A 230,686-nucleotide genomic window follows, 5' to 3' on the forward strand; every position below is an offset into this window, starting at 1 on the left:
GCGGAAACAGAGCGCGGGAAGCGGGCGGTTTCGGTGGAGGCACTGAGGGCGGGGAGGGAGACGGGCCGGGGCCCCTTTCTGCAGCGAGTTGGGTTTATGTCTGAGCGGCGGAAAGGGGCTCCGGCCCGTCAGGCGGGGGGTGTTCACCCGCCTAAAGCAAGCACTAACAAACGTAAAGAAAAATCAGCCGGCAGGAACAACCGCAGTCACTTCGATCTCGACCTTGGCTTCGTCCTCGACGAGGTCGGCCACTTCGACGGCGGTCATCGCAGGAAAGTGCCGACCGATGACGGCGCGGTAGTGTTCCCCGATGGCGGGATAATTCGCCACGTACTCGCGTTTATCCTTCACGTACCAGGTCATACGGACGATATGTTCCGGCTTGGCCTTCCCTTCGGCAAGAATCGCAACAATATTCTCGAGCGTCTGACGCACTTGAAGTGCGAAATCATCCGTCTCAAAGCGTTGCTGCGCGTTCCAGCCGATCTGACCGCCGACAAACACGATGCGGCTGCCTGCCGTCATCTCGAAGGCCATGCCGTTGGCATAGCCGCGCGGTTTCGCCCATTCGGGCGGTTGGAGAACTTGCAGCATCAGGACACTCCTTCAATCACAGAATCGGGTGCGGCAAAGCGCACAATCGCATTGCGCTGGGCGGGGGGCACGGCGATCGGGGCGGGACGACCGCCCTCGCCTTTCGCCACCCAGACCAGCACCAGCGTGGCTTGCAGGCGCGTCTCGTCGTCAGCGCCGGCGAACCGGATACGCAGAGTCATCGACGAGCGGCCGAGGCGGGTTACTTCGAGCGAGCGCACCAGCGTCTCGCCCAGAAAACTTGGGGCGCTGAAACGGCATTCGATGTTGGCCGTGGGCACGCCCATACCGTCGCGCAGATGCATCTCGCCGAATGACAGGTTGAGTCCTTCGGCGCACCAGTCCTCGACCAGATCGTTGATCATCTCGAAGTAGCGCGGATAAAACACGATGCCTGCCGGGTCACAGTGTTTGAACCGGACCAGCAACGGCTTCACGAAAGCATGTTCCGCCACGTTCGCCTGCGCCATCATTCCTCCCCTTTCACAAAAGTCAGTGGGTGCCCACTGGAGCCCCCACTACATCAATCGGCTTCGGCTTATTGCGCCATTTGCCGGAGCTTGAAGCGTTGCAGTTTGCCTGTCTCCGTGCGCGGCAGCGTGTCGACGAACTCGATTGCGCGCGGGTACTTGTACGGTGCGATGTTAGCCTTCACATACTCCTGAAGCGTCTTCACCATCGCATCGTCGTGCGGCTGCCCGGCCTTGAGCACCACATAGGCCTTCACGATCTGGCCGCGAGCTTCATCGTTCGCACCGACCACACCGCACTCCGCCACGGCCGGGTGTTGCAGCAGTGCCGACTCCACTTCCGGGCCTGCGATGTTATAGCCTGCGGAGACGATCATGTCGTCCGAGCGGGCCTGATAGTAGTAATTGCCCGCTTCGTCGCACATGAACGTGTCGCCCGGCAGGTTCCAGCCTTGCTTCACGTAATTCGTCTGACGCGAGTCCGCGAGATAGCGGCACCCCGTCGGCCCTTTCACCGCCAGCTTGCCCACCTTCCCCGGCGGGAGCGGCTGCATGTTCTCGTCCACGATCATTGCGATATAGCCGGGGACCGGTTTGCCGATCGCGCCCGGTACGACATCGCCGTTCGCTGCCGAGATAAAGATGTGGATCATCTCCGTGCCGCCGATGCCATCGATCATCTCGATGCCCGATGCCTGCTTCCATAGCTGTCGGGTGGCGTCGGGCAGCGCCTCGCCCGCCGACACCGTCTTCCTCAGACTCGACAGATCGTACTTGCCGACGAGTGCGGCCATCTGACGATAGAACGTTGGTGCCGTAAAACAGATCGTCGCACGATAGTCAGCGATCGCTTGCAGCAGACTGTCCGGCGTCAGCTTTTCCAGCAGCACCGTCGCTGCGCCGACGCGCAACGGGAACGTCAGCAAGCCGCCTGTGCCGAAAGTGAACGCTAACGGGGGAGTGCCGCAGAAGACATCGTCCGGCCCCGGCTTGAGCACGTGGCGCGGGAACAGATCGCACATTGCCAGCACGTCGCGATGGAAATGCATCGTGCCCTTCGGCTGCCCCGTCGTGCCGCTCGTGAAGGCGATCAGACAGACGTCGTCCACCGCCGTGTCGCAGGCGTCGAAGCTCGCCGGCTGACGGGCCATGCGGGCCTCCAGTGAGTCCTCACCAACGTCGTGAAAATAGACCACCTTCGACAAGACCGGACAGTAGTATTCATGCCCCGGCTGACGATTGAATTCCAGCTCTTCCTTGAGACGACCGTCACACAGCGCGGCACTCACCTCCGCCTTGTCGACAATCTGCTTGAGTTCCTTCGCGCGCAGCAGCGGCATCGTGGGCACGCCGACGAGTCCGGCCTTGATCACAGCGAGCCAGGCCGCAGCCATGAACAGATTGTTCGGGCCGCGCAGCAGCACACGGTTGCCCGGCACCAGCGCCATATCGTTACGCAGCACATGGGCGATGCGATCGACCATCTCGCGCAGACCGAGATAAGTCGTGGTCGTCGGCTTTCCATTTTCGACCGAATAAATCGCCGGCGCGTCACCGCGTCCCTGTGCGATCGTGCGGTCCAGCAGTTCCGCGGCGCAATTGATGCGCGCCGGATATGCCACGTCCGGATTGTCGAGCAGAAACTCGGGCCACTGATCCGCGGGCGGCAAATTGTCGCGCGCGAAAGTGTCGAGATGTCCAGATCGTTCCATGTGCTTCTCCTTGCCCCCGGTAATCCAGCATGACGCCGACGCTACGCGTCAGACCCAGTCCTAGTGCTTCCAAGTGTTATTGCAAGACGCCATGCCATCCCTGTCTGCGTGGGTTGCCACTGCGCACATCACAAGTCCTGCCAAACCACGTTCCAGCCTGTGCCGCCATACGGCACGACTTCCAAGTCCCGCACGTCAAACGCCAAAGATCAGTCGTCCTTGAGCAACTCGCGCGCGATGATCAGTTTTTGCACTTCCGTTGCCCCTTCGTAAATCCGCAGCGAGCGGATCTCGCGATACAGACGCTCCACCACCGCGCCCGACACCACGCCAGCGCCGCCGAACATCTGCAAAGCCCGGTCAATGACCTGCTGCGCAGACTCCGTCGAAAACATCTTCGCCATCGCCGCTTCGCGCGTCGTGCGCTGCCCCAGCACGTCGCGCTGCCATGCGGCGCGGTACGTCAGCAAAGCCGCCGCGTCCACCGAAGTGGCCATATCGCCCAACGCCGCCTGCGTCAGTTGGAAGTCCGCCAGCGTCTGACCGAACATCTTGCGCGACTTTGCGCGCGCCAGCCCTTCGTCCAGCGCACGACGCGCAAAACCCAACGCGGCTGCGGCCACCGATGCGCGGAAAATATCCAGCGTCATCATCGCGACCTTGAAGCCCTGCCCTGCCTCGCCCAGACGTTGCGACGCGGGCACGCGGCAGTTCTCGAACTTCAGGCGCGCCAGCGGGTGCGGCGCGCTCACGTCGATGCGCTCGGCAATCGTCAGCCCCGGCGTGTCGGCGTCGACCACGAACGCGCTGATGCCGCGTGCGCCCGGCGCTTCGCCCGTACGCACGAACACACAGTAAAAGTCCGCAATGCCGCCGTTCGAAATCCACGTCTTCTCGCCGTTCAGCACGTAGGCATCGCCATCCGGTGTCGCCGAACAGGCCATAGCGGCGACATCTGAACCGGCGTCCGGCTCCGACAACGCGAAAGCGGCAATCGCCTCGCCCGACGCCACGCGCGGCAGATAGCGCTGCTTGAGCGCGTCGCTGCCCGCGAGCGTGATCGCACCGCTGCCGAGCCCCTGCATCGCGAACGCGAAGTCCGCGAGGCCGTCGTGACGCGCCAGCGTTTCGCGCAGCACGCAAAGCGCACGCGAATCGAGCTTCTCCAGCGCACCGCCGTGGCTGGCGGGCACGCAATACTTCAGCCATCCCGCGCGGCCCAACTGGCGCACCAGCGATACGCACGTCGCATCCGTATCGGCGTGATGATCGACCTTCAGCTCGCGCGTGCACCACGCATCGAGCGTCGAGCCCAGATGACGGTGCGCATCTTCAAAAAACGGCCACGCGAGAAAATCGGCATTGCGGGCGTTGTAAGGAGTGATTGCGCTCATGACGTCAGTCGCCCTCGAAGACCGGCTTTTGCTTGGCGACGAAAGCGTCGTAAGCCCGGCGGAAATCCTTCGTCTGCATGCAGATGGCCTGCGCTTCGGCTTCCCCCTCGATGGCCTCGTCCACGCCCATGTTCCATTCCTGATGCAGCAACTTCTTCGTCACGCCGTGCGCGAAAGTCGGGCCGCAGGCGATCTGATCGGCCAGCGTCTGCGCAGCCGAGAGCACCGCGCCGCCGTCATGCAGCGCGTTGAAGAAGCCCCATTGCGCGCCCTCCTCGGCTGTCATCACGCGACCGGTGTAGAGCAATTCCGAGGCGCGTCCCTGCCCGATCATGCGCGGCAGCAACGTACATGCGCCCATATCGGCGCCGGCCAGTCCCACGCGCACGAAGAGGAACGCCGTCTTCGTTTGCGGCGTGCCCAGCCGCATATCCGACGCCAGCGCCACCATCGCACCCGCGCCGGCGCAGATGCCGTCGATCGCGCTGATGATCGGCTGCGGGCAGGCGCGCATCGCCTTGACGAGATCGCCCGTCATGCGCGTGAAATCCAGCAGTTCCGGCATGCTCATCTGCGTGAGCGGGCCGATGATTTCGTGGACATCGCCGCCCGAACAGAAATTGCCGCCCGCGCCGGTCACGACGACCGTCTTGATGTCCGTCGCATAGACCAGCCCGCGGAACAGATCGCGCAGTTCCGCATACGAGTCGAACGTCAGCGGATTCTTCTTGTCGGGACGGTTCAGCGTGATCGTGCCGATGCTCGGACGCCCTTGCGCGTCGTTCGACACCGACCACAGAAAATGCCTGGCTTCGTAGTTCGCGAAGGGGCGCTTGTGATGCGCCATCGTCAGTTTCACGTCACTCATGGGCCAATCTCCTTTGGCAGCTTGCCTTTGACTTGCGCCCGGATCGCCTGGCTTCGGTGCGCGTATGAACAACGCTTGCCCGCCCGGCGGTCCTGCTCAATAAAATGACGACGGACGGCCTCGTGCCGGCACGGCGTCATGAATCCTTTATCGACGTTTTCGACGGCCTCAGCCGACCGTCACTTCCCCGCCGGCAACCGCAATCGACTGCCCCGTCATCGACGCGGCACCCGGCTGGCAGAGCCACAACACGGCGTCGGCAACCTCCTGGGGCTGCACGAGACGTGCCTGCGGATTGCGCTTGGCCAGTTCCGCGCGCGCTTCGTCTTCACTGCGGCCCGTCTTCGCGACGATGTTCGCCACGGCGTCGCGCACGATGTCCGTCTCCGTGTACCCCGGACAGACGGCATTCACCGTCACGCCCTTCTTCGCCACTTCGAGCGCCAGCGCACGTGTCAGACCGACCACACCGTGCTTGGCCGCGCAATAAGCCGTGACATACGGGTAGCCGATCAGACCGGCCGTGCTCGCCACGTTCACGATGCGCCCCCATCCTGCCGTGAGCATGGCGGGCAGCGCCGCCGAAATGCAGTGATACGTTCCCGTCAGATTGACGTCGATCATCTGCTGCCAGAGCTGGGCGTCCGTCTTGCCGAACGGGGCGCTCACGGCCTGTCCGGCGTTATTGACGAGCACCTGCACCGGGCCGAAGCGCTCGGCGGCGCGTGCGAATGCCGCTGCCACGGCGGCGGCATCGGAGATGTCGGCGCTCACCCATGCGACCTCACCGTGCGACGCCAATGCGCTCACGCCTTCGGCGAGCTTGGCTTCGCTGCGTCCGAGCAACGTCACGCGCGCGCCCTGCGCAAGCAGCGAGCGGGCCACGGCTTCGCCGATGCCGCGCGCGCCGCCCGTCACGAGCGCGTGCATGCCTTTGAGTGATGCCGGTGCCGTAGCGGTGGCGCTTGTCGTAGACGTCATGAACTGTCCTTATTTACCGATCTGTTGGGCGTAAGCGGCAGCACGCTCCAGATTGGTCTCGTACTGCCGTTTGCCGGCATAGTACTGCGACGGCCACGGCAAGTCCTTGTAGCCGATCTTCGCGGCTTCGTGCAGCGTCCAGAACGGATCGGCCAGATGCGGACGCGCCAGCGCACACAGGTCGGCACGACCGGACGCGATGATGCTGTTCACGTGATCCGCCTCGAAGATCGCACCGACGGCAATCGTCGGCACACCGGCCTCGTTGCGCACGCGATCGGCGAAGGGCGTCTGGAACATACGGCCGTAGACCGGCTTTTCTTCCTTGCTGACCTGCCCCGACGAGCAATCGATAAGATCGGCACCCGCGTCCTTGAAAGCGCGCGCAATCGCGACTGCGTCGTCCGGCGTGATGCCGCCCTCGACCCAGTCGTGGGCCGAGATACGCACCGACATCGGCCTGGCAGCGGGCCAGACGTCGCGCACGGCGTGGAAGACTTCCAGCGGATAGTGCAGACGATTTTCCAGCGAGCCGCCGTATTCGTCCTGCCGATGGTTCGTGAGCGGCGAGATGAAACTCGACAGCAGATAGCCGTGCGCGCAGTGCAGCTCCAGCCAGTCGAAACCCGCTTCGGCGGCGCGGCGGGCCGCTTGCACGAAGTCGTCCTTGACGCGGTCCATGTCGGCGCGCGTCATCTCACGCGGCGTTTGCGATACGCCGTCCATATAAGGCAGCGCGGAGGCAGAGATCAGCGGCCAGTTGCCGTCCTTGAGGGGCTGATCGATGCCGTCCCAGGCGAGGCGCGTCGAGCCCTTGCGTCCGGCGTGGCCGATCTGCATGGCGATCTTGGCGTCGCTGCCCGAGTGCACGAAGTCGACGATGCGCTTCCAGGCGTCGCGTTGTGCGTCGTTCCACAGGCCAGGGCATCCGGGCGTGATGCGCGCGTCGGGCGACACACAGGTCATCTCCGCGACGATCATGCCGGCGCCACCGAGAGCGCGACTGCCGAGGTGAACGAGGTGGAAGTCGCCGGGCACGCCGTCGACCGCCGAATACATCGCCATCGGCGACATCACGATACGGTTCTTGAGCGTGAGTTCGCGGGCACGGAACGGCGTGAACATCGGCGGAATCGCGTGCTGGCCGTCGGCGCGTTTCACACCGGCGTGCGCGGCGAGCCAGTCTTCGAAGCCTTCGACGTAGGCGGCGTCGCGCACCCGCAGGTTTTCGTGCGAAATGCGTTGTGAGCGCGTGAGCAGCGAATAGGCGAATTGCTCGGGTTCGAAGCGGGCGTAACGATCGACAGTCTCGAACCATTCCGTCGAATTGCGCGCGGCGTTCTGGATCTTGAGCACTTCGATGCTGCGCACGGCTTCGTAGTCGGCCAGCACGCGTGGCAGCGCATCGATGCCCTGCGTACCGAGGCCGTCGGCCAGTGCGATGGCGTCTTCAAGGGCGAGCTTGGTGCCCGAACCGATGGAGAAGTGCGCGGTGTGCGCCGCGTCGCCCATCAGCACGACGGGAACGAGCTTGCCGTCGACGTCGGCCCAATGGACCCAGTGTTCGCAGATCACGCGAGGGAATTGAATCCAGATGGCGGAGCCGCGCAGGTGCTTGGCGTTGCTCATCAACCCGTGACCGCCGAGGTACTTGGCGAAGAGGTTCTCGCAGAACTTCACGCCTTCTTCCTGGCTCATCTGGTCGATGCCATGAGCGCGCCAGACCGACTCGGGCGTCTCGACGATGAACGTCGACGTATCGGCGTCGAACTGATAGGCGTGCGCCTGGAACCAGCCGTGTTCCGTCTTTTCGAAGGCGAACGTGAAGGCATCGAAGCGCTGATGGGTGCCGAGCCAAACGAAGCGGTTCTGACGGGTGTCGATATCGGGACGATACGTATCGGCGTAGCGGGTACGGATGCGGCTGTTGAGGCCATCGGAGGCGATCACCAGATCGGCCTGATAGCGGCGGGCGATTTCCTGATCGTCGGAGACATCGGTCTCGAACACGAGTTCGACGCCGAGCGCTTCACAGCGGGCTTGGAGGATGTTGAGCAGCTTCTTGCGGCCGATGCCGATGAAACCGTGCCCGCCCGAGGTGATCGTGCGGCCTTCGAAATGGATATCGATATCGTCCCAATGGTTGAAGGCGGCGTTGATTTGCGCGGCACTTTCCGGATCGGCGACCTGGAGGTTGTCCATCGTGGCGTCGGAGAACACGACACCCCAGCCGAACGTATCGTAGGGGCGGTTGCGCTCCACCACCACTACACGATGGGAAGGTTCGCGAAGCTTCATCAACAACCCGAAATACAGACCTGCGGGCCCGCCACCGATACAGACGATATTCATCTCCAGCCTCCGGATTCACCGATCGCGTCGCGCCTACCCAAGCGTCCGATCTTTGTTAAATCGTAAATAGTTTATGTCTAAAATACTAGCGAAAAAAATTAGCGACGGCAAGGTCGGCAGCGGAGGGTGCCGCTTGGGGAGGGAAAGTCCTTAGATGGGGGAATACACAGCGACTGCGCTCGTCGCGCCGTGGATTATCAGACGAAGACCAAAGCAATCTACGGCCGTTACCGGATGGGTTCGCGCAATACGCCGCGTCATCATTGCCCCCTGTGCTGCGCAACGAGGCGTCAGCGTACAGAGCACGCGCCGCCCCGCGTGGCACGCTCACGGAAACGACCGAAGGCTTGGATGAGCCGATCAACCATCAGAGAGGAATTCGATGCACGCATGCCCCATCCCCGACGCCGTGTTGGCCGACAATGACGCCGTAGAAATGCTGCGTGTCTGGACGGCCGAGAAGGCGATGTATTGCTCGATGAAGGTCGGGATGTATCAGGAAACCCGCCAGATTTCGGAGGAGGCTGTCTGGGGCGTAATCCTTGCGGACGTTGCCAGACAAGTGTCGGACGCATTGCAGCGCGCCTATCCCGATACGCAAGCCGATTCGCTTGCCATGGTGCGGGATCATTTCCTCAACGAATTGCGCGCACCGTCCGTCCAGAGCAAGGAAGATGCGCCTCAGCAACGTCACTGAAGCGCATCTTGCCTCGACGTTACGTCAAGTTCAGCGCGCCCCCATCCGCGTGCGCGCAATCAGCAACGTTGTCAGGCTGATCGCTGCCCCCACCATCAGATAGAGCCCGGGGGCCAGCTTGTTGCCCGTCGCCGCGATCAGCCAGGCGACGGCCAACGGGGTGAAGCCGCCGAAGATCGTCGTCCCTAGGTTGTAGCCCACAGCCATACCGGTCGCGCGCGTTCGCGTCGGAAACAGCGACGACATCAGGGCCGGAATCGGCGCGAAGTACACCGCCTTCAATGTGCCGACCCACAACATCACCACCATCATCGTTGCCAACGAGGCATGCGCATTCATGAAGGCAAACGCCGGATACACCGTACACAGGAACAGCACGCCCGCCACCAGCATGATGCGAATGCGTCCGACCTTGTCAGACCAGTGCCCGACGAACGGCGTGAGCGTCATGATCACGAACCCCGTGACCAGCGTCGCAATGAAGCCCTGTGACGGCGGCAAACCGAGTTGCTTCGTAGCATATGTCGGCATGTACAGAATCATGTAGTTCGCCGTCGTCGTCAGAATCAACGCGCCAATGGACACCAGCAGACGCGACTTCTGCGTCGCCAGCACCTCCCACACCGGCGACTTGTCCGGCGCCGCCCCATCCCCCGCTACCGTCTGCGCTGCCTGCTTCCGTGCGACATCCTTTGCGAACGCCGGCGTCTCGTCGACATACTTGCGGATGTACAACCCGATCGGCCCGACCAGCATCCCGAAGAGGAACGGAAGACGCCATCCCCAGGATTCGAGTTGCGGCTGCGTCAGCGCGCCGGTCAGCACGGCACCGAACGCCGACGCCAGCAACGTGCTAGCGCCCTGACTCGCGAACTGCCAGCTCGACATGAAGCCCGGCCGGTTCGGCACATGCTCGACGAGAAACGCCGTCGAACTCCCGAACTCGCCGCCCGCCGAAAAGCCCTGCATCAGACGCGACAGAAAGATGCCGATCGGCGCCCACACGCCAATCGCGGCATACGTCGGCATGAAGGCAATCAACCCGGTGCCCACCGTCATCATCGCAATCGACAACATCAGCGACGCCCGTCGACCATGACGATCGGCATACGCGCCAAGCACGAACGCGCCCAAGGGGCGCGCCAGATACGACAGCGCAAAAGTGCCCAGCGCCATCAGCAACGACACGGTCTCGTCATGCGCCGGGAAAAACAGCTTCGAGATCGTCACGGCAAAGTACCCGTAGACAATCAGGTCGTACCATTCCAGCGCATTGCCAATCGACGTCGCGACGATCAGCTTGTAGACGGGCACCTCGCTGCGAACCCCGGCCTTCGCGTCGCCGGACGCGTCATGTACCTGATCCGCCCCCGCAGCAGCAGTACTGTTCATCGCGGTTTCCCCTCTTTCAGGTTCACATCCCCCAGATCCCAGAACAACCCCGCCATGATCTGCAACGCTTCACGCGCGACCGATCCCAGCAAATGCTCGTCCGGCGCGTGCTGCGAACACGCCGGATAGGAGTGCGGCACCCACAGCGTGGGCAGGCCAAGCACGTCCGCGAAAACGTCGTTCGGCAACGTACCGCCAAGGTTCGGCAACAGCACCGGCGGTTTGCCGGTCGTCTCGCGCATCGACCCCAGCGCCCACAGCACCCACGGATCTTCCGGGTCGAGTCGCGTCGCCATGACCCCACGCTCGACCTCGACGTCCACCATCGGAAAGCCATGCGCATCGAGGTGAGCGCGAACGATGTCGCCCAGACGCTCCCAGTCCGTGCCAACCACGAACCGGATCTGCATGTGCGCATAGGCATAAGGCGGAATCGCGTTGACAGGCTTCTCCGGATTGCCCGTCTTGAACGCCAGCACCTCGATGTTGTTCCAGCCGATCACGCGCTCGGTCGGCGTGAGCCCCGGCTCGCCATAGTCGACGTCGACCGCCGGATCGTTCGGACCGCCGCCGACTTCCAGCCCGGCCAGCGCGCGTCGGACGGATTCAGGCAGCGCCGGCGGACGCAGTCCCTCGACGAGAATCTTGCCGTTGCCATCGACCATCGACGCAATCGCATTGGCCAGCACGACGCCCGGATTGCGCAGCAAGCCGCCCCAGTTGCCCGAGTGATGACCGCCCTCGCGCAGGTTGAGACTGAGCTTGAAGTTGACGAGACCGCGCGAGCCGAGGAACACCGTCGGACGCGCCGCCGACAGACGCGGGCCGTCCGACGCAATCAACACGTCGGCGCGGAGTTCGTTGCGCAATTGCTCGCAAATCGCATGCAAGCCCGGCGATCCCATTTCCTCGCCCATCTCCACGATCATCTTCACGTTGTAGCCAAGCTTGCCGCCACGCGCCGCGAGCACCTCGGCCAGCGCCGCCAGATTGATCGTGTGCTGGCCCTTGTTGTCGGCAGTACCGCGGCCGTACCAGCGATCGCCTTCGACGACGATGTCCCACGGCTTGAGGCCGTCACGCCACTGTGCGTCGTAACCGCGCACGACATCGCCGTGGCCGTAGGTCAGCACCGTCGGCAATCCGTCCCCTTCACGACGCTCCGCAATGAGAAACGGCCCGCCGCCCGGCACGGGATTGGCCACGATTCGCGACGTGAAACCGAGCGCGGCAAGCGCAGGCGTCATCTCGTCCGAGAGGTACGCATGAAGGATGTCGCCGCTGTCCGCTTCCTGACTCTCGGTCTTGTAAGCGACGCGACGATTGAGGGTATCGAGGAACGCGCCCGAATCGAAATGGGCGGTGGCTTGAGTAATGGCTGCGCTACGGGTCACTGCTTGTCTCCAGATGGCTATGTGGGCACGGCGGCCGATCTCGCACATCGCTGCGACGCGTGTCGGTAGCACGCTGCGGCACAACCGTTCAGGCCATTCTAGGAGTCGATATTTTTGACAACAATGATAATATTTCGAAGGTTTCTTTGCCGTTTCGGCAAAGCAAAACCGTTGACTGAAATGCCCTTCCGCGACGCTTAGGTCTCGTCTCCGACCCTCATCTCTCGCTGGCCATGCAAACTCACGCCCTGCGTTACTTTCTCGAAGTCGCCCGGACCGGATCACTCAGTCGCGCGTCGGAACGGCTGCATGTAGCGGTGTCGGCGCTGAGCCGACAGATTGCCAAGCTGGAGGAGGATCTGGGCACGCCGCTATTCGAACGGCGCCCGCGCGGCATGGTGCTGAGTGAGGCAGGTGAGTTGCTCGCCGATCACGCGCGTCGCGTGTTGCTCGATGCGGAACGTGTCACCTCGGAAATTCGTGGGCTGACGGAAGTGGGACGCGCCACGATTCGCGTCGCCAGTGCGGAGGGCGTGGCGCGCGACTTTCTGCCACAGGTCTTCGCCCGCTTTCGCGAAACCTATCCCGGTGCGCATTTTCTGCTGGACGTCGTCTCGCCGTTCGTTGCCACTGAGCGCGTACGCGACGGCGAGGCCGATATCGCCGTGTGTTTCAGTGTGGCGCCGGAAAAAGGCGTTCAGGTCGTGCACACGCAACCGGCGCCGATTTACGCACTGATGGCCAAAGCGCACCCGCTTGCCAGGCGACGTGACATCGCACTCGCCGATCTTCTGCCGTATCCGCTGGCGCTGTCGAACGCCGGCGTGACGATTCGCCAGATGTTCGACCTATGCTGCACGCTGGAGGGCCTGCTGTTCGAGCCCGTCTTCATCAGCAACTACCACGCGGCACTGCATAGCTTCGTTCGCTCAGGCAATGCCGTCACACTCACCGGCCTGCTGACGGTGCGCAGCCGTCTCGCGCCGGAAGGGCTCGTCGCTATCCCCATCCGCAACCCCGCCCTGCACCAGCGATCGTTGCAAGTGCAGACGATGGCCGGACGCACCTTGCCAGCGCCCGTCGAAGCGTTTCTGGGTCTGCTCATCGACGCGATTCGCGCGCCGGAGATTCTCGACAAACCATTCGCATAGTTTCGCGCAGGCTCGCACAACCGTCCGGCAAACCGCTCATTGATGTTCGGGAGCCGCAGGCGACGCGGCCGCCGCCTGCGCGTGCGCATCGCCATCCTCGCTCCCCATCTGCTCCCGATCCGTTAGCTGCGCAAAGATCCAGGACGAGCAGCACGTGATCAGTCCCACGCACCCGAACGTCGCACGGAAAGCGGGGAGAGCGCCCACCCCGGCCGCCTCTCCAAATGCGCCGGTGAACGTGACCAGCAGCGCACCGCCGACCGTCAGGCCAAAACTCATGGCCAGCATCTGCACGAGCGAGAACAGACTGTTGCCGCCGCTCGCGTCGTCGGGATTCAGATCCTTCAGCGTGAGCGTGTTCATCGCAGTGAACTGAATCGAGTTGATGCCCCCGAGAATGCCCAACTGAACGATGAGCAGCGGTACCGGATAGGTCGGTGTGACGAGCGAGAAGCTGGCGATCACGCAACCGGCAAGGATCGTGTTCCAGACCAGTACCGGCCGATACCCGTAACGCACGACCAGATACGTTGCGAGGCGCTTGGCAAAGATGCCCGTGATCGTGATCGGCAGCATCAGCAGCCCCGCCTCGAACGCCGAGTAGCCGAGACTCACCTGCAACAGTAACGGCACGAGATACGGCACGGCCGCGATCCCGATACGCGCAAAGAGATTGCCGAGCAACCCGACGCTGAACGTGTGCACCTTGAACATCGCCAGCGAGAACAACGGCTGCGGCGCGCGATTCGCGTACAGTCCGTAAGCGACGAACCCCGCGAAACCCAGCACCAGCAACACCAGCATCAACGCATGCGCCCCCGCAATGTCCGCATGGCGATCGAGCGCCAGCGACGTCGCCACCATCCCCACCGACAGCAGCAAATACCCTTTGATGTCGAACGACGTTCGATGCGGCGCACGCGCATTGGCCAGGAAGAAGTGCGCAGCGATGCATCCCGCCACGCCCACCGGCACGTTGATCAGAAACACCCAGTGCCACGACGCCACCTTGACGAGCCACCCGCCCAGCGTCGGCCCGATGAGCGGTCCGATCATGCCCGGCACGGCCACGAACGCCAGCGCCTGCAAGTACTGTTCGCGCGGGAACGTGCGCAACACGGCGAGACGCCCGACCGGCAACAGCATCGCCCCGCCGAATCCCTGCACGATGCGCCACACGACCAGCGCCTCGAGCGTGCCGGAATAGGCGCACATCGCCGAGCCGATGGAGAAAATCGTCAACGCACTGGAGAACACGACACGCGTGCCCAGTCGATCCGCGAGCCAGCCGGACAAGGGAATCGTCACCGCCATCGTAAGCGCATAGGCGATCACAACGGCCTGCATGTGCAGCGGGGATTGACCGAGGTCGCGCGCCATCGCGGGCAGCGCCGTGTTGACGATGGTCGAGTCGAGCGTCTGCATGAAGAAGCCGACGGAGACCACGAAAAGCATGGCTTTCTGCCGCCAGGCGGCCGGATGGGAAGATGTCATGTCGATGAGAGAGGAACGGGCATGAGCACCTGGGCATCATACCGGTGTTGCCCGGCGTGCTGTCGCAATGCGACGCCGGTTATCGATATCGAAACACATTCGCCATCCCAATGCACTGCGGCGCAGTCCGAAAAATCGGCTGCGCCGCAGTTTGACGTCCTCAGTCGTCTGTCCCGCCGTCGTCCTGAATTACATCGTCACGCGCTACGCGTACCGTGCGCGTCCTACCGTCATACGTCAGGCGCCCTTCACCGCGTCGCGCACCTGCTCCAGCGCAGCCGGATCCTCGATCGTGATCAGATCGCCGGTCTCGCGTCCCTCGCAGATCGCCTGAATGGCGCGGCGAAGCAACTTGCCGGAGCGCGTCTTGGGCAGCATCGAGACGAAGAATACGCGGGCCGGACGCGCCACCGCACCCAATTGCTTGTCCACCGTCTTCATCACGTCGCCTTCGAGCGCCAGACGTGCCTGCGTCGTGTCCACCTCCTCCGGTCGACGCAGCACCGCGAAGGCCATCGCCACCTGCCCCTTGAGCGCGTCCTGCACGCCGATCACCGCGACCTCGGCCACCGCCGGATGACTGGCGATGCTCTCCTCGATCTCACGCGAACCGAGCCGGTGCCCGGCCACGTTGATGACGTCGTCGGTGCGCCCGAGAATGAAGTAGTAGCCATCCTCGTCGCGCACGCCCCAGTCGAAGCTCGAATACAGCATGCGTCCCGGCACCGTCTGCCAGTACGTCTTGACGAAGCGCTCGTCGTCGCCCCACAGCGTGCTCAGACATCCCGGCGGCATCGGCCCTTCGATGGCCAGCACGCCCTTCTCGTTGGGCCCGCAGTCCTCGCCTGTAGCTTCGTTGACAAGCTTCACGTCGTAGCCGTACACCGGCTTGCCCGGCGATCCGAGCTTGCCCGGGAGGACTTCCACCCCTCGCGCCATGCCCAGAATCGGCCAGCCCGTCTCCGTCTGCCAGTAGTTGTCGACGACCGGCTTGCCGACGCCTTCCGTCAGCCATCGGGCCGTCGGTTCGTCCAGCGGTTCGCCAGCGAGGAAGATGAGACGCAGCGACGACAGGTCGTATTGCGTCAGATAGGCAGGATCCTGCTTCTTGAGCACACGAATCGCTGTCGGCGCGGTGAACAGTTGCGTCACCTTGTACTTCTCGACGATACGCCACCAGATACCGCCGTCGGGACGAATCGGCGTGCCTTCGTACATGACCGTCGCAATGCCCGCGAGCAGCGGCGCGTAGACGATATAGCTGTGCCCGACCACCCAGCCGATGTCGGACGCGCAGAACATCGTGTCGCCCGGCTTCGCGCAGAAGATGTGCTGCATCGACGAGGCTAGCGCAACCGCATAGCCCCCGGTGTCGCGCTGCACGCCCTTCGGCTTGCCCGTGGTGCCCGAGGTGTACAGCACGTAGGACGGATCGCTGGATTCCATCCATTCGCAGGGCACGAACGCGTCGAGATGCTGCTCGCGCAGCGGGGCATAGTCGACGTCGCGGCCCGCCACGCGCGTCATGGGCGCGAGTCCGCGATCGATCAGCAGCAAGCTCGACGGCTTGTGCTGCGCGAGCGTAATGCCCTCGTCGAGCAGCGGCTTGTACGGCACGACCTTGCCGTTGCGCGAACCGGCATCGGCGGACACGATGACCTTCGGGCGCGCGTCGTCGATGCGCGCGGCGAGGTTCACCGACGCGAAACCGCCGAACACCACCGAGTGAATCGCCCCGAGCCGGGTGCAGGCGAGCATCGCGAACAGCGCTTCGGGCACCATCGGCATGTAGATCAGCACCCGCTCGCCGCGCGCCACGCCCAACGATTGCAGCGACGCCGCCATGCGATTGACCTCGGCGGAGAGTTCGTCGTACGTGTAGACACGCTCCTGCTCCGTCTCGGTCGACACCCACACCAGCGCGTTTTGCGTGCCGCGTGACGGCAGGTGACGATCGACGGCGTTATGGCAGATGTTGGTCCGTCCGCCGACGAACCAGCGCGCGAACGGCGGCTTGTCGTATTCGAGCACCTGATCGAACGGCGTCTCCCAATCGATCAGTCTGGCCTGCTCCTCCCAAAAGGCCGCACGCGAGTCCGGCGCAATCGAACGGGCGTGAAACGACGCATACGAAGTCATGGTGTCTCCTTCCACTTATTGTGCGTTCAGTGTGCGCGTTGACGCTTACGGAAGGCTTACCGGATGCCCCGTGCCATCCCCGAAACGATAGGGGATTACGCGGAGATTACAGGGGAAATTCGCGCAAATTTGGCGATATTTGCGCGAAATCAAAGGAATCACGCAAGGATTCAGACGAGATCGGGCGCAGGCGTTCGGATGTCCTCCGGCACGTCGATGTGCTCGGCCTGCTGCGCATGCCACATGCGCGCGTAGAGGCCGCCGTGGCGTAGCAGCGTCACGTGGTCCCCGGTCTCGATGATGCGCCCGGCGTCCATCACGACGATACGATCCGCGTGACGGATCGCGGCCAGCCGGTGGGCCACCACGAGACATGTCGCGCCCGCCCGCTCGCGTGCGAGGCGCTCGAGAATGCGCGCTTCGGTGAGAGCGTCGAGCGCGGCGGTCGGCTCGTCGAGCAGCAGCAAAGGGGGACGTCCCCAAAGCGCCCGCGCAATGTTCACGCGCTGGCGCTCGCTGCCCGACAGGCCCGCCACCGACGCCGTGTCGGGCACTTCCGCCAGCGCCGTCACGCGCTGAAATTCCGACTGGACCGGACCATCGTCCGGCGACATTTCGCGGCTCAGGCCCGCGCGGTAAGCCACGTTGTCAAATAGCGGCCGGTCGAACAGACGGGAGTCCTGCGTGACGAATCCGGTGACGCGTCGCATCGCGTCGGCGTGCTCGCGACACAGTCGAAGCTCGTCGACGTACACGGCGCCGCGCGATGGCAGGACCATGCCCGCCACGAGCCGTAACAACGTCGACTTTCCCGCACCTGAAGGACCGACCAGCGCCACGTACTCGCCCGAGCCGATTCGCAGGCTGACGTCGGATACGATCGGTTGTGCGTCGTGGGCCGCTTCGTGGGGCGCGTCATGAGACATTACGCTCACGCCGTCGAGTTCGATGGCCGGCGCGGCGGAAACGAAAGGCCGTTGCGTGTCGGCAGGTGTCGCGGCAGCATTGCGCGCGTCGATTGGAGCGCTCTTACCGCCGTTACCACCGTCCACGCATTCCCTCTGCGCCAGTGCCGCGACAGTCGCCGGGCCAGCGGCACCGTCTCGCAGATGCTCGTCGACACTGACCAGCGCTCGCGCGACCTGCGAGACCAGCGCGCCCAGCATCGCCGCCGGCAACGCGAACTGGAGCAGGTAGGCATTGACCTGCACCAGCGTGCCGACCGGCTCGGCACCGCGCGCGACGTCGCTTACGGCGAGCAAGGTCATCGCCGAGACGCCCGCCGCCATGATCGCCATCTGCAACGCACTCGTCACCTGTGCCGTGGTTGCCGTCGCCAGCGCCGCCACGTAACGCGCGCGGAGTCGCTGTGAGAGACGCCCGACCTCCGCCGGCTCCTGCGCAAACGTCTTCACACACTCCAGTTGGCTCAGGGTGTCGGCAAGCGCCCCGGTCGTGGCGCGCGACACCTCGTTGGCCTGCGACTCGCGACGGGTGACGCGCGCCAGCGAAGGCCGCAGCGTCAGAACGTAAGCGAGCACCGTCCCGCCGAGAATCACGCCGTACAGCACACCGAAGTTGAGCATCAGGATGACCCCCGTGGCGACCACCTGCACCGCCAGCGGCAACAATCCGAACACCAGCCCGGTGACGATCACCGGCAGCGCAACTTCGACACGAAACAGGCAATCGAGCACCTGCCCGGCGTTGACGTCCCGCGCGCGATGGGCAGGCAGCTCGATCAGTCGTGTGAGATAACCGAGCCCGGTGCGACGCCGCAGGTCTTCCATCACGCGCTGAATGAGCAGATCCTTGCCTCGCTCACCGATGGCTGCGCCCGACCACAGCACCACGTAGGCGATCGCGAGCGGCATGGCCAGCGTGCCAGGACGCTCGCCTGCCAGCGCATCCACCGCCAACCCCAGCACCCACGGCGCGACGAGGCGTAGCGCGAGCATGAGGCCCGCAGCGCTCGCCGCACCGGCAAGCCACACGCGATGTCGCGACGACGCCGTCTCCCGCGCCCACAGCGTGCGCAGCACGAAACACAGCGCGTTCCAGCCCGCTTGTCGTGTCATGCCGCCGCCCCGCCGCTGGCGCCGGCACCTTGCCGCCATCCGCGCACGAACATCTCGACGGCATACAAGCGCCGAATCGTCGTCATCGATTCGAGATGATGATGGGCGAGCCGCCCGATGGCTCGACGGCAGGCATCATGGTCGATCCATCCCGATGCGGCGCAATACCCCTCCAGGCAGACCTCTTCGACATGCGGCAGATTCGCGGCCACGCCTGCCCCCACGATGCCGGTCATCGTGCCCTTGTCGCGCCGCCAGAGGTTCGGCAAGCCGCTGGCAAGATACGCCGCACGCCGTAACGGCAAGCGGTTATGCATCGCGCTGAAGAGTCGATACGTGGGCATGGCGAAGCCCGCTTCCACGACAGGCTGCGTGAGGAACGGAAACACGGTGCCCCCGTCGGCAAGAGCCGGATGCACTTCGATGTCGCGCAGATTCCCCAGCGTGCCGAGCACCTGCGCCCGTTTGCCGGGACGCATCCGAAGCGGCCAATGCGCCAGCCACGCCTGCGCAAGCGGTTCCGTGCCGCGCGATGCCTTGCCGTCACCCAGGCTTCCCATGCCGCCGGCAAAGGCAGCCGCCGTGAGCAATCCGTCCTGCGGTGCAGCCAGAGGATTGGCCTGCCGCTGCCGCAACTGAGCGAACGCGCCCTGCGCCACCCACAGCAACGGCAGACGCTGCATCATCGCGAGATCGCGCCACGCGCCGAAGGCTCGCCGCCATTGACCGTCGGCGAAAGCGTCGAGAAAGGCGCCGTCGGGCGGCGGCGCAAGGAAGATCGCATCGCCGCCGTGGCCGTTGACCACGCGATGATCGCGGTAAGGTGCGAGTCGTTCGCGCACCGCGTCGAGCTGGGCCAGCATGCACAAGTGCATGGCCGGTCTCGCCAGACGGGGGATCACCGACGGTGGCGAGAACGCCGCGCATTCGATGTCGAACCGCTCGAATGCCATGCGCACATGTCGCGCAACCTGGCTCGCATGGTGCGATTCGTCGCTCGACGGCGAACCCGGATCGCGATGATTCACCGCGGTGCAATGCCCGGCAACGCCGGATTGCGCAAGCGCCAGCGCCAGTGACGTCGACTCGACACCACCCGACAACTCCAGCACCGCACGGCGACTCTCAAGGCAACGCTACGTGGAACGTCGCAGCACGCCAAGCAGGCCCGTGCCGGACGCCATCTCCTGAGCTTCCCGCGCGCCCCCTTCCGGGCGCCACGACGGCCACCAGACGACGCGTGTCCTGGGCGCGCCGCGCTCCGGAATCCACAGCGCATGACCGAGCGGCAGACGCTCCACGTCATACAGTGCGCACTGGACGTTGCCAACGTCGCCATGCACGAGAAAGGCCTTGAGCGCAGCGCTGTCGAAGGTCGGTTCGTCGCCGGCGAGCGCCGCCGGGTCAGCCGCCACATGGACGCCACCATCGCGACAGAAGCGGTAGTACGTGGGGCAGTGACCGCACGGATCGCACAGCACAAGCGTAGCGCCGCACCAGCGGTCGTGCACGATGATCCGGTAATGCCCCCAATACCGTTCGACGAAGCGCTCAGGCGACTCCAGCGCAAGACGCGCCAACTCCAGCCCCGGTGACACCTCGCGGCCGTCGTCCTTACGAAACACGCGACCGCTGACGTACCACGCCAGCAATTCGCTCTGGTCGCTGACGTGACACCGCTCACCACTGCCCTCGGGGCGGATTCTGGCGGCAGGCTGGCCGTCCAGCCCGCGCAATACGACAGCGCCGGGCAGCGGCACATGACGCTCCGCCGGTCCTGGTCTCAGGCGGGCAAGTTTCATGACGGGCTCCGTTTGGGGGGGGCGTTGGGTCACGCGGGGGTTTCGTAGATGACGGCCAGTTGTTCGCGGCGGCGTGGGTCGTCACCGATTACCCGCCCCTGTGCTTCGGCCCATGCGTGGGCGTAGAACGGCTGGCGCTGCACGCCGACGACCAGTTGCAGACGCAGGCCATCGTGAGCACACCACATCGCCAATGCGGCGTACCAGGGCAGGCACGGCGTGCACTGCGGGTAGCACAACGCGGCACGGTGCATGGCCGCGACATAGGGTGCGTAGTCACCCGGTAGACCGTAGTGCGTGGGACGCGCCTGCTGCGCATGACTTACCCGGTCGATCACGCCCGCCATGCGCGCCTTGCGGGTGACGCGCTGCGCCTGCCAGAGCCAGTAGCCCGCGCGAATCACGTCGCGCTTGCGTGCAGCACCCGCCAGATCGCCGGGCATGACCAGCCAGGCGTCGAAGCCGAGCCGCGGCGACATGTCTCGCGTCGCGTGGCGCGCATCCGGCGTATCGCATGGCTCCGGAGCAAAGAGTCCTTCCGCGTCGAACATGGCCTGCATCGCCGGCAGCGTGCCGGAGACGACCTGCGGGTCATGACGCCATCCGATCAGCCGACGCAGTGCCTGCGAGTGCGCGTAAGACAGATTGAAGTAGCGGTCGTGAGCGAGCTTGAGCACGACCACGTGGTCGTCGATGCCGACGACGTGAACATCGGGCGCCAGATGACGGAAAACCGGCGCGTCCGCACACGCGCCGGTTCCGATTCGCATCGAATCTGCCACCTCAGGCATGACCTCCGGTCACCGGCGGCAGCGTCGGGATGCACACCGGGCGGAAGCACAGCGGCAGCACGGTGATGCCTTCGGCATCGTTGCCGATGACACCGCGCGTGGCGTGCGTGGCATCCACCGAGGCGAGTACGTCGAGTTCGGTCACTTCTTTCACGGTTCCCATTTCCTTCTTCATTTAGGACTCCTTCTTGAGTGAATACGAACGAAATCGTCCGCGTCTTCATCATAGGAAATACACGCCGGTGCATTTATGGGAATTTTCCGAAGCAGCACGTGAACCGCGTGCAGGCACTTGTGGGTCGTCCGGGGAACGTTCGAGGGAAATCGCGCCGACGCATCCCGAAAAGCAAAACGCCCGTGAGGACTGACCTCACGGGCGTTTTGGGGAACTGCGGCGACCGGGCGTCGCGAGAGCGTCTTACCGCTGAGCCGTCTTGGTGACCTTCGTGGACGGCTTCGCAGCCGCCTTGGCAACCGTCTTCGCAGGCGCCTTGGCCTGAGCCTTGGCGGGTGCCTTTGCGACGACCTTCGCGGCGGGTGCCGACTTGCTCGCGACCGCCTTGGTCGACTTGGCCGGGCTGGCGGCCGGGCGATGGTCGACCACACGAATCATCTTGCCGTTCTTGCCGCGCACCATACGCGTGCGCGGTGCGTCATCGTCATCCTTGGCCGCCACCGGTTCCGGCGCCGAGGCGGCCAGCACGCGCGATGCGTCCTTGACCGGCACATGCAGCACGAGCAGCTGGCCCGACGTCAGCGTGTCGCGACGCAGACGGTTCCAGCTCTTGATCTGGGCGACGCTCACACCGCTGCGCGACGCCACACCGGCGAGCGTGTCGTGCTTGCGCGCACGCACCATCACCTTGCGGGTATCAGGCAGATCCGGTTCCAGCGCCAGCACGGCGTTCGTCGCGACCGATGCGCTGATGTCCTGATCGATGTCGTCCGAGCGCGGCACGAGCAACGTCGAGCCCGCCTTCAGGCGCATGCGCGGCGCGATGTTGTTGACCGAGCGAATGACGGCAGCATCCACACCGAGCTTGCGCGCCACGTCTTCCGGACGCTCACGCGATGCCGACGTGTACGTCGTCCAGCTCGACAGCGGCTTGTCGTAGCTCTTCAGACGGCGCTGGAACACTTCGGCGCTGTCGAACGGCAGCAGAATCTGCGTTTGCGCAGCGCCCAGAATCACGGGCTTGCGGAACGATGGGTTCAGTGCGCGGAATTCGTCGAGCGGCAGATCCGCCAGCTTGGCAGCCAGCGCCACGTCGATATCGCGCTTCGTGGTCACGCTGACGAAGTACGGGTGATTCGGAATCTCCGGCAGCTTGACGCTATAGATGTCCGGATGCGCAATGATGTTCTTGATGGCCTGGAGCTTCGGCACGTAATACCGGGTTTCGGTCGGCATACGCAGGCTCAGGTAATCGGTCGGCAGCCCCTGCGCCTGATTACGGTCGATGGCGCGCTGCACGTTGCCTTCGCCCCAGTTATAGGCCGCCAGCGCGAGATGCCAGTCGCCGAACATCGCATACAGCTTCGAGAGGTAATCGAGGGCGGCGGTCGTCGAGGCGAGCACGTCGCGGCGCTCGTCCTGGAACATGTTCTGCTTGAGGTTGTACGTCTTGCCCGTACTCGGGATGAACTGCCACATGCCGGCCGCCTTGGCCGTCGAGAGCGCTTGCGGGTTGTATGCGCTTTCCACGAACGGCAGCAGTGCGAGTTCCGTCGGCATATGACGGCGCTCAAGCTCTTCGACGATATGGAACAGATACTTCTCGGAACGCTGGATCATGCGCTCGACATACTCGGGACGCTGCGCGTACCACTGCGTGCGATCCTGTGCGAGGTCGGTGTCGAGGTCAGGGATGGAGAAACCGTGGCGGATGCGCGACCAGAGATCGGCGTCGTCGCTGCCGTAAGCCAGATCGTTGATCGAGTCGTTGTCGAGGTCGATGGGCTGGTCGCTGGAGACGCGCTGCTTGCCTTTTGCGGTCGAAGCGACAGGCGACTTGCTCTGCGCATCGGGAGAAGCATTCGATGCACCTGTGGTCGGCGCTGTGCTGGCACACGCTGCCAATAGCAGCGTCAGGAGCAAGCTAACGATAAGTCGCATTGATCGGGCTCGATTTGGGTTACATCTTCATGAAATTGGCAAGGATGGTAAGGAAACCCTTCAGATGCGTCAACCATTCTGCCTAATTTTTTTGCAAAATTTACGCCAAAACGCCCTAAAAATAGGGGTTATCCCCGAGGGAGAATTCACAAAATGTGGTGGGAGCGACACGCGTTTTTGACGCACTTTACGCCACGCTCTCCGTATACGATGCCATCGATATGACACCGAAACTTCACGTCGGAGGCGAGGCGTCAGGGCGGAGCAGGTGGTGATAAAACTGTCAACGTCCGCCGGGCGACAAGGTCCATCGCACGCCACGCTGTTGACAGCGTGACGTGCCCACGGCTAGCGCCGAATTTATCGGAAGGTATCTTTCCAGCCCCGCACGGCAGCGAAAACGCCCTCGCGCGAAAGCGACGTCTTTCCGGCATGCGCCTCGGCGGCGGCAATCACGGCCGGTGCGTCGCTGCGCAGGAAGGGGTTCGTCACGCGCTCCTGCGCGAGCGTGGTGGGCAACGTGGGGCGTCCGGCAGCGCGCAACGCGCTCGCCTCTTGATGCCAGGCATTGAGCGCCGGGTTATCCGGATCGACGGCGAGCGCGAAGCGGATGTTCGACAGCGTGTATTCGTGAGCGCAATGCACCAGCGTGGCCGGCGGCAGCGCAGCGAGGGCATCGAGCGAGGCGAGCATCTGCGCAGGGGTGCCTTCGAACAGACGGCCGCATCCGCACGAGAACAGGGTGTCGCCGCAGAACAGGCGTGGCGCACCCGCTGCGCCCGCGCCGAGGAAGTAAGCGATGTGACCAGCCGTATGACCGGGAACGTCAATCACCTGAAGCGCCATGGCCGGCGCGTCGATGTGTACCGTCTCGCCGCCATTGTACGGATGGTCGACGCATGCGATGGCTTCGTGCGCAGGACCGTGGACCGGCACGTCGAAGCGTTCGAGCAACGTGTCGACGCCGCCGATGTGATCGGGATGCTTGTGCGTGACGAGGATGGCGCGCAGCGTGAGGCCGCGCGACTCGAGATAGGCGAGCACCGGTGCCGCGTCGCCCGGGTCGACCACGACGGCATCTTTGCCGTTATCGATCACCCAGAGATAATTGTCCTGGAACGCGGGGACGGGAAAGACGGTCAGTGTTTCGGCCGACTGCTTACTCACCGCATCTGCGTGCGCATCCATATATACTCGCCACCATGTCAGAACGTCCGATTATAGACTGGCCCGTCTGGCTCGTCTCACCGCCAGGCCGCTACGCGCTCGCATGGGAACAGGCCCTCTTCGACCAATGGGTCGGGGATCTGTTCGGCTATCACGCGTTGCAGCTGGGCCGTCCCGAGCTAGATACGCTGCGCGAAAACCGCATGCCTTACCGGGGCCTCATCCTTCCCGCCGCGCGTGGGCCGGAAGCCCCTTTGCTCATGACCAAAGCGGCCAGTGATACGACCAGCGGCGTGCCGTCGGCCGACGCAGGTGCCGTCGACATGGTCGCGCGCGACATCCTCGTGAGCCGTTTCGACGAACTGCCGATCGCCACGGCCAGCACCGATCTGGTGGTGCTGCCGCACGTGCTCGAATTTGCCGAGAACCCGCACGACATTCTGCGTGAGGTCGAACGCATTCTCGTGCCCGAAGGGCAAGTCATCATCACCGGATTCAACAATCTGAGTCTGTGGGGTGCGCGCGAGGAACTGGGCCGCCTCGCGGGGGCGCCGTTCCTGCCGCCGGGTGCCGACCTGATCGCTTTCACGCGTCTGAAAGACTGGCTCAAGCTGCTGTCGTTCGACATCGATCGCGGCCGCTTCGGCTGCTATCGCCCACCGTTGCGCGGCGAGCACTGGCTGCAACGCTTCGAGTTCATGGAGCCGGCGGGCGATCGCTGGTGGCCGATCTTCGGGGCGCTTTACGCGGTGCGCGCGGTCAAGCGCGTCAAGGGCACGCGCTTGGTCGGCAAAGTCCGCAAGCGTATACTCGGCCTCCAGCCGGCGGCGGCACCGGTGGCCACACCGAATACTACGCACCGCCAGATGGCGGAAGCCGACGCGTCCGATTGATTGTTTGAGAGATGACCTTGCCGCAAGTTGAGATTTATACCGACGGAGCCTGCAAAGGCAATCCCGGCCCCGGCGGCTGGGGCGCCCTGCTCGTCGCGGGCAAACACCGCAAGGAAATGTTCGGGGGTGAGCCCAACACCACCAACAACCGCATGGAGCTGCTGGCCGTCATTCGCGCGCTCGAAGCCCTGAACAAGCCCTGCCACGTGGTGCTGCACACCGACTCGCAGTATGTGCAGAAGGGCATCAGCGAATGGATTCACGGCTGGAAAGCGCGCGGCTGGAAGACCGCCGCCAAGGAACCGGTGAAGAATGCCGACCTCTGGCAGACGCTGGACGCCGTCTCGCAACAGCACGACATCGACTGGCGCTGGGTGAAAGGCCACGCAGGTCACGAGGGCAACGAAGCCGCCGACCAGTTGGCCAATCGCGGCGTAGAGAGCCTGCGCCGTGGCTAGCCGAGCGAGGGCTTCCAGGGTAGCCAGCGCCTGACGACGCAATATCAATAGCGACGGTTGGCGCGCCCTCGCCCGCCCTATGCGCTTGCATCAACATCAGCACGATCCGCGCACTGCGTGAGGCACATAGCCCGCAGCGCGCAAATTCCGAAAGCTTCAACCTCTGACCGAACATCATGCGACAACTGATCCTAGATACCGAAACCACCGGCCTGAATGCGAAGACGGGCGACCGTCTGCTGGAAATCGGTTGCGTCGAACTGGTCAATCGACGCCTGACCGGCAACAACCTGCACTTCTACATCAACCCCGAGCGCGACAGCGATCCGGGCGCACTGGCGGTGCACGGGCTGACGACCGAGTTCCTTTCCGACAAACCCAAGTTCGCCGAGGTTGCCGAACAGTTGCGCGAATACTGCCGCGACGCGGAAATCATCATTCACAACGCGGCGTTCGACCTGGGCTTTCTGGATATGGAGTTCGGCCGCCTCGGCTGGCCGCCGTTCATGCAGCACTGCTCCGGCCTGATCGATACGCTGATGCGCGCGCGCGAGATGTTCCCGGGGCGACGCAACTCGCTCGACGCGTTGTGTGAGCGCCTTGGCGTGAACAATGCCCACCGGACGTTGCACGGCGCTTTGCTCGACGCGGAACTGCTCGCAGACGTCTATCTTGCGATGACGCGCGGCCAGGAAAGCCTCGTCATCGATGAAGGCGAAAGCGACGAGGGCAACGACGGCGTGCCGCGCGAGAAGATTTCACTGCGCCAGTTCGATCTGCCGGTGATCCTCGCCGCGACGGAAGAAATCGAGCAGCACGACGGCGTGCTCAATGGCATCGACAAGGGCATGAAGGGGACGTGCGTGTGGCGCAAGGAACCTGCACCGCCGGAAGGGGAAGCAGCACCGGCTGCGTGATTCTTGGACGGAGACGAGCGGCACTGCGAAAAAATCGCACGGCGCTCTTCCCAAACGAAGAAAACGTCCCTATAATCGCTGTCTTTGCTGCTTGCGAGACATCGCAAGAAACGGCGTGAAGTGATCGAGAGATATCGTCACGGCGGCAGCAAAATAGAACAAAAGAAAAGTTGCAGACTTCTACGAAAACAGTTAAAGTTCTGCTCCTGATTGCGAAAGAAGAACTTCAGCAATCAACACTAAATCATTGATTTAGTTAATGATTTGGGTGGTTAGCTCAGCGGTAGAGCACTGCCTTCACACGGCAGGGGTCACAGGTTCAATCCCTGTACCACCCACCAGATTCGAAGGGCCGACGATGCGTCGGCCCTTTTTGCATTCGGCGTTCGCTTTTGCAATAAGCGTATCGAACGCCACCATCAGCCGCCATCGCATCATCCTGCCGCGTCCAGAATTCGAAGCCGAGACTTCACCTCGCTCCCTCTCCCGGATTCGCATTCTTTCAGCATCGTCAAGCTTCCGCATTAGCATCACCTCGTCTCATAACAGCCGCGCCTCCTCCAGGAAAAAATTCGTCGGCGCTCACGAGAACGCAGCCTCGCACCGGCAATTCGCTCGCACTCTTCTATAGATTTTATTTATAGAAATTCTCCAACGATCGCAAAAACCCCCACCCACACCCACGACTGCGCCCCTATCCCCCGCACCCCCGCCCCACCCTGCGGGGTTTTCATCGAAGTTATGGGCACTTCCACGGCAGTCTTATATAAGACCCAAGCATTCACATTACGAAAAGGCATTTCAGTTTTGCCCCCGACCCGTGTCACAATCGGGGAAATTAGTCATGGCTAGCGGACTGTCACCCCAGTCGGCGGCGTTCCCCCACCTTTTCCTGATTCTTGAATCCGAGACCAGCGATGAGTACGCAGCAACCCAGCATCATCTACACCCTGACCGACGAAGCCCCGCTTCTGGCCACCGCATCCTTCCTGCCGATCATCCGCACGTTCGCCGCTCCGGCCGGCGTTGCGGTCGAGACGAGCGACATCTCGGTCTCGGGCCGTATCCTCGGTGAATTCCCCGAATTCCTCACCGAAGAACAGCGCGTGCCGGACAACCTCGCCGAACTCGGCCGTCTGACGCAAGACCCGGACACGAACATCATCAAGCTGCCGAACATCAGCGCTTCGGTGTTCCAGCTCCAGAGCGCCATCAAGGAACTCCAGTCGAAGGGCTACAAGGTGCCGGACTATCCGGAAGACCCGAAGACCGACGAAGAGAAAGCCATCCAGAAGCGCTACTCGAAGTGCCTCGGCTCGGCCGTGAACCCGGTCCTGCGCGAAGGCAACTCGGATCGCCGCGCACCGCTGGCCGTCAAGAACTACGCCAAGAAGCACCCGCACAGCATGGGCGACTGGAGCATGGCTTCGCGCACGCACGTCGCGCACATGAAGCATGGCGACTTCTACCACGGCGAAAAATCGATGACGATCGACAAGGCCCGCGACGTCAAGATGGAACTCGTCACGAACAGCGGCAAGACGATCGTGCTCAAGCCGAAGGTCTCGCTGCTCGACGGCGAAATCATCGATAGCATGTTCATGAGCAAGAAGGCGCTGTGCGAGTTCTATGAAGAACAGATGGAAGACGCACGCAAGACCGGCGTCATGTTCTCGCTGCACGTGAAGGCCACGATGATGAAGGTCTCGCACCCGATCGTGTTCGGCCACGCCGTGAAGATCTTCTACAAGGAAGCCTTCGAGAAGCACGGCAAGCTGTTCGACGAACTGGGCGTGAACGTCAACAACGGTCTCGTGAACCTGTACGAGAAGATCGAATCGCTGCCGAGCACCCAGCGCGAAGAGATCATCCGCGATCTGCACGCCTGCCACGAACACCGCCCGGAACTGGCGATGGTCGACTCGGCCAAGGGCATCTCGAACCTGCACGCACCGAACGACGTCATCGTCGACGCCTCGATGCCGGCCATGATCCGCATCGGCGGCAAGATGTGGGGTGCCGACGGTCGTCCGAAGGACACGAAGGCCGTGATCCCGGAAAGCACGTTCGCCCGCATCTATCAGGAAATCATCAACTTCTGCAAGACGAACGGCGCATTCGACCCGACCACCATGGGTACGGTGCCGAACGTCGGCCTGATGGCGCAGAAGGCTGAAGAGTACGGCTCGCACGACAAGACGTTCGAAATCGCCGAAGACGGCGTGGCGAACATCGTCGACATCGCCACGGGCGAAGTGCTGCTCTCGCAGAATGTGGAAGCCGGCGACATCTGGCGTATGTGCCAGGTCAAGGACGCCCCGATCCGCGACTGGGTGAAGCTCGCCGTCAATCGCGTGCGCAACTCGGGCATGCCGGCCGTGTTCTGGCTCGACCCGTACCGTCCGCACGAAGCCGAACTGATCAAGAAGGTCGAAACGTACCTGAAGGATTACGACACTAACGGTCTCGATATCCAGATCATGTCGCAAGTGCGCGCCATGCGTTACACCCTGGAGCGCGTGATCCGCGGTCTGGACACCATCTCGGTGACCGGCAACATTCTGCGCGACTACCTGACCGACCTGTTCCCGATCATGGAACTGGGCACCAGCGCCAAGATGCTCTCGATCGTGCCGCTGATGGCCGGTGGCGGCATGTACGAAACGGGCGCCGGCGGCTCGGCACCGAAGCACGTCAAGCAACTGGTGGAAGAAAACCACCTGCGCTGGGACTCGCTCGGTGAATTCCTGGCACTGGCCGTCTCGCTGGAAGACCTCGGCATCAAGACGGGCAACGCCCGCGCCAAGATCCTCGCCAAGACGCTCGACGCCGCCACGGGCAAGCTGCTCGACAACAACAAGGGTCCGTCGCCGAAGACCGGTGAGCTGGACAACCGCGGCAGCCAGTTCTACCTGTCGATGTACTGGGCACAAGAACTGGCCGATCAGAAGGACGACGCCGAACTGGCCAAGCTCTTCGCACCGCTCGCCAAGCAACTGGCCGAGAACGAGAAGGCCATCGTCGGCGAACTCACCGACGTGCAAGGCAAGCCGACCGACATCGGCGGCTACTACAAGCCGGACTTCGCCAAGCTCGAACAAGTCATGCGTCCGAGCAAGACGTTCAACGCTGCACTGGCCAGCGTCGCGAAGGCCTGAGTCATCAGGTCATCGCACCGCATCACCGGGCAGTCTTCGTGACCGCCCGGTCGCAATGAGGCAGACGGAAGTCGGTCACATTGCGAAAGGCAAATAAAAACGCCGCTTCGACACCAATCGAAGCGGCGTTTTTTTGCGTCAGCCCTTAGCGTTAGCGGTTGACCTGTTCCTTCGATTGCGTGAGCGCCAGCACAGCGCCCAGGGCGAGCGCCGCCGACACGCAGTACATGCCCGCGTTGGTGCTCTGCGTCACGTCCTTGAGCCAACCGATGACGAACGGGCTCACGAAGCCCGCGAGGTTGCCGATCGAGTTGATCATGCCGATGGCCGCAGCCGCCGAGCCACCGACGAGCAGCGCGCTCGGGTACGTCCAGAACACCGGCATCGTCGCGAGCATGCCCGCCGTACCGACCGACAGCGCCACCATGGCGAGCGGCACATTGTTGCCCCACACCGTGCTCAGGTACAGACCCACGGCACCGGCGAACGACACCACCGCGAAGTGCCAGCGACGCTCACGCGTGCGGTCCGAGCTACGCGCCACGGTGATCATGCTGACGACGGCGCACGCATAGGGAATGGCGGTCAGCAGACCGACGTCCAATGCGCTCTTCACGCCGCTGGCCTTGATGAGCGTCGGCAGGTAGAAGCCGATGCCGTAAAGACCCATCATGCAGCAGAAATAGATCAGGGCCATGCGCCAGACGCGGCCGTTCGAGAACACCGACGCCACCGTTTGCTGCGCCTTGCCCGCGCTGTCCTGCGCGATGTTGTGTTCGAGAATCGCCTTCTCGTCCTCGGTCAGCCACTTCGCAGCGCGAATGCCGTTCGGCAGATACATCAGGGTCACGACGCCCAGAATCACCGACGGAATGGCTTCGATGAAGAACAGCCATTGCCAGGCCGCCCAGCCGCCCACGCCGTTGAATGCCGCCAGAATCCAGCCCGAGAGCGGGCCGCCGAACACACCGGCGATAGGAATGCCGATCATGAACAGCGCGTTCATGCGGCCGCGACGCTGCGCCGGGAACCAGTAGGTCAGATACAGCACGATGCCCGGGAAGAAGCCGGCCTCGGCCACGCCGAGGAAGAAACGCACGAGGTAGAACTGCGTGGGTGTCTTGACGAGCAGCGTCGCTGCCGAGAGCACCGCCCACGAGATCATGATGCGCGCGATCCAGCGACGCGCACCGACCTTGTGCATGATGATGTTGCTCGGCACTTCGAAGAAGAAGTAACCGATGAAGAAGATGCCGGCGCCCAGACCGTACACGGTCTCGCTGAACTGGAGGTCGTTCAGCATTTGCAGCTTGGCGAAGCCGACATTCACGCGATCCAGATAGGCCGCGACGTAACACAGGAAAAGGAACGGCAACAAACGCCAGGTCGCTTTTGCGTAGGCTTGCGCCTCGATCTCGCGCGTATGCGCGTTGGCTTTGATACCGCTAGCGATAGTACTCATGGTCTCCACTTCGAACCTCGGCTGCCAGGCAGCCTGAATTGACTGCAACGCTGCACCCGGACCACTCGCACCGATCACGCTGCCTTACCGACTCGACCGCTCTGAAGACCTCACGATTCCCGTTTTACGAGAATCGATCCCGCGGGGTCCGGAGGCATTGTCTCCGGACGTCGCGCGCGGCCCGCAAGCCGTGACGCAACGTTTCTCACCCTGCCATCCCCTCTTGTTGTTGGGAGGCCGACGCGGATTGTAAACCATAGGACACCGCTCGATCTGGAACGCTTCCTCAGTCTTTGGGCGAATGACGAAAGCCAGGGCGTGGCGAAGGGCAAACCCTTCGCCATCACCGTGACGCTGCCGCCGACGATGGGATCAGCGCCGACGCGCACGCAAGGCGACGACGACGAATACCCCTACGACCGCCGCCACCGCGCCACACAGGAACACGGCGCGATAACCGAAAGGGTTGGCGACCGCACCGGCGAGCGGCCCGGTCGTCAGAATCGCGATGTCCTGAAACGCGGCATACGTGCCCAGACTGGTGCCGCGACTCGCGGCCGGTGCACGCTTGACCACTTCGATCCCCAGCGACGGGAAAATCAGCGACGCGCCCGCACCGGCCAACGCCGTGCCGAGCAACGCCAGCCACGCCACCGGCGCCTGCCAGACGACCAGCAAGCCGATCGCCTCCACCGCCAGCGACACTTGCGCGACGCGCAGATTGCCGAAGCGTTCCGGCCAGCGTCCGCCGATGAGCCGCATCAGCACGAACGCCAGACCGAATGCCGACAGCGCGACAGCGGCCCCCGTCCAGCGCGACGCCTCGAAGTACAACACCACGAACGCCCCGACCACCGCGAACCCGACACCCTGCAACGCGAGCGCGAGCCCCGGCAGGAAGACGATACGCAGCACTTCCGCGTACGGCAGCCCGCCACCCGCCTGATGCGCCGGCGCGACCGCCGGAATCCGCGAGATGACAGCCCAGCCGGCCAACGGCAGCAGACAGATCGCGATCGCTACGCCGGTCAGCGCCGTCGGACCATAGAGCGCGAGTCCCAGCGGCGCGCCCACGGCGAATCCGCCGAAAACGGCAGCGCCTGTCCACGACATCACCCGGCCAGACTGTTGCGCGCCGAGGCTGGCAATGGCCCACGTCAAGGTGCCGGTAATGCAAAGGCTCTCGCCCACGCCAAGCAGCAGACGCGCCACCGTCAGTACCGCCAGACGCGGCTCGGGAGCAATTGTCAGCCAGCTTGTGGCGAGCAGGGCAATGCCGGACAGCCCGACGAACGACAAGCCGCGCACCAATGCAACGCGCGCACCGCGCTGGTCGGCGGTGCGTCCCGCAAACTTGCGTGTAAGCACCGTGGCGAGCGACTGCACGCCGACCGCAAAACCAACGACGACGTTGTGATACCCCAAGGTGTTGTGCACGAACAGCGGCACGACGGAGAGCGACATGCCGATGGTCAGGCACGCGAGAAAAACGTTTAACGAAAAGCGCACGAGCAACGCCGTAGCGTTGGGCGGCGCGGTGGCCACATGATTGGCCGATGCAGCAGAGGACGACATGCGAGAAGACTCCATGGGTTGCCGGGAGACGCTGGACAACGAACGACAAATGGCGGATACCAGACGCCGACCGGCGGACGAACAACCGCAACCGGGCATCGGTATCGAAACGTACAAATCGGGGAGACGGCGCTTGTGGCGCTCAGAGAATCCGGCGCAGCGCTGAATGGGCTGCCCGGTCGTTCACCGGCGAACGCACGCCCCTCGACCGACGTGCCGGATCGTCCGGCCGCTGTCGCGGAGAATGCGTTGTTTCACGTGAACGCTTACGTGACACCAGCGAACGTTCTGCTGATGCCAAAAATCTGCAACCATTCTAGCCACGCATGTTGCGTTGCGCAAGAGACGTACACATGGCGTGAAACCGGCGTCATCCAAGGCCCTCGTTTCGACGAATGGCGGGCGTCACGGCATCACGGTATCGACGCCGGCCGCATGAAGCAAGGCAACAGCGAGCCCGCCACGCGGTTCATGCGCTCGGCAAACGACTGACAGACGCTGCCCAGGCGCATCACGGAGGCATGTTCCTGCGCCAGCACGCCGGGACACGTGCCCGCGAGCGCGCCGCGCACCATGTGACGGCTCATCACGCCAAGTCGCTCGACTTCGCGCTTGAGCGCGTCCACGGCCAGTTGCGGGACTTGCCTCACGTTGTCGTCGAGAAACTGCGGCGCACCCTCACCCTCTTCACGCGTGCGAAAGCGTCGCTGCAACCAGTGCAGCAGCGGCGTGGCGAGCGGAATCATCAGCAGCACACCGAGCACATTGAACGTCGTATGGAAGATGGATTGCAGCAGCGAAATGCCAAAGAAAAGCAGGCCGAAGCCCGCGAGTGCATTGCCGATGGCGCCGCGCCGGGTGCCCGCGCCTGTCAGACGCGTCGCCACACCGACCGCTATCATCGGCAGCGCGAAAGCGTCGATATTGAACTTCAGGCCGATGACCGCGACGATCCACCCCATCATGGTGGAACCGAGGTTGGCGCCGAACATCAACCAGAGCGCCCCGCCGAGTTTGAGCAGGCCGGCGTTGACGAAGCCGATGGTCGCGATCGTCACGACGGACGAGCTTTGCGTGATGGCCGTGACCAGCACGCCCGAGGCAAACGCCTGCCAGCGCGTGCGTGTCGCCCCGGCCAGAATGCGCTCCAGCGCCGGGCCTGCGGCGAGCTTGAGACCATCGGTCATCATCGCCATACCGATGAGGAAGATGCCGACGCCCCCGGCCAGAATACTGACCGCCTTGACGATTTCACCCATGCGACGCGTTCCCCGGTAAGAACGTGAATCGGACGTGGATCGAACTTCGTAAGCCCTTCCGCAGCACCCTCGTCAGTCCGGTCATTTCTGACCGTGCGCAATGCCTGCGTTGCGCACTCGAAAGACCCGCACTTAACCGTCAGCGCGCAGCAACCCCCAGCACAACCGGTAAAGCTCATCTTCGAACTCCGGCGTGCCAAGCAACGGCGAGTCTTCGAGCACCGCCGAGCGTAGCGTGCCCATGAAGGCGCGCGTGAGCACGAACACCGTCGCCGACGTGGGTTTGCGCATCTCCGGCGCATCGCGGCGCGCCATCGCCACCGCAATGTGCTCGGCTGCCTCGCGCATCGCCTGCATGATGTTCTCGTGGTGATCCATCTGCCAGGCCATCTTGATGAGCGAACGCTTCACGCGCCCGCCCGATGCGAACGCTTCGACCAGCAGGCGAATGCGCTCACGGATGACGCGTTCGGGATCTGCGCCTTCTTCGGCGGCCAGCGCGAGCCGTTCGTTCTGCTCGTCCATCACGCGACGGCGCTCGCGCGCAATCATCGCCAGCAGAATCGCCTCTTTGGTCGGGAAATACTGATACAGCGTGCCGATGGAAAAGCCGGCTTTCTTCGCGATGCGATTGGTCGTGAGCGCCGCCTCGCCTTCTTCGTCGAGAACCTGAGCGGTGGCCTCGAAAATCGTCTCGACGGTGTGCTGCGCGCGCGCCTGCATCGGCCGCTTTCTCATAGTGGACGCGGCATTCGGCGTGGCGGGCGGCTTGGGTGTGGACATAGCGAAAAATCTGAGCGGGAAGCGAGTTGCGGCATAACGCCTGAAAAATGAATAATGCTCACATTCACGACGAAATTCAAGAGACGGCGCTATTGGCGTCACAAGCGTCACTTTGAAGCGAGGTCCGCCATCATGAGCAACGACATTTCCGCCCTGACCGTACGTAAGCTGACCGTCGATCTGGCCAGCGGCTTCGACCGCCATTGGCACAGCGGCGACGCGTACCGCACCATGTACTACAACGCGCTGTCGATGAGTTTTCCCGTCGGCGAGCAGTCGTTCATCGACTCGGTACGCGACACGATGGATCGTTTGCCCAACGACGAGCGCTACGACACGTTGCGCGCCGACATCGCGCAGTTCATCGGTCAGGAAGCGACGCATCGCCATCTCCATGGCCAATACAACGCGCAACTCGCCCGGCAGGGGCTGGTGAATCACTGGGAAAACTGGGCGACCACACGTATCCGTTGGGCGCGACGCCGCAAGCTCTCCCCGATGTACATGCTCGCGATCACCGCCGCGTATGAACACTGCACGGCGGTGTTCGGCGACGGCGCATTGCGTTACGACCGCTGGCTCGCGAAGGCGGAGCCGAAAATGCGTCTGATGTGGCGCTGGCACGCCGCGGAGGAAACCGAGCACAAGGCCGTGGCGTTCGATCTGTATCGGGCGTTGGGCGGCAGCGAGACGCAACGCGTGCTGACGTATCTTTACGTGCTGCTCATGTTCGGCCTCGAGAGTCATGCACAGACGATCAACAACCTCTGGCACGACGGCACGCTCTTCAAACCGAAAACGTGGTGGGGATTCGCCACGATGTTTTTCGGGCGCGACGGCGTCATCTGGCGCACCACCGGGCCGATGCTCAAATACCTGTTGCCGTCGTTCCATCCGAATCGTCACGGCGATCCGTCGCTGGCGCAGAACTGGCTCGAAGCCCACAACGCGAGTTGGCGCGCCGTACGCTGATTCGCAGTCATCTCCGGTCGCTATCGCGCTGGCCCTCACGGCCAGCGCCGTCCCGCTATCTCCTCCATCTCCTCTCATTCACGCGCCCCGGCATCGCTCCCACCGCTGTTGCGCAACGCCGTTCCCTCCCCCTACGCAAGTCGTTCAAGCGATGCAACGCAAGAGGCAAACTGCCCGTGTTAACCCGCGAAGTGTGACGGTAACAACGGAATACCGAGTATCAACGCGGCGTGATATGTCGTTTGCCGCGTGTTGATAATAATGATCACGCCTCAACCTCAACGCAGCACCGATAACCGCGCGATGCGAAGTCAGTGTGTCAATGACTCAGGCGGGCCCCTTGCACTCTTCGGTGAAAAGAGAAATCCAGAGGCACGCACAAACTAAAACGAGACGGAGACACATTCATGAGCAAGGCAGCAGGTTGGCTGCGGGGCGCGCTCGCCCTCGCGGTCTGCGGCGCGGCGGGCGTCGCCAACGCACAATCGAACGTATCGCTCTACGGTCAGGTCGACGCCTGGGTCGGCGCGGCCAAAGCCCCCGGCGGCGATCGTGCATGGACGCAGGGCGGCGGCGGCATGTCGACCTCGTACTGGGGAATCAAAGGCTCGGAGGATCTCGGCGACGGCCTCAAGGCCATCTTCACGCTGGAAGACTTCTTCCTGCCGCAAAACGGCAACTACGGCCGCTTCACGGGCGACAGTTTCTTCTCGCGCAACGCCTACGTCGGTCTGCAATCGAACACGCTCGGCACCGTCACGATGGGCCGGCTCACCACGTCGTATTTCGTCTCGACGATTCTGTTCAACCCGTTCGTCGACTCCTATACGTTCAGCCCGATGGTCTATCACACGTTCCTCGGCCTCGCGGGTCAGGGGATCGTCGGTGACTCCGGCTGGAACAACGCGGTGATGTATGCCACACCCGACTACAAGGGGCTCGGCGCGAGCGTCTCGTACGCTTTCGGCAACAAGGCCGGCGAAGGCGGACAGAACAAGTGGAGTGCGGCGGCAATGTACTTCCACGGCCCGCTCGCGGCCACCCTCGCGTATCAGCAGGTCAAATTCGATTCGACGCCCAATGATCAGGCCGGTATCGCCGGTTTTCGTAATCAGCAGGCCCTGCAAGCGGGTCTGACGTACGACTTCAAGGTGGTCAAGCTCTTCGGTCAGTATCAGTACATCAAGAACACGATCACGGGCGGCAATCTGACGTCCAACGGCGGCCAGCTCGGTTTTACCGTGCCTTTGGGCGGCGGCAACGTGATGGCGTCCTATGCTTATACGAAGAATTCCGGCGCAGACAATCGTAGCCGCAATACCTGGGCCGTCGGCTACGACTACAGCCTCTCCAAGCGCACCGACGTGTACACCGCCTACCTGAACGACAAGGTTTCCGGGCTCGACGCCGGGAATACTTTCGGGGTGGGCATGCGCATGAAGTTCTGACAAACTCGCCTCACAAACTCGGTGGCAAGGGCTCGCGCGCAGTACAATGCGCGCGCCCCCGCTGCACACGGACAACGGCATAACAAAGCCACAAGGAGAGCACGTTGCTGACCAAATTCTTCAAACTCGAGGAGCATGGCTCCAATGTACGGACGGAAATGGTGGCGGGTCTCACGACCTTCCTGACCATGTCGTACATCATCTTCGTCAACCCCAACATTCTCGGCACGACGGGCATGGACAAGAGCGCCGTGTTCGTGGCGACCTGTCTTGCGGCCGCCATCGGCTCGGTGGTGATGGCCTTCGTCGCCAACTACCCGATCGGTATGGCGCCGGGCATGGGGCTGAACGCCTTCTTCGCCTTTACGGTCGTAGGCGCGATGGGCTACACGTGGCAACAGGCGCTGGGGGCGGTGTTCATTTCCGGCTGTCTGTTCATCATCCTGACGGTCACGGGGGTGCGATCCTGGCTGATTGCCGGGGTACCCAAATCGTTACGATGCGCCATCGCCGCAGGTATCGGCCTGTTCCTCGCGATCATCGCGCTGGGTAACGCCGGCGTGGTCGTGGCCAATCCGGCCACCAAGATCGGTCTGGGCGACCTCCACTCGCCGCAGGCGCTGCTGGCGATCTTCGGCTTCTTCCTGATTGCCGTGCTCGACGCCCTGCGGGTTCGCGGCGCTATCCTGATCGGGATTCTGGTGGTGACGGTGCTCTCGATGGTGCTGGGCCTGAACCAGTTTCAGGGCGTGTTCGCCATGCCGCCGAGCCTCGCGCCGACGTTCCTGCAACTCGATATTCCGGGTGCCCTGCACGCGGGCTTCGTGCATGTGATCCTGGCGTTCGTGCTGGTCGAAGTGTTCGACGCGACGGGTACCCTCATGGGGGTGGCCAAGCGCGCCGGTCTGCTCGAAGGCACGCACTACAAGGGGCTGGGCCGCGCGCTCTTCGCCGATTCGATCGCCATCTTCATCGGTTCGCTGTTGGGCACGAGCAGCACCACGGCCTACGTCGAAAGCGCTTCGGGCGTGCAGGCCGGCGGCCGCACCGGCCTCACCGCACTGACGATTGCCGTGCTGTTCATCCTCGCGCTGTTCATCGCCCCGCTGGCAGGCTCGGTCCCGGCGTACGCCGCTGCACCGGCGCTGTTGTATGTCGCCGGCCTGATGCTGCGCGAACTGCTCGACGTCGAGTGGGACGACATCACGGAAGCCACCCCAGCCGCGCTGACCGCACTGGCCATGCCGTTCACGTACTCGATCGCCACGGGTCTGGCGTTCGGCTTCATCTCGTACGCCGTGCTGAAGTTGTTCACGGGCCGCGCGAAGGACGTGCATCCGGCAGCATGGGTGATCGCAGTGCTCTTCGTGTTGAAGTACATCTTCTTCCCGGGCTGATCGCTCGTTACCGGTTGCGGCCGGTAGATGCATGACCTGCGTGATATGCGTGACGAAAAGGCCCGCCGGGGAATTTCCCGGCGGGCCTTTTCGTTGGCACCGACCAATGCGATTCGGTCCGATGATCTCGCCGCTATCTCGCGATCATGACTTCGCGGCCGAGATCAGCGCCGCCAGACTCGCGCGATGCTTGCCCTCAACGTCGAAGTTCTCCGGCGAGAGCCATTGCTCGAAGCCACGGCTGATGGCAGGCCATTCGCTGTCGATGATCGAGAACCACGCGGTATCGCGGCTGCGGCCCTTGTAGACGATGGCCTGACGGAAGATGCCCTCGAACGTGAAGCCGTAGCGGGCTGCCGCGCGGCGCGACGGTGCATTCAGCGCATCGCACTTCCACTCGTAGCGGCGATAGCCCAACTCGTCGAACGCGCGACGCATCAGCAGATACTGCGCCTCGGTGCCCGCGCGCGTGCGCTTGAGCAACGGCGAGTAGGCCACGTGACCCACCTCGACGACGCCGTTCGCGGGATCGATGCGCATGAGCGAGAGCGTGCCCACCGCCTTGCCCGTCTCCAGATCGATCACCGCGTGATGCAACGGGTCGGTCGATGCCGCGAGCTTCGTCGCATACGCGTAATAGCTGTCGAAGTCCGGGAACGGGCCACCGCCCATGTAGGTCCAGTCGCGACCGTCGGCAGCCGAGGCATACGCCTCGAAGAGATCCTTCGCGTGACGCTCGACGTCGACCGGTTCCAGGCGGCAGTAACGCCCGGCGATCGGCGTGCGCGGCGGCTGCGAACGCGGCGTCCAGTCAGGCAGCGGCGGGCCGACCGGCTGGTCGAATTCGTTGAAATGCGGGGCGTCCGTCATGTCTGTCTCATCTCCGGCAAGTGACTGGGTATTGTGCTGATGCTCAAGTTATCGCGTCAGTGGTACGATTAAAAGCACCATCACCGGCAAATCTCTTGGTGCCATGACATCCCAGCCCCCTGCCCGTTCCGAGGCCGTCGCGCCCGCCTCCGAAAACGTTGCCGCCCTGTTCGACACGCCGCTCGCCACCGGTCCGGGGCGCAACACCTCGCTTCAGAAGCAACTGCTCTCGCGCCTGAAGCACGCTATTCTCGAAGGACGTCTGCCCGCCGGCGCACGATTGCCGGCGTCTCGCACGCTCGCGGAAGATCTCGCCGTCTCCCGCAACACGGTATCCATCGTCTACGACCAGCTCGCCGCCGAGGGCTTCATCGTCCCGCATCGGTTGGGCACGCGTGTCGCGCAGTTGTCGCTCGATCCGCACATTGCCGCGCAGGCCGCGAAGGCCCTCGGGCAGAAGGCGCTGGCCGATGCGGCAGCAACGGCCGCAGCGGACGATGTCAGCCCGCCGCTCGCCTCTCGTCGTATCCAGCGTCTGCCCGCCACGCGCCATGCGGCACGCGCCGACGAGACGCCGCTGCCCTTCACGCCCGGCGTGCCCGCGCTCACGCGCTTTCCCGCGAGCACATGGCGGCGCACGCTCGAACGCGTGATGCGTGAAGCGCAGCCGCGTCACTACCACTACGGCGATCCACTCGGCGAGCCGGCGTTGCGCGAAGCGGTTGCCGGCCATCTGCGTATCTCGCGCGGCGTGCGGTGCGATGCGTCGCAGGTCGTCATTACGGAAGGCGCGCACGAAGCGTTGATCTTGTGCGTGCGGTTGCTCACGGACCCGGGCGACACCGTATGGATGGAAGACCCCGGTTACCGTGGCGCGAAGGCCGCCTTTCATTCGAGCGATGTGCGTCTGCACGCGCTGCGCGTCGATGACGAAGGCATCGTGATTCCCGAGGGGCTCTGGGAACGCTCGCCCCCGAAACTGGTGTACGTGACGCCATCGCATCAATATCCGCTCGGCAGCGTGCTGTCCGCGTCGCGCCGACTCGATCTGATCGCGCAGGCGGGACGTCACGGCGCCTGGATTCTGGAAGACGATTACGACAGCGAATTCCGGCATCAGGGCGAGCCGATTGCGGCCATGCAAGGGATGGTGCCGGATGCGCCCGTGGTCTACGTCGGCACGTTCAGCAAGACGATGTTCCCCGCGCTGCGTCTGGGTTTTCTGATTCTGCCGACCGCGCTCGCCACGCAGGCGCGCGACGCACTCGACGAACTGCTGCGCGGCGGTCATCGCTTCGAGCAACTCGCACTGGCGGACTTCATTCGCAGCGGGCAGTTCGCACGCCATCTCGGGCGGATGCGACGGTTGTACCGGGAGCGTCAGGCGGCGTTGCGCGATGCGCTGGCCGCGCATTTCGACCCCGCGTACGCAGTGATCGGAGAGCGTTGCGGCCTGCATCTGACCGTGCGGCTCGATCCCGCGTTTCCGGACAAGGCTATCGTGGCGGCGGCGCAGCGCGAAGGCATCGGCCCTCGCGCGCTGTCGAGCTTTGCACTCGATCCGCAACCGGCCGATAACGGGCTGGTGATCGGCTACGGGGATACGGATGCGTCCCGCATCCCCGGTCTGATCAAGCGACTCGCGGCGATTGTCGCGGCGGCCCGATCGACGTCATCGGATTGAGTCAGGGGTTCCGGGGCAGCAGACAAATCGTCGCGCCCGTATCCGAGCAGAAACATCCCGGCGGCGGATTTTCACACTTGGCCGGCACGACGCGCGGCACCGGCGTAGATTCGGCTGCCTTGACCATTGCCACCGGGGACAAGAGCACTAACGACGTCGCCGAGATCCACCCGGCTCGCATCATCCAACTCATCTTCATTGCAGACTCCAGAAAGGTTTCCGATCCCTGCGCGAGTCATGTCTCGCACAGCGTTCATTCACTTCATACTGCAAGTCGATTTAAGACCTGCCGGAGAGAAACCACTTTCAGGAATGGTTCACGCGCCGCCGATGAGGGAACTTTCCCCAAAGACATCGCGCGACGGCGCCGTTCAGCCAATCACGCGAAGGAAGCCATGCGTCAGGAAGACGTTGCGGGGCGTGCCGGTTTGCCCGACGACTCGCTGTCGTGAGCGTGTGCAACGGGCGCGTTGCGTGACATCCAGAACGTCAGCAGGACAGCCGTAATCGCGGCCATGGCGGCGCACAGATACACCTCGGCATAACCATACGCACCGACGATCAGTCCGGCGACAGGGCCGGTCACGCCCAGCGCGACGTCGAGAAACACCGAGTAGGCACCCAGCGCTGCGCCGCGATTTTGCGCCGGCACGAGATTGACGGCCGCCACGCCCAGCGACGGGAACACCAGCGAAAAGCCCGCGCCCGAGAGCGCCGCGCCGAGGAGTGCAGTGAAGCCGGTCGGCGCAATGCCGAGCACGATCAGGCCGAACGCTTCGAGGGCGAACGACGTCATGGCGACACGGTAGCCGCCGAAACGGCCGATGCTGCTGCCCAGCAGCAGACGCACGCCCATGAAGCACAGACCGAACGCGGTCAGCGCCAGTGCGGCGTTGTCCCAATGATGGCTGGCGTAGTAGAGCGTGATGAAGGTCGAGATGGCGCCGAAACCGATGGAGCCGAGGGCCAGCCCCATGCCGAACGGCAACACCCGGCCGAGCACCGCGCGAAACGCCAGACGCTCACCGTGAATCACGGGCGTCGCACGCTTCAAGCGGGCGAGCAGCAATCCGACGATGCCTGCCAACGCCACTGCGCCGCCGACGGCCTCGATACCGTACGCGTTGCTGAGCGCCACACCCAGCGGTGCGCCGAGCGCGAGCGCGCCATACGTCGCCACACCGTTCCACGAGATGACCCGTGCCGTGTGCGACGGTCCGACTTGACCGATGCCCCACATGATCGCGCCCGTCGACACCCAGCTCTCACCGAAGCCCAGCACCAGACGCCCCGCGATCAACGCGAGCAGCGCCAGCCAGGGCACACCGGAGAACACGCCACCGAGTGCCACGAGCAACCCGGAAGCGCCGCATGCCACCAATCCGCAAAGGACGGTGCGCTTCGGCCCCCAGGCATCGGCGGTGCGTCCGGCATAGGGACGCGAGAGCAACGTCGCGAGATATTGCACGCTGATCGCCAGACCGGCGATCACGGAGCTGTACGCCAGATCCACGTGGACGAACGACGGCAGCACGGCGAGCGGCAGACCGATCGTCAGATAGCAGAGAAACGTGAAGAACACGGTGGAGACGATCTGCAACGTCGTGGCGAACTGGCCGTTCGCGGGGCGGGTGTCGGTAGGCATTGCGCAGGAGATCAGGAATCGACGAAACCCCAGGACGCGACAACCCGCACGACGGGCAAGCATGCGTGCGGGCGGACTCAATCCTAGGGTTTTCCCGGATCATACGCCGTTTTGCGCGTTTTGTGTAAACGCTTAAAAGATGTCGGACAAGTCACATCGAGCGACATCGGGAGATGACCGTCACCATGCCGGGAAAACCGCCGCCGAGCCCCGCCCGGCGGACGATTTACCGCAGAGAGACGAGTTCAGCGGCCGACCTCGGCGAGCGATTTCAGGCTGACTGACAACATGGCAAGGTCGGCGTTACCCGCCGCCACCTGATCGGCCAGCACGCGGTGATAACGGGCGAGGGCTTCCATATGCGTCTTCTGCCAGTTCGCGACCAGCCGGTCCGCCGGGCGCATGCCGTCGCTGTCAGCCACATCGCCGGCGGGCCCCTTCTCCCCCTTGCTCCCTGCCCGGCCGTCTTCGAGCACGCTCGCCGTCAGCCGTCGCCGCAACACCGACAACTCTTCGAGCAGCGTGGCGCGTGCCAGCCGCTGCCAGTGCGTCTGCATCGGCAAACCGAGCACGCCGGTCTGCAACCAGCCATAGCCGAGCGGCGCGTCCAGCGCAAAGTACACCTGTGCGGCCAGCGCCGGTTCGCACCCGGTCGTGCTCGCGACCTCGGCAATGTCGAGCAACGCGACCCGCGCCCCGATCCCCGCCGCCGTTTGCGCCAACTGCGGTGGCACCCCTGCGTCGATCATGGTCTGGCTCTGGGTGCTGGCCGCTTCCAAGGCCTCACCGCTGACCAACGTATCGAGCGTGGGCAGGAGCGGATCGAGCACATGGCGCAGACGCTCGACCGTCTGCGGCACGTCGGTCAGACGGCGCCGCAGGAACCACAGCGTCGCCTGCTCGTGCCACTGCGCCACGGCCGCGAAAAGCGACGCCTGTGTCTCATGCGAGACCCGCGCGTCGAGCGCGTCGATCTCGAGCCACAGCGCGTCGAGCCCATAAGCCCCGCGCGCTGCGAGACTCGCGCGCACCACGTCCGCCGCCTCGGCCCCGGTCTCCTCGCTCAACCGGTGGACGAACGTCACCCCCGCCCGGTTGACGAGCGCGTTGGCATGCATCGTCGCAAGAATTTCCCGCTTGAGCGGGTGACGCAGCATCGCCGCGCCGCACCGGCTCGCCAACGGCGTAGGGAAGTACGACGGCAATCCGTCGGCAACGAACCCGGCGTCGGGCAAATCGCTGGCGAGCAGCACGTCGTAGAGCCACATCTTGCTATACGCCATGAGCACCGCGCGCTCGGGCGACGTCAGCCCCGTCCCCGCCGCGCGACGGGCATCGAGCGCTTCGTCGTCGGGCAGGAATTCGATGGCCCGCGACAGCCGCTGCGCGCGTTCCAGATACCGCATGAAACGTGCGTCGCCGTCGAGCGCCGCGGCCGAACGCAATCGTCCCAGCGACAGAGCTTGCGTTTGCAGATAGTTGTCGCGCAGGACCAGCGTGCCGACTTCCTCCGTCATTTCGGCTAGCAACGTATTGCGCTGCTTGAGCGTCATCTCACCATCGGTGACGACCAGTCCCAGCAGAATCTTGATGTTCACTTCGTGGTCGGAACAATCGACGCCGGCCGAGTTATCGATGGCGTCCGTATTGATGCGACCACCGTGCTGCGCGTACTCGATGCGCCCGAGCTGCGTCAGCCCGAGGTTGCCGCCCTCCGCCACGACCTTGCATCGCAACTCCGCGCCGTTCACGCGCAGGCCGTCGTTCGCGCGGTCCCCCACTTGCGCATGCGTCTCGGTGCTCGCCTTCACATAGGTACCGATGCCGCCGTTGTACAGCAGGTCGACGGGGGCCGTGAGCAACGCACGTAGCAGGTCGGTCGGCGCCATCTCGCTGGCGTCCACGCCGAGCCATTCGCGGATCTGCGGCGACAGCGCAATGGCCTTTGCCGTGCGCGGGAAAATGCCGCCGCCGGGCGAAATCAGCTTGGCGTCGTAGTCGGCCCAGCTCGAACGGGGCAACTGGAACAGACGCTCGCGCTCCGCGAACGACGTTGCCGCGTCCGGCGTCGGATCCAGGAAGATGTGACGATGATCGAAGGCCGCCACGAGCCGGATGTGCTTCGACAACAGCATGCCGTTGCCGAACACGTCTCCCGACATGTCGCCGACACCCACGACCGTGAAGTCCTGCGTCTGCGTATCGACGCCCATCTCGCTGAAATGCCGCTTGACCGATTCCCACGCACCTCGCGCCGTGATCGCCATCTTCTTGTGGTCGTAGCCGACGGAGCCGCCTGACGCGAAGGCATCGCCCAACCAGAACCCGTACTCTGCGGAGATCGCGTTGGCGTAGTCCGAGAAGGTCGCCGTGCCCTTGTCGGCGGCGACGACCAGATACGGATCGTCGCCATCGATGCGCACGGTCTGCGGCGGGGGCACCAACCGGCCGTCGACGTAGTTGTCCGTCAGATCCAGCAACCCGCGCAGGAACGTCTGGTAGCACGCCACGCCCTCGGCCAGATAGGCATCTCGATCTGCCGGCGACGGCGGCTGCTTGACCACGAAACCGCCCTTCGAGCCGACCGGCACGATGACCGTGTTCTTGACCATCTGCGCCTTCACCAGTCCCAGCACTTCGGTACGGAAGTCCTCGCGACGGTCCGACCAGCGCAGGCCGCCACGCGCGACCCGTCCCCCGCGCAGGTGCACGCCCTCGACGCGCGGCGAGTACACCCAGATCTCGAACATCGGTTTCGGCTCGGGCAGCCCCGGCACTTTCGACGGATCGAACTTGAACGACAGATACGTCTTCTGCAAGGGCTGCGTGGCGCCATCCCTGGAAGCGACATCCTTTGCCGTCTGGAAATAGTTCGTGCGCAGCGTCGCCTCGAACACGCCGAGGAACTGACGCAGGATGCGGTCTTCGTCGAGATTGGGAACGTCTTCGAGCGCGGCGTGGATTTGCGTACGTAACTGATCGGCACGCGACTCACGGACGTCCGCAGCCAGCGAGGGATCGAAGCGCGCGAGGAAAAGCCGCACGAGCATGCCCGCAATCGCGGGGTTCCCCGTCAGCGCGTTCTCGATGTACGCGTTGCTGAAGGTGGAACCGACTTGCCGTATGTACTTTGCGTACGCCCGCAGAATGCGCACCTCACGCCAGGTGAGGCCCGCTTGCAGCACGAGACGGTTGAGATCGTCGTTCTCGACGTCGCCGGCCCAGATTCGCGCGAAGGCGTCTTCGAAGCGCGAGCGCGCATGCTCCAGATCGACGTCCGCCCCGTCGAGACTCGTCATGCCGAAGTCGTGCATCCACACCACGCCGGCGTCGGCCGGCTCGATGCGGTAGGGACGCTCATCGTTCACACGCACGCCGAGATGTTCGAGCATCGGCAGACTGCGTGAGAGGGCAATCGGCTCGCCCGCCTGATAAATCTTGAAACGCAACGTGCCTGGGGCCGCTTCCAGCGGGCGATACAGTTGCATCGCAAGCGCCGTCGCCTCAGAAGTCCCGGCGGTGCCTGAAGTCGCCGCCTGCGGCGCTTGCCCTGCCTCGCTCAGCAACGGCTCGATGAGTTCGACGTCGCGCACGGCCACGCGTGCTGCGTAGTCCTCGCGATACCCCGCAGGGAACGCCTGTGCGTAGCGGCGCAGTGCCCGCGTACCGCGTTCCTCACCCAGTTGTTCGCGTAGCGCGTCGGACAGATCGTCCTGCCAGCGCCGCGCCGTCTCGACGATCCGCGCTTCGAGTTCGGTGACGTCGACATCGGGCACGTGACCCGGTTCGGTGCGCACGGTGATGTGAATACGCGCGAGCATCGATTCCGACAGCAACGGCGTGAATTCGACGCTGGTGCCGTGATAGGCGGCGAGCAGCAGGTTCTGCACGCGAATGCGCAGATCGGTATTGAATTTCTCGCGCGGCACGAACACGAGGCACGACACATAGCGGTCGAAGCGGTCGCGTCGCACGAACAGCCGCGTGCGCTGGCGTTCCTGCAAGCGCAGAATGCCCAGCGCGATATCGGCGAGCTGATGGGCGTCGATCTGGAAAAGTTCGTCGCGCGGATATTGTTCGAGGATGGTGACGAGCGTCTTGGCCAGATGCCCGTTCGGCAGGAAGCCGGTATGGCCGATCACCTCGGCCACCTTGCGGCGCACCAGCGGGATCTCTTCGGCGGGCACCATGTAGACGGTGGACGTGTAGAGCCCGAGAAAGCGCCGCTCGCCGCAGACGTTGCCTTGCGCGTCGAAGCGTTTGACGCCGACGTAGTCGAGATAGCCGGGACGATGGACGCTCGCGCGCGAGTTCGCCTTCGTCAGGAAGATCGGCGCGCTCGCCTGAACGATGCCGATGGCGCCCGGCGAGAGGCGCGTCACGTCGGGCGTGCTGGCGTCGCGCCGGGATTCCCTCAGCACACCGAGGCCGGTGCCGTTGACCCCTTGCAGGTAATGCTCGCCGTCGCGCTCGACCAGTTCGTAATCGCGATACCCCAGGAACGTGAAGTGGCGGGCGAGCATCCAGTCGAGGAACGCCTGCGCTTCGTCGATCTCCTCGCGCTCCTGCGTGGTCACGCCCTTTTGCGCGGCGCGCTGGGTGAGCGACTCGATGGCGGCGTGCGCGGCGGCCTGCATCGCGCGCCAGTCCTCGACGGCGGCCCGCACGTCGCCCAGCACGCGTTGCAGGCCGTCGACCAGCGCCTGTATGCGCTCGGGCTCCGAGAACCGGTCGACTTCGATGTGGATATACGATTCGAAGCGGCTGCCGTCGTCGGCGGGCGCCGGGCGCTCTTGCGCCGTAGCGTTGCCGTTCACACTACCGTGTTCGCCGCCGCTTTCTGCGCCATTTTCGGTCCCATTTCCGCCGCCAGTTCCATTACCGACGTTGCTGCTGCCGGGCGCAACGCTCAGGCGCTTGCCTGCCGCATCGCGTCGCACGCGATAGACCGGATGGAACGCCGAATGCAGCGCCAGCCCCTGCCGGTTGATTTCCATCGTCACCGAATCGACGAGGAACGGCATGTCGTCGTTGACGATCTCGACCACGGTATGGCTGCAATGCCAGCCGTGCTGATCGAGGGTGGGGTTGTAGATGCGGATACGCGGCTCGCCGGAGACGAACTTCTGGCCGAGTTGCCAGTGCGCCATCGCCGCGCCATAAAGATCGGCGACACTGCGCGATACGACATCCTCGGCGTCGGCCAGACCGTAGTAATGCTGGACGAAGGGCTCGAACAGGGCGGCCACGCCGGGCGCGCGCTCACGGGCCATCGTGACGACTTCCGCCATGTGCTGGCGGACTTTCTCTTCCGGGTTCGCGGGCATGGGCACCTCTGCGGAAATGGACGAGACGGCGACCGGCCGACGACCGGCCCGTCGATGAGAAAGGACAGGCAAAAGACGTGCAAGCGGCAAGCAGAGCCATGCTACGCCCGGCGGCCCCGGACTGGCAACGGCGCAATCCCTGAGATCGGGTATGCTGGGCCGTCCGAGCGTACCGGTGTCCGAGCGTGCCGAGACCGTACCGAGATGCGCCCTCCGCCCGAAACCCGTCCACCGGCGCCGCTGGAGCCACCGGAGCCACCGGAGCCACCGGACATACCCGGTATAATCGCGCATGAACTCAAAAGCCACCGATTCGCGCAACGACAGCGCCCCGTCGCCCTCCGCTGCGCCCACGACGACGCCCTTCTCGAACCTGCCGCTCTCGCCTGCCATGCAGGAGAACCTCGCACGGCTCGGTTACGTCTCGATGACGCCCATCCAGCAGGCGTCGCTCCCGGACATTCTCAACGGTCACGACATCATCGCGCAGGCCAAGACCGGCAGCGGCAAGACCGCCGCGTTCTCGCTGGGCCTGCTCCAGCGTGTGGACGCCCGCGATTTCGCCGTTCAGGCCGCCGTGCTCTGCCCCACCCGCGAACTCGCCGAACAGGTGGCACAGGAAGTGCGCCGCATCGCTCGCGCCGAGGACAACATCAAGGTCCTCACGCTGTGCGGCGGCGCCCCGCTGCGACCGCAGGCCGAGAGCCTTGCACACGGCGCTCACGTGATCGTGGGCACGCCCGGGCGCATCATGGATCACCTCGATCGCGGCACGCTCTCGCTCACCGGCATCAAGACGCTGGTGCTCGACGAGGCCGATCGCATGCTCGACATGGGCTTTTTCGACGACATCGCCACCGTCGCCCGCCAGACACCTGCGTCGCGCCAGACGCTGCTGTTCTCCGCCACGTACCCCGAAGGCATCGGCAAGCTCGCACAGCGCCTGCTGAAAACGCCGCGTGAAATCCGTCTGGAAGAGAAGCACGACGCCAGCAAGATTCGCCAGCGCTTCTATGAAGTTCGTGACGAGGAACGCCTGCACGCCGTGGGGCAGTTGCTCGATCATTTCCGCCCGGTGAGCACCATCGCGTTCTGCAACACCCGCGCGCAGTGCAACGACCTGACCGACGTGCTCCGTGCCGAAGGCTTCCACGCGCTGACGCTGCACGGCGATCTGGAGCAGCGCGAGCGCGACATGGTGCTGATCCAGTTCGCGAACCGCAGTTGCTCGGTGCTGGTGGCCACGGACGTCGCCGCGCGCGGGCTCGACATCGCGCAACTCGAAGCGGTCATCAACGTGGACGTGACGCCCGACCCCGAGGTGTACGTGCACCGCATCGGCCGCACGGGCCGTGCCGACGAAGACGGCTGGGCGTTCAGCCTGGCGACGATGGACGAGATGGGCCGCGTCGGCAACATCGAAGCGGCCATGGGCGGCGAAGTCCAATGGCACAAGCTCGCCGAGCTGACGCCCTCGGGCAGCGGCCACCTGCTCCCGCCGATGGTGACGATTCAGATGCTGGGCGGCAAGAAGGACAAGATCCGTCCGGGCGACGTGCTCGGCGCGCTCACGGGCGAAGCCGGTTTCGCCGCCGCGCAGATCGGCAAGATCAACGTGATGGAAAACTTCACGTATATTGCCGTGGATCGCGACATCGCCCCGGTGGCGTTGCGCAAGTTGTCAGATGGACGCGTCAAGGGCCGCAAGGTCAAGGTAAGATTCCTTCAGGATTGATTGCCGGGGCTCGCGCGAGCAACGCCGAGCCCACCCCATCCCTGCCGGATGTCCCCCTGAGCGCCACGCGCCAATAGGAGGCTGCAATGAGGTCACTGCGTACCCTGTTGTTCTTCCCTGCGGCGTGGCGCCGGGCACCCCAGATACTGATCTGCGCGGCGGCCATCGCACTGGCCGCTTGCAGCACCAAGGGCGTCGCGCCCAACCCTGCCCTCACCGAAGACACGCTCGACGAGTACGCCATCGTCATCGTCGGCCTCGACACGCCATTGCAAAGCACCTGGGGCCCGTGGAATTTCTCGGACTTCAACCAGACGGTCAACGGCATCATCGGCGGCAAGATCACCCGAACCCTCAACAGCAATCCGCCAACACGCGGCTATCTCGCCATGCGTGTCTCGCCGCTCATGCGCAACGAGCGCTTCGGTCCGATGGAGTTCACGCCGCCCGACAACAGCTATCGCTTCCGCTATTGCAAGGGGCGCAAGGTGCCGACAGTTCAGGTCAAACGCGGGGACGTGATCTACGCGGGCACGCTCGTGCTCGACAGTCGCGACGGCAAACTCTGGCTGCGCACCGAGTTCGACATGGCGGGCGCGCGCCGCTTTGTGCAGGCGAACTATCCGTCGCTCGCCGACAAGCTCCAACCCCAGCCGTTCACGTATTACGAAGTGAAGAGCGAACCGGGTTGCCGGTAAGTCCTGGATGCCCTGGCTCACGCCGATGAGCGCCGCCGGCGTGGCATCACGGCATGCGAGGCGAAAGCCGGTCCCTCGGGAGTCCGTCCGGGTTCAACCCGCCTGCGCCTCGTCGCTCGGCGTGAGCACGATCTCGCGCCCCTCGCACAAGGTGTCGGCGCGTTCGCTCAGTTCGTTTGCGACGTCGGACAAATGACGCCGCAGCGTATCGGCCAGCACCGACTCCGGGGCATGCGCCGGGCGCAGCATCTCGACCGGAAACTCGATGGCCGGCGAGACCCGGTACAAACGCTGCGCCTGCACATGCGCACTCGCTGCGGTGAACTGATCGAGTAGTGCGTAGCCCAGCCCATGCTCGACGAGCGCCGCCGCGAGGGAATAGGTCTGTACCATCAGTTCGGCGTCTTGCAGCAGTTCGGTCTGATCCAGACGCTCGTTGATCAACGCCCCCAACGGCGTGTCGTCGTGCAGCTTGATGAGATCGCGACCGGCAAGCGCGTCGGCACTGGCGGGCCCGCGCCGCGAAAGCTTGGGCCATGAGGCCGGCACAGCGAGCACGATGTGCCCCTGTGCCACGGGACGGCTCACGATACCGGCGGCCATCGGCGGCGCCGATACGATGCCCACGTCGACTGAGGACGTCAGGATCGCGGTAATGGTTTCACTCGTGTGATGGGTGATGAGTTCGAAGACCACGTCGGGATGCGCCCGGCGCATGCGTTCGATGGCCGCCGGCAGCAGACTCTGCGCAAGACTCGGCGTGACGGCGATGCGCAGATGACCCACGCCGTGCTGACGCAGATTGCGCGACGTGGTTCGCAACCGTTCCAGATCGGTGAAGATGCGCTCGACGTCGGGATACAGGCGCCGGGCTTCCGCCGTGGGCACGAGACGTCCCTTGATGCGATCGAAGAGCTTGAAGCCGAGCTGCTGCTCGGCATGCTGCAACACGCGGGAGACGACCGGTTGCGAGACGTTGAGCAATTGCGCCGCGCCGCTGGCCGAACCGGTCAGCACCACCGCGCGAAATGTCTCGATATGCCGCAATTTCATGCCTGACGTGATCTCCCTGTCTTCGATGCCCGGATCGGCAGCACCGCCGATCCTATAGCCAAAAGACATATGCTGCCTCAAATCTGCATAGGTTGCCGAATTTTCTCCCCCTACACTGCGTAGCAAAGGGCGGGAGAAAAAGGACCCTGGAAGGGACCACAGAAAGGACGGCACAACCGCCCTCCGCAAATTTTTTCCTGCCTTGCGTTCCCTTGCGTTTTTCGTTGTTATCTATCTCATGCACATTGGAGTTATCGGCGCGGGTATCGTCGGCCTTGCCAGCGCGTATCAACTGATTCGCGCGGGTCATGACGTCACGGTGATCGATGCCGGACGCGGTCCCGGCCTCGGCACCAGCTTCGCCAACGGCGGTCAGTTGAGCTACGGCTATGTGTCGCCGCTCGCCGCCCCCGGCGTGCTCTCGCAACTGCCGTCGCTGCTGTTCTCACGCACGGGACCGCTGCGCATCAAGCCGTCGCTCGATCCGGATTTCTGGCGCTGGTCGGTCGAGTTCGTCAAACACTGCAATGCCGGTGCGAATGCCAGCTCCACGCTGCGTCTGCTCTCGCTCGGGCTGCACAGCCGCGAGGTGATGCTGGAATTTCTGGCGCAGGAATCTCAGGCGTCGGCCGCGTTCGCGTACCGTCTGAGCGGCAAGCTGGTGGTGTATCGCGACGCCGCCAAGCTCGCGGCGGCCGAGCGCTCGCTGGAACTTGCCAACGGACTCGGCTACCCGCAGCGCCGGGTCGACGCGGCGACGTGCGCCACGCTCGAACCCGCGCTGGGCAAGATTGCAGGCGAGTTGGCCGGCGGCATCTACACCCCGGGCGAAGGCACCGGCGACTGCCAGAGGCTTTGCAACGAGCTGGCGCGCATCGTCACCGCCTCCGGGCGCGGCACGTTGCGCCTCGAACAGGAAGTGACCGGGTTCGACGTGCGAGGCAACACCGTGCAGGCGGTTCGTACGCGCACCGGCGACATCCCGGTGGACGCCTGCGTCGTCGCCAACGGTCTGGGCGCCGTGCCGTTGTTGCGTGAGGTTGGCGAGCCGGTGTCGATGTACCCGCTCAAGGGTTACAGCCTGACGTACCGCGACGCGCCGTCGGATGCCCGCCCGCAAGTCTCCGTGACGGATGCCGACAACAAGGTCGTCTACGCGAGTCTCGGCGACCGTCTGCGCGTGGCGGGCATTGCCGATCTGGTCGGGTACGACAATGGGATCGCGGCGCACCGCATCAGCGCGCTGCGTACGTTATCCGCCGGGCTGTTTCCCTCGTTGCGCGGCACGCCGGCGCCGCTCGAATGGACTGGCATGCGCCCGTCCACGCCGCATGGGCGGCCGGTGCTGGGGCGCGCGGACAAGCTGGGGAATCTGTGGCTGAACGTCGGCCACGGCGGTTTGGGTTTCACGTTGTCGATGGGGGCCGCACGCGCCATCGCCGACGCCATCGACGGCAAGCGTCCCGCCGTCGATCTGACAGGGTTTGCCCGGCTGGCCGCGTAAGCGTCGGTATTCGACCATGTCGGGGCACTCGGGCACACGGCCGGCGTTGCAAGACACCGGACCGCACGCGAGGCATCAGCGGCACGACGCCCACGGGGAACGATGGGGCGTGTCGGGTTGTATCAGTGTTTTACATTCACCTCCGATAGGACAAGAGACCATGAAGAAGCTGTTTGCTCCCCTGCTGCTCGTCAGCGCCGCCGCCGCCCTGTTCGCGCAAGCCGCGAGTGCAGAGGAACTGACCGGCACGCTCAAGAAGATCAAGGACACCGGCGTGATCGCCCTCGGCGTGCGCGAGTCCTCGATTCCGTTCTCGTACTCCGATAACGGCGGAAAGACCATCGGCTACTCGCAGGAAATCGCGCTGAAGATCGTCGATGCCGTCAAGAAAGAGCTGAAGACGCCGAACCTCAAAGTGACGGAAACGCCGATCACGTCGCAGAACCGCATCGTGCTCATGCAGAACGGCACGATCGATCTGGAATGCGGCTCGACCACCCATACGTTCGATCGCGCCAAACAGGTCGGCTTCTCGCACAACATCTTCCTCTACTCGATCAAGATGATCGCCAAGACGGGCTCGGGCATCACCGACCTGAACAGCCTGAAGGGCAAGACCATCGCGACGACGGCCGGCACCACCGCCGACCGCATTCTCTCGGGCAAGAAGGGGGAAGTCGGCTTCAACCTGATTCAGACGAAGGAACACTCGGACGGCTTCCTGACTGTCAAGCAGGGCCGTGCCGTCGCGTTCGTGATGGACGAGCCGCTGCTCTACGGTCAGCGCGCCGCCCTGTCGGCGGACGACGCCAAGGGCTATGAAATCGTCGGCCCGAACCTCCAGTTCGAAAACTACGCCTGCATGATGCGCAAAGATGACCCGGCATTCACGAAGGTCGTGGACACGGTCATCGCCGACATGGAGAAGTCGGGCGAGATGGAGAAGCTGTACAACAAGTGGTTTACGCAGCCGGTGCCGCCGAAGAATCAGAACATGAACTATCCGATGACGCCGGAAATGCGCGCCATGTTCAAGGACCCGATCACGAAGGCTTACGACTGATCCTGACGGACTGACCGTTGTGCAGGGACCACGGTCCCTGCACCGGACGATCCCGTTTTTTGCCGTTTCCTCAGATTCCCCCCTCATGAACTCGCACGCCACGCTCGGCATCCTCGGCGGCATGGGCCCCGCCGCTGGCATCGACCTCTGCCGCAAGATCGTCGACCAGCACCCCGCCAACCGCGATCAGGATCACATCCCGTTCATCCTGTATTCGGTCCCGCAGATTCCCGACCGCACCGAAGCGCTGCTGCGCGACGGCGCCTCGCCCCTCGACGGCATGCTCGATGGCGTGCATGCGCTGGAACAGTCCGGCGTAGGCTGCATCGCGATTGCCTGCAATACCGCTCACGCGTGGCTCGACGCACTGCGTCATCGCACCCGTCTGCCCATGCTCGACGTGGTCGAAGCGGTCGCCGGCGAACTGTCGACGTGCGTCGCGCCCGGTGCCCCGATCGGCCTGATGGCCACGGAGGGCACGCATCACGCCAACGTCTACCGGCCCCGGCTCGAAGCGCTGGGCTACCGTTTCGTCAGCCCGAGCGAGCCGCTGGCCCACCAGGCGCTCGTCAATGAAGGCATCCGCCTGACCAAGGCCGGAGACATTCGCCGCGGCGGTGAAGCCCTCGCAATGGCGATGGAACAACTCCTTGCCGCCGGTGCGCAGCGCGTGATCCTCGGCTGTACCGAAATCCCGGTCGCACTGGCGACCCTCGATTCGCCGCTCGCGCGCTTCGGTCTGGATGCGTCCGCCGCGCTGGCTCGTGCCTGCATCGCCTGGTCGCTCGCACATGAAGTGCAGACACATGGTTGAGCGGGAACTCGCCACGCCCGAATCCTCAATTTCCTGATTTCTCATTTTCCCGACGCCTCTCTCATCTGCCGCGAATCGCCGGCCCCCAAGGGCAGCGCGCGGCAGCGTCGGCCGACCATGAATGTTGCGATGTTGCATCGCAATGACAAAATCCACGATTGCTGCCCCCTCAAGTCACTCCGGCTTGGGTAGACTGGCGCACGCAAGTTGATCGCGCCGGTGAAAATACCGGCGGCATGGAGGTGTTCCGGGCGGACGATGTTGACCGAACTTCGGTCAAACGCCACCGGCCATGCAGGAAAAAATCCCGATTGTCTTGTAGGAAAAAATCCAACACGGGAAATCCGTTGGAAAGCGGCGTGAAACGGGGATTGAGGCCATCAAAATCGCTGGCGTCTTTAGCTATAATGGCCCACAATCCATCGGACACCTGCCGGACCACGGTCCGGCCATGAGCGCGTTTGCCTTAACGGGGAAGCACATGAGCGGCAGCGCGCTCGACGTGATGCATGCACAGACAACAACAATGAGTTCAGATCGACTCCCAGCCGGTGTGCCTTTGGTCGAGCCTTCGACCCTGGCACCGGCAATCGCCGAGGCCAACGCCACGGCGCCGGCCCCGGCATTGTCCCGGGCGCTGGTCGAGCTGACCGGCGGACTTTCGGCACATGTTGCAGCCGATGGCCGTTTCCTTTTCATTGCCGAAGCCTCCCTGCGTCTGCTCGAGTACTCGCGTGAGTACATCGACCATGCCACGCTCTTCGAGCTGACTGGCATCGAAGACGTTCCCTTGTTGCAGGATGCGTTTTCCGCCGCCCAGACCCTCGGTCCCCAGCAGTGCACGGTACGCCTGCTGCGCGGTCTGACCGACCGTGTCTGGATGCGCCTTCGCATTGCCCAGTACACGCCGCGCATCGGCAGCGCCTCCAGCGCCACGTTCCTCGTGCACGGCGAAGACATCACCGCGTTCAAGGAAAACGAAGCGCGCCTGTCCGACCTGGCGGTGCGCGATGCGGTCACGGGTCTCGGCAATCGTCAATATATTCAGCAGTGCATCGTCGAGACGATTCAGCACGCGCGTGAGGGCGGCCCGAATTTCGCCGTCGCCCTGCTCGATCTGGACGGCTTCAAGAAGGTCAACGACTCGCTCGGTCACGACGTGGGCGACCAGTTGCTGCGCGACGCCGGCCAACGCCTGATCGCGCAGATTCGCGAGACGGACATGGCCGCGCGCATGGGCGGCGACGAATTTGTCCTGGTGCTGCCCGGCTGCGATAACGAACAGGCGCTCGGCGGCATCATGAAGCGACTGCTCTCGGCGGTTCAACAGCCGTTTCAGGTCGGCGATCAACTGCTGCACCTGACGACGAGCATCGGCGTGTCGTTCTACCCGCAGCACGGCGACTCGGCCGGCCTGCTGATCAAGCACGCCGACGCCGCCATGTACTGCGCCAAGGATCGCGGCCGCAACGGTCTGTTCGTCTACACGGACGATCTGGGCGATTTGCACCGCAAGGCGTTTTCGCTCGAATCGGCGATGTTCGAGGCCATTCACAACGGTGAATTCAGCCTGCATTACCAGCCGATCTGCGATCCGGTTTCTCTGAACGTGAAGGGTGTCGAGGCGCTGATGCGCTGGCATCCGGCACTCGGTCCTGTCTCGCCGGCCGAATTCATTCCGCTGGCCGAGGCCAACGGTCTGATCAACTTGCTGGGCGGCTGGGCGTTACGCGCCGCTTGCATGCAGCTCGCGCGCTGGGATCGCACCCGGCTCGACGGGATCTACATGTCGGTCAACGTCTCGGCACAACAGTTTCACCATCCGTCTTTCCCGAGCCTCGTGTGGCAGGCGATCGCCGACTCCGGCGTGGAAGGTCACCGGCTGGTGCTCGAAATTACCGAAAGCGTGCTCATGCGCGACCCGGAGCAGGCCAATCTGGTACTGCGCGAGTTGCAGACGCTGGGCGTGCGTTTCGCCGTCGACGACTTCGGCGCGGGCTATTCGAGCCTGGGATACCTCAAGCGTTTCCCGCTCTCGGCGCTCAAGATCGACCGCAGCTTCGTCAAAGACATGCCCACGTCACCGAACGACCGTACGATCGTCACGGCAGTTCTGGGACTGGCACGCGAGCTGGGTCTGTCGGCAGTCGCCGAAGGCGTCGAGACGGAAGAACAACGGCAGATGCTGATCGATCGCGGCTGCCATTCCATCCAGGGCTGGCTGGTGTCGAAGGCCTTGCCTGCGGGAGAACTGGAGGCGGCCTTTGCGAGCGGGCGTCTCAACGTGGATGCCGGCCACTGACCGGACAACCCCGCTACCATGAGCCTTACCAAAGAAAAAACGCTCGAATTGTTGTGGCAGCGCATGGCTGAGCGCGGCGACTTTCCGTCGCTGCAACGCTCGGTCACGGGCATCGTGTCTGCCATGCAAAGCGAGAACACGAGCACGGCCGACCTCGCGTCGTCGGTGCTCTCGGATTTTGCCCTCACCCAGAAAGTGATTCGTCTGGCCAACTCCGCCATGTATGCGCCGTTCGGCTGCAACGTGACGACGGTCTCGCGCGCGATCATGATTCTGGGTGTCGACACGATCGGTCACCTGGCCCTCAGCCTGAAACTGCTCGAAGGCTTCGGCGAAGTCGCCGCGCGTCGCGACGACATGGCACGCGAGCTGGCCCGCGCCACGCTCGCAGGCGCTTTCGCCCGCGACATCACTTCCAAGAACGGGATCCGCGACGGTGAAGAAGCCGTCGTCTGCACGTTGCTGCATCACGTGGCACGTCTGCTCGTGACGTATTGCTTCCCGAACGAATGGGTCGAGATTCAGGAAATCGCGGCCGAGCAAGGCATCAGCGACAGCGATGCCTGCGAGCAGGTGCTGGGCATCTCGTTCCCGGAGCTGGCCGAAGCGGCAGCGCGCAAATGGGGCCTGCCGGAATCGATTGCGACGAGCATGCGCCCGATCGATCTCGATGGCGACGCGCCGCTCTCGCACGCCGACTGGCTGTGCGCCGTCGCGAACATGTCCAACGAGATGGTGACGGAGCTCACACGCGGCGCCGATGCGGCACGTCTGGCCGAACTGGCCGAGCGTTATGCCGATCGCCTCGCGCTGGACATCAGCGAAGTGGTCTCCGTCGGTGAGGAGATGGCGCGCGACACGAGCCATCAGGAATTCATTGCGATCAGCACCGGCGCCTCGAACACGCGTCAGCCGCCGGCGGGCAAGCCGCTGGATTCGGCGCGACGTCTGGCCGACGGGCTTTCGGAAGTGCGCGCCGCCACCGGTGAGACCGATGCGGTCGGGCTGCTCAACCTCACGCTCGAAGCCATCCTGCAATCGCTGGGCTTCGTCAATTGCGCGGCGTTCGTGCGCGCGCCGGCGGGCAAGTTCTTCGAGATGCGTTTCGGCATCGGGCGCGACGTGCAGCCCCTGCTCGGCCTGACCTTCCCGGAAGCGTTCGAGCCGGACGTCTTCCATCTCGCCCTGACCAACGGCCGTGCGATCCTGATCGACAACGCCCGCGAGCCGCGCATCGTGCCGCGCATTCCGCTGTGGCACCGTCAGCACTTCTCGCACGTGAAGTCGTTCTTCCTGCTGCCGGTTCGCCAGCGCAATCAGACGGTGGCGTTGCTCTACGGCGATTGGGGCGGCGCCTTGTGCGCAGGCGGCATCGGCGCGAAGGAAATGGAGTTCCTGCATCACATGGGGGACGAGATTTCGAGCAAGCTCGAGAGCGTCGCTCAGCAAAATGCGGCAACGGGCAACACCGCGGATTCGCTCGCACGCAAGCCCTCGGGCACGACGGGCGGCCGTTAAGTCAAGTTAAGTCAAGGCCACGCCGGTTCATCTCGCAATCACGCGAAGCCGCGCCCGTCCGACAACCGTCGACGGGCGTTTTTGTTTGTCCGCGCCGGTCGTAGCGGTGTCTCGGCAATTCATATCGCCAATGCAATCTTTGGTATCGCGGATTCGATATAGTCTGCGGCGCTCGTCCTGCGACGTCGGTCATGCACTGGATATTTCGCACACGTGCCGCCGTGCGCCATAGCGGTGCAATGTCACGCGCTCCGGCGCCGTTCCCCGCGTGGCGTAAGGCATTAGCCCGTTTGGGCAATGTCCCTGCGCGCAGGCGTAGTATGTCGCCAGACCGCAGTTTTTCTCCACGACTGCGCGTCAGTCGACGGCCGCGCATCGTCCGCAATGTCCTTCGATGTTTTTTGACGCGACTCGCTGCACCCCGGTAAAAAATTTACGCTCGGTTTCGCCTTATCAGTCAGGCCATGTAAATCAAATCGTACCGTCGGATCAGGAGAAGACATGACGCAATCTGCTGCTGCACCGGTGCATCCGGTCGACGAGCGCCTGCCGCTCCCCAAGTTGTTCACGCTGGGATTGCAACACGTGCTGGTGATGTACGCGGGCGCCGTTGCGGTGCCGCTGATCATCGGTGGCGCGCTCAAGATGTCGGTCGATCAAATCGCGTTCCTCATCAACGCCGACCTTTTCGCCTGCGGTATCGCCACGCTGATCCAGACGCTCGGCCTGTGGATCTTCGGCCTGCGTCTGCCGATCATGATGGGCGTGACGTTTACCGCCGTGACACCGATGATCGCCATCGGCACGAACCCGGATCTCGGCCTGCTCGACATCTACGGCGCGACGATTGCCGCCGGCATTATCGGCATTCTCATCGCGCCGTTCATCGGCAAACTGCTGCGGCTATTTCCCCCTGTCGTGACGGGCACGGTCATTACGGTGATCGGCATCTCGCTCATGGGCGTGGGCATCAACTGGGCGGCGGGCGGTTTCGGCAATCCCGACTACGGCAACCCGCTGTATCTGGGCGTGTCGTTCGCGGTCTTGCTGTGCATCCTGTTCATCACGAAGTATGTGCGTGGCTTCTTCTCGAACATTGCCGTGTTGCTGGGCATTCTGTTCGGCACGATCGTGGCGATCGCACTCGGCAAAGTGTCGTTCGCAGGCGTGTCGGAAGCCCCGTGGTTCGGCTTCGTCATGCCGTTTCACTTCGGCGTGCCGCGCTTCGATCCGATCGCCATCGCCACGATGACGCTGGTGATGCTTGTCACCTTCATCGAGTCGACCGGCATGTTCCTCGCGGTGGGCGACATCGTGGGACGTCCGGTCGATCAGAAGACGCTGGTGCGCGGCTTGCGTGTCGACGGACTGGGCACGATGATCGGCGGCATTTTCAACACGTTCCCCTACACGTCGTTCTCGCAGAACGTGGGACTGGTCGGTGTGACGGGCGTCAAGAGCCGCTGGGTGTGCGCCATGGGAGGTTTGATTCTGATCGTGCTGGGGTTGTTTCCGAAGGTGGCGCACGTGGTGGCGTCGGTGCCGCAGTTCGTGCTGGGCGGCGCGGGCATCGTGATGTTCGGCATGGTGACGGCCACCGGCATCAAGATTCTCTCCACGGTGGATCTGTCGAAGAACCGCTACAACCTGTACATCATCGCGATCAGTATCGGCGTTGGGATGATCCCGGTGGCGTCGGACAAGTTCTTCATGAAGCTGCCGCACGCCCTCGCCCCGTTCTTCCACAGCGGCATTCTGCTCGCATCGATCAGCGCTGTGCTGCTCAACGCACACTTCAACGGGTTGCGTAGCGAGGAAGAAGCGAGCGCGCTGGCGCAGGAGGCCGGCAAGCAGGCAGATGCGGCGCATTGAGGGTTATGAGGTGTGGGTGTTGAACCGATTTCTGATCATTTCATCGAGTTGCCGATGTTGTCGTTGCGTGCTCTCCTGAACTGCGTCAGTGACGTCAGCGATGTGTTGATCGAGGCGTCCGTCATTGTAGTCAAACGGTTCGCGCAACGTTAGTCCGCTCAGCCAGTGCGGACCAGCAATGTCGGAAACGGCGTCGAGATCAGAGGTTTCAGGAGGCGCGGCAACTTCCGCTGGAATGCCTGCCGCTCGACCGAAGATCCATGCAAACCACATCGCACGCCGTTCCTTTTCCGAATCAAAGTCGGAACACATCGATCCGCTGGCGCGATTCCGGACGACCATCGCCCCATTGGCCACCATTTTCTCGAAGATGTCTCCATCACATCGATCCAACTGAATAGACGATATGCGATCGGTCGACGCGTCAAACTCGGGAAACATCTCCTGGAAGTACGGCGCTAATGCCTCCTCCAACGACAGGAATGGCGCGGTATATCGCCTGGGCTCCGACGGTGGATTGAGCCCAAATCTGTCCAGCCCGGCCTTCATGACGCCAAGTGTCCGAGTCCATAGCGGCTGTTGGTGTCCAGCGAGGTAGAGTGTTGCGCTCTTTTTGTCGTTGGCGTGGTCAGTGGCATCACCGTGAAACATGAGGATCATGCCGGGCACGGCCAGACTGTCGGTTTTTTTTGCCGCCGTATAAAACACGTTGATCCGGAGGGTATAAGCGTGCTCCGATACCGTGCGCTCCATCCCTACGGGGTTCCGACAGATGCTGCGCATGAGTGAGCGCATTCCGGGCGTTAGCTTTCTTTTCATGACGGGATCGTCGATAAGATCTGACAACGCGCGCTTAGACCACGGCACGATCACTTGGCGGCACGAAGAATCCGTTTCCGACAGAAGATAGTCGGCAACGACGTGCGCGAATGCGTGCCCCTGATCTTCTGGCAAACCACCCCGAATCCACGAGGCCGCCATATCGATAGCACGCCGGATAGGGACATAGACATCGGGCTTCTCCGACTCTGTCCCCTCGCGCACCCAGTTGTCCATTTCGTGCTCAGGCCAGCGGCCTATCCGGCTCGCAAGATCGGCGATGATCTGCCATGCCGTCCCAACCGGTCGGATTTCTCGCGAATCCGGGGCTCTGTGCAAGATCGTCACATGCCGCAGATCGATGTCGCCCGGCTCGACCGATGGACAAAACCGCTCAAGGAGCCGGGGCGGCAGGGTGAACATTTCCCGTTCGACTGAATCGATGAAAGCATTCATTTCTCGCCGCAGATCCGTCCATTCGTCGGGTGCCTCCGTCGCCACGTACGACAACCGCTTTCCTGGGATGCTTTTGTCGGCATCTGACGTCGTTTGCGGCGAAGTTTCCCGGGTCGAGGCGCTTTCCCTCGCGTCGCCAGACGTCATGGACGAAACGGGAATCTGCGGGAGCAGAAAATTCGAATTGACCTCCATAGTGCGCTCCTTGGGCAAAGAACATGAACTGTCATCGACATCGCCTCGGAATGCGGGGGGACGGATCGGACACGTGATCCAGCGAGGAACACAGTCACCGGCGACCTGCAACCGGCGATGCCCGGGATGACAGTGCATTTTTTTCTGTGTCGCGAGTGCGCTCTACCAAAAATCGATGCGGTCTGCATGGGCATTGCCCTACATTGCCTGAACGGGTTGCGTCAGGTTGCGGCGGCTTTAAGCCGCGCGATCATTCACCGCCGCGGCGATATCATCGCTCATGCCCCACAAAGAAGCCGCCAATTGCCTGCCCGGATTCAGAGACAGCAACGCGTCTTCAAAACCGACGGTGGCGTCGGGGCGCCCTCCGAGCCAGTCGCGCCACAGACTTCGCGTCGTACTTTCCGATGCAAAGTCTCGCGCCATTGACGCCCTCGCGCCCACATCGACGACACGAGCGGCGTCCGTCGCCATCTTTTCGAAGATGTCGTCGTTGTACGGCACCAGTTCGGCGCGGACAACCTTGTCCGACGCCTCCGAAAAGTCCGGCACCATCAGCTTCAGGTAATAGGGCAGCATCTCGCCCAACGACAACGTTGCTTTTGGAAATGCCGATAACGGCTTCACACTCGCGTTCGCGGCAAATTCGGCGATCGATCTCTCCATGCTGCCGAATGCGCTGGCCCTGAACGATTTCTCCATGCCGGCGCAGTAAAGCACCGCCGATTTCGTTTTTCTGTTTTCGGCGCCGCTGACGGCTGTCGAGACAATCACCATACCCGGGACAGTCAGGCTGTCGATACCGTTCGCACCCTTGCGAGAAACGCCAATCTCTACGGTGTAAGCAAACACACTGGCCCCTTTGCGATCAAGACGCGCTTCGATGGTGGGGTGCTCACAGAGGGTATTCAAAAGGAAGGCAATCAACCGCTGCGCCGATTTCTTTTCGTCGATTTCAACCTTGATACACGCAGCAAGCTCATCCCGATTCCATTGCGCGATCGTTTCCCGCGCCGAGGCATCGTTGAGCACCGCATCGGCAATCGACCGGGCTGTTGCACGCGCACGATCTTCCGGCACATCCTGACGCACCCAGGTCACAGCGGCATCGATGGCCGATCTCGCCGGCTGGAATGTCTCCGGATCCTGGCCATGCTTCACGCAAACCCACTGGTCGTAGTCCGCCTCCGACCAACGGCCGGTACCGCTCACGATATCCGCGATCAGTTTTCCTGCCGATCCGACTACCTTGTACTGCGGCGGTTGCGGCGCCGCCTGAGACGCAGCCTCCCCCGAGGGAAGCACCACGCCGATGAGCATGTCTCTCGGATGCATGCCGTCCGGGAGATCGAACGCGGAGAATATCTCCCGAGGCAATGCGTTCAGCCCGGCGTCTAGCGCCTGCGTGAATTCGTCGAGAGACGCCACGTCGTTCGACAACCTCTCCGCATCCACCGAGGTCGATGGCATCGCGCCCGCTGCGATCGATGACGACACTGCGCCATCGTCCTGGGGGATTCGGGTGCTTTCCGATATCGATGAGGATTGTGAGGATGGCGCGGAATGGTTCGCGATATCGGGACTGACAGTGGGCACTCCCAGTCCTGACGATAACGAGTTGATTTCCATGAGGGGCTCCGGATGTCTGATGTGGCGGATCGTCGGTGGATATCCCAATCCCACAGGACGGGGCGGGACATGCACGTTCGCCCTCACCGACGTTGCGCCATCGTTGCCCTGATATCGCCAAGGCACTTTCAACAATCGACCCAACGCCTGCGAGCTATTTCCCCCGCACCGACGGCCCGGCGCTGTGACATCGCAGCACCGCGGCACCGCGGCACCACAGCGCCGCGAAATAAGCCTCAATGAAAATTCCGGCTCGAAATCGTGAGTTCACCCAGCATCGGCGAAAGATCGATCAGGCGATGCGCGACCAGATGGGTAACGCGTTCCTCGCGCTGCCATATCCCTTCCACGCCCAATAGCGACGACGCCAGCAACTCCTTGCGCTGCGCCTCGACCAGATCCGGCCAGACGATCACGTTGATGACGCCCGTCTCGTCTTCCAGCGACACGAAGACCGTGCCGTTAGCCGTGCCCGGACGCTGACGTCCCGTCACAATGCCGACGGCGCGCACGCGCCGCCCGTGCACGCCATCGGACTGCAACTCCTTTGCCGTACGCACGCGCATTTTCGTCAGCTTCTCGCGCAACAGCAGTAACGGATGACGCCGCAACGTCAGCCCCGTACTCGCATAGTCGGCCACGATGTCCTGCCCCTCGGCCATCGGCGGCAAGGCCACCTGCTCATCCACACTGCCCGGCGCGGCGTCGCGCAGGACAGTGGCTCCCAGCAACGGCGTAGGCGGCTGCCAGGCGGCCACTGTCCAGCGCGCCTGACGCCGTCCGCCCAGGAGGGCCGACAAGGCGTCCGCTGCCGCCAGGGCATCGAGATCGCGACGCGACAACGCAGCGCGCGACGTCAGATCGTCGATATCGGTAAACGGCCGCGACCGACGCGCACGCTCGATGGCCTGCGCGCCCTCGGCAGACAGGCCCTTGACCAGCGACAGGCCGAGGCGCACCGCCGGTCGACGCGCATCCCCATACCGGCCGACCCTCGCCTCGGGACGCGACTCGACATCGCTCACGCACACGTCCACCGCGCGAACCTCCACACGATGCCGTCGCGCATCCTGCACCAGTTGCGAGGCCGAATAGAACCCCATCGGCAAACTGTTGAGCAACCCGCACAGGAACATCTCCGGCGCGTGACACTTGAGCCACGCACTGGCGTATGCCAGCGAGGCGAAGCTCGCCGCATGACTCTCGGGGAAGCCATACTCGCCGAACCCCTCGATCTGACGACAGATCGCCTCGGCAAACTCGAGCGGATAGCCATTCTTCAGCATGCCGTCGACGATGCGGGTCTGGAATTTCTCCAGACCGCCTTTGCGCTTCCATGCCGCCATCGAACGACGCAACTCGTCGGCATCGCCCGCCGAGAAGTCAGCGGCGATCATCGCGATCTGCATGACCTGCTCCTGAAAAATCGGCACGCCCAATGTACGTTCCAGTGCCGGTCTGATGGCATCACACGGATAGACGACGTCTTCCGGTTTCAGCTTGCGCCGCTTCAGATAGGGATGCACCATGCCGCCCTGAATCGGCCCGGGGCGCACGATCGCGACCTGCACGACCAGATCGTAGAACTTGACCGGTTTCAGACGCGGCAACATGCTCATCTGCGCTCTCGACTCGATCTGAAACACGCCCACGGTATCGGCGCGGCGGATCATGCCGTACGTTGCCGGGTCATCGCGCGGGATTTCGGCCAGTTCGATCGGCTTGCCCTGCCATTCGCCCAGCAGATCGAGCGTGCGCCGCAACGCACTCAGCATGCCGAGCGCCAGCACGTCGACCTTGAGCAGTCTGAGGGTCTCGATATCGTCCTTGTCCCATTGAATGACGTAACGGTTCTCCATCGCGGCCGGCGCGATCGGCACGAGACGCGAGAGCTTGTCGCGCGCAATCACGAAGCCCCCGACGTGCTGCGACAGATGCCGCGGGAAGCCGATCAGCCGCGCCACCAGATCGGCCCAAAGCCGCGTCGTCGGCGCATCGGGCGACAACCCCTGCGCGGCCATGCGGGCGAGCAGGTTCTCCTTGCCGTCCCACCACTGCTGACTCTGTGCCACCTGCTCGACGATGGACAGATCGATCCCCAGCGCCCGCCCCGTATCGCGCACGGCGCTGCGCATGCGATAGCTGATGACCGTTGCCGCCAGCGCCGCCCGGTCGTTGCCGTACTTCCGATAGATGTACTGGATGACGATCTCGCGCTTCTGGTGCTCGAAGTCGACGTCGATATCGGGCGGCTCCTTGCGCTCCCTCGACAGAAAACGGCCGAACAGCACTTGCGCTTCGTCGGGGTTCACCGCAGTGATGCCCAGGCAATAGCACACCGCCGAGTTCGCCGCCGAGCCGCGCCCCTGACACAGGATCTTCTGGCTGCGGGCATAGCTCACGATGTCGTAGACCGTCAGGAAGTACGGTTCGTACTCAAGCTCGCGAATGAGCGCCAGTTCCGCCTTGAGGAGCGCCACCACTTTCGGCGGCACACCGTCCGGATAACGCCACGTCGCCCCCTTGTCGACCTCCTGACGCAGATACGATTCCGGCGTATGGCCTGCGGGCACGAGTTCTTCCGGATATTCGTAACGCAGTCTCCTCAGATCGAAATGACATCGCGAAGCGATCGCCTCCGTCTCGGCCAACGCCTCTTTCGGATAAAGCCATGAAAGCCGTAGCCGGGGACGCAAATGTTGCTCCGCATTCGCCGTGAGCGACAACCCGCACGCCTGCACCGGCACGCCCCGCCCGATGGCAGTAAGGGTGTCCTGCAATGGCTTGCGCGAGCGCACATGCATGAGGACATGCCCTGTCGCGACGAGCGGCACGCCGCATTCGACGGAGATCGCACGCAGACGCGCCAACTGCGCCTCGTCGTCCGCACGGTGACGACGTTCCAGCGCGAGCCAGATCCGCCCTTCACCGAACGTCCGGGCGGCCCAACGCGTCTGCGCCAGCGTCAGTTCGGCGCTCGCGTCGGGGTCCGGCACCAGAATGAGCAGACAGCCCTTCAGACCGCGCAGATGCGCGTATTCCCCGGTCGGCGCACTAAAATCGCCCGGGTGCAACCGATAGCTGCGATTCGGACCACGCATGCGTCCGAGCGTGATCATCTCCGACAGATTGCCGTAGCCATCACGGTGCTGCGCCAGCGCAACCAGATGCACGGTACCGAGTGCGTCTGGAAGATCACGGGGATCGAGAGGATCGTGGCCCGCCAGCGCGCCCGGCTCGACGCCCGTCAACCTGCGCTGTTCGGATGATGTGTCGTGTGACGATGGCGATGGCGATGGAACCGGCGGCCGGGTCGTCGACGCTCCCGTCGATTGCGGCACTTGTGATGCGACACACTCGGGCGTCAGACGAAACTCGCTGCCGACGATCAGCTTCACGGCCGGATACTTGGTCGCTTCCGCGAGCGCCCGTACGACACCGGCGACCGAACACTCATCGGTGATGGCCAAGGCGGTGTATCCCAGATGAACTGCCCGTGCGAATAACTCCTCGGGGTGCGACGCCCCACGCTGAAACGAGAAATTCGACAGGCAATGCAATTCGGCGTACGCCGGCAGGCCGCCCTCATCCTCCCTGAGCGGCTGAGCAGGGGCGTCTTCGGGGGTGTCGGCACCGTCGTCGTTGGCGGCCAACCCGTCGGTCGACCCTTGCCAGGGGAGAAAATCGTCGAAATTCATAAGGCGACTTATCGATCGGCGTTCACCGGCATCAGCCGAACAGGCCGTGCAGATACCACGCGGCGTCGGCCCCTTTCACCGGACGCTCCCGAAACACCCACAGCAGCGCCCCCGAGACATCAGCCGCGATGAAGTAATCGCGCGTGACCGTGCCCGGCTCCCACCATCCCGCCTCGATCCGCTCGGGGCCGCTCACCAGTTGCAACGGCCCCTGCCGCCACGGACGCTCCTGCTGCACGCGCAACCGTTGCGGGGCATCGAGCAGCCATGCCGGACGCGGCGGCAATGCCTGCGCAGTCTCCGGCAAATGACGCGACGTCCCGGCGCTCGGCCCTCGCGCGCCATGCGTGGTACGGGTACCCACGCTCGCGCCTGGGTTGGTGTCCGAGCTGTTGCCTGCTCCTGCGCCCCCGCCCGCCCCATAAGCCACGCTGACGAACGCCGCCTCGGGGCGATGGTCGCCGCGCACCTGCAAACGCCGCACATGCTCATCCCCCAGACGCGCCGCCACACGCTCCATCAATTGCACGAAGTCCTGACGCTCGCGCCCGGGCTCCGGCAGTAACGACCCGTTTTGCGGAACGTGCGGTGCGGTCTGGGTCACATCGAGCCGTAGCGTCAGCACCGGTGCAACCAGCGGCGCACGCGCGAGCCGCTCCTTGCACAGCGACAGCAAGTGCGCCGGCGCGGCACTGGCCTCGGCCAGACGAATGTCGAAACGCGTCGGCGCCAGCGTCTGTCTGCCGAGCGGTTCGTGTTCGAGTATCAGTGTCAGCGAGCGCGTCGCCAGTTGGCCGGCGGCCAGCCATCCCGTCAGTTGCGCCAGCAAGCGGCGCAAACCGAAGAGCAGCACTTCGACGTCGTGAGTGAGCGACGGCAACGGCAAGACCGCTTCGAAATGCGGCGGCGCGCGGTACCACGCCGGGGCTTCCGGCGTATCGCCATAAGCGCGGGAAAGCGAAGCCATCAACGCTGCGCCGCAGCGACGCCTGACGCCCGCCGCTGGCAGCGCTCGTAGCGCCCCCAACGTCGCACAACCGATTTGCGCGAGCCAATCGAGCCATGGCTGCGCTTCGGGCAGCAACGCGACTGATAGCGGGTCGAGTTGCGACGGCAGCACGGCCAGCGGAGGTGGCAACAACGGCTCGCCGGGCTCACCGGACTCGCCATGCCATGCCGACGACATTGACGACGACGTCTCTCCGGACTTCGATGCCGCTGACGCCAAGTTCACCGGCACGATCGAGCGACGCGACGCGCGCGACTTCATCGCCGCCTGCATCTGTTCCGGCGTCGGTGCATGCGAATCGACAGGTGGTGAGGCCACTTCTGCGGCACGCGCGAGCAATACCGCAGCGCTGGCCGTCGCGGCCATCCCCAACGATGCGCGATGCCCAAGCGCTTCGGCACTCTCCAGCACCTGCACGGCCAACGACGCCAGACCGCCGAACAGACGCAGGCTCGGCGCAACGTCGATCACCACACACTGCGGCGCGGCAATCGCGACATCGGGCCCGAAGCGCAGCAAGGCCAGCGCCAGGGCTTCGAGCGCCAGCGACTCGGCCCCCTCGTCGCGATCGTGAAACCGGGCTTGCGGCAACAGCGCCAGCACGCCGCCACGACGCATCCCCGGCTGCACCCCGGCCGCCTGTGCGGCCTCGCTCGCCTGCCAGACACGCGACTGCGCCAGCACGACCGTCGTGTCGGCCTGCGCGCCCGCGTCCCCGTGCGCACGCATACGCGGCGAGGCGACCTCAAGCGCCAGAGATGGCAGATGCAGGGCGATCCAGCAGGCCATGCGAGACTCCGGAAGCAGAAACGAAAGAAGCGGTGGAAGGGGTGGACGGAACGGGCGACGGTGTCGGATCGGGCCGCACATGCCATGGCATCGCATCGTCCCAGGTCCCCGTCACCGGTTGCGGTGCACGCGTATAAGGCGCAGGCAACGTCAACCAGAGCGGATCAAGGCGGGGCGGTCCGCGACGTTTGTGAAACTGCACCCCGAGCTGACTGCCCTCCCCGACGGTAAGCCCGAGCCGCAGCGGCGCGGCCGAAGCTGTCGAGACCGCCGCCGGCGCACGCACCACCCAGGTCAGCGTATCGCCGCCGCCCGCCGCGACCTGAAGCCGCCGGAGTTGCTCCGGCGTCGCTGCGGGCAGCCACGTCAGCACCGCCCCGCAGCAAGCGCTTTTGAGCGCCTGCTCGGCGCACCAGAGCATGTCGCGGTCCTCGGCTTTCATCCCCCGCCCCGTACGCTCACCGGCCCCGCGACGCCCCCGGGACACTCCGGACACCGCAGACGCCGGACGCATCACGACGCTCAGCCAGCGCAAATCGATCCCCCATCCCGCCAGTGCCGGTGCGTACGGCAGCATCGGCGGCGCAATGACCATCACCGGCTTGCCAGCCTGTGTCAGGTCGCGCAACGTCGGCGCCAGCAGCCGCCACTCGCCGATCCCCGGGCGCTCGCACAGCAGCTCCGTCACCGCGCCATGCGGCCACCCGGCGCCGGGCAACTCAGCGTCGAGCGCGGCAAAACCGGTGGTGTGGCCCGCGCGGTGGCAATGCGCCAGTTCGCTGGCACGCCATAGCCCGGCAGGCAGGGAGGAAAGCGGCAGGGTCATCTGGAGAGTCAAGCACCCGAATACTGTATGAATGTACAGTATAGCAGTTCATCGAATTTCGGCAGCATTCCAGTGGCTTCCCATCCATCGCGCCTGTCGCAATTTGTCCGTGCTTTCCCGACGATCGTGCTTGCAGGCAAACGCCGGCCCGGCTAACGTGAGCGTCATTGCCAGTCATCCCACCCTCATGCCGCTCCCGACTACCGCCACCGCGCCTTTCTGCCCCTCCGAGGTCAAGGGCAGCATCGTCATCGACGCGCGCCAATCGCGCTGGACCAAACTCAAACGCTTCGCCGGCCCCGGACTGCTCGTCGCCATCGGTTACATGGATCCCGGCAACTGGGCAACGGACATTCAGGCCGGCTCGCAATTCGGCTACTCGCTGCTGTGGGTCGTGGCGTTATCGAGCCTCGCGGCCATCTTTTTGCAGATGCTCGCCGCCCGTCTCGGGCTGGTGGCCGGACGTGACCTCGCACAAGCCAGCTACGAACGCTACGGCCGCATAGGACGTCTGGTGCAGTGGATCACGGCGGAGATTTCCATCATCGCGTGCGATATCGCCGAAGTGCTCGGCTGCGCGCTGGCCTTCAAGCTGCTGCTGGGGGTACCCATCTCGTGGGGGATCGTGCTGACTGCGCTCGACACGATGATCGTGCTCGGCCTGCAAGGCAAAGGTTTCCGTCAGATCGAAGCGATCGTTTTCGGATTGATCGGCACGATGGCGTTCTGCTTCGTCGCACAAGTCGCCATGGCGCCGCCCGACTGGCATGCCGTGGCCGCAGGTCTCGTCCCCGGCGCGCCCAGCCACGACCGGCGCGACGCCATCGTGCTGGCGCTGGGTATCGTCGGCGCGACGATCATGCCGCACAACCTGTACCTGCACTCTTCCGTCGTGCAAACCCGACGCGTTGTCGGCGGCAAGCGTGGCGACGTGCACGACACGCTCGCATTGGTGCGTATCGACACCTGGGGCTCGCTGCTGATCGCCATGTGTGTGAATGCGGCGATTCTGATTCTTGCCGGGTCGGTCTTTCACGCGAGCGGGCAGACCAACGTCACCGATATCGAGCAGGCGTATCAGTTGATCACGCCGATTGCCGGCGGGGCCGCCGCTTTCATGTTCGGCATTGCCCTGCTGGCGTCCGGACAAAGCTCGACACTCACGGGCACCATCGCCGGGCAAGTCATCATGGACGGCTTTCTGCACATGAAGATCCCCTGCTACCAGCGACGCCTGATCACGCGCGGCCTCGCGCTGGTGCCCGCCCTCATCGGCGTGCTGTGGCTCGGCGACGGCGCCGTGGGCAAGCTGCTGGTCTGGAGTCAGGTGTTGCTCAGCCTGCAACTGCCGTTCGCCATGTGGCCGCTCATTCGCTCGGTCAGCGACCCGCGCGTGATGAAAGGCAACACGATCGGACGTCCCACGCAGGTCTTTGCGTGGTGCCTGTTCGTGGTCATCACCGGCACCAATCTGCTGCTGATTTTCGGACTGAGCTGACGATCCGGGCGTGAAAGCCCGCAAGGGCGACGCCCGGCATCCCTGTACGCAACGCCAACGCGACAATCGCACGTGCTACCATCAGTACCCCTTATGAATCCGCAGAACAAAAAAGCGTCAGGAAAATAAGGGACCAGATGACTCGCAACGGATCGATGCGATCGCGCATCGTCCTGCGAGCACCAAAACACACTGAGGGGTATCAACGTGCAGAAAAGCAAGTCCGGCATTGCGCTGTTCAGCGCCACCATGCTCGCGATGGCAACGCTCGGCGGTTGCGCTACCGAAAGCTCGCGTACCGTAGAAGTCGCCAAGGTCGAGAGCGCAAGCCGCGCCTACGTCGGCGTGCGTACACCGATCGCCGTCGGCAAGTTCGACAACCGTTCCGCATACATGCGTGGCGTCTTTTCCGATAATGTCGACCGCCTCGGCAGTCAGGCCAAGACGATCCTGATCACGCATCTTCAGCAAACGAATCGCTTCAACGTGCTCGACCGCGACAACATGGCCGAGATCCGTCAGGAAGCCGACATCAAGAAGACTCAGCAGACGCTCAAGGGCGCTGACTACGTGATCACCGGCGACGTCGTCGAGTTCGGTCGCAAGGAAGTGGGCGACAAACAGCTCTTCGGCATTCTGGGCCGCGGCCGCGAGCAGATCGCGTACGCCAAGGTCAATCTGAACGTGGTCGATATCTCGACGTCGGAAGTCGTGTATTCGAGCGGCGGCGCCGGCGAATTCGCCCTGTCCAACCGCGAGGTCATCGGTTTCGGCGGCACAGCGGGCTACGACTCGACGCTCAACGGCAAGGTCCTCGACCTCGCCATGCGCGAAGCCGTCAACAACCTCGTCGCCGGCATCGAAAGCGGCGCCTGGAAGCCCGGCAAGTAAGCCGACCGCATCCCTTTTTGCAGCATGCCGCAGCGCGTGATTCGTCACGCGCTCGTTCGCGCGCGTCAATCGGGTGCGAGCAGCGCCTACCACGAAGGACGCGCAGGCTGCGGCATGCCTGTCAGGATCTCTATCGTCATGAATCGCACATTTCCTACACTCTCACCTACGCGCTCACCTGCGCGCTCACCTACGCTCTCATTACGCCGTCCCGGCGCTATCGGTCAGGCCGGCCGTCTGGGCGTAGCGGCCATCGCGGGCGCCATCATCGTCACGCTGTCGGGTTGCGCTACGCCGCAAAAACCGCTGTACGACTGGGAAAGCTACCAGCCGCAGGTCTACGAGTATTTCAAGGGCGAATCGAAGGAAGCGCAGATCATTGCGCTCGAGCGTGATCTGGAGAAGATCAAGGCGTCGAACAATGCAGCGCCGCCGGGCTATCACGCGCACCTGGGTCTGCTCTACGCATCGGTCGGCAAGTCCGACAAGATGGTCGAGGAATTCCAGATCGAGAAGCAGTTGTTCCCCGAATCCGCCAATTACATCGACTTCCTGCTCAAGAACAAGACCACGGAGGCCAAGCAATGATCGCCCGACTCTGCAAATGGATGACGGTTGCGGCACTGGCCGCCGTGATGACCGGCTGCGCCATGCATCAGGCCAAACCGTATGACTACACGGCGTTCAAGGAAAGCAAACCGAAGTCGATTCTGGTGCTTCCGCCGCTGAACGAATCGCCCGATATCGACGCCACCTACAGCGTGCTCTCGCAGGTCACGGTGCCACTGGGCGAAGCCGGCTACTACGTGATGCCTGTCGCGCTGGTCGACGAGTCTTTCCGTCAGAACGGTCTTACCGTTGCCGGTGACATTCATCAGGTCAGCCCGGCCAAGCTGCGCGAGATCTTCGGTGCGGACGCCGCGCTCTACATCAAGATCACCCAGTACGGCACGAAGTACATGGTGCTCGACAGCGCCACGGTGGTGACCGTCACGGCCGATCTCATCGATCTGCGCAACGGTGCGAAGCTGTGGAGCGGCGTGGCCAGCGCGTCGAACAACGAGGGGAACAACAACGGTGGCGGCGGACTGATCGGCATGCTCGTCACGGCAGCCATCAAGCAGATCGTCAACAGCGTGTCGAACGCGGGCTACACGGTCGCGGGCACCGCCAACGCACGCCTGCTCTCCGCCGGACGCCCCAACGGCATGCTCTACGGTCCGCGCTCGCCGAAGTACGGCACGGACTGATGTCGCGACGCCGAACCCACCGTGAGCCTCACGCTTACCGGCCGGTTCGGTGCCACGGCGATGTCGGGTGACGGAAAGATTGGGGATCGTCGGCCCCGTCGCCTATAGTGGTAGCGCATGATGCCGCCGGATCGCAACGGTCCGGCGCGTCCTGCGGAAAGTGTGGTATCTCGCTTCACCTGGACCGATAGCCGACCCCGTCGCAGCACGGGGACAGAAATGCCTGACGACGCGCGCCGTCGCTTGCGCGTGTGCCGGTGTCTATGCATGCCGACATGGGTTTCACGCCCCTTCGTCGGCTGACCCGCCCCACGCTTTGCGTCGGCAGGTTTCGTCCGGGAGTCATCATGGTCTATCGCTTCGTTCCATCGCTCGCCCATCCCCATCCTCATCCCCGCCCCCGTCCCGCTACGGCGTCACGCAGACGTCCCGGATCACGCGCGGCTGCGGCAAAACCACTCGCGGTGCACAAGTCGCCCAAGTTTTCTAAGGCGCTGGGCGCAATCAGGTCGCTCATCGGGCTCACCCTGCTTGTCGGCCCCGCGTTCGCCTACGCCGACCCGATGCACCTCTCCGACATCAAGGATGCCAACGGCCAGCAATTGAGCGTCGACGACTTGCGTTCGCTGATGCCCGGCGCGCACATCACCAACACCGTGCCGAATGGCAGCACGCGCAAATGGGTCAACGACACCAACGGCTCGCTCAATGCCACGAGCGACAACAAGGGGAATATGGGGTCCGGCGGCCGCAGCGTGCAGGTCGCACGCGCCACCGGCACCTGGTCGGTCAACGACAACGGATCGTATTGCGTCAATCTGGAGTGGCGCGCGCTGACCGAGAACTGGTGCCGTTTCATGTTCAAGGTCGGCGACAAGTACTACGGCGTGACCTCACTGGCGAACGGCGCCGCCATCGCGACAGAATTCAGCATCGAGAAGTAGAGAGACGCCGAACTCGCCGCGCATTCCTAGCCCATCGACACACACTTGGCGACGGCATGCGATGCCGCTTTGCGTCGCCCCAAAAAAGCGCCCCGGGCTGCGAACAGCACCGGGGCGCGACTGCAAGCTGCGTTTCTGTCGTCAGCGAGGCAGTGGGGTTATGGCGCTCGGTAGCCGCGCCCCGCGAGGGACAGGGGGCTAACGCGCGCCAGCGACTCAGAAGTCGGTCGTCATGGACAAGAGGAACGTGCGCGGTGCGCCGAGCGTCAGGTAGTTGCTCGACGATACGCTCGACCAGTAGGCCTTGTTGGTCACGTTCAGCACGCTCACACGGAAGGTCGTCGGCTTGCCGTAAATCTGCGTGGCGTAACGCGCGCCAAGATCGAAGCGGTCCCATGCCGGGATCGACGCCGTATTGGCAATGTTGGCGTACTCGCGACCCGTGTGAATCCAGCGAGCGTTAAGCGTCAGCCCCGGCACCCACGGAATGTCGTATTCCGCACCGAGGTTGTACGAGAACGTCGGCACGCCGACCGGACGATTGCCGTTCGTCGCCGCGCTCGACTGGTTGAGCAACGTGCCATTGATGTACGACACCCCGGCGATCACGCGAACGTCCTTGACCGGGCTGCCATACACCGACGCTTCGACGCCACGGTGACGCTCAAGCCCGTCTGCCACGTAGACGTTGGACGCGTTCGTGTACGCCGACGGCTTCTCGATCTGATAGAACGCGATCGACGCGCCGAATCGGGCCGTATCGTACTTCGCACCGAATTCGATCTGCTTGGAGCGGAACGGCGGCAGCGACTGACCGTAGTTGAGCGTGCCTTGCGGTGCCGTCGTGCCGGCCGCCAGCCCCTCGCTGCGATTCGCGAAGAGCGAGACGTTCTGCCACGGCTTGAACACGAGCCCGAACAGCGGGGTGGTGATGGCATCGTTGTACGCGAGCGTCTGCGCACCGGTATAGCCGTAGTTGTTCACCCCGACCGACTGATGGCGCACACCGACCGTCGCCAGCACACGATCGTTGAAGAAGCCCAGCGTGTCTGACGCCGACACGCTACGCAACAAGGTGAGTGCCGTCGTTTGCGGATCGTTCAGATTCCCGCCCTGCGACGTAGCTGCCGGATAAGGGACTTGCGGCGGGTTGACGAAGCTCGTCGAGAACGCCGGCGCGAACGTAAATGCCGACTGCGAGTCCAGACGCGTGCCCGACGCGCCTGCCGTCACGAAATGCGTCACCGGACCGGTCGTGAAACGACCGCGCACGCCAACCTCGCCGGAGAGCGCATCTTCCTGATGCGGAGCATTCAGACGCGTTGCGGTAATCGTGCTGGGCGAGCCCTTCCACGTCGGATTCGAGTACTCGCCGTTCTCGTTCGTATGACGGATACCGCCCGTCACGTAGGCCGTCCAGTGAGGCAGGAAGTCATACTCGGCACGCAGAATGCCGACGTTGTCCTCCAGCGTGGTGTAGCTCCACGACTGCGCATAATTCGACGTTGCGGCCGGCGGCTGGGGCAGCACCGTGCCCGAGAAGTTGTACAGCGCCCGCCCCGAGCCGATGTGTTGCTTCTGATAGAGGAAATCAGCCGACAGACGCAGCTTGTCACCGCGCCAGTCGAGCGCCACGGCCGTGGTCTTCGAGTTCTGATGTTCGCGATCGATCGAGGTCTCACCGTCGCGCACCGCCTGATTCACGCGAATGCCGAACTGCCCTTCGCTGCCGAAGCGGCGGCCCACATCCACATGCGCGCCGAATTCGCCCGAGCCACTCGCTTCGAGCGTAACCCGGTTGAGCGGGGTATCGTCCGCACGCTTGAGTTGCAGATTGACGCCACCGCCAATGGCCGAGCCGCCCGGCGATGCGCCATTCAGGAAAGCATTCGCCCCCTTGAACAGTTCGACACGTTCGAGCGCTTCGGTCGACACGAGTTGACGCGGCGTAATGCCATAAAGACCGTTAAGCGAAATGTCGTCGCCCGCCAGCGTAAAACCGCGAATCACAAACGTTTGCGCAAAGTTACCGAATCCGCGCGACATGCGCACCGACGGATCGTTGTCGAGCACGTCCGCCAGCGTACGCGCCTGCTGGTCTTCGATCATCTTCGACGTGTACGCGCTCATGCTGAACGGCACGTCGAGCGTGCTTTGGTTGCCAAGCACGCCAAAGCTCATGCCTCGCGCAATTTGGCCGCCTACGTAGGCCGGCGGCGTGTCGTTCGGCGACGCTTCGCGCGCGCCCTGCACCGTCACGGCCGGTAGAGCGACGTCGTTCTGCGCTCCCGCCTGACCTGCCTGCCCCGCATTACCCGGCGGCGTGGTTTGTGCGATCGCACCGGCGCTAAAAACAGACGAACCGAATGCCAGTACCGAAGCGGCAACGATCGGGCGCAACGACAGCCATCGGACGGCGGCAGGCGCAGGCATACCGGCATTAGCAGAACGAGGAGCTCGGGCAATACGGGAAGAACGGGAAGCGAGCGACATGAGGAACAACTTCGAGGAAACGCCCCGGCAATCACGCATTGCCCGGACGAGGAAGAGATTCGCCGGTCGGAAATCACCCCCTGCCCTCAAGCCACAAGAAAGGAAAGCTGCGTACGACAACGGCACCGTCAAGAGACTCACGCCTACGGCGCGACATCTCAATTGGGCGAAAGTTTATTGATAATAGCAATGATTATCAATTGCATTAACAAAAATACCACGGTCAGCCCGACTCATTACTGAAATGTGAACGCCGGTGTCGTGGGTCGTTCGGGCCAACAGCCGCAATCACTCACCGGACCGTTGAGTAAAACCTACTATTTTTATCAGGAGTCCAGAGAAGCGGTCGATGTTGCACTGAGACTTCGGGAGACACGCCGTAAACGACAAAGCCCGCCGAAGTGGCGGGCTTGTTTTCACCGATCCCGGAACAACGGGAACGGCATCCGGACTCACGGCTGGGCGCCGTCGCACGTCATTACACAATGACGGGAATCGCCCGATGAGACGATCGACTTGCCTGGCTGCGCCAGCGACGACCGTTCGTCCGGAAGGACTTCAGACTTGCTTAGTAACCGGCGGTTTCGAGCGCGCGGATACGTTGTTCCAGCTCAATGATGTCCTTCGACTCAGCCAGGAACGACTCACGACGACGGCGTTCAGCAGTTTCAAACCAAGTGTTCACGACTTCAAACAGGGCGGCAAACATGACGTTTCTCCAATTCAATTAGTGTGCTGCATCGCAGCAGTGCTTCGCATTATATAGGGTTTTCCCGTTAAGGGTTAGCCCCTATATGTGAAAAACCAACAAAATCTGCTAGAGCATCACTTCGAATGGAGTCAATTCCATTAAATTCAATTAAAAATCAACAACATAGAAAAACAAAATCTCACCCCAAAGCACGCTGCGACCCGCTGTCGCACTGGCGTGATCAAAATTCGAATGACAAAAAAAGCGCCGCTGCTGCGGCGCGTCACGGGGTAGCTGACGTGTCGAATGTGACACGCCCATCACGTCATGCCATCGTCGTCAGCCTTGCGGCGCATGGCGCGCGCCTTGGGCATCGCTGTCAACCGCCGGGCCGCCCGCAGGGGCGTTGGCTGCGCTCGCCGACGGCGCCGCCGCGGGTTGTGTCGCACTGCCGCACGCGGCAGCCATCGTGCCGCAATCGGCTTGCGCCTTGTTCGCACCGAGACTACCGGGCAGTTCTGCGGCCGCCAGCCCTTCCAGAATCGGACAGTCCGGCCGGTCGTCGCCATGGCAATGCACGGCGAGATGCGACAGCGTGTCGCGCATGGCGACGAGTTCGCCGATGCGCTGATTGAGCTCGTCGACGTGAGATTGCGCCAGTGCCTTCACCTGTGCGCTAGAGCGGCCACGATCCTGCCAGAGCGCCAGCAACTGACGAATCTGGTCGATACCGAAACCCAACCGACGCGCCTGACGAATGAACCGCAGCAAATGCAGATCCTGTTCGCCGTACCGCCGGTAACCTGCCTCGGAGCGGGGGCTCGGGGGCATCAGGCCGATACTCTCGTAGTACCGGATCATCTTGGCCGTAACGCCGCTGGCCTGCGCCGCTTGTCCGATGTTCATGGCGACCTCACTGGGGGGAACGAGGGTTGAACGACGGGAGAGAGGATCCGTTCACGGCCTTCCCGGTATCCGACGGCACGAGTCGGGCACTGATCGGCGCATGATCGGAGATCCGTGACCAGGGACGCCCATGCAACACTTGCGCCCCTTCGATATGAAAGCCGCGTGCGTAAATACGGTCAAGTCGTAAAAGCGGCAATCCGCTCGGGAAACTGCGCGCCGGGCGACCAGCGCTATTCTGAAACACTTCCGTCAGCGCCAATTTCTCAGCCAGCAGACGGTCCGCCTGATTACTCCAGTCGTTAAAGTCGCCGGCGATGATCAGCGGTGCATCCGAAGGAATGGCGTCCGCCACCCGCTCCGTCAGCATCTCAAACTGGCGACGTCGGCCCTGGCCGGCCAGCGACAGATGCACGCACAGGCAATGCAACGGTTGCTCCAGCCCCGGCACGGCAATTTCGCAATGAAGCATGCCGCGCTTCTCAAAACTATAGGTCGTGATGTCGTGATTGTCCGATTTGACGATCGGATAACGGCTCAAAATCGCGTTGCCGTGGTGCCCATGCTCATAAACGACATTCCGGCCATATGCGTGATCACGCCACATGGCGCCCGCCAGGAACTCGTGCTGCGGCTGCACCGGCCAATTACTGTGGCGCACGGCGTGCCGCTGGTGCATGCCCTGCACTTCCTGCAGGAAGACGAGATCGGGCGCCAGCCCCTCCAGCCCTGCGCGCAATTCGTGAACACGCAGTCGGTTGAACGCGGAAAAGCCCTTGTGGATGTTGTAACTTGCGATATGCAGACTATTCATATTCGGCAGCATTGACTCCGTGCCGGAAGACAGACGATATCACCTAGATGATGCCGCTTTCGGCGAATTTCAAGGCAAGTGAAAATCTAGGCAACGGACTGACGATTCACCGTCGGTACGTTGCCTCTGCTGGTTTCATTATGCGCCGATCACCTTGTGCCCGGGCAAACCGCCCTCAGATGCCCGCCCGACGGGCCTCACCGACGTGTTTCGCCGCCCCGCCGGCACCATCTACTGCGCTTAATGCCGCCGGTTGATCCGCAGGTCGCCACCGACGCAGCAGCAACGCATTACTCACGACACTGACACTGCTCAGCGCCATGGCCGCCCCGGCAATCACGGGACTCAGCAGCCCGAACGCCGCCAGCGGAATCCCGACCACGTTGTACGCAAACGCCCAGAACAGGTTCTGACGGATCTTCGACCAGGTGCGACGCGAGACGTCGATGGCATCGGCCACACGCAGCGGATCGCCGCTCATGAGCGTAATGCCCGCCGTCTGCATCGCGACATCGGTCCCCGAGCCCATGGCGATGCCGACGTCGGCAGCCGCCAGCGCCGGGGCGTCGTTGATGCCGTCGCCGACCATCGCCACGACGGCGCCGTCACGCTTGAGTTGCGCAATGACTTCGGCTTTGTGTTCGGGCAACACGTCCGCGTGCACATCGTCGAGGCCCAGCGCGTTCGCAACGGCGCTTGCACTGCCCGCGTTGTCGCCCGTCACCATCACGCAACGCACGCCGAGTGCGTGCAACCGGTCGATGGCAGGCTTCGCACTGGCCTTGAGCGTGTCGCCGAACGCCAGCAGACCGAGTAGCCGCGGCGTTGCCGTCGTGCCCCCCACGTCACCAACGCCATCGACGCCAGCATCACCAGTCTCGACCAGCCACGAGACAGTGCGTCCCTCGCCCGCCAGACGCGTCGCCTCTTGCGCCAATGCGCCTTGCGACACCCCCAGCTCATCGAGCAATCTGGCATTGCCCAACTGAAGCGCATGGCGGCGGCCCGGGTTGCCGGCGTCCGACGTCTCCAGAATGCTGGCACGCATGCCACGCCCAGGCAGCGCCGCGATATCCGACGCCACGGGCACCTTCGACGTCAGGCCGCCTTCCTCAGCCGCCACCATGACCGCCTTGGCCAACGGATGCGAACTGCCCGACTGCACCGCTGCGGCCCACCGCAACAGCGTATCTGCGCTCGTACCGTCAGCGGGCAGATGCGCCACCAGACGCGGCTTGCCTTCCGTCAGCGTGCCGGTCTTGTCGAACGCCACGACGTTGATGCGATGTGCCAATTCGAGCGCTTCGGCATCCTTGATCAGAATGCCCTGCCGCGCCGCCGCGCCTGTGCCGACCATGATCGCAGCCGGCGTTGCAAGCCCCAATGCGCACGGACACGCAATCACAAGCACCGCCACGGCATTCAACAGCGCCGCCTCCAGCCCGATCCCGAGCGCCCAGCCGGCGATCACCGTGACGATGGCGATCAGGACCACCACCGGCACGAACACCGCCGCGACACGATCCACGGCGCGCTGAATCGGCGCCTTGCCTGCCTGCGCGTCTTCGACCATGCGGATGATGCGAGCGAGCGCCGTGTCGGCGCCGACCGCCGTCGTTTCCACGCGCAGCGTCCCCGCGCCATTGATCGAACCGCCCACGACCTTGTCGCCACTCGTCTTGTCGATGGGCAACGGTTCGCCCGTCAGCAACGACTCGTCGAGTTGGCTTGCGCCATCGCGAATCACGCCGTCGACCGGCACACGCTCACCGGCGCGCACCACGACCCAATCGCCCACTTTCACTTGCGAGAGCGGCACGTCAACCTCACTCGCTGCGCCATGCGGGTCGCGCAACACGCGCGCCGTCTCGGGCCGCAATGCCGCCAGCGCACGAATCGCTTCCACCGTACGCCGCTTCGCACGCGCTTCGAGCCACTTGCCCAGCAGGACCAGCGTAATGACGACCGCAGCCGCCTCGAAATAGAGATGCGGCATGCTGCCGGCCGGTGCACGCCACCATTCGTACAGACTCAGGCCATACGCCGCCGAAGTGCCCAGCGCCACGAGCAAGTCCATGTTGCCGCTGCCCGCGCGCACCGCCTTGTAGCCTGCCCGGTAAAACCGCGCGCCGAGCCAGAACTGCACCGGCGTCGCGAGCAGCCATTGCACCCACGGCGGCGGCATCACATGCACACCGAACGGTTCGAGCAGCATGGGCAGCAATAGCGGCAGCGAGAGCACCGCCGCGATGGCCACCGGCCACCACGCCGGGCCGCTTTCGGTCTGGGCCGCCTGCGCCGGGTCCGTTACGGGCGACGCTTCATATCCCGCCTTCTCGACAGCGGTCGCAAGCGCCGCGATGTCCACGGCACCGCGTACACCACGCACGGCAGCGCGCTCGGTCGCCAGATTGACGTTCGCCTCGACCACGCCCGGCACATTGCGCAGCGCCTTTTCGACGCGCCCCGCACACGAGGCGCATGTCATGCCGCCGATGGCGAGTTCGAACGATTGCTCCGCCACCTGATACCCGGCATCGGCCACCGCCGCTTCGATCGCGCCAAGCAGGGCCGCCGGCTTCACATCGGCCGCGGCCTCGACAGCCGCCGTTTCGGTCGCAAGGTTCACATTGGCGCTCGCCACCCCTGGGGTGCGTCGTAACGCCTTCTCTACCCGCGTCACACACGATGCGCAGGTCATGCCTTCGATACCGACCGACCAGTTCTGAGTCATTTATGGGCCTCCCACGAGGACTGTCATCATGCGTCAAAGCATAGACCTTGCCATGACAGGAAGGTCAAGCACTGTGCGGCAACTTGTCACGCATCGTATCGACCGCCCGTCCGATCGTTCAAGATAACGCGATCGGCACCGCCCGGGTTTGGGGGACGTCCGAGCCGTCACCCGACGCATCCGAAAAAAGCGCTTGAGCTTCCTGCTATGGGAAGGTCTATCATCGGTTCCATTCATTCGTGTCACCCTGCAATCGAACCTCTTCAAGGAGAACATCATGCAAGTGCAAGTCGAAGGTATGAGCTGCGGTCACTGCGTCAAGGCCGTCACGCGCGCGATCACCGAGCTGGACGCCGACGCCAAGGTCAATGTCGATCTGGGCGCCGGTCGCGTCGACGTGCAGAGCGATCTGTCCCCCGCCGAAGTCAGCGCCGCCATTACCGAAGCCGGTTATACGGTCAAGGGCACGCAGGCCTGAGCGTCATCCCGCCATCCGCGCCGTCCGGCCCACTCGCCCGGACCCGGTCACGGCGTGGCCGAACAGACCGGACGCGAAATCCGGGAGATGGACGAGGCGCGGATCCACTCCGCCATTCCCACGCGCTCGACGCGGCCTTCGCTGCAAAGCGGCAAGACCTTGTGCTACGCTCTGTCTCGCCGACTACGTCATGACGCCGCGCGATGCGTTACTGCCAGCGACCGACGGGCGGCAATACACGTCTTCAGGGCGGGGTGAAAGTCCCCACCGGCGGTATGTGACGCCGCGCAGTGCGCTGCGCCGTCATGAGCCCGCGAGCGCTTGCCATCGTTGCTTTCGCGACACCGGCAGGGTCAGCAGATCTGGTGCGAAGCCAGAGCCGACGGTCATAGTCCGGATGAGAGAAGATGCGTCGACACCCACGTGCTATGGGACGAGATCCCATGGTCACGTCCGTTCGCGTGCCCCGAAAACGTTTTTCGCCAATTGACTTACGCGAGGAGCGTTTCATGTCCACCAGCACCCAGCGCAATACCCAAGTTGCATCGCAAGACAGCACCACGGCAGACGATCTGCATGCCTACCCGGCATTCGTCGATCTTGCGCCGGTCGAAGTCCGTCTGGCCGCCGCGCTCGACGCCATGCGCGATGGCCGCCCCGTCATTCTCATGGACGATCTCGACCGCGAGAACGAAGCCGATCTGATCGTCGCCGCCGAGAAAATCACGCCGGCCACCATGGCCATGCTGATTCGCGAATGCAGCGGCATCGTCTGCCTGTGCCTGCCCGACGAGACGCTTCGCCGCCTCGATCTGCCGCCGATGGTCGAGCAGAACCAGAGCCGTTACGGCACGGCGTTTACCGTGACGATCGAAGCTCGTCAGGGCGTGAGTACCGGCGTATCGGCCGCCGACCGCGTCACCACGATCCGCGCGGCGATTGCCGACGATGCGCAACCGTCCGACCTGTCGCGTCCGGGTCACGTCTTCCCGCTGCGTGCGCAACCGGGCGGCGTGCTCACGCGTCGCGGTCACACGGAAGGCTCCGTCGATCTGGCGATCCTCGCCGGGTTGAAGCCGGCAGCCGTGCTGTGCGAACTGATGAATCCGGACGGCACGATGACGCGCGGCGCCGATATCGAGCGCTTTGCCAAGTTGCACGATCTGCCGATCCTGACCATCGACGAACTCGCCACTTACCGCCTCAGTCACGCTCAGGCCGCTTGAGTTGTCGGTTAGATAGAGGACGATGAAGCGTCGAAAAGTCACTCATCGACGCAGTCCTTTACGGCAACGGCTCGCACCGTCGTGGCCGCAGCGTCACCTTCGCCTGCCGCGTCGTCAGCCCCTGTTTCATCGCGGACCGACGACGCTCATCGCCCCCGGCCCGCCTACACACCTGCACGCCGATACACCGATACACGGATACGCCGGTACGCCGGTACACCGATATGCCGCGTACCACGAGCAAGCCTCGCCGCCCCGCCTCCTGCCCGTCGACACTTCCCTCTAACGCGAAATAAGCAATCGAGCGCGGTCACTCCTATAATCGGCCTGACAATGCGATTGCCTAGCATGATAAAAGTTACGAGGAAGACGTCATGAATACCAAACTGGACACCCGCGCGGATGCCACCGCCGTTCTGGCGCAGTGGGAAGCCGACGAAGCCGCCGTGCGTGAGCGCATCTCCCGCAACGGTCCCGCACGTTACGGCGTGGCCACGCCGTCGGACGTCATCGGCCTGTCCGGCCAGGAAATCTTCGACGCCATGTTCGACGGCAAGCTGCCGATGCCGCCGATCAGTGAAACGCTCGGCTTCATTGCCGTCGAGGTTGCCAATGGCCGCGCCGTCTTTCAGGGACGCCCGGCATTGCCCTATTACAACCCGCTCGGCTCCATTCATGGCGGCTGGTTTGCCACGCTGCTCGACTCGGCCGTGGCCTGCGCGATTCACTCGACGCTGCCCGCCGGACGCAGCTACACCACGCTCGAACTCAAGACCAACATGGTCCGCGCCCTCACCCGCGACGTTCCGCTCGTGCGCGCCGAAGGCAAGGTCATTCAGGTGGGACGTCAGGTCGGCATCGCCGAAGGCCGCATCGTCGGACCGGACGGCACGCTCTACGCACACGCCACGACGACCTGCCTGATCTTCGACTTCCCGCCGAAGAAGGCGTAAGCCAGTCGAAAACAGCGCCAGACGCGTCACCCGATAAAAAAGCCCGCCGGAGGATGACCCCGGCGGGCTTTTTTACGACCTGGCGCAGCACGCAATCATGCACTCGCGCCGTCGATACCTACTGAAACGCGGCGACGCTCGAAACACGCCTCAGTGCGACGGCCCCTTGCCGCCATGCTCGCCATCGGGCTGATGTTCGAGCGTCTCCTTGAGGGCGATCTGCAACTTGGCGTGCATGCGCACGAACCAGCTTCGCATGATGACGGCCAGCACCAGCGTGCCGACAACGATCAGCGCAATCATTTCGGTCGACGGCAGAATGCTCGCCGACAACGCTGCCAACAGCAGGATCACACCGACCATGGCGGCAATCGGCAGGATCTCGGCCACCACGCGTCGCACCTGGAACGTGTAGCGACCGGTCAGGCTCGGCGGCACCGACAGCTCCACGAGCAGCAACGACAGCGACTTGAGCTTGCGATACACCGCGATCAGGAACGGCAGCGACAGCACCAGCGCCGCGCCCCAGACCACCGCGCTTTGCAGGCTCGGATCCGACACCCACGGATTCATCAGATCCGCGAGGCGACGATAGAAGAACGCGCCGCCGAGGAAGATCGTGACGACCAGCGCCAGGTTGATCGCCACGCTCACCACGATGCGTCGCACGATGGTCACGATCGCCGCGCTGTCGCCCGTCAGTTGAATGCTTTGCAGCCACTGCGTGTACTGTCCAAGCACGTAGGCCAGACGCCCCGGCATGGCGCGTCCCAGCCAGCCGGTCACCGGATCGGCGCTCTTGATGAGGTACGGCGTGAGCAGCGTGGTGATCACCGAGACGGCCACCGCAATCGGATACAGGAAGTCGCTGGTCACCTTGAGCGAGAGCCCGAGCGAGGCGATGATGAACGAGAATTCGCCGATCTGCGACAACCCCATGCCCACGCGCATCGACGTGCGGCCGTCCTGCCCCGAGAGGTACGAGCCCAGCCCGCACGAGACGATCTTGCCCACGACCACCGCCACCGTGATGACCAGAATCGGCCAGACGTACGTGACGAGCACATTCGGGTCGAGCAACAGCCCGATGGTCACGAAGAACACTGCGCTGAACATGTCGCGCAGCGGCGCGACCAGACGCTCGATCGTGTGCAACTCCCGCGCCTCCGCCATGATCGCGCCGATCAGGAATGCGCCGAGCGCCACGCTGTAACCCATCTGGATAACAAGCAGACAGAAGCCGAAGCACAGGCCGAGCACGACCACCAGCAGCATCTCGTCGCTCTTGAACTTCGCGACGTACGCCAGAATCCGCGGCACCAGCAAAATGCCCACGACCAGCGACACGACCATGAACAGCAGCAGCTTGCCCAGCGTGAAGGTGGCTTCGCCGGCATCGACCTGACCGCTGATGGCGATCCCCGAAAGCAGCGCGATCATGCCGATGGCGAGCACGTCTTCCACGATCAGCACGCCGAAAATCAGTTGCGCGAAGCGTTCGCGCTTCATGCCAAGTTCGTCGAGCGCCTTGACGATGATGGTGGTCGACGAGACGGCCAGCATGGCGCCGAGGAAGATCGAATCCATCGCCTTCCAGCCGAAGAAGCGGCCGATCTCGTAGCCGAGCCAGAGCATCAGCACGATTTCGGTCAGCGCCGCGACGAACGCCGTCACTCCCACGCGCGCGAGCTTGCGCAGACTGAATTCGAGGCCCAGCGAGAACATCAGGAACACGACACCGAGTTCGGCAAGGATCCCGATGGTCTTCTCGTCATGTATGAGAGCGAACGGCGGCGTATACGGCCCGATGATCACGCCCGCCACGATGTAGCCGAGCACGACCGGTTGCCGGAACCGGTTGAAGATGACCGTCACGATGCCTGCCAGCAGCATGATGACGGCCAGATCCTGAATGAAGTCAATGGCGTGATGCATCCGATACGTTCTCCCCGCAGCGCCTTGCGCCGATATTGATGTTCTTGACCCCACGCCGGTGACGCGCCGCGTCTTCAGAGAAGCCGCAGCGATGACACGAGGCGTGATGCTTGATGAAGGTGGGAAGCCGGTCAGGTTTGCCCCTGCCGACCTGGTAGACGTTGCGTTCGTATGCCCGGGTTCCGGACGAGCCTGCTGCCGAACCCCGTGATTTGCTGCATTCCTCCAACCCCGCGGAGGACGCCGGTTCGCACACCGGAACGGAAAATCACGCAAATATTCGGTCAATCCGACGGCTGACTACTAGCGCCGAATCAATATACGCGATGCCCTGACACGCGCGCAACCCAAGATTGACGGGGCTTTTCATAAAAAATTCCCGTTTTTCACCACATCGTCAGAAATTTTTCTTCTTGATTTTTGTCGATGCTCCTTGTGAAATATCACACAAATATCAATTGAATTTCACTGACCGCCGCGATTGGTCATCCATCGGCTGTCCAGCGGTCTTTTCAGGAGTTGTGGACGTATGAGTTCCCGTTTGTCACTGATGGTGTCCGGCGACGGCGCCCCCATGCGCGTCGATGTCCAGGTCGACACGCTGATCATCGCCGGCTGGGCCGGGCGCGATCAGGACGCCGTCGAGCATCACATCGCCGAGCTGGCGGCACTGGGCGTACGCCGCCCGTCGAGCACGCCTTGCTTCTACCGGCTCGCCCCGGCACTGCTCTCGCAGGACGCCGCCATCGACGTCGTGGGCCAGACCAGCAGCGGCGAAGCCGAGTGCGTCCTCGTGCGGCACGGCGACGACCTGTTCGTGAGCATCGGTTCGGATCACACCGACCGCGAAGTCGAGGCCTATGGCGTGACCGTCTCCAAACAGGTCTGTGCCAAGCCGGTGGCTCGCGAGGCATGGCGTTTCGCCGACGTCGCCGCGCACTGGGATCGTCTGACGATGCGCTCGTGGGTGACAACGGACGGCGAGCGGCGTCTGTATCAGGAAGGCAATGTGGACGGCCTGCTGTCGCCGCAGGAATTGATGGCGAAGCTCGGGACGCAAGGCTTGCCGCCGGGCGCGGCCATGTTCTGTGGCACACTCGCTGCCATTGGCGGCGTGGCCGGTGGCGAGCAGTTCGAGATCGAGCTGCACGACCCGGTCCTCGGCCGCACGATCCGGCATTGCTACGCCACCCGGGCGCTGGCGATCGCCGACTGACCGCCCCCATCCGATGCCCAACGACACCGCTTTCGAGTCCCGCGCTTCTCACATCGCCACAGATGCCACCGCAGCCACCCTCGCGCCGCCCGCCGCCACGGACAGCCGCAGCCTGACGGAACGCGCCTACGAAGCGATCAAGCACGACATCATCACGTTGCGTCTGCGTCCGGGCGAAACGCTCAACGAAGCGCAACTGATGCAGTCGACGGGACTCGGACGCACGCCCGTGCACCAGGCAATGCACCGTCTGGCGCTCGAAGGGTTGTTGGTCATCCTGCCGCGCAAGGGCGCGATGGTCGCGCCCGTCTCGCTGAACGATGCGCTCGAGATCATCGACGTGCGCATGATCAACGAGACGTACTGCGTCGAACTGGCCGCGCGTGCCGCCACGCCAGACGACCTCGCGGCCATTCACGCCGTGCTGGCGCGTTCGCGTGAGGCCATCGCAGCGCGCGACGTCGCGGCCATGATGCGCATCGACCGCGACTTCCATCTGGCGATTTCGCGCGCCTCGCGCAACCAGACACTCGCCGAACTGCTGCGCGGCCTGCACGAACGCTCGCTGCGCTTCTGGTTTCTCGCGCTGTCCACGCCGAGCCATCTGGAAGGCGTCTATGAAGAGCATCTGGAACTGTACGAAGCGCTGGCCGCCCATGACGGCGAGCGCGCCCGGCGGGCCATCGCCCGTCACATCGAAGAATTCCGCACCCATATTCTGAAAGCGATCTGACCATGAGCACCGACGCCATCGATCTGCAACGCCCCCTGTCCGAACTCGCCGCCGCGCTCGACGCGGGCCGCACCACCAGCCGCGCCCTCACGGAGCAGGCGCTCTCGCGCATTGCCGATCCCGCCGGTCAGGGCAATGTCGTTTTCACGCAGGTCGATGCCCAAGCCGCCCGCGACGCCGCCGACGGGCTCGACGCGCTGCGCCGCGCCGGCACGCGCCTGTCGCCGCTCATGGGCGTTCCCGTCTCGGTCAAGGATCTGTTCGACGTCGCAGGTCAGGTCACGCGCGCCGGCTCCACGGTGCTCGCCGACGCCGCTCCCGCCACGCATGACGCGCTTGCCGTTGCCCGCTTGCGTCAGGCGGGCGCCGTCATCGTCGGCCGCACCAACATGACCGAGTTCGCGTTTTCAGGCCTCGGGCTGAATCCGCATTACGGCACGCCGCGCTCGCCGTGGCAGCGTGAAGCCGGCCACATCGCCGGCGGGTCCTCGTCGGGAGCCGCCGCTTCGGTCGCCGACGGCATGGCAGCAGTGGGTCTGGGCACCGATACGGGCGGCTCGATCCGTATTCCGGCGGCATTCTGCGGCCTGACGGGCTTCAAGCCGACGGCCTCGCGCACCCCGCGCGATGGCGCCCTGCCGCTGTCGACGTCGCTCGACTCGGTCGGCCCCATCGGTCGCTCGGTGGATTGCTGCGCGTGGATCGACGCGATTCTCGCCGGCAATCCGGTGGACGAAACCCCGGCCGCGCCGCGCAGTGTGCGCGGCATGCGTTTCGGCGTCTTGACCAACTTCGTGCTCGACGGCGCCGAACCGGCCGCCCTCGCCATCTACGAGCGCGCCCTCTCGGCGCTTGCCCAGGCCGGGGCCACGCTCGTCGAATTCCAGTTCACGCCGTTCGACAACCTGCCCGCGATCAACCGCTTCGGCTTTTCCCCGATCGAGGCGTATGCCTGGCATCGCAAGCTGCTCGCCGAGCGTGCAGACGGCTACGACCCCCGCGTGCTCGTGCGCATCCGCAAGGGCGAGCCGGCGGGTGCGGCCGACTACATCGACCTGCTCAACGCCCGGGCAGCGCTGATCGCGGCCGCCGTCCCCGTCTGGCAACGCTTCGACGCCGTGCTGTGCCCGACCGTGCCGCTCACGCCGCCCGCCATCGCCCCGCTCGAAGCCAGCGACGACGCCTTCACCGCGACCAACGCGCTCGTGCTGCGCAACCCCACGGCCATCAACATGATCGACGGCTGCGCCTTTTCGTTGCCTTGTCAGGCGAAGGGAGAAGCCCCAATCGGCCTCATGGTCAGCGGCGCACGCGGCGACGACGCCCGCCTCTTCCCAACCGGACGCGCCATCGAGCGCGCCCTGCGCTCGGCAGGTCTGGGGGGTTGACGCATCAAGCGTTGACGCAAAACACGGGCGGACGGCGCGCAACCGCATCGCACCGCCTGTCAGGGTCAATCCTCAACTCGCGAAGCGGGTGGCATCGGAACGCGCGCAATCGTCTGATTTTCGGGCGAAAAGTTCCCTAATTTTTCGACTCACACACGCCCCGGGCTGGGGTTACAATCCCAGCCCAAGTGCCTGCTGCCCGGCGTCATGCGGGGATTCGCGGGATTTGTGATGGCCTACCGCCCGAAGTGAAATGAACGCTCAAATCGACCCGGCCCTGCGCCGCGAACGTCTGCTGTATCTCCTGCTCACCGTGGTTTGCCTCGCCCTGCTGGGCGGCGCACTGTACTTCCAGTACGTGCTTCACGAAGACCCGTGCCCGCTGTGCATTCTGGCGCGTTATGCACTGCTGCTGATCGCGATCTTCGGTCTCGTCGGTGCGGTCTCGCGGGGATGGGCAGGCATTCAGGTCGCGCGCGTGCTCGCTGCGCTGTCGGCCATCGGCGGCATGGCCGCGTCGGCCTATCTGATCTACGTGCAGGCCAATCCGATGGTGAGCTGCGGTTACGACGTGGTCGAAGCGTTCGTCGACGCGCTGCCGACCTCGCGCATGCTGCCGCAAGTCTTCCAGGTGCAGGGCATGTGCCAGACGATGTACCCGCCGATTCTGGGGCTGACGCTGCCGATGTGGTCGCTCGCCGCATTCGTGGTGATTTTCCTGGCGCTGGCGCTGCATCGCCCGCGTCGCGCGATTTCGTTGCGCTAAGGTTAGTCGCTCAAGGCTTGTCGCACTGCCGCGACACGTTAAGCCACACGCAAAAACGGCCGTCAGCCCCTGGGGCGACGGCCGTTATGCTTTGGGCCACAAGCCTTGTGCTGAGACGCTATCGCGCTCAGGGCCGCGCCAACGCAGGCGCGTCCGTCCCGCCGCTGCCACCGCCGCTCGCCGCATCGAGTTCCGTCGCCACTTCGGCGATGCGTCGGCGCAGCCACGTCACCTCCGGCGCGGCGTGCGTGCGCTCGTGCCACAGTTGATAGAAGCGCATGGGCGGGAACTGGATCGGCGACGGCACCACACGAATCGGCAGATAACGCGCGTAATGCTGCGCAAACTGACGCCCCGTCGTGAACACCAGATCGGTGCGCATCAGCACGTAAGGCACCAGCCCGAAGTAAGGCATCGTCATCTGGATATTGCGGCGCAGCCCCTGCTCGGCCAGATAGCCGTCGATGAAGCTCTGCCGCTCGGCGACGTAAGGCATCGGCGCGAGGTGCGGCAACTCCAGGTAGTGCTTGAGCGAGATGCCCTTGTTCGCGAGCGGGTGCTGCGCGCCGAGCATGCAGACGACCTCGTCGTCGAACAGCCGCGACATGTGCAACTGCGGCGGCGGCTCCAGCCAGTTGCCGATCACCACATCGAGCGAGCCGTTTTCCAGCGCGCCCGCGTAATCGAAGCCGGCATTGATCGGCTGGACATGCAGTCTGGCCGACGGTGCATCGCGGCGCAGCACTTCGGCGATGTTGGGCAAAAAGACGGCATCGAGGTAGTCGGGGGCGCCTAGCCGGAACGCCCGCGTGGTGGTTTGCGGCGCGAATTCGGTGGTCGGATGGGTAATGCGTTCAATGGCGGCGAGCGCGTCGGTGGCGTAGCCCAGCAGTTCCCGGCCGCGCTCGGTGGCCACCATGCCGCTCTTGCCGCGCACCAGAATGGCGTCGCCGGTGATCTCGCGCAGGCGGCGCAGCGAGTTGCTGATGGCCGGCTGCGACTGCCCCAGCTTGAGCGCGGCGCGCGAGACGCTTTGCTCGGTGAGCAGCGTATGGAGTACCCGCAGCAGGTAGGCGTCGATCTGTTCGCGGGGTCTTTGCATGGGCGGGGGCGCTCTGAAGGCGTGTTGAACACCGGAAAACGGCAGGTTGAGCGGTAGTTTATGACAAGCACGGCTCATCGGGGCGCCCGAATAGCCATCATCATGGTGGCGAAATATTTCCCCCGTCAGCCGGTGCTATCTTCGGCTCATCCCTACGCCGGGCCTGTTCCATACCGCTCCCGCCCCGTCCACCGGGGCTTCCGGGCGATGACAAGCGATCCGGCACCCCTGCAACCCCACTGCACTACACTGAGAACCATGGAGACACAAGCCATCCGCTTCTTTTACCGCGGCAAGGTGCACGAGGTCACTGGCGAAGCCACGACCCGCACCGTGCTTCAGTACACGCGCGAAGACCTGCATTGCACCGGCACCAAGGAAGGTTGTGCCGAGGGCGATTGCGGCGCCTGCACGGTCGTGATCGGCGAGTTGGCCGACGATGGCAACGTGGCGCTGCGTGCGGTCAATGCGTGCATCCAGTTCCTGCCCACGCTCGACGGCAAGGCGCTCTTCACGGTCGAAGACCTGCGCGCTGCCGACGGCACGCTGCACCCGGTGCAGCAGGCGCTGGTGGACTGCCATGCCTCGCAGTGCGGTTTCTGCACGCCGGGCTTCGTGATGTCGCTGTGGGCCATGTATCTGAACCGTCCGGCCGACGCCGGCTGCCCGGGCCGCAGGGAAATCGACGATGTGCTGTCCGGCAACCTGTGCCGCTGCACGGGCTACCGTCCCATCGTCGACGCCGCACAGAAGATGTTCGAGCTGCCGCGCCAGGCATTCGACCGGAAGGCGCTCGCGGAGCAGCTTCAGGCGTTGCAGCGCGGCGACACACTTTCGTATGAACACGACGGCCATGTCTTCCACGCACCGCGCACGCTCGCCGAACTCGGCCGTCTGCGCGCCGCCTACCCGGACGCCCGCATCCTTGCCGGCAGCACCGACGTGGGCCTGTGGGTGACGAAGCAATTCCGCGAACTGAAGCACCTCGTCTACATCGGTCAGGTGGCGGAACTGCGTGAGATTTCCGAAGGTCCGAACGGCATCTACATCGGTGCAGGGGCCTTGCTCAACGATGCGTTCGATGCGCTCGTCAATCACTATCCGGATCTGGCCGAACTGCGTCAGCGCTTCGCCTCGTTCCCGATCCGCAATGCCGGCACGCTCGGCGGCAACGTCGCCAACGGCTCGCCCATCGGGGATTCGATGCCCGCGCTGATCGTGCTCGGCACGCGCATCGTGCTGCACCGCGAAGGCGTGGTGCGTGAAATGCCGCTCGAAGACTTCTACATTGCGTATCAGAAGAACGCCCTCGAAGCGGGCGAGTTCGTGCAGGGCATTCGCGTGCCGCTGCCGGGCACGGCGCAACGCTTTCGCACCTACAAGCTCGCGAAACGCTTCGATCAGGACATCTCGGCCGTTTGCGCCGCGTTTGCCGTCGAACTCGACGGCGACACCGTGCGCTCGGCGCGCATCGCCTTCGGCGGCATGGCCGCCACGCCCAAGCGCGGCAGCGCCATCGAAGCGGCACTGAACGGCCAGCCGTGGACGGAAGCCAATGTGCGCGCCGCCATGGCCGCCCTGCCGACGGACTATCAGCCGCTGTCCGACATGCGCGCGACGAGCGCGTATCGTCTGGCCGGTGCGCAGAATCTGCTGTATCGTTTTTTCCTGGAAACGCGCACCGACGCGCCGCTTGCGGCGCACGAAGTCAACGCGTTTGCCAACGTCTAACCGGAGTTGCCCATGAACACGCAAGTCGAAGGCTTCATGACGCAGACCGCACAGACTGCCGCCCAGGTCGGCCGCTCGCGCCCGCACGAGTCGGCCGAGCTTCACGTGGCCGGCGAGGCCACGTATACCGACGACATTCCCGAGCTGCAAGGCACGCTGCACTGCGCGCTCGGCCCGTCGCCCAAGGCGCACGCGCGCATTCTCTCGCTCGATCTCGACGCCGTGCGCCGCGCCCCGGGCGTGATCGCCGTGCTCACCGCCGCCGACATTCCCGGCGTGAACGATTGCGGCCCGGTCATTCACGACGACCCGATTTTCGCGGACGGTGTCGTGCAGTACATCGGCCAGCCGATGTTCGCCGTGGTGGCCGAATCCCACGACGACGCCCGTCGCGCCGCACGTCTGGCCAAGGGCGAATACGAAGACTTGCCCGCCATCCTCACGCCGCAGGCCGCCAAGGCCGCTGGCGCCGGCGTACTTCCGCCGATGCAATTGCGCCGGGGCGATGCCGATGCCGCGCTGCAAGCGTCGCCGAACCGCCTGAGCGGCACGTTCGAATGCAACGGGCAGGAGCAGTTCTACCTCGAAGGCCAGATTTCGTACGCCATCCCCAAGGAAAACGACGGCATCCACGTCTATTGCTCGACGCAGCACCCGAGCGAAATGCAGGCGCTCGTCTCCCATGCGCTGGGCTGGCACAGCCATCAGGTGCAGGTCGAATGCCGTCGTATGGGCGGCGGCTTCGGCGGCAAGGAATCGCAGTCGGGCCTGTTCGCCTGCGTCGCCGCGCTGTGTGCCTCAAAGCTCAAGCGCCCGGTGAAGCTGCGTCTGGATCGTGACGACGACTTCATGATGACGGGCAAGCGTCACGGCTTCTACTTCGAGTATGACGTCGGTTTCGACGGCGACGGCCGCATTACCGGCGCGAAAGTCGACATGACGCTGCGCGCCGGATTCTCGGCTGACCTGTCGGGCCCGGTCGCCACGCGCGCCATCTGCCACTTCGACAACGCCTACTTCGTGCCCGACGCCGATCTGCGCGCCCTGTGCGGCAAGACGAACACGCAATCGAACACGGCGTTCCGTGGCTTCGGCGGCCCGCAAGGCGCGCTCATCATGGAAGTGCTGCAAGACGCCATCGCACGACGTCTGGGCAAGGATGCACTGGACGTGCGCCGCGTGAACTTCTACGGCAAGACCGAGCGCAACGTCACGCCGTACGGACAGCTCGTCAAGGACAACATCATCCACGAGCTGGTCGCGGAACTGGAGCGCACGAGCGACTACCGCGCCCGCCGCGAAGCCGTGCGCGCGTTCAACCGCACGAGCCCGGTGCTGCGCAAGGGGTTGGCGCTCACGCCGCTCAAGTTCGGCATCTCGTTCAACGTGCAGGCGTTCAACCAGGCCGGTGCGCTGGTGCACGTCTACCGTGACGGCTCGATGCTCGTGAACCACGGCGGCACCGAGATGGGTCAGGGACTGAACACCAAGGTCGCGCAGGTGGTGGCGCACGAACTCGGCGTCGACCTCTCCCACGTGCGGGTGACGGCCACCGACACGAGCAAGGTAGCAAACACGTCGGCTACGGCCGCATCGACCGGGGCCGATCTGAACGGCAAGGCCGCACAGAACGCGGCGTGGCAGATTCGCCAGCGTCTGGCCGCGTTTGCCGCGCAGAAGTACGGCGGCTCGACGGACGACGTGCGCTTCGCCGACGACCTCGTCAGCGCGAACGGCAACGACATCCCCTTCCCCGATCTCGTGGAAGCGGCGTACTGGGCACGCGTGCAACTCTGGTCGGACGGTTTCTACGCCACGCCGGGACTCTCGTGGGACGCCAAGGCGATGAACGGCAACCCGTTCTACTACTTCGCCTACGGCGCGGCCGTCTCGGAAGTGATTCTCGACACGCTCACCGGCGAATGGCGTCTGCTGCGCGCCGATGTACTGCACGACGCGGGCAAGTCGATCAACCCGGCGCTCGACATCGGTCAGGTCGAAGGCGCGTTCATTCAGGGCATGGGCTGGCTCACGACGGAAGAGCTGTGGTGGAACAAGGACGGCAAGCTCATGACGCACGCCCCCTCCACTTACAAGATTCCCGGCATCAGCGATTGCCCGACGGACTTCCGCGTGGCACTGTTCGACAACACCAACGTGATGGACTCGATCCATCGCTCGAAAGCCGTGGGCGAGCCGCCGCTGCTGCTGCCGTTCTCGGTGTTCAACGCCCTGCGCGACGCGGTGGCCAGCGTGAACGACTATCGCGACGAGCCGGTACTCAACGCACCGGCCACCTCCGAAGCGCTGCTCATGGCGATCACCGAGTTGCGAACACGGAGCGCCGCCTGATGCATCGCTGGGTCGACGTCGCCCACAAGCTGCTCGCGCGCGGCGAAGCGGCCGTACTGGTCACGATCGCGCGCGTGGAGGGCTCTGCGCCGCGTGAGGCGGGCACACATCTGCTTGTGACGCGTGAACACGTGTGGGAGACGATCGGCGGCGGCCATCTCGAATGGCGGGCGATGGATGTCGCGCGCCAGTTGCTGCGTCAGTACGGGCAGCAAGGCGCGCGCCACGTCGAGCGCTTTGCGCTCGGCCCGAGCCTCGGCCAGTGCTGCGGCGGCGCCGTCACCCTCGCCTTCGAAGTGCTCACGCTGGCCGATCTGGCCTGGGTGAGCGCCTTGCACAAGCGTCTGGCAGCCGGTCAGGCGAGCCTGCGCAGTGTCGCGTTCGGCGCACCGGGGGCAGACGCGGCGGCAAGCCAGCAACAAGGCGGCACGGTACTGCTGACGGCACTCGACGCCAGCGAACCGCTCGCCCAACCGCATACGCTCACTCGCGACGCCGACGATGCCGCCTGCTCGTTCTGGCAAGGCAGCGACGGCTGGCTGTGGCTCACCGAGCGTCTCGCGCCGAGCGACTTCCATATCGTGCTGTTCGGCGCGGGCCACGTCGGGCAAGCCATCGTGCAAGTGCTCGCCACGCTGCCGTGCCGGGTCACATGGGCCGACGAGCGCACCGAGACGTTCCCCGAATCGGTGCCCCCCAATACCGTCGTAGAGTCGACCGACACGCCGGAGGCCGTGGTGACCGAAGCGCCGCCGGGGGCGTATTTCCTCGTCATGACGCACAACCATGCATTGGATCAGCGCCTGTGCGAGGAAATCTTCAAGCGCCGCGATTTCGCCTATTTCGGGTTGATCGGGTCGATGACCAAGCGTCGTCAGTTCGAACACCGCCTGCGCGATCGCGGCGTGCCGCCCGAGCGTTTCGAACAGATGATCTGCCCCATCGGTGTGGCCGGAATCAGCGGCAAAGCCCCCGCGACGATTGCGATTGCCGTCACGGCGCAGTTGCTGCGCGTGCGCGAACAGCAGATGCATCAGATGGCGCAGACCGCTCAGACGGCGACGCAGGACACCGGCATTTCGGCCTGACGATCTCGCGAACGTCACAGACGGCAACGCGCCCACGAGACCGGCGAGGGTCTCCGACGGTAGAATCCCGCCCATCCCCCTCACACAAGACACCCCATGCCACTCACGCCAGAACTCGCCAAGACCCTTTGCGCCATGCCCAAGGCGGAGCTGCATCTGCACATCGAGGGCACGCTGGAGCCCGAACTGATCTTCCGCCTCGCCGGGCGCAATGGCGTCACGCTGCCCTATCTGAGCGTGGAAGCCCTTCGCGACGCCTACGCCTTCACCGATCTTCAGTCGTTCCTGGACATCTACTACGCGGGCGCAAGCGTGCTGCTCACCGAAAACGATTTCTACGACATGACGCGTGCCTACATGACGCGCGCTGCCGCCGACAACATCCGCCACACGGAAATCTTCTTCGATCCGCAGACGCACACCTCGCGCGGCGTTTCGATGGCCACGGTCGTCAACGGCATCGAACGCGCGCTGGCCGAAGCCGAAGCGCAGCATGGCATTACGAGCCGTCTGATCCTGTGCTTCCTGCGCCATCTTCCCGAGGAAGACGCCCTGCAAACGCTGGAAACGGCGCTGCCGTATTTCAACAGCCACGGGCATCGTCTCGTGGGCGTGGGGCTCGACTCGTCGGAACAGGGGCATCCGCCCAACAAGTTCGCGCGGGTGTTCGAGCGCTGCCGCGCGCTCGGCCTGCGCATCGTGGCGCACGCCGGTGAAGAAGGCCCGCCCGAGTACATTCACGAAGCGCTCGACATGCTGCGCGTGGAGCGCGTCGATCACGGCGTGCGCGCCATCGAAGACGAGGCGCTGCTGGATCGCCTCGCGCGCGAGAAAATCGCGCTGACGGTGTGCCCGCTGTCGAACGTGCGTCTCAAAGTGTTCGACGACATGGGACAGCACACGCTGCATCAGTTGCTCAAACGCGGTCTGGCAGTGACGATCAACTCGGACGACCCGGCCTACTTCGGCGGCTATCTGAACGAGAACTTCCTCGCGACGTTCGACGCACTCGACATGACGCTCGACGACGCTTACACGATGGCAAGGAATAGCTTCGAAGCCTCGTTCATCGATGACAGCGAGAAGCGCCGTCTGGTCGGTGAACTTGAGCAATTCCGCGCGGCGCACACGGCATGAACCGCCACCGCTAACCATTCCGCCAGTCAAACGCCCGAATCATTCGGGCGTTTTTTTATGTGCGCGCGATCGGTAATGGCCGTAATGGCCGTAATAGCCGTAATGGCCGCTCCACGCGCATCGCCACATTACCTGCCGATGATGTGGAACATTCCGCATGAGGAATATTTTCACCGGGGCCCGATGCTATTTTTCGAGCGTGCCCTGATACGTGCCAAAGGTGCCCCCACACCCCCGGCGCGAGGCGCACTCCACATAGAACATATCGGAGACAACACCCCATGGACTCATCGCTCAGCCCCCCGGCGAGTCATACGCTTGACGTCGCACTCGATGCCGCCATCGACAAGGCGCCGGCGGCAACGACTGCGACGAACGACGGCACGCGCGTGGCGGGCGCGCAACCGGCATCCCCGCTCGATCGTTATTTCGGTATCACGGCGCTCGGCTCCACGTTCCGCACCGAAGTGATAGCGGGTATCACGACTTTCCTCGCGGCGATGTACATCATCGTCGTGAATCCGGCCATCCTGTCCAAGACCGGCATGGCCTTCCCGGCGGCACTGACCGCCACGGTGCTCATCAGCTTCTTCGGCAGTTGCGCGATGGGGCTGTACGCGCGCAATCCGGTGCTCGTCGCGCCGGGCATGGGCCTAAACGCGCTGTTCGCGTTCACGATGGTGCATGGCGTGGGCATGCCGTGGCAGACCGCACTGGGCTGCGTGTTCTGGTCGGGCATTCTGTTCGCCTTGCTCGCCGCGCTGAACGTGCGACGCTTCGTCGTCGAAGCGATTCCCGCGAACCTGCGTTACGCCATCTCGTGCGGCATCGGCCTGTTCATCACCGTGATCGGACTGGTCAACGCCAAGCTCGTGGTGAGCGATCCGGTCACGGTCGTGCGTCTCGCGCACCTGTCGCCGCCGACCGTCACGTTCCTTATCGGGCTTGCGCTCACGACCGTGCTCGTCGCACGTCGCGTGAACGGCGCGCTGATGATCGGTATCGTCGTCACCACGCTCATGGCTGTGCCCATCGGGCGTCTCTGGGGCGACGGCAGCGGCTACTTCCCCAAGGAAATCGCCACGGCCACGCTGGTGAACTTCCAGGGATTCTTCGCCGCACCGGACTTCTCGGGCATCGGTCAACTCGACCTGATGGGCGCGCTCAAGGTGGCTTACCTGCCGTTCATCTTCGTGATGCTCTTCACGGCGTTCTTTGATACCCTCTCGACCTTCATGAGCATTGCCGAAGCCGGCAACATGAAGGATCGCGACGGCAATCCGCGCAACATGCGTCAGGCGATGATCGTCGACTCGTTCTCGGTGCTCATCTCCGGCCCGCTCGGCACGAGCCCGGCGAACGCCTACATCGAATCGGCCGCCGGTATCGCCCAGGGCGGCCGCACCGGCCTGACCGCCGTGGTGTGCGCGTTGCTGTTCCTGCCGTTCCTGTTCCTCTCGCCGATGCTCTCGCTCGTGCCGGCCATCGCTACGGCCCCGGCGCTGATCCTCGTCGGTGTGTTTATGATGGAGTCGGTCGCGCGCATCGAGTGGCATCGCATGGACGAAGCCATCCCGAGTTTCATCGCGCTCGTGATGATTCCGATTTCGTATTCGATCACCGACGGCATCGCCTACAGCTTCCTCGCCTTCGTCGTTCTCAAGCTGTTCACGGGACGCGTGAAGGAGATCAAGCCCGCGATGTGGGTCGTGGCAGCGCTGGCCGTGCTGCTGCTCACGCAAATGTAAAGACAGAAGGACCCCACTCATGTCCACCGCAAACCCCACCACGATGGCCACCGGCGAGCTTCGCGCCGTGCGTGCCCAACTGGTCTACTTCACCCACGATCCCGCGCGCGCCTATCTCGACGGCACGCCAGGCACCGTGCATCACACGGACGGCATCGTCGCGTTCGCCAACGGCCGCATCACCGCCGTAGGCGACTATGCCAGGGTGGCGCCGGCGCTCCCGGCGGGCACGCCCATCGAAGACCTGCGCGGCAAAGTCATCACCCCGGGCTTCATCGACACGCACATCCACTATCCGCAAACGGATATGATCGCGTCGCCCGCGCCGGGGCTGCTGCCGTGGCTGGAGAAGTACACGTTCCCGACCGAGCGTCGCTTCGAAAATCCGGAATACGCGGCCGACGTCGCCCAGTTTTTCCTCGACGAACTGCTGCGCGGCGGCACCACGAGCGCGCTGGTGTACTGCACCGTGCACCCGGGTTCGGCCGATGCCTTCTTCAAGGAAAGCGACTCGCGCAATCTGCGCATGATCGCGGGCAAGGTGATGATGGATCGCAACTGCCCGGACTTCCTGCGCGACACGGCCGAGAGCGGCGCGCGCGACAGCGAAACGCTGATCCAGCGCTGGCATAACAAGGGGCGTCAGCTCTACGCGCTCACGCCGCGCTTCGCACCGACGTCGACCGAAGCCCAGCTCGGCGTGTGCGGTGAACTCGCCGAACAGTATCAGGACGTCTTCATCCAGAGCCACGTGGCGGAGAACACCGACGAAGTCGAATGGGTGCGCTCGCTGTTTCCGGGGCATCGCAGCTATCTCGACGTCTACGACCATTACAAGCTGCTGCGCAAGCGCGCCGTGTACGGCCACTGCATCTGGCTCGACGAGCACGATCGCCGCCGCATGTTCGAGACGGGTACCGTCGCCGCGCATTGCCCCACATCGAACCAGTTCCTCGGCAGCGGGCTGTTCGACTTCGCCGCCGCCGAAGCGACGCGCATGCCGGTCACGCTCGCCACGGACGTGGGCGGCGGCTCGACCTTCTCGATGTTGCAGACGATGAACGAGGCGCACAAGGTGGCCCGTCTGTCGGGCTATCACCTCTCGGCCGAACGCATGTTCTATCTCGCCACCGAGGGCGCGGCGCACGCGCTGGACCTGCACGGCACGATCGGCACGCTGGCCGTGGGCGCAGAAGCCGACTTCGTGGTACTCGATCCGAAGGCCACGCCGCTGCTCGCGCGTCGTACCGCACTGGCCGAATCGCTGGAGGAACTGCTGTTTGCGTTCGCGATGCTGGGCGACGACCGCGCCATCGCCACGACCTACGCGGCGGGCAAGCCGGTGCATCGCCGCACGGCGCACTGAGTGGTGAGATGACGTCCCGTTGCGGGGCGTCGGGATAACGACACGACAGCTGTCTTTGCGAGGAAACGGCCGCCGCTGCCCTGGCGTGGCGAACGTTTCCCCGCAGTCGCCGGCCGCGCGCAAGGGGCATGCGGCCGGGGATCTCCTTGGGCGGCTTCGGCCGCCCTTTTTTGCATTTTGTACATCAACGCGCGGATGCTATAATCCGCCTCGATTCATTGGGGAGTAGCCGCCCTGTCATAGACATCCGTCTTCGGCAGGGGCGTACGTCAACAAACTTGGCCGGTTCCGGCTATGGCGTGCGCAGCCCTCGGGCCTGGCGAGACCGATGACGATGCTTCCGCCACCCGGGCCGGGATGCATTGTCATTGGCTCGCAATTACACGGCCCGGCGGAGAAAAATAAGGTGTCCCCATTCCTCGTATCGACCGGTGTGGTCGCGCTTGCCGAAATCGGCGATAAAACCCAACTGCTGTCCCTCGTGCTCGCCGCGCGCTTCAAGAAGCCCGTACCGATCATTCTCGGCATTTTCGTCGCCACGCTCGTGAATCACGGCTTCGCAGGCGCCGTCGGGGAATGGCTGTCGAGCGCCATCAGCCCCGCCATCATGAAATGGGCGGTCGTCGCATCGTTCATCGGCATGGCGATCTGGATTCTCGTACCCGACAAGCTCGATGACGAGGAAACCAACACCCGCCGCAAGTTCGGGGTGTTCGTGTCGACCGTCATCACGTTCTTCATTGCCGAGATGGGCGACAAGACGCAGATCGCCACGGTCATGCTCGCGGCGCGCTATCAGGATTTCTTCGGTGTGGTGGCCGGCACGACCCTCGGCATGATGCTCGCCAACGTGCCCGCCGTGCTCGTCGGTCACAAGTTCTCGGGACGTCTGCCCACGCGTGCGGTGCACGCCGTGGCCGCCGTCATCTTCCTGGTGCTCGGCGTGATTACGCTGATGCAGTAATGCAATACGCCGGAGCCAGGCCATGCGTCGTCAGACGCGGGCGTTGACTCCGGCGCTCTTATTGCATTGCCCGGATCCGTTGCCGGGGTTCCGCCGCCGGGTGTCGGCTGACGTCACCGCCGGCGCATGCCGTCTTACTTCCCGACCTGCTGCTGCACGCTGACCGTGCGTCCGCTCGGGAACGGCAACTGCTTGAGTGCCGCGTCGATCAGGAACGGCATCGCGGAAGCCATCGAGGTGCCGGCGTCGCTCGTATCGGCCTGCACGCGGTACACCTCCTTGCCGCTGGCGCGGTCGGTGAAACGCAACTGCAAACCGGCAAGCGCGTAGGGATAATCGCGCTGGACATAGGCAGGCGGCGCGCCGTAGGGATAGCCGTACCAGCCCCACGGACGTCCCCACGGCCCCCAGGGGCCGGGCGCGAACATCGGATCGTAGGCCGGTTCCGTCACGCGCATCACCTGCTGCTGAATACCGTAGGTCATACCGACCAGATAGTGCGCACTCGACGCACTTTGCTCACTGAAACCATCCCCCGACAGACGCGTACGCAACCACTGCTCGTAGGTCGCGTGTTCCTGATTGTTCTGCTGCTCGGGCGTGCGCGTGAGCGCGTAAGTGCGCGGCCCGTCGAAACCCGGCGAATCGCCGAACGCGGTGACCTGACTGGTGACCGTGCTGGCGCATCCGGACAGCAAGACGCTGGCGACGGCCAACGTCGCCATTCCCCATCGTTTCCACATGATTCACAACTCCCGAGTTAATCCAAGACCGGCCGGGCGTGCGGCAAATGCCCTTCCATGGCCGGTAACCTGCGACGATTTAAGCATAGGACGGCGCCTCGCGCACATCCGAGTCATTTGACGGAAGCGTTGAACGAAAATTCAGCAAATTTGCGGCTTGGACGCCAAGGTTGCGCCACTCCGTTACAATTTGTGAATCCTTGGCCGTCCGCACATTACCGTCCATGCTCAGAACCGACCTCGCAGGTGTCATCCAACGTTCCGACTATACGCCGCCAGCGTATCTAATCGACACCGTCCAACTCGACTTCGATCTCGCCCCCGATGTGACCACCGTGACCAGCCGATTGCGCTTGCACCGCAACCCGGTCGGTGCAGGCGGCGACCTTGAACTCGTGGGGCAAGGGCTGCAACTGGTCAGCCTCGAAATCGACGGCAAGCCGTGGTCCGGCTACCGCACCGGCGACGAGACGCTCACTGTGCAGGCGCCGCCGCAAGCGTTCGAGCTCACGCTCGTGACCCGCTGCCGCCCGCAGGAGAACACGTCGCTCATGGGGCTGTACGTCTCCGGCGGCAACTTCTTCACCCAGTGCGAGGCCGAAGGCTTTCGCAAGATCACCTACTTCCTCGATCGCCCCGATGTCATGGCGACGTACACCGTCACGCTGCGCGCCGAGCGCGAAGCGTATCCGGTGCTGCTGGCCAACGGCAATCTGATCGACAAGGGCGACCTGCCCGACGGTCGCCATTTCGCCGTATGGGACGACCCGTTCAAGAAGCCCAGCTATCTGTTCGCGCTCGTTGCGGGCCGTCTGGTGTGCCGTGAAGAACGCATCGTGGCCGGCGACGGCCGCGAGAAGCTGCTTCAGGTGTGGGTGCAGCCGCAGGATCTGGAGAAGACCGAGCATGCCATGCACTCGCTCATCAACTCGATCCGCTGGGACGAGGAGCGCTTCGGCCGCGTGCTCGATCTCGATCGCTTCATGATCGTCGCCGTGAGCGACTTCAACATGGGCGCGATGGAGAACAAGGGTCTGAACATCTTCAACACGAAGTACGTGCTGGCGGATGCCGCCACGGCCACCGACGACGACTTCGGCAACATCGAAGCGGTCGTGGGCCACGAGTACTTCCACAACTGGACCGGCAACCGCGTGACCTGCCGCGACTGGTTCCAGTTGAGCCTGAAGGAAGGCCTGACGGTGTTCCGTGATCAGGAATTCTCCGCCGACATGATGGGCTCCGAGTCGGGTCGCGCCGTCAAGCGCATCGACGACGTGCGCGTGCTGCGTCAGGCGCAGTTCCCTGAAGACGCCGGTCCGATGGCGCATCCGGTGCGCCCCGAGAGCTACGTCGAAATCAACAACTTCTATACCGTCACCGTCTACGAGAAAGGCGCCGAAGTCGTGCGCATGTATCAGACGCTGCTCGGCCGGGATGGCTTCCGTCGCGGCATGGACCTGTATTTCGAGCGCCATGACGGTCAGGCCGTGACCTGCGACGACTTCCGCGCCGCCATGGCAGACGCCAACGGTCGCGACCTCACGCAGTTTGGCCGCTGGTACAGCCAGGCCGGCACCCCGCGTGTGACGGTCGACGCCGCCTACGACGAATCGGCGCGCACCTACACGCTCACGCTCACGCAGCGCTGCCCGAAGGTCGGCGTCGAATTGCAGGACGAAACGCTCGTCAAGCAACCGTTCCATATTCCGTTCGCCGTCGGCCTGCTCGATCGCGACGGCCGCGACATGGTGCTGCGCCTGCAAGGCGAAGCCGCCGATGCACCGGCGTCGACCACGCGCGTGCTCGACTTCACGCAGGAGCGTCAGAGCTTCACCTTCGTCGACGTGGAACACTCGCCCATGCCCTCGCTGCTGCGCGGCTTCTCGGCACCGGTCATCGTCGAACACGAATACACCATCGACGAACTCGCCTTCCTGATGGCGCACGACAGCGACCCGTTCAACCGCTGGGAGGCGGGTCAGCGACTGGCCACGCGTCAGTTGCTCGCGCTCGTCGAATCGATTCAGATGGGCCAGTTGCCGAGCGTGGACAGCTACGTGCTCGAAGCTTTCCGGCAAGTGCTGCGTGACGAAACGCTCGATCCGGCCTTCCGTGCGCAGGCGCTCACGCTGCCCGCCGAGTCATATCTCGGCGAACAGATGACGGAGATCGACCCGGCGGCGATTCATGCCGCACGTCAGTATCTGCGCCAGCGTCTGGCGGCGTCGTTGCACACCGAGTGGCTCGCGGCGTATCACAACCATCGCGTGCCGGGCCCGTACCAGCCGGACGCCGCATCGAGCGGCGAGCGGGCGCTAAAGAACCTCGCCCTGTCGTACCTGATGGAGTTGTCGGACGCCGGTATCGCGCAAACCGCGCATACGCAATACGACACCGCCGACAACATGACCGACCGTTTCGCAGCGCTCACGGCGCTCGTGCAGCGTGGCGGCGCAGCGCGTGAAGGCGATGCGGCGCACGGTCAGAATCATGCTGCCGATGCCCTGGTCGACTTCTATCAGCGCTTCGAGAACGAGCCGCTCGCCATCGACAAGTGGTTTGCCCTGCAAGCGATGCAACGCGGTGACGGCAGCCATTGCGTGATCGATGCGGTACGCGCGCTGATGCGTCATCCGGCATTCACGCTGAAGAATCCGAATCGCGCGCGCTCGCTGATTTTCAGCTTCTGTAGCGGCAATCCGGCGCAGTTCCACGCGGCAGACGGCTCGGGTTACCAGTTCTGGGCCGAGCAGGTCCTCACGCTCGACGCGCTCAACCCGCAAGTCGCGGCGCGTCTGGCACGCGTGCTCGACCGCTGGCGCAAGTACACGCCGGCGCTGCGCGAGCGCATGCGTGAAGCGCTGGAGCAAGTGGCGAAGCACACGGCACTGTCGAAGGACGTGCGCGAGATCGTCGAGAAGGCGCTCGCCTGATCGCAGATCGTCAGACCCGCCGCTTTCCGGAGAGCGGGTCATGCAGCCGTGACGACACCCATCGTCACGGCTGCATGACTTCGAAGTATCCGCATCTGACGTAAAGCTTGTAGGGCCAGCGCGGCCCGACGCCAATCAACGGCCGTAGCGCCGGCACCGGAATGACAACCTCGTCGAACGCCCCTGCCATCAGGTGATTCACAGGATCGTTGCACAGCGTGACCTTCCCGCTCATGGCACTGATGGTCAGGTGCACGTCCTGCCCCGGATAGTTCGGCGGATCGCGAAACGTCAGTTGATAGATCATCATGACGCGCGCATCCGGCGGACTCTCCACCTCGTAAGTCCCGTTGAGCAGACTGGAGCGAAATGTCAGGCGCAGCGCCTCGTCGAAGGCGGCATGAGACGCGACGGGCGAACGGACTTCCCCGCGCACGCTCCACCAGAACGGTGAGCCGTCGATCGCTTCGAGCTTGACGTCGACGGGCAGAAAACGCTTCTTCTCCTCGCCGTCGTAGCACCACGCGCGCATACACCCGTCGTAATGCAACGCCCCGCGTTCCGGTGCGCCCTGCTCATCGATCGTGACGCGTGGATAACGAGTGTCGACGGAAACTGGCGGCACGAGATCACCGCGCGAAAGTAGAACAAACTCTTCCATGCGCTACCTCCCGACTTCTGCTCTACAAACCTGAGTCGTTGCCGCGAGCGCGCTTTCCCGCCTTGCCAATGCTCCCACCACTGCATCGCAACTCGCATAAGGCACGCCGCTTGCTTGTGATTGATCGTGTGCGTGCTATTTGCAGCGGAGTCTAGTCAACCAAATGCATTTGCGCACCTGTCAACCCTGACAGGTGCGCCGTCCCGAATTCTGCGTCCATGATGAAAAGCGCCGCCGATGCGTGTCAGTATCGGGGAATGATTCAGCCGTCCGCGCCCGCCCGGTCTGGCCCGGGATGGTGAATGACGTCGACCGGGCAGCGCTCGTCAGGCAGGCCGTCGCACGATGATCCGGCACACGCGCTTGCCAGAGCTGGCACTTGTGACGTCTTCTTCGTGCAACACGATACCGTCATGCAACGCGGCGCGCACGACGGCTGGCTCGAAGGCGCTGTAGAGACGACCATCTTCGTGCCGATGATCGGCACCCTCGGTCACGCGCCACGACACGTACAGCACGCCGCCCGGGCGCACGAGCGTCCAGAGGCGGTCGGCGGCCTGTGCGACTTCGTCGGCGGGCAGATGCATCAGCACCGTCTCGCACAGCACGTTGTCGAACTGCGCCATCACGGTATCGAGCATCGGCAAGCGGTCGAGGTGAAACGTCACCCACGGGAAGGATTCGCACGCCAGTGCCACCAGTGCGGGCGATGCGTCGTAACCGGTGACGTCGAACCCCTCTTGCGAAAGCCACGCGGCGTCGCGCCCGTTACCGCATCCCACATCGATGGTCCGCCCGCCCGGGACGAAATGCCGCACGAGCAATGCGTACATATCGTCGGGCGGCGGCTGGTTGAGCCACTCCTCACCGTAACGCCGGGCATTGGCCTCATAGGCCGCTTCGGTCTGCAAGTCCGCCATGATGGGAATCTCCGGGAGGGCTCGAAAGCCCTCGAAAGCTTTCGCAAGTCTCCAGCTTAACCAACTATTGCGAAATCTTCTCGAGCGCGATATCCCGGGTGCGCGGCCCCATCAGACCGATGGAGAGCATCACGATCAGCATGGCGCACGAGATGAAGGCGAACACGCCCGTCACGCCGAAATTGCGCAAGACCGATGCAATCAGAAACGCCGTGAAGATGGCCGAGAAGCGGCTCCACGAATAGACGAAGCCCACCGCGCGCGCACGAATGCCCGTGGGGAACAGTTCCGTCTGATAGGCGTGATAGCTGTACGACATGATGTTGTTCGCGAGCGTGAGACCGATGCCCATCGCAATCAACAGGACCGACGAGGTGACTTGCGAGAACACCATCCCGCACACGATGCCGATACCGGCCGTCCACACGATGGCGTGCTTGCGCTCGACCTTGTCGGCCATCCACAGCCCGATCAGCGGCCCGACCGGCGCCGCGAGCGCAATCACGCTCGAATAGGCGAGACTCGTCGTCACCGTGATGCCTTGCTTGATGAGCAGCGTCGGCACCCAGTTGGCGAAGCCGTAAAAGCCCACCGTCTGGAAGATGTTGAAGAGAATCATCATGATCGCGCGCTTGCGATACGGCGGCACCCACATGTCGCGAAACGCGCCCTTCGGTGCGACCGGCTCAGGCACGCCCGGCGGCGGCAGCGGCTTGCCGTATTCGCGCTCGACACGCGCTTCGAGCGCCGAGAGTACGCGCTCGGCTTCGTCGAGACGCCCCTTCTGGGCGAGCCAGCGCGGGCTTTCCGGCAACGCGCGGCGAATCCACCAGACGAACACGGCGCCGTGTGCACCGATGAGCACGACCCAGCGCCAACCTTCCAGACCGAACAACTCACGAGGTACGAGCCAGTACGAGAGCAACGCGACAACCGGCACCGCCGTGAAGCCGACCGCCTGCTCGCACGCGAACGCACGGCCGCGAATCTGCTTCGGGACGAGTTCGGCAATGTACGTGCCGATCGTCACGAGTTCGACACCGATGCCCAGCCCCACGACGAAGCGCCAGAAGTTCACGCCCGTGGCCGTCTCCTGAAACGCCATGATGACGTTGGCGACCGTGTACCAGAGCAGCGAGCCAGTGAACACGGCGCGGCGTCCGAAGCGATCGGCGAGAAAACCGCACGCGATGGTGCCGATGAACAGCCCCGAGAATAGCGCAGCGATGAAACTCGCCACGCCGGTGGTGCCGAACAGGCCCGGCGTCGTGGGCGTCAGAATGCCGCTCTTCACGAGGCCCGGCGCAATGTAGCCGGTATAGAGCAGATCGTAGAGTTCGAAGAAGAAACCGAGACTGAGCAACACCACCAGCTTCCAGACAGTGCGGGTGGGGGGCAATCGGTCGAGTCGGGCGGAAATGTCGCCTGCGGTGAGGCGGGTGGCCGCAGTCGTTGCTTGCGCGGCGTGGGGCATGGAAGGCATCGATACGTCGGGGGATGGCATGAAAATCGTCTCCGGGCCTGTTCGGTCATGGCCGAACTGCTCACTGACCGACGTCTCTCCGGACGTCGGATACACCATGAATCGACAGGCGCGAGGCCGAAATTGTGCCACGAATAGCGCCGCGCCAGTCACCTTTGCCACGTACTACGAAAAATTGCGATGTTCACCAACAACAGCACAGTGCGCCACAACACTCGCGACCGGCAGCACATCCTCACGGATTGCACGGGACCGGCGGCATGCGTCGCGCCTGTCGAAACCCGATGCTGCGCTACGACGCCACCGTCGCCTTCAATTCATCGAAGCTGACGATGCGCCCGGCAAGCGCGCTCGCCGCGACCGTGTAAGGACTCGCGAGCCACACACTGCCCGGGCCCGAGCGTCCGGGGAAATTGCGGTTGATGGCGCTGATCGTGACCTGATCGGCCGACGTCGATTGTCCCGGCCCGCAGTTCGCGCATGCGCCGCATCCCGGCGAGATGAGCGTGACGCCCGCCGCCTCGAACGTCTTCAGATACCCCTGCGCCTCGCAGTAGGCATGCACGTCCATCGTGCCGAATTGCAGGAACAGCGAGCGGCCCTGCGCGACCCGAAGGCCCTTCGCGACGCCCCAGGCGAGCACGTCGTGATAGGCGTCGAAGTCGTCGCGCTTGCCCGCCGTGCAGGAACCGCCGTAGGCAATATCGATGGCCACCGGCGCGTCGAGCTCCGCGAGCGCAACGCCGTTGCCCGGATCGCCGGGACGCGCCAGCATGGGCGTGAGCGACGCAGCGTCGATGCGAATCACGTCGCGATAGCGCGCGCCGGGGTCGCTCGTCATCCACGGTTCCAGCGCGAAATCGATGCCGCGCCGCGCCTTGAGGAACGCCACCGTCTTCTCGTCGGGTTCGACGATGCCGGTGAAGCCGCCCAACTCCGCCACCATATTGGTCAGCGTGGCGCGCTCGTCGACCGACATGGCCCGCACGGCGCTGCCTGCATATTCGAAGACGAGGCCGATGGCGTCGCCGCTGCGAATCGCGTCGAGACGTAGCAGATGCAGCACGACGTCCTTGGCGGTGACGCCCGGCGCGAGCCGCCCGTCGATCTCGATGCGCAGCGTCTGCGGCACCTTGCAGCGCACGTAGCCCGTCACCCAACTGTTCGCGATGTCCGTGGCGCCCGCGCCGAACGCGAGGCAGCCCAGCGCGCCCGCATGCGGCGTGTGCGAATCGGTGCCGATCACGATCTGCCCGGGTAACGCATAGCGCTCGGCCATCAGTGCGTGGCAGATGCCGTCGGCACCGGCCGCGTCCGGCTCACCGTCCTGCGCCAGTTGCCCATGCGCCAGCACGGGATAGCGCGCGACGAATTCGCGATGGCCGCTCGTCAGATTGGCCACGCCCGGCAACAAGCCTTGCGAGACGTGCGGAAAGCTCTGCGCCGCGAGCACCAGATGGTCCTGAAACGCGATGATGCGGGCGGGGTCATGCAGCGCCGCCGGCTCGCCGAACGCGCGATGCATCAGATGGGCGCACATCCCGGTGAAGTAATCGTGCGAGAAGCGCCAGTCGACACGCAGGAATACACCGTCGCCATGCGCTGTGCCCGGCGTGGCCGGATGCAGACGCCGCGCCATGATCTTCTCGACGAGCGTACGGGGCGTGGCATCGGCTGGCTCGACAGGGGCCAACGGTGCAGGCCACTCGGCGAACTTGCTGTAGGCGAGCAGACCACCGCTGCGGATGATTTGCTGCGTGAGGGCGTCGCGCCCCTTGAGGAATTCGGTGATCGGAATGGACTCGCCGGCAAGAATACGGTCGAGAACGCCGAAGTCGGTCGTCGTCAGAATGCCGATGTTGTCGCAGTTCTGCTGATAGATGCGCTCGAAGCTCTCGGCGACGATCAGCCGGATGCCCGCCGACAACTCCGCGAGCGGGCTCGATTCACGCGACGATCCCTTGCCGTATCGCTTGCCCGCTACGGTGACCTGAAAGCCACCGCGACGCACATCGTGCTCGCCGATGGGCATCTCGTTTCCCGCTTTGAAACCAACGTAGGGGTAGCGGCCAAGTCGCTCGTCATACGTGAGCATGACGGTCACCGGCGTGATTTCATCCGTCGAAACGTTGTCGCGCAGCGCACCGGCTTGCGCGCGCGCGATGGACTCGCCCGACAACTGACGGCGCACGATGGCCGGGTCGTCGGACAGAAACAGCACGCGGCCGTCGAAACGAATGGTGTCTTCCATGCGGCATTACCTCCGGAAGACAGCATAGCGGCCGCGTCATCGCCCTGCCGTGCCGTCTCGGCAAGCCGGGCGTGATCGATTGCGAAGGGCGGACGTGAAGGCATGTGCGCGAGGCACGCGCTCAGGACGTTGCCGTGCGCCGCCCGCGCGCGGGGACGGCTCAGCCGTCGGCCGGACGAGGCGAGGCAGGCACGCGGGGATGGCTCAGCCGTCGGCCGGACGAGGCGAGGCAGGCGCGCGGGGAGCGTCGGGCGCGCCGTGTGCCTGACCTTGCTGTCCCTGCTGTCCTTGTTGTCCCTGGGCGAGGAAATTCACGACCGCAGACGCCGTCGCACTCAGTTGCTCGCGCGAAGGGAAGACGAGCCACAGTTGCCGGTGCGCCCACTCGTCGGTGAGCGGACGCACGACGATATCGAGCTTGCCGACATACAACTGCCCGACCTGCTCGGGCGCGATGGCGATGCCCAGCCCGGCATGGGCCATGCGGCACAGGGCGTCGAGACTGGACACGCGAATCTTGATGCGCAACTGTTCTCCCGCTGCGCTCGCCTGCTGCCGCAACATCTGCGTAAGCGCACTATTGCCCTGAAGGCCCACCAGCGTCTCCCCGACACAGGCCGAGAACGGAATCTCGCCGGTGCGCGCGGCCAGCGGATGCCCTGCGGGCAGAATCACCGCAAGCCGGTCACGACGGTACGGCACCATCGTAAAGGCTTCGATCCCTTCGACGGTGTTGCAGATGCCCACATCCACAGCCCGCTCGGCCACGCGCTGGAGCACTTCGTTGCTGTGCTGCTCGTCGAGTTCGACATCCACGGCCGAGAACACCCGCCCGAAGGCGGCCAGATCCTCCGGCAGGAACTGCACGATGGCCGACAGGTTCGCCGCAATCCGCACGCTGCCACGGGCACCCTCGTGGAATTGGGACAACTCGGCGCCCAGCGATTCGATCGTGCCTAAAATAAGTTCGGCATAGCGGCGCACCGTCTCGCCGACCGGCGTGACGGTAATGCCGCGCTGATGACGCTGGATGAGCGGGAGTCCGACGATGGCTTCGATGTCGGCAATGCGACGGCTGATGGCCGACGGCGCGATGAATTCGCGCTCGGCGGCGCGCGCCATGCTCCGCTCCTGGCAGACAGCCACGAAAAGACGCAAAGAAGTGAGGTCAAGCTTGCGGAGAAGGTTTTCCATACCCGTACGGCAATACACCGGAAATGCCGGAAACGCCCGGCTGGCGCGGCCCCGCGAGGGGCACGTCTTTTGCTGGACAAACAACGAATCGACGCCTATTATACGCATCGCGTACACAGACCTGCCGACCCGACCATGAGTGCACAGCAGACTTTCCTGCGCGACGCGATGCGTCGCCTGAACATGACCCGCGACACCTTCGCCGAGCGCATCGGCGTTCGCCGGCGCGCCCTCGACACCTGGCTGCTGCCGGAAGATTCGAGCGAATATCGCACGATGCCGAGCATCGTGGAGAAATTCGTCGGCGAAATCCTCGGTCGCGAAGCGCCGTCCGCAGAATCTACGCAAAGCGCACACAAGCCGTTGCGCGAACGCATGGGCCTCGACGGCAAGCCGCACCTGATCTCCGTCGACCAATTCTCGCGTGACTCGCTCGAAGAATTGTTCCACGTCGCCGACATCATGCAACCGATCGCGCGCCGTCAGAAGATTTCCCGCGTGCTCGAAGGCGCCGTGCTCGGCAATCTGTTCTTCGAAGCCAGCACCCGCACCCGCGTGAGCTTCGGCTCCGCCTTCTGCCGCCTCGGCGGCTCGGTGTGCGACACGACCGGCTTCACGTTCTCGTCGATGGCCAAGGGCGAATCGATCTACGACACGAGCCGCGTGATGAGCGGCTATGTCGACGCGCTCGTCGTGCGCCACCCGGAAAAGGGGTCGGTCGCCGAATTCGCTCGCGCCACGAACATCCCCGTCATCAACGGCGGCGACGGCCCGGGCGAACACCCGAGCCAGGCCATTCTCGATCTGTACACGATCGGCCGCGAGTTCTCGCGTCTGGGCAAGCTGGTCGACGGTGCACATGTGGCGATGGTCGGCGACCTGCGCTACGGCCGCACGGTGCACTCGCTGATCAAGCTGCTCGCGCTGTATCGCGGCCTGAAGTTCACGCTGATCTCGCCGCCGTCGCTGGAAATGCCGACGTACATTCTCGATCAGATTTCGCAGAACGGCCACGTGATCGTGCAGAGCAATTCGCTCGCCGATCTGGCCGGCACCGACGTGGTCTACGCGACGCGCATCCAGAAAGAGCGCTTCGCCGACGAAGCGATCGAGGGCTACACGCCGGACTTCCAGATCAACGAAGCGCTGATCAACCAGTACTGCGACAGCCGCACCATCATCATGCACCCGCTGCCGCGCGACAGCCGTCCGGGTGCGAACGATCTGTCGACCGATCTGAATCACGATCCGCGCCTGGCGATCTTCCGTCAGACGGACAACGGCATTCCGGTGCGTATGGCGATCTTCGCGATCCTGCTCGGCGTGGACAAGCAAGTCCAGCACAGCATGCGTGACGCCGCATGGCGCTCGCCGTCGCACATCGGTCCGGACGACGCGCTGTTCGACGGACTCGACTGATCGTCCCGCGCGGCTACGGTCTCGGATATTTCCGAGATACGCACCGCGCCCGTCCGATACTGCACTGCCCCCAAGGATTTTTCGCGGGGGCAGTGTCGCTTTACGAGTAAAATTGCGTCCATCTCGAATCGGTACGCTTTTCCGGAGGCCCACATGCGGCGCAAGACCCTTACCCAATATCTCATCGAACAGCAGCGGGAATACAACAACATTCCCGCCGAATTGCGTCTGCTGATCGAAGTCGTCGCACGCGCGTGCAAGTCCATCAGCCACGCTGTGTCCAAGGGCGCGCTCGGCGGCGTGCTGGGCAGCGCCGGCAGCGAAAACGTGCAGGGCGAAGTGCAGAAGAAGCTCGACGTGATCTCGAACGAGATCATGCTCGAAGCGAACGAATGGGGCGGCCATCTGGCGGCCATGGCATCGGAAGAGATGGAAGATGTCTTCCACATTCCGAACCGCTACCCGCAGGGCGAATACCTGCTGATGTTCGATCCGCTCGATGGCTCATCGAACATCGACGTGAACGTGTCGATCGGCACGATCTTCTCGGTGCTGCGTTGCCCGGACGGCGTGACGGATCCGACCGAAAAGGACTTCCTGCAACCGGGTACGCAACAGGTCGCGGCCGGTTATGCGGTGTACGGTCCGCAAACGGTGCTCGTGCTCACGACGGGACATGGCGTGAACTGCTTCACGCTGGACCGCGAAATGGGATCGTGGGTGCTCACGCAGGAAGGCATGCGCATTCCGGAAGACACCAAGGAATTCGCGATCAACATGTCGAACGAGCGCCACTGGTATCCGCCGGTGCAGCGTTACATCGGCGAGCTGCTGCAAGGCAAGGAAGGCGTGCGCGGCAAGGACTTCAACATGCGCTGGATTGCGTCGATGGTGGCAGACGTGCATCGCATTCTGACGCGCGGCGGCGTGTTCATGTACCCGGCAGACAAGCGCGATCCGGACAAGCCGGGCAAGCTGCGCATCATGTACGAAGCCAACCCGATGAGCTTCCTCGTGGAGCAGGCCGGCGGCGCCGCCACGAACGGCACGCAGCGCATTCTGGACATCCAGCCGCAGAAGTTGCATGAGCGCGTGGCGGTGTTCCTCGGCTCGAAGAACGAAGTCGAACGCGTGACCGGCTATCACCTCGAAGCCGGCGCGAAGTAAGTCGGGAAGGTCGTCGTCGTAGCATCGCTTTCAGGGCGAAAAATTCGTGCGACGACGAAAGCGCAGGATCTCTGGAATTTCAATGATTTACGCGTGATGCACGCAAGCATCACAAAAAATCTTGAAAAAAGGTAGTGACAAATCCGGAAAACCTGCTAATATCTCACTTCTTCGCAGCGCCGGAGTAGCTCAGTCGGTAGAGCAGCTCATTCGTAATGAGAAGGTCGGGGGTTCGATTCCTCTCTCCGGCACCAGCGACTCGTCAGAGTCCCTGGTGATGCAAGCAAGACGAAGTCCTAAGCAGTCAGCAAAAAAGCCGCCCGAATCTGTCGTGCGGCTTTTTTGTTTTTGTCGTCCGGGAATTCGGTTCCGGGAAGAGGTATCGCATTCTCGCCCGTGCTGCCGGGTCGGCTTGCCTCCCCTTCTCCTGGAATGGGAGCGATGCCCGCTTCGGTGCATCACTCGCCTGAAACTATCCTATCCCCTTGCCCGGTCTCGCCTGATCCTTCGTCACCGCTTGCCGTCGTTCGCGTCATTCGCGTCGTCGCCGATGGCGTTATCGTTCGCGCCGTCCTCGTCCTCCGCGGGCTGCGCCATCCACGCGTGGTACCCCGCAGCGCCCATCTTGCGCATCAGCGCTTCATTGCGTTCGTAGATCGTCTCGGCTTCGGGGAAAGCCTCCACAGCGCGGTCGAGACTCGCCTCACGCAGCAGATGCAGGATCGGATACGGGGAGCGGTTCGTGAAGTTCTCGACGTCGTCCGGCGCCGTGCCTTCGAACTGATAGTCCGGATGGAAGCTCGCAATCTGGAGTTCGCCTTCGAGATGCAACTGCTTGAGCAGGCGTTCGGCGAAAAACAGCGCGTCGTTGTACTCATGAAAGTCGAGCAAGGCGTCAGGCAGAATCAGCAGCGTTGTGTCGACGACCAGCGGATCGGCCTGCGACAGCCACTGCAACTCGCTCTCCAGATCGAGTAGCGCCCCCTCCATGTCCCGCGCAGCACTCACCACGTAACGAATCTGATCCTTGACGTGTACCGCCTTCGCAAACGGACAAAGGTTCAGTCCGATCACGGCGCGCGTGAGCCAGTGGCGCGTCGCGGCGATCACGGCCTCGTTGTCCTGCGTCTGCATCGATGCCGTTGACGATTCGGTCACGGGCGCAGCGGGGGAATGGGTTTTCTCCGGCATACCAAAAACATAGCGATGATTCATGAATATCGCATTGTAGTTCGCGGATCGCTGCCGATGGCAGGTCCGTGCTCGATAGCTTCAGGGGGTGAATGCCAAAACGCGGCGTTGGCGAATGCGCAACCATTCGGCCTTTCCAACGCAACGCGCCACCTGGCGCCTAACCATCATGCCCGGATCCCCGCCCATCACCACCTGCGCCCACAGCACCAGCGAAGGGTCAGCCGCGTCGACCCAGATGGCCGACAGCGCACATCTGACCGCCATGCCTTTAAGTGAATTGCTCGACGTCCAACGCACGCCGTTCTACCGCCCGCAGGACATGTGGAACACGCTTGTCAACGCGCAAACCTGTGCAGGCCGGGAATTGCGAGACGCCTGCGATCGGGCGTCGCGCAACGGCCCATTGTTTCTCGAGATGGTGACGTTGCTGACCATGCCGGAGAGCGATCGCACACTGGATCGACTGTCCGACGCGGGCATCTTTCTCGCCCCCGATCCCGCCAGAAGCTTGCGCCCCGACCACACAGCGCTATTACGGAGCAACGAAGGCCTCGGACTCTGGCTGCGCTACGCCGCCACGCCCACCGGCTATCTGAATGTCTTCGACGGCGCCGACATCTTCGGCACAGCCTGCGCTAACGACCACACGCGCATCGACAAGATTCTTCGGGTTCTGGTGGCAAGTGCACGCGATCGCACCGACGCCGCCCCGTCCATCATGGCGGAAACCGCCCCGCTCAACCCGCTCGTCCATCTATGCAGCCAGGTCGCGCCACACTGGCTCGCTCGCCTGCTCGACATCGGAGCCAATGCCAATCAACGTAACCAGCGCGGCATGCCACTGACTGTCGCAGCCATGCGCGCCGAAGCACTGCGTCTGCATAACGGAGGGCAGGACATCATGCACGCCCATGCGTCGCTGCACGCGCTGGCCAACCTGCTCAAACGGCATGGCGGCGATCTGATGGCGCCGAATCGGCGTGGCGTGCCCGCCGTCGCACTACTCACGTTCCATGGGCTATGCGGTGCCGCCGAAGCACTGCTCGCGTCAGGCGCCGATCCGAACGCAGCCGATGCCCACGGCAATACGCTGATGCACCACCTCACCCATGCGGCGCGTCTGCAAGATGACCCCACGCACAGCGACAACGCCAGGCTTGCGCATTACATGCTGATCGTCGCATCGCGGTACGGCGGCGACCTCACCCGTGTGAACGGCAATGGACATACGGCGCGGGAATGGTTGCCGGCGTCGCTACCGCTTGATGCGCGCGTCGACGATGCGTTTCTCGGCACCGTGCGTGCAACGGCCTTCCGGCGAATCAAGGCGCTCTGCTGAGTCTGCGCGCCTGTCGCAGCGCGCCAGACGCCACGCCACGATGGCCACCACGTCGCTGGGCCGCTGCGCACCGTCATGCTCATGACGGACATGCCCCCTCGCGGCGGCGCGCTCACCGCCCGCCGCACACCTCAAGCCTCAAGCACCTTTTTCCCGGCGACTACCGCCCGCGCCTTCATGCCTTCCATGCCCCTGACCGTGTTAACACCATTGGCTCCTGCCCCGCTCCCAGCCCCGACGCCTGCGTCAGGCTTCGCCCCGCCCATCGCGCCGTGCGCCACGGGGCTGCGCGTCGAGGCGTCCCTCACGCAGATCCGCCTATCCGACATCGCGCTCGACGACCTTCTCGCCGCGCATCGGGACGGGCGCTGCTCATCGCAAACCACCTGGGACACGCTGATGAGTCTCGCAACCGTCGCAGGCCGTGAGCTACGTGACAGCTGTCTAATCGCCAATCCGGCGGATGCCGCGGGCCTGGCCTTTTCAATGGCATCGCTGTTCAGCACGCCCGAGCGGCGTCGTACGCTCTCCGATCTGGACAATGCCGGCATCTTCATCGACCGCTCCCGATACGCGCGACTCGCCCCCGAAGACGCCACGCTACTGATGTGCGATGAGGGACTCCAGCTCTGGTTGCGATATGCCGCATCCCCATCCGCGTACCCGACCCTCTTCGTCGATGCGATCATGAACGGCAGCTTTGCCCCGGAACCACCGCCAGCCATCGCCCGGGCCTTGCGCGTACTGATCGCCTGCGGACGGGACACCACCAACGACGTGCCCAGCTCCGAGATGCCCGGCGACGTTCAGTTACCGCTCTCGCACCTGTGCGGCCACGTCGCCTGGCAATGGTTGCCATCGTTGCTGAAGTTCGGCGCGAACCCCAATCAGGTGACGGCAAGCGGCGTGCCGCTCATCGCATCGGCCATGGCGGCGCAGGCCGACCGCCTTCACGCGCAGGGGCACGATTTGCTCGTTGCCCATGAATCGCTTTACCGCCTTGGCAAGACACTCCATGCCCTCGGCGCCAGCCTCACCGCGCCGTCCCACAGCGGCTCGCCGCCGATCATGCTGCTCGCGCTCAATGGTTACTGTGCTGCCGCCGAGGTCCTGCTCGGACTGGGCGCGACATGCAACACCGCTACGGCCAACCGGGGCGGAAACACGCTGATGCATCAGCTTGCTTCGGCCACACAGCACACGGGCTATTCATTCACGGCCTTCTTCCTCTTCATTCTCGCCCTGCGTTACGGCGGCGATCCCGACCTGCCCAATGATTCGGGCATCAAGGCCATCTCACTGCTTCCGGACAGCCTCTCGCAATACGTTCGACTAAGCCAGAAGATGAACCTCCAGGCACGCGAGAGGGCCTTGCACGTCATCGCCAATCCGAGACCGAAGTCGGCCGAGGAAATGAACGGAACGTTGCCCACCGTCAGCGCTGCACTCATGGCCGAAGCCAAGCGGCTCTGCGATGCCGGGCAAGATCCGCTACTGCCGCATGCTTCGCTGCTTTTGCTGGCCGCAACACTCAAGCAACAAGGCGTCGATATCGCCCAGTCGCATCAGGACGGCTCCCCGCCCATCCTGTGGCTTGCATTGCGCGGGTACTGCGGTGCGGCCGAAGTGTTGCTCGCGCTGACGCCGGACTGCAACGCGCCCCAGTTCGAAGGCAATACGCTGATGCACTTCCTGGCCGTCGCCACACGTCATCCGGGCGACGCCATCTACGCGGATTACATGCTCAATACGGCACTGCGCTATGGCGGCGATCCGACCGTCTGTAACAACGCGGGGCATTCGGCGATCACCTCGCTGACGTCCGAACGTACCCGCTTCCTGCGCGCCGGGCTGTCTTTCGTCGCACAAACGCGCAAACGCTCCGCACAGACGGTCGAGAACCGTCGCAATCCGCTTCTGCGCGCAACGCTGCTCGCCAGCCGCGCAGGCCGCGCCAGCCATCAAGACCGACAGGACCGGCAAGACCGGCAGACGCCCGCGACCTCACTGACCGCCACGAACCCCTTGCGACATTCCGCCGCAGACCTATAACATGCATTTTATTTACATCTTATAATCACTCCGCCGGCCCCCTGAATGTTGTTGTCGTGATTTGAGCCTTGGGGGACCGGCGACCGAATGCCGCGCCGTGAATCTCTCGTAACGAGATGCCACGGGGCTCGAGAAACACCCACAAGTACGACCAAAAAGATGCATTTTGTTTGCATCTTATAAATTCAGGAGTCTTGCCATGCTTTCCGCCGCTTCCCGCCCGTACATCGACGCCAGCGTTCCGGTCCTGCGCGAACACGGTCTCGCGATCACGCGTCACTTCTACGCGAGCATGTTCGAGGCGCATCCCGAGCTGCGCAATCTGTTCAACATGGGCAATCAGGCGAGCGGCGCACAACAGCAATCGCTTGCCTCGGCCGTGTTCGCGTACGCCGCGAACATCGACAACGCCGCGGCCCTCACACCGGTGCTCGAACGCATCGTCCACAAGCACGTGTCGGTTGGCATCACGCCCGCGCACTACCCGATCGTCGGACGTCATCTGCTCGGCGCCATCAAGGATGTGCTGGGTGATGCCGCCACGCCCGAGCTGATCGCCGCCTGGGACGAAGCTTACTGGTTGCTGGCTGGCGAGTTGATCGCGGCGGAAGCGCGTCTGTCCGAGAAATCCCGCGCGCCGTTAGGCACGCTGCGCGAGCTGATCGTGACCGACGTTGACCGCGAAACCGAACATGTCGTGTCGTACTACCTGCGCACGCCCGAGGGTGGCTCGCCGGGCGAGTTCGTGCCGGGTCAGTATGTGAGTGTCTGTGTCACACTGCCGGACGGTCTGCAACAGCGCCGCCAGTACAGCCTCTCCGACGCCCCCGAAGCCCCGCACTGGCGCATCACCGTCAAGCGCGAAGACGCGGGCGATGCGAAGCCCGCTGGTCAGGTATCGAACTGGTTGCATGCCAACGTGAAGGCAGGCGACCGTCTGCGGGTCAGCCCCGCATATGGCGAGTTCACGCTGCCGCTGCACGACACACGCCCGCTCGTCCTGCTCAGCGCGGGCGTGGGGATCACACCGATGGTGTCGATGGTGGCCGCCTTGGCAGCCCAAGGGTCGCGTCGCGAAATTCTGTTCGCACACGCAGGCCGCAACGGCTCGCACGTCGCCCTGCGCCGGCAACTGGCGTTCGCAAAGACGCAGTTGCCGCATCTGCGCGTGGCAACGTTCTTCGAAACGCCGCTGCCGACCGAGCGTGAGGGCGTGGATTACACGTTTGCCGGACGCATGGACCTCTCGCGTCTCACCCTGCCCGCCGATGCCGACTACCTGATGTGCGGCCCGTCGCCGTTCATGCAAACGCAATGGCGCGCGCTGCGCGACGCGGGCGTACCCGCCGAGCGCATGCATCGCGAAGTCTTCGGCCCGGACGCACTGGATCACCTGCTGTAATCTCGCCGGTCCTGGTAAACGCACAAGGCCCCCGAGTCACCCTCGGGGGCCTTGTGCTGTCTGCGCGTTCCGTATGGCTGATGCAACCGTCAGCGCCACGAACAGGATTCGCCGATCAGTCGATCAGCGCACCGGTAGCGTCGTAGAACGGATGCGAGCCGCCCGCATCGTCGACAAACGCCAGATGGGAGACGAGACCCGTCTGCGGCGTGAACCGATGCAACTGGAACGCGGGAGGATCGAGCACCCAGGCGGACGGCCCGCCCTCACGCAGATCGAGGGCGACCTGATGCGCAGGCGACGGACACACGCTCGCCACGGTGCCCGCGAAGCGCGTGTGAATCGGACGATGCACGTGACCGCAGATCACCCGCTCCACGTTGTCGAAACGCTTCACGATGGCGGCCAGCTTGACGGCCGCCGCCGGATCGAGCGCCTGAATGTCCATATGCTCGATGCCGCACGCAAACGGCGGATGGTGCATCGCAATCACCGTCGGCGTTCCGGTATCGCTGGCCAGCGTCGCTTCGAGCCAGTCGAGACGCTCGTCGCACAACTTGCCGCCGCCATTGGGCGGATCCTGCGTATCGAGCGCGACGAGTCGCATCGGCCCGAACATCGCCGTGTACTGAACGAAGTTGCCCGGCTTGCCGAGGTACGTATGCTCCGGGAACACCTCTCGCAAGGCGTCGCGTCCGTCGTGATTGCCGATGACGAGGTAGTACGGGATTTGCAGCGGCGTGAGCAGACGTCGCAGGTGCTCGTACTCCTCGCGCGCGCCGAAATCGACGAGATCGCCCGTGAGCACCACGAAGTCGGGACGCGGTTCCAGCGTATTGAGACGCGCCACGCAGCGTTCGAGATAGGCGGCGGTATCGACACGACGATAGGCCAGCTTGCCGGGGCGTTTGATGTGAAGGTCGCTGATTTGCGCGAACAGCATGAGCGAATTATCCGTGAAGCGAAAAGACATGGGCGGCGGGCAGCGACAGGCCCACCTTGTCGCCGACGCGGCACTCGCGGCGGCTGGAAACTTCGACCAGCACCGCGCCGGCGGCAGACACGCCGCTGAGCGTCAGGCGCGTGCGGTCACCAAGGAACTGCACTTCCTCGATCTGGCCCGTGAGCGCGGCGTCGCCCGCAGGCACCACGATCGCGTCTTCCGGACGGAAGTACAGCTCTTCGACGTCGGCGCGCACATTCGGGCACGCCAGGTGACCGCCTTCCAGATGGAAGTGACCGTCGCGCCACACACCGGCCAGCCGATTGAGCGTGCCGACGAAGTTCGCTACGTGACGCGACGCCGGTTGATAGTAGATGTCGCGCGGCGCGCCGATCTGTTCGATACGGCCGGCGCTCATCACCACGATGCGGTCGCCCAGTGCCATCGCTTCGTCCTGATCGTGCGTGACGTACACCGTCGTCACGCCGAGTCCCCGCAGCAGGCGGTCCATATCGGCGCGCACGGTCTCGCGCAACTTGGCGTCCAGCGCCGTGAGCGGTTCGTCGAGCAGCAGCACACGCGGCTCCGGCGCGAGCGCGCGGGCCAGCGCCACACGCTGCTTCTGACCGCCGGAGAGTTGTGCGATGGCGCGGTCTGCGTACGGCGTGAGGTGCACCAGATCGAGCAACTCGTCCACACGCTTGTCGATCTGCGCCGAGGGCAGGCCGCGCAACTTGAGGCCGTACGCGACGTTGCCGCGCACGGTGAAGTTCGGAAACAGGGCGTAGTTCTGGAAGACCATGCCGACACGACGCTTTTCGATCGGCAGACGCGTGACGTCTTCGTCGCCGAAGCGAACGCGACCGCCGGCGTCCGGGCGCTCAAGGCCCGCGATCATGCGCAGCGTCGTGGTCTTGCCGCAACCCGACGGGCCGAGCAGCACCAGCGTCTCGCCCGCGCCGATCGTCAGATCGAGCGGTTGCAGAACGGTGTTGCCGTGAAACGTCTTGGCACAGCGTTCGAGGTGAATGGGGATGGAAGTCAGTTTCATCGTCAAATCCTTGGCATTCGGTGTGCGCGCGGCGCAATCGCTAAATCAGCGGCACTCAGCGGCTCTCAGGTGCGCCCGCGCGCGTTGCGAACTTTCGCGCGTTGCGCCGTCATCTGCATGACGATGAGCAACGGCACGATCAATACGAAGAACACCGCCGTGTAGGCACTGCCGATCTCCAGACGCAGCGACGCGTAAGCGTCGGCCAGCCCAACCGGCAGCGTCTTGGTGTCGGGCGTGTGCAACATCCACGTGAGGTTGAATTCGCCGAGCGAGAGCGTCACGACGATGAGCGCAGCGGCCACGATCTCGCTTCGGATGTTGGGCAGCACCACGGTCATGAAGCGTCGCAGGAAGCTCGCACCGAGACTCGCGGCGCCCTCCTCCATCAGCTTGATGCGCGAGTCGGCGCAGGCAGCCGCCACGGCGCGCACCATGAACGGCAGCGTGAAGATCACGTGGCCGACGATGATGAACGCCAGGCTTTCGCGAAAGCCGCGCATGCCGCCATACACGCTGATCAGCGCCAGCGCACTCGCCAGCCCCGGCAGCGCGATGGGCAGCGTGAGCAGTTCTTCGATCCAGCGCGCGAAACGGCTCTGCCAGCGGGCGAGCACGTAACCGGCGGGTACACCAAGCAATGCGACGAGCACCAGCGTGGCGGCGCCGACGTAGAGCGAATTCAGAATCGCGTCGTGATAGTCCTGCCAGACCTGAATCACCCACTTGAACGTGAGGCCGGCGGACGGACCACGGAAATAGTTCACCGACAGGCCGGCGAGAATCGACATCCCGACCGGAATCAGCAGGAACGCGCACATCAGCAGCGTGAGCAGCAGTTGCAGCGTGAAAAGGGTTTTCTTGAGCATGCGGATCAACCTCCGGCGGCGACAGCCTGCCCAGTGAAATTGCGGGCCAGCATCAGCACCGCCCAGGTGACGATGCCGAGAATCACCGAGAGTGCCGCCGCCGTCGCCACATTGGCGTTGAGCGTGAACTCGGTGTAGATGGTCATCGGCAGCACGTCGATGTCGGTAGCCAGCGTGAAGGCCGTGCCGAACGCACCGACCGAGGTCGCGAAACACATCGCGCCCGAGGCGATCAGCGCGGGGGCGAGCGCGGGCAGCGTGACGTCGCGCGCGATGGCAAACGGACCGGCGCCCAGCGAGGCCGCCGCTTCCGTGAGCGAATGATCGAGCGATTCCGCCGCGGCCATCACGGCCAGAATCACACGCGGAATCGAGAAATACAGGTAACCGAGAAACAGCCCGGCGAGCGAGTACGCAAACACGAGCTTGTGACCGACGAGCTTCAACGTCAGGTCACCGATCAGACCCTGGCGTCCCGCGAGCATGATGACCATGAAACCGACCACCACGCCGGGGAACGCCAGCGGCAGGGTAAGCATCGACACGAGTGCCGATTTCCCCGGAAAGTCATGACGGGTGAGGAAGAGGCCCGCCACAAGCGATAGCGCCAGAGTGGCCAGAGTGACGAGTGCTGAGAGCACCACGGTCTGCCAGAGGCTGTCGAGATAACGCGCGTTGGTGAGAATCGCGCGATAAGTCTCGAACGCGTGACCGTCGCCGCTGACCTGCACAAGTGCGGCCATCGGCAACAGCCAGAACGCCAGAAAGACCGCCAGTGCCGGTAGCAGAAGTGCCACGCGCCAGCCGCGCGGCAAAGTCAGGTCACGCATCGCTTGCTTTGCTCCTCTTCCTCGTTGGTCGTTACCGTACGCAGATGTCTTAGCGCACGTTCTTCAGGTACTGCTGACCGAACGCGTCCTGCTGCGCGGCGAGCTTTTGCAGGTCGACGGGCTTCACGCGAGCGTAGTCGGTCGACGGCAGGAACTTGGCAGCCACGTCAGCCGGCATGGTGCTGGCACGCACCGGACGCAGGAACGCTTGCGCCCAGTGCGCCTGCCCCTTGTCGGACAGCGTGTAGTCGATCACCTTCTTGCCGTTGTCGCTATGCGGCGCGTTCTTTACGAGCGCGATCACGTACGGCAGCGACACCGAGCCTTCCATCGGAATCACGAACTGCACGTTGGCGCGGTCCTTGTAGATGGCGCGGTAGGCGTTGAAATCGAAGTCGATCAGGATAGGAATCTCACCCGAGAGCACGCGCGCGTAGGCCGTTTGCTTCGGCACGATCGGGGCGTTGGCCTTGAGCTTCTGGAAGAAGCTGATGGCCGGGCCGAAGTTGTCCATCGAACCGCCGAGCGCCTGGTTGGCGGCAATCGCGGCGGCGTAGCCGGCGAACGCGCTGCTCGGGTCCAGATAACCCACCATGCCCTTGTATTCCGGCTTGAGCAGGTCGGCCCACGAACGCGGCACCGGCTTGCCTTCCAGGGCGTCGCGGTTCACGAAGAAGCCGACCGTGCCCGAGTGGATGGTCGTCCACATGCCGTTCGGATCCTTCAGGTTGGCCGGCACCTGATCCCAGTTAGCCGGCTTGTACGGCGCGAGCAGGCCCTTCTTCGCGGCTTCGATGGCCGAGGTGATGCCCAGATAGACGATGTCGGCGACCGGCGCCTTCTGTTCGGCGATCAATTGTGCAACCGCCTGGCCCGAGTTCTTGTTGTCGAGCGGCACGCGGATACCGGTGTCCTGCGCAATCGACTTGACCTGTCCGGCCCAGTCCGCCCATTCCGGCGGGCAGTTGTAGCAGATCGCGGTCTGCTGGGCATGCGCGGCGCCAGCGCCGAGCAAGGTGAACAACGCCAGCGTGCGAGCGGCGCGGGTGATCCAAAGCTTCATTTCTGGGCTCCTGAAAGTCTGAGCGTGGGCAGCACATGGCTGCCTCAGGTTGCGTTCTCTACAGTCCGGGATTGTCCGACTGTCTGATACGGGCCTTGCGGCCGGATGCCTGATTGCCTTGGCCGTCGCTGCGCTCTCTTGACGGAGTCAGTCGTCGGCCGCTTCCTTGCTTTCTTGCTGCTTTCTTGCTGCTATTTCTTGCTGCTTTCTTGCTGCTTTCTTGCTGCTTTCTTGCTGCTTTCTTGCTGCTTTCTTGCTGCTTTCTTGCTATTCACTTCGATGCTTCAAAATCGTTGCGGCGCTTCTCTGCCGCCTGCGCCCTGCGACGGCGTCACTCGCGCTTGCCCGGCGGCGACGCCACCGTGCCGCCCCGGCGCACTTCGTGCGGCAGGATCAGCGCGTGGCTGAGCGCCGCATCATGCGGGGCGCTCACGCCAGCGGCGCCCACCCGTCCGTCGATCTGCGCGAGCAGACGTTGCGCGGCGTGACGTCCGATGTCCACGCTCGGTTGCACGACCGTGGCGAGCGTGGGTGAAAGCAGTTCGCCCACGGCGAGGCCGTCGAAGCCGAGCACAGAGATATCGTCCGGTACGCGCAGGCCGGCTTCGCGCAGCGCACGCATCACGCCGAGGGCGAGCAGATCGTTGGAGCAGAACAGGGCCGTGGGACGCGCGCCGTCGCGCTCGCGCTGCGCCAGCCACTCGCGAACCCGCTCACCGCGTGCCCCGCTGTTGAAATCGATTTCGAAGGCCGGCAGCGGCGTGAGGCCGGCGGCTTGCATGGCGTCCCCATAGCCGAGATAGCGACGCTTGGCACGGTCCGAAGCGTGCAGCGCCCCCGTCACCATGACGATGTCGCGATGCCCTGCCTCGATCAGCATGGCAACACCCTGCGCTGCCGCAGCACGGTTATCGACGGAGACACATGGACGGTCCGGCGCGTCGTTGTAGACGAGTTGGCAGGCCACCCCTTCGGCGGCGAGATCGTCGATGAGCGCGCTGTGTTCGGCATCGGCGAGGGTGAGCAGCAGACCGTCCACCCGCTGTTGCAGCAGGGTTTCGATGGCATTGCGCTCGCGCTCGGGATCGTATTGGGTGGTGACGAGCAGCAGGCGGTGCCCGGTCCCGTCGATGGCCGCCTCAATGCCTTCGAGGCAGTCGGCAAACACCGGGTTGCCGAGCGTGGGCAGCATGACGCCGATCAGGCCGGTGCGTTCGCCGCGCAGTTGACGGCCGAGGGCGTTGGGACGGAATTTCAGCTCGGCGGCCGCCGCATGCACCTTGGCAAGCGTCTCGGGACGCACGAGATGCGGCGAATTGAGCGCGCGCGACACGGTCGCGATCGAACATCCTGCACGCTGTGCCACATCCCGAATATCAGCCACACCCCGCTCCTCTTGTCTGGACCGTCATTTTTGACGTTGACGGATTTTACGCAAATGTAAACGTTTACGAAAACGTTTTCATTTAGGGATTGTATGGAGGCTTTGTGATGAATTCGTGACAGGAAACTCGTCGATGCGCACGCACAACGGTCGGTGGGATAAGGCGGTACACAGGTGCACCGCCCCCCTCGCAGGTGTGAGGTTCGCTGAATCAGCCGATATCCGGCGATGAATTGGATGGAGGGTACGCGAGATGGCGCCGTCGGGGGGGGGCGCTGGCGATGCGTCGCCCATCCCCCCGACGGATACCCGCGATTACACGGCGGGGGGTTGTTGAGAAGACGCTGCGGTCTTATCCGCCGGCTCGCCGGGCAGGCGTCCGGGCTTCAATGCGGTGACCGTGTTGCCGGCCGGCGTACGGACTCGCCGACGGAGGCTCGCGCCGTACGTAACTCAGAATCGGTGACGTCGTACTCCACTAGCAGCATCATGACTTCACCGAGGCGTTCGCCTGGGACGAATTGATTGATTATCGACGCGTGCTCCTGAACGACAGGGACACCGTGAGGCTTGTCATTCAGGATGCATCGCAACGCCGGCACGACCTCCTCTGACCTGAGACATGACAAGCTCCTGACGAACTGCCCCAGCACCACCAGCTTGACATAGTCCAGATCGCCCACATTGTTGTCTTTTGCGACCTCGGCGACATAGTCGTTGACGAAGGTACGCCATGCGTCGTCGCCCGCGGATACGGCCTGCCTCCATGCACTCGCCATCTCAGGAGCGAGCGGTGCCCGCCGGACCTGACCGGCGGCTGGCGCCTGAAACGCGACGTACTGCGAGCGCGTGTTGCGCAGGGCGCCGCTACCCGCGGTATAGGAATGGCCAACGGGCGCTGCCGCAGCCATTGTCACGGGTTGACCGATGTTGCGATTGTGGAGTCGATGGGGCTGTGGTGCGCCCGAAGTGACTTCCAGACGCAGCGTTGCATTGCCTTGCACTGTGAATACGCCTCGGACCGCCTGATCGCCGCGAATTGCATCAGGTCGCGAGGCATAGGGATAGCCGAGCTTGTCGGGATCGACGTAGTCACCACCGCCTCCGAACCACTCCATGAAATCGTCGAAGTCGTCGTACGGACACATCTTGGGCGGTGCTGAACGTTGCTCGGCGCCGGAAAACGTTTGCGCGAAACCTTCCGGATTCGATGCTTGAGCTTGGGGGGGTGTTTCGACGAGCAGCGGGGGCGTTTGAATCGTGGGGATATCAATCTTCATCATGATGGCTCTCCATCGGGTGGGTGGAGATTCCATCTTGGTCGCGATACGTCACACCACTTTAAGAGACGGCTGCACGGCTTCGGCTTTCGGAACGTGGCCCGGGCAGGTGAAGCGTCATCCCAACGAACGGGCAGGATGCCGCCTATACTGAAATTCCCCCCTCGCAACGGCTCCAACGGGGGGGATATCACGGCAGCCCCTTCCATTCACGACCGGGAAAGGCCATGAACGACTATCACTTCCTCACCTTGTGGCGGCTCACGGCGCCGCTAGACGAAGTCTGGGACACCCTGCGCGATGTCGACCACTGGGCGCGCTGGTGGCCGTGCGTGCGAGACGTCCGTACGCTCGATGCCGGCGACGCCGATGGCGTCGGCGCCGTGCGCCAACTGACGTGGCACGGCGCGCTCCCCTACTCGCTCACCATCGAGACCCGCGTCACGCATATCGATCCGATGCGCGAAGTGCGCACCGTCGCCACCGGCGAAGCCGAAGGCACCGGTGTCTGGCGTTTCGATACGGAAGGCTCGATTACCGTCGTTCGGTATGCGTGGGACGTCCACACCAAGCGGGAATGGATGAACAAGCTCGCGCCGCTCGCCCGCCCGCTGTTCCGCTGGAATCACAACTATGTGATGCGTCGGGGCGGCGAAGGTCTCGCCGCGACGCTCAATGCCCATCTGGTCGAGTGCCTCGACACGGACCTGCCGCCCGCAGCCATCGGCAAGGAACGCGACCCGCGCGAACTGCGGGAAGCCAGGGCCAGGGTCAGTCACGATCCGCGGCACTAATGCGGCACTAATGCGGCACTAATGCGGCACTAATGCGGCACTAATGCGACACTAACGCGGCATTAGCGCTGCACTAACGCGACACTACCGGCCAGCGCATGGACGATGTCAACCGTCACTGCGCTGGCGTTGCCGCATCACGCCACGGCGATCTTGATATCACGCGATGATCTTGTAGTCACGAAGCAGCGACTTCAACGCGTCTCGCTGGTCTTCCGGGAAGAACGATTCGATCTCGTCCGCCCAGCCCTGCACCGCGTCGACACCCTTGCGCGCCGAGTCTTTAAGAATGCACTTGAGCGCAGGCAGTTTGTCGGCGTCGGGCAGTAATCGCAGTTTCCCGACAAATTCCGACATGAGACCGGCGGTGACATAAGGTCGCACCGAGTCGAGGGCCGCCGCGACTTTCTCATTCATGAAGGCATTCCAGGCGGCGTCGCCATTCTGAGCGGTCCTTGACCACTCATCGATCAGGTTGCCGCCTGAGGGCACGGACTCAAGCATGCCCGCCGCCGGGATCGTCGCCTGACGCGCGCCTTGCAGCACGCCGTCCTTCACGATCAGCTTGCCCTTGGTTGCCCCGCCGATGATCTGATTGAGAATGCTGTCGAAAATACTGCGCGTTTGCGGCGGCTGCGACTTCAGGTCGACTTTGGACGAGCACGCTCTGAACGGGTCGCCCCCATCCGCCCTGTCGACCGGCCGTTGCCACGATTGCATCGGCCCCGGTCGAACGCCCGTGCTTGCCGCATAGGAAACGCCTGGAGCCGTCGGCGCGGAGGCCACCCCCGCGCCAGGCACACCATTGAGAGACGATGGATACGCCTCCGAACGTGCCGCGCCAGTCCAGAGCTCAACGGCGAGCCTGGCGTTGCCTTGCAATGAAAACGTCGCGTGCGTGCTGTTCTGCCCTTGCGCACGGCCCAACGGCGCGCTGGCGAGACGATCGTCCCATTTGATGTCATCCGACGGCAACCAGTTTTCGTCGAAATCCTGCCATGCGTTGCGCGTCGACACCTGCGGCGCCTGAAGTCGGGCACCGTCGAAGGTGCTCGCGAAGTGTCCTGGACGATTGTCCTGAGCCTGCGCCGTCGGTAGCGTCGGATCGATCGGTGCGGCGATCATGGGGGCATGCGTTGAACTCTCAATCATGATGGCTCTCCATCGGGTAAGGGAGATTCCATCTTGGTCGCAATGCGGCACATCACTTTAAGAGACGTCAGCCGCCTTTCGGATTTCGAATCACGGTCGATGCAAGTCATGGCGTAGTCCCAGTCATCGGGCGAGATATCCCCCGAAACGCGCACCACCCAACGGTTCGCCTGAGCCTGCGTCGCCGCCCCGCCAACGCTGCTATTCCATTCCGGAATACACGATCCCGCACATTTCATTATTTTTTATATCGACGGATGCCTAGACTTGTGGACATCCGGCGGTCATGCCGTGGCGTTCGCCGCCGCCGACCTATGCCGCCCCACAAGACACTCAGCTCCAGGAGACCTCGTGAGCCTTGCGACTGCGCCGCTGCTGCGGCATTACGTGGATGGCGCCTTCGTCGCCACCGACCGTCAGTTCGATAACCTCAGCCCGGTGGACGGGCGGCTCGTCGCGAAGGTCTGCGAAGCCGACGCCGCCACCGTCGACCGCGCCGTGCGCGCCGCCCGCCGAGCGCTGCACGACGGCCCCTGGGGCAAGACCACGCCCGCCGAGCGCGCCGCGGTGCTGCACCGCATCGCCGACGGCATTCAGGCGCGCTTCGACGACTTCGTCGCCGCTGAAGTCGCCGATACCGGCCGTCCCGTGGAGCAGGCCCGCACGCTGGACATCGCCCGGGGCATCGCCAACTTCCGCATGTTCGCGGACCTGATCAAGACCGCCGGCAGCGAAATGTACGAGATGCGCGCCGCCGACGGCGGCGACGTCATGAACTACGTCACCCGCAAACCGCTCGGCGTGATCGGCATCATCTCGCCGTGGAACCTGCCGCTGCTGCTCTTCACGTGGAAAGTCGCCCCGGCTTTGGCGATGGGGAATTGCGTGGTCGCCAAGCCGTCGGAGGAAACCCCGTCGTCCGCCACGCTGCTCGCCGAAGTCATGGACGCCGCCGGCGTGCCGCCCGGCGTCTTCAACCTCGTGCACGGCTTCGGCCCGGACTCCGCCGGCGAATTCCTGACCCGGCACCCGGACGTGGCCGCCATCACCTTTACCGGGGAATCCCGCACGGGCAGCGCCATCATGAAAGCGGTCGCCGACGGCGTGAAGGAAATCTCGTTCGAACTCGGCGGCAAGAACGCCGCCGTCGTGTTCGCCGACGCCGATTTCGAGAAGGCTGTCGACGGCGTGGTGCGCTCGTCGTTCACCAACGCCGGACAGGTCTGCCTGTGCTCGGAGCGTGTCTATGTCGAACGTCCGATCTTCGACCGGTTCGTCGCCGAGTTGGCCAGGCGAGCCGCCGCCCTGCGTATCGACGCCCCCGACGCCGACGGCGTGCAAATGGGTCCGCTCGTTTCCCGCAAGCATCGCGAGAAGGTGCTCTCTTACTATCGTCTGGCCGACGAAGAAGGGGCGACGGTCGTGACCGGCGGCGGCGTGCCGAGCTTCGGCGATGTCCGCGACGAAGGCGCTTTCGTGCAGCCGACGGTGTGGACCGGCCTGCCGGATACCGCTCGCTGCGTGCGTGAAGAGATCTTCGGCCCGGTGTGCCACGTGGCGCCGTTCGACAGCGAAGACGAAGTGATTCGCCGCGTGAACGATAGCGACTATGGTCTGGCCGGCTGCGTGTGGACGACGAACCTGTCGCGTGCGCATCGGGTGGCGCGTCAGTTCCAGACCGGGCTGGTGTGGGTCAACACGTGGTTCCTGCGCGACCTGCGCACGCCGTTCGGCGGCGTGAAGCTCTCCGGGCTGGGCCGGGAAGGCGGGCGTCACTCGCTCGACTTCTATTCCGAAATCACCAACATCTGCATCAAGCTCTGAACCATGCACACTTCGCAAAACCAGAACACGCAGGCCCGGGTCGTCGAAGGCAAAGCCAAGCCGCGCGGCAAGTTTCCGCACATCAAGCGCGCAGGCGACTTCCTGTTCGTCTCGGGCACCAGCTCGCGCCGCCCCGATAACTCCTACGCCGGCGCACAGGTCGATGCGCTGGGCGTCACGCAACTCGACATCCGCGAGCAGACGCGCGCCGTGATCGAGAACATTCGCGACATTCTCGCGAGCGAAGGCGCTACGCTGGCCGACGTCGTCGAAGTCGGTTCGTTCCTCGTGAACATGAACGACTTCGGCGGCTATAACGAGGTGTACGGCGAGTACTTCGACGAGAATGGCCCCACGCGCACGACGGTCGCCGTGCATCAGTTGCCGCACCCGTTGCTGCTCATCGAAATCAAATGCGTGGCCTACGCGCCGCGCGCACGGTAACGTCACTAGACGCTCGACGCGCCATCGATACCGATAACGATACCGACACCCATACCTCTGAAGCGGCATGACCCGGGAGACAGCATGTTGACGTATGGCAAGCCTTTCAATTTCCAGCGCTGGATCGACGATCACGCGCATCTGCTCAAACCGCCCGTGGGCAATCAGCAGGTCTGGCAGGACAGCGACTTCATCGTGACGGTCGTGGGCGGACCGAACCATCGCACCGATTACCACGACGATCCGCTCGAAGAGTTTTTCTATCAGTTCAAGGGCAACGCCTGGGTCAATCTGTGGATCGACGGGCGGGCCGAACGCGTCGACCTCAAGGAGGGCGACATCTTCCTGCTGCCGCCGCACGTGCGCCACTCGCCGCAGCGGCCGGAGGAAGGCAGCCTGTGTCTCGTGATCGAGCGTCAGCGCCCGGCGGGTCTGCTCGACGGCTTCGAGTGGTACTGCCTGAACTGCGGCACGCAGGTGCATCGCGTGGAAGTTCAGCTCAAGAGCATCGTGACCGATCTGCCGCCGCTGTTCGAAGCGTTCTACGGCGACGAATCGCTGCGCCGATGCCCCGGTTGCGGCGAGATCCACCCGGGCCGCGCGGCACAACCCAGAACCCCGGCGTCGGCATGATCCACGCTGCCCCCCGCCCTTGAACGATAACCACAGCAGCACTCAGCACATCACACGTCACGTCATGAAGAAAATCGACATGCACGCCCACTTCTTCCCGCGCATCACGCAGGAAGAAGCGGCCCGCCTCGACGCCGCCACCGCCCCATGGCTGCGTATCGACGAAGGCGGCGAGACCGGCAACATCATGCTCGACAACCGCGCCTTCCGCCCGGTCTACCGCGCGCTGTGGGATCCCGCGCTGCGCGTCGAAGAACTCGACCGCCATGGCGTAGACCTGCAAGTCGTCTGCGCCACGCCGATCATGTTCGGCTACCGCTACGACGGCCACGCCGTCATGGACTGGGTGCAGCGCATGAACGACCTCGCGCTGGAACATTGCGCCTACGCCCCCGAGCGTCTGAAAGCCATGGCGCAAGTGCCGCTGCAAGACCTCGACCTGGCCTGCGCCGAGGCGTCGCGCGCCAAGGCCACCGGTCATGTGGGCGTGCAGATCGGCAACCATCTGGGCGAAAAAGATCTGGATGACGAACAACTCGTCGCGTTTTTGCGGCACTGCGGCAACGAACATATCCCGGTGCTCGTGCACCCGTGGGACATGATGACCGACGGCCGCATGAAGAAGTGGATGATGCCGTGGCTCGTCGCCATGCCCGCCGAGACGCAGCTCTCCATCCTGTCGCTGATCCTCTCCGGCGCGTTCGAACGGCTGCCCCGCTCGCTCAAGCTGTGCTTCGCCCACGGCGGCGGCGCCTTCCCGTACCTGCTGGGCCGTGCCGAGAACGCCTGGCATTGCCGCGACATCGTGCGCGCCGACAGCCCGCACCCGCCCTCGCACTATCTGGACCGGTTCTACGTCGATAGCGCCGTGTTCGACCCGCGCGCGCTGCGTCTGCTCGTCGACACGATGGGCGTGGAACGCATCATGCTCGGCTCCGACCACCCGTTCCCCCTCGGCGAACAGGACATCGGCCGTCTGGTCGCCGATCAGCCGGGGCTGGACGACGCCGGCCGGCACCGCATTCTCGCTGGGAACGCCATTGAATTCTTCGGCCTGTAACTGGGGCTTTCCCGGAGTGTTTTTAAAAACGCTTGCCTACGCAAAAGGCGTCGTTTAGGCTGGGCGATGAAATACTTGATGCTTAAACAATTCTGTAGGTTTTGACATAGTCTGACGCGCCTGGCCAACGATGACCGACGTGAAGAAGCGGTCAGGTATCCCGGCGCGAGTCCGCAGATAGACGGTGCTTGAATTCATAGTTTGGAGACCATGATGACGGGAACGAAGACCACGCAACGCAAAGCCATCGCTGTTCTGGGCGCCATCGCTGCCGCAGCGGCGATGTTCGCATCGGGCGGTGCGCAGGCCCAGGTGAAGATCGGCTTCATCGGCACGCTGTCCGGCCCGGGCGGCGCGCTCGGCCAGGATCAGTACGACGCCTTCATGCTCGCCATCGAGCAAAAGGGCGGCAAGCTCGGTGGCGTGCCGGTGCAGGTGATCAAGGAAGACGACCAGCTCAAGCCGGACGTCGGCGTGCAGGCGGCGCAAAAACTGGTGGAGCGCGACAAGGTCCAGCTCATCACCGGCGTGACGTTCTCGAACGTCATGATGGCGATCCACAAGAACGTGACGAACGCGGGCGTGGTGATGGTCGGCTCGAACGCCGGCCCGGCGCCGATCGCGGGTGAGCAGTGCTCGCCGAACTTCTTCTCGACGTCGTGGGACAACGACGAACTGCACGAAGCCGGCGGTCAGCTCTCGACCGATCTGGGCTACAAGAAGATGTACGTGATGGCCCCGAACTATCAGGCCGGACGCGACGCCGTGAACGGCTTCAAGCGCGACTTCAAGGGCCAGATCGTCGATGAGGTCTACACGCAGGTCAACCAGCCGGACTACTCGGCCGAAATCGCCCAGTTGCAGGCCGCCAAGCCCGACGCCGTCTACGTGTTCTACCCCGGCGGCATGGGCGTGAATTTCGTCAAGCAGTACCGTCAGGCCGGCCTGCTCGGCAAGATTCCGCTGATCTCCGTGTCGACCATCGACGGCTCGACCCTGCCCGCCCTGAAGGAACAGGCGGTCGGCAGCATTACCAGCGCGCCGTATTCGCCCGACCTCGACAACGCGCAGAACAAGCAGTTCGTCGCGGCCTTCCAGAAGAAGTACAACCGCGTGCCGTCGATGTACGCCGCGCAGTCGTACGACGCCGCCAACCTGATCGACTCGGCCCTCGCCAAGACCAAGGGCAGCGTGGCCGATCGCGAAGCGCTGCGTGCTGCACTCAAGGCCGCCGACTTCCAGTCGGTGCGCGGGTCGTTCAAGTTCGCGAGCAACCAGTTCCCCATCGCCCCGTTCTATCGGGTGGACGTCGTGAAGGACAGCAGCGGTGCTGCGTTCGCGAACAAGGGAAAGATCGATATCAAGACGCGCGCCAATCTGGCGTCGATGTGCAAGATCCGTTCGTAACGTTGTCAATCGGCGGACTTGCCGAGCGGGGGCGGCCTGCCCCCGCTGTCTTTGAGCACCATCGAGGTTTTATGAAGCGCTACCGCAATTTCGACGACGCCGAGCTGGACGTTCAGTACAACGCTCGCGCCACCACCCCCAACGTGCTCGACATCCTGACGCAATACGCCGAGCGCAGCGCGCATGCGCGCGCCACCGTGCCCTGTGTCCTCGACGTCGCCTACGGGGATCACCCCGACGAAACGCTCGACATCTTCCCCGCGCCCACGCCCGGCGCCCCGGTGTTCTTCTTCGTTCACGGCGGCTACTGGCGCGCCCTGAACAAGAGCGATTCGAGCAATATGGCGCCCGCTTTCACGCAGGCCGGCGCCACGGTCGTCACCATCAACTATTCGCTCGCCCCCGGTGCATCGCTCGACACCATCGTCGATCAGACGCGGCGTGCGCTGGCCTGGGTGCATCGCCACATCGGCGAACATCACGGCGACCCGAGCCGCATTCACGTGTGCGGCAGTTCCGCCGGCGGTCATCTCGTGGGCATGCTGCTCGCGACGGGCTGGCATGCCGGGTATGGCGTGCCCGAGAACGTGATTGCCGGGGCCGCCCCGCTGTCCGGTCTGTTCGATCTCACGCCGATTCCGTTCACGCACATCAACGAATGGATGAAGCTCTCCGCCGACGATGCGCGCCGTAACAGCCCCCACTTCCAGTTGCCGGCACAGGGCTGCCCGATCGTCGTGTCCTACGGCGAGACCGAAACGGCCGAGTTCAAGCGCCAGTCCGACGACTATCTCGCCGCGTGGCGTGACAAAGGTTTCGACGGCGAGTATGTGCCGATGCCAGGGACCAATCACTTCGACATCGTGCTCACGCTGAACGATGTGTCTCGCCCGCTCACGCAGGCCATCTTCCGTCAGATGGGCCTGGCAGGGGAGTCGACATGAGCCTCACCCTCTTCATCATGCAGTGCCTGAACGGGCTGCAACTGGGGGTTCTGCTGTTCCTGATGGCCGCCGGGCTCACGCTCGTGTTCGGCATCATGAACTTCGTGAACCTCGCGCACGGCTCGCTCTACATGATGGGCGCGTTCATCGCGGCCACCGTCTACAACCACACCGGATCGTTCGCGCTGGCTGCGCTTGCCATCGTTCCCGCGATGCTGGTGCTCGGGCTGCTCGTCGAGCTCGTCGCCCTCAAGACGCTCTATGACCGCGACCACCTCGATCAGGTGCTCGCCACCTTCGGGCTGATCCTGTTCTTCAACGAACTGGCCCGCATCATCTGGGGGCCGTCGCCGTACTACATGGAAGTGCCCGACTGGCTCTCCGGCACCGTCAGTCTCTTCGGCCTCGATTACCCGGCGTATCGCTTTCTCATCATCGTCGTGGGCCTCGTCGTCGCGCTTGGCTGCTATCTGCTGATTCACCGCACGCGCATCGGCATGCTGATTCGCGCGGGCTCCACCCATCGTCAGATGGTCGGCGCGCTCGGCGTGAACATCGTGCTGCTCAACTCGCTGCTGTTCGGTCTGGGCGCCATTCTCGCCGGTATCGCCGGGCTCATGGCCGGCCCGATTCTGTCGGTGCAGCCGGGCATGGGCGAGCCGATCCTGATTCTGACGATGGTCGTGATCGTGATCGGCGGCATCGGGTCGGTACGCGGGGCGTTTCTTGCCGCACTCATCGTGGGCGTGGTCGACACCGTGGGCCGCACCGCACTGCCCACGCTGCTGCGCAGCCTGATGGAGCGCAGCACGGCGGACACCGCCGGCCCCGCGCTCGCGTCGATGCTGATTTACCTGGTGATGGCGGCTGTGCTCGCCGTACGTCCGCAAGGGCTCTTCCCGGTCAAACACGGGTGACTACACGGCTGACGATGGAAACGATGGAAATGAAACTCAATCTACGCACCGCCGTGCCGATACTGCTGCTGGTTCTGCTGGCGCTGGTGCCCATTTACGCGACGTTTGCCCAGCAACCGTTCTTCCTCACGCTCTTCGGGCGCATCGTCGTATTCGCGATCGCGGCCGTCTCGCTCGATCTGATTCTCGGCTACGGCGGCATGGTCAGCTTCGGCCATGCGCTGTATCTCGGCCTCGGCGCTTATGTCGTGGGCATCATGAGCTTTCACGGCATCGACAACGGGTTCGTTCATCTCGGTGCGACGCTGCTGCTGTGTGCGATCGTCGGCGCCGTCACGGGCCTGCTCTCGCTGCGCACGACCGGCATCGCCTTCATCATGATCACGCTGGCGTTCGCGCAGATGTTCTACTTCCTCGCCGTCAGCCTGAAACAATACGGTGGCGACGACGGCCTGCCGGTGTCGGCGGGTAGCCGCTTCGGCAGCGTCTCGCTGGACGACCCGGCAGTGCTGTACTACGTTGCATTCGCCGTGCTTTGCCTGTGCGTGTGGGCCGGACGCCGGCTGGTCGAAGCCCGCTTCGGCATGGTGATTCGCGGCGCCCGTCAGAACGACCGTCGCATGCGCGCACTCGGCTACCCGACGCTGCGCTACAAGCTCGTCGCCTACGTCATCAGCGCCATGGTCTGCGGCGTCGCCGGCATGCTGTACGCCAACCTGACGCACTTCGTCTCCCCCGCCTATATGGCGTGGACGGCATCGGGCGAACTGATCGTGATGGTGGTGCTCGGCGGGCTGGGTTCCTTCTTCGGGCCGGTACTGGGCAGCACCGCCATGCTGTTGATCGAGGAATGGCTCAAGGGCATGACGGAGCACTGGATGATTGTCTTCGGGCCGCTCATCGTCGTGGCCGTGCTCGTCTCGCGTCGCGGCCTCTACGGGCTGCTCGGCGACCTGCAAGTGCGCCTCTCGCGCCGTGCGCGCACCGTGGAGGGCAAAGCATGAGCCTGCTTCGTGTCGACCAACTGGTCAAACGCTACGGCGGTCTGACGGCCACCGATCACTTCTGTCTCGACGTCGCGCCGGGTGAGCTGCACGCCATCATCGGGCCGAACGGCGCGGGCAAGAGCACGCTCATCGGCCAACTGGCCGGCGAGCTTCGCTCCGACGAAGGCAGCATTCATTTCGACGGGCAGGACATCACGTCCATGCCCATCGAGCAACGCGCCCGCTCGGGGCTGGCACGCTCGTACCAGATCACGTCGGTGTTCCGCGAGTTCACCGCGCTGGAGAACGTGCTCGTGGCCGTGCAGGCGATGCAGGGGCACAGTTTCGGGTTCTGGCGTCCGGCCATTCGCGAAGCCGCGCTCGTCGAGCCGGCTCGGGAGATTCTCGCGCGCACCGGTCTGGCCGCACGCATGAACGTGCCGGCCAGCGCGCTGGCGCACGGCGAGCATCGTCAACTGGAACTCGCGATGGCGCTCGCGGGGCAGCCGAAACTGCTGCTGCTCGACGAGCCGATGGCAGGCATGTCGCAAGCCGAGTCCGAACAGATGACGCATCTGCTCGCCGATCTCAAGGGCGATTACGCGATCGTGCTCGTGGAACACGACATGGACGCCGTGTTCGCACTGGCCGACCGCATCACCGTACTCGTCTACGGACGCGCCATCGCATGCGGCACCGCCGACACCATCCGCAACGATGCGGGCGTGCGCGAAGCCTATCTCGGGGACGAAACCCGCAACGAAATGCTGGGAGCGACGGCATGAGCACCTTGTTGTCTTTATCCGGCGTCGAGTCCTATTACGGCGCGAGTCAGGCGCTGTTCGGCATGCATCTGGAAATCGAGCGCGGCGCGTTCGTCACGCTGCTCGGGCGCAATGGCATGGGCAAGTCGACTACCGTCAAATCGATGACGGGGCTGATGCGTCCCGCGCGCGGCGAGATCGTGTTCGACGGTCAGCCGGTGCACGCGAGCCCTTCGCATCGCATCGCGCGCGCCGGCATGGGGCTGGTGCCCGAGGGGCGGCAGATTTTCCCGACGCTGACGGTGCGCGAGAACCTCGTCGCCACGGCAGGCAACCGTCACGGTGCGAGTTCGCCGTGGACGCTCGAACGCATCTACGGCCTGTTCCCGCGCCTGCGCGAGCGTGAGAAAAATCTCGGCAGCAATCTGTCCGGCGGCGAGCAGCAAATGCTCGCCATCGGCCGCGCCTTGATGACGAATCCGAAATTACTCATTCTCGACGAAGCGACGGAAGGCCTCGCGCCGCTCATTCGCGGTGAAATCTGGCAGTGCCTGAAGCAACTTAAAGGCAGCGGCCTGTCGATTCTCTGCATCGACAAGAATCTGGCGCCGATGCTGGAGCTTGGCGACCAGCACTACATCGTCGACAAGGGCCGTGTGGCGTGGCAGGGCGACTCATCGAAGCTGCGCCGGTCGCTGCCCGAATTGCAGGCTTATCTGGGCGTCTGATACGCCTGCCAGACGGTGTAAGCCACATTTCTGCGTACACTCTACGGCACCTCGACTCCACGAGGTGCGTAGTGCTCGATAGGTGTCAGACGCAAAAATCGGGAGTGTTTTGTGAAAGCACCCAGCAAAACTATGTGGTGCAATCGGCTCCGCTTGATTGACTTTGCAAGCGCTCCCGATCAACAACTCACGACACCGGTCAGGACTATGGCTTACTCGAACACGCCTTCGAATCCCTTCCGCTGGCTGCTTTCACAGGACACCGGTGCACCGCCACCGGCCGAGCCGGCGCACGTCAAGAACGGTCTTCCTGCGGATCTTCCGCTCAACATCAAGGAGTTGCCGCGCACGCCACTTCCCAAACTGGAAGTGTTTCCCGACGAGTTGCTCGCGCTGCGAAAGCACCTCGGCATGTCGCGCAATGTCTTCGCGCATTACCTGCGCACCAATCCCCGCACGCTCGAGAACTGGGAGCAAGGGCGCGCGCGTCCGAACGCTCAGGCGGCCTGCCTGATCCGGCTCGTGCAACAGAACCCGGGGTTGGTTTCGTCGCTGGCGCGTCTCTGAATCGCTTTTGGGTGGGGGGAAGGACCGTGGCCTGGTTCATGCGCCGGCCACGTTGAAAAGGGGCGTACCGATCCGTCGGTACGCCCCCTTTCTTTACATCAATAGAGATGTGCGTCGGGCGTTATGGCTTCAGACCGCAAGCCTCGCGCAGACACGCCACGAACCGGGCACAGGCCGGGCTCGGCGACTTGTCCGAGCGCAGCGAATAGCCGACGTCGCCAAAGCTGCCCGGCATGGTGTCGGCCAGCACCCGCAGCAGCCCCGACTCCACGAACGGCGTAGCGGCCGCGCGCGGCATCAGCGCCACCCGAGGCGTCTCGAGCATCAGGCCGATATTCGTGAGCACGGACAGCGACTCCACGACATCTTCGGGCAACGCGAGACCCGCGTCGTGGAACAGTCGTTCCGCCGCCAGTCGCGAGGGCGATTCCGGCACCGGCAGAATCCACGCCTGCTCACGCAGTTCGGCAAGCGGCACACGCTCGGGAAAATGCGACCAGTGGCGCTTGCCCCCGATCACGCTGAGCGATTCGTTAAAGAGAATTTCATGCGTCAGCGCAAAGGCGTTGGCCACCGGCAGCGAACGCTCGGGCAAACGCCCCACGACGATGTCCAGATCGCCACTGGCCAGCGCCGGGAACAGTTGCGCCGTGGTGGCCTCGCGCACGGTGACGAGCACGCCTGGCGTGCGCTCCTTGAGCATGGCGATGGTACGCGGCAGCAGGTCGGCGGCAGCCGAGATGAGTGTGCCGACGATCACGTGACCGCTGGTGCCTGCGCTGAACGCATTCACCTCGTCCGTCAGGTATCGCAATTCGGCCATGAGCGATTTCACGCGGTGGCCGAGCAATTCGCCGAGTTCCGTGGGCTGCATGCCGCGATTGCTGCGCACGAAAAGCGGCCCTTCAAAGCAGGCCTCCAACTCATGCACGATCTTGCTCACCGCCGGCTGGGTGAGGCCGGTTTCGTTCGCAGCGCGCACGAGCGAGCCCGTCTCCAACACGCGGTCAAAGACCTGAAGCTGGTGAAACTTGAGCTTTCGTCCGAGGTTGAGCGCTGTCCAGGGGAGTGATCGCATCGGCGTCCCGTCAGGCCGCCGCAGCAGAACCGGACGCGCTCACCGGGTCCATCGCCTGCGGCACCGATGCCGCTTCCGCAGGCTCTGCGCTGAGAAACGCCGCCACGTACTCTTCGAGCATGGCAACGTCCGGCAACGACGCCGGGTTCACGTGATAGTTGACGAGACAGCCGTCGAAGGTCAGCACGAGCATGTCGATGAGACGCGCCCGGCGTACGCTGTCGCGCGCGAGACTCGGCGCACTGGCCGCCAGCATGGCCGACAGACGCTCCCGAAACCACTGAAGCAATGACGGATCGTACGGATCTCCCGGGCTGACGGTCGCCAGCGCCTGCACCAGATTGTGCGAAAACCCGTTATCGAGTCGCGGCGTCTCGACGAGCAGGCCGGCGAGCAGCGTGCGCATGCGGGCATGCGCGCCGTGCGCCGACATCACTTCGGTTTCCAGTGCGGAAATACGCGCCTTGAACCATTTCTCGTAGACGCAGAAGAAGACTTGCAGCTTCGCGGTGAAGTAGCTGTAGATGTTCGCGTGCGAAATGCCGGCGCGCTTGGCGATCTGCACCATTGTGGTGTCGACATACCCTTTTTCGAGAAACAGGGCATGCGATGCTTCGAGAATGGCGAGACGGATGTCTTCTTTCTTGACTTGTGGCATATGTGAGCCTGCCCGGATAGGCCGGGCACCTCGATCGTAAATTCTCAACTGCTACCAGCGCCGATACCGAGTGTCAGCGCGCACAGTATGCCAGCGCAAACGCAGCTTGCGGCGAAAACTAAGCGCAAACACTCCCCCGGACTTTCCCGATATTTCAACGCACGCAACGTGATCTGCGATGACAGACATCGCGTAATGCGCCGTCCTGGCGCAGATTCCGCGCACAACGGCGCGCGGCACCTTCTACAAAGGGGTTAGCGGCAAGATATTTCAAAATCGAACAATTCTGATGTCATGTTTTTCCGGTGCTGCGACGTGTGCCATATCGTAGCCGCCGTCGTATATGAACGCGGATACCTGGACACCCTGCGAACCCGTCTATTCACGAGTACGCACTATGCGTACCTGAATTCATGAAAGCCATCTGTCCCGATTGTGGGATCGCAATATCTTCTGGCCTCATTGTTTGCAGGGTCGTGTAGGCAACGTCCGTCAGAGAGTTCCTACATTGATTCGGACTCCATCTCATTTATTCGATGGCATGTGCGATACCCATCGACCGCAAACGCCCGCGATACGGCGCATCCAAAAGCAATTACAAAGATTTACAAGATCGACCGATCCAAATGCCGCAATTTGCGTCCAACTACGGTCAATCCATGATGACGACGGGCGGGGATCAACACCGCTCTCGCAAGGAGGTCATGATGAGAAGAAACGTTGAACAAGCGCTTGACACGATGCCGGTACACGTCTCGAAGACACGCATTGCGAAGGTGTCCTCGGCAATCGGACTGGCAGCCGTCGTCCTCACGCTGGCCGGCTGTGCGTACGAAGCGCCGCCGCAACCTCGCCTGCCGTATCGAGGACCGGATAGTACGAATCCTGCGTACCAGCCGAACTGCGGGCCGCCGCCTTATGCGCCGGGTTCGGCATGCAGTCCCTACGCAGCGCCGCAGGCTCCTGTGCCGAACACGGATGCTTACGGGCGCCCTTATCCGCCGACTGACGCCTATGGCCGCCCCTATCCGACCGATGCACAGGGCCGTCCCTATCCGCCGCCGCCCCCACCCCCGGCTTATCGCGAGTCGAACCCTGCCACCGGGGTAGGGGTGCCGGAAAATGGGTCGGCAACGGCCAATTGAACGAACGATTAACGAAACGGCAGTCCGCTGTCGTCCCACGTGCTCCGCTGCTGCGATGCCACGAGGTACCTGACGGCCTGCCGACACCTGGGGCGCCTTGCCCCGTTGAAGGAGCCATACGTCATGAAAACCACACAACGATGGGTCTCGCGTGTTTCCCGCCTCTCGCGCCTCTCCCGCTCGGCGGCCCCGATACTGGTCGGTGCCGCGCTGATCGGCACGCTTGCCGGATGCGGCGGCATGACACCGCGCGAATCGCGTAATACCGCCGTGGGTGCCGGTGTCGGCGCACTCGGCGGCGCCCTGATTTCCGGCGGCGACCTCGGTACGACCGTCGGCGGTGCCGTCGTCGGCGGCGTGATCGGCAACGTGATCACCGACGACCGCCGTCGCCGCTGATAAGGAGAAGCGAGACATGACATCCCGAGACATCGTTCGCCAACGAACGCTTCATACCCTCAAGACGCGACGCCATGCACGCCGGGCCCTCGCCGCCGTGGCGCTGTGCGCCGGCGCCGCCGTGCTGTCGCTGGCCGCCATGCCCAGCTTTGCGCAGTCGGCGCCCCCCATCAATGGCGTCGTGCCGACAACGCCAGCGCCGCCGCCACCGCCTATGGGTGGTCCGGTGAATGGTCCTGATTACGGCGACGCCGCCGATCAGAACGCCGCGCTGGGCCTGTACCTGCAACGGTCGTTCGACGCCATCGACACCAACCACGACGGCAAGATCGATCGCAACGAATGGTCGGCCTATCAACGCAGCCAGTTGCAGGCGCGTCGCGCCACGTTCGAGCGCTACTTCAAGGCAGCCGACAAGGACGGCGACGGCTACCTGAGCCGCGATGAAGCCGCCGCATCGGAACCGTTCCTCTACCAGCATTTCAACGAAATCGACGTCAACCACGACGGCAAGCTCTCGCCGGCCGAAATTCGCAGCTTCTTCCGCCGGTACTACCACGACCGTGCGCAGGCCGACGCCGCGACGACGAAACCGTAAGCGGTCGCGCCGTCACGTCCCTCACCGCCACGAAAAAGCCCCCGCGCCGGTCGATACCGCCGCGGGGGCTTTCCTATTGACGGTAAGGCTCGTCCTTCACCTCATCGTCAATGACGATCGGCACCCGACGCTGCCGCCGGGAAATTCGTGTCGTGCCGCTCGCTGATCGCCTTGACCTGCTCCCCGGTGAAGCTCGTCCCGGCCAGCGCGGCAATCTCTTCAAAGTAGCGATCCTGACCGCCCGGCAGCGTCCAGTCGAGCATCCGCGCCGGGGTATCCCCCACGTTCCGGAAGCTGTGGACCACGCCGCGCGGCAGGTAGACAACCGTGCCCGCGCCCACCGTGCGGGTCACGTCCCCGGCGCTCAGTTCGTAAGTGCCCTCCACGATGTAGAAGCATTCGTCCTGACTGTGGTGCAGATGAGGCGGCGGGCCTTCGCCGGGTTTGTGACAGGCAATGATGACGGAGAGCTTGCCGGCGGTCGCCTCGGAACTCAGCAGGATCTGCATATCGAGTCCGAAAGGCTTGATGGCCTTGGCTTCCTCTGGCGTCACGATAACGCCTTGCGGGGTGGCTTGATGCGGGGTCATTGACGTATTTCCGTGATGTCTGTGCTGCGTGTTCACCGCGTGCTGCGCGGCCAGGGGATCCCAGGCAGAGGGATGGGGATAACGAGTCCTCGATGACGTTAAGCAGTCATGGCAAGCGAAGGGGAGTGTTCTCGCCCCACGACGCTACGACTGCGAAATCAAGGCGCGCATGGAGCGCACAGGGGTGCCCCGAAGCATCGGGACACACGCTCGTGGAAATTCCTGTCGGAACGTGTGACCGGCGTCCAGCGCTTTCTGAATGAAGGTCTCGAGACGACGCATCGCCCCCGACGCAATGTCGTGCAGCACGGTAAGCGCCCAGTCTTCCTGCGCACATTGCCGCAGCGCGGTCGCGACCCAACCGTCCGGATCGTTCCAGTCACGCGGAATCGAATTCCACAGCACGCAGGAGTATCGATGCCGACGCAGGTAGTCGACCGCCAGCGGGTTGAACAGCAACGGCCCCAATTCGCCACCCCCGCCGAATGGGCGGAAAAACCTGTCTGGATGCGCCGCGTCGCCGATCAACGCCTGCGTGCGGCCGATCTCACGCTCGGGCGCGTCCGGATCCGTGCTCAGCCCGAGCGGCACGTCGTGCATGTACGTGTGATTGCCGATCCAGTGCCCCTCGTCTGCCGCGCGCAGCATCAGCGCCCGGTTCGGTGCATCCATCAGGTTTCGCCCGAGCACGAAGAACGTGCTGCGGATGTCGTACCGGGCGAGCACATCGAGCACGTACGGCGTGACGTCCTTGGTCGGACCGTTATCGAAGGTCAGTGTGATGGGATTCACGTCGCCGCGCCCTCGCGCTTCTCGAACGCCAGCGTCACGGTCTGCGTCGTGGCACGGAAGTGCGCCTCGATGAGGACGGCGCAGCGATCGGCGTCACGCGCGAGCACGGCGTCCATCAGTCCCCGATGCTCCCCATCGACATCGCGCGGCCCATCCGGGCGCACCACCGCCAGTTTGCGATAGCGCTCCGACTGCGCGGCCAGCGTCTCGCGAAAACGCGCGAGCCAGTCCGATCCGGCGGCGCTGACCAGCGCATCGTGAAAGCGGCGGTGCAACACGCCCCACGCCACCATCTCGCCGCGCAATTGTTCGACTGCCGCCGGCGTGGCTTTCGACAACTCGTGATAAGCCAAACGAAAAGGGCCGGAGCCTGTTCGTTACAGGATCCAGCCCTTCGTTTTTCAGCCTCCCACCGGTCCGGCGGGCGTCATTCACCTACGTATCGACACCGATCTCTGCGGCGTGCGCGACCTGTCACCGTCACGCCGCCGCGATCACGCATTACACGTGGAAGAATTCGGCAATGATCGCGGCACCGAGGAACGTACCGGCATTCGCGAGGAACGACACGACCACGATGCGCCAGCCCAGACGACGGAAGGCAGGCACGTCCTTGGCGACCGACAGGCCTGCGTACGTCAGCATCGGCGTGACGAGCGACAGGAAGTTGATCTTGCCCGTGAACTGCTCGACGACCGGGGCGAACGGGAAGGCAGGCGAGGTCAGGAACATCGCGATCAGCGACACCCAGCACACGGCCGGCACCTTGCGGCGCGTGATGAAGTACAGCGCTTCGCCGACGATCACGGCCGCGATGATGATCAGCATGCCCGGCACGCCGTCGAGGAACGGCGTCTTGAAGGCCATGCTGTTACCGACCAGCGCCAGCGCACCCGAGAAGACCCAGGCGAACAGACGCGCACCGAAGTTCATTTCGACGGTGTGGGCCTTGCTGGCTTGCTTCAGTTCCTTGGCGGCGTCTGCGTCGGCCACGGCAGCGGCTTCGGCGTTGGCGCGGCCGCGCTTGCTCATGCGGCCCAGCACGGGCTCCATCACGCGATAGCCCCACACGGCGAGCGGCAGCGAGATGAACAGCGTGAAGTACGTACCGATGGTCGTCGTGATCAGGTTCGAAGCGGCAGCGAACGTCGCCACTTCCTTGGCGACTTCCGGCGTCTGCTGGGCAGCGATGGCACCGGCAGCGGCGGCCATCATCGAACCCGAGCCCACACCGGCGCCCATGGCGAGCGAGTGCGGATGGAACAGGTTCAGGCTGGCGACGAAGCCCGCGAACAGCGAGATGAACACGGCACCGAAGATCGTGCCCGTCAGGTACTCGGCCAGCACGCCACGGCCTTCCGGCGAATCGAAGCCGTACTTTTCACCGATGATGGCGAGGCTCGGCTCACGGCCGACCGAGAAGGTCGCACCGATGGCTTCACGCTTGATACCGAGCATCAGCGCGACCGGCAGGCCCAGAATGATCGTGCCCACGAAGTGGCCGAACTCCTGGAACACCAGCGCCCAGCCGGCAGCCACGAGCTTGGGCAGCGAGCCGCCCACGAGCAAGCCCAGCTTGGCGACGAACAGCAGCAGCGCCGGTTGCAGAATGGCCGCCGCCTTGTGCTGCATCGACAGATCGATCTGCGCGAAACGCGGCAAACGCGATTGCGACAGGCCCAACGCCGCGCCGAGCAGCAACGCCCAGACCATCGGCAACAACACGATCTTGCCGTGACCGGCAGTGATGCTGATCGCACCGATCAGCTCCGCGATCACGAGGATCACGATTGCCCACACATACAGGCGCACGCCATCGCTGAAGGCGCCTCCCTGCGGCTTTGCCGCGTTTTGTTCCATGACTGCCATCTGGGTCTCCACTGCACTTGCTATTGAACCGGTCCGGTGCCGTTCGCCCGTCGCTTTTGGCGACGATGCGGCGGGTCGACGAACATGTCGGTGATTAAGGACGTTCGGCACGCCGCCCGTCCGGTCGCAAGACCGGCGGACTTTTCGGCATGGCGGTGCGTGAACGCCCGCCATGTTGGCACGCCTTGGTGACAGCAACAGCGTTCCCGCGCCGAACCGCCCGAGGGCGGCATTATACGCGGTCAAAAACCCCGTTTCGGCCCCGTGTCCCGCAGGCTGAAACGGTCGTGTGCAGGACGACGTCTCACGACCGGCGCCGGGCACACTTTCTGCACTTTTACGTCGCGTTCGCCCCCCATTGCCGGTAAGTGAACGCACGATGACAGCACGACCTCACGGTTCGCCGGCCTCATGCCGACCGGCAAACCGTCACACTTGGATCAGACGTAGCCGAACGGCGTGGCCGGATTGGCCGCCGTCTCGACCCAGACGCTCTTCGTCTGCGTGTACTCGTAGAGCGCTTCCACACCGCTGGAGCGGCCGTAACCGCTGTGGTTGTAGCCGCCGAACGGCGAGGCGACGTTGATCGTCTTGTAGCCGTTGATCCAGAACGTGCCGGCGTTGACCTGCGACGCCACACGGTGCGCACGTGCGACGTCCTGCGTCCAGACCGCCCCGGCCAGACCGAACTCGCTGTCGTTGGCGATCGCGAGCGCTTCTTCTTCCGTGTCGAACGGGATCGCCACGACCACCGGGCCGAAGATTTCCGTGCGGGCCACGCCCATGGTGTTGTTCGCGTCAGCCAGTACCGTCGGACGCACGAAGAAGCCGCCGTCGCTACGCTGCTGCGAACCGGCCGCCAGACGCGCACCGCCTTCGACGCCCGCGTCGATCATGTTCATCACGTGCTGATACTGCGTGCGATTGCAGATCGGGCCAACTTCGGTCGTATCGTCCAGCGGCTCGCCCACGCGAATCTTTTCGGCGCCGCGCGCCAGCATCTCGACCATCTGGTCGTACACGCCGCGCTGCACCAGCAGACGCGAGCCTGCCACGCAGCTTTGTCCGGCGCTCGAGAAGATCGCGGCCTGTGCGCCAAGGCAGGCGCGCTTGAGATCCGCATCGTCGAACACGATGTTGGCGGACTTGCCGCCCAGCTCCAGCACGCTCGGCAGCAGGCGCTGCGCAGCGGCCGTGGCGATCTTGCTGCCGGTGGCCGGCGAGCCGACGAACACGACCTTCTTGATGACCGGATGCGAAATGGCGGCTTGCCCTGTCGTGTGACCGAAACCGGCAAGCACGTTGATCAGACCGCGCGGCACACCGGCCTGCTCGGCGAGTGCGGCGACCACCAGCGAGCTGGCCGGCGTGAGTTCCGACGGCTTGAGCAGCACCCCGTTGCCCATGGCGATGGCCGGGGCGAGTTGCCAGCCGCAGGTGAAGACCGGCGCATTCCACGGCGTGATCTGCAACACCACGCCCATGGCTTCGCGGCGGGTGTAGTTCAGGTGCGTGCTCGGCACCGGGATGACGTCGCCGAAGAACTTGTCCGTCCAGCCGGCGTAGTACTCGAACATCTCGGCCACTTTGCCGACTTCGCCCCGACAGTCGCGGATCGGCTTGCCGGCACCGATGGATTCGAGTTGTGCGAGGGCTTCGGCATTTTCGCGAATCTTCGCGCCGACGGCCTGCATGACGCGACCGCGTGCAGCGTGCGTGAGGGCCCACCAGGTCTTTTGTGCGGCCTGTGCGGCGGCGGCAGCTTGCGCCACGACATCGGCACCGGCGTCGCGATAGGTGAGCACCGTCTGGCCAGTCGCCGGGTTGACGATGTCGATGGTGGTCTCGCCACGGCCTTCGACCAGTTCGCCATTGACGAACGAACCGATGGTGCTGGCGTTGGGGAAGAACTTGGCGAATGCGCCGAGCAAAGCGGCGGCTTGTTGGTCTGGCATGTGAAAACTCCGTGCGATGCGCTCAGGCGCGCATCGTGTCGTCAAATAGAAACAAAACTTTCAGGGGCCGCTGACAGGGGCGATGACAGCCGTCGATGTCAGCGGCAAGGCGATCGATTCAACGATTAGGCGCGGCCCGGCTCGATGAACTGCACGATGCGGTTGAAATCCTCGTCGTCGCCCACGGTCGCGGCGCTCGCCGCCCACAGACGCCCCACTTCGGCCGACAGCGGTCCCGTGGCGAGCGTGCCCGTCTGCTCGGCCAGCGCCATGGCCAGACGCACGTCCTTGCGCATGAGCTTCATCGTGAAGCCCGAGTCGAAGGCGTCGTTGAGGATCCACGTCGGGTAGTTGGTCTGCGTGATGCCGCTGCGGCCCGAACCGGCATTCAGGCCTTCGAGCACCTGTTCCGGGGCCACACCGGCGGCCTTCGCCAGACGCATCGCCTCGCCCGCCACCACCAGATGCGCCGCGCACATCAGGTTATTGATGAGCTTGGTCACGTGACCGGCCCCCACATCGCCGATATGCACGCGCTTGGCTGACATGGCGGCGAGCACCGGCTCGATACGGGCGATGTCGTCCGCCGAGCCGCCCAGCACCATCGTGAGTGCGCCGTTCAACGCGCCCTTCGGGCCGCCGGAGACCGGCGCGTCGACCAGAGCGATGCTCTTCTCGCGCAGCGTGACGGCCAGCTTGCGGGTGCTTTCCGGGTCGGCCGTCGACGTGTCGACCACGATCAGGCCTTCGCGCCCGTTCGCGGCAATGCCGTCGGCACCGTTCACCACGGCTTCGACGACTTGCGACGTCGGCAGCGACAGCACGAGCGCGTCGGCCTCGCGTGCCAGTTCCGCGACCGAAGCGCGCAGGCCAATGCCTGCGTCAGCCAGCGCGGCACCGGCTGCCGGCGACGGATCGAAACCGAGCACCGTGAAACCGCCGCGCTGCAACGACAGCGCCATGCCGCGTCCCATATTGCCCAGTCCGACCACTCCGATGATTTTCATGTTGACTCCAGATTGACTGCGAAGATGACGCCGCCCGCACGGGCCGCGCCGCGTTGCTTCGCCCGCCGGGATACCCGGCCGACGCTTGGAAAGAGAATAGAAAGCGGCAGGAAGCCGCCGCGCTAGTGGTTCACGAACTCCAGCACGACGTTGCCGGCGAACTCGGGCTCCACCACCAGCCCGTGCTCGTTGTAGCCGTAGGGCACGCCGTTCTCGCGCCACAGCGCTTCGACGTGGGCCAGGTCCGGCGTGAGCAGCGTGATCGCAACGGCATGGGTGCGCACGCCCTGCGCCATCGGCAACCCGACCGCTGCGTAACGCGCCTCGGCCCGCTGCGGCGACATGGCGCGCAGATGACCGCAGCCGGTGTCGGCGACCGCCCCGCCCTCGTAGAGATCGACGTGCCGCGCGCCGTACATGCGCTGCCAGCGCGTGGCGAGCGTGCGCAGCGACGCCGCGTCGGGCGTCACATAAGTGACACCGACGATGTTGGTCACCCCGTTCGCGTGGCTCTGCCACTCCGGCACCCAGATCAACTCCGGGCGATGCTGGTGACAAATGAAATTGGAGACGTCGCCGAGCGTATCGTCGATGAACAGCCCCAGCGTGACCACGACCTCGTCGGGCGTGCCATCGGGTTTGCGCATCGCGCGGCGGAAATCGAGCATGCCCTGCGATTCGAGCCCCGCCTGCGCCAGCCGGGAGTGGTCGGCGCGGGCGTCCTTGCTGTGAAGTGCGACGAGCGATACCCCCTCTTCGCGTACGAGGAAGTCGCCGAGATAGCGTCCGAAGCAGAAATCGCCCACGGCATTCGTGCCGAACTTGCTGGCGTTGTCCACGCCGATCAACTCGATGAAGTTGTCGCCGAACATCATGAGCGACGTGACGGTGCCCCACGGGTGATACGACACCGGCGACGGGGCGAAGCCCATGCGCGCGTAATGCGCCAGCCGCCGCGGATGGTCATGCACAGTGACCAGCGGATGATCGATGCCGAATCGCGTATTGCGCGGAGGAATCATCAAGTGTCTCCGAAGGGCTCGGGGGCTCACGCGGCGCGACCGTTCGTGAGTCATGCCGGGCCCGGGGCCGCGCGTCATCCCGCAGGATCGCTCACCCTGACACCCCACCGTGTCGTCACATCCGGTCACATCGAAACTGGCGCGGAATCGGGCCGCCGACACCGGGCCTCGCCTGGGTTCGTTGCCCGGCGTTGGGGCCGATCCGCATGAGTCGCAGTGTGGATTGAAAAAAAATGACGCTCAATGACAACGCTTGAAGATTTTTGTTCTAATTATTAGTCTTTAGGGTATGACACCTGCCATCAACGAAAGCCGTTTGTCCTATCTGTACGAGGCCGTCCAGTGCGGCACGGTGCGCGCCGCCGCCGACAGACTCGACATCGCCCCCTCCGCCGTCAGCCGGCAGATTGCCTTGCTGGAGGCCGAACTGGCCCTGCCGCTCATCGAGCGTCACAAACGCGGCGTGCATCTGACGCAGGCCGGCCGTCTGCTCATGGAGTACTACCGGGAGCAGCGTGCGCACCAGGAGGACTTGCTGGCCAAGCTTCAGGAAGTGCGCGGGTTGCGGCGCGGGCACATCCGGCTGGCGGTCGGCGAAGGCTTCGTCAGCGACCTGATGGGCGCGCCGCTGCAATATTTCTGCAAACGTTATCCGGACATCACACTCACGCTGGATCTGGCCGGCACCAACGAGGTCATGCGTCTGGTCGCCGAAGACGACGCCGATATCGGACTGGTCTACAACCCGCCCGCCGAACCCAAGATCGTCTCGCGCGCCCAGATGGCGCAGCCGGTGCACGCGATCGTCGCGCCCGGTTCTCCGCTGATCGCGCAAGCGGCGAACGCCGCCGCGACCCAGGCCGCCGAAGCGATGAGGGCGACGGGGGCGATGGGGGCGACAAGAGCGGCGACGAACGCCACCAAGGCCATCCAGGCGGGAGATGCCACCCATGCAGACGGGAGACACCAGCCCGGCGCCCTCACGCTCGACGCCCTCTACGATGTGCCGCTCGCGCTCATGCACGGCGCTTACGGCACGCGGCAGTTGATGGAGTTGGCCGAGCAGTCCGAAAAGCACCGACTCACGCCCACGGTCACCACGAACTCGATTTCCGTGCTCAAGCACTTCGTGCGCGCAGGGCTGGGTGCGACCTTTCTGCCGACGTTCGCCGTCTCGCAGGAAATCGAAGCGGGGGTGCTGTGCGCCGTGCCTATCGACCATCCGATTCTCAACAGCGCCGAGGCCCACCTGATCACGCGTGCCGGGCGCCGCCTGTCCGGCGCGGCCAACCGCCTGCTCACCCACCTCGCGAGCAAGATGGAGGCCTTCGGCGCGCCGGGTTGACGCCCCAAGCGCGCCGACGCCGTATGGCAGAGGCATGGGGCAAGGGCATGCATCAACGACATGAAACGGCCGAATGAAAGCGTCCGACCGAATCTTTCGATACGCAAAGGAATGCGCAAGGCCGTTTCGGTTGCTGGCACGCAACACTCGACGCCCTAAGCCTTTCCCTTATATTGCGTACCGGAAAATTCGGATATAAAGAAGCCAATCAGGGAAACGGGTGCTTCTTCGTCATCCGGCTGGCGTCGTACGAATCGTATTGTACGAGTCGCGTTGTACTTACGTCGCACTACGAGACAAATAAGTCCGCCCGTTCCCGCCACTCATTCCGGTCGCATGACAATGCGCGTGTGCGCGTTGCCGCCGACCTTACGCCAGTGGACCGCCATGACGACGACCTGTGAAAACCAGAGCGTGACTGTCGTACCGGCATCACTCGCAACCGGCCGCGTTCCCCCATGCGGCGCCCGTTGCCCAGGCGTTCCCGATTGCCGATTTCTCGTCACTCGTAACGAAATTTCAGGCTTTTCCGACGATGTCGCAGACCGCTCCCGCTCGGGCGCGCTACGACGACGACGGTCATAACCACGCGAAAGAGGTGCGGGGCGCAACGCAATATCGCAACCTGGGGAGCAGATCATGAAAAAGAAGCTCATTGCAGCCAGCCTGCTGTGCGGCATCGGTACGTTCGCGCACGCGCAAACTAGCGTGCAACTCTACGGCCGCGTCGATGGCGGCTTTCAGTTCATGAACAATTTGCAGGACGGCAACGGCGGCACCGCCTCGCGCTGGAGTGCGCAGGGCGGCGATTACGGCACGAGCCTGTTCGGCCTGCGCGGCTACGAGGATCTTGGGCAGGGATTGCATGCCGTATTCAATCTGGAAGGCGGATTCCAGTTGATGAACGGCTACAACAACAACGGCTCGGGATCGATCTTCGACCGTCGCGCGCTGGTCGGTCTCAACTCACGCTCGTGGGGGCAACTCACGCTCGGGCGCAACCTGTTCATCAGCAACGGGGTCTGGGACTTCGATCCGTTCCAGCAGCAGGCCTTCTCGTCGGCGTCGCTCGTGCGGGGGCGTAACTGGCCGCAGGCGAGCAACACCGTCAACTATCAGAGCCCGAACTGGTACGGCTTCGACGTCGCGGGTCAGTACGCTTTCTCCAACATCGCCGGCCAGTTCAACAACGGGCGAGGCATGGGCGCGCAACTGACCTACACGCACGACCGCTTCCAGTTGCGCGCGTTGTACGACGAAATTCGCGACACCAACGGACGCTTCACCGACGTGTTCGCCACCTCGCGCGAATACTTCGCCGGCGCCAACGTCTTCCTGAACCGCTTCACGATTTCGCTGGGCTACACGCACATGTCGGCCCCCGACGCCCCGGCGCCCGACTTCGCCACCCGCGCCGATCATTACTGGGCGGGCGTGAAGTATCAGGCGACGCCCGTGTGGGCGGCAAACGCAGCGGTCTATCACGTGAACGTGCCGGGGGGGTTCGGACACGCCACGATGTTCGAACTGGGCACGACCTACAACCTCTCGAAGCGCACGTTCCTGTACGGCACCATCGCATACGTGAAGAACAGCGCGAACCAGAGCTTCTCGGTCGCCGCGATTCCGAGCGATTCGCTCGACAATCCGCCGGCGGGCAAGAGCCAGACCGGTGCCTACGTCGGGATCTCGCACTCGTTCTGACGTCGCACGACGTCTCGCCGCAAGCACAAAGCCCCCGGCCAGTGAGTCACTGGCCGGGGGCTTTGTCGTTGGCACGTGGCGGGTTAGCGCCCGTCAGAAGCGGTACTTCGCACTCACGCCACCGGCCACTGCCTTCTCACCGGCACGCAGGCTGAGATCGCCACCGACATGCACGTTGAGTTGTCGGGTGACACGGATGTCGGCGCCGAGGTCGGCGGTGAAGATGTCGCGCCCGAGCTTCACACCGCTGACGGTGAACGAGCGCGGCGCACCGAAGATCGCGTTCGTCAGGCTGCCCTGCGTGTCGCCGAACTCGTGCTCGTAAGCCAGACGCAACGACGGGATCACGCTGCCGCCTGCCGTGTTGACCAGTTCGCGCCAGAGTCGCACCCCGGCGATGACACGCCGCGAGTTGCTGGTTTGCGGACCAACGTGCAGCCCGTTGTTGCCCTGACCGGCATCGCGATCCGTTTCGTCATAGCCGTTCAGGCGCGTGTTGGCGATGCGCACACCGAGGAACGGGTCAACGTTCACGCCCCCCGCCAGCACCCGCTGGCCGACTTCGCCGAACAAGCCGAGCGTGCGACCGCCGGTCTTGCCCGAGACGCGCGCCGACACGTCGCGGGCCGCGACGGTGCGCTCGGTCGACACGTTGTGATTGGTGTAGAACACGCCGCCATTGGCAAACCAGCGCGTGTCGCTCAGATACGAGCCGTAGAGGCCGACACTGGCGCTTCTGACGTCGGACGAACCCGGCAGGTCGCTGGCCACCGACGAGCGGGTGCCGATACCGAACGCCGCGCCCACCAGGGCGTTGCGATTGAGGCGACGGTCGACTCCGAACGCGCCGTCGATCCCCTTCGTGGAAAAGCTCATGTCGTCGCTCTCCTGCCTCGCGCCCGTCCCTTTGAACGAACCCCAGACGGCCGTTCCGTTTTCCCCAGCGCGCTGACCGTTCGTCGTATTGCAGTCGGGCAATGAGCCGCCGGCGAGCATGCGGGTCTGCATGCTGCTGCGGAACGTGTCGGCCGCACTGTAGGCTGCGGCGGCATTGTTCGCGAGCGACTCGCCGGAGAGCATGCGCGCAGCGCGGCGCTGCTCCGCCGAGCCCGCAGGCAGCAGCACCAGTTGACCGAGCACGCTGCCGCCGACGCGACCCGACACGATGTCGTCGAGCGTCACCCCCTGGAGCGATGCCAGCACGCTTTGCTCGTTGCCCGAATACGGCGCATTGGGGTCGAGGAACGCAATGCCCTTGTTGGGATCGATGATGACCGAGCCGTCGTCGCCACCGTCGTCGGGGTTGGTCGGGATACTGCCGTACTCGACCTCGCCGAGTTTCACTTTGGCGTTAGGGCCGGGCACGATGACCTGAATCTTCTTCTCGAGCAGTTCCCTGGGCGAGACAGAATTGTCGATAGGACGCAGCACGACCTTGGTCTTGGTGAAATCGCCGTCCTTGTTCACCTCGAGCGTGCCGCGATGGATGCCGTCGGCGTCTTTCTTCGCGTCCGATTCGATTCTCGCCTTGTCGCCCTTCGACTCGTAGGAGTCGATCACAAGCCGGTAGCCATGCAGTTTGAGCGTACCGGCATTCTCGAATTTCTTGACGTCGTAGACGTCGTTGGCGAGCGCGATGGTCCCGGGCTCGGAGATAGTCAGCAAGCCCGTGCCGAGCGCGTTGCGATGCGCCGCAAGCAGTGTGCCGTTTTCAACGTTCAGTGTTTCGATGCCGCTTTGGTCGCCGCTGAAAGTGAGATGCCCGGTGCCAACCTTGGTGACGTGGGCGCCGTGCGAGCCCAACACGTCTTTGCCGATTTCCCCCGCGAACGCTTCGTCTCGTCCGAGCGCACCCAGTTTGAGCTGCGTTTCTCCGGTACCGACATGGCCATTTCCGCTCAGGGAGCCGATCGTCAGCGTGGGGGCATCCGCGCCCGCTTTCTCACCGTCTTTCGCGCTCTCAGCCTTGATTTCCGCCAGGTTGAGATAGCCGCCGTTCAACTCGATCGAGGCGGCATCCGCCGTCGTCTTGCCGCTCAGGTCGAGCATGCCGCTATTGACGATGCTCATCCGTTCCAGTTGCGTGTCCTCCATCGACAGCGCGACTTTGGACGTGTTGTCCAGATGGGCGTCACCGCCTTTGGCGCCAATGAATTCCAGATGACCGCTGTTGCGAATCGTCGCATTCTCGGCGCCCGACCCTTTGTCGAAAAGCCCCTGACCACCCTGCTCGATCATGATGTAGCTCGAACCGGCGTGGGTATCCTTGAGGAACCTCAATTGCCCTTTGTCCTTGATATCGATCGTTGCCCCACCGGCGCCCGTGCCGGCATCGAACTCGATGACACCGCCCGCCTCACCCGGCTGCGCGCCCTGCGAGACTCCCGCCACAAGGCTGATGTGCTTGGACGCGTTGTCGATGCCGGGGCCGCTCACGAATTTCAGAACACCGTCGCTGCCGACCTCCACATCGAGCCGCCCCGGGCCATCGATGCCTTCATGAGCGCCCAACGTGCCCTTATTGACCAGCACCGTATGATTTGCACCATCCATGGCGCGAATCAGGCCGACGTCGCGCTCGCGATTGTTGGCCCCTTCGATCGCGTCAGACACCAACCCGGAGCGCTGCGATATTTCCAGCGTCGTGTCTTTGGTGATGAGCGTCTCGCCGGCAGCCGGCCGGTCTGTGTCGGACATGAAATCGATCAGGTGTTGATCGTTCCATGTGACAGGCTTGGCCGGATCGTCCGACGCGACGCGCGGGGCTAATTCTCGCGTCTTCGCCAACCGTTCGGCCTCCGCCCCCTCGGCCGCCTGCTCCCAGCGGGCCTTCTTGTAGTGCACTGATTCATCCAATCGCTGCGCCTCATTGAGCGCCTGCAATGAGGCGATCCACTCCTTGATCGCGCCTTCCAGGCGTTTTTCCAGCGCTTGTCGTTCCTGAGAGGCCCGGTCTATGGGGTTGGCCAGCGCCTCAAGCGACTCGACGTCTTTTTTCAGCGCGTTCAGTGCGTCCAGCCGGAACTGCTGCGATGGCGTGATTCCCGTCGGCGGAATACCGGCTTTAATCTTGTCGATTTCCCCCTGAATTTCCGTCGCCGATTTATTCAATGCACTTTTTAGCTTATCGACGTCCTTGATATCCGTAATATCTTTTAATGGCGTGTGTAATGAATGACCCGCATCCGCAACAAATCTATCATCCGCCTCAGCAACGACTTTCTTATCGAGATCGTTTTTTGCTTTCTCCGCCAGCGCCGTCAATTCATTGATGCGATCTTCTTTCACGCTGTTACCGGCCGGGCTCGCCGCAAACGCCGATGGCACGCCGCCCATTGCAACCAGGGCGGCCGCCGCCGCCAAGCAAACCCTTGTCTGACCACGCGCATTAGACTTCGGACGATTCCCTCGCATTCGACAACTCCTTTTCAATTCGCCTCAAATGATGATTTCCCTCATCACGCTTCAGACAGTGGCTTGATGGCCGCCATCGTTCCGGCAAATTCTAGGAGTCGATTTCTTCGAATCGGCTGACTACTCTATAGCTTTGATACTTAACCCAAGATCACGAAATTCATCGAATAAACGTCAAATCCCAATTTAATTCATTTCATTTTCCAACAATCGCTCACCGTCACACCGAATCAATACATCAAGCACCCAAATTCATGCGTATGTGATGTCCTGACGCCACACGTTCCGGCGAAAAAGGAGGCATTTCCCTCGTCCATTTTTTGGACAAAAAACCCGCCACGCCCCTACGGACGTGACGGGTTTCCTTTCCCATCCGTGCTGGTCGCGTGAGCCTGTGACCCACGCAATCCGATCAGCAACGCTTAGAAGCGATACTTCGCTGAAATGCCACCGGCCAGGGCGCTCTCACCCTTGCGCACGCTGACGTTGCCGCCCAGATGCACGTCGAGCCGTTTCTTGAGCTGGAGATCGACGCCGAAATCGGCCGTGAAGACTTCACGGCCCAGCTTCGGACCCTTCACGTTGAACGCGCGCGGCGCGCCGTAGATCGTGTTCGTCAGGCTGCTTTGCGTGTTACCGAACTCGTGCTCGTAGGCCAGACGCAGTGACGGCGTGAGCTTGCCGCCATCGAAATTGAACACGTCACGCGAAAAGCGCACGCCCAGCACGCTGCGGGCCGACGTCTGCGACTGTGCGCCGACCTTCAGGCCATCGTTGCCGGCAATGCCATCGCGATTCGTCTCGTCGAACGCATTCAGCTTCGTCGACGCGATGCGCATGCCCACCGACGGATCGACACGGAACCCTGCCACGTCGAAGCGCTTGCCGATCTCGCCGAATGCACCGAACGTGTTGCCGCCGGTCTTGCCCGACAGACGCGCCGAGGCATTGCGCGCCGCGACGGTACGGTCGGTCGTGACACTGTGATTCGTGTACGAAACGCCGCCGTTCACGAACAGATTGGCATCGTTCAGATGCGAGCCGTACAGACCCACGCTGACGCTGTTGATCTTCGATTCGCCCGGCATGCCGTCAGCCTTCACGTTCTGGTTGCCCATGCCGATGGATGCCCCGACGACGGTGCCGCGACCGACACGCTTGTCGACACCGATGGCGCCATCGATACCGCGAACGTCGAACGACAGCGCGTCGCCACGTTGCGTCGCATTGCCACCGGCGAACGATGCCCAGCCGGCGATACCCGAGTCGTCCGTACGCACGCCGTTAGCCGTCTTGTCGTCGAGCATCGCGCCCCCGGCGACCATGCGCGACTGCATGCCGCGCTGGAATGCCGTGGTGGCGCCCTGGGCCGCGGTGGCGTTGTTCAGTAGCGACTCACCCGACAGCAGGGCGGCCGAACGACGTTGCTCCGCGGAGCCCGCCGTTTGCAGCGCCATCTCGGAAAGCACCTTGCCGCCGATCTTGCCGGAGGTCAGCTCGCCCACCGTGACGCCGTCGACCGAAGCGAGCACCGCTTTTTCGTTGGCACGGTAGCCGGCATCCGCCGCCAGATAGCGCACGACGTTCTGACTGGTGATGAGTCCCGTCGGATTGTTCGGATCGTCCGGGTTATTCGTGTCCGGGCCATCGGGATCGGTCGGCTTGGTTGTCTTGCCACCGGTGATGCTACCCACGGTGACCTTGCCCAGCGTCGCCGTTTTTCCTTCGGCAACGCTCACGACACCGAGCTTGTCCTGAACGTCGGCGAGAGCGATGTCGTCAGCCACGCTCACGTTGATTTCCGTTTGCGTGAAATCGCTGTCCTGGGACACCTGAATCGCGCCGCTGGTCACCTGAGCGCCCACCTTTTCCACACGCGACTGGATTTTCGCCCCGGGCTTCGACGTGTACTTCTCCACGGCGAGCTTGTGGGTGCCGAGATCCACCTTGCCCGCGTTATCGAAATGGCCGACGCCCTCGACGCCGGACAAGAGCGAGACCGCACCCTTCTCAGCCACGGTGACAGTCCCGGAGCCCAGCGCGTTGACGTGAGCAGCGGACACGGTGCCACCCTCGACGCGCAAGCTCGTGATGCCACGCTGGTCACCCGCCAGCGTCAGATTGCCCACGCCGACCTTGACCACTTCCGAGCCGGTTGGCGTCGCGCGGACTTGCGGCGCCGTCGGGTTCGCACGAAGGATGCCGGAGGCATTCGACGCGACGGCATTACGCTTGATGGAGCCTTCGAAGTGGTCGTCTTCGTTGCGCTCACCGAGCACGAGCTTCGTGTCGCCGGTCACCACATCACCGAACCCCGATAACGCGCCGATGGACAGCGTCTTTTCCGCCTTGCGTCCCGGCGCGGCAGCCGTGACCTTCGAGATATCCAGCGTCCCGCCAAACATGTCGATCTTCGCGGAATGCGCCGTGGTATTGCCCGACATTTCGGCCGCCCCGACATTCACCAGGGACAGTGCCTCAAGCTCGGTGTCCTTGATGTAGAGATTTCCGCTGGCGCCGTTGATGATGTGTGCCTCCCCCCCTCGCGAACCGTTGATGACAGCGGTTCCGAGGTTGACGACTTCCGAGGTATCCAGTGCGGAATCGACGAAACCGACCAGTGAGGTGCGATCGTTAGTAATTTCGGCCTGCGCGAGCTTCGAGTTCTTGAACTCGACCGTTCCTCCTTGATTGGAAACGTTCGATACGGCAGCGTCCGCTTCGTCGAAACGCACTTCGCCCCCGTCGCGCACGCCAATATCACTGCGTCCCGCGTTGGCGCCCTTTGCGAAAGTCAGCTTCCCGTGGTCGAACACGTCGATCACGGCATGCCCGGCGTTGGTGCCCTCACCGAACACGATCTCTCCGCCCTTACCGGTATTGCCGATACCCCGTCCCGCACTCAGCGACACCGTTTCCATGTCATGGGCAATGCCTGCGCCGCCCTTGAAATTCAGTTGACCGTCGGTACTGACGGCAATGGTCAGTTCCCCCTGACCTTCGATGCCCTGATACACGTTGAGCGTCCCGTCGGTCACCGTCGTCAGATGCGCGGCATCGTCCAACGCGCGAAGGGTGCCGATCTCACGCTTTTTGCCCGTAGCGCCGGTCAGCGCGTCGGACCGATCGCCCGAGGCCGAGGTCAGTTCCAGCGTGGCGTCCTTCGTGATGGCAGCGTGCGTATCGGAAACCGCTTCTGCGCCCATGAAGTTCGTCAGATGCTTGTCGCTCCAGGTCAGCGCGCCGTCGTGCTTCGTGGCGTTCGGCGTGGTCGCATCGAGTTGGCGAGTGGCCTTGAGCGCGGCAAGCGCGCTTTCCGATGTCGCGCCGGTCACGCGCGCTTCCTTCATCGCCAGCCGGTCGGCCTGACGCTGAACGGCAGCCAGCGCCACCTGACTTTCCCCGGCGAAGGACGCGTGGTTGCCAACCTCCTTGCCCAAATCACCCAGCGCCTTTGTCAGCGCCTTATCGTCCTTGCTCGTTGCAGCCGCCGTTGCATCGAGTTTCTTTTTCAGGTTTTCGAGCGATTTTTTCTTTGCGACACCGGCGGACGACAACTTCTGATCGTCGATATTCAGAATTTCGCCGAACGTCGCATTGAGAAGAAGAAGCAGTGCATTGCGATCATCTTTTTCCAGATTAGCCTGATTATCGATTGCCGACAGAATGGACGATTTATATTCGTCTACATTTTCTGCAAATTGCCGAGTTACAATCAACTTCTCCAAATTTGGCGCGATCGCCTTAATTTCGTTTTTAATCTCGGCAATTCTGGAATTTCGATCGATTTCCCACTGGGCAGTCGGCTGGGGGACTGCCGACGCCATCGCGTTCATGGGCACCGCAGCCGTCGCGACTACCGCCGCAGCGGCCATGCAGATCGTGGTCTGACGCAGGACTTTCGAGTTCTGACAAATCTTTTGCATTCGATAAATCTCAATTGAATACGCAATAGACGATGGAATTCATTCACCGTCACCACAACAGCGGCATACTTGCCACCGTCAAGGCTGCGAATTCTAGAGACGACCTATCGAAATCTAATCAAAACCCGGGGCTTTTGGTACTTACCCCACAATTACATCAAAATCGAAGATTAGGATGATGCATAAAACATTAAGTTATTGATTTGAAGGATCATCCCAAAATAATAAAGATAACTCTTCTTATTCACCCAAAGTCATGGATGCGTGCGGCGCCCGCGCAACGCCGCATCACCGTCTTTCAGTCACCTCCCACCGCGATATTTCTGACGTCGCGAGCTGCGATTGCGACGGCAAGCCCCCCCTCCCCGACGCGTCCGCACGTCCTCGGCGTCTCGCACGGCCATAAAAAAACCCGCCGTACCCTTTCGGGCACGACGGGTTTTCCGTCATTCTCAAGACCGTGGGAGCCGGCAGGGCCACCACCGCACCGCATGCGTCATCACAGGCGCGCTGACGCGCTACGCGACATCACGCCACCGGCTTGCGCTTGGGCTTGATATCGGTGCTGTCGATTTCTTCGAGCACGTCGCGGAATTCCGCAATGTCCTCGAAGCTTCGATACACCGAGGCGAAGCGGATGTAGGCGATCTTGTCCAGCCGCTTCAACTCGCGCATCACCAGTTCGCCGATGCGCTGGCTCATCACTTCGCGCTCGGCCCCCGCCAGTAGCTTGTACTCGATGCGCGCAATGGCGGCATCCATCGCTTCGGCGCTGACGGGGCGCTTGCGAATCGCCAGTTGCATGCTGGCGCGCACTTTTGCACGGTCGTACTCGGCGCGGCTGCCGTCTTTCTTGACGACGGCCGGCATGGTGAGTTCGACACGCTCGTACGTGGTGAATCGCTTATCGCACGACGGGCATTTCCGGCGCCGCCGAATGGCAGCGCCGTCTTCCGCTTCACGCGAGTCGATGACCTGCGTGTCGTCGTGCCGGCAGAACGGGCAGCGCATGCGTGCGACGCCTGTGGCTTAGCCGTAGACCGGGAAACGCTTGGTCAACTCGGCCACTCGTGCGCGCACGCGGGCCAGGTTTTCGGCGTCTTCCGGATTCTCGAGCACGTCGGCGATCAGGTTGCCGACCAGCTCGGCTTCGGCTTCCTTGAAACCGCGCGTGGTCATGGCCGGCGAGCCCAGACGCACGCCGCTCGTCACGAACGGCTTTTCCGGATCGTTCGGAATGGCGTTCTTGTTGACGGTGATGTGCGCTTCGCCCAGTGCGGCCTCAGCGGCCTTGCCGGTGATGTTCTTGGCGCGCAGGTCGACCAGCATCACGTGCGATTCCGTACGGCCCGACACGATGCGCAGACCACGCTTGACCAGCGTCTCGGCCATCACGCGGGCATTCTTCGCGACTTGCTGTTGGTATTCCTTGAATTCCGGCGATGCGGCTTCCTTGAACGCGACGGCCTTGCCGGCGATCACGTGCATGAGCGGGCCGCCCTGGATACCCGGGAAAATCGCCGAGTTGATGGCCTTCTCGAATTCCGCCTTCATCAGGATCACGCCGCCGCGCGGGCCGCGCAGGCTCTTGTGCGTGGTCGTGGTGACGAAGTCGGCGTGCGGCACCGGGTTCGGGTACACACCTGCGGCGATCAGACCGGCGTAGTGCGCCATGTCGACCATGAAATACGCGCCGACCGACTTGGCGATCTGCGACATGCGCTCGAAATCGATCTTCAGCGCGAAGGCCGAGGCGCCAGCCACGATCATCTTCGGCTTGTGTTGCTCTGCCAGCTTCTGGGCGGCGTCGTAATCGATGTCCTCGGCTTCGTTCAGGCCGTAGCTCACGACATTGAACCACTTGCCCGACATGTTGACCGGCGAACCGTGCGTCAGGTGACCACCGTGCGCGAGGCTCATGCCCATGATCGTGTCGCCCGGCTTGAGCATGGCGAAGTACACGCCCTGGTTGGCCTGCGAGCCCGAGTTCGGCTGCACGTTGGCGGCTTCTGCACCGAACAGCGCCTTCACACGGTCGATCGCCAGTTGTTCGACAATGTCGACGTACTCGCAACCGCCGTAATAGCGCTTGCCCGGATAACCTTCCGCATACTTGTTGGTCAGTTGCGAGCCCTGCGCTTCCATCACGGCCGGGCTGGTGTAGTTTTCCGAAGCGATCAGTTCGATGTGATCTTCCTGACGCTGGTTTTCCTTCTGAATCGCGGCCCAGACGTCGGGATCGACGGAGGCAACGGTAGATTTCGATTTGTCGAACATGGCGGTTCCGTTGAATTGAACAGGTTTTCCGGGAGGGGATGCTGCAGCGCGCCTTCCTTTGTGCTTCGGAAGACGATAGACAGGGCAGCACCAACCATCACGGCTGCCCAGGCGAACGGCAAATAAGACCCCGGCGCTTCCCGGTGGGTTGCTCCACCTCGGGCACACAAGGCTGTGCACCCTAATCGCCAGTCACGCGGGGTTTGTGGCGTCGACAGTTTATGCGAGGTTGAGACGTTAGGCAACCGGCCCGGAAACTCGTACCACGACCTTGCCGAACGCCCCGCGGCGCAGGTGCGACAACGCCTGCCGGAAGTCCGCGAAATCGTAGACGGCATCCACCTGCGGCACGATCCCATGCCGGTCGACAGCCGTCACCAATGCCTCCAGCCCCTGCCGATGGCCCACACCGATACCCTGCACATGCGCCCGTTTGAGCAGCACCGGATACACCGGGATTTGCAGGGTGTCCCCGCCCAGCGTGCCGATGACTGACACCTTCCCGCCTGGCGCGAGCGCCGCCAGCGTCTCGCGCATGTCGCCCCCGGCCAGTTCCAGCACCTGCTCGACCCCGCGCCCTTCGGTCAGCCGGCGCACCTCGTCCGACCAACCTTCCCGGCGTAGGACACCATGCGTGACGCCGAGCGCCGCCGCCCGGCGCAGCTTGTCTTCGCTCCCGCTCACGACGATGGCCTTCGCACCGTGCGCCGTCGCCAGTTGCGCCCCGAACAGCGCGACCCCGCCCGTCCCGATGATCAGAACCGTCTCCCCCGGTACGAGCTTGCGGCCCGCGCCGAACAGCGCATGCCAGGCCGTCAGCCCGGCGCACGTCAGCGTCGACGCCGCCACATCGTCGAGGGTGGACGGCGCACGCACCAGCGACGCCTCGTTGAACACCGCATATTCACGAAGCACGCCCTGCAACGTGCCACCAAAGACTTTGAGCCCGGCCGGTGCTTGTTCGCCATCGACCCAGCGGTCCCAGAACGTATTGACGACGCGCTCACCCACCGCCACGCGCGTGACCCCGTCGCCCAACGCCACGACCTCCCCGGCAATGTCCGAACCGGGCACGAACGGAAATTCCACCGGCAATCCCATGCCGGTGTCGATCATGAGGGCATCGCGGTAATTGAGCGATACGGCGTTCACCCTGACCAGCACTTCACCCGGACCGGGTGTCGGCACGGCCACCGTCGCGAGATCGAGTGCCGCGTCGCCAAGCGTTGCCATTTGCCACTGTTGCATCGTTGTCATTGCCATCTCTCTGTTCATCGTTTCTCAATCGAAGATCCCGGCGCGCCGGGTGGACAGAGTTAGCTTATTGGAGAATACTTCGCGGCAGTGATGGCGATTTATCCACTAATTGGCGACATATGAGAACCAATGACACCTACACACCCGATCGCCTCTCTGGCATTTCGGCGTTCGTGGCGGCGGTCGACGCGGGCAGCTTCGCCGGCGCGGCCGAGCGATTGCACCTGACTCGTTCGGCGGTCGCCAAACGGATCGCGCGGCTGGAGACGCGGCTCGGAGTCCGCCTGTTCCATCGCACCACCCGCAGCCAGCATCTGACCGACGAAGGGCAGACGTTCTATCAGCGTTGCACGAAGGTGCTCTCGGAGTTGTCCGAGGCGGAAGATGAGTTAAGCGCCGGATCACAAACACCGATGGGCAAGCTGCGGGTGACGATGCCGGTGCAGATCGGGCGGCAATGCATCGCGCCGGTGCTGCTGACGCTCGCGAAAGCGCATTCGCAGTTGCGGCTGGAGATGTCGTTCAGCGACCGTCGCGTCGATCTGATCGAAGAGGGCTACGATCTGGCCGTGCGCAGTGGACGTCTCGATGACACCCCCGGGCTCAAGGCACGTCCGCTCACCGAACAGATGATGCTGTTGTGCGCGTCGCCCGCCTATCTCGCTGAACATGGCACACCGCAGACGACTGCCGATCTCGCCCGCCATGAACGTCTGATGTACGGACGCGGCGGCAATCTCTATCAATGGCCCGCGCTCGCGATGCAGCCCGAGGTCACGCCGCGTGCACCGCGCTTCGTCCTCGACGATCTCGTCGCGCTCGTGACCGCTGCCGAGCAAGGCCTCGGCATCGCCTACGTTCCCCGTTGGGTCGCGATGCAATCTCTGGATGCGGGAACGCTCGTGCATCTCCTGCCGCAGACCTATGCCCCGGGCACGCCATTGCATCTGGTCTGGCCCGACACGCGGCACCCGTCCCCCAAGCTGCGCGCGGCGATCGACGCACTGTTGGCCTCGGCGCCGACGTGGACGTGACCGGCGCATCCATCGACGTCCATCGCCAGTACCGGACTCGAGCATTCGCCGACGTTGGCATCTGACGTTGGCATCTGACGCTTCCATGCGGTCGCGGCCGTCGACTGACTGACGACTGACGCCAGACCACCATTTCGCGCATCGCCGGTCAGGCGCCCCGCGGACAACCAAACGGCTCCTGCTGCGCATCGATCGCCTGCGCGCGCATCGGATACATGCGCGCCCATGTCTGCGCGGCCCACGTGCCACCCAGCAATCTCACGAGGCTGTCTCGCCGTGTCAGGAGATGCACGACCAGCGCCTCCGGATCGCGAAGGCCCATCATCGTGTCGCACGACGTCGCGCCCGCTGCTTGAGACGTTTGCGCACTCTGCGACAGATATGCCACCTCATGGGCACGTGTCGTCCATCGCCGCATTTCCTGCGACGAAATTCGCCCGAGCCGATACGCCATTTCAGCGGCCAGTGCGCGTACGCCGTTGGGGTTGCGCAACGCCTCCGACATCGCTTTGCCCGTCACATCGCACGCCGCTCCGCTCAGCCCGGAAAGTCGCCGCACAAAGGGCGCGTAGTGTTCGCCATAGGGAAATTGTGTGAGATCGGCCAGTGCATCATCGGGTAGCGTAGCTGCGAAGCTCGCCGCCTCCCGGCGAAACGTCGACGTCAGCGGCGGCAGCGACGTCAACGTCTTGCGCTGGTTGACGGCCACGTCGTACCCGTCGACCTTGCGCGTGTGCTGAAACGCCAGATCGAGACACGCGTCGAAATCCAGCGACATCACGTAAGGCAGGTCGTTCTTGTCGCGCCAGACCCCGATGTTCTCCATGAACACGTTGCAGAGATCCCAGTTACCGAGCCAGAGCGCTGCAATGTAATGACGCTCCAGTGCACATTGGTAGACGTCCGGGAGTGCGTGACAAAGCAGGCGACGCATGGCAATACGGTGTCCGAGTGCTTCGGCATGCACCTGCGCCATTTCACCGTCGAGGTGATAGAACGGCAGACCGCCCGCCGTCTCCACGGCCTGCGCCATGCGTTGCCCTGCGGCGCGCGCCTGTCCCCTTGCGTGTTGCAGTGTCTCGACATCGGGAGGATGTGCACCGCCGATGACGCGCCACGCGTCGTCGCTCTCGAGCCAGTCGCCGAGATTGCGGTAGGTCTCGAGAAACGTCGTTGCCAGATAGAGACGTTCGGGGGCCTGTGTGCCATCGAACGCCTGCGAACAGCCGCGCACCAGAATGGCGGTCGGCGTGGCGAGCCCGAGCGCACCGAAAAGCCGCGACGCCAGCCAGGCCTGAGCGGCATGCCCTGCGCTCGGACATGCCTTCACGACGTATTGCGGTGCGTCCGCCGGCGCAAGATGCGAGGTGGGTGATGTGTGGGGAAGGGATGCCGCCGATGCCGCCGACACGCCGTGCGTCGAAAGCGACATACGGATGGCGGACCCGGCACTTCCCATGGGCGCCGCAGCGCACACCCGTATCGCCAATGAAAAATCGTAGGGACCGATGTCCGGCAACGGCGCCCCGCTACCATCGTGTCCGACAACCGCGCCGAATACGCCGAACGTGCCGGCTTCGGGTAGCGCGTCGGCGCGCTGCCTGATGTCGTCTCTCCTCCAGTCGAACCGTGTGTTTCCCTGACCGATACCCGCATTGACGTGCATCACGACGCTCCTTGGTCGTAGCACGGAGACCGGTGCGCATACGCGGCAACGGTCTCCCGATTAAGATCGGCAAATCTTGCTGCGGTACTGAACGGCCAGCTTTCGAAAATGGGGCAACATCGGATAATTCCGCCTCGACGCCCTGCGCATCGAGGCGCTACGTCTTACAACTCGATCTTCGTGCCCAGCACCGCGAGGAACTGCGCGATCCATGCGGGATGTGCCGGCCACGCTGGTGCGGTGACGAGTTTGCCGTCGGTATGGGCATCGTCGATGGCGATTTCCATGTACTTCCCACCGGCCAGCCGCACTTCCGGCGCACAAGCCGGATACGCCGAGCATTCGCGCCCTTCGATCACGCCAGCGGCCGCGAGCAACTGCGCGCCGTGACAGATGGCGGCGATCGGCTTGTCGTTTTCGGCAAAGTGACGAACGGCGGCGAGCACTGCGTCGTTCAGACGCAGGTACTCCGGCGCGCGTCCGCCGGGGATGACCAGCGCGTCGAAGTCTGACGGCGACAGGCCGTCGAACGTAGCATTCAGCGTAAAGTCGTGACCGCGCTTTTCGCTGTACGTCTGATCGCCTTCGAAATCATGAATCGCGGTGCGCACCTTGTCGCCCGCCTTCTTGCCGGGACAGACGACTTCCACGCGATGCCCCACGGCCATCAGTGCCTGCACCGGCACCATCAGTTCGTAGTCTTCGACGTAATCGCCCGCCAGCACCAGAATCCGCTTCTTGCCCATGTGACTCTCCGTTCAGAGAAAAAATGGAAGGGAAACAGCGCCCCCATATTACTCAATTACGGTGACTTCCCCGAGACAGGGGTACCAGATGGACAAAAAAAACCGCGTGCCGAAACACGCGGTGTCAAGTCGGCGCAAAACGCCGTCGGTCAATCATGAGGCACTGCGCGATGTGGTCCAACATCTTCCTTCTATCGCCACACCCAGCACGCGCCCCGAATCTCAATAAGTCTCCAGATGCAGGCGCCCCTCCGTCTTCATCCGTTGCCAGAGCGACGGCCAGTCGAGTCCAGCCTCGCCTGCGATGGTCTGCAACACTTGCAGCACACCGTCCTCCATGCCCTTCAGCCCGCACACGTAGATGTACGTGTGATCGTGACGCAGCAGTGCCGCCACATCGGCCGCCCGCTCGCGCATCGCATCCTGCACGTAACGCTTGGGCTGCCCCGGGGTGCGCGAGAACGCGAGATTGGTGTCGATGAAATCCTTCGGCAGATTGAGCAGCGGCCCGAAGTACGGCAACTCGCCTTGCGTGCGCGCACCGAAGAACAGCATCAGCTTGCCGGTCGCGCCCTTCATGCGGCGGCGACGGCGATACTCCGTCATCGCGCGCATCGGCGCCGCGCCCGTGCCGGTGCAGATCATCAGCAGATGCGAATCGGCGTGATTGGGCATGAGGAACGTGCTGCCGAACGGCCCCATCACGTTCACCACATCCCCCTTCTTCAGGTCGCAAAGGTAGTTCGAGCACACCCCGCCGACCGCCTGCTCGTGATGATCCTTCGTCACGCGTTTGACCGTGAGCGCCAGGTTGTTGTACCCGGGACGCTCGCCGTCGCGCGGCGACGCGATCGAGTACTGACGCGCATGATGCGCCCGCCCGTCGGCCGTGGTACCCGGCGCAATGATGCCGATGGATTGCCCTTCGAGCACCGGGAACGGCTGCTTGCCGAAGTCGAGCACGATGTGATGGATGTCGCTCTCGGTGCTCGCATCCGTCACGCGATAGTTGCCGACCACCGTGGCCTGCACCGGGGCCTTGTGGTTGTACAGATTGACGTACGGCTTGGCAGCCGACCACGGCGGGACGACCGACCCGCGCACGAGGTCCGAACCCCCGATCACCGGCTCGGCAGACTCGGCACCGCCCATCGACCCGCCGCCGGCAGCGCCCTCGGTCGCCTCACCGATCGAACCCTGCCCGGCAAGCGTATCGTCCTGCACGGGCAGTTCGTCCCACGTGAGCTGCTCGTCGACGGGGTAGGCCTCGGCCCTGAGCACGTCGCGCCAGTTGTCGATAGCCCCCGTCGGGCACGGCGAGATACACGCCATGCACCCATTGCACGTGTCCGCGCGCACAACGTAGTTGTTCTCGTCGTGCGTGATCGCGTCGATCGGACACGTCTCCTCGCAGGTATTGCAGCGAATGCAGATCTCCGGATCGATCAGATGCTGCTTCAGAACTTCGACCGGAACGGGGCCGTTCATGATGCTGTCTCCTTGTGGGGATGGCGCTTGCGGCCGCTCAGTTGAAACGCACGTACTCGAAATCGATCGGCTGGCGATTGATGCCCAGCGGAGGCGGCGCAATCCAGTTCGCGAACTTGCCCGGCTCCGTCACGCGGCCCATGAGCGACGCCACATACGCGCGGTCTTCCGACGACGGCAGCCACTCACGCTCATGCGCGGCCCATTCCGTCTCGCTCACGACACGGCCGTCCGGCGAGACACGCACACCGGCGAACGTACCGATCTGACGATTGAACGCCTTGTGCGGCACCGTCAGACGGAAGTCGATACCCGCCTTCTCCAGCACCTTGTTCCAGCGGTTCACCCCGGCCACGGAGTCCTTGATGTAGTCGTCGCGCAGCACTTCGTTCATCGCGTTGAGCATCGGCACTTCGCGCTCGACAAGCTTGCCGTTGTCCACGTCCAGCAGGCGATACATCTGGCCGTTGAGTTGATGATCGTCGTCGCGCTTGCTCTCCTCATAGCGGCCCTTCAGACCCGAGCTGTAGAAGATCGCCGCGTTGGACGACTGGTCCGCACCGAACAGATCGATCGTCACGGAGTAGTGGAAGTTGATGTAACGCTGGATCGTCGGCAGATCGATCACACCGGCAGCGCGCAGCTTCGAGACGTCGTCGGTCTTCAGTTCGTTCATCACTTGCGCAGTACGGGCGATCACACGCGATACGCCCGACTCGCCCACGAACATGTGATGCGCTTCTTCGGTCAGCATGAACTTCGTGGTGCGTGCGAGCGGATCGAAGCCCGACTCGGCCAGTGCGGACAACTGGAACTTGCCGTCGCGATCCGTGAAGTACGTGAACATGTAGAACGCGAGCCAGTCCGGCGTCTTCTCGTTGAACGCACCGAGAATGCGGGGATTGTCGTCGTCGCCCGAGCGGCGGCCGAGCAGCGCTTCGGCTTCTTCCCGACCGTCGCGACCGAAGTAGCGATGCAGCAGGTAGACCATCGCCCACAGGTGGCGGCCTTCTTCCACGTTCACCTGGAACAGGTTACGCAGGTCGTACATCGACGGCGCGGTCAGCCCGAGATGACGCTGTTGCTCGACCGATGCCGGTTCCGTGTCGCCTTGCGTGACGATGATGCGGCGCAGGTTCGCACGATGCTCGCCCGGCACGTCCTGCCACGCGGCCTCGCCCTTGTGCTCGCCAAAGTGAATCTTGCGATCGGCTTCGCCCGGCGTGAGGAAGATGCCCCAACGATAGTCCGGCATCTTCACGTGATCGAAGTGCGCCCAGCCACTCGGATCGACGCTCACCGCCGTACGCAGATAGACGTCGAACCCATGCGAGCCTTCCGGACCCATGTCGCCCCACCAGGACAGGAAGTTCGGCTGCCACTGTTCGAGCGCGCGTTGCAGCGTGCGGTCGTCCGACAGGTTGACGTTATTGGGGATCTTCTCGCTGTAATTGATCGAAGCCATCGTGGGAATCCTCGTGTCTTATGAATCTCGTGCGTCGCTTGTGTAAGACGTCTCGTCCGGTGGATGTCGCCGCGCGCACCGCCCGAGTTGGCTCAGGGGCGGCGGCGCGTCGTATTCGTCAGACGCGGTTCAGATCGAACTGCGCCTTGTTGCCCTTGCCGTAGACCTTCAGTGCGCCCTTCTCGCCCACGGCGTTCGGACGAATGAAGATCCAGTTCTGCCATGCAGACAGACGGCCGAAGATGCGCGTATTCATCGTTTCCTTACCGTTGAAGCGCAGGTTCGCTTCCATGCCGGTGAGCGCATCGGGCGACATGGCCGCGCGCTCTTCGATGGCGATACGGATTTCGTCCGGCCAGTCGAGGTCGTCGACGGCAGCGGTCACCAGACCGAGACGCTCCGCTTCGTCCGGACGCACCGGGCGGCCGATGGTGGCGCGCACGGCCTCCAGCTCGGCAGCGTCTTCATAGAAGCGACGCGCCAGACGTGACTGATCGGTGACCATCGGCAGCAAACCAAAGTTGACTTCGCTCAGCGTGATCGCCGGTTCGTCTTCCTCGCTCGCGGGCAGCGCCGCCATGTACGTACGGTCGGCGGCAAACGCGAATTCGGCGAGCGTGCCGGTGAAGCACGAATCCGGCTCGATCAGCGCGAACAGCGAGCGCGACGACACATCGATACGGGCGAACGTGCGGCGCAGCATGCCGAGGGTTTCACGCACGAACCAGTGATCCTGATGCGCGAGCAGCGAGGCGTCGGCTGCGAGCACATGCTTTGCGTCGCCTTCCGTGCGCAGCAGCCACGTGCCGATGTCGAGTTCGTTGGTACGGAGATTGAGAATGGCGTCGTCGAGTTCGCGCGCCATCTTCAAAGGCCACCAGTTGATACCGGCGGCTTCAATGCCTGCGATGTCGGCTGGCGGCGCGGACTTCGGCGCCTTCACGGTCAGGCTGGCGGTGCGGTTGGCACGATCGATTTCGACGTCGACGAATTCGTAGCGAATGGCGTCCGGTTCGTCGGTACGCTCGATACGCGTGAGCGTCACGCCCTTGCCGCCCGGACGGTCGCTGCCCTGTGCCAGTGCCTGCGCACGCGCCGCCACGGACTGGGCGAATTGCGCCGGCTTGACCACCTCGTCCACGAGACGCCACTGCTTGGCGCGCTCGCCGCGAATGCCTTCGACGATGGTGCAGAAGATGTCGGCGCGGTCGTTGCGCACGTGACGCTTGTCGGTCAGACGCGTCAGGCCGCCCGTGCCCGGCAGCACGCCCAGCAGCGGCACTTCCGGCAGCGCGACCGACGACGAGCGGTCGTCCACCAGATAGATCTCGTCGCAAGCCAGCGCGAGTTCATACCCGCCGCCTGCGCAGGCGCCGTTCACAGCGGCAATGAACTTCAGGCCGGAGTGACGGCTGGAGTCTTCGAGACCGTTACGCGTTTCGTTGGTGAATTTGCAGAAGTTGACCTTCCACGCATGCGAGGAGAGGCCGAGCATGAAGATGTTCGCGCCCGAGCAGAACACGCGGTCCTTGGCGCTCGTGACCACCACCGTCTTGACTTCGGGATGCTCGAAACGGATGCGCTGAACGGCATCGTGCAGTTCGATGTCCACGCCGAGATCGTACGAATTGAGCTTGAGCTTGTAGCCCTCGCGAATGCCGCCGTCCTCCGCGATATCGATGGCGAGCGTTGCGACCGAGCCGTCGAAGCTCAGCTTCCAGTGCTTGTACTGCGTAGGGTCCGTACGGTAGTCGACGTGGGGTTTGCCGAACATGATTGCCTCCAACTCGAATAATGATCTTGTTGAATTGCAATATAGTGCAGCACAAACCCACCGTCAACCGTTTGCCTGAAGAAAAATGAATTATTTTGCAGAATGACGACACTCAGTCCGAAGACAACTGCACTGCCAGGCGCCCGCGCAGTTGCAGATAGGCGTCGGCAAGCGCCCGTCCGCCGGTGTCGAAGCTCATGTCGGCCTTTGCGTAGAAGTCCGTGCGGCCCGCCAGAATGCGCTTGAGGTCGTCCATGGCTTCCGCGTTGCCCGACATGGGACGCAAATCGCCCTGCGCCACGACACGCTTCATATGCTCTTCGGGCGAGGCTTGCAGCCACACCGTATAGCAGTGGGTGAGCAGGAAGTTGAACGTGGCGGCGTCGCTGACGATACCGCCCGGCGAAGCGATCACCGCCCGCGGATGCTCGGCCACCACGGCTTCCAGCGCGCGCAGCTCGTAACGGCGGTAGGCCGTCGCGCCGTACAGAGAATAGATCTCCGACGGCGGGCAGCCGGCCAGTTGCTCGATCACGCGGTTGAGTTCCACGAACGGCACGTGCATGTCGTCGGCCAGCATGCGGCCCAGCGTCGACTTGCCCGCGCCGCGCAAGCCGATGAGCGCGATGCGCCCGCGCCGGTCCGGATCGCGCTCGCTGCCCGCGAACAGCTCGCTGAGCGCCTGACGCGCCCGGGTGAGCGCTTCGCCATCGCGGCCGTGCAGGATTTCACGGATCAACAGCCATTCGGCAGACGACGTCGTTTCGTCGCCCACGATTTCGGCCAATGTGCAATTTAGTGCCTGTGCCAACTGACGCAGGAACAATACGGACGCGTTACCGACGCCCGACTCCAGATTGGCCACGTGACGCTCCGACACGTCCGCATCGAGCGCCAGCGCCTTGCGTGTCAAGCCGCGACGCGCACGCAGCGTCCGAACCCGCTCGCCCAGCGCGACCAGGAACGGGTCTTTATCACCGGCGCCTCGCGCCGTCGGCACCCCATCGGCTTGCGCACTCTTATTCATCGGACGAGATCCTCGAAGCAGGTAACATGTAATATATTGCTTGACAGCCAAATTTGCATGCTCTAATTTTCACCATGCGTCGATAAAAAAGCAAACGCGGGCCAGACACGCTGTGCACCGTTATTGATCGACGTCATATCAACAGACAGTGCGCGGACCCGACGGCGCGCCAGCGACACGATGAGACACGGCATTGCACTGACGATGCCAACCTGGACGAATTCAGGGGGTTTCGTGTCGGCGCGCCCGGTACAGCGACTGCGACGTCCCCAGGAGACATGGATGGATGTGCCCCAATTTCAGGCGCTGATCGCCGACGTGACACGTCAGCTTGACGGTCGCCCGCTCGACGCATCGCTCGCCGACTGGCTCAACGCGCATTACGGCGCGGATTCCCCGGGTTTCGAGACGCTGGCCGATGCCTGCCGCACCGGCGTGGCCGAAGGCTGGCTGTGCAACCGCGAAGGCGGCGGCATTCGTTACGGACGCGTCATCAAACCCACGCCCGACACGCACGGCTTTTCCGTCGACGTCGTGGACATGGCCGATCTGGCCGGACCGCACCACGTGCATCCCAATGGCGAAATCGATCTGATCATGCCGCTCACGCCGGGCGCGACCTTCGACGGCCACCCCGCCGGCTGGTGCGTGTATGGCCCGGGCAGCGCGCATCGTCCGACGGTCGCAAGCGGCCGTGCCCTCGTGCTGTACCTGTTGCCGGAAGGCGCGATCGAGTTCACGCGCAGCGCCTGACGCGCGCATCGCCTTATTTAGTTCGACTCCCCCTCGGTTGATGGACATGACTACCCCTGCCTTGCTGGAAAACTACATCGCCGGCCAATGGGTCGCCGGCAACGGAGAACGCACCGCGCTGACCGACCCCGTCACGGGCGACACGCTGGCTTACGTGTCGAGCGCCGGTCTCGATCTCGACGCCGCCTTCACCTTCGCGCGCGAGACGGCCGGTCCGGCCCTGCGCGCCTTGTCTTATGGCGAACGCGCGCAACGCCTCTCGCAGATCGTTGCGACGTTGCAGGCGAATCGCGACGACTACTACGCCATCGCCACGGCGAATTCGGGAACGGTCGCCATCGACTCCGCCGTCGATATCGACGGGGCGATCTACACGCTGTCGACGTATGCCAAGCTCGGCGCATCGCTGGGCGACGCGCACACGTTGCTCGATGGCGCAGCAGCCCCGCTCGCCAAAGATGCCTCGTTTGCCGTGCGTCACGTTTTCCGCCCCACACCGGGCGTCGCGCTGTTCATCAACGCTTTCAACTTCCCCTCGTGGGGCCTGTGGGAGAAGGCCGCCGGCGCCTTGCTCGCGGGCGTGCCTGTCATCGTCAAGCCGGCAACGTCCACCGCGTGGCTTACACATCGCATGGTCGCCGATGTCGTCGCGGCCGGGATACTCCCGCCGGGCAGTCTGTCGGTGATCTGCGGCAGCGCCGCCGGTCTGCTCGATCGTATCGGGCCGTTCGATGTCGTCTCCTTCACGGGTTCTGCCGACACGGCTGCAACGCTGCGCGCCCATGCCGCGTTCACCGAGCGCTCCGCACGCATCAACGTGGAAGCGGACAGCCTGAACAGCGCTGTTCTGCTACCCGATGCTGCACCCGGCACCCCCGCCTTCGATCAGTTCGTGCGGGAAGTGGCGCGCGAGATGACCGTGAAGTCGGGGCAGAAATGCACCGCGATTCGTCGCGCGCTGGTGCCCGTCGAGCACTTCGACGCGGCCGCCGCCGCGATTGCCGAGCGTCTGGCGAAGACAGTGGTCGGTAATCCGCGCAACGAATCCGTGAAGATGGGATCGCTCGTGAATCTCGCGCAAAAGCGCGCCGTGCTCGAAGGCATTGCCCAGTTGCAGACGGAAGCCGAGACGCTCTATGACGGCAATGTGGATGCGACGTTCGTCGATGCCGACGCCAACAGTGCGTGCGTCGCGCCCGTGCTGCTGGGCCTGCGCGATGGTGCAGCGGGCCAGCGCGTGCACGACACGGAAGTCTTCGGCCCCGTCGCCACGCTCGTCGGCTATCGCGATCTCGACGAGGCGGTAACACTCGCCAGGCGCGGGCAAGGCTCGCTCGTCGTCTCCCTCTATAGCAACGATGCCGTTGCCATGCGCGTGCCTGCGCTGGCGCTGGCAGACGCCCATGGCCGCGTGCACGCCGTCGATCCGTCGGTCGCGAAAACACAGACAGGCCACGGCAACGTCATGCCGCAATCGCTGCACGGCGGCCCGGGCCGCGCGGGCGGCGGCGAGGAACTCGGTGGTCTGCGCGCACTGCGCTTCTATCACGTGCGCGCCGCCGTGCAGGGACCGGCCGCGCTCGTCGAAGCGCTGACGCAGGATGCCGTCGAACTGCCGAAGTGAAGTCCGCAGCATCCGCACAACACGTATCCAAAGTTTGATCCAGCAGTAGCCGCAAGCCGTCGCAGTCAAGGTGATTCAGACAGGCGCCATCAGAGCGCTGAAAAGAACTCACGCCACGCATGCCCGCCCGTTGGTGGACGAGGCACGCGTGGTGATCCACCGGAGGCAACATGGAAGCCGTACTCACCCCACCGCCGGCGAACTTCAACTTCGCCGCGCATCTTGAGGCGCTCGGTCGCGAGCGCACTGCCAAGACTGCTTACCTCGACGACACGCGAGCCCTCACCTACGGCGAACTGGCCGAGCAAAGCCGACGCTTTGCCACGGGTCTTGCGCGCGCGGGCGTGCATCGCGAAGAGCGCATTCTGCTGGTCATGCTCGACACCGTCGACTTGCCGGTGGCGTTTCTCGGCGCGTTGTACGCCGGGGTCGTCCCGGTCGTCGTCAACACGCTGCTCACGGCCGACGACTATGCGTACATGATCTCGCACAGCAAGGCGCAGCTCGTGATCGCATCGGGCGCGCTCATGCCGACAGTGCAGGTCGCACTCGGCAAGGTCACTGAGGCGACGGGCGCCGCGCCGCCGCCGTGCATCGTCTCGCAGCCGGTCGCGGGCGAGACCGACGCGGCGTCCAACGCGCACGCGACATTCGATGCCCTGCTCGACGGCCCGCCGAGCGCGCTGCCCGCCGACACCGCTGCCGACGACATCGCGTTCTGGCTGTACTCGTCCGGCTCGACCGGCAAGCCCAAGGGCACCGTACACACGCACGCCAACCTGTACTGGACAGCAGAAACCTACGGTCGCAACGTGCTCGGCATTCGTGAGGACGATATCGTCTTCTCCGCCGCCAAGCTCTTCTTCGCCTACGGTCTGGGCAACGGGCTGACGTTCCCGCTATCGGTCGGCGCCACTGTCGTGCTGATGGCCGAGCGCCCCACGGCGGAGGCCGTGGCCCAGCGCCTGCGCCAGCATCGACCGACGATCTTCTACGGCGTGCCCACGCTCTACGCCACGCTGCTCGCCTCGCCGCACCTGCCGGCGCGCGAGGACGTGGCGCTGCGTCTGTGCACGTCGGCCGGCGAAGCGTTGCCGCGCGAGATCGGCGAGCGTTTCACGAAGCACTTCGGCGCGGAAATTCTCGACGGCATCGGCTCGACCGAGATGCTGCACATCTTCCTGTCGAACCGCGCAGGACAGGTGGCCTACGGCACGACCGGCGAACCAGTGCCCGGCTACGCGGTGGAGTTGCGCGACGAAAACGGCCAGCCGGTGCCCGATGGCGAGATCGGCGACCTGTACATCAAGGGGCCGAGCGCGGCGCTCATGTACTGGTGCAATCGGGAGAAGTCGCGCTCGACGTTCCTCGGCGACTGGCTCAAGAGCGGCGACAAGTACCAGCGTCTGCCCAGTGGGTATTACGTCTATGCGGGACGCAGTGACGATATGCTCAAGGTCAGCGGCCAGTACGTCTCGCCCATCGAAGTCGAGATGGTGTTGATGCAGCACGATGCGGTGCTCGAGGCGGGGGTCGTGGGACGCGACGACAACGGCCTGACCAAGACACAGGCGTTCGTCGTCCTCAAGCCGGGGATCGTCGCCACCGACGAGATGGCCAGCGAGTTGAAGGCCTTCGTCAAGGCGCGTCTGGCGCCACACAAATATCCGCGCGAGCTGGTGTTCGTCGACGATCTGCCGAAGACGGCCACGGGCAAGGTGCAACGCTTCAAGCTGCGCGAGTTGCTTTAGGAGACAACCGAAGCATGTCAGACGTACAGTTCGCCAGCATCGAGACGCCCTCGCACGGCGCGCTCTCGCTGGAATATCGATGGATCAACCGCGAGCGCACCGGCGCGCCGCTGCTGGTTTTCCTGCACGAAGGGCTCGGTTCCATCGCCATGTGGAAGGACTGGCCGCAGCAGTTGTGCGACGCTGGCGGCTACCGTGGCCTCGTGTATTCGCGCAACGGCTACGGCCGCTCCACGCCGCGCCCGCATGACGAGAAGTGGCCCGTCGACTTCATGCACCGCCAGGCGCGCGAAGTGCTGCCCGCGTTTCTCGACGCGGTCGGTGTCGGCCCCGATCAGGCAGACCGCGTCTGGCTCGTCGGACATAGCGACGGCGGCTCGATCGCGTTGCTGTTCTCGGCCGCGTTTCCCGACCGGCTCGCCGGTGCGGTCGTGCTCGCACCGCATCTGTTCGTCGAGGACGTGTCGGTCGAGAGCATCGCGAAGACGAAGACCGTCTACGAGACGACCGACCTGCGCGCCAGGCTCGGCCGCTATCACGACGATGTCGATTCAGCCTTCTGGGGCTGGAACGACATCTGGCTGAACCCGGCGTTTCGCGACTGGAATCTGGTCGGCGCCGTCGCGACGATCGAGACGCCGCTGCTCGCGATTCAGGGCGAGGACGACGAGTACGGCACGATGGCGCAGATGGACAGCATTGCCGCGCACGTACCGCACGCGAAGGTGGTGAAGCTGCCCGACTGCGGGCACTCGCCGCATCGCGACGCGCCCGCACCGCTCGGCGAAGCCATCGTCGCGTTTATCGGTGCGCATGCACAGCGGCAGGCCGCTTGATTCCGGGCGTCAGATCACGCGCACGCCCGGCGTACCCGGACGCATCGCACCGACGATGGCGGCTTCGATGAAACCATCGGCACGGAAGACGGCGAGCACGTCGTCGACCGCGCCGGGTGCGCACGACACCAGCAAGCCACCGGCCGTCTGCGGATCGCACAGCAAATCGCGGTCACGCTCCGTGAGACGCTCGCCCAACTCCACCGACGAGCCATAAGACGCCCAATTGCGGCCAGACGCACCGGTAATGCATCCCTTGTCCGCCAACTCGCGCACGCCATCGAACAGCGGCACATCGGACATACGCAGATAGGCCGCCAGGTTCGCGCCACGGCACATCTCCAGCGTATGGCCGAGCAAACCGAAGCCGGTCACGTCGGTCAGCGCGTGCACACCGGGCAGCGCCGCGAGCGCCGGGCCCACACGGTTCAGGCGCGTGGTTGCGTCGATCATGCGGCGATATCCTGCGTCGTCGAGCTGATTTTTCTTGAGGGCGGCCGACATGACGCCGACACCGAGCGGCTTGCCGAGCACGAGCACGTCGCCCGCCACCGCATCGGCGTTGCGCTTGAGACGCTTCGGATGCACCACGCCCAGCGCCGCCAGACCATAGATCGGCTCGACGGAGTCGATGCTGTGACCGCCCGCAATCGGAATGCCCGCCTCGGCGCAGACCGACTCGCCGCCGCGCAGGATCTCGCGAATCGTTTCGCGTGGCAGCACGTTGATCGGCATGCCGACGATCGCCAGCGCGAAGATCGGCTTGCCGCCCATCGCGTAGATGTCGGAGAGCGCGTTGGTCGCCGCGATACGGCCGAAGTCGAACGGGTCGTCGACGATGGGCATGAAGAAGTCGGTCGTCGCGATGATGGCCTGCTCGTCGTTGAGCTGATAGACGGCGGCATCGTCGGACGTCTCCGTGCCCACGAGCAGTGCGGCCGGGGCAGGCAGCGGGGCGTCGTTGCGCGCGAGCAGTTCGGACAGCACGCCCGGGGCGATCTTGCAGCCGCAGCCGCCACCGTGAGAGAGCGAAGTCAGACGCGGCGCAGCCGCCGGGGTGCCAGTGGCAGCGGGTGAAGTGCCCGCTTGATTTCCATCGTTTGCGGTCATGGTCGTCAGTGTTCGTTTTCCGTAAGTCGACGTATTATGAAGCAGCTTTGGCGTGTCGCGACGTCCGGCCGTGTCCAGCCATGTCTCGAAATGACGGCCTCACGATGGTCGACACCGCCATGCTACCGTTTCACATCGTCCCTGCATTGCGGGACGTCGTCGATTCACCCTACCCACCATGCGCCGTGAGCGCTGACGCACAAGGGGACCACCATGCAACGCCGCCGCTTCCTGTCTCTGGGCGCTTACGCCCTGCCCGCCTCCCTGCTCTCTTCCTCGCTGATGCCCGCCGCTGCGCACGCCGCATCGACGAACCCAGCCGCGACCGCAGCACCCAGCGCCGCCGATGGCTGGCGCACGTTTGAACTGACCACTCAGGTCGAGCTGCCTGCGGCAAGCGGTCCGGCGAACGTCTGGCTGCCGGTCGCGACGTCGCCGTCCGGGGCATATCAGCTTGCTCTGGGGACCCACTGGGAAGCGCCCGGCGCCAAGGCCGAGTTGCGCATGGTGCGCGGCGCGTCCGGCATCGGGGTGCCGATGCTGGCCGTGGCATGGCCCGAGGGTGCAGCACAGGGAGCCACACCGGGCGCGCGCACCGTCACACTGACGAACACGTTCGCCACGCGCGACCGCCGCGTCGATCTGTCGAAGCCGCCGTCGGCGCAGGCACCGCGCGAGTCCGAAGCGGTGCTGCGTCAGTACCTGCGTCCGACCGAACTGCAACCGACCGACGGTCTGGTGCGCGAAACCGCCGAGAAGATCACGCGCGGCGAGAAGGGCGACGTCGAGAAAGCCCGTGCGATCTATCAATGGATCGTGGAGAACTGTCGTCGCGAAGGATCGGTGCGCGGTTGCGGCACCGGCGACGTGCGCTACATGCTCACCACGGGCGACCTCGCGGGCAAGTGTGCCGACATCAACGCCCTCTTCACGGCACTGGCGCGCTCGGTCGGGATTCCGGCGCGCGACGCTTACGGCGTGCGGGTGGCAACGTCGCGTCATGGGTTCAACAGTCTGGGCAAGGCGGGGGACGTCACGCGCGCCCAGCATTGCCGCGCAGAATTCTACGCGGCGGGCTACGGATGGATCCCGGTCGACCCGGCGGACGTGCGCAAGGTCGTGCTGGAGGAAGTCCCGGGCGGACTGCCGGTCGACGATCTGCGCGTTCGTGCGGCGCGTGCGATGCTCTTCGGCCAGTGGGAAATGAACTGGGTGGCGTTCAATCACGGGGCGGACATTCCGCTGCCGGGGGCGCAAGGCGCGCCGAAGACCACGGTGCCGTTCCTCATGTACCCGAACGGCGAAGTGGCAAACGCCCGGCTCGACAGCCTCGATCCGGACACCTTCCGCTACCGTATGAACGCACGGGAAATCACGACCTGATCGCCCCGATACGTCTGAAACATCGTCATCTACCTCGCCGGAATCTTTCACGCAGGAGCGCATCGCCATGCAACGTCGTCACTTTCTTCATACCCTCGGGGCGCTTGGCGCGGCGGGCGCACTGAGCGGAACCGGTGCGCCGGCGTGGGCTGCGGGGCCGGCGGGACCGACGAAGGGTGGCGCAGAAGCCGACGACAGCGCGCTGGCCGGCACGTCCGGCGGCACGCTGTCGGCATGGCGCGGCGCGACACCGGCTTTTTCGCTACAGAGCCTGGACGGCAAGACGCACGCGTTGTCGGAATATCGCGGACGCGTGGTCATCCTGAACTTCTGGGCGACGTGGTGCGGCCCCTGCCGCGAAGAGATTCCCGCGATGGGGGCCGTGGTTCGGCAGTACCGTCAGCGCGGGCTTGACCTGCTCGCCGTGAACTACAAGGAGCCGCTTGCGACGGTGAAGCCCTTCGTCGACAAGTTGCCCATCGACGGCACCGTCCTGCTCGACACCGACGGCGCCGTCTACAAGCGCTTCGGTTCGCTCGGCCTGCCTGCGACGTATCTCGTCGACCGTGCGGGCAATGCACGCTTCTGGCGCATGGGCGAACTCGACTGGCTCGATGTCGGATTGCACGGGCACATCGAAGCCCTGATTGCGCAAAAGGGCGGCGCAACGGCCTGAGCTTTTCGTCTGAATGAACGTTCCCTGACCGGGCAGCACAGCCTGCCCGGTGCGCAGCGTCAGTTCAAGCGGTACTTTCCTTCGCATTCTCCGCAGTGGCGGCACGAACATGCGCCATCAGTTTGGCCGTCGGCCCTGCGAGCACGCCCTCCCGGTACGCACAGCACAGCGGCGCGCGCGGTGGCGGTGCGAGCGGTCGGTAGACGATCCCTTCGATCTGCATGCGCATGAGCGATGCAGGCACCACCGACACCCCGAGTCCTGCGGCGACGAGCGACAGCGTAGTGAGCAGGCGCGGTGCCTCCTGCTCGATGGCCGGGCTGAAACCTGCACCGTGACAGGCGGCGATGATGGCGTCGTAGAGTCCTTGCCCTGCGCGTCGACGATAGAGAATCAGCTTCTCGGCTGCGATGGCGGTCATGGGGACAGCGGCGGCTTTGCCGGATTTGCCCGACTTCCCGGTGCGCGCCAGCGGATGCGCAGACGGCACGGCGAGCACCATCGGTTCTTCCAGCACCTGCAAGACGGTGACCTCTCCGGTGTTGCCCTGTGGCTGCCGGATGAACGCGACGTCGATGTGTCCGTCACGCAAGCCGTCGAGCAACTCGCCGGTGCTTGCCTCGTCGAGCATCAGTGAGACCGACGGCGCGTCGCTGCGAAACGCGCGGATCACCGTGGGCACGAACGGATGCAACGCGGCTGAACTGGTGAAGCCGACCGACAGGCGGCCTTTCACACCGGCGGCAACGCGCCGCACGTCGTCCACCGCCTGATCGAGCTTGCGCACGACCTCATAGGCATCGGCGAGAAACGCCTGACCGGCGTCGGTGAGCGCCATGCCGCGCGGCAGCCGCTCGAAGAGCGTTACGCCCAGTTGTGTTTCCAGCACCCGGATTTGCTGCGAGAGCGGTGGTTGCCCGATGCCCAGGCGTTCTGCGGCACGCGTCATGTGCCCGGTTTCGGCCACGGCAATGAAATAGCGCAGCAGGCGCACGTCGACGTTTGCCATAGGGGTTCGATATCGATGTCTGACCAAAGATATCGAACCATATATCGCACACCGACCGCCCGCAAGGACGGGCGCGCCGCCTCACGCGATCGTGCCGAGCTCCTGCTCGGTGTAGACGTGGTTTTCCCCGTCAAACGTGCTCAGATCGATGAAGCGCATACCGCCGGGAACGTTGCCGAGCCCCGGGTGGTTCGTGAAATGCGATGCGCCGCTGGTATAGAACTTCATGGGTTTGCCCGGCGACGTAATGCCGACGCCCTGCTGCAACGCGATGTATTTACGCGACCGGGCAGCCGCGATCAGATCGTCCTTGGTCGCGCTCCCTCCCACCGGCTGGAACTGCCAAGTCGGCGAAAGCGTCGGCGAATCCTCGATGATCGGGCGGCCCAGCCCGTCGAACTCGTAATTCTCGTCAAGCTTGAAGTAGTAATAGATCAGACAAAGCAGATTCACTAGATTCCTGAATTCGTCGACGCCTTCGCGCAATTCGTCCAGATCCGGCCCAAACGGAATCTCGATGTGGAACCGATCGTAGGAAATCACGATGCCATAGTTGTTTCCGGCCGTGTAGTCCGGATGGCGCTCGATCACGTCGCTGACGATAGCCAGCATCTGCGTCGGGGTTGCGCAGGTCATGGTGCCGATGACGTAGGCGTTCCACGCCCCGCCACCGCTCTCCCCGGCAAACACCTGGGCGCTCAGGAAATCGCAGGACAGCCGGTCGTCGTGAATCAGCTCCGTGTTGCCGGGCGTGATCTCAATCGGCTGGATTCGCGGGAAACGACGCTCAAGAGACTTCGGATTCATGGTGGCTCCTCGAAAATAGGGACATTGGCGGCGTGCAACACGCCGAACCCACTCTAGCGAGTGATCTGCCGCGCGCCACCTGTCAACGTTGTCAGGTGGCAAACCCATTGTCCGCAACGACCAACGCCGTAAGCGTCGATGCAATCCATATCGAACCGATATGAATAACTGGACATTCATATATTGGACAATATCGCGGTGCGGCTTTACGCTTCATGGGTCCGGCACAGCCGTGAGCGGGTCGAGATCATTCGAACCATTGAGCGCGATACCGAAGCGCGCCACATCGTCAGCCACACGAAGAACCGTCGTTATGTCATCCACGCTTCCTCCACCTTCAGCGGCCGCCTGCGCAGCCCCGTCCTCCGACCGGCGCACATCGACCACCATAAGCGACCACCAGGCACCTACCGGCAGCGATACCCACGGCACACGTGCGCCAACCGTACGCGAACTGTTCCTCGGCTTTCTCGGTCTCGGGATGACCGCATTCGGCGGGGCCTTGCCGCTGGCGCGGCGCATGATCGTCGAGAAGCGTCGCTGGGTCACATCGGCCGAATTCACCGACCTGCTCGGTCTGTGTCAGTTTCTGCCCGGCGGCAACATCATCAATCTGTCGGTTGCGCTCGGCATGCGCTTTCACGGCTGGCGTGGCGCGCTGGCGTCGATTCTCGGGTTGATTGCCGCGCCGTCTGCGGTGGTCATCGTGCTGGGCACGATCTACCAGCACTTCCAGAACGATCCGCACGTGAAGCATCTCTTCGCCGGGTTGGCCGCAGCGGCGGCTGGCTTGCTGATTCAGATGGCATGGAAAGTGTCGTGGCCACTGCGCAAATCGGTCGCGCTCGGTGGTGTGGCGCTCGCGTGTTTCATTGCGATTGCGGTGCTGCGCGTGCCGCTCGTGCTCACCATGCTCGTCATGACGCCGATCTCCATTTATGCCACGTGGCGGGTGTCGCAATGACCGGCACGCTCGTCTCGCTCGCGCTCATCTTCACGCAGTTGTCGGTGCTCGCCTTCGGTGGCGGCAACACCATCCTGCCCGAGATGGAGCGTCAGGTCGTCGATCTGCATCACTGGATGACGTCGGAAGAATTCAGCGCGCTGTTCGCACTTGGGCAAGCCGCGCCGGGGCCGAATCTCATGATCGTGACGCTCGTCGGCTGGCACGTGGCCGGCTGGCAGGGCATGCTCGTCACGTCGATTGCGAAATTCGGGCCGTCGTCGCTCATCACGGTCGGCGTCCTGCATTTGTGGGAGCGCTTCAAGGACCGGCCGTGGCGGCGCATCGTACAGGCCGGACTGATGCCGATGACGGCCGGACTCGTCGCAGCGAGTGCCGCACTGATTGCAGAAGCCTCGGCGACCTCGTGGTTGCTCGCCGGTATCACCGCGAGCGTTGCGGTGCTGGCCATCCGTACCAAGGTGCATCCGTTGTGGTGGCTCGCGGCGGGCAGCGTCGCCGGGCTGCTTGGCGGCGCGTACCTGTAAGCGATCCTCCGCCTTCAGCGTTTGCCGGCCTCACAGACCTGCGCGAACGAGGTATGCCAATGGTCGCGGCGCAGTACGTCGATCCCATCGACGAGATGCATCCAGTCGTCGCTGCCGATCTTTAGCGACGGTGGCGTGTCGCCGCGCACCAGGGCAGCGAGCCGTGGCGGGCACTGTGCGTCGCGCGCCGTCGCTTCCGGCCTGCCTGCCACGATCATGATTCGCGCGATCCATTTGGCGACCTCCAGCGCAATCGTGGGGCGAACTGTCTCGCCGGGGCGCGGCACCGGTTCGTCGGACCACCGCCACGCATAACGCGCGCTGACGCCGGCACGCGTGGCAACGCCCAGCGCCGTGAGCACCTGCTCGCACGTCATGCCGTGCTGAGCCGCTGCCGTCAGGGCGCGCTCCGTGAGATGACGCCAGTCGCCCGTACCGCCGCAATCGTGCCGCACGCTGGCGGCGAATAGCTCGACGACGCGGGTGCGTACCCGACGCAGCGCCTTGGCGTCCGTCAGCAAACGCCGCTCGTGTCGCGTTTTCGCTGACAGGTCGTCGGTCGTCTCGACAGGATCGAAGATCTGCACGTCGACGGGATGAACGGTGAACGTGGGCGACCCTGGCTCGTCATGCTGCCAGTCGGGTTCGAGCCGCGATTTGAGCAATGCAAAGGCATTGTCGTCGCGAATCAGCGAGGGGCGTTCATCGCAGATGTGCAGGGCGTCGCGCATGGCTTTGGGCAACCTGAACCCCAGTCCGTGCGACATGAGCTGGCAAAGCCCGGCCACGCGATCGCTGTGCGCAAGATCGGATTGTGGGGTGTCGGCGAGGTGGAGCAGCAGCGCTTCGGCGATGCGCATTTCCGCCAGCGCATGACGCGGCAGCGTGGCGCCATCGCGCTGCGCTCTGGCAGCGTCGAGCGTGGCGTCGAAGACGGCCAGACACTGGCGCATGGCCGTCACGTCCGCCAGCGTTCGTCGGCGTAATTGCGAATCCGTCTGCAAGGCCCACTGGCGCTGCGCCTCGTCGCCCGCGCCGATGGCTTGCTCCAGCGCCTTGAGTTCCGGCCAGAGATACGTGCAGGTGGCGCCGACGGTCAGTGCGCTCAGCGCGCAGGCGAAACCGACGTCCACCGCGCCCGGGTGCGACGCCGCATGCCGAGCGAAGCGCTGCGACGCCTGATGCCAGGCGTCGGCAAGCACATCGCGCAGTCCGTTCTCGCGCAGACATGCCGCCGCGCTGGAGAAATCGCCCCGGAAGCCCTCGAAGGCGCAGTTCGCGGCCGCCTTCGCGAGCTGAAACAGCGTGTCGACGCTCGGGGGCGTGCGTGAGGAAAGAGAGGTGACGATCGCATCTGACGCGAATGACATGGCGCAAGCTCCTTGGTAAGGGACATCGACGAAAGTCGAAGCAGCGGGCATGGTCTGCCACCACGGTAACAGCGGCTTCAGGATTCGCCCGCGGCCCTTTCGGGCGTCCTCTCGCAGAATCTGGGATGATGTCGCCATAGCGTCGCCCTGACCGCCCTTTGGCCGTCACCTGACCGTCCTGATCCCGCCCGCTGCCGACCGGAGCCCCTATGCCGACTTTTGCCACGCTTGCCACGTTCGTCGCCGTCGTACTCGGGCTCTTTCTGATTCCGGGACCGGCGGTGTTGCTCACCATCACGCGCACCGTGCAGGGCGGACGCCGCGCCGGCGTCATGACCGGCATGGGGATTGCGTTCGGCGATCTCATCCACACGTTGTTCGCGGCAGTCGGACTGTCGGCGGTGCTGATGACGTCGGCGCTGGCGTTCGATGTCGTCAAATACGTCGGCGCGGCTTACCTGATTTACCTCGGGATCAAGGCGTTGCGCGAGCGGCCGTCCGATCCGCAGTTGCCTGTCGCGTCTCAGGTCTCGCCGGGTCGTGCGTTCGCGCAGGCCGTGGCGACCGAAGTGCTCAATCCGAAAACGGCGCTGTTCTTCCTCGCCTTCATGCCGCAGTTCGTGCACGCCAGCGAGGGCAACGTCTTCGTGCAGTTCCTCGTATTGGGTCTGGTGTTCGTGGCGATGAGCGCGCTTTACACGGCGGCTATCGCCTTGTCGGTGCGTCCGCTCGGCAAGTTCGTGGGACGCTTCACCTGGCTGCTGCGCTGGCAGGGGAAGATCATCGGCACCATCTTCATCGGCCTGGGCCTGCGCGTCGCCATGCAGCAGCGCTGAGCCGGTCTGGACGGTGGCACTGAAGCCGTCCACCGCAGTCAGTCCGCTCAGTCAGTCCGCTCAGTCAGCCCTCTTCGTCAGTCGTGTCCCAACGCAGGAGTCGTTCACCATGCAACGCATTGTCTCGACGCTTCGTTCGCGCGCTTATCCCTATCAGGGTCATCACCCTCACCGGCGTCACCAGCGTCACCGGTCTCGCGCCCGCCTGACGGTCGCGGCCGTCGCGATGACCGTCTGTCTGGCGGTGACATTGCTTTCGGCCTCGCGGGCCTTTGCGGCAGATCCTGCGACCGGTACTGCGTCGGCAGCGGGTCCCGCCGTGCCCTTTTCCAAAGCCAGTCCGGGCAGCGCCTTGCCCGCGGGCTGGCAGAACCTGCCGGTCGTGAGCGGCAAGAAGCTCACGGTCTACACCGTGGTGGCCGACGGCAAGCGCAACGTCATCGAAGCGGACTCGACCGATTCGGCATCGGCGCTCATGGCCAAGGGAGACGGTATCGACCTGAACGCGACGCCGATCGTCGCATGGCGCTGGAAAGTCGACAAAGCGATTCCAGGCGCAGACAACCGGGCGAGCGACAAAGAAGATGCGCCCGCGCGGCTGGTCTTCTTCTTCGACGGCGACAAGTCGCGGCTCTCGTTCGGCGACCGGGCCGCCATGACGCTGGCCAAGGCGGGGGGCGAAGACCTGCCATACGCCACGCTCATGTACATCTGGTCCAACGACGCACCCGTTGGCGGCGTGATCCAGAACCCGCACACCGATCGGGTCCAGATGCTCGTGGTGGCGGGAGGCGATGCGTCGCTCGGCAAATGGCAGACGTTCTCGCGCAACCTCGCCGCCGATTACGAGCGTGTCTACAAAGAAAAGCCGGGCAAGCTGCTCGGTTACGGTGTCTTCACCGACAGCGACAACACCCATGCGAGTGCACATGCCTGGTATGGCGATGTGCGTTTCGACGCAGGCAAATAGCGCCCGGGATTGACTTCCGGTTTCACCAGCCGACACCCATGTGAAAAGTCACGTCGAATGCATCGAAAAAAACCCTGAAAGCCCCGTCTGACGGGGCTTTCGCGCTATTACAACAGTCGCTTGCGTGCTACGCTATCTCGCCTAGAATTTGAGCCAGAGTCAGTGCACGGATACCTTGCGATCCGTTGCTGGCGATTGGCTGTATCGAGTCTCTCAACGCCCCGCGAGCGCCATGCAAAAGAATCGCCAGCCCAAGGACGTCACGTTCGCCGCCAGTCCTGTCTTGCAATCGCGCATGTCGTTGTGGCGCTCCAAGCTCGTCGTCATCGTCATTACACTGGCCTTCATCGGTCTCGTCGTGCGGGCGTTCTGGATTGCCGGACCGGGAAACAGCTTCTACATCGCGCAGGGCGAAAAGCGTTATGAGCACGCCATCGTCATGCCGGGCGTGCGCGGCAAGATCGAAGACCGCGACGGCCGTGTGCTCGCCACCAGTCTGCCGATGCGTACCGTCTGGGCCGTGCCTGCCGAAGTCCCGGACGACCTGTCCGATAGCGACATCCAGAAAGCGAGCAAACTGCTCGACATCCCCACCAAGGAATTGCGCACCAAGCTCATTGGCGAGAAGAAGTTCGTCTATGTGAAGCGTCAGGTGTCGCCGGAGATCGGCAAGCAGGTCGAGGCGCTGGGCATTCCCGGCGTTTATGAGAGCAGCGAATTCAAGCGCTTTTACCCCGAAGGCGAAGTGGCCGCGCACGTCGTGGGGTTCACGAACGTCGAGGACAAGGGCCAGGAAGGCATGGAGTTGGGCGAAGAGCCGTTGCTTGAAGGGACGGCCGGCGTACGTCGCGTGATCAAGGACCGTATCGGGCGCACCATTCAGGATCTCGACGATTCCAGCCCGCCGCGCGACGGCAAGGACATTCGTCTCACGCTCGACACCCGCGTGCAGTACATCGCCTATGAAGCCCTGAAGAATGCGGTGGACCGCACCGGCGCGAAGGCGGCCATGGCGGTCGTCATCGACGCCAAGAGCGGTCAGGTGCTGGCACTGGCCAACTTGCCGACCTACAACCCCAACGATCGCGAGCATCTGACGGGTGAGCAACTGCGCAACCGCGTGTTCACCGACGTCTTCGAGCCGGGTTCCATTCTCAAGCCGTTCACGATGGCGCTGGCGCTGGATCTGCACCGTCTGACACCGACCACGACCATCGACACCGGCCCGGGCCGATATGTCTTCGAAGGCGCGACCATTTCTGACGACTCGGCGAATGGCGTGCTGACGGCGGCGGGCGTGATTCAGAAGTCGAGCAACATCGGCATGACCAAAGTGTCGACGATGCTGCGTGCCGAAGAAATGTGGGACATGTTCACTGAGATCGGGCTGGGACAGCAGCCGAAGCTGGGCTTCCCGGGCGCGGTGTCGGGGCGTTTGCGTCCGTACAAATCATGGCGGCGCATCGAGCAGGCCACGATGGCGTATGGGTACGGCATTTCGGCGTCGCTCTTCCAACTGGCGCGCGCCTACACGATCTTCGCGAACGACGGCGTACTCGTGCCCATCTCGATCATCAAGCCGGACACACCGGTGCAGCCCGAGGGCGTGCGTGTCATCGATGCGCGCACGGCGGCCGAAATGCGCAAGATGCTGGCTGGCGTGGTGGATACGGGCGGGACGGCCACGACAGCGCAGGTCGCCGGATACAGCATTGGCGGGAAGACGGGCACGGCCTACAAGGCGGGCGCTCACGGTTACGACCACTCGAAGTACCGGGCGTCGTTCGTGGGGATTGCGCCGTTGTCGTCACCGCGTCTGGTGATTGCGGTGTCGGTGGACGAGCCGAAGGCGTCGCAGCACTTTGGCGGTCAGGCAGCAGGTCCGGCGTTTGCGGAGATTGCGTCGCAAGCGTTGCCGTTGCTGGGGATTCGACCGGATCTGCCGGTGCGCCCTGGCGTGATTCTGGCGGCGCCGACATCGGACACGCCGCCGGATGACAAGGGGTCGCACGGTTGATTCCGTGCTGCGTCAGGAAGGGCCTCACCCACTTCCAACGTTAGCGGCAGATCGGGGTGGGGGCCGCCCGCGGCACTCCATTGCTTGTTAAGTCGCACCGCGGGCGGCCCCCACCCCGATCCACGAGCAATAGCGATGCGACGACACCATCGGCGTGCAACCGATAGCGCCACCGCGACGGACGGTTGCAGTTTGGCGCCGTCATTCGGAGCGGAGATGATTGCATTACAGGATGTATGAGCGGTGATTGTCGGTGCCCTGACGGAGCGACTTTAAGGTGGAGCGCAGTCAGGGTACCGGCAAGCGCCGCGGGTTGGGGCGATGGACAGAGCTGTCAGCGATAGGTTGACGGGCGGTGTCGACGCGCAGGTAAGGCGTGAGCAAAAAGGGCGATTCGATTAGTCGAATTGCCCTTTTTGCGTACTGAGGCGCCAGAGAGGCACCAGACCAGCCTAAGCCCCGCACCAAAGCACAAAAAGAAAAAAGGCGGCCCGGAAAATCCGAAAGCCGCCTTTTTCACTTACCCGAGAGTCCGGGTAAGACCGGAAGACTTACATCCCCGGCATCATCAGCGAGTTGGCGTTGTGCATGATCCACAGCGAGCCGACGAGCACGATGGCCACGATCAGCACGGTGAACAGGAACGCCATCACATTCCAGCGCTGTTCCGACGAGCGGTCCATGTGCAGGAAGTAGATCAGGTGGACGATGATCTGCACGAGGGCTGCGCCGAGGATCAGCGGCAGCACCGTCGACGGCGGCATCGTGCCATCCATCACCAGCTTGAACGGCACGACCGTCAGGATCACGGCGAGCACGAAGCCGATCAGGTACGACTTCACGCTGCCGTGGCTGCCACCGGCCGCATTGTGGCCAGCGTCGTGGCCGTGCGATTGCACCGATTTGCTATTGCTGCTCATTTACATCGCTCCCATCAGGTACACGACCGTGAAGACGCCGATCCAGACCACGTCCAAGAAGTGCCAGAACAGCGAGAGGCATTGCAGACGCGTGGTGTTGGTCGACGTGAGGCCCTTCTTGCCGATCTGGAACATCAGCACGGCCATCCACAGCAGGCCCGAGGCCACGTGCAGACCGTGCGTTGCCACCAGTGCGAAGAACGACGACAGGAAGCCGCTACGGTTCGGACCTGCGCCTTCGAGGATCAGGTGGTGGAACTCGTACAGTTCCATGGCGATAAACGCCGCACCCAGAACCCACGTAATGGCGAGCCAGCCCATCACGGCGCCCTTCTTGCCGTTGTGCAGGCCGATCATGGCGAAGCCATAGGTGATCGACGAGAACAGCAGGATGAAGGTTTCGACCAGCACGAACTTCAGGTCGAAGAGTTCCTTGCCCGTGGGGCCGCCCGCCGTTGAGTCACGCAATACAGCAAACGTGGCGAACAAGCTGGCGAACAGCACCAGGTCGGTCATCAGGTACACCCAGAAACCGAAGATCGTGTTGCCCCCGGTGTCGTGGTGCGCGTGGTCATGCGCATGCGCATCGGCATGCGCGCCCGTGTGTTTGAGAACTTCGCTCGTCATGATTAAGCCTTTGCTGCTGCGGCCAGTGCCTGATGGTGAGCCGATTCAATGGCCACCACTTCCGGCGACTGCACGTAGTAGTCGATCGAATCGTTGTTGCTACGGCAGATGAACGTCAGGATCATGCCCACGAAGCCAACGATGGCGAGCCACCAGATGTGCCAGATGGCGGCGAAACCGAACACCAGCGAGAAAGCACTGATGATGAAACCGGCGCCAGTGTTCTTCGGCATGTGAATCGGAGCGTAGCTCGTCTTCAGATCGCTCTTGATGCCGTGTTCCTTGCGGTAGGCCAGCTCGTCGATGTCATGCACGCGCGGCTCTTCGGCAAAGTTGTAGAACTGCGGCGGCGACGACGTCATCCACTCCAGCGTACGGCCATTCCAGGGATCGCCCGTGGTGTCGGCCAGCGCCTTGCGGTTCTTGATCGACACGACCAGTTGCAGCACCTGGAAGCCGATACCGGCAGCGATGAACAGCGCACCGATCAGTGCGGCGATCAGCCAGGGTTGCCATTCCGGATTGCTGTAGTGGTTCAGACGACGGGTCATGCCCATCAGGCCCAGCACGTACAGCGGCATGAACGCGAGGTAGAAGCCGATCAGCCAGCACCAGAAGCTTGCCTTGCCCAGACGCTCGTCGAGCTTGAAGCCGAAGGCCTTCGGGAACCAGTAGTTCATACCGGCGATGTAACCGAACAGCACGCCACCGATGATCACGTTGTGGAAGTGAGCAATCAGGAACAGCGAGTTGTGCAGCACGAAGTCCGCGCCCGGCACTGCCAGCAGCACGCCCGTCATACCGCCGATCACGAACGTGACGATGAAGCCCAGCGTCCACAGCACCGGCGTGGTCATCTGAACGCGACCACGGTACATCGTGAACAGCCAGTTGAAGATCTTCACGCCGGTCGGGATCGAGATGATCATCGTCGCGATACCGAAGAAGGCGTTCACGCTGGCGCCCGAGCCCATCGTGAAGAAGTGGTGCGCCCACACGAGGAACGACAGCACCATGATCGCCGCCGTGGCGTACACCATCGACTTGTAGCCGAACAGCTTCTTGCCCGAGAACGTCGAGATGATTTCCGAGAAGATACCGAACGCCGGCAGAATCAGGATGTACACCTCCGGGTGACCCCAGATCCAGATCAGGTTGATGTACATCATCGGATTGCCGCCCAACTCATTCGTGAAGAAATGGAAGTCGAGATAACGATCCAGCGAAAGCAGACCCAGCGTCACGGTCAGGACCGGGAACGCGGCGCACACCAGCACCATCGTGCACAGGGACGTCCAGGTGAAGATCGGCATCTTCATCAGGTTCATGCCCGGCGCGCGCATCTTCAGAATCGTGACGACGAAGTTCACACCCGTGAGCAACGTCCCCAGACCTGAGATCTGCAAGGCCCAGATGTAGTAATCCACCCCCACGCCCGGACTGTACTGAATGCCCGAGAGCGGCGGGTATGCCAGCCAGCCCGTGCGAGCGAACTCACCCACGGCCAGCGACAGGTTCACCAGCACGGCGCCAGCCACGAACAGCCAGAACGACAGCGTGTTCAGGAACGGGAACGCCACGTCGCGTGCGCCGATTTGCAGCGGCACCACGAGGTTCACGAGACCCGTCATGAAAGGCATCGCCACGAAGAAGATCATGATCACGCCGTGGGCGGTGAAGATCTGGTCGTAGTGATCCGGCGGGAGAATGCCGCCCGAGTTGTGCGCGAGCGCCAGCTGGGTACGCATCATCATGGCGTCGGCAAAGCCGCGCAGCAGCATGACGAGCGCGACCAGCACATACATGACACCGATCTTCTTGTGATCGACCGACGTCACCCACTCGTTCCACAGGTACTTCCACTTGCCGAAGTAGGTGAGCAGCGCGAGGATGCCCAACCCACCAATCACCATCATGCCGACCGCGCCCATGATGATGGGCTCGTGGTACGGGATGGCTTCGAGAGTCAGTTTGCCAAACAGCGTTGACATTGTTGTTTACTCCTTATGCGCGTGCGCAGCCGCACCGGCGTGCATCGCGTGCGCGCCGGCGTCCATGGCCATGGTCATCGACTGGCCTTGCACGTTGGCAGCGGCGGCCGGAGCCGTCGCGGCATCGGTGCCCGCGCCCTTCATTTCCATCTTCATGTCCATACCCTTCATGTCCATGCCCTTCATGTCCATGGCACCGTGGTTCTCATGGCCTTCATGCTGCTGCGCCATGCCCGATGCCATCGGGGCATGCACGATCGACTGGAACATGTTCGCGTCGACCGAGCTGTAATACGTGACCGGGGTGTTCTCGCTCATCGGCACCAGCGAGGCGTAGGCATCCTTGTCGAGCACCTTCTTCGACTCGCGCACCTTCGTCACCCATTGCTGGAAATCGCCGTCGGTCATGGCCAGCGTCTTGAAGCGCATGCCCGAGAAGCCGCCGCCGCTGTAGTTCGCCGAAATGCCGTCGTACGAGCCGACGTGGTTGGCGATCAGATGCAGCTTCGTTTCCATACCGGCCATCGAGTAGACCTGGCTACCCAATTGCGGAATGAAGAACGAGTTCATGATCGATTCCGAGGTGATCTTGAAATTCACCGGGACATCGACAGGAACGGCCAGTTCGTTGATCGACGCAATGCCCTGTTCCGGGTAGATGAACAACCACTTGTAGTTCAACGCCACCACTTCGACGGTGATCGGCTTCACGTCGCTTTCCAGCGGCTTGTAGGGATCGAGTTCGTGAGTGGAGACCCAGGTGATGCGCGCAAGGATCGCAATGATGATGATCGGCACGAGCCAGACCACGACCTCAATGGCCGTCGAGTGCGACCAATTCGGCTCATAGCGCGCCGACTTGTTGGTTGCGCGGTACTTCCACGCGAACCACAGCGTCATCAGAATGACCGGAATCACCACGATCAGCATCAGCCAGGTGGCCGTGAGGATCAGGTTCTTGTTCTCGATTCCGATCTGCCCCTTAGGGTCGAGCAGCGTCATGTCGCAGCCTGCCAAAAGCAGCGGCGAGCACAAGGCGAGCAGCCTAAACAATCGCGGGTTTCTGTGTTTCTTCATGTCACACGACAGGGTTGAGTTGGCCAGCGAACGGCGCAACACGGGCTTACCGGCCTGATGCAGGGTCGCAGGAGGTTGGCAAGGGTTAAGGTGAGACGGGAGCAGTCGTCACGCCGGTATTGCACCGGTCGAACTACGACGACTGTGTCATCGAAAAGACGGGAACCGGGGCGGATTGCCGCCCGCAGACCTCAAGTCACTGTCCGACTTCTTGTCTTTTACTTCCATCACGGTGCGGCATTATGCCGAAGTTTAATTAGGCGGGACATCGCGCACCCGCCTGCGCGACAATGTGTCGCGCGGCCCTCACGCGTACGCGCGCGACGTTTTCCAAGCAGATCGACACCTTTTTGGCGGTAAACGCTGTGCAATGCAGCAATTCGGGAAGGTTCTGTGAATTCAAGAGGTGCGACGTTGTGTCGCACCCTGATTTGCGGTGTCGCAGCGAAATGCACTCAAGTGGTGCAATCGCTGGAGGGCGATGTAGGTGAGATGTATTGTGCCCGGCTTTTCAGTCGAGCGACAGTCGTACGGCAAATGCCATGAGCGCCGCGCCGAACGACCAGCGTTGTACTTTTTGTGCAAGCGGACGTGCGCGTAACCAGCGCGCGATGCGCACGGCGCCGAAGGTCAGTGTTACGTCGAACATCGCGCCTACGGCCAGCAGCAACACCCCGAGTTCGAGCACCTGACTCCACACCGGCCCCGCCTCCGGACGCACGAACTGCGGCAGCAGCACCGAACAGAACAGCAACGCCTTGGGGTTCAGCACGCTTGAGAGCACCCCACGGCGAAATGCATGGGAGAGCGGCGGTGCGGTGTCTTGCGCGGCGGCCGTCACGTCCATGCCGAACGCCGGCGAGCGCCAGATCTGGATCGCGACCCATGCCAGATAGATCGCGCCCACGATGCGCACCGTCTCGAAGAGCCAGGGCGCCGCACGCAACAACGCCGCCACGCCGCAGGCCGAAAGCGTCACGTGCGCGGCGCGGGCCAGTGCCAGACCGGCCGCCGTCGCCAGACCATGACGCGTGCCCCGCATCATGCTCGTTTGCATCACGACCGCCATGTCGGGCCCAGGTAATGCGTAGACGACGACCAGCGCGCCAATGAACACCGTGAGCAATTGCAGCGAGACCATGACCTTTCCCCAGAGGATTTGAAGCAGCGAAAACGAGCTTCATGATCCCGCCAATCGATGAGTGAAACATGGCGTTTTCCACCCATACAAATCAAATTATTTGGAGCAATCCTCTTGCATGTCACGACTAGCAAGGCAAACCACCAATGCCGCTTTTTGCGTATCACCGGTCGGATTAGGACGAACGGATGAGGGAAACACTTTCCGGACGCGGCAGATCGTGGTGGAATGCCATCTTTGAAGCTGTTTTTGTAGCGGGACACCCACAATGAACGAACTTGACGCCATCGATCGAGCGATTCTCGCCATCGTGCAACGCGATGGCCGTATCTCCAACGCCCGACTTGCCGAACGCGTGTCACTCTCCGAGACCCCCTGCGCCCGACGCCTGAAACGCCTCGAAGCCGAGGGCTACATCACCGGTTACCGCGCCGAACTCTCGCATCGCGCACTGGGTCTGGGCGTCACGGCATTCGTTCACGTTCGCTTCGCGGTACACGATCGCGCCCTGTCGGAACAATTCGAGCGTGAAGTGCAGGCCATCGATCGCATCGTCTCCTGTCACAACATCTCGGGCAGCGCCGACTACCTGCTCGGCGTCGTCGCCACGGATCTCGACGATTACGGCAGTTTCACGCGCGACGTGTTGCGCGCCCTGCCCGGTGTCACCGCCATCGAGTCGATGCTCTCCCTTCGCGAAGTCAAGCGCGATACGGGCGCACCGCTGCTGTAGATCAGATTCACTGCGGCGTAGAACAGGTTTAACCTTAGAATGGCGGGCTAAGACCAGAACCCGATCAGATCAGGTGCCTAAATGGACGCCATGCCTGCCGTACCCCCTTTGCCTTCTTCGCCGTCTGCGCCCGCTTCGTCCTCCACGGCCACTCCCGAGACTGCCAGTCATACCGACGACGCCCTGATGTTCGACCTCGCGCCGGTCTCGCTCTGGCTCGAAGACTTCAGCGGCGTGAAGCAGTTGTTCGACGAATGGCGGGCGCTGGGGGTGCGCGATCTGCGCGCCTACTTCAAGGCCGATCCGGCGCAGGTGTCGCTGTGCTCGCAACGCATTCGCGTCATCAAGGTCAATCGACGCACACTCGCCATGTTCAACGCACCGTCGCTCGACGACCTCGTGGCCAACCTGCCGCGCGTGTTTCGCGACGACATGCTCAAGACGCACATCGAAGAACTCTGCCAACTGTGGGACGGCAAGACACACTTCACGAGCAAGACCGTCAACTACACGCTCGACGGACGCCGTCTGGACGTGCTGCTCAACGGCTCGGTGCTGCCCGGCCACGAAACGTCGCTCGACCGCGTGCTGATCGCGCTGGAAAACGTAACCGAACTGGAGCACGCCCGCGAGCGCGTCACCATGGGCGAACAATACGCCCGGGGCCTCTTCGAATATTCACCAGTCTCGCTGTGGGTCGAAGACTTCAGCGCGATCAAGCTGCTGCTCGACGATGCACGCGCACGCGGTATTACCGACTTTCGCACCTTCACCGACGTTCACCCGGAGTTCGTCGAGCGCTGCATGCAGGAAATCGACGTGCTGGACGTGAACCGTCACACGCTCGCCATGTTCGTCGCCCCCGACAAGGCAACGCTGCTCGGCCGCCTGCCCGACGTGTTCCGCGACGACATGCGTCACAACTTCCGCGAGCAGTTGATCGACCTGTGGGAAAACAAGCTCTTCCAGCAACGCGAAGTCATCAACTACGCGCTCGACGGCAACGAGATCAACGTCCATCTGCAATTCGCCGTGCTGCCCGGCCATGAAGCGCGATGGGATCTGGTGCTGGTCGCGCTCACGGACATCACCGCACGAAAGAAGGCCGAATCGTATCTGGAATTCCTCGGCAAGCACGACGTGCTCACCAAGCTGCGCAACCGTTCGTTCTATGTCGACGAACTCAACCGGCTCGAACGCAAGGGCCCCTTCCCCGTGACGGTGGTCGTGGCGGATCTGAACGGGCTGAAAGCGGTGAACGACCAGCTCGGCCACGCAGCAGGCGATGCGCTGCTGCGCCGCGCCGGCGAGGTGCTGAGCAAAGCCGTCGTGGCGCCGCAGATTGCCGCACGTATCGGCGGCGACGAGTTCGCGCTGCTGCTGCCGTCGACCGACGCCACGGGCGGCGCGGCGATCATCGAGAGCATTCGCCAGCTCGTGGAGTTGAACAATTCGTTCTATCCGGGCACGCCGCTGTCATTCTCGATGGGGATGGCAACGTGCGAAGCGGGTGAGCGTCTCGAAGCGACGATTCAGCGCGCCGACCTGCTGATGTACGAGGAGAAGCGGAATCACTACGCCGGCAGCCTGAACGAGCGACGCGGATTCGACGGCGCCCCCTCGGGCAAGACGGGGAGCGGCGCGTAACGAGTATCTCGGGCATCGCGGGCTTCACGAACATCACGTCTCTCGTCATCAAGCGCCGCCTCCGAAGCCGGCACCGCTGCGTCAGTTCCGACGTCAGCGGTGGCCGGCTTCGCAGCATTCGCACGCACGCCGCCATTAATATCGGCTTGCGCATGGCCCAGCGGCTCGCAGATGAGCGCCAGCCAGTCGACGAACGCCCGCACGCGCGGCGATACCCGCTTCTGTGACGGATAGGCCGCCGAGAGCCGCAGCGGCGGCGGTGGACACTTCGGCAGCACCGGCACCAGACGTCCCGACGCAAGATACGGCGCCGCCGCGAGCACTGTCGGTTGAATCAGCCCGAGACCTTCGAGTCCCGCTGCAAGATACGCGGCCTCGTCGCCCACATGCAGTTGACCGCGCGTACGCACGCAGGTGGCCTTGCCACCCACGATCATCGTGAGATCGCCGCAGCGCGCAGGCAGCGGCACACCTTCATTTCCGTGCGAAGCCGACGCCCCCATCGAGGCCAGCGGCTCTGCCGGCGCCGACAACCATTTCACCGAGGTGTGCATCGCGAGATCGTCGAGGTCGGCCGGTGTGCCGTGCGACTCCAGATAGCGGCGGCTCGCGCATGTCACACGCGGCAGATCGCCGAGATGCCGCGCCACCAGACGCGAGTCCGGCAACTCCCCGAGCACCACACCGCAATCGACGCCATCGCCACGCCAGTCGCCATGCGCGGGCGTCGCATCCAGCGCAATCTCCAGCCCCGGATAACGCGCCTGAAATTGCGCGAGCGACGGCATCACGACCTCGCGCGCAATGACTGGCGGGAGGACGACGGCAAGGCGTCCGCGCAGTTGCGCCTGCGCGCCGAACAGCCCGGACTCGACCTCTTCGATGTCCGCGAGAATGGCCGAGCATCGCTCGTAATACGCCGCGCCCTCCATCGTGAGCGCAACACGTCGCGTGGAACGCGTGAAGAGCGCTACCCCGAACCAGCGTTCAAGATGCTGGATCTGCGTGGTCGCGGTCGCGCGGGGAAGGTCGAGCGAGAGCGCCGCCTTCGTGAAGCTGCCGACTTCGGCGACGCGCACGAAAGTACGCATGGCTGTGATGCGATCGATCATAGTGCCTCCTGTCCTTCCGGCTTTGCAGCAGTCCCGGCGACCCTGCCGCGCAAGATGATGACGGCGGCGCCCGCAGGCGCCAGCGCGAACAACACGAACAACCAGACCGATGCGCGCTGCACATGCGCCAGTCCACCGTCCGCCAGCCCGGCCGAGTTCGCGACCAGTCCGGCCAGCGCCGAGCCCAGCGCCATCGAGTACAACTGCACGGTCGTGATCGACGCCGACGCCAGCCCCGCTTCGCCCGGGCGCGCCGCCGTCATCACCCGCGTGAGCAAATGCGGCCAGCCGATCCCGACCCCTACGCCCACGCCGAACAACGCAATGCACACGCCGGCCACCCCCGCCGCGCTCGCGAAGAGCGACGCCTGCGGCAACAACCACGCCAGCGCCAGCATGCCGACCGTGACGATCACCGGGCCGAGTCGCACGCGACGATCGGCCGCCTCCCCCTGTCGCCCTGCACTGGTCATCGAACCGACCGACCAGCCCGCGGCCATCAGCGCGGCGAGATAGCCCGCAGCGAAAGGCGTCTGGCCGTGGATCGTCTGAAGGAAGTACGGGATGTAGATCTCGCTGGTCATCGCCAGACCGAGCAGGCTCATCACCGCATAGAGTCCGCCGAGACGCGTTCGCAGCGAGTACGCGCCCGTCGGCATCAGACGCGGCAACGCATGGCGCACGCTGCGCTCACGGTGCGCGAGCCACCACGCCAGCGCCAGTCCCAGCACCATCCATACGGCGGCGACGACATGCGAATCGACCACCGCCCCCAGCGAAATCGCAACAGCCGATGCACACAGCAACACGACCTTGAACCAGGGCACGGCATGCGTCGCGTCGTTGGCGTGCGATGTGCCTTCCGCACCCGCCACCTTGCGTCCGGCCGGCACCTGCGCGCGAATGATGAGCCCGAGGCCCACGACCACCGGCAGCAGCGACCAGAACGCCCAGCGCCAATGACCGAACTGGGCGAAAACGCCGCCGAGCGCCGGCCCGCATAACGTAGCAACGCCCCACATCCCCGAGACGAGCCCCATCGCGCGCGACCACAGCGGCGGTGCGAACACGATTCGGATCAACGCGTAGCTCAACGCAAGTAGAATGCCGCCGCCGAAACCTTGCAGCGTACGGCCCACGAGCATCCACGGCATGCTCGGCGCTGCGGCACACAGCATCGTGCCGGCGCTGAACCCCACCAGTGCCGTGATGTAAGCCACGCGCGGGCCGAGCGACGACAGCATCTGCGCAGCGAAGACCGAGCCCAGGATCGAGGCGACCACGAACAGCGTGGTGTTCCACGAATACAGATCGAGCCCGCCGATCTCCCTGACGATGGACGGCAACACCGTCGTCGCCACATAGACGTTGGTCGCATGCAACGCCACACCCCCCGCCAGCGCCAGCGACCGCCAGCCGTTGTTGCCACTCAACAGATCGCGCCAGCCCGGCGCGCCTTCGTTCGTCGTGCTCGTTGTCATGGATAGACAGCCACCCATCGGGCGACTAATATGCAAGAAAGTTCTTGGATATTACATGCCTCACGATGAATTACCCAAATAACCACTTGGATAATAGGGCGGGTGCGCCGCTCAGCGCCGCCAGCGCCGGGCACGAACGGGTGCTGCATTGGTTGAAGACGCAGGGACCGGCATCCACAGCCGAAGTCGCTTCGGGTCTGGGGATCACGGCCGAGGCTGCGCGTCAGCAGGTGCAGAAGCTGGTGGCAGAGGGTCTGCTGGCCGGCGAGACGATGCCCACGCGCGGCGCGGGACGTCCGCGTCAGGCATGGGCGCTCACCGAGGCCGGCCACAATCGCTTCCCCGATGCACACTCCACGCTCACGATTCAGTTGATCGGCTCGATTCGTCAGTTGTTCGGCGAAGACGGGCTCGACCGTCTGATTACGCAACGCGCGGCGGAGACGCGCGCGCAGTACAAGCGCGCGATCGATCCCCTGCCCGGCTTGCCCGAGCGCATCGCGAAACTCGCGGAGATTCGCTCGGCGGAAGGTTATATGGCGCGCGTGGAGCGCGATGGCGACGACTGGCTGCTCATCGAAGACCATTGCCCGATCTGTGCGGCAGCGAAAACCTGTCAGGGCTTCTGCCGCACTGAGCTGGAATTATTTCAGGAGCTGGTCGGCGAGCGTGGCACCGTCTCGCGCGAGACGCACATCCTCGCGGGCGGGCAGCGCTGCACGTATCGCGTGAAGACGCCGGACTGAAGAAACGGAAGGACGGCTAAAGCGAGGGCCCGAGATTGGTGTGACGCCTCAGCGTGGCACCTGAATGCGTCACTCCGTGCCTCATTTAGCGCGGCTGAAACGCGATCAGACTCATCCCGGCAAGGGCGACCACCACGCCGGCGATGTCCCACGACGTCGGACGCATCCCGTCGACCAGCCACAACCATACGATCGCGACACTGATATACACGCCACCGTAGGCGGCATAAACGCGTCCGGCGGCCGACGGATGCAGCGTCAGCAGCCATGCGAAGAGCGCGAGTGCAATGCCGCCGGGCACCAGCAGCCACGCGCTGCGATCCTGCTTCAGCCACAACCAGGGCAAGTAGCAACCGACGATCTCCGCCACCGCAGTGACGACATAAAGCAGAAAGGTTTTCATGTTGCGATTATGCCCGGAGCGCTCATCGAGCGACCTGCCCCTCGCGGCGTGGGCTGGCGAATCGTTCGATAGCCTACAATGCCGCGTTCACCGGAGAAGCCCATGGAATCGTTGGAAGCCCGCGTCGTCGAACTCGAAGTGAAGACGGCGTTTCAGGACGATCTGCTCGAAACACTCAACGAGATCGTCACCCGTCAGGAGCAGCAAATCGATCTGCTGCAAAAGCAGTTCAAGGCGCTGTATCAGCAGATGCAGTCACAGGGTCAGGGGGGCGGCAACGACGGCAATCCGCGTCACGAAATCCCGCCGCATTATTGACCCGTCGCCTGCCGTCACCACGCATTGCCACGCTCATGCGGGTCGGTTTTCCGGAGTGATTGGCGCGTTTTGTGGTTCACGTGCAACGCCAATTGTGAAGTCTTGTCCCGGATGTCCGGCGCACGGATCAACGCGGCGTTCAGAACGATTCCACATCCGCCGAGTCACAAAACCATCGACGATTCAACGCGCGCCCGCTTGTCCGGCGCCCACGACATGACTTCGCAACGCTCCCGCAATACCGCTCGCACGCTTCGCATCAACGGCTCGACGTCTGCCGACGGCGCATCGGACATCCTGGACGTGTCAGGCCAGTCAGGCGTGTCGCGCCGCACGACCCTGCGTCTGACGCTCGGCGGCCTGCTCGGTGCGACGCTCACGCCGTTCATGCGCGTGGCCGAAGCCGGCTACAACATCTGGACCGGCGAATACACGATGACCCGCAAGGACATCGAGATGGCCGTCGACAAGCGCTTTCCCACCACGCTCAACTACGGCCAGTTGCTCTCCGTCGAGCTCACGCATCCGCAGATCGGCTTCAATCCGCAAGCGAACCGCATCAACACGCAGGTCGACGCTCAGGTGCAGAACGTGTTGCTGCAAGGCCAGCCGCTCAAGGGCGTGCTGGCGATTTCCAGTGCACTGAAGTATGACCCGGTCAGGCGCGCCGTGCTGCTCGACAACCCGAGCGTCGAGCGCGTGGACGTGAACGGCATGCCGCCTGCCTACGGCCAGCAACTCACGTCCATTGGCGGCAACGTCGCGCAACAGGTGCTCAACCAGTACCCGATCTACACGTTCAAGCCGGAGCAACTGAAGTACGGCGGACGCGACGTCGAACCGGGCGCCATCACCGTGCTGCCCGACGGCATCAAGGTCGAAGTGAAGACGAAGTAATCAGCGATGCTTGTCGGCTTGTCGACTTGTCGGACAGCAAACGCATCGCACAGCAAAAAGGGCAGCCCGAGGGCTGCCCTTTGCACATCCGCAGACGTCGACCGTCTTAGACGATCGTCAGCGTCACGTCGATGTTGCCACGCGTGGCGTTCGAGTACGGGCACACGATGTGCGCCTTTTGCACGAGCGCTTCGACCACGGCGCGGTCCACGCCCGGCACGCTGATCTTCAGTTCGGCCTGAATGCCGAAGCCGGTCGGGATCTGGCCGATGCCCACGGCGCCGTCGATCTTCGTCTCGGCGGGCAGCGCGACCTTTTCCTTGCCGGCGACGAACTTCAGCGCGCCGAGGAAGCAAGCCGAGTAGCCGGCCGCGAACAGTTGTTCCGGGTTCGTGCCGCCAACGCCGGGGCCACCCATTTCCTTGGGCACGACCAGCTTGACGTCGAGCACGCCGTCGGACGAGACGGCACGGCCATCACGGCCTCCGGTGGCGGTGGCATGGGCGGTGTACAGCACTTTTTCGATCGACATGACGAACTCCTGGTAAGTAGAAAATTTCACTTCCAAACTTCGACCATCCTGACCTGACACGCCGTCGTGGCGTTGCCTTGAAGCCAAGCGGTCATCTTAATGCACCTGCGGGACCCCTTTCGTGAACATGGGCGCAACCTCACACCCCCGCTCGTCCCGTTTTGTCCCGCTTCTATGTTGCTTAGATCCTGCCTCTTACACCTCACCATCTATCTACTTATAGATAGATGAATGACCCCAAATAAACGGGAGAACTCTCCCGTTGTGATTCTGGCCTGCGTGCCGCCACTCAGGCGACCCCGCACACCGATGCGACCACATCCTCCAGCCGCGACGGCGCACGAAACAACCGCGACGCCATCACGCTGCCCTGAAACCCGGCGAACAGCGCGCGGGCGGTGGCTTCGGGTGACGATGTCAACTTCAACCTGCCGTCGGCCTCACCCTGCGTCAGCACACGTGCGAGCCAGGCTTCGTGAAACGCGAAGAATCGTTGCACCGCTTCGCGCACCGTCTCCGGCAACGTTTCGATGTCCGCCGCCAGCATGCCGCACAGGCAAATCCGGTGGCCGTCTTCGACGATGCGCCCGAACCCCTGCGAGTACAACGCGAGCTTTTCCGGTGCGGGCAGCGACTCGTCTATCTGCGCCAGCCCTTCACTGATGAAAGCGTCGTACGCCTTGATCGCTTCGAGCACCAGATCTTCCTTGGCCGGGAAGTAGTAATGAATGCTCGATGTCTTCACCCCGACCCGCTCCGCCAGATCCCGATAGCTGAAGCCGTTGTAGCCTCGCGTCATCAGGAACATCTGCGCGTGATCCAGCAGTTGTTCTCTGACGGTCGATGCAGCAGGCGATGTCGTTGTGCGGTTCATGTGACGAACTTTATCTACTGATAGATAGATAGTCAAGCCATTTTTTCGAAAGTGCCGATGGATTCTTTCGATGAGATCGATAGCGAGTCATTAGCCCGTCGCACCGGAAAGCAAAAACAGCGGCCCGGAGGCCGCTGTCGAAGGTGCTGCAAGTGATGACGACCGACGTCTGTCGGACATCCGCCGGATCGATCAGAAGTCGATCTTGGCGTTCAGGCTGAACATGCGCGGATCGGCCGGCTTGATGTAGTTGTCGTACTGGTACTCCCAGTACTGACGGTTCGTGAGGTTGCTCACGGCAGCGCGCAGCGTCACGTCCTTGCCGGCGACGCGCGTGCGATACGTCGCGCCGAGGTTGATGAGCGTGTAGCCCGACACCGTCAGCGAATTCTGCGGGTTGAGCGACGTGCGGCCGTTGTAACGGATGTCACCGCCGACCGACAGGCCCGGCACGTACGGAATCTTGTATTCGACGTTGCCCGAGAGCACGAAGCGCGGTGCACCGCCGACACGGTTGCCGTCGAAGCCGCCCGACGTGCGTGCGTACCAGGCGTCGAGCGCCATGGCGCTGGCGCCGACCGTCCATTGCGAGCCGAGCTTCACGGAACCGGCAAGCTCGATCCCCTGATAGATCGACTGACCGTCTGCCACGCGCGCATTCGCGCTGTTCGTGTAGACCGCGCCACGCTCGATACGGAAGAGCGCCGCCGTCGTGCTCCAGGTGGCCTGCTCCGTCTTCACGCCGACTTCGTATTGACGGCTCTTGAACGGGTTGAGTACCGCGCCGGCATTGGCGTAGGTCGAACCGACGACTTCACCGGCTTCGAGCGCTTCCACATAGCTCGCGTAAGCGGTGGTGTTCGCCGTGAGCTTGTACATCGCGGCGAGCGTGGGCGTGAACACACCGTTCGTCGAGTACGTCGACAGGCCCTGCGCGTTGGTCTGGTCGTAGTTCGTGAAGCGGCCGCCCGCGAGCACCGAGAAACGATCCGTGATCTGGACCGTGTCGGACGCGAAGACCGACTTCTGTTCGATGGCGCTGGAGCGTTGCGCCTGAAGCGGCGTGCCGTCACCGTAGAACTGGTACGACGCGCCCTGATACAGATTGCCCGAGTACGTCGAGAACGCAACGGACGGATTCGCCGTCACGGGGCTGTAGAGATACGCATAGTCGTTCGTCTGATATTGCGAGGCGTAGCCGAACGTCAGTTGATGCGTGAGCGGGCCGGTGTGCACCTTGCCTTCGGCCGTCACTTGCCAGGCGTGGAACGTGTTGATTTCATCGCCCAGATCGTTCAGACCACGGTAATCGCCCGCGCCATTGAGCAGATACAGCGTGGCTTCGTTACGGTCGCGCGTGGACTTGTTGTAGGCGAAGTTGGCCGACACCTTCCAGTCCGGATTCACCTGATATTGCAGTCCCGTCGTGTAGAACTGCGTGATCGTGTTCAGGTGCGTGGCCTGCGTCTGGAGGTTCGCGTTGGAAACGTTGATCGGGCCCGGCAACTGGTTGCCCGTGAAGTAGGCGGTCGAGAGCGATGGCGACGTCCCCGTCGCACGGCGGTCCTGATACATCGCGCCGAAGTTCCACGTGAGGTCGGGCGTGATGCGCGCATCCAGGGCCACCGACACCGTATCGCGGTTCAGATTGCCGTCGGTGTACGTGCGGCCTTCCTCGTGGGTGTAGTTCAGGCGGGCGCCGAACATGTCGTTCGGACCGGCACGGCCGCCGAGGTCGACGTGCTCACGCCAGATGCCCTTCGACTGAAAGCCCACGTCGACGCTCGCGATGCGCTCATCCGTCGGCTTCTTCGTCACGTAGTTCACCACGCCGCCCGGCGCCACGAAGCCGTACATGAAGCCGGAAAGGCCCTTGAGCAACTCCACGCGGTCGAACTGTTCGTACGGCATCGTCACGCCGTAGGTCATTACAGGCATGCCGTCGAGCTTGAAGCCCGATTGCCAGTCGATGGGCATGCCGCGCACGTAGATGTAGCCAGCCCACGCGTCGAAGGCGTTGCTGCCGTCGGTCACGGAGGCGTCGGTGACGAACACGTCGCCGAGCTTGGCCGGCATGCGCTTTTCCAGTTGCTCCTGGCTCACCACCGTCGTCGAGAAAGGCGTATCGAGCTGGCTGCGCGAACCGAGCGCGCCGGCCGCCACCGACTGCTTGAGGTTCTGCGGCGTCTCGCGCAGCGCCGATTCCGTCACCGTGGTGGCCTTGAGCGCAGCCGGCGCAGTACCGTCGGCAGCCGGAGCCGCAGCGGCCGTGTCAGGCGTGGCCTGTGCGAACGCCGACGTGGAACACGCGGCAGCGAAAGTCAGAAAGGCGGCAAGGGCCAGCGGGCGGATGGCAGCGCGCGAAGCGCGGCCGGCGTGATAAACCTGAGCGGACGACATGCTTGAATTCCCGTGTATCCAGAAAGCTGTTTTATTAATGAGAATCGTTAACGTTCTCATTCGCAGCGCAGGATAGTATCAGGTCACCGCACATCGTCAACAAATGTTGTTATTCCGTGGCAACGACAACACAGAAAAACAACATTTCCTTTCCTTACCGGTCAAGGGACACGCCGGACGCCACCACGCAGCGCTCGCCTCGCAAGGCGCTGCCGGACGCCGTCGCACCGGTCAGTCGTGGCGCCCCGGCGAGACTGCCTGGCGCCGCACCTGCTCGACGTGAGGCGCGAGGAACGCCTCTCGCTCGAGCGTCCCATTCAGTACGTTCACCGCACCGTCCGCCAGCACGAACCGCATGTCGTCGACGCCCAGATAGCCGAACAACGTGCGCAACCACGGTTCGATGAAGTTCAGCGAGGCCATCGCCGCGCCCGCACCGTAGTGCCCGCCCGCCGCGATGACGAAGGTCGCCCGCTTTCCACCGAGGCGGCCGCGTGGCCCTGTATCCGTCGGAAGCACCGTCTCGCCCTGCCGCACGATGTGGTCCACCCACAGCTTGAAACTCGCCGACGGCCCCCAGTTGTGCATCGGCACCCCGATCACGTAATCGTCCGCCCGATGCAACTCCGCGGTGAACACATCGGACAGCTTGAGCAGGTCGCGCTGTTGCGGGGTTCGCATCTCCGCCGGAGTGAAATTCGCCGCGCTCCATGCGGCGTCGATCACCGGCATCTCGGTGCTGGCGAGATCGCGGTAAAGGACTTCGCCATGGGCATGCGCCTGTTGCCACTCGCGTGCGAAGGCCTGCGTCAGACGACGCGAGATCGAGGTATCGCCCATCGGGCTCGAGTCGATATGCAAGAGTGTTGCCATCTCGTTTCTCCTGAAAAGGTGAAACGATATTAATCAACCAAAAGGTTTAATGTCAACCGAAAGGTTGATTATTGTGCGGATAGGTTTATCCTCCAGGGACGATGACGAAAACTGAATTCGCGATGCCTCCCGTCAGCCCTGCCGAACGGCTCGATGCCGTGTTCGGCGCCTTGGCCGACCCGACACGACGCTCGATACTGGAGCGCCTGCGCGCCGGCGGCCTGACCATCTCGGCACTGGCCGCGCCGTACGACGTCAGCCTGAATGCGATCTCCAAGCACGTGAAAACGCTCGAGAAGGCGGGTTTGATCCGGCGCGAGGTTCGCGGTCGCGAGCACACGTGCGAACTCGACGCGACCCGCATGGCGGAAGCGTCGGCCTGGCTCGATTACTACGCCGACTTCTGGCAAACGCGCATGGATGCGCTCGAAACGCATCTGGTGAACAAGCGCAAGCGAGAGACCCCATGACCTTGCAGACCGTGCGCGTGAGCAAAGTGCTACCCGCCTCGCGCGATGAAGTGTTCGATGCATGGCTCGATCCCGACGGGATGTGCGAATGGATGCTTCCGGGTACCGTCAAGCATTGCGACGTGATGCTCGAACCCCGCGTGGGCGGACGCTTTCACATCTTCATGAAATCGGCGGGCGCCGATTATGTTCACACCGGCGAGTATCTGGTGATGGACCGCCCGTCGAAACTCGCCTTCACGTGGCTATCCTCACGTATGGATCAGCAGCGCACGCTCGTGACGATCGAGCTTTTCGAGCGCGGCGAGCAGCAATGCGAACTCGTCTTGACGCACGAGCGCGTGCCGGCCGACCATTCCGCGCGCGGTCTGGGCGTCGGCTGGAACCAGATGCTGGAGAAACTGTGCGAGCGCTTCACGAGATCGCACAACGACGCGAGCGCGCGTGAAGACATCGCCACCGGCAACGCGCGCAAATAGGCTAATATCGCGGCACTGTCGCCTACCGAGCGGCTAATTGAACGGAACGCCGGCCCCCATCCGGGGCACGCGCGCAGTGTGGTATGGAACTCGACGCCATTGATTTGAAGATTCTGCGGGAGCTGCAAGCCGACGCCCGCCTCACCAACGTTGAACTCGCCTCGCGGGTCAGCCTGTCACCCTCGCCGTGTCTGGCGCGCGTCAAGGCGCTCGAAGCGGCGGGTTACATTCGTCAGCGCGTGACGCTGCTCGATCCGTCGCGCCTCGGGTTGCACATCAACGTATTCATCCACGTCACGCTGGAAAACCAGAACCGCGACGGCCTCGACGCCTTCGAAACCGCCGTGACCGCCCTGCCGAACGTCATGGAGTGTTACCTGATGTCCGGCGACGCCGACTATCTGCTGCGGGTCATGGTCAGCGACATGGCCGCGTACGAAACGCTCATCACTGATCGCATCTCGCGGATTCCGGGCATCCGCAACATCCGTTCGAGCTTCGCGCTCAAGCAGGTCATGTACACCACGGCCGTGCCCGTGCCCGATCCGCACGACGCCTCCGCCGCAGGCGATGCCTGAAGCCCGCGCCGCTGACACTGCCGGTACCGCCGCGCCCCTGCCGACACAAGGGGGCGCCAGCCAGCAGATCGCGCTGCATGTGGCCGCGATGCTGTTCGGGGCGTCGGCGCTGTTTGGCGAGCACATCGCCGCGAGCAGCACGATGATCGTGTTCGGGCGCGGCCTGTTTTCGTGGCTCGCGCTCACCGTCATCGCCCTCACCGGTCTGGCGGGTCTGCGCAGCGCGTCACGCTTGTCCGGCGGTGCGCCGTGGCGCGGCATCTCGACGGCGTCCGCCTTGCGGCTCATCGTCGCCGGTGTGCTGCTCGCCGTGCACTGGCTCGCGTTCTTTCTCGCAATCAAGGCGGGGGGCGTGGCCGTCGGCACACTCGGCTTCGCTTGTTTCCCTGCATTCGTGATCCTGCTGGAATGGCCGTTGCGCCGTGAGCGTCCGTCGTTGGGCGACGTGGGGGTGATCGCCCTCGTTTGCGTCGGCCTCGCGCTCGTGACGCCCGCGTTCGACTGGCAGGCGGGTGCGACGATCGGCCTCGCGTGGGGTGTGTTGTCGGGTGCGATTTACGCCGTCATTGCGCTATCGAACCGGGTGCTCGGCGCGCAGGCATCGCCGTTACAGGCGAGTTGGTGGCAATGCCTCGGCATTCTCATCGTGCTCGGACCGTTCGCGTGGCGTGAAGCCCTGACGTTGCCTGTCGTGCAATGGGGCTGGCTCGCATGTCTGGGCGTGGTGTGCACCGCCCTCGCCTATACCCTGTTCATTCACGCGCTTCGCACCGTCAAGGCCAGTCAGGCCGCCGTGGTGATCGCACTCGAACCGGTCTATGCCATCGCGTTCGCGTGGGTGCTGTTCGGCACGTCGCCCACGCTCAAGATGGCGATCGGCGGCGTGTGCATCGTCGGCGCCGTGGCCTGGTCCGGCTCGATGCGCTCACGCCGCTGATCGTCGATGTCGGTATCGATGAGGGTCTCGGTGGCTCATCGAGTCGCAGAGACCCTCATCGCTGACACGTCGCGCGTCAGAGAATCATGCCGCCCGACGCTTCGACACGCTGGCCGTTGATCCAGCCAGTCTCGTCGCTCAGCAGCGCCGCCACCACACCGCCGATATCTTCAGCTTCGCCGACCCGGCCCAGCGCGATGTTGTTGGCGACCATCTTGTGCACCGCCTCGTTGTCACGCACCGTGCCGCCGTTGAAGTCCGTGGCGATCGCCCCCGGCGCGATGGTGTTGGCGCGAATGCCGCGCGCGCCCAACTCCTTGGCCAGATAACGCGAGAACACTTCGATACCGCCCTTCATCATGGCGTAGGCCGATGCGTTCGGCAGCGTGAAGCGGGCCAGACCGCTCGATACGTTCAGAATGCGGCCGCCGTCGGCAATCATCGGCAACAACGTCTGCGTGAGGAAGAACGGCCCCTTCAGATGCAGGCGCACGAGAAAATCGAACTCGTCTTCCGTCGTGTCGACGATCGCCTTGTGCAGACCGGTGCCGGCGTTGTTCACGAGGAAGTCGAACGTGTCGCGCTTCCAGACTTCCTTTAGCAGACGCTTGACCTCAGCGGCGAATGGCGCGAACTGAGACGAATCCGAGGCGTCGAGCGGCAGCGCCACGGCGTTTGCGCCCAGCTTGACGATCTCGGCGACTACAGCCTCAGCTTCTTCCCGCTGGCTGCGATAGGTGAGGATGACATCAGTGCCGCGATGGGCGAGAGCAAGCGCCGAAGCACGGCCAAGGCCGCGGCTGCCACCGGTGATGAGAGCGATCTTACGGGTCATGGTGATTCTCCTTGGATGTATGTTCAACATCCTATTGCATCGAATTTCACCAATAAATCCATCGAATCTGATTACACTGATCAAATTCCAATAACAATCGTTCGTCTGCCCCGACGAATGCCCCCTCGTCCCCATGCACCAGCTCGACGCCATGCGTATCTTCGTACGCGTTACCGAGACCGGCAGCTTCACGCAGGCCGCCGACAGCCTCGGCCTGCCTCGCGCCAGCGTGTCCAACGCCATCAAGCAACTCGAAACGAAGCTGGGCACGCGCTTGCTGCATCGAACCACGCGCCGTGTGCAGCTCACGCAGGACGGACAGGCCTGCCTTGAACGCTGCAAGGACCTGCTCGCCGATATGGAGGAGTGGGAGACGATGTTCGCCGCGCAGAACGAAGCGCTCTCCGGACGGCTGCGGGTTGATCTTCCCGCCACGCTGGCGCGCACGACCGTGATCCCGCAACTGCCGTCGTTTCTGGCGCAGCATCCGGCGTTGCGCATCGAGCTGTCGAGCACCGACCGGCGCGTCGATCTCGTGCGCGAAGGCTTCGATTGCGTATTGCGCGTGGGCGCAGTCGCGGACTCCACGCTGATTGCGCGTCCGCTGGGCCATATGCGGCAAATCAATGTGGCGAGCGCGGCATATCTCAAACGTTACGGCGTGCCGAAAACGCTGGAAGATCTCAGTAGCCACCGGCTGATCCATTACACGACGACATTGGGCACGCGCCCCGTCGGCTGGGAGTATTTCGATGGCGAGCGCTACGCACAATGGCCGATGGAGGGTGTGTTGACGGTGAATAACGCCGACGCCTATCAGGCCGCCTGCCTCGCCGGACTCGGGCTGATTCAGGCCCCCGAATCGGGTGTGCGAGGTCACATCGCAGACGGCACGCTGCAAGAAGTGATGCCGGATTTTCAGGCCGAGCCGCTCGCGGTGTCGCTGCTCTATGCCAACCGTCGGCATCTGCCACGCCGCGCGCAGGCGTTCATGAACTGGCTCACCGATCTGCTCACGCCGCGTCTGACGAACCTCTGACCCATCCCCGTGCGCGCTATCGCGACTACAGCCCCTGCTCGACCATCGCGACGAGCCGCTGTCCTAGCGCATCGACCTGTTCGTCGGGCAAGTCACGCAGCGGGCCGTCGATGACCAGCACCGACAGGCCGTGCACCGCCGCCCAGGCGAGATACTCGGCGCCCGGCCGCTGTTCGGGACGCACGATGCCGGCGGCCACCATGCCGTCGAGCGCCGCCCCCAGCAATTCGAACGGATTCAATCCGCTCGCCCCCGCCTTCTCCGGCCCGCCCGCCGAACGTACATTCTCCGACGGCGCAAACGCAGTGCGGAACAGCCCCGGCTGCCTGCGCGCGAAGTGTAGATAGCCGATACCCACGCCACGCAACACCGCGCGCGAGCGCGCCGCGCCGTCAGGCAGCGACGCTGCATCGAGCAGCGCCTGCTCATGCTCGATGAACACCGCCAGTTCGGCCAATGCCGCCGAGCGCACCGCGTCAAGCAGATCCTGACGATTGGCGAAGTGCCGGTAGGCCGCATTGGGAACCACCCCGGCGCGCCGCGTGGCCTCGCGTAGGATCACCGCATCCGGTCCCCCGTCGCGCGCGAGCGCGATCCCCGCTTCCAGTAACGCCCGGCGCAGGTCGCCGTGGCGATAGGTCGTCCGCGCCGGCCCGGTCGTTGTTTCTTGTTCTGTCATTGCTACCCCTTGTGGACAGTGTCCATTATGTCTGCTATTGTTTGTGTACACCGTCCACAATGGCAAGTTGCAATGCATCATCGGTCGGTGGATGACGTCACATTCGCGCCTCGCCTGTGCAGGCACTATGGTTGTTGAAGTACCGATGACGTTCGACCGATGACACTTCCCCGGGCACCCGAATGCCCGTTTATCGCAGACATATTGAGGAGCGCTCCATGCAAGTTCATTCCTATCTGTTTTTCGAAGGTCGTTGCGAAGAAGCCATGGATTTCTATGTGAAGACGCTGGGCGCGAAGCGCGGCATGGTGATGCGCTACGGCGACAGCCCGGAGCAGTGTCCCGAAGGCATGCTGCCGCCGGGCAGCGAGAACAAGATCATGCACGGTGAGTTCTCCATCGGCGAATCGATGGTGATGGCGTCCGACGGCATGGTGAGCGGTCAGCCGAAGTTCGACGGCTTCTCGCTGTCGGTGGACTTCACCGAAGTGGGCGCGGCCGAGAAGGCGTTCCACGCGCTGGCCGAGGGCGGCTCGGTCAACATGCCGCTGGGCGAGACGTTCTTCGCGAAAACGTTCGGCATGGTCAAGGACCGTTTCGGCATGAACTGGATGGTGATCGTGCCCAAGGAAATGCCGAAGGGTTAAGGCACTGGCTGAAGGGTGGGCATAAGGGTGACCGAATGGGTGACCGAATGCCCCGGCGGGTGTCGGATGAGATGGCTGGGTGTGCAGGATTGCACCTCTGTCGACGATTCCGTCACCCGCCTCTTTTTTCTGCCCGGCGTGTCCGACAAGTTCCTCGCGCCTGTGCTATCGTCGCCGCCATGCCATCCGTTATCTCAATCAAAAATCTGTCGAAGACGTACGCGACAGGGTTCCAGGCACTCAAGAACGTCAGCCTGGAAATCCAGCGCGGCGAGATCTTCGCCCTGCTCGGCCCGAACGGCGCCGGCAAAACGACCCTCATCAGCACCATCTGCGGCATCGTGCGTCCGACCTCGGGCACGGTCACCGTCGACGGTCACGACATCGTCACGGATTACCGTGCCGCGCGTGAAGCCATCGGCCTCGTGCCGCAGGAGCTGACCACGGATTCCTTCGAATCCGTGTGGGCCACCGTCTCCTTCTCGCGGGGTTTGTTCGGCAAACCGGCGAATCCGGCGCACATCGAAAAGGTGCTGCGCTCGCTATCGCTGTGGGAGAAGAAGGACAGCCGCATCATGCAGCTCTCGGGCGGCATGAAGCGTCGCGTGCTGATCGCCAAGGCGCTCTCGCACGAGCCGCGTGTGCTGTTCCTCGATGAGCCGACCGCCGGGGTGGACGTCGAGTTGCGACGCGACATGTGGCGCCTCGTGCAGTCGCTGCGCGAGACCGGCGTGACCGTGATCCTCACCACGCACTACATCGAAGAGGCCGAAGAAATGGCCGACCGCGTGGGCATCATTACCGGCGGGCAGATCACGCTCGTGCAGGAGAAGACCGAACTGATGCGGCACATGGGCAGCAAGCAGCTCTCGCTGCAACTGACCGAGCCGATCGCAGCCGTGCCCGAGGCCCTCGCCGGTTACGGTCTGGTGCTCGGCAACAACGGCACCGAACTCGTCTTCAGCTACGACGCCAATATCGAGCAGACGTCCATCGCCTCGCTGCTGCGCGACATGGAGCGCGCCGGCATTTCGGTGAAGGATCTGCACACGACGCAAAGCTCGCTCGAAGACATCTTCGTCTCGCTCGTGCATAAAAAAGAAGGATGAGCCGCGCCATGAATTTCTACGCCGTCAGGGCGATCTACAACTTCGAGATGGCCCGCACGCGTCGCACGCTGATGCAGAGCATCATCTCGCCGGTCATCTCGACCTCGCTGTACTTTGTGGTGTTCGGCGCGGCCATCGGCTCGCGCATTCCCGAAATCGAAGGCGTGCCGTACGGCGCGTTCATCGTGCCGGGCCTCATCATGCTCTCGCTGCTCACGCAGAGTGTGACGAACGCCTCGTTCGGCATCTACTTCCCACGTTTCACAGGCACGATCTACGAGGTGCTCTCCGCGCCCGTGTCCTACATGGAGATCGTGTGCGCCTACGTGGGGGCGGCGGCAACGAAGTCGATCATTCTCGGGGTCATCATGCTGGGCACGGCGGCGCTGTTCGTGCCGCTGCGCATCGAGCATCCGATCTGGATGATCTTCTTCCTCGTGCTCACCGCCGTGACGTTCAGCCTGCTCGGCTTCATCATCGGCATCTGGGCCGATGGCTTCGAGAAGCTGCAACTCGTGCCGTTGCTCATCATCACGCCGCTCACGTTCCTTGGCGGCAGCTTCTACTCGACGAGCATCCTGCCGCCGTTCTGGCGCGCCGTCACGCTGTTCAATCCGGTCGTGTATCTCATCAGCGGTTTCCGCTGGAGCTTCTACGGACTGGCGGATGTGAGCGTGGCGGTCAGTCTCGGCATGACGCTGCTGTTCCTCGCGATCTTCCTCGCGATCGTCGCGTGGATGTTCAAGACGGGCTATCGCCTCAAGAGCTGATCCCCTTAACTCACTTAACGTCCATCAGGCCCGCCCGGTATCCGGCGGGCTGTCCACACGATTCGCCGGATAGCACGATGTCCGGCGTCTCTCTGATCCCAGTCCTCCCAACGCTCACAACGTCAGATCGGCGGCGTTTCGCGAAACGCGGGCAATGCTTCGGCTTCCGCCGAGAACTTGGCAACCTCGGGAAACGCGCTGCCGAAATCGACTTCGGGCAGCATCATCTGGTGGAAGCGCCACGCTACGGCAATCGCGACACCGTGCTCGCCAATGCGATCCGGCGTGGCCTCGACCGGCACCTGCGCCAGTTCCTTTTCCAACCCCTGAAACGCCGCGTGAACCTGCGTGCGCACGCGGTCAGTCCACGGCGTGTGGCGCTTCTCGCTCGGACGCAGTTCGCGCTCGTAGACCAGTTGCACCGACTTCTCGCAGGCCGCCAGCGCAAGTCCCGTCAGTCGTAACGAACGCAACCGTGCCGCAGGTTCGGCCGGAACCAGCCGCAGCTCGGGATCGACCAGCGACTCGACGTACTGAAGAATCAGCGTGGAGTCCATGAGCACCGTGCCGTCATCAGCGACGAACGTGGGCGCTTTCACGACAGGATTGATGGCGGAAAACTCGTTGAACGTCCGGAAGACGGACAGTGAACGGTGCTCGAAGGGCAGCCCGAGCAGCTTCAGGCAAATCGCCGTGCGACGCACGTATGGGGAATCCAGCATTCCGATCAACTGCATGTCTCGCTCCCTGGCAAGGCGGTCACCGCCGGTTTCGTCGATCATACATGACGGGTAGAATGGGTCGCATGGCTGATTCGACAGGGAGATGCTTCATGAACATCCTGATGGTTCTGACCTCGCACGACCGCCTCGGCGACACGGGCAAGAAGACCGGCTTCTGGCTCGAAGAATTTGCCTCGCCGTATTACGTGTTCATCGACGAAGGGCTCGCGGTAACGCTCGCGTCGCCTGCCGGCGGACAGCCGCCGCTCGATCCCAAGAGCGACGAGCCCGATGCGCAGACCGACGCCACCCGACGCTTTCGCGACGACACCGATGCGCAACAAGCCCTCGCCAACACGCTGAAACTCGCCGACGTCAAAGCCGACGACTACGACGCCGTTTTCTACCCCGGCGGCCACGGCCCGCTCTGGGATCTCGCGCAGGACCCGCATTCCATCCACCTGATCGAAGCGTTCGAGCGGGCAGGCAAGCCGATCGGCTTCGTCTGCCACGCGCCGGGCGTGCTGCGTCAGGTGCGCGCGGCGAATGGCGAGCCACTGGTACGCGGGCGTCATGTGACCGGCTTCACCAACGACGAAGAGGCGGCCGTCGGACTCACCGACGTGGTGCCGTTCCTCGTCGAAGATGAATTGCGGCGTCTCGGCGGTCTCTACGAGAAGGCGGAGAACTGGGCATCGCACGTCGTCGGCGACGGTCGCCTCGTCACCGGGCAGAATCCGGCTTCGTCTGAAGAAGCCGCACGCACGGTGCTCGCCATGATGGAGCCTCGCCTGCCATGAGGACACTGGATGCAGCCGTCGATGTACGGCGCCTGGTGCCGGCCGATGCGCTGGCGTTCCAGGCGCTGCGGCTTGCGGGTTTGCAGGCACACCCGGAGGCGTTCGGATCGAGCTATGCGGAAGAGAGGGACTGGCCGGTCGAGCGCGTGCGCGAATGGCTGACGGTACGCCCTGACGCAGGTGTCTTCGGCGCGTTCGAGAACGAGCGGTTGGTCGGCGTGGTCGGGCTGGGCCGACAGGCGCGCCCGAACTTCGCTCACGTGGGTTTTCTCTGGGGCATGTACGTCGAAGCACAGGCCATGGGACGCGGTGTCGGACGCGCACTGATCGACGCGGCGCTCGCGCTGGCGCGCTCACAACCCGGACTGCGACACATCACGTTGCAGGTCAATGCCGACAATCGCGCGGCCATCGGGCTGTATCAGTCGTTCGGTTTCGTCGAGATCGGACGCGAGCCGGATGCCATGCGCGTGGGCAACGGCTATTGCGACGACATTCGCATGTATCTGCCGATTGCCACGCACTGAACGCGTGCAATCGGCGCAACGACGCCAGAATGAAAAGCGGGCGCGACGTCATTGTCGCGCCCGCTTTTTTGCATGGGTGCCGTGCCGACGATCCGCGCGTCGGATCGACGGATCGTCAGACCGGTTGCATCTCGAACGGTCCGAGGTAGTCCATCTTGCCGACTTCCACGCCTTGCGCACGCAGAATGTCGTGCGTGGTGGTCACGTGGAAATAGAAGTTCGGCAGCGCGAACTTGAAGAGGTAATCGACCGCGTCCATCGTCGTTTGCTGCGTCTTGAACTTCAGCGTGATCTGGCGCGACTCCGCCCCTTCGAAACGATCTTCGAGAATGCCTGCGATGAACGCTTCAGTGTTGGTGATGCGCTCGATCAATTGATCGAACGACGTTTCCGCGTCGTCGAACTTCGGCGACTCCACGCCCGTCAGACGCGCCACTGCGAACTTCGCCGTATCGCTCACGCGCTGGATCTGCGCGATGAAATCGAGCATGTCCGGTGCCAGCTTCGCCTTGAGGATCGTGTCCGGGTCGAGCGACTTGGCCGCGCAATGTTCGCGCGCCTTCTTGAGGTAATCGGCCATGACGGTCAGACCGCGGAGATAAACGGGGATGGTGGCGCGATAAAGGGTAATCGACATCGGGAGACTCCTCAAAATTGGCACAGCGCGTTGCGCGGGGGGCGCGCCGGGATTGTGCGAAAAAGACATGCTATCAGTGCACAAACTTTCTTGCCGTGCACCGGGCGATTCCTGAAATGCAGAAGCGCGTCGTGCAGCGAAAATTCTGTCAAGCGCGATCGCGCACCGCTTCTCGCCATCTCGAAACAAGGATACGCCTTCATGAGTTCGCTCCTGCCCATCGCACTGGAAGGTCATTTCACGCGCTCGCTGAGCAACGCCACCATTCAGCGCTGTACCAACGCCGCCAGCAAGAAGGACCTCAAGAATGTCTGGAGCGAGGTCAAGGATTTCGTTCTCGGCACGCACAAATGCGCAGCGGAAGCCGCGCTCTACGATCTGTCTCACGCGAAAACGACGCGCGAACAATTCGACGCCTTCAACGCCCTGACCTATTACGTCGAGCCCGGCGACCGGCACAAGCTGGCATGGAAACTCGACGTCAGCGAATTCCAGGGCTTTCAGATCGGCGAGCACCGATTTCCGGTACCGGACGATATCGGGGACTTCATGAAAGGCACCGTCCCCATGACGACGTCGGCGAGCTGTCGCCTGCTCAATACGCTCCACCTCAACGATCACCACGTCCTGTTGAGTTCGCAGCAATTTGGACTCGACCTGAGTCCGCTTTCCAATATCCCGACGGACAACGACCTGTACGGCGCCACGATGCGTCAGGTCCTCATCAAGGATTTCCAGACGCGGTTCAGCCATTTCCCCGCGCTGCTCGACACGCTTCAGGTCCTCGGTCTGGATCAGGACGACGCCAGCGGCCAGTTTGCGCTCGAAGTCATGCAGGAAACCGAGCACCAACTCGCACAGACCGGCCTCGGCTCGATTGCGGCAACGATGGCGGAGAACGCCGCGCATCTGGTGCGACTGGCCTCCGCCATGAAAGACGATCGATAAAGCGCAATTGCGATCAATAAAGATCGTCAGGCCGCAGCGATCGCCATCCTGCCGATCGACTCGCCGACACTTGTCGATTCATGAAATACCGCAGCGCCGGTCTGCGAGAGGCTTCAAGAAGGCCCCGCACCGGCGCACGCGCATCACGTTCAAGGTCCCCTTCGGGGCTGACTGATTATCCAGGCATGACCATTTCGATTTCCTCCCTTCTGCCGACCGGCACCTCCTCCCGCACCTTAAGCGCGGCAACCATCAAGCGATGCGCAAGTGTCCTTCACGCAGACGAACTCAACAGTTTCTGGGGCCGCGTGAAGGACTACTTTCTCGGCACGCACAACGAAGACGCCAAACGCGCCATCTTCCGGCTGGCCACAGCCGAAACTGCGAGGCAACAATGCAGCGCGTTCGCGCAACTGGCGGCCTGTATCGAGCCGGCGCAAAGCCATTTGCTGCGATGGAATCTGTCGGCCGACGACGCGCTCGACTTTCAGATCGGTGACCGTCGGTTCCCGATGAAAGGCGACGTGACCGAATTCATGCAACAGGCCGCACCCCTCAGTTTCGACGACAGTTGTCGTCTGTTGATCGCATTGAAGCTGAACGATCACGACGTGCTCAGTGAATCCGAACAATTCGGTCTGCCGCTGAACGTGCTGGCGCGACACCCCGACGATCCGGCTTACTCCAGCGTCTGCATCAGCGCGGCGATGGGGGTTCCCGCCCTGCTCGACGCCCTGCACGTCCTCGGGCTGGACAGCGCAGTCAACGACAGTCAGTTGGCGCTGGACGTTGCCAGCACCGTGCAACGCATGGTCCTCGAGCGTCGACACGACACCTATCTCGCGAACCGATGCTACCTGCACGCGCATCAACTGATGAACATCGCGGCGGCGATCAGAGACCGGGACTGAACGATTGAGACGTTACGCGCGCGACGTCACTTCGGCTCGCTGAGCGCGCGACAAATGGAGAGATGCAATCAATATGTCAGCTACGCCACTCAGCCTGATTGGCCACGGCCCCCGCAGCCTCGATGCCGAAACCATCAAAGCCTGCGCGACGGCCGGCAGCGATTCGGAGATCACGACCCTCTGGGGGCGCATCAAGGACTGGTTTTTCGGCACCCATAAAGTCGATGCCAAGCTCGCCATCTTTCAAATGGCGAACGCACAAACCGCCCATGAGCAGTTCAGCGCCTTCATCCGCTTGACGCGCTACGTCGAGCCGCAGCATTTCCATCAACTGCAATGGTGCGTCGACAAAGACAGTCACCTGTCCTTCAAGATCGGAGACCATGCGTTCGCGTCGAACGCACAATGGGCTTCCCAAATGCCGTTGATGCTGGATATGGAGGACATGTCGCGCCTCTTGCTGTCGCTGCGTTACGACGGGCACGACGTCGCCAACGCGTTCCGCGAAATCGGCGTGAAACGCCTGCATGAGGCGGCCGCATCTGCGGCTGCCAGCGGATCAGGTCCAGCGGTCGACATCAACGCGGACAGTCTGCTCACCATGCAGCAGCAATATCTGTGCGAGGCCCCCGCCCTGCTCGAAGCGCTCGAACTCATCGGGCTGCATCGCAACGACGGCGAGGGCGATATGGCCTATCGCCTCAGACAGACCATGGAGGCATTGAAGGAATCGACGTCGGTGGATCGCGACGATGACATGGCCGCGATCGTTGGCCGCAACGCGGAAAGTCTGATGTCCCTCGTGACCGCGCTGTTTCACGAGCGCGAGCGTGACAAGCGCGCGTCTCAGGCGGTCACTTTGCCGCAGGCTTCAGCACAACGACTTCACGCAAATGGGCATAACACTCCCCATACGCTTCGCATCCCGGGCAACCCGGTGCGGGTGCCGGCGCACGACCATACGCCTGCGCACACACTTGCGCCAGAAACCGCTTCCAGCGCAGGTTCTCCGCATTCTCAAGCACCAGCGACGGGAAGAAGTGAGTGAGCAGCGCCGTGACGTCGTCGCGGCCGGTCAGGCCGAGGTCACGCCACAGATGCTCGGGGCGCAGGCAAGCCGTCGCGAGAATCGTCGCCATATCGGCGGCGTCCATCGGGTGCAGGATGGGATCGGCGCGACGGCGCAGCATCTCCCGCATCTCGACGACGAACATCGCGTTCGACGCCCACGCGGGCGTCGGTAGCGCGGCAGCACAGGCTTGCCAGTGCTCGGAGACCGGTGAGAAATGGCGTCGCAGCAGTTGGGTCAGTGCGGCGCCCGAGAGCCCGAGGCGCGCCACGCGCTCGGGGGTCGCGTTCGCCATGAGCAACGTGGCGAACAGCGTGGCTTCCTGTCGCGTATGCGAAGGCACCAGATCGAGAGTCATCGTGCGAGGATCGAACCCGGGACGTCAGCCAATGCCGATTGACGTCGACTGACGTCCCGAATATTCGAATCGTGAAAATGCAGGGTAACGACGAAACAAGGACGAAATCGAGACGCCGTCGCTCACGCCACCGCGAGAATCACGCTCGACGCCTTGACCAGCGCAGCCGCCGCGCGGCCGGCGTTCAGGCCCAGACGCTTCGCGCTTTCGTTCGTCACGATGGCGGCGATGATGGCGCCGCTGTCGGCGGTGATTTCCACTTCGCTGTTCACCGCGCCCGTCTCGACGCGCGACACCTTGCCGGTAATCACGTTGCGCGTGGAGACCTTGCTTGCGTCGGCGTCGACCATCACGATCACGGACGATGCCTTGATCAGCGCCACCGCTTCGCTGCCTTCCTTCAACCCCAGATTCACGGTGCTCTCGTGCGTGATGACCGCCACGATTTCCTGACCGGCGTCGGTGCGCAGCGTGACTTCGTCGTTCACGGCGCCGCGTTGCAGCGCAATGACTTTACCGGTGAATTGATTGCGTGCGCTGGTTTTCATACTAAGTCTCCTGTCGATGAGCGTGACAGCCTTCACGCAGTGTGATGCGGCGACCCGTCGTCGCGCAGCACATCGATGTGGTGAAGGCAGGGTGGTGCAATAAGACGTTCGGACGGTAGATCGTCCCGTCGGCGTGTTGCAGTATAGCGGGTCCACGCGACGGGCGACGTCGCGAGCCGGTGATATGCTTCATCAGCCTGCGCACCGCCTCCGTCACATGCCGACACAGGAGTCTCCATGGGTACCTCTCGCCATATCCCCTCGCCGAGCGAAGCCGCCACCTTCGCCCGCACATGGGTCGGCCACTTCTCCAAACCGACCGCCATCGGCATGACACTCGCCTTCGTTGCCGGTTACATCGACGTGGTCGGCTTCATCGCGCTGTTCGGGCTGTTCACCGCGCACGTCACGGGCAACTTCGTGATGATCGGCGTGCAACTCGTGGCAAGCACCCACGTCGGCGTGCTTGCCAAGCTGCTGGCGCTGCCCGTGTTCGTCATCTTCGTCGCCATGGTCAAGCTCGTCGTGCAGGGCTTTGCCAATACCAACCGACGGCCGTTACGCTTGCTGCTCATCGTGCAGACGTTGCTGCTGCTGGGCTTCATGATCATCGGCATGATCGCGCAGCCGATCATCTCGGCCGATGCCCCGCTCGCCATTCTCTCGGGCATGTTCGGTGTGGCGGCCCTCGCCATCCAGAACGCCATCGGACGTCTGGTGCTCTCCGATCTCGCACCGACCACCATCATGACCGGCAACACCACACAGATCGTGATCGACATGGTCGAGCTGGCCAGTGGCAATTGCGGCGACGGCACCGCCGCAAAGGCTCGTCTTCGCAAGATGCTCCCTGCGCTGGCGGCGTTCGCCGTGGGCGCCATTCTCGGCGGCTTTGCGTATCACGGCACCGGCTTCTGGAGCGTGCTGTTGCCGATAGTGCTGCTCGTCGCGCTGGCGGCGGCTAACGAATAGCGGGGCCATTCATGCGATGATTCGTGCCGTGAATAGCGCAATGAGCTGCGCAACGAAGCGCAACGAAGCGCAACAACGTCAGGGAAGATCGTCATGAAGCTGGATTCGCAGTGGGTACTCGTCACCGGCGGGGCACGTGGGCTGGGCGCCGCGATTACGCGGGCCGTTGCGCGTGAGGGCGCGGGCGTGGTCATCAACTATCTGCGCAGCGATGTGGCTGCACGCACGTTGGCCGAGTCGCTTGGCGAGCGTGCCATCGCGTTGCAGGCGGATGTCACCGACGAGAAAGCCGTCGCCCGTCTTTTCGCCGAAGCCCGTGAGCGCATCGGCAGCCCGATCGTCTCGGTCGTGAACAACGCGCTGGCCGACTTCCGTTTCGATGGCGACGCGCGGCCCAAGCTCGCGGACATCTCGTGGTCGCGCTTCTCGCAGCAACTCGAAGGCGCCGTCAAGGGTGCGCTCAACACCATGCAGGCCGCATTGCCCGGCATGCGTGAAGCGGGCTTCGGCCGCATCGTGAACGTGGGCACTAACTTGTTCCAGAACCCCGTCGTGCCGTATCACGATTACACGACCGCCAAAGCCGCCCTGCTCGCGCTCACGCGCACCGCCTCCAACGATCTTGGCCCCGACGGCATCACCGTCAACATGGTCTCGGGCGGCCTGTTGCGCGTGACCGACGCCAGTTCGGCCACGCCGGAAGCGGTGTTCGACCTGATCGCGGGACTCACGCCGCTGCGCCGCGTCACCACGCCGGAGGAGTTCGCCGACGCGGTGCTGTATTTCCTCTCGCCGTGGGCTCGCGCCGTGACGGGGCAGAACCTGATCGTCGACGGCGGGCTGGTGAAAGGCTGAGTCCGGGAAGGTCGTCTTGTGGACGGCATCCTGCGCGTCAGGATGCCGATGTCTCTACGCAATGCGCTGAACGCGACCGCACATCCGCCGGACACGGTAAAATCGCGATCTTGGTAAGCGCACGCTTCGGTATTCGTCGAGGCCTGCCGCCCGCACCTTCTCATCCGCCCATCCCGAACGCCGACAGTGACCGCAACTTCCTCTCCCGCCGACCTCCCCACGACTGACGACACCGCCAATAGCACCGATGCCATCCACGAAGATCGCCTCTGGCGCGATGACGGATGGACGGCGAAGGTCGTCAAGAACGAGGAAGACGACGGCTGGGCCGTGGCCATGTTCAAGGATGGTGAGTCAGAGCCCGCACTAGTCGGCCCCTGGACGATGGGGCGAGACAAGAAGAATCCGAAACCGCTCGACGTCGGCGCCTTCCACACGCTGGTGAAAACGGCTGCCGAAGTGTTGCGACGTCACGAGCAGCAATTGCACGCGCAGTTGCACAAGCGAGTGAGCGTCGACGGGCCGGACGGCGATATCGACGTCACCCTGGACATCGTGCCCGACGACTACGATCCGTACGCCATGCTCAGCGCCATCGACCGGTTCGGCGAGACCATTGCGTCGGTGAAAGTGCCGCCGTCGTTCAAGCTCTCGCGTAACAGCGCCCGCGCGTGGGTGGAGAACGATTTTCAGCGGCCCCAGTGAGCGCTCGCTGACTCGACTTATCCCATCACTGCGGATACCGGGATAACCGACCGTCTGGCTGGCCTTTCTGACGATCTCTATGATGGTTTTCGCCCCTTCGCAGGCGACATCCCATCACATCCGACGTCAGGAGACCCCATGAAACGCTTTCACATCGCGCTCGCCGTGCGAGACCTCGATGCGTCCATCGCCGATTATTCCGTCCGTCTCGGGCAAGCGCCATCGGCCGTCGTGCCGGGCGCGTACGCCATGTGGCGCACCGATCTGCTGAATTTTTCGATCAATCTGTCGCCGTCGCGCGCCGGCGAGTTGCGGCACGTTGGCTTTGAGGACGACGATGCCCCCGAATATTCGAGCAGCACCGACTGTAATGGTCTGCTGTGGGAAGCCTTCTCCGCGGCGGAACAGGATCGCCGCATAGTGAGCACTTACGGGGTCGCGGTGCGCGACGTCTGAGGTCCGCCCCCCCTTCTCTCCCTGCCCTGATGGGCCCCAGTGTGCGCAGGCGCCCCCCGGCAACCTGCGCACACCACATACAACGCGGGGCTCGAAGCCGGCTTGCGCCGGCGTCGAATCCGGCGCAGGTCAGGATCAGGCAGGTACTTCGTCCGACTCGTCCGGCACGCCGCCGAAACCCGGCAGCGGGCGCTGCCACCGCTGCGCGATGAACACGCCGACGAGCGCCACACCCCCGCCGATCACGTGGAACATGTGCAGTTGCTCCCCCAGCAGCACCACGGCAATCGCGGCCGTCATCACCGGCAGCACATTGATGAACATGCTGCACCGGTTCGGCCCCAGATGCCGGATGCCCTGAATCCACAGGATCGGCAACACGATTGACGCGCCCAACCCCGCATACAGCACCAGCGGCACCGTCGCGGCGTTCAGTTGCGCCTGCCCGGCGGGCACCATCGCCAGCATCGGAATCATCGTGATGAGCGCCGCCCAGGCCTGCACGTACGTCGACTGAGCCGGGGGCACCGCGACATGCCAGCGACGCAGCAGCACGCTGTACAACCCATACGACGCCGACGCGATCAGCATCAGGATGTCGCCCAGATGCATGCCACCATCGAGCAACCGCGACGGATGCCCTTGACCGATCAGGTAGACGAGACCCGCGAGCGAGAGCAACCCGCCGACGAGCATGCCGAGCGTGGGCGGCTCGCGCAGCAGCACGGTGCTCCACAGCAGCGTGAGCAGCGGCGCGAGCGCCGTCACGATCGCCATGTTGGTCGCGGTCGTGCTGTGCGCTGCGAGATAAGACAGGCTCTGATAGAACGACATGCTCAGAAAGCCGAGGAAACCGAGCTTGGCGAGTTGCGGGCGCACGTGATGCCAGTTGCGCGCGAGCGGACGAATCACGAACGGCGTCATGACGGCTAGCGCCAGCACCAGCCGGTAGAACGTAATGGCCGACGGCGCAATGGTCGTGGCGGAAAGCTTTGAGACGATGACATTGCCGGCCCATAACAACATGGCGCCCAGCGGATACAGGAAGTACCCCATGACGAATTCCCACAGGTTTGATAAAGGAAGCGCCATCGTCAGGCATACCGCCACGGACCGTCTCACGCTAAAATCACGAAACCTGTCTTGAAAAGGACATCCCGTGTCGACCATCCGCCGGATTACCGATCCCCGCGTCACGCGTCATCTGCACTTCGAAAGTACGCCCATGCCGATGGCGGCCATGGCGATCGATTACGCGCACAACGAGTTCATTGCCTCGCATTCGCACCGGCGCGGGCAATTGCTATACGCCATCGAAGGGGTGATGATCATCGCGTCGGCCTCGGGCCGCTGGGTGGTGCCGCCAACGCGCGGCGTGTGGCTCGCCGCCGGGCTGGAACATACGGTGCAGATGAGCGGCACCGTGAAGATCCGCACGGTATTCGTCGAACCCGGCAGCGAACCGTTGCCCGACACGAGTTGCGTCGTGGAGATCACGCCGCTCATGCGCGAGCTGATTCTGGCCGCCATCGCCGTGCCGCCCGACTATGCACCGGATTCGCGCGACGCCCGCCTCATGCGCCTGTTGCTCGACGAACTGATTGCGCTGCCGGTGCTGCCGCTGTACCTGCCGTGGCCGACGGACAAACGCTTGCTACGCGTGTGCGACCACTTGAGGCAGTCGCCCTGCGAAGACGCGACCATCGACGACTGGGCCGGGAAAGCCGGTCTGTCGGCGAAGACGTTTCAACGTCGCTTTTCTGCGGAAACAGGACTCACGTTCGGACGCTGGCGTCAGCAGGCGCGCCTGCTGCAAGCATTGGAAGCGTTAGCGCGCGGGGAGAAAATCGTGAACGTGGCGCTCGACCATGGCTACGCCAGCCAGAGCGCATTCGCCGCCATGTTCAAACGCCATTTCGGCGTGCCGCCCTCGGCTTTTTATCGATGACGGCGACATGCCGACATGTCATCGGACAGGAGATATCGACATGCATTACCTGCTGACTTACGACCTCGTCGACGATTACCTCGAGCGTCGCGGCGAATACCGCGACGCCCATCTGGCGCTCGCCTGGGCTGCCACTGAACGCGGTGAACTGCTACTCGCCGGTGCGCTGGAATCGCCAGTGGACGCGGCGGCACTGCTCTTCGAAGGAGAATCGCCAGCGGTAGCCGAAGCGTTTGCGAAAGCCGATCCGTACGTGGTGAATGGACTTGTGAAATCGTGGCGCGTGCGACCGTGGAGAACGGTCGTTGGAAAGACGGCCAGCGCACCGGTGCGGTGAGTCGATGCGGTAAATCGATGCAGTGAATGTCGGCGCACAAAAAACAAAACGCGCTTGGCGGTTAAACCAAGCGCGTTTCTCGACAACCGATCGTACGTCGTGCTTCGGGAGCTTTCCGCGAATCACGCCGCTAAATCTGGCGTCCCCTAGGGGATTCGAACCCCTGTACTCACCGTGAAAGGGTGATGTCCTAGGCCTCTAGACGAAGGGGACCTAAAGTCTTCCGTTTTGGTGGAGGTAAGCGGGATCGAACCGCTGACCTCTTGCATGCCATGCAAGCGCTCTCCCAGCTGAGCTATACCCCCGTACGGCGAAGAAGTGAGACTATAGCGTGCTTTTCCGAACTTGGGAAGCCCCTCACCGAAATATTTTGGTGCAGCGAGATGTCACAGTCATGACCCCATGCCCATCTCGCCAGCGCCAGCCGGTTCGCCGGAAGCTTACTGACTCAGACCGCGCGACTCGATGGGCCACAGCCCTTCAACCCTCCCATGCCGCACAGCCACATACCGGTCGTACAGGTTGACGGTCGGATCGCAATGCCCCGGCACCAGCAGAATCGGCTCGCCAAGCCACGGTGCGCTGTCTTCGTCCGGCGACGCCAGTTCAAGCACGCCATGCTCGTCCGACGCCGTCCGGTAATGCGGCTTGCCCGCCTGCTGCGACGACCAGAAACGCGGCAGCCCCGAATCGGTCGCCACGCTCTTGAGCCCCGCGTCGCACACGATGATGCCGGCGCGCGCCGTGCTCATCACCGTCGACGCCAGAAACAGCCCGTGACGGAAACGCCAGTCGTCGCGCCATTCGAGCGAGCCGTAGTGCCCGTCGAGAAACACATACGATCCCGGCTGAATCTCGGTGTAGACGCCGCTCTCGATATCGAACTCGGCCGTGCCCGTGCCACCGCCCGTCACGACCGGGCAGGCAATGCCGCGCGTTTCGAGAAAGCGCACGTAAGCCGAAGCCCGATCCGCGGCGAGTCGCGCCGTATCACGACGCTTGTCCCAACTGTCGATGTGCTGCGCACTACCGTGATACGCCTGCAATCCGCCGAAGCGCAAACCTTCGTAATGATCGATGGCGTCGACCAGTTGCGCCACGGCGTCCGTCGAATCGACACCGCAGCGCCCCTGCCCCACGTCCACCTCGGGCAACACGCTAATCCGTACACCGGCGCGTTGCGCCGCTTTGCCGAGCGGGGCGACCTGGCGCACGTCGTCGACACACACGGAGAGCGAGACACGCGCGGCCATCGCCACGGCCAGCGCCACACGCGCTTCGCCGACGAACTCGTTGCTGATGTGAATGTTGTCCACACCCGCGTTGGCGAACGGGATCGCCTCGGTGACCTTCTGGCAGCAGATACCGACGGCGCCTGCCGCCAGTTGTTTCCGCGCGATGGTCACGGACTTGTGCGCCTTCGCATGCGGGCGCACCGCCACCCCCCGCGCGGCCGCGGCACTCGCCATGCGGGCGACGTTCGC

General features: G+C 63.8%; 194 protein-coding genes, 4 tRNA genes, 1 pseudogene and 3 riboswitches (1 of these 202 cut by a window edge). Of the genes and pseudogenes, 100 read left to right on the forward strand and 99 right to left on the reverse strand.

Translation table 11 applies throughout. The features are described 5' to 3' along the window. Window positions 1-183: 183 nt before the first annotated feature. The 7 genes from C5N93_RS10160 to C5N93_RS10190 all read right to left on the reverse strand — a co-directional run bounded on the left by C5N93_RS10160 (window position 184) and on the right by C5N93_RS10190 (window position 8,371). Window positions 184-591, reverse strand: coding sequence for a RidA family protein (locus C5N93_RS10160; protein ID WP_150723543.1), 408 nt, complete (start codon window positions 589-591; stop codon window positions 184-186). A 2-nt stretch (window positions 592-593) separates the two neighbouring features. Next, complete coding sequence (locus C5N93_RS10165) at window positions 594-1,064, reverse strand: acyl-CoA thioesterase (RefSeq protein WP_150723522.1); 471 nt, start codon at window positions 1,062-1,064, stop codon at window positions 594-596. 68 nt (window positions 1,065-1,132) lie between these two features. Beyond that, the gene (locus tag C5N93_RS10170) at window positions 1,133-2,776 is read right to left on the reverse strand and encodes an AMP-binding protein (RefSeq protein ID WP_242559174.1); all 1,644 of its coding nucleotides are present in this window, start codon (window positions 2,774-2,776) and stop codon (window positions 1,133-1,135) included. A 209-nt stretch (window positions 2,777-2,985) separates the two neighbouring features. Next, the gene (locus C5N93_RS10175; protein WP_242559175.1) at window positions 2,986-4,170 is read right to left on the reverse strand and encodes an acyl-CoA dehydrogenase family protein; all 1,185 of its coding nucleotides are present in this window, start codon (window positions 4,168-4,170) and stop codon (window positions 2,986-2,988) included. Window positions 4,171-4,174: 4 nt separating this feature from the next. Next, window positions 4,175-5,038: an enoyl-CoA hydratase family protein gene (locus tag C5N93_RS10180; protein WP_242559176.1), complete on the reverse strand. Its 864-nt coding sequence runs from the start codon at window positions 5,036-5,038 to the stop codon at window positions 4,175-4,177. A gap of 168 nt (window positions 5,039-5,206) precedes the next feature. After that, complete coding sequence (locus tag C5N93_RS10185; protein WP_242559177.1) at window positions 5,207-6,019, reverse strand: SDR family NAD(P)-dependent oxidoreductase; 813 nt, start codon at window positions 6,017-6,019, stop codon at window positions 5,207-5,209. Between the two features lie 9 nt (window positions 6,020-6,028). Further along, complete coding sequence (locus tag C5N93_RS10190; protein WP_242559178.1) at window positions 6,029-8,371, reverse strand: bifunctional salicylyl-CoA 5-hydroxylase/oxidoreductase; 2,343 nt, start codon at window positions 8,369-8,371, stop codon at window positions 6,029-6,031. A gap of 382 nt (window positions 8,372-8,753) precedes the next feature. On the opposite strand from C5N93_RS10190, the gene C5N93_RS10195 reads away from it, so the two are divergent. Further along, window positions 8,754-9,068, forward strand: coding sequence for a DUF5076 domain-containing protein (locus tag C5N93_RS10195; RefSeq protein ID WP_242559179.1), 315 nt, complete (start codon window positions 8,754-8,756; stop codon window positions 9,066-9,068). A 30-nt stretch (window positions 9,069-9,098) separates the two neighbouring features. On the opposite strand, the gene C5N93_RS10200 is transcribed toward C5N93_RS10195, so the two are convergent. Further along, the gene (locus C5N93_RS10200; RefSeq protein WP_242559180.1) at window positions 9,099-10,460 is read right to left on the reverse strand and encodes an MFS transporter; all 1,362 of its coding nucleotides are present in this window, start codon (window positions 10,458-10,460) and stop codon (window positions 9,099-9,101) included. Continuing rightward, window positions 10,457-11,854, reverse strand: a complete 1,398-nt coding sequence (locus C5N93_RS10205) for a M20 family metallopeptidase (protein WP_242559181.1) — start codon at window positions 11,852-11,854, stop codon at window positions 10,457-10,459. Before C5N93_RS10205 ends, C5N93_RS10200 begins: the two co-directional genes overlap by 4 nt. Before the next feature lie 233 nt (window positions 11,855-12,087). On the opposite strand from C5N93_RS10205, the gene C5N93_RS10210 reads away from it, so the two are divergent. After that, window positions 12,088-13,005 carry a LysR family transcriptional regulator gene (locus tag C5N93_RS10210; protein WP_242559182.1) on the forward strand — a complete coding sequence of 306 codons (918 nt, stop codon included), beginning with the start codon at window positions 12,088-12,090 and terminating at the stop codon, window positions 13,003-13,005. Window positions 13,006-13,041: 36 nt separating this feature from the next. Here the strand turns inward: C5N93_RS10210 and mdtD are convergent, their stop codons facing one another. The 9 genes from mdtD to gloB form a co-directional block, all read right to left on the reverse strand. After that, window positions 13,042-14,460 (reverse strand): multidrug transporter subunit MdtD, encoded by a 1,419-nt coding sequence (mdtD, locus tag C5N93_RS10215; RefSeq protein ID WP_242559183.1) that lies wholly within the window; start codon window positions 14,458-14,460, stop codon window positions 13,042-13,044. A gap of 276 nt (window positions 14,461-14,736) precedes the next feature. Beyond that, window positions 14,737-16,638 carry a propionate--CoA ligase gene (locus C5N93_RS10220; RefSeq protein ID WP_242559184.1) on the reverse strand — a complete coding sequence of 634 codons (1,902 nt, stop codon included), beginning with the start codon at window positions 16,636-16,638 and terminating at the stop codon, window positions 14,737-14,739. 170 nt (window positions 16,639-16,808) lie between these two features. Further along, window positions 16,809-18,716, reverse strand: a complete 1,908-nt coding sequence (locus tag C5N93_RS10225; protein WP_242559185.1) for an ABC transporter ATP-binding protein — start codon at window positions 18,714-18,716, stop codon at window positions 16,809-16,811. Next, entirely contained in the window at window positions 18,713-19,828 is a 1,116-nt protein-coding gene (locus tag C5N93_RS10230) for a hypothetical protein (protein ID WP_242559186.1), read from the reverse strand. The genes C5N93_RS10225 and C5N93_RS10230 overlap by 4 nt, the downstream gene beginning before the upstream one ends. Window positions 19,829-19,852: 24 nt before the next feature. Then, window positions 19,853-20,518 (reverse strand): hypothetical protein, encoded by a 666-nt coding sequence (locus C5N93_RS10235; protein ID WP_242559187.1) that lies wholly within the window; start codon window positions 20,516-20,518, stop codon window positions 19,853-19,855. A 29-nt stretch (window positions 20,519-20,547) separates the two neighbouring features. After that, window positions 20,548-21,288: a lasso peptide biosynthesis B2 protein gene (locus C5N93_RS10240; protein WP_242559188.1), complete on the reverse strand. Its 741-nt coding sequence runs from the start codon at window positions 21,286-21,288 to the stop codon at window positions 20,548-20,550. A 13-nt stretch (window positions 21,289-21,301) separates the two neighbouring features. Then, window positions 21,302-21,484: a hypothetical protein gene (locus C5N93_RS10245; protein WP_150723537.1), complete on the reverse strand. Its 183-nt coding sequence runs from the start codon at window positions 21,482-21,484 to the stop codon at window positions 21,302-21,304. A gap of 243 nt (window positions 21,485-21,727) precedes the next feature. Beyond that, window positions 21,728-23,425 carry a transglycosylase SLT domain-containing protein gene (locus tag C5N93_RS10250; RefSeq protein ID WP_242559189.1) on the reverse strand — a complete coding sequence of 566 codons (1,698 nt, stop codon included), beginning with the start codon at window positions 23,423-23,425 and terminating at the stop codon, window positions 21,728-21,730. A 360-nt stretch (window positions 23,426-23,785) separates the two neighbouring features. After that, window positions 23,786-24,613 (reverse strand): hydroxyacylglutathione hydrolase, encoded by an 828-nt coding sequence (gloB, locus tag C5N93_RS10255; protein WP_242559190.1) that lies wholly within the window; start codon window positions 24,611-24,613, stop codon window positions 23,786-23,788. A gap of 14 nt (window positions 24,614-24,627) precedes the next feature. On the opposite strand from gloB, the gene C5N93_RS10260 reads away from it, so the two are divergent. From C5N93_RS10260 to C5N93_RS10280, 5 genes are all read left to right on the forward strand, one after another. After that, the gene (locus C5N93_RS10260; protein WP_242559191.1) at window positions 24,628-25,485 is read left to right on the forward strand and encodes a methyltransferase domain-containing protein; all 858 of its coding nucleotides are present in this window, start codon (window positions 24,628-24,630) and stop codon (window positions 25,483-25,485) included. An 11-nt stretch (window positions 25,486-25,496) separates the two neighbouring features. Next, window positions 25,497-25,943, forward strand: coding sequence for a ribonuclease HI (rnhA, locus tag C5N93_RS10265; RefSeq protein ID WP_242559192.1), 447 nt, complete (start codon window positions 25,497-25,499; stop codon window positions 25,941-25,943). Between the two features lie 176 nt (window positions 25,944-26,119). Then, window positions 26,120-26,860 (forward strand): DNA polymerase III subunit epsilon, encoded by a 741-nt coding sequence (dnaQ, locus tag C5N93_RS10270; RefSeq protein ID WP_242559193.1) that lies wholly within the window; start codon window positions 26,120-26,122, stop codon window positions 26,858-26,860. A gap of 266 nt (window positions 26,861-27,126) precedes the next feature. Next, window positions 27,127-27,201, forward strand: a tRNA-Val gene (locus C5N93_RS10275). Between the two features lie 576 nt (window positions 27,202-27,777). After that, a complete protein-coding gene (locus C5N93_RS10280) occupies window positions 27,778-30,018 on the forward strand; it encodes an NADP-dependent isocitrate dehydrogenase (protein ID WP_242559194.1) in 2,241 nt (746 codons plus the stop codon). 151 nt (window positions 30,019-30,169) lie between these two features. On the opposite strand, the gene C5N93_RS10285 is transcribed toward C5N93_RS10280, so the two are convergent. The 4 genes from C5N93_RS10285 to C5N93_RS10300 form a co-directional block, all read right to left on the reverse strand. Beyond that, the gene (locus C5N93_RS10285; RefSeq protein ID WP_150721139.1) at window positions 30,170-31,480 is read right to left on the reverse strand and encodes an MFS transporter; all 1,311 of its coding nucleotides are present in this window, start codon (window positions 31,478-31,480) and stop codon (window positions 30,170-30,172) included. A gap of 372 nt (window positions 31,481-31,852) precedes the next feature. Next, entirely contained in the window at window positions 31,853-33,055 is a 1,203-nt protein-coding gene (locus C5N93_RS10290; RefSeq protein WP_242559195.1) for an arabinose transporter, read from the reverse strand. Between the two features lie 413 nt (window positions 33,056-33,468). Then, a complete protein-coding gene (locus C5N93_RS10295; protein WP_242559196.1) occupies window positions 33,469-34,314 on the reverse strand; it encodes a Na/Pi symporter in 846 nt (281 codons plus the stop codon). A 132-nt stretch (window positions 34,315-34,446) separates the two neighbouring features. Continuing rightward, the gene (locus C5N93_RS10300) at window positions 34,447-35,052 is read right to left on the reverse strand and encodes a TetR/AcrR family transcriptional regulator (protein ID WP_240493717.1); all 606 of its coding nucleotides are present in this window, start codon (window positions 35,050-35,052) and stop codon (window positions 34,447-34,449) included. Window positions 35,053-35,229: 177 nt separating this feature from the next. Between C5N93_RS10300 and C5N93_RS10305 the strand changes: the two genes are divergently transcribed. The 3 genes from C5N93_RS10305 (at window position 35,230) to C5N93_RS10315 (ending at window position 38,914) form a co-directional block, all read left to right on the forward strand. Then, the gene (locus C5N93_RS10305; protein ID WP_242559197.1) at window positions 35,230-36,069 is read left to right on the forward strand and encodes a metal-dependent hydrolase; all 840 of its coding nucleotides are present in this window, start codon (window positions 35,230-35,232) and stop codon (window positions 36,067-36,069) included. Window positions 36,070-36,476: 407 nt separating this feature from the next. Next, window positions 36,477-37,517 (forward strand): porin, encoded by a 1,041-nt coding sequence (locus C5N93_RS10310; protein WP_150721143.1) that lies wholly within the window; start codon window positions 36,477-36,479, stop codon window positions 37,515-37,517. A gap of 104 nt (window positions 37,518-37,621) precedes the next feature. Next, the gene (locus tag C5N93_RS10315; RefSeq protein WP_150721144.1) at window positions 37,622-38,914 is read left to right on the forward strand and encodes an NCS2 family permease; all 1,293 of its coding nucleotides are present in this window, start codon (window positions 37,622-37,624) and stop codon (window positions 38,912-38,914) included. A 144-nt stretch (window positions 38,915-39,058) separates the two neighbouring features. On the opposite strand, the gene C5N93_RS10320 is transcribed toward C5N93_RS10315, so the two are convergent. Further along, window positions 39,059-39,784 carry a GNAT family protein gene (locus tag C5N93_RS10320; RefSeq protein ID WP_242559198.1) on the reverse strand — a complete coding sequence of 242 codons (726 nt, stop codon included), beginning with the start codon at window positions 39,782-39,784 and terminating at the stop codon, window positions 39,059-39,061. Window positions 39,785-39,887: 103 nt separating this feature from the next. On the opposite strand from C5N93_RS10320, the gene C5N93_RS10325 reads away from it, so the two are divergent. Both C5N93_RS10325 and C5N93_RS10330 read left to right on the forward strand, forming a co-directional pair. Continuing rightward, on the forward strand, window positions 39,888-41,468 hold the full coding sequence (locus C5N93_RS10325; RefSeq protein ID WP_242559199.1) for a PLP-dependent aminotransferase family protein: 1,581 nt from the start codon (window positions 39,888-39,890) through the stop codon (window positions 41,466-41,468). 77 nt (window positions 41,469-41,545) lie between these two features. Continuing rightward, window positions 41,546-41,920, forward strand: coding sequence for a hypothetical protein (locus tag C5N93_RS10330; protein ID WP_242559200.1), 375 nt, complete (start codon window positions 41,546-41,548; stop codon window positions 41,918-41,920). On the opposite strand, the gene C5N93_RS10335 is transcribed toward C5N93_RS10330, so the two are convergent. Beyond that, a complete protein-coding gene (locus C5N93_RS10335; RefSeq protein ID WP_069344804.1) occupies window positions 41,869-43,113 on the reverse strand; it encodes an MFS transporter in 1,245 nt (414 codons plus the stop codon). The genes C5N93_RS10330 and C5N93_RS10335 overlap by 52 nt on opposite strands. Window positions 43,114-43,358: 245 nt before the next feature. Continuing rightward, complete coding sequence (locus C5N93_RS10340) at window positions 43,359-48,440, reverse strand: NAD-glutamate dehydrogenase (protein ID WP_242559201.1); 5,082 nt, start codon at window positions 48,438-48,440, stop codon at window positions 43,359-43,361. Between the two features lie 292 nt (window positions 48,441-48,732). On the opposite strand from C5N93_RS10340, the gene dbpA reads away from it, so the two are divergent. After that, window positions 48,733-50,175: an ATP-dependent RNA helicase DbpA gene (gene dbpA, locus C5N93_RS10345; RefSeq protein ID WP_150721149.1), complete on the forward strand. Its 1,443-nt coding sequence runs from the start codon at window positions 48,733-48,735 to the stop codon at window positions 50,173-50,175. 86 nt (window positions 50,176-50,261) lie between these two features. Continuing rightward, entirely contained in the window at window positions 50,262-50,873 is a 612-nt protein-coding gene (locus C5N93_RS10350) for a hypothetical protein (protein WP_242559202.1), read from the forward strand. A 93-nt stretch (window positions 50,874-50,966) separates the two neighbouring features. On the opposite strand, the gene C5N93_RS10355 is transcribed toward C5N93_RS10350, so the two are convergent. Next, on the reverse strand, window positions 50,967-51,995 hold the full coding sequence (locus C5N93_RS10355) for a LysR substrate-binding domain-containing protein (protein ID WP_242559203.1): 1,029 nt from the start codon (window positions 51,993-51,995) through the stop codon (window positions 50,967-50,969). 169 nt (window positions 51,996-52,164) lie between these two features. Between C5N93_RS10355 and C5N93_RS10360 the strand changes: the two genes are divergently transcribed. The 6 genes from C5N93_RS10360 (at window position 52,165) to C5N93_RS10385 (ending at window position 60,999) form a co-directional block, all read left to right on the forward strand. Continuing rightward, the gene (locus tag C5N93_RS10360) at window positions 52,165-53,430 is read left to right on the forward strand and encodes a D-amino acid dehydrogenase (RefSeq protein WP_242559204.1); all 1,266 of its coding nucleotides are present in this window, start codon (window positions 52,165-52,167) and stop codon (window positions 53,428-53,430) included. Between the two features lie 160 nt (window positions 53,431-53,590). Next, window positions 53,591-54,493, forward strand: a complete 903-nt coding sequence (locus C5N93_RS10365; protein WP_069344798.1) for a transporter substrate-binding domain-containing protein — start codon at window positions 53,591-53,593, stop codon at window positions 54,491-54,493. An 85-nt stretch (window positions 54,494-54,578) separates the two neighbouring features. Beyond that, window positions 54,579-55,307, forward strand: coding sequence for an amino acid racemase (locus C5N93_RS10370; RefSeq protein ID WP_242559205.1), 729 nt, complete (start codon window positions 54,579-54,581; stop codon window positions 55,305-55,307). Window positions 55,308-55,833: 526 nt separating this feature from the next. Beyond that, entirely contained in the window at window positions 55,834-57,609 is a 1,776-nt protein-coding gene (locus tag C5N93_RS10375) for a GGDEF domain-containing protein (protein ID WP_174980965.1), read from the forward strand. Window positions 57,610-57,627: 18 nt separating this feature from the next. Continuing rightward, window positions 57,628-59,127 carry an HDOD domain-containing protein gene (locus C5N93_RS10380; protein ID WP_242559206.1) on the forward strand — a complete coding sequence of 500 codons (1,500 nt, stop codon included), beginning with the start codon at window positions 57,628-57,630 and terminating at the stop codon, window positions 59,125-59,127. Between the two features lie 501 nt (window positions 59,128-59,628). Further along, window positions 59,629-60,999, forward strand: coding sequence for a nucleobase:cation symporter-2 family protein (locus C5N93_RS10385; protein ID WP_069344795.1), 1,371 nt, complete (start codon window positions 59,629-59,631; stop codon window positions 60,997-60,999). A gap of 3 nt (window positions 61,000-61,002) precedes the next feature. On the opposite strand, the gene C5N93_RS10390 is transcribed toward C5N93_RS10385, so the two are convergent. From C5N93_RS10390 to imuA, 5 genes are all read right to left on the reverse strand, one after another. Next, window positions 61,003-62,469 carry a hypothetical protein gene (locus tag C5N93_RS10390; protein WP_242559207.1) on the reverse strand — a complete coding sequence of 489 codons (1,467 nt, stop codon included), beginning with the start codon at window positions 62,467-62,469 and terminating at the stop codon, window positions 61,003-61,005. 237 nt (window positions 62,470-62,706) lie between these two features. Then, on the reverse strand, window positions 62,707-64,098 hold the full coding sequence (locus C5N93_RS10395) for a hypothetical protein (RefSeq protein WP_242559208.1): 1,392 nt from the start codon (window positions 64,096-64,098) through the stop codon (window positions 62,707-62,709). A gap of 236 nt (window positions 64,099-64,334) precedes the next feature. Continuing rightward, window positions 64,335-67,796 (reverse strand): error-prone DNA polymerase, encoded by a 3,462-nt coding sequence (locus tag C5N93_RS10400; RefSeq protein ID WP_242559209.1) that lies wholly within the window; start codon window positions 67,794-67,796, stop codon window positions 64,335-64,337. A 31-nt stretch (window positions 67,797-67,827) separates the two neighbouring features. After that, window positions 67,828-69,594 (reverse strand): DNA polymerase Y family protein, encoded by a 1,767-nt coding sequence (locus C5N93_RS10405; RefSeq protein ID WP_242559210.1) that lies wholly within the window; start codon window positions 69,592-69,594, stop codon window positions 67,828-67,830. Beyond that, window positions 69,551-70,420 carry a translesion DNA synthesis-associated protein ImuA gene (imuA, locus tag C5N93_RS10410; protein ID WP_242559211.1) on the reverse strand — a complete coding sequence of 290 codons (870 nt, stop codon included), beginning with the start codon at window positions 70,418-70,420 and terminating at the stop codon, window positions 69,551-69,553. The genes C5N93_RS10405 and imuA overlap by 44 nt, the downstream gene beginning before the upstream one ends. Window positions 70,421-70,607: 187 nt before the next feature. Between imuA and C5N93_RS10415 the strand changes: the two genes are divergently transcribed. The 5 genes from C5N93_RS10415 (at window position 70,608) to C5N93_RS10435 (ending at window position 75,003) form a co-directional block, all read left to right on the forward strand. Next, window positions 70,608-71,918 carry an Nramp family divalent metal transporter gene (locus tag C5N93_RS10415; RefSeq protein WP_242559431.1) on the forward strand — a complete coding sequence of 437 codons (1,311 nt, stop codon included), beginning with the start codon at window positions 70,608-70,610 and terminating at the stop codon, window positions 71,916-71,918. Between the two features lie 249 nt (window positions 71,919-72,167). Continuing rightward, window positions 72,168-72,809 (forward strand): CsgG/HfaB family protein, encoded by a 642-nt coding sequence (locus C5N93_RS10420; protein WP_069344850.1) that lies wholly within the window; start codon window positions 72,168-72,170, stop codon window positions 72,807-72,809. 138 nt (window positions 72,810-72,947) lie between these two features. Next, the gene (locus C5N93_RS10425) at window positions 72,948-73,397 is read left to right on the forward strand and encodes a DUF4810 domain-containing protein (protein ID WP_347403302.1); all 450 of its coding nucleotides are present in this window, start codon (window positions 72,948-72,950) and stop codon (window positions 73,395-73,397) included. Next, window positions 73,394-74,059, forward strand: a complete 666-nt coding sequence (locus C5N93_RS10430) for a DUF799 domain-containing protein (RefSeq protein WP_217432407.1) — start codon at window positions 73,394-73,396, stop codon at window positions 74,057-74,059. The genes C5N93_RS10425 and C5N93_RS10430 overlap by 4 nt, the downstream gene beginning before the upstream one ends. 464 nt (window positions 74,060-74,523) lie before the next feature. Then, window positions 74,524-75,003 carry a DUF995 domain-containing protein gene (locus C5N93_RS10435; protein ID WP_242559212.1) on the forward strand — a complete coding sequence of 160 codons (480 nt, stop codon included), beginning with the start codon at window positions 74,524-74,526 and terminating at the stop codon, window positions 75,001-75,003. Window positions 75,004-75,219: 216 nt separating this feature from the next. On the opposite strand, the gene C5N93_RS10440 is transcribed toward C5N93_RS10435, so the two are convergent. The 5 genes and pseudogenes from C5N93_RS10440 to C5N93_RS10460 form a co-directional block, all read right to left on the reverse strand. After that, a complete protein-coding gene (locus C5N93_RS10440) occupies window positions 75,220-77,436 on the reverse strand; it encodes a TonB-dependent siderophore receptor (RefSeq protein ID WP_242559213.1) in 2,217 nt (738 codons plus the stop codon). 628 nt (window positions 77,437-78,064) lie between these two features. Further along, entirely contained in the window at window positions 78,065-78,205 is a 141-nt protein-coding gene (locus C5N93_RS10445) for a DUF3563 family protein (protein ID WP_087686702.1), read from the reverse strand. A 498-nt stretch (window positions 78,206-78,703) separates the two neighbouring features. After that, a pseudogene (gene cueR, locus C5N93_RS10450) lies at window positions 78,704-79,093 on the reverse strand (Cu(I)-responsive transcriptional regulator); the annotation flags it as partial. 7 nt (window positions 79,094-79,100) lie between these two features. Continuing rightward, window positions 79,101-79,907: an endonuclease/exonuclease/phosphatase family protein gene (locus tag C5N93_RS10455; RefSeq protein ID WP_083254300.1), complete on the reverse strand. Its 807-nt coding sequence runs from the start codon at window positions 79,905-79,907 to the stop codon at window positions 79,101-79,103. 175 nt (window positions 79,908-80,082) lie between these two features. After that, entirely contained in the window at window positions 80,083-82,641 is a 2,559-nt protein-coding gene (locus C5N93_RS10460) for a heavy metal translocating P-type ATPase (RefSeq protein ID WP_242559214.1), read from the reverse strand. A 277-nt stretch (window positions 82,642-82,918) separates the two neighbouring features. Between C5N93_RS10460 and C5N93_RS10465 the strand changes: the two genes are divergently transcribed. From C5N93_RS10465 to C5N93_RS10475, 3 genes are all read left to right on the forward strand, one after another. Then, window positions 82,919-83,119, forward strand: coding sequence for a cation transporter (locus C5N93_RS10465; protein WP_069344848.1), 201 nt, complete (start codon window positions 82,919-82,921; stop codon window positions 83,117-83,119). A gap of 236 nt (window positions 83,120-83,355) precedes the next feature. Next, window positions 83,356-83,532, forward strand: a riboswitch (FMN riboswitch). A 96-nt stretch (window positions 83,533-83,628) separates the two neighbouring features. Further along, window positions 83,629-84,345: a 3,4-dihydroxy-2-butanone-4-phosphate synthase gene (gene ribB, locus C5N93_RS10470; RefSeq protein ID WP_242559215.1), complete on the forward strand. Its 717-nt coding sequence runs from the start codon at window positions 83,629-83,631 to the stop codon at window positions 84,343-84,345. Window positions 84,346-84,719: 374 nt separating this feature from the next. Next, window positions 84,720-85,298: a PaaI family thioesterase gene (locus tag C5N93_RS10475; protein WP_242559216.1), complete on the forward strand. Its 579-nt coding sequence runs from the start codon at window positions 84,720-84,722 to the stop codon at window positions 85,296-85,298. Between the two features lie 150 nt (window positions 85,299-85,448). Here C5N93_RS10475 and C5N93_RS10480 read toward each other — a convergent pair whose 3' ends face one another. Beyond that, window positions 85,449-87,233 (reverse strand): cation:proton antiporter, encoded by a 1,785-nt coding sequence (locus tag C5N93_RS10480; protein ID WP_150721171.1) that lies wholly within the window; start codon window positions 87,231-87,233, stop codon window positions 85,449-85,451. 529 nt (window positions 87,234-87,762) lie between these two features. Here C5N93_RS10480 and C5N93_RS10485 point away from each other — a divergent pair. The 4 genes from C5N93_RS10485 to C5N93_RS10500 all read left to right on the forward strand — a co-directional run bounded on the left by C5N93_RS10485 (window position 87,763) and on the right by C5N93_RS10500 (window position 91,336). Next, complete coding sequence (locus C5N93_RS10485; RefSeq protein ID WP_242559217.1) at window positions 87,763-88,449, forward strand: DUF2848 domain-containing protein; 687 nt, start codon at window positions 87,763-87,765, stop codon at window positions 88,447-88,449. Between the two features lie 13 nt (window positions 88,450-88,462). Then, complete coding sequence (locus C5N93_RS10490) at window positions 88,463-89,182, forward strand: GntR family transcriptional regulator (protein WP_242559218.1); 720 nt, start codon at window positions 88,463-88,465, stop codon at window positions 89,180-89,182. Window positions 89,183-89,184: 2 nt separating this feature from the next. Continuing rightward, complete coding sequence (locus tag C5N93_RS10495) at window positions 89,185-90,570, forward strand: amidase (protein WP_242559219.1); 1,386 nt, start codon at window positions 89,185-89,187, stop codon at window positions 90,568-90,570. Between the two features lie 253 nt (window positions 90,571-90,823). Continuing rightward, complete coding sequence (locus C5N93_RS10500) at window positions 90,824-91,336, forward strand: disulfide bond formation protein B (RefSeq protein WP_069344780.1); 513 nt, start codon at window positions 90,824-90,826, stop codon at window positions 91,334-91,336. Between the two features lie 127 nt (window positions 91,337-91,463). On the opposite strand, the gene C5N93_RS10505 is transcribed toward C5N93_RS10500, so the two are convergent. Then, window positions 91,464-92,438 carry a LysR substrate-binding domain-containing protein gene (locus tag C5N93_RS10505; protein WP_242559220.1) on the reverse strand — a complete coding sequence of 325 codons (975 nt, stop codon included), beginning with the start codon at window positions 92,436-92,438 and terminating at the stop codon, window positions 91,464-91,466. A 258-nt stretch (window positions 92,439-92,696) separates the two neighbouring features. Here C5N93_RS10505 and xdhA point away from each other — a divergent pair, with 258 nt between their 5' ends. The 7 genes from xdhA (at window position 92,697) to C5N93_RS10540 (ending at window position 102,824) form a co-directional block, all read left to right on the forward strand. Continuing rightward, complete coding sequence (gene xdhA / locus C5N93_RS10510) at window positions 92,697-94,169, forward strand: xanthine dehydrogenase small subunit (protein ID WP_242559221.1); 1,473 nt, start codon at window positions 92,697-92,699, stop codon at window positions 94,167-94,169. 12 nt (window positions 94,170-94,181) lie between these two features. Next, window positions 94,182-96,521 carry a xanthine dehydrogenase molybdopterin binding subunit gene (gene xdhB / locus C5N93_RS10515; RefSeq protein ID WP_242559222.1) on the forward strand — a complete coding sequence of 780 codons (2,340 nt, stop codon included), beginning with the start codon at window positions 94,182-94,184 and terminating at the stop codon, window positions 96,519-96,521. Further along, window positions 96,521-97,609 (forward strand): xanthine dehydrogenase accessory protein XdhC, encoded by a 1,089-nt coding sequence (gene xdhC / locus C5N93_RS10520; RefSeq protein WP_242559223.1) that lies wholly within the window; start codon window positions 96,521-96,523, stop codon window positions 97,607-97,609. The genes xdhB and xdhC overlap by 1 nt, the downstream gene beginning before the upstream one ends. Before the next feature lie 96 nt (window positions 97,610-97,705). Continuing rightward, window positions 97,706-98,746: an adenosine deaminase gene (locus tag C5N93_RS10525; protein WP_242559224.1), complete on the forward strand. Its 1,041-nt coding sequence runs from the start codon at window positions 97,706-97,708 to the stop codon at window positions 98,744-98,746. A 281-nt stretch (window positions 98,747-99,027) separates the two neighbouring features. After that, window positions 99,028-100,494, forward strand: a complete 1,467-nt coding sequence (locus C5N93_RS10530; RefSeq protein ID WP_242559225.1) for an NCS2 family permease — start codon at window positions 99,028-99,030, stop codon at window positions 100,492-100,494. A 19-nt stretch (window positions 100,495-100,513) separates the two neighbouring features. Then, complete coding sequence (guaD, locus tag C5N93_RS10535; RefSeq protein WP_242559226.1) at window positions 100,514-101,860, forward strand: guanine deaminase; 1,347 nt, start codon at window positions 100,514-100,516, stop codon at window positions 101,858-101,860. Between the two features lie 208 nt (window positions 101,861-102,068). Continuing rightward, a riboswitch (yybP-ykoY riboswitch) is annotated at window positions 102,069-102,252 on the forward strand. A 14-nt stretch (window positions 102,253-102,266) separates the two neighbouring features. Further along, on the forward strand, window positions 102,267-102,824 hold the full coding sequence (locus tag C5N93_RS10540) for a TMEM165/GDT1 family protein (RefSeq protein WP_242559227.1): 558 nt from the start codon (window positions 102,267-102,269) through the stop codon (window positions 102,822-102,824). A gap of 134 nt (window positions 102,825-102,958) precedes the next feature. Here C5N93_RS10540 and C5N93_RS10545 read toward each other — a convergent pair whose 3' ends face one another. Continuing rightward, a complete protein-coding gene (locus C5N93_RS10545; protein ID WP_150721182.1) occupies window positions 102,959-103,567 on the reverse strand; it encodes a DUF4136 domain-containing protein in 609 nt (202 codons plus the stop codon). A 224-nt stretch (window positions 103,568-103,791) separates the two neighbouring features. Here C5N93_RS10545 and pepN point away from each other — a divergent pair, with 224 nt between their 5' ends. Beyond that, window positions 103,792-106,503: an aminopeptidase N gene (pepN, locus tag C5N93_RS10550; protein ID WP_242559228.1), complete on the forward strand. Its 2,712-nt coding sequence runs from the start codon at window positions 103,792-103,794 to the stop codon at window positions 106,501-106,503. 64 nt (window positions 106,504-106,567) lie between these two features. Here pepN and C5N93_RS10555 read toward each other — a convergent pair whose 3' ends face one another. From C5N93_RS10555 to C5N93_RS10575, 5 genes are all read right to left on the reverse strand, one after another. Beyond that, window positions 106,568-107,164 (reverse strand): hypothetical protein, encoded by a 597-nt coding sequence (locus C5N93_RS10555; protein WP_242559229.1) that lies wholly within the window; start codon window positions 107,162-107,164, stop codon window positions 106,568-106,570. Between the two features lie 326 nt (window positions 107,165-107,490). Next, the gene (locus C5N93_RS10560; RefSeq protein ID WP_242559230.1) at window positions 107,491-108,084 is read right to left on the reverse strand and encodes a class I SAM-dependent methyltransferase; all 594 of its coding nucleotides are present in this window, start codon (window positions 108,082-108,084) and stop codon (window positions 107,491-107,493) included. Window positions 108,085-108,148: 64 nt separating this feature from the next. Next, on the reverse strand, window positions 108,149-109,567 hold the full coding sequence (locus C5N93_RS10565) for an MFS transporter (RefSeq protein WP_242559433.1): 1,419 nt from the start codon (window positions 109,565-109,567) through the stop codon (window positions 108,149-108,151). A 292-nt stretch (window positions 109,568-109,859) separates the two neighbouring features. Further along, a complete protein-coding gene (locus C5N93_RS10570) occupies window positions 109,860-111,818 on the reverse strand; it encodes an aconitase family protein (protein WP_242559231.1) in 1,959 nt (652 codons plus the stop codon). Between the two features lie 204 nt (window positions 111,819-112,022). After that, the gene (locus C5N93_RS10575) at window positions 112,023-113,012 is read right to left on the reverse strand and encodes a LysR family transcriptional regulator (RefSeq protein ID WP_242559232.1); all 990 of its coding nucleotides are present in this window, start codon (window positions 113,010-113,012) and stop codon (window positions 112,023-112,025) included. 135 nt (window positions 113,013-113,147) lie between these two features. Here C5N93_RS10575 and C5N93_RS10580 point away from each other — a divergent pair, with 135 nt between their 5' ends. The 3 genes from C5N93_RS10580 (at window position 113,148) to C5N93_RS10590 (ending at window position 115,852) form a co-directional block, all read left to right on the forward strand. After that, a complete protein-coding gene (locus tag C5N93_RS10580) occupies window positions 113,148-114,431 on the forward strand; it encodes an aspartate carbamoyltransferase (RefSeq protein ID WP_242559233.1) in 1,284 nt (427 codons plus the stop codon). 153 nt (window positions 114,432-114,584) lie between these two features. After that, a complete protein-coding gene (locus tag C5N93_RS10585) occupies window positions 114,585-115,598 on the forward strand; it encodes a class 1 fructose-bisphosphatase (protein ID WP_150721186.1) in 1,014 nt (337 codons plus the stop codon). A gap of 178 nt (window positions 115,599-115,776) precedes the next feature. Next, window positions 115,777-115,852, forward strand: a tRNA-Thr gene (locus tag C5N93_RS10590). 256 nt (window positions 115,853-116,108) lie between these two features. Here the strand turns inward: C5N93_RS10590 and C5N93_RS10595 are convergent. Further along, window positions 116,109-116,732: a DUF1415 domain-containing protein gene (locus tag C5N93_RS10595; RefSeq protein WP_242559434.1), complete on the reverse strand. Its 624-nt coding sequence runs from the start codon at window positions 116,730-116,732 to the stop codon at window positions 116,109-116,111. Between the two features lie 226 nt (window positions 116,733-116,958). Between C5N93_RS10595 and C5N93_RS10600 the strand changes: the two genes are divergently transcribed. The 3 genes from C5N93_RS10600 (at window position 116,959) to C5N93_RS10610 (ending at window position 121,585) form a co-directional block, all read left to right on the forward strand. Further along, window positions 116,959-118,131: a hypothetical protein gene (locus tag C5N93_RS10600; RefSeq protein ID WP_242559234.1), complete on the forward strand. Its 1,173-nt coding sequence runs from the start codon at window positions 116,959-116,961 to the stop codon at window positions 118,129-118,131. 399 nt (window positions 118,132-118,530) lie between these two features. Beyond that, the gene (locus C5N93_RS10605; RefSeq protein WP_242559235.1) at window positions 118,531-120,183 is read left to right on the forward strand and encodes a hypothetical protein; all 1,653 of its coding nucleotides are present in this window, start codon (window positions 118,531-118,533) and stop codon (window positions 120,181-120,183) included. A gap of 199 nt (window positions 120,184-120,382) precedes the next feature. Further along, the gene (locus tag C5N93_RS10610; protein ID WP_242559236.1) at window positions 120,383-121,585 is read left to right on the forward strand and encodes a globin domain-containing protein; all 1,203 of its coding nucleotides are present in this window, start codon (window positions 120,383-120,385) and stop codon (window positions 121,583-121,585) included. A 115-nt stretch (window positions 121,586-121,700) separates the two neighbouring features. On the opposite strand, the gene C5N93_RS10615 is transcribed toward C5N93_RS10610, so the two are convergent. The 7 genes from C5N93_RS10615 to C5N93_RS10645 form a co-directional block, all read right to left on the reverse strand. After that, the gene (locus C5N93_RS10615) at window positions 121,701-122,528 is read right to left on the reverse strand and encodes a phosphodiesterase (RefSeq protein WP_242559237.1); all 828 of its coding nucleotides are present in this window, start codon (window positions 122,526-122,528) and stop codon (window positions 121,701-121,703) included. A 7-nt stretch (window positions 122,529-122,535) separates the two neighbouring features. After that, window positions 122,536-123,579, reverse strand: a complete 1,044-nt coding sequence (locus C5N93_RS10620) for an ABC transporter ATP-binding protein (protein ID WP_242559238.1) — start codon at window positions 123,577-123,579, stop codon at window positions 122,536-122,538. Window positions 123,580-123,644: 65 nt separating this feature from the next. After that, the gene (locus C5N93_RS10625) at window positions 123,645-124,448 is read right to left on the reverse strand and encodes an ABC transporter permease subunit (RefSeq protein ID WP_069344761.1); all 804 of its coding nucleotides are present in this window, start codon (window positions 124,446-124,448) and stop codon (window positions 123,645-123,647) included. A gap of 5 nt (window positions 124,449-124,453) precedes the next feature. Beyond that, window positions 124,454-125,278 carry an ABC transporter permease gene (locus C5N93_RS10630; protein WP_069344760.1) on the reverse strand — a complete coding sequence of 275 codons (825 nt, stop codon included), beginning with the start codon at window positions 125,276-125,278 and terminating at the stop codon, window positions 124,454-124,456. A gap of 49 nt (window positions 125,279-125,327) precedes the next feature. Next, window positions 125,328-126,341, reverse strand: a complete 1,014-nt coding sequence (locus C5N93_RS10635) for an extracellular solute-binding protein (RefSeq protein WP_150721192.1) — start codon at window positions 126,339-126,341, stop codon at window positions 125,328-125,330. 331 nt (window positions 126,342-126,672) lie between these two features. Then, window positions 126,673-127,725 carry a LacI family DNA-binding transcriptional regulator gene (locus C5N93_RS10640; RefSeq protein WP_242559239.1) on the reverse strand — a complete coding sequence of 351 codons (1,053 nt, stop codon included), beginning with the start codon at window positions 127,723-127,725 and terminating at the stop codon, window positions 126,673-126,675. 386 nt (window positions 127,726-128,111) lie between these two features. Next, a complete protein-coding gene (locus C5N93_RS10645) occupies window positions 128,112-129,008 on the reverse strand; it encodes a hypothetical protein (RefSeq protein WP_242559240.1) in 897 nt (298 codons plus the stop codon). 224 nt (window positions 129,009-129,232) lie between these two features. Here C5N93_RS10645 and C5N93_RS10650 point away from each other — a divergent pair, with 224 nt between their 5' ends. Next, entirely contained in the window at window positions 129,233-129,799 is a 567-nt protein-coding gene (locus tag C5N93_RS10650; protein ID WP_242559241.1) for an SRPBCC family protein, read from the forward strand. A 159-nt stretch (window positions 129,800-129,958) separates the two neighbouring features. On the opposite strand, the gene C5N93_RS10655 is transcribed toward C5N93_RS10650, so the two are convergent. Further along, window positions 129,959-130,951 carry a hypothetical protein gene (locus tag C5N93_RS10655; RefSeq protein ID WP_242559242.1) on the reverse strand — a complete coding sequence of 331 codons (993 nt, stop codon included), beginning with the start codon at window positions 130,949-130,951 and terminating at the stop codon, window positions 129,959-129,961. Window positions 130,952-131,302: 351 nt separating this feature from the next. Here C5N93_RS10655 and C5N93_RS10660 point away from each other — a divergent pair, with 351 nt between their 5' ends. The 11 genes from C5N93_RS10660 (at window position 131,303) to C5N93_RS10710 (ending at window position 141,225) form a co-directional block, all read left to right on the forward strand. Beyond that, window positions 131,303-132,775, forward strand: coding sequence for a 2-hydroxymuconic semialdehyde dehydrogenase (locus C5N93_RS10660; protein WP_242559243.1), 1,473 nt, complete (start codon window positions 131,303-131,305; stop codon window positions 132,773-132,775). Between the two features lie 3 nt (window positions 132,776-132,778). Further along, window positions 132,779-133,219, forward strand: a complete 441-nt coding sequence (locus C5N93_RS10665) for a RidA family protein (protein WP_242559244.1) — start codon at window positions 132,779-132,781, stop codon at window positions 133,217-133,219. An 84-nt stretch (window positions 133,220-133,303) separates the two neighbouring features. Continuing rightward, on the forward strand, window positions 133,304-133,852 hold the full coding sequence (locus C5N93_RS10670; protein WP_242559245.1) for a 3-hydroxyanthranilate 3,4-dioxygenase: 549 nt from the start codon (window positions 133,304-133,306) through the stop codon (window positions 133,850-133,852). 64 nt (window positions 133,853-133,916) lie between these two features. Next, the gene (locus tag C5N93_RS10675) at window positions 133,917-134,912 is read left to right on the forward strand and encodes an amidohydrolase family protein (protein WP_242559246.1); all 996 of its coding nucleotides are present in this window, start codon (window positions 133,917-133,919) and stop codon (window positions 134,910-134,912) included. Window positions 134,913-135,125: 213 nt separating this feature from the next. Next, complete coding sequence (locus C5N93_RS10680) at window positions 135,126-136,319, forward strand: ABC transporter substrate-binding protein (RefSeq protein ID WP_069344750.1); 1,194 nt, start codon at window positions 135,126-135,128, stop codon at window positions 136,317-136,319. 71 nt (window positions 136,320-136,390) lie between these two features. Continuing rightward, window positions 136,391-137,263, forward strand: a complete 873-nt coding sequence (locus tag C5N93_RS10685) for an alpha/beta hydrolase (RefSeq protein ID WP_150721201.1) — start codon at window positions 136,391-136,393, stop codon at window positions 137,261-137,263. Then, window positions 137,260-138,180 (forward strand): branched-chain amino acid ABC transporter permease, encoded by a 921-nt coding sequence (locus tag C5N93_RS10690; RefSeq protein WP_242559247.1) that lies wholly within the window; start codon window positions 137,260-137,262, stop codon window positions 138,178-138,180. Before C5N93_RS10685 ends, C5N93_RS10690 begins: the two co-directional genes overlap by 4 nt. A gap of 29 nt (window positions 138,181-138,209) precedes the next feature. Beyond that, window positions 138,210-139,184, forward strand: coding sequence for a branched-chain amino acid ABC transporter permease (locus C5N93_RS10695; protein WP_242559248.1), 975 nt, complete (start codon window positions 138,210-138,212; stop codon window positions 139,182-139,184). Beyond that, on the forward strand, window positions 139,181-139,951 hold the full coding sequence (locus C5N93_RS10700; RefSeq protein ID WP_150721203.1) for an ABC transporter ATP-binding protein: 771 nt from the start codon (window positions 139,181-139,183) through the stop codon (window positions 139,949-139,951). Before C5N93_RS10695 ends, C5N93_RS10700 begins: the two co-directional genes overlap by 4 nt. Next, the gene (locus C5N93_RS10705; protein ID WP_069344746.1) at window positions 139,948-140,658 is read left to right on the forward strand and encodes an ABC transporter ATP-binding protein; all 711 of its coding nucleotides are present in this window, start codon (window positions 139,948-139,950) and stop codon (window positions 140,656-140,658) included. The genes C5N93_RS10700 and C5N93_RS10705 overlap by 4 nt, the downstream gene beginning before the upstream one ends. 207 nt (window positions 140,659-140,865) lie before the next feature. Continuing rightward, the gene (locus tag C5N93_RS10710; protein WP_017234237.1) at window positions 140,866-141,225 is read left to right on the forward strand and encodes a hypothetical protein; all 360 of its coding nucleotides are present in this window, start codon (window positions 140,866-140,868) and stop codon (window positions 141,223-141,225) included. Window positions 141,226-141,346: 121 nt separating this feature from the next. Here C5N93_RS10710 and C5N93_RS10715 read toward each other — a convergent pair whose 3' ends face one another. Then, window positions 141,347-142,303, reverse strand: coding sequence for a LysR substrate-binding domain-containing protein (locus C5N93_RS10715; protein ID WP_069344745.1), 957 nt, complete (start codon window positions 142,301-142,303; stop codon window positions 141,347-141,349). Window positions 142,304-142,313: 10 nt separating this feature from the next. After that, on the reverse strand, window positions 142,314-142,961 hold the full coding sequence (locus C5N93_RS10720) for a TetR/AcrR family transcriptional regulator (RefSeq protein WP_242559249.1): 648 nt from the start codon (window positions 142,959-142,961) through the stop codon (window positions 142,314-142,316). Window positions 142,962-143,668: 707 nt separating this feature from the next. Here C5N93_RS10720 and C5N93_RS10725 point away from each other — a divergent pair. The 3 genes from C5N93_RS10725 (at window position 143,669) to C5N93_RS10735 (ending at window position 145,103) form a co-directional block, all read left to right on the forward strand. After that, complete coding sequence (locus tag C5N93_RS10725; RefSeq protein ID WP_242559250.1) at window positions 143,669-144,106, forward strand: hypothetical protein; 438 nt, start codon at window positions 143,669-143,671, stop codon at window positions 144,104-144,106. A 123-nt stretch (window positions 144,107-144,229) separates the two neighbouring features. Next, window positions 144,230-144,505 carry a glycine zipper 2TM domain-containing protein gene (locus tag C5N93_RS10730; protein ID WP_083254285.1) on the forward strand — a complete coding sequence of 92 codons (276 nt, stop codon included), beginning with the start codon at window positions 144,230-144,232 and terminating at the stop codon, window positions 144,503-144,505. Between the two features lie 16 nt (window positions 144,506-144,521). Then, window positions 144,522-145,103, forward strand: coding sequence for an EF-hand domain-containing protein (locus C5N93_RS10735; protein ID WP_242559251.1), 582 nt, complete (start codon window positions 144,522-144,524; stop codon window positions 145,101-145,103). A gap of 107 nt (window positions 145,104-145,210) precedes the next feature. Here C5N93_RS10735 and C5N93_RS10740 read toward each other — a convergent pair whose 3' ends face one another. From C5N93_RS10740 to C5N93_RS10770, 7 genes are all read right to left on the reverse strand, one after another. Beyond that, window positions 145,211-145,693 carry a cupin domain-containing protein gene (locus C5N93_RS10740; protein ID WP_242559252.1) on the reverse strand — a complete coding sequence of 161 codons (483 nt, stop codon included), beginning with the start codon at window positions 145,691-145,693 and terminating at the stop codon, window positions 145,211-145,213. Window positions 145,694-145,837: 144 nt separating this feature from the next. Then, entirely contained in the window at window positions 145,838-146,485 is a 648-nt protein-coding gene (locus C5N93_RS10745) for a polysaccharide deacetylase family protein (RefSeq protein WP_242559253.1), read from the reverse strand. Further along, complete coding sequence (locus tag C5N93_RS10750) at window positions 146,482-146,838, reverse strand: FCD domain-containing protein (protein WP_242559254.1); 357 nt, start codon at window positions 146,836-146,838, stop codon at window positions 146,482-146,484. Before C5N93_RS10750 ends, C5N93_RS10745 begins: the two co-directional genes overlap by 4 nt. A gap of 148 nt (window positions 146,839-146,986) precedes the next feature. After that, a complete protein-coding gene (locus C5N93_RS10755; protein ID WP_139133398.1) occupies window positions 146,987-148,354 on the reverse strand; it encodes a DUF3100 domain-containing protein in 1,368 nt (455 codons plus the stop codon). 440 nt (window positions 148,355-148,794) lie between these two features. After that, a complete protein-coding gene (locus tag C5N93_RS10760; RefSeq protein ID WP_242559255.1) occupies window positions 148,795-150,309 on the reverse strand; it encodes an aldehyde dehydrogenase family protein in 1,515 nt (504 codons plus the stop codon). Between the two features lie 125 nt (window positions 150,310-150,434). Then, complete coding sequence (locus C5N93_RS28310) at window positions 150,435-151,538, reverse strand: NAD(P)-dependent oxidoreductase (RefSeq protein WP_301232274.1); 1,104 nt, start codon at window positions 151,536-151,538, stop codon at window positions 150,435-150,437. After that, window positions 151,439-152,338: a VOC family protein gene (locus C5N93_RS10770; RefSeq protein WP_242559257.1), complete on the reverse strand. Its 900-nt coding sequence runs from the start codon at window positions 152,336-152,338 to the stop codon at window positions 151,439-151,441. The genes C5N93_RS28310 and C5N93_RS10770 overlap by 100 nt, the downstream gene beginning before the upstream one ends. A 289-nt stretch (window positions 152,339-152,627) precedes the next feature. Here C5N93_RS10770 and C5N93_RS10775 point away from each other — a divergent pair, with 289 nt between their 5' ends. Then, complete coding sequence (locus C5N93_RS10775; RefSeq protein WP_242559258.1) at window positions 152,628-153,683, forward strand: LysR family transcriptional regulator; 1,056 nt, start codon at window positions 152,628-152,630, stop codon at window positions 153,681-153,683. Window positions 153,684-154,322: 639 nt separating this feature from the next. Further along, entirely contained in the window at window positions 154,323-155,387 is a 1,065-nt protein-coding gene (locus C5N93_RS10780; RefSeq protein WP_242559259.1) for a porin, read from the forward strand. 93 nt (window positions 155,388-155,480) lie between these two features. On the opposite strand, the gene C5N93_RS10785 is transcribed toward C5N93_RS10780, so the two are convergent. After that, complete coding sequence (locus tag C5N93_RS10785; RefSeq protein WP_242559260.1) at window positions 155,481-158,498, reverse strand: autotransporter domain-containing protein; 3,018 nt, start codon at window positions 158,496-158,498, stop codon at window positions 155,481-155,483. A gap of 63 nt (window positions 158,499-158,561) precedes the next feature. On the opposite strand from C5N93_RS10785, the gene C5N93_RS10790 reads away from it, so the two are divergent. After that, on the forward strand, window positions 158,562-158,921 hold the full coding sequence (locus C5N93_RS10790) for a hypothetical protein (protein ID WP_242559261.1): 360 nt from the start codon (window positions 158,562-158,564) through the stop codon (window positions 158,919-158,921). A 302-nt stretch (window positions 158,922-159,223) separates the two neighbouring features. Here C5N93_RS10790 and C5N93_RS10795 read toward each other — a convergent pair whose 3' ends face one another. Continuing rightward, window positions 159,224-162,193, reverse strand: coding sequence for an autotransporter domain-containing protein (locus C5N93_RS10795; protein WP_242559262.1), 2,970 nt, complete (start codon window positions 162,191-162,193; stop codon window positions 159,224-159,226). Between the two features lie 24 nt (window positions 162,194-162,217). Between C5N93_RS10795 and C5N93_RS10800 the strand changes: the two genes are divergently transcribed. Continuing rightward, a complete protein-coding gene (locus tag C5N93_RS10800) occupies window positions 162,218-162,745 on the forward strand; it encodes a hypothetical protein (protein WP_242559263.1) in 528 nt (175 codons plus the stop codon). A 510-nt stretch (window positions 162,746-163,255) separates the two neighbouring features. On the opposite strand, the gene nrdR is transcribed toward C5N93_RS10800, so the two are convergent. From nrdR to C5N93_RS10815, 3 genes are all read right to left on the reverse strand, one after another. Next, window positions 163,256-163,738, reverse strand: a complete 483-nt coding sequence (gene nrdR, locus C5N93_RS10805) for a transcriptional regulator NrdR (protein WP_150721217.1) — start codon at window positions 163,736-163,738, stop codon at window positions 163,256-163,258. Window positions 163,739-163,756: 18 nt separating this feature from the next. Beyond that, complete coding sequence (gene glyA, locus C5N93_RS10810) at window positions 163,757-165,004, reverse strand: serine hydroxymethyltransferase (protein ID WP_242559264.1); 1,248 nt, start codon at window positions 165,002-165,004, stop codon at window positions 163,757-163,759. A 98-nt stretch (window positions 165,005-165,102) separates the two neighbouring features. Next, window positions 165,103-165,210, reverse strand: a riboswitch (ZMP/ZTP riboswitch). A 31-nt stretch (window positions 165,211-165,241) separates the two neighbouring features. Then, window positions 165,242-166,252, reverse strand: coding sequence for an NAD(P)-dependent alcohol dehydrogenase (locus C5N93_RS10815; RefSeq protein WP_242559435.1), 1,011 nt, complete (start codon window positions 166,250-166,252; stop codon window positions 165,242-165,244). 128 nt (window positions 166,253-166,380) lie between these two features. Between C5N93_RS10815 and C5N93_RS10820 the strand changes: the two genes are divergently transcribed. Continuing rightward, window positions 166,381-167,295: a LysR family transcriptional regulator gene (locus tag C5N93_RS10820; RefSeq protein ID WP_242559265.1), complete on the forward strand. Its 915-nt coding sequence runs from the start codon at window positions 166,381-166,383 to the stop codon at window positions 167,293-167,295. 148 nt (window positions 167,296-167,443) lie between these two features. Here C5N93_RS10820 and C5N93_RS10825 read toward each other — a convergent pair whose 3' ends face one another. The 6 genes from C5N93_RS10825 to C5N93_RS10850 all read right to left on the reverse strand — a co-directional run bounded on the left by C5N93_RS10825 (window position 167,444) and on the right by C5N93_RS10850 (window position 175,461). After that, entirely contained in the window at window positions 167,444-168,961 is a 1,518-nt protein-coding gene (locus C5N93_RS10825) for a hypothetical protein (RefSeq protein ID WP_242559266.1), read from the reverse strand. Between the two features lie 164 nt (window positions 168,962-169,125). After that, on the reverse strand, window positions 169,126-169,707 hold the full coding sequence (locus tag C5N93_RS10830; RefSeq protein ID WP_150721220.1) for a DJ-1/PfpI family protein: 582 nt from the start codon (window positions 169,705-169,707) through the stop codon (window positions 169,126-169,128). A 222-nt stretch (window positions 169,708-169,929) separates the two neighbouring features. Continuing rightward, window positions 169,930-171,195, reverse strand: coding sequence for a benzoyl-CoA 2,3-epoxidase subunit BoxA (gene boxA / locus C5N93_RS10835; RefSeq protein WP_242559267.1), 1,266 nt, complete (start codon window positions 171,193-171,195; stop codon window positions 169,930-169,932). Between the two features lie 37 nt (window positions 171,196-171,232). Continuing rightward, a complete protein-coding gene (boxB, locus tag C5N93_RS10840; RefSeq protein ID WP_069344728.1) occupies window positions 171,233-172,660 on the reverse strand; it encodes a benzoyl-CoA 2,3-epoxidase subunit BoxB in 1,428 nt (475 codons plus the stop codon). Window positions 172,661-172,778: 118 nt separating this feature from the next. Further along, window positions 172,779-174,434 (reverse strand): 2,3-epoxybenzoyl-CoA dihydrolase, encoded by a 1,656-nt coding sequence (gene boxC / locus C5N93_RS10845; RefSeq protein WP_242559268.1) that lies wholly within the window; start codon window positions 174,432-174,434, stop codon window positions 172,779-172,781. 112 nt (window positions 174,435-174,546) lie between these two features. Then, complete coding sequence (locus tag C5N93_RS10850) at window positions 174,547-175,461, reverse strand: helix-turn-helix transcriptional regulator (protein WP_242559269.1); 915 nt, start codon at window positions 175,459-175,461, stop codon at window positions 174,547-174,549. Between the two features lie 282 nt (window positions 175,462-175,743). On the opposite strand from C5N93_RS10850, the gene C5N93_RS10855 reads away from it, so the two are divergent. The 4 genes from C5N93_RS10855 to C5N93_RS10870 all read left to right on the forward strand — a co-directional run bounded on the left by C5N93_RS10855 (window position 175,744) and on the right by C5N93_RS10870 (window position 180,425). Continuing rightward, window positions 175,744-176,214: a DUF4863 family protein gene (locus tag C5N93_RS10855; RefSeq protein ID WP_242559270.1), complete on the forward strand. Its 471-nt coding sequence runs from the start codon at window positions 175,744-175,746 to the stop codon at window positions 176,212-176,214. A gap of 40 nt (window positions 176,215-176,254) precedes the next feature. Then, window positions 176,255-177,838 (forward strand): 3,4-dehydroadipyl-CoA semialdehyde dehydrogenase, encoded by a 1,584-nt coding sequence (locus C5N93_RS10860; RefSeq protein WP_242559271.1) that lies wholly within the window; start codon window positions 176,255-176,257, stop codon window positions 177,836-177,838. Window positions 177,839-178,008: 170 nt separating this feature from the next. After that, a complete protein-coding gene (locus C5N93_RS10865; protein ID WP_242559272.1) occupies window positions 178,009-179,589 on the forward strand; it encodes a benzoate-CoA ligase family protein in 1,581 nt (526 codons plus the stop codon). 14 nt (window positions 179,590-179,603) lie between these two features. Then, window positions 179,604-180,425 (forward strand): alpha/beta hydrolase, encoded by an 822-nt coding sequence (locus tag C5N93_RS10870; RefSeq protein WP_242559273.1) that lies wholly within the window; start codon window positions 179,604-179,606, stop codon window positions 180,423-180,425. A 9-nt stretch (window positions 180,426-180,434) separates the two neighbouring features. On the opposite strand, the gene selD is transcribed toward C5N93_RS10870, so the two are convergent. Further along, a complete protein-coding gene (gene selD, locus C5N93_RS10875; protein ID WP_242559274.1) occupies window positions 180,435-181,535 on the reverse strand; it encodes a selenide, water dikinase SelD in 1,101 nt (366 codons plus the stop codon). A gap of 213 nt (window positions 181,536-181,748) precedes the next feature. Here selD and C5N93_RS10880 point away from each other — a divergent pair, with 213 nt between their 5' ends. Together C5N93_RS10880 and C5N93_RS10885 are read left to right on the forward strand one after the other, a co-directional pair. Beyond that, entirely contained in the window at window positions 181,749-182,918 is a 1,170-nt protein-coding gene (locus C5N93_RS10880; protein WP_242559275.1) for a transglutaminase domain-containing protein, read from the forward strand. A gap of 67 nt (window positions 182,919-182,985) precedes the next feature. Next, entirely contained in the window at window positions 182,986-183,594 is a 609-nt protein-coding gene (locus tag C5N93_RS10885) for a TlpA disulfide reductase family protein (protein WP_242559276.1), read from the forward strand. Window positions 183,595-183,658: 64 nt separating this feature from the next. Here C5N93_RS10885 and C5N93_RS10890 read toward each other — a convergent pair whose 3' ends face one another. Continuing rightward, on the reverse strand, window positions 183,659-184,603 hold the full coding sequence (locus C5N93_RS10890) for a LysR family transcriptional regulator (protein WP_242559277.1): 945 nt from the start codon (window positions 184,601-184,603) through the stop codon (window positions 183,659-183,661). Between the two features lie 81 nt (window positions 184,604-184,684). Continuing rightward, window positions 184,685-185,410, reverse strand: a complete 726-nt coding sequence (locus C5N93_RS10895; RefSeq protein ID WP_242559278.1) for a hypothetical protein — start codon at window positions 185,408-185,410, stop codon at window positions 184,685-184,687. Window positions 185,411-185,723: 313 nt separating this feature from the next. On the opposite strand from C5N93_RS10895, the gene C5N93_RS10900 reads away from it, so the two are divergent. Continuing rightward, the gene (locus C5N93_RS10900) at window positions 185,724-186,374 is read left to right on the forward strand and encodes a chromate transporter (RefSeq protein ID WP_242559279.1); all 651 of its coding nucleotides are present in this window, start codon (window positions 185,724-185,726) and stop codon (window positions 186,372-186,374) included. Further along, window positions 186,371-186,901, forward strand: a complete 531-nt coding sequence (locus tag C5N93_RS10905) for a chromate transporter (protein ID WP_242559280.1) — start codon at window positions 186,371-186,373, stop codon at window positions 186,899-186,901. Before C5N93_RS10900 ends, C5N93_RS10905 begins: the two co-directional genes overlap by 4 nt. 14 nt (window positions 186,902-186,915) lie before the next feature. On the opposite strand, the gene C5N93_RS10910 is transcribed toward C5N93_RS10905, so the two are convergent. Further along, window positions 186,916-188,271: a hypothetical protein gene (locus C5N93_RS10910; protein ID WP_242559281.1), complete on the reverse strand. Its 1,356-nt coding sequence runs from the start codon at window positions 188,269-188,271 to the stop codon at window positions 186,916-186,918. Between the two features lie 209 nt (window positions 188,272-188,480). Here C5N93_RS10910 and C5N93_RS10915 point away from each other — a divergent pair, with 209 nt between their 5' ends. From C5N93_RS10915 to C5N93_RS10925, 3 genes are all read left to right on the forward strand, one after another. After that, window positions 188,481-189,107: a LysE family translocator gene (locus C5N93_RS10915; protein WP_150721232.1), complete on the forward strand. Its 627-nt coding sequence runs from the start codon at window positions 188,481-188,483 to the stop codon at window positions 189,105-189,107. A gap of 109 nt (window positions 189,108-189,216) precedes the next feature. Beyond that, a complete protein-coding gene (locus C5N93_RS10920; protein WP_242559282.1) occupies window positions 189,217-190,077 on the forward strand; it encodes a DUF3047 domain-containing protein in 861 nt (286 codons plus the stop codon). A gap of 232 nt (window positions 190,078-190,309) precedes the next feature. Further along, on the forward strand, window positions 190,310-192,094 hold the full coding sequence (locus C5N93_RS10925; protein ID WP_069344712.1) for a penicillin-binding protein 2: 1,785 nt from the start codon (window positions 190,310-190,312) through the stop codon (window positions 192,092-192,094). Between the two features lie 551 nt (window positions 192,095-192,645). Here C5N93_RS10925 and C5N93_RS10930 read toward each other — a convergent pair. The 5 genes from C5N93_RS10930 to C5N93_RS10950 form a co-directional block, all read right to left on the reverse strand. Beyond that, on the reverse strand, window positions 192,646-193,014 hold the full coding sequence (locus C5N93_RS10930) for a cytochrome o ubiquinol oxidase subunit IV (protein ID WP_069344025.1): 369 nt from the start codon (window positions 193,012-193,014) through the stop codon (window positions 192,646-192,648). Then, complete coding sequence (locus C5N93_RS10935) at window positions 193,015-193,641, reverse strand: cytochrome o ubiquinol oxidase subunit III (RefSeq protein ID WP_242559283.1); 627 nt, start codon at window positions 193,639-193,641, stop codon at window positions 193,015-193,017. It lies immediately after the preceding gene. Window positions 193,642-193,643: 2 nt separating this feature from the next. Next, the gene (gene cyoB, locus C5N93_RS10940; RefSeq protein ID WP_069344032.1) at window positions 193,644-195,623 is read right to left on the reverse strand and encodes a cytochrome o ubiquinol oxidase subunit I; all 1,980 of its coding nucleotides are present in this window, start codon (window positions 195,621-195,623) and stop codon (window positions 193,644-193,646) included. A 15-nt stretch (window positions 195,624-195,638) separates the two neighbouring features. After that, window positions 195,639-196,709 carry a ubiquinol oxidase subunit II gene (cyoA, locus tag C5N93_RS10945; RefSeq protein ID WP_242559284.1) on the reverse strand — a complete coding sequence of 357 codons (1,071 nt, stop codon included), beginning with the start codon at window positions 196,707-196,709 and terminating at the stop codon, window positions 195,639-195,641. A gap of 511 nt (window positions 196,710-197,220) precedes the next feature. Continuing rightward, a complete protein-coding gene (locus C5N93_RS10950) occupies window positions 197,221-197,850 on the reverse strand; it encodes a LysE family translocator (RefSeq protein ID WP_242559285.1) in 630 nt (209 codons plus the stop codon). A gap of 268 nt (window positions 197,851-198,118) precedes the next feature. On the opposite strand from C5N93_RS10950, the gene C5N93_RS10955 reads away from it, so the two are divergent. Both C5N93_RS10955 and C5N93_RS10960 read left to right on the forward strand, forming a co-directional pair. After that, window positions 198,119-198,583, forward strand: coding sequence for an Lrp/AsnC family transcriptional regulator (locus C5N93_RS10955; RefSeq protein ID WP_044456539.1), 465 nt, complete (start codon window positions 198,119-198,121; stop codon window positions 198,581-198,583). Window positions 198,584-198,769: 186 nt separating this feature from the next. Next, window positions 198,770-200,230 (forward strand): sensor domain-containing diguanylate cyclase, encoded by a 1,461-nt coding sequence (locus tag C5N93_RS10960; RefSeq protein WP_242559436.1) that lies wholly within the window; start codon window positions 198,770-198,772, stop codon window positions 200,228-200,230. Here C5N93_RS10960 and C5N93_RS10965 read toward each other — a convergent pair. Continuing rightward, window positions 200,158-201,342: a LysR family transcriptional regulator gene (locus C5N93_RS10965; RefSeq protein WP_242559286.1), complete on the reverse strand. Its 1,185-nt coding sequence runs from the start codon at window positions 201,340-201,342 to the stop codon at window positions 200,158-200,160. The genes C5N93_RS10960 and C5N93_RS10965 overlap by 73 nt on opposite strands. Beyond that, window positions 201,339-202,823 (reverse strand): MFS transporter, encoded by a 1,485-nt coding sequence (locus C5N93_RS10970; protein ID WP_242559287.1) that lies wholly within the window; start codon window positions 202,821-202,823, stop codon window positions 201,339-201,341. Before C5N93_RS10970 ends, C5N93_RS10965 begins: the two co-directional genes overlap by 4 nt. A gap of 86 nt (window positions 202,824-202,909) precedes the next feature. On the opposite strand from C5N93_RS10970, the gene C5N93_RS10975 reads away from it, so the two are divergent. Beyond that, the gene (locus C5N93_RS10975; protein WP_069344019.1) at window positions 202,910-203,569 is read left to right on the forward strand and encodes a metalloregulator ArsR/SmtB family transcription factor; all 660 of its coding nucleotides are present in this window, start codon (window positions 202,910-202,912) and stop codon (window positions 203,567-203,569) included. 85 nt (window positions 203,570-203,654) lie between these two features. Here the strand turns inward: C5N93_RS10975 and C5N93_RS10980 are convergent, their stop codons facing one another. Beyond that, complete coding sequence (locus C5N93_RS10980; RefSeq protein WP_069344018.1) at window positions 203,655-203,972, reverse strand: YnfA family protein; 318 nt, start codon at window positions 203,970-203,972, stop codon at window positions 203,655-203,657. A 111-nt stretch (window positions 203,973-204,083) separates the two neighbouring features. Here C5N93_RS10980 and C5N93_RS10985 point away from each other — a divergent pair, with 111 nt between their 5' ends. Continuing rightward, window positions 204,084-204,290 carry a SlyX family protein gene (locus C5N93_RS10985; protein ID WP_069344030.1) on the forward strand — a complete coding sequence of 69 codons (207 nt, stop codon included), beginning with the start codon at window positions 204,084-204,086 and terminating at the stop codon, window positions 204,288-204,290. A gap of 216 nt (window positions 204,291-204,506) precedes the next feature. Next, window positions 204,507-205,187, forward strand: coding sequence for a DUF1439 domain-containing protein (locus C5N93_RS10990; protein ID WP_242559288.1), 681 nt, complete (start codon window positions 204,507-204,509; stop codon window positions 205,185-205,187). Between the two features lie 106 nt (window positions 205,188-205,293). Here C5N93_RS10990 and C5N93_RS10995 read toward each other — a convergent pair whose 3' ends face one another. From C5N93_RS10995 to C5N93_RS11010, 4 genes are all read right to left on the reverse strand, one after another. Then, the gene (locus C5N93_RS10995; protein WP_150721239.1) at window positions 205,294-205,719 is read right to left on the reverse strand and encodes an organic hydroperoxide resistance protein; all 426 of its coding nucleotides are present in this window, start codon (window positions 205,717-205,719) and stop codon (window positions 205,294-205,296) included. A 289-nt stretch (window positions 205,720-206,008) separates the two neighbouring features. Next, window positions 206,009-206,593, reverse strand: coding sequence for a TetR/AcrR family transcriptional regulator (locus tag C5N93_RS11000; protein ID WP_242559289.1), 585 nt, complete (start codon window positions 206,591-206,593; stop codon window positions 206,009-206,011). 192 nt (window positions 206,594-206,785) lie between these two features. Further along, window positions 206,786-208,993, reverse strand: a complete 2,208-nt coding sequence (locus C5N93_RS11005) for a TonB-dependent receptor (RefSeq protein ID WP_242559290.1) — start codon at window positions 208,991-208,993, stop codon at window positions 206,786-206,788. Between the two features lie 231 nt (window positions 208,994-209,224). Beyond that, window positions 209,225-209,866 carry an NAD(P)H-dependent oxidoreductase gene (locus tag C5N93_RS11010; RefSeq protein WP_242559291.1) on the reverse strand — a complete coding sequence of 214 codons (642 nt, stop codon included), beginning with the start codon at window positions 209,864-209,866 and terminating at the stop codon, window positions 209,225-209,227. Window positions 209,867-209,967: 101 nt separating this feature from the next. Between C5N93_RS11010 and C5N93_RS11015 the strand changes: the two genes are divergently transcribed. The 4 genes from C5N93_RS11015 (at window position 209,968) to C5N93_RS11030 (ending at window position 212,330) form a co-directional block, all read left to right on the forward strand. Continuing rightward, window positions 209,968-210,336, forward strand: a complete 369-nt coding sequence (locus C5N93_RS11015; RefSeq protein WP_240493660.1) for a metalloregulator ArsR/SmtB family transcription factor — start codon at window positions 209,968-209,970, stop codon at window positions 210,334-210,336. Continuing rightward, on the forward strand, window positions 210,333-210,815 hold the full coding sequence (locus C5N93_RS11020) for an SRPBCC domain-containing protein (RefSeq protein WP_242559292.1): 483 nt from the start codon (window positions 210,333-210,335) through the stop codon (window positions 210,813-210,815). Before C5N93_RS11015 ends, C5N93_RS11020 begins: the two co-directional genes overlap by 4 nt. Window positions 210,816-210,898: 83 nt before the next feature. Next, window positions 210,899-211,393 carry an Lrp/AsnC family transcriptional regulator gene (locus tag C5N93_RS11025; RefSeq protein WP_150721244.1) on the forward strand — a complete coding sequence of 165 codons (495 nt, stop codon included), beginning with the start codon at window positions 210,899-210,901 and terminating at the stop codon, window positions 211,391-211,393. Then, entirely contained in the window at window positions 211,386-212,330 is a 945-nt protein-coding gene (locus C5N93_RS11030; RefSeq protein ID WP_242559293.1) for a DMT family transporter, read from the forward strand. Before C5N93_RS11025 ends, C5N93_RS11030 begins: the two co-directional genes overlap by 8 nt. Window positions 212,331-212,406: 76 nt before the next feature. Here the strand turns inward: C5N93_RS11030 and C5N93_RS11035 are convergent, their stop codons facing one another. Then, window positions 212,407-213,165: an SDR family oxidoreductase gene (locus tag C5N93_RS11035; RefSeq protein ID WP_150721246.1), complete on the reverse strand. Its 759-nt coding sequence runs from the start codon at window positions 213,163-213,165 to the stop codon at window positions 212,407-212,409. Between the two features lie 133 nt (window positions 213,166-213,298). Here C5N93_RS11035 and C5N93_RS11040 point away from each other — a divergent pair, with 133 nt between their 5' ends. Beyond that, the gene (locus tag C5N93_RS11040) at window positions 213,299-214,204 is read left to right on the forward strand and encodes a LysR family transcriptional regulator (protein WP_242559294.1); all 906 of its coding nucleotides are present in this window, start codon (window positions 213,299-213,301) and stop codon (window positions 214,202-214,204) included. Window positions 214,205-214,229: 25 nt separating this feature from the next. Here the strand turns inward: C5N93_RS11040 and C5N93_RS11045 are convergent, their stop codons facing one another. Further along, window positions 214,230-214,883 carry a TetR/AcrR family transcriptional regulator gene (locus tag C5N93_RS11045; RefSeq protein WP_242559295.1) on the reverse strand — a complete coding sequence of 218 codons (654 nt, stop codon included), beginning with the start codon at window positions 214,881-214,883 and terminating at the stop codon, window positions 214,230-214,232. Between the two features lie 218 nt (window positions 214,884-215,101). Here C5N93_RS11045 and C5N93_RS11050 point away from each other — a divergent pair, with 218 nt between their 5' ends. The 3 genes from C5N93_RS11050 to C5N93_RS11060 all read left to right on the forward strand — a co-directional run bounded on the left by C5N93_RS11050 (window position 215,102) and on the right by C5N93_RS11060 (window position 217,409). Continuing rightward, a complete protein-coding gene (locus C5N93_RS11050) occupies window positions 215,102-215,530 on the forward strand; it encodes a VOC family protein (protein ID WP_242559296.1) in 429 nt (142 codons plus the stop codon). 179 nt (window positions 215,531-215,709) lie between these two features. After that, on the forward strand, window positions 215,710-216,639 hold the full coding sequence (locus C5N93_RS11055; protein ID WP_069344006.1) for an ABC transporter ATP-binding protein: 930 nt from the start codon (window positions 215,710-215,712) through the stop codon (window positions 216,637-216,639). An 8-nt stretch (window positions 216,640-216,647) separates the two neighbouring features. Continuing rightward, window positions 216,648-217,409 carry an ABC transporter permease gene (locus C5N93_RS11060; protein ID WP_069344005.1) on the forward strand — a complete coding sequence of 254 codons (762 nt, stop codon included), beginning with the start codon at window positions 216,648-216,650 and terminating at the stop codon, window positions 217,407-217,409. A gap of 122 nt (window positions 217,410-217,531) precedes the next feature. Here C5N93_RS11060 and C5N93_RS11065 read toward each other — a convergent pair whose 3' ends face one another. Further along, window positions 217,532-218,146, reverse strand: coding sequence for a glutathione S-transferase (locus C5N93_RS11065; RefSeq protein WP_242559297.1), 615 nt, complete (start codon window positions 218,144-218,146; stop codon window positions 217,532-217,534). 95 nt (window positions 218,147-218,241) lie between these two features. Between C5N93_RS11065 and C5N93_RS11070 the strand changes: the two genes are divergently transcribed. Both C5N93_RS11070 and C5N93_RS11075 read left to right on the forward strand, forming a co-directional pair. After that, complete coding sequence (locus C5N93_RS11070; protein ID WP_242559298.1) at window positions 218,242-218,931, forward strand: type 1 glutamine amidotransferase domain-containing protein; 690 nt, start codon at window positions 218,242-218,244, stop codon at window positions 218,929-218,931. Continuing rightward, the gene (locus C5N93_RS11075) at window positions 218,928-219,458 is read left to right on the forward strand and encodes a GNAT family N-acetyltransferase (protein WP_242559299.1); all 531 of its coding nucleotides are present in this window, start codon (window positions 218,928-218,930) and stop codon (window positions 219,456-219,458) included. Before C5N93_RS11070 ends, C5N93_RS11075 begins: the two co-directional genes overlap by 4 nt. Window positions 219,459-219,573: 115 nt before the next feature. Here the strand turns inward: C5N93_RS11075 and C5N93_RS11080 are convergent, their stop codons facing one another. Further along, window positions 219,574-220,095, reverse strand: a complete 522-nt coding sequence (locus C5N93_RS11080; protein ID WP_242559300.1) for a DUF1993 domain-containing protein — start codon at window positions 220,093-220,095, stop codon at window positions 219,574-219,576. A 201-nt stretch (window positions 220,096-220,296) separates the two neighbouring features. Between C5N93_RS11080 and C5N93_RS11085 the strand changes: the two genes are divergently transcribed. Beyond that, a complete protein-coding gene (locus C5N93_RS11085; RefSeq protein ID WP_242559301.1) occupies window positions 220,297-221,043 on the forward strand; it encodes a hypothetical protein in 747 nt (248 codons plus the stop codon). 80 nt (window positions 221,044-221,123) lie between these two features. Next, entirely contained in the window at window positions 221,124-221,954 is an 831-nt protein-coding gene (locus tag C5N93_RS11090; RefSeq protein WP_242559302.1) for a hypothetical protein, read from the forward strand. 854 nt (window positions 221,955-222,808) lie between these two features. Here the strand turns inward: C5N93_RS11090 and C5N93_RS11095 are convergent. Further along, window positions 222,809-223,381: a nitrogen fixation protein NifQ gene (locus C5N93_RS11095; RefSeq protein WP_242559303.1), complete on the reverse strand. Its 573-nt coding sequence runs from the start codon at window positions 223,379-223,381 to the stop codon at window positions 222,809-222,811. A 122-nt stretch (window positions 223,382-223,503) separates the two neighbouring features. Then, a complete protein-coding gene (locus C5N93_RS11100; protein ID WP_242559304.1) occupies window positions 223,504-223,929 on the reverse strand; it encodes a TOBE domain-containing protein in 426 nt (141 codons plus the stop codon). A gap of 237 nt (window positions 223,930-224,166) precedes the next feature. Between C5N93_RS11100 and C5N93_RS11105 the strand changes: the two genes are divergently transcribed. From C5N93_RS11105 to C5N93_RS11120, 4 genes are all read left to right on the forward strand, one after another. Beyond that, a complete protein-coding gene (locus C5N93_RS11105; RefSeq protein WP_242559305.1) occupies window positions 224,167-224,901 on the forward strand; it encodes a YoaK family protein in 735 nt (244 codons plus the stop codon). Between the two features lie 93 nt (window positions 224,902-224,994). Beyond that, window positions 224,995-225,756 (forward strand): 3-oxoacyl-ACP reductase, encoded by a 762-nt coding sequence (locus C5N93_RS11110; protein ID WP_242559306.1) that lies wholly within the window; start codon window positions 224,995-224,997, stop codon window positions 225,754-225,756. A gap of 186 nt (window positions 225,757-225,942) precedes the next feature. Further along, window positions 225,943-226,461 (forward strand): hypothetical protein, encoded by a 519-nt coding sequence (locus tag C5N93_RS11115; RefSeq protein ID WP_069343995.1) that lies wholly within the window; start codon window positions 225,943-225,945, stop codon window positions 226,459-226,461. Window positions 226,462-226,599: 138 nt separating this feature from the next. Next, the gene (locus C5N93_RS11120) at window positions 226,600-226,917 is read left to right on the forward strand and encodes a hypothetical protein (protein WP_069343994.1); all 318 of its coding nucleotides are present in this window, start codon (window positions 226,600-226,602) and stop codon (window positions 226,915-226,917) included. 135 nt (window positions 226,918-227,052) lie between these two features. Here the strand turns inward: C5N93_RS11120 and C5N93_RS11125 are convergent, their stop codons facing one another. Beyond that, a complete protein-coding gene (locus tag C5N93_RS11125; RefSeq protein WP_242559307.1) occupies window positions 227,053-228,009 on the reverse strand; it encodes a DMT family transporter in 957 nt (318 codons plus the stop codon). 133 nt (window positions 228,010-228,142) lie between these two features. Here C5N93_RS11125 and C5N93_RS11130 point away from each other — a divergent pair, with 133 nt between their 5' ends. Together C5N93_RS11130 and C5N93_RS11135 are read left to right on the forward strand one after the other, a co-directional pair. Then, window positions 228,143-228,865, forward strand: coding sequence for a helix-turn-helix transcriptional regulator (locus C5N93_RS11130; protein WP_069344026.1), 723 nt, complete (start codon window positions 228,143-228,145; stop codon window positions 228,863-228,865). A gap of 40 nt (window positions 228,866-228,905) precedes the next feature. After that, on the forward strand, window positions 228,906-229,202 hold the full coding sequence (locus C5N93_RS11135; protein ID WP_242559308.1) for a YciI-like protein: 297 nt from the start codon (window positions 228,906-228,908) through the stop codon (window positions 229,200-229,202). Window positions 229,203-229,339: 137 nt separating this feature from the next. On the opposite strand, the gene C5N93_RS11140 is transcribed toward C5N93_RS11135, so the two are convergent. The 3 genes from C5N93_RS11140 to C5N93_RS11150 form a co-directional block, all read right to left on the reverse strand. Further along, window positions 229,340-229,415, reverse strand: a tRNA-Glu gene (locus C5N93_RS11140). 16 nt (window positions 229,416-229,431) lie between these two features. Next, window positions 229,432-229,507 (reverse strand) — tRNA-Ala (locus C5N93_RS11145). Between the two features lie 135 nt (window positions 229,508-229,642). Further along, a protein-coding gene (locus C5N93_RS11150) for a DSD1 family PLP-dependent enzyme (protein WP_242559309.1) crosses the window boundary here: on the reverse strand, window positions 229,643-230,686 show its 3' portion. Its footprint extends 141 nt past the window's final position; the window shows 1,044 of its 1,185 coding nt (coding positions 142-1,185); its start codon lies beyond the right edge, outside the window; the stop codon is at window positions 229,643-229,645.

It is taken from the genome of Pandoraea sp. LA3 (assembly GCF_022696215.1).
Classification (GTDB): domain Bacteria; phylum Pseudomonadota; class Gammaproteobacteria; order Burkholderiales; family Burkholderiaceae; genus Pandoraea; species Pandoraea capi.

Excerpts from the sequence above, each read along its gene's own strand:
- C5N93_RS10165 (WP_150723522.1), bottom strand. The coding sequence starts at position 1,064 with ATGGCGCAGGCGAACGTGGCGGAACATGCTTTCGTGAAGCCGTTGCTG.
- C5N93_RS10170 (WP_242559174.1), bottom strand. The coding sequence starts at position 2,776 with ATGGAACGATCTGGACATCTCGACACTTTCGCGCGCGACAATTTGCCG.
- C5N93_RS10175 (WP_242559175.1), bottom strand. The coding sequence starts at position 4,170 with ATGAGCGCAATCACTCCTTACAACGCCCGCAATGCCGATTTTCTCGCG.
- C5N93_RS10180 (WP_242559176.1), bottom strand. The coding sequence starts at position 5,038 with ATGAGTGACGTGAAACTGACGATGGCGCATCACAAGCGCCCCTTCGCG.
- C5N93_RS10185 (WP_242559177.1), bottom strand. The coding sequence starts at position 6,019 with ATGACGTCTACGACAAGCGCCACCGCTACGGCACCGGCATCACTCAAA.
- C5N93_RS10190 (WP_242559178.1), bottom strand. The coding sequence starts at position 8,371 with ATGAATATCGTCTGTATCGGTGGCGGGCCCGCAGGTCTGTATTTCGGG.
- C5N93_RS10195 (WP_242559179.1), top strand. The coding sequence starts at position 8,754 with ATGCACGCATGCCCCATCCCCGACGCCGTGTTGGCCGACAATGACGCC.
- C5N93_RS10200 (WP_242559180.1), bottom strand. The coding sequence starts at position 10,460 with ATGAACAGTACTGCTGCTGCGGGGGCGGATCAGGTACATGACGCGTCC.
- C5N93_RS10210 (WP_242559182.1), top strand. The coding sequence starts at position 12,088 with ATGCAAACTCACGCCCTGCGTTACTTTCTCGAAGTCGCCCGGACCGGA.
- mdtD (WP_242559183.1), bottom strand. The coding sequence starts at position 14,460 with ATGCTTTTCGTGGTCTCCGTCGGCTTCTTCATGCAGACGCTCGACTCG.
- C5N93_RS10220 (WP_242559184.1), bottom strand. The coding sequence starts at position 16,638 with ATGACTTCGTATGCGTCGTTTCACGCCCGTTCGATTGCGCCGGACTCG.
- C5N93_RS10225 (WP_242559185.1), bottom strand. The coding sequence starts at position 18,716 with ATGACACGACAAGCGGGCTGGAACGCGCTGTGTTTCGTGCTGCGCACG.
- C5N93_RS10235 (WP_242559187.1), bottom strand. The coding sequence starts at position 20,518 with ATGAAACTTGCCCGCCTGAGACCAGGACCGGCGGAGCGTCATGTGCCG.
- C5N93_RS10240 (WP_242559188.1), bottom strand. The coding sequence starts at position 21,288 with ATGCGAATCGGAACCGGCGCGTGTGCGGACGCGCCGGTTTTCCGTCAT.
- C5N93_RS10245 (WP_150723537.1), bottom strand. The coding sequence starts at position 21,484 with ATGAAGAAGGAAATGGGAACCGTGAAAGAAGTGACCGAACTCGACGTA.
- C5N93_RS10250 (WP_242559189.1), bottom strand. The coding sequence starts at position 23,425 with ATGCGACTTATCGTTAGCTTGCTCCTGACGCTGCTATTGGCAGCGTGT.
- gloB (WP_242559190.1), bottom strand. The coding sequence starts at position 24,613 with ATGGATGCGCACGCAGATGCGGTGAGTAAGCAGTCGGCCGAAACACTG.
- C5N93_RS10260 (WP_242559191.1), top strand. The coding sequence starts at position 24,628 with ATGTCAGAACGTCCGATTATAGACTGGCCCGTCTGGCTCGTCTCACCG.
- rnhA (WP_242559192.1), top strand. The coding sequence starts at position 25,497 with ATGACCTTGCCGCAAGTTGAGATTTATACCGACGGAGCCTGCAAAGGC.
- dnaQ (WP_242559193.1), top strand. The coding sequence starts at position 26,120 with ATGCGACAACTGATCCTAGATACCGAAACCACCGGCCTGAATGCGAAG.
- C5N93_RS10280 (WP_242559194.1), top strand. The coding sequence starts at position 27,778 with ATGAGTACGCAGCAACCCAGCATCATCTACACCCTGACCGACGAAGCC.
- C5N93_RS10285 (WP_150721139.1), bottom strand. The coding sequence starts at position 31,480 with ATGAGTACTATCGCTAGCGGTATCAAAGCCAACGCGCATACGCGCGAG.
- C5N93_RS10290 (WP_242559195.1), bottom strand. The coding sequence starts at position 33,055 with ATGTCGTCCTCTGCTGCATCGGCCAATCATGTGGCCACCGCGCCGCCC.
- C5N93_RS10295 (WP_242559196.1), bottom strand. The coding sequence starts at position 34,314 with ATGGGTGAAATCGTCAAGGCGGTCAGTATTCTGGCCGGGGGCGTCGGC.
- C5N93_RS10300 (WP_240493717.1), bottom strand. The coding sequence starts at position 35,052 with ATGAGAAAGCGGCCGATGCAGGCGCGCGCGCAGCACACCGTCGAGACG.
- C5N93_RS10305 (WP_242559197.1), top strand. The coding sequence starts at position 35,230 with ATGAGCAACGACATTTCCGCCCTGACCGTACGTAAGCTGACCGTCGAT.
- C5N93_RS10310 (WP_150721143.1), top strand. The coding sequence starts at position 36,477 with ATGAGCAAGGCAGCAGGTTGGCTGCGGGGCGCGCTCGCCCTCGCGGTC.
- C5N93_RS10320 (WP_242559198.1), bottom strand. The coding sequence starts at position 39,784 with ATGACGGACGCCCCGCATTTCAACGAATTCGACCAGCCGGTCGGCCCG.
- C5N93_RS10325 (WP_242559199.1), top strand. The coding sequence starts at position 39,888 with ATGACATCCCAGCCCCCTGCCCGTTCCGAGGCCGTCGCGCCCGCCTCC.
- C5N93_RS10335 (WP_069344804.1), bottom strand. The coding sequence starts at position 43,113 with ATGCCTACCGACACCCGCCCCGCGAACGGCCAGTTCGCCACGACGTTG.
- C5N93_RS10340 (WP_242559201.1), bottom strand. The coding sequence starts at position 48,440 with ATGCCCGCGAACCCGGAAGAGAAAGTCCGCCAGCACATGGCGGAAGTC.
- dbpA (WP_150721149.1), top strand. The coding sequence starts at position 48,733 with ATGAACTCAAAAGCCACCGATTCGCGCAACGACAGCGCCCCGTCGCCC.
- C5N93_RS10350 (WP_242559202.1), top strand. The coding sequence starts at position 50,262 with ATGAGGTCACTGCGTACCCTGTTGTTCTTCCCTGCGGCGTGGCGCCGG.
- C5N93_RS10355 (WP_242559203.1), bottom strand. The coding sequence starts at position 51,995 with ATGTCTTTTGGCTATAGGATCGGCGGTGCTGCCGATCCGGGCATCGAA.
- C5N93_RS10360 (WP_242559204.1), top strand. The coding sequence starts at position 52,165 with ATGCACATTGGAGTTATCGGCGCGGGTATCGTCGGCCTTGCCAGCGCG.
- C5N93_RS10365 (WP_069344798.1), top strand. The coding sequence starts at position 53,591 with ATGAAGAAGCTGTTTGCTCCCCTGCTGCTCGTCAGCGCCGCCGCCGCC.
- C5N93_RS10370 (WP_242559205.1), top strand. The coding sequence starts at position 54,579 with ATGAACTCGCACGCCACGCTCGGCATCCTCGGCGGCATGGGCCCCGCC.
- C5N93_RS10375 (WP_174980965.1), top strand. The coding sequence starts at position 55,834 with ATGAGTTCAGATCGACTCCCAGCCGGTGTGCCTTTGGTCGAGCCTTCG.
- C5N93_RS10380 (WP_242559206.1), top strand. The coding sequence starts at position 57,628 with ATGAGCCTTACCAAAGAAAAAACGCTCGAATTGTTGTGGCAGCGCATG.
- C5N93_RS10385 (WP_069344795.1), top strand. The coding sequence starts at position 59,629 with ATGACGCAATCTGCTGCTGCACCGGTGCATCCGGTCGACGAGCGCCTG.
- C5N93_RS10390 (WP_242559207.1), bottom strand. The coding sequence starts at position 62,469 with ATGGAGGTCAATTCGAATTTTCTGCTCCCGCAGATTCCCGTTTCGTCC.
- C5N93_RS10395 (WP_242559208.1), bottom strand. The coding sequence starts at position 64,098 with ATGGAAATCAACTCGTTATCGTCAGGACTGGGAGTGCCCACTGTCAGT.
- C5N93_RS10400 (WP_242559209.1), bottom strand. The coding sequence starts at position 67,796 with ATGAATTTCGACGATTTTCTCCCCTGGCAAGGGTCGACCGACGGGTTG.
- C5N93_RS10405 (WP_242559210.1), bottom strand. The coding sequence starts at position 69,594 with ATGGCCTGCTGGATCGCCCTGCATCTGCCATCTCTGGCGCTTGAGGTC.
- imuA (WP_242559211.1), bottom strand. The coding sequence starts at position 70,420 with ATGACCCTGCCGCTTTCCTCCCTGCCTGCCGGGCTATGGCGTGCCAGC.
- C5N93_RS10415 (WP_242559431.1), top strand. The coding sequence starts at position 70,608 with ATGCCGCTCCCGACTACCGCCACCGCGCCTTTCTGCCCCTCCGAGGTC.
- C5N93_RS10420 (WP_069344850.1), top strand. The coding sequence starts at position 72,168 with ATGCTCGCGATGGCAACGCTCGGCGGTTGCGCTACCGAAAGCTCGCGT.
- C5N93_RS10425 (WP_347403302.1), top strand. The coding sequence starts at position 72,948 with ATGAATCGCACATTTCCTACACTCTCACCTACGCGCTCACCTGCGCGC.
- C5N93_RS10430 (WP_217432407.1), top strand. The coding sequence starts at position 73,394 with ATGATCGCCCGACTCTGCAAATGGATGACGGTTGCGGCACTGGCCGCC.
- C5N93_RS10440 (WP_242559213.1), bottom strand. The coding sequence starts at position 77,436 with ATGCCTGCGCCTGCCGCCGTCCGATGGCTGTCGTTGCGCCCGATCGTT.
- C5N93_RS10445 (WP_087686702.1), bottom strand. The coding sequence starts at position 78,205 with ATGTTTGCCGCCCTGTTTGAAGTCGTGAACACTTGGTTTGAAACTGCT.
- C5N93_RS10455 (WP_083254300.1), bottom strand. The coding sequence starts at position 79,907 with ATGAATAGTCTGCATATCGCAAGTTACAACATCCACAAGGGCTTTTCC.
- C5N93_RS10460 (WP_242559214.1), bottom strand. The coding sequence starts at position 82,641 with ATGACTCAGAACTGGTCGGTCGGTATCGAAGGCATGACCTGCGCATCG.
- C5N93_RS10465 (WP_069344848.1), top strand. The coding sequence starts at position 82,919 with ATGCAAGTGCAAGTCGAAGGTATGAGCTGCGGTCACTGCGTCAAGGCC.
- ribB (WP_242559215.1), top strand. The coding sequence starts at position 83,629 with ATGTCCACCAGCACCCAGCGCAATACCCAAGTTGCATCGCAAGACAGC.
- C5N93_RS10475 (WP_242559216.1), top strand. The coding sequence starts at position 84,720 with ATGAATACCAAACTGGACACCCGCGCGGATGCCACCGCCGTTCTGGCG.
- C5N93_RS10480 (WP_150721171.1), bottom strand. The coding sequence starts at position 87,233 with ATGCATCACGCCATTGACTTCATTCAGGATCTGGCCGTCATCATGCTG.
- C5N93_RS10485 (WP_242559217.1), top strand. The coding sequence starts at position 87,763 with ATGAGTTCCCGTTTGTCACTGATGGTGTCCGGCGACGGCGCCCCCATG.
- C5N93_RS10490 (WP_242559218.1), top strand. The coding sequence starts at position 88,463 with ATGCCCAACGACACCGCTTTCGAGTCCCGCGCTTCTCACATCGCCACA.
- C5N93_RS10495 (WP_242559219.1), top strand. The coding sequence starts at position 89,185 with ATGAGCACCGACGCCATCGATCTGCAACGCCCCCTGTCCGAACTCGCC.
- C5N93_RS10500 (WP_069344780.1), top strand. The coding sequence starts at position 90,824 with ATGAACGCTCAAATCGACCCGGCCCTGCGCCGCGAACGTCTGCTGTAT.
- C5N93_RS10505 (WP_242559220.1), bottom strand. The coding sequence starts at position 92,438 with ATGCAAAGACCCCGCGAACAGATCGACGCCTACCTGCTGCGGGTACTC.
- xdhA (WP_242559221.1), top strand. The coding sequence starts at position 92,697 with ATGGAGACACAAGCCATCCGCTTCTTTTACCGCGGCAAGGTGCACGAG.
- xdhB (WP_242559222.1), top strand. The coding sequence starts at position 94,182 with ATGAACACGCAAGTCGAAGGCTTCATGACGCAGACCGCACAGACTGCC.
- xdhC (WP_242559223.1), top strand. The coding sequence starts at position 96,521 with ATGCATCGCTGGGTCGACGTCGCCCACAAGCTGCTCGCGCGCGGCGAA.
- C5N93_RS10525 (WP_242559224.1), top strand. The coding sequence starts at position 97,706 with ATGCCACTCACGCCAGAACTCGCCAAGACCCTTTGCGCCATGCCCAAG.
- C5N93_RS10530 (WP_242559225.1), top strand. The coding sequence starts at position 99,028 with ATGGACTCATCGCTCAGCCCCCCGGCGAGTCATACGCTTGACGTCGCA.
- guaD (WP_242559226.1), top strand. The coding sequence starts at position 100,514 with ATGTCCACCGCAAACCCCACCACGATGGCCACCGGCGAGCTTCGCGCC.
- C5N93_RS10545 (WP_150721182.1), bottom strand. The coding sequence starts at position 103,567 with ATGTGGAAACGATGGGGAATGGCGACGTTGGCCGTCGCCAGCGTCTTG.
- pepN (WP_242559228.1), top strand. The coding sequence starts at position 103,792 with ATGCTCAGAACCGACCTCGCAGGTGTCATCCAACGTTCCGACTATACG.
- C5N93_RS10555 (WP_242559229.1), bottom strand. The coding sequence starts at position 107,164 with ATGGAAGAGTTTGTTCTACTTTCGCGCGGTGATCTCGTGCCGCCAGTT.
- C5N93_RS10560 (WP_242559230.1), bottom strand. The coding sequence starts at position 108,084 with ATGGCGGACTTGCAGACCGAAGCGGCCTATGAGGCCAATGCCCGGCGT.
- C5N93_RS10565 (WP_242559433.1), bottom strand. The coding sequence starts at position 109,567 with ATGCCTTCCATGCCCCACGCCGCGCAAGCAACGACTGCGGCCACCCGC.
- C5N93_RS10570 (WP_242559231.1), bottom strand. The coding sequence starts at position 111,818 with ATGGAAGACACCATTCGTTTCGACGGCCGCGTGCTGTTTCTGTCCGAC.
- C5N93_RS10575 (WP_242559232.1), bottom strand. The coding sequence starts at position 113,012 with ATGGAAAACCTTCTCCGCAAGCTTGACCTCACTTCTTTGCGTCTTTTC.
- C5N93_RS10580 (WP_242559233.1), top strand. The coding sequence starts at position 113,148 with ATGAGTGCACAGCAGACTTTCCTGCGCGACGCGATGCGTCGCCTGAAC.
- C5N93_RS10585 (WP_150721186.1), top strand. The coding sequence starts at position 114,585 with ATGCGGCGCAAGACCCTTACCCAATATCTCATCGAACAGCAGCGGGAA.
- C5N93_RS10595 (WP_242559434.1), bottom strand. The coding sequence starts at position 116,732 with ATGCAGACGCAGGACAACGAGGCCGTGATCGCCGCGACGCGCCACTGG.
- C5N93_RS10600 (WP_242559234.1), top strand. The coding sequence starts at position 116,959 with ATGCCCGGATCCCCGCCCATCACCACCTGCGCCCACAGCACCAGCGAA.
- C5N93_RS10605 (WP_242559235.1), top strand. The coding sequence starts at position 118,531 with ATGAGTCTCGCAACCGTCGCAGGCCGTGAGCTACGTGACAGCTGTCTA.
- C5N93_RS10610 (WP_242559236.1), top strand. The coding sequence starts at position 120,383 with ATGCTTTCCGCCGCTTCCCGCCCGTACATCGACGCCAGCGTTCCGGTC.
- C5N93_RS10615 (WP_242559237.1), bottom strand. The coding sequence starts at position 122,528 with ATGCTGTTCGCGCAAATCAGCGACCTTCACATCAAACGCCCCGGCAAG.
- C5N93_RS10620 (WP_242559238.1), bottom strand. The coding sequence starts at position 123,579 with ATGAAACTGACTTCCATCCCCATTCACCTCGAACGCTGTGCCAAGACG.
- C5N93_RS10625 (WP_069344761.1), bottom strand. The coding sequence starts at position 124,448 with ATGCTCAAGAAAACCCTTTTCACGCTGCAACTGCTGCTCACGCTGCTG.
- C5N93_RS10630 (WP_069344760.1), bottom strand. The coding sequence starts at position 125,278 with ATGCGTGACCTGACTTTGCCGCGCGGCTGGCGCGTGGCACTTCTGCTA.
- C5N93_RS10635 (WP_150721192.1), bottom strand. The coding sequence starts at position 126,341 with ATGAAGCTTTGGATCACCCGCGCCGCTCGCACGCTGGCGTTGTTCACC.
- C5N93_RS10645 (WP_242559240.1), bottom strand. The coding sequence starts at position 129,008 with ATGATGAAGATTGATATCCCCACGATTCAAACGCCCCCGCTGCTCGTC.
- C5N93_RS10650 (WP_242559241.1), top strand. The coding sequence starts at position 129,233 with ATGAACGACTATCACTTCCTCACCTTGTGGCGGCTCACGGCGCCGCTA.
- C5N93_RS10655 (WP_242559242.1), bottom strand. The coding sequence starts at position 130,951 with ATGATTGAGAGTTCAACGCATGCCCCCATGATCGCCGCACCGATCGAT.
- C5N93_RS10665 (WP_242559244.1), top strand. The coding sequence starts at position 132,779 with ATGCACACTTCGCAAAACCAGAACACGCAGGCCCGGGTCGTCGAAGGC.
- C5N93_RS10670 (WP_242559245.1), top strand. The coding sequence starts at position 133,304 with ATGTTGACGTATGGCAAGCCTTTCAATTTCCAGCGCTGGATCGACGAT.
- C5N93_RS10675 (WP_242559246.1), top strand. The coding sequence starts at position 133,917 with ATGAAGAAAATCGACATGCACGCCCACTTCTTCCCGCGCATCACGCAG.
- C5N93_RS10680 (WP_069344750.1), top strand. The coding sequence starts at position 135,126 with ATGACGGGAACGAAGACCACGCAACGCAAAGCCATCGCTGTTCTGGGC.
- C5N93_RS10685 (WP_150721201.1), top strand. The coding sequence starts at position 136,391 with ATGAAGCGCTACCGCAATTTCGACGACGCCGAGCTGGACGTTCAGTAC.
- C5N93_RS10690 (WP_242559247.1), top strand. The coding sequence starts at position 137,260 with ATGAGCCTCACCCTCTTCATCATGCAGTGCCTGAACGGGCTGCAACTG.
- C5N93_RS10695 (WP_242559248.1), top strand. The coding sequence starts at position 138,210 with ATGAAACTCAATCTACGCACCGCCGTGCCGATACTGCTGCTGGTTCTG.
- C5N93_RS10700 (WP_150721203.1), top strand. The coding sequence starts at position 139,181 with ATGAGCCTGCTTCGTGTCGACCAACTGGTCAAACGCTACGGCGGTCTG.
- C5N93_RS10705 (WP_069344746.1), top strand. The coding sequence starts at position 139,948 with ATGAGCACCTTGTTGTCTTTATCCGGCGTCGAGTCCTATTACGGCGCG.
- C5N93_RS10710 (WP_017234237.1), top strand. The coding sequence starts at position 140,866 with ATGGCTTACTCGAACACGCCTTCGAATCCCTTCCGCTGGCTGCTTTCA.
- C5N93_RS10715 (WP_069344745.1), bottom strand. The coding sequence starts at position 142,303 with ATGCGATCACTCCCCTGGACAGCGCTCAACCTCGGACGAAAGCTCAAG.
- C5N93_RS10720 (WP_242559249.1), bottom strand. The coding sequence starts at position 142,961 with ATGCCACAAGTCAAGAAAGAAGACATCCGTCTCGCCATTCTCGAAGCA.
- C5N93_RS10725 (WP_242559250.1), top strand. The coding sequence starts at position 143,669 with ATGAGAAGAAACGTTGAACAAGCGCTTGACACGATGCCGGTACACGTC.
- C5N93_RS10730 (WP_083254285.1), top strand. The coding sequence starts at position 144,230 with ATGAAAACCACACAACGATGGGTCTCGCGTGTTTCCCGCCTCTCGCGC.
- C5N93_RS10735 (WP_242559251.1), top strand. The coding sequence starts at position 144,522 with ATGACATCCCGAGACATCGTTCGCCAACGAACGCTTCATACCCTCAAG.
- C5N93_RS10740 (WP_242559252.1), bottom strand. The coding sequence starts at position 145,693 with ATGACCCCGCATCAAGCCACCCCGCAAGGCGTTATCGTGACGCCAGAG.
- C5N93_RS10755 (WP_139133398.1), bottom strand. The coding sequence starts at position 148,354 with ATGGCAGTCATGGAACAAAACGCGGCAAAGCCGCAGGGAGGCGCCTTC.
- C5N93_RS10760 (WP_242559255.1), bottom strand. The coding sequence starts at position 150,309 with ATGCCAGACCAACAAGCCGCCGCTTTGCTCGGCGCATTCGCCAAGTTC.
- C5N93_RS10770 (WP_242559257.1), bottom strand. The coding sequence starts at position 152,338 with ATGATTCCTCCGCGCAATACGCGATTCGGCATCGATCATCCGCTGGTC.
- C5N93_RS10775 (WP_242559258.1), top strand. The coding sequence starts at position 152,628 with ATGACACCTGCCATCAACGAAAGCCGTTTGTCCTATCTGTACGAGGCC.
- C5N93_RS10780 (WP_242559259.1), top strand. The coding sequence starts at position 154,323 with ATGAAAAAGAAGCTCATTGCAGCCAGCCTGCTGTGCGGCATCGGTACG.
- C5N93_RS10790 (WP_242559261.1), top strand. The coding sequence starts at position 158,562 with ATGACCCGCATCCGCAACAAATCTATCATCCGCCTCAGCAACGACTTT.
- nrdR (WP_150721217.1), bottom strand. The coding sequence starts at position 163,738 with ATGCGCTGCCCGTTCTGCCGGCACGACGACACGCAGGTCATCGACTCG.
- glyA (WP_242559264.1), bottom strand. The coding sequence starts at position 165,004 with ATGTTCGACAAATCGAAATCTACCGTTGCCTCCGTCGATCCCGACGTC.
- C5N93_RS10815 (WP_242559435.1), bottom strand. The coding sequence starts at position 166,252 with ATGCAACAGTGGCAAATGGCAACGCTTGGCGACGCGGCACTCGATCTC.
- C5N93_RS10820 (WP_242559265.1), top strand. The coding sequence starts at position 166,381 with ATGAGAACCAATGACACCTACACACCCGATCGCCTCTCTGGCATTTCG.
- C5N93_RS10825 (WP_242559266.1), bottom strand. The coding sequence starts at position 168,961 with ATGCACGTCAATGCGGGTATCGGTCAGGGAAACACACGGTTCGACTGG.
- C5N93_RS10830 (WP_150721220.1), bottom strand. The coding sequence starts at position 169,707 with ATGGGCAAGAAGCGGATTCTGGTGCTGGCGGGCGATTACGTCGAAGAC.
- boxA (WP_242559267.1), bottom strand. The coding sequence starts at position 171,195 with ATGAACGGCCCCGTTCCGGTCGAAGTTCTGAAGCAGCATCTGATCGAT.
- boxB (WP_069344728.1), bottom strand. The coding sequence starts at position 172,660 with ATGGCTTCGATCAATTACAGCGAGAAGATCCCCAATAACGTCAACCTG.
- boxC (WP_242559268.1), bottom strand. The coding sequence starts at position 174,434 with ATGTTCGGCAAACCCCACGTCGACTACCGTACGGACCCTACGCAGTAC.
- C5N93_RS10850 (WP_242559269.1), bottom strand. The coding sequence starts at position 175,461 with ATGAATAAGAGTGCGCAAGCCGATGGGGTGCCGACGGCGCGAGGCGCC.
- C5N93_RS10855 (WP_242559270.1), top strand. The coding sequence starts at position 175,744 with ATGGATGTGCCCCAATTTCAGGCGCTGATCGCCGACGTGACACGTCAG.
- C5N93_RS10860 (WP_242559271.1), top strand. The coding sequence starts at position 176,255 with ATGGACATGACTACCCCTGCCTTGCTGGAAAACTACATCGCCGGCCAA.
- C5N93_RS10865 (WP_242559272.1), top strand. The coding sequence starts at position 178,009 with ATGGAAGCCGTACTCACCCCACCGCCGGCGAACTTCAACTTCGCCGCG.
- C5N93_RS10870 (WP_242559273.1), top strand. The coding sequence starts at position 179,604 with ATGTCAGACGTACAGTTCGCCAGCATCGAGACGCCCTCGCACGGCGCG.
- selD (WP_242559274.1), bottom strand. The coding sequence starts at position 181,535 with ATGACCGCAAACGATGGAAATCAAGCGGGCACTTCACCCGCTGCCACT.
- C5N93_RS10880 (WP_242559275.1), top strand. The coding sequence starts at position 181,749 with ATGCAACGCCGCCGCTTCCTGTCTCTGGGCGCTTACGCCCTGCCCGCC.
- C5N93_RS10885 (WP_242559276.1), top strand. The coding sequence starts at position 182,986 with ATGCAACGTCGTCACTTTCTTCATACCCTCGGGGCGCTTGGCGCGGCG.
- C5N93_RS10890 (WP_242559277.1), bottom strand. The coding sequence starts at position 184,603 with ATGGCAAACGTCGACGTGCGCCTGCTGCGCTATTTCATTGCCGTGGCC.
- C5N93_RS10895 (WP_242559278.1), bottom strand. The coding sequence starts at position 185,410 with ATGAATCCGAAGTCTCTTGAGCGTCGTTTCCCGCGAATCCAGCCGATT.
- C5N93_RS10900 (WP_242559279.1), top strand. The coding sequence starts at position 185,724 with ATGTCATCCACGCTTCCTCCACCTTCAGCGGCCGCCTGCGCAGCCCCG.
- C5N93_RS10905 (WP_242559280.1), top strand. The coding sequence starts at position 186,371 with ATGACCGGCACGCTCGTCTCGCTCGCGCTCATCTTCACGCAGTTGTCG.
- C5N93_RS10910 (WP_242559281.1), bottom strand. The coding sequence starts at position 188,271 with ATGTCATTCGCGTCAGATGCGATCGTCACCTCTCTTTCCTCACGCACG.
- C5N93_RS10915 (WP_150721232.1), top strand. The coding sequence starts at position 188,481 with ATGCCGACTTTTGCCACGCTTGCCACGTTCGTCGCCGTCGTACTCGGG.
- C5N93_RS10920 (WP_242559282.1), top strand. The coding sequence starts at position 189,217 with ATGCAACGCATTGTCTCGACGCTTCGTTCGCGCGCTTATCCCTATCAG.
- C5N93_RS10925 (WP_069344712.1), top strand. The coding sequence starts at position 190,310 with ATGCAAAAGAATCGCCAGCCCAAGGACGTCACGTTCGCCGCCAGTCCT.
- C5N93_RS10930 (WP_069344025.1), bottom strand. The coding sequence starts at position 193,014 with ATGAGCAGCAATAGCAAATCGGTGCAATCGCACGGCCACGACGCTGGC.
- C5N93_RS10935 (WP_242559283.1), bottom strand. The coding sequence starts at position 193,641 with ATGACGAGCGAAGTTCTCAAACACACGGGCGCGCATGCCGATGCGCAT.
- cyoA (WP_242559284.1), bottom strand. The coding sequence starts at position 196,709 with ATGAAGAAACACAGAAACCCGCGATTGTTTAGGCTGCTCGCCTTGTGC.
- C5N93_RS10950 (WP_242559285.1), bottom strand. The coding sequence starts at position 197,850 with ATGGTCTCGCTGCAATTGCTCACGGTGTTCATTGGCGCGCTGGTCGTC.
- C5N93_RS10955 (WP_044456539.1), top strand. The coding sequence starts at position 198,119 with ATGAACGAACTTGACGCCATCGATCGAGCGATTCTCGCCATCGTGCAA.
- C5N93_RS10960 (WP_242559436.1), top strand. The coding sequence starts at position 198,770 with ATGTTCGACCTCGCGCCGGTCTCGCTCTGGCTCGAAGACTTCAGCGGC.
- C5N93_RS10965 (WP_242559286.1), bottom strand. The coding sequence starts at position 201,342 with ATGATCGATCGCATCACAGCCATGCGTACTTTCGTGCGCGTCGCCGAA.
- C5N93_RS10970 (WP_242559287.1), bottom strand. The coding sequence starts at position 202,823 with ATGACAACGAGCACGACGAACGAAGGCGCGCCGGGCTGGCGCGATCTG.
- C5N93_RS10980 (WP_069344018.1), bottom strand. The coding sequence starts at position 203,972 with ATGAAAACCTTTCTGCTTTATGTCGTCACTGCGGTGGCGGAGATCGTC.
- C5N93_RS10990 (WP_242559288.1), top strand. The coding sequence starts at position 204,507 with ATGACTTCGCAACGCTCCCGCAATACCGCTCGCACGCTTCGCATCAAC.
- C5N93_RS10995 (WP_150721239.1), bottom strand. The coding sequence starts at position 205,719 with ATGTCGATCGAAAAAGTGCTGTACACCGCCCATGCCACCGCCACCGGA.
- C5N93_RS11000 (WP_242559289.1), bottom strand. The coding sequence starts at position 206,593 with ATGAACCGCACAACGACATCGCCTGCTGCATCGACCGTCAGAGAACAA.
- C5N93_RS11005 (WP_242559290.1), bottom strand. The coding sequence starts at position 208,993 with ATGTCGTCCGCTCAGGTTTATCACGCCGGCCGCGCTTCGCGCGCTGCC.
- C5N93_RS11010 (WP_242559291.1), bottom strand. The coding sequence starts at position 209,866 with ATGGCAACACTCTTGCATATCGACTCGAGCCCGATGGGCGATACCTCG.
- C5N93_RS11015 (WP_240493660.1), top strand. The coding sequence starts at position 209,968 with ATGACGAAAACTGAATTCGCGATGCCTCCCGTCAGCCCTGCCGAACGG.
- C5N93_RS11020 (WP_242559292.1), top strand. The coding sequence starts at position 210,333 with ATGACCTTGCAGACCGTGCGCGTGAGCAAAGTGCTACCCGCCTCGCGC.
- C5N93_RS11025 (WP_150721244.1), top strand. The coding sequence starts at position 210,899 with ATGGAACTCGACGCCATTGATTTGAAGATTCTGCGGGAGCTGCAAGCC.
- C5N93_RS11030 (WP_242559293.1), top strand. The coding sequence starts at position 211,386 with ATGCCTGAAGCCCGCGCCGCTGACACTGCCGGTACCGCCGCGCCCCTG.
- C5N93_RS11035 (WP_150721246.1), bottom strand. The coding sequence starts at position 213,165 with ATGACCCGTAAGATCGCTCTCATCACCGGTGGCAGCCGCGGCCTTGGC.
- C5N93_RS11040 (WP_242559294.1), top strand. The coding sequence starts at position 213,299 with ATGCACCAGCTCGACGCCATGCGTATCTTCGTACGCGTTACCGAGACC.
- C5N93_RS11045 (WP_242559295.1), bottom strand. The coding sequence starts at position 214,883 with ATGACAGAACAAGAAACAACGACCGGGCCGGCGCGGACGACCTATCGC.
- C5N93_RS11050 (WP_242559296.1), top strand. The coding sequence starts at position 215,102 with ATGCAAGTTCATTCCTATCTGTTTTTCGAAGGTCGTTGCGAAGAAGCC.
- C5N93_RS11055 (WP_069344006.1), top strand. The coding sequence starts at position 215,710 with ATGCCATCCGTTATCTCAATCAAAAATCTGTCGAAGACGTACGCGACA.
- C5N93_RS11060 (WP_069344005.1), top strand. The coding sequence starts at position 216,648 with ATGAATTTCTACGCCGTCAGGGCGATCTACAACTTCGAGATGGCCCGC.
- C5N93_RS11065 (WP_242559297.1), bottom strand. The coding sequence starts at position 218,146 with ATGCAGTTGATCGGAATGCTGGATTCCCCATACGTGCGTCGCACGGCG.
- C5N93_RS11070 (WP_242559298.1), top strand. The coding sequence starts at position 218,242 with ATGAACATCCTGATGGTTCTGACCTCGCACGACCGCCTCGGCGACACG.
- C5N93_RS11075 (WP_242559299.1), top strand. The coding sequence starts at position 218,928 with ATGAGGACACTGGATGCAGCCGTCGATGTACGGCGCCTGGTGCCGGCC.
- C5N93_RS11080 (WP_242559300.1), bottom strand. The coding sequence starts at position 220,095 with ATGTCGATTACCCTTTATCGCGCCACCATCCCCGTTTATCTCCGCGGT.
- C5N93_RS11085 (WP_242559301.1), top strand. The coding sequence starts at position 220,297 with ATGAGTTCGCTCCTGCCCATCGCACTGGAAGGTCATTTCACGCGCTCG.
- C5N93_RS11090 (WP_242559302.1), top strand. The coding sequence starts at position 221,124 with ATGAAATACCGCAGCGCCGGTCTGCGAGAGGCTTCAAGAAGGCCCCGC.
- C5N93_RS11095 (WP_242559303.1), bottom strand. The coding sequence starts at position 223,381 with ATGACTCTCGATCTGGTGCCTTCGCATACGCGACAGGAAGCCACGCTG.
- C5N93_RS11100 (WP_242559304.1), bottom strand. The coding sequence starts at position 223,929 with ATGAAAACCAGCGCACGCAATCAATTCACCGGTAAAGTCATTGCGCTG.
- C5N93_RS11105 (WP_242559305.1), top strand. The coding sequence starts at position 224,167 with ATGGGTACCTCTCGCCATATCCCCTCGCCGAGCGAAGCCGCCACCTTC.
- C5N93_RS11110 (WP_242559306.1), top strand. The coding sequence starts at position 224,995 with ATGAAGCTGGATTCGCAGTGGGTACTCGTCACCGGCGGGGCACGTGGG.
- C5N93_RS11120 (WP_069343994.1), top strand. The coding sequence starts at position 226,600 with ATGAAACGCTTTCACATCGCGCTCGCCGTGCGAGACCTCGATGCGTCC.
- C5N93_RS11125 (WP_242559307.1), bottom strand. The coding sequence starts at position 228,009 with ATGGCGCTTCCTTTATCAAACCTGTGGGAATTCGTCATGGGGTACTTC.
- C5N93_RS11130 (WP_069344026.1), top strand. The coding sequence starts at position 228,143 with ATGCCGATGGCGGCCATGGCGATCGATTACGCGCACAACGAGTTCATT.
- C5N93_RS11135 (WP_242559308.1), top strand. The coding sequence starts at position 228,906 with ATGCATTACCTGCTGACTTACGACCTCGTCGACGATTACCTCGAGCGT.